The 227,248-nt window shown below is 61.6% G+C and carries 220 protein-coding genes, 5 tRNA genes, 1 pseudogene and 1 riboswitch (2 of these 227 only partly in view); of the genes and pseudogenes, 83 read left to right on the top strand and 143 right to left on the bottom strand.

Features of this window, described 5'->3' with window-relative positions; genetic code table 11:
- The 10 genes and pseudogenes from NY023_RS07425 to NY023_RS07380 all read left to right on the top strand — a co-directional run.
- On the top strand, positions 1–322 hold the 3' portion of the coding sequence (locus NY023_RS07425; protein ID WP_013971476.1) for a DUF4214 domain-containing protein. 1,118 nt of this gene lie to the left of the window's left edge; 322 of the gene's 1,440 nt are visible here — the last part of the coding sequence; the start codon falls outside the window, past its left edge; it ends in the stop codon at positions 320–322.
- Positions 323–467: 145 nt separating this feature from the next.
- A complete protein-coding gene (locus NY023_RS07420) occupies positions 468–2,936 on the top strand; it encodes a glycosyltransferase family 2 protein (RefSeq protein ID WP_044047221.1) in 2,469 nt (822 codons plus the stop codon).
- Positions 2,936–5,365 (top strand): glycosyltransferase family 2 protein, encoded by a 2,430-nt coding sequence (locus NY023_RS07415; RefSeq protein ID WP_013971474.1) that lies wholly within the window; start codon positions 2,936–2,938, stop codon positions 5,363–5,365. The genes NY023_RS07420 and NY023_RS07415 overlap by 1 nt, the downstream gene beginning before the upstream one ends.
- 41 nt (positions 5,366–5,406) lie before the next feature.
- Positions 5,407–7,011, top strand: a complete 1,605-nt coding sequence (locus tag NY023_RS07410) for an aldolase catalytic domain-containing protein (protein ID WP_013971473.1) — start codon at positions 5,407–5,409, stop codon at positions 7,009–7,011.
- Complete coding sequence (locus NY023_RS07405) at positions 7,008–7,703, top strand: cytidylyltransferase domain-containing protein (RefSeq protein WP_013971472.1); 696 nt, start codon at positions 7,008–7,010, stop codon at positions 7,701–7,703. The genes NY023_RS07410 and NY023_RS07405 overlap by 4 nt, the downstream gene beginning before the upstream one ends.
- On the top strand, positions 7,700–8,374 hold the full coding sequence (locus tag NY023_RS07400; protein WP_013971471.1) for an HAD family hydrolase: 675 nt from the start codon (positions 7,700–7,702) through the stop codon (positions 8,372–8,374). Before NY023_RS07405 ends, NY023_RS07400 begins: the two co-directional genes overlap by 4 nt.
- 337 nt (positions 8,375–8,711) lie before the next feature.
- Complete coding sequence (gene istA / locus NY023_RS07395; protein ID WP_169725187.1) at positions 8,712–10,211, top strand: IS21 family transposase; 1,500 nt, start codon at positions 8,712–8,714, stop codon at positions 10,209–10,211.
- Positions 10,204–10,905 (top strand): annotated as a pseudogene (istB, locus tag NY023_RS07390) (IS21-like element helper ATPase IstB); the annotation flags it as partial. The gene istA and the pseudogene istB, both read left to right, overlap by 8 nt.
- Before the next feature lie 84 nt (positions 10,906–10,989).
- Positions 10,990–11,349 carry an IS66 family insertion sequence element accessory protein TnpB gene (gene tnpB, locus NY023_RS07385; protein WP_009687920.1) on the top strand — a complete coding sequence of 120 codons (360 nt, stop codon included), beginning with the start codon at positions 10,990–10,992 and terminating at the stop codon, positions 11,347–11,349.
- Positions 11,350–11,367: 18 nt separating this feature from the next.
- Entirely contained in the window at positions 11,368–12,900 is a 1,533-nt protein-coding gene (locus NY023_RS07380) for an IS66-like element ISPpu15 family transposase (RefSeq protein WP_013971142.1), read from the top strand.
- Positions 12,901–13,195: 295 nt separating this feature from the next.
- On the opposite strand, the gene NY023_RS07370 is transcribed toward NY023_RS07380, so the two are convergent.
- From NY023_RS07370 to NY023_RS07360, 3 genes are all read right to left on the bottom strand, one after another.
- Complete coding sequence (locus NY023_RS07370) at positions 13,196–13,618, bottom strand: hypothetical protein (RefSeq protein ID WP_193384127.1); 423 nt, start codon at positions 13,616–13,618, stop codon at positions 13,196–13,198.
- Positions 13,619–13,808: 190 nt separating this feature from the next.
- The gene (locus NY023_RS07365; RefSeq protein ID WP_148265630.1) at positions 13,809–14,846 is read right to left on the bottom strand and encodes a hypothetical protein; all 1,038 of its coding nucleotides are present in this window, start codon (positions 14,844–14,846) and stop codon (positions 13,809–13,811) included.
- Positions 14,847–14,945: 99 nt separating this feature from the next.
- Positions 14,946–18,389 carry a glycosyltransferase gene (locus NY023_RS07360; protein WP_013971468.1) on the bottom strand — a complete coding sequence of 1,148 codons (3,444 nt, stop codon included), beginning with the start codon at positions 18,387–18,389 and terminating at the stop codon, positions 14,946–14,948.
- Between the two features lie 581 nt (positions 18,390–18,970).
- Here NY023_RS07360 and rfbB point away from each other — a divergent pair.
- Genes rfbB through rfbC form a run of 4 tightly spaced genes read left to right on the top strand, consistent with a single transcriptional unit; the run spans position 18,971 to position 22,411 of the window.
- On the top strand, positions 18,971–20,071 hold the full coding sequence (gene rfbB, locus NY023_RS07355; protein ID WP_013971467.1) for a dTDP-glucose 4,6-dehydratase: 1,101 nt from the start codon (positions 18,971–18,973) through the stop codon (positions 20,069–20,071).
- Positions 20,068–20,970: a dTDP-4-dehydrorhamnose reductase gene (rfbD, locus tag NY023_RS07350; RefSeq protein ID WP_013971466.1), complete on the top strand. Its 903-nt coding sequence runs from the start codon at positions 20,068–20,070 to the stop codon at positions 20,968–20,970. Before rfbB ends, rfbD begins: the two co-directional genes overlap by 4 nt.
- An 11-nt stretch (positions 20,971–20,981) precedes the next feature.
- Positions 20,982–21,863 carry a glucose-1-phosphate thymidylyltransferase RfbA gene (gene rfbA, locus NY023_RS07345; RefSeq protein ID WP_013971465.1) on the top strand — a complete coding sequence of 294 codons (882 nt, stop codon included), beginning with the start codon at positions 20,982–20,984 and terminating at the stop codon, positions 21,861–21,863.
- The gene (rfbC, locus tag NY023_RS07340; protein ID WP_013971464.1) at positions 21,863–22,411 is read left to right on the top strand and encodes a dTDP-4-dehydrorhamnose 3,5-epimerase; all 549 of its coding nucleotides are present in this window, start codon (positions 21,863–21,865) and stop codon (positions 22,409–22,411) included. The genes rfbA and rfbC overlap by 1 nt, the downstream gene beginning before the upstream one ends.
- A 314-nt stretch (positions 22,412–22,725) precedes the next feature.
- Here rfbC and NY023_RS07335 read toward each other — a convergent pair whose 3' ends face one another.
- The 15 genes from NY023_RS07335 to mtnA all read right to left on the bottom strand — a co-directional run bounded on the left by NY023_RS07335 (position 22,726) and on the right by mtnA (position 46,955).
- Complete coding sequence (locus tag NY023_RS07335; RefSeq protein WP_044046907.1) at positions 22,726–27,558, bottom strand: glycosyltransferase; 4,833 nt, start codon at positions 27,556–27,558, stop codon at positions 22,726–22,728.
- Positions 27,555–28,772, bottom strand: coding sequence for an ABC transporter ATP-binding protein (locus NY023_RS07330; RefSeq protein ID WP_013971462.1), 1,218 nt, complete (start codon positions 28,770–28,772; stop codon positions 27,555–27,557). The genes NY023_RS07335 and NY023_RS07330 overlap by 4 nt, the downstream gene beginning before the upstream one ends.
- Positions 28,769–29,563, bottom strand: a complete 795-nt coding sequence (locus NY023_RS07325) for an ABC transporter permease (RefSeq protein WP_013971461.1) — start codon at positions 29,561–29,563, stop codon at positions 28,769–28,771. The genes NY023_RS07330 and NY023_RS07325 overlap by 4 nt, the downstream gene beginning before the upstream one ends.
- A gap of 2 nt (positions 29,564–29,565) precedes the next feature.
- Positions 29,566–30,927: a phosphomannomutase/phosphoglucomutase gene (locus tag NY023_RS07320; RefSeq protein ID WP_013971460.1), complete on the bottom strand. Its 1,362-nt coding sequence runs from the start codon at positions 30,925–30,927 to the stop codon at positions 29,566–29,568.
- Positions 30,928–31,057: 130 nt separating this feature from the next.
- A complete protein-coding gene (locus NY023_RS07315) occupies positions 31,058–32,500 on the bottom strand; it encodes a mannose-1-phosphate guanylyltransferase/mannose-6-phosphate isomerase (protein ID WP_013971459.1) in 1,443 nt (480 codons plus the stop codon).
- A 324-nt stretch (positions 32,501–32,824) separates the two neighbouring features.
- Positions 32,825–34,171 carry an MBL fold metallo-hydrolase RNA specificity domain-containing protein gene (locus NY023_RS07310; protein ID WP_013971458.1) on the bottom strand — a complete coding sequence of 449 codons (1,347 nt, stop codon included), beginning with the start codon at positions 34,169–34,171 and terminating at the stop codon, positions 32,825–32,827.
- A 188-nt stretch (positions 34,172–34,359) separates the two neighbouring features.
- Positions 34,360–34,623: a lipopolysaccharide assembly protein LapA domain-containing protein gene (locus NY023_RS07305; protein ID WP_013971457.1), complete on the bottom strand. Its 264-nt coding sequence runs from the start codon at positions 34,621–34,623 to the stop codon at positions 34,360–34,362.
- Positions 34,624–34,642: 19 nt separating this feature from the next.
- Complete coding sequence (gene ihfB / locus NY023_RS07300) at positions 34,643–34,942, bottom strand: integration host factor subunit beta (RefSeq protein WP_013971456.1); 300 nt, start codon at positions 34,940–34,942, stop codon at positions 34,643–34,645.
- A gap of 488 nt (positions 34,943–35,430) precedes the next feature.
- Complete coding sequence (gene rpsA / locus NY023_RS07295) at positions 35,431–37,107, bottom strand: 30S ribosomal protein S1 (protein ID WP_003252673.1); 1,677 nt, start codon at positions 37,105–37,107, stop codon at positions 35,431–35,433.
- A 124-nt stretch (positions 37,108–37,231) separates the two neighbouring features.
- Entirely contained in the window at positions 37,232–37,918 is a 687-nt protein-coding gene (cmk, locus tag NY023_RS07290) for a (d)CMP kinase (RefSeq protein WP_013971455.1), read from the bottom strand.
- Positions 37,915–40,122: a bifunctional prephenate dehydrogenase/3-phosphoshikimate 1-carboxyvinyltransferase gene (locus NY023_RS07285; RefSeq protein WP_041506488.1), complete on the bottom strand. Its 2,208-nt coding sequence runs from the start codon at positions 40,120–40,122 to the stop codon at positions 37,915–37,917. The genes cmk and NY023_RS07285 overlap by 4 nt, the downstream gene beginning before the upstream one ends.
- A 197-nt stretch (positions 40,123–40,319) precedes the next feature.
- A complete protein-coding gene (gene pheA, locus NY023_RS07280; protein WP_013971453.1) occupies positions 40,320–41,414 on the bottom strand; it encodes a prephenate dehydratase in 1,095 nt (364 codons plus the stop codon).
- Entirely contained in the window at positions 41,414–42,499 is a 1,086-nt protein-coding gene (gene serC / locus NY023_RS07275; RefSeq protein ID WP_044046905.1) for a 3-phosphoserine/phosphohydroxythreonine transaminase, read from the bottom strand. Before serC ends, pheA begins: the two co-directional genes overlap by 1 nt.
- A 247-nt stretch (positions 42,500–42,746) precedes the next feature.
- Positions 42,747–45,512, bottom strand: a complete 2,766-nt coding sequence (gene gyrA / locus NY023_RS07270) for a DNA gyrase subunit A (RefSeq protein ID WP_013971451.1) — start codon at positions 45,510–45,512, stop codon at positions 42,747–42,749.
- Positions 45,513–45,878: 366 nt separating this feature from the next.
- A complete protein-coding gene (gene mtnA / locus NY023_RS07265) occupies positions 45,879–46,955 on the bottom strand; it encodes an S-methyl-5-thioribose-1-phosphate isomerase (protein WP_013971450.1) in 1,077 nt (358 codons plus the stop codon).
- A 111-nt stretch (positions 46,956–47,066) separates the two neighbouring features.
- On the opposite strand from mtnA, the gene ubiG reads away from it, so the two are divergent.
- The 3 genes from ubiG to NY023_RS07250 all read left to right on the top strand — a co-directional run bounded on the left by ubiG (position 47,067) and on the right by NY023_RS07250 (position 49,332).
- Entirely contained in the window at positions 47,067–47,765 is a 699-nt protein-coding gene (ubiG, locus tag NY023_RS07260) for a bifunctional 2-polyprenyl-6-hydroxyphenol methylase/3-demethylubiquinol 3-O-methyltransferase UbiG (protein ID WP_003260863.1), read from the top strand.
- Between the two features lie 2 nt (positions 47,766–47,767).
- On the top strand, positions 47,768–48,439 hold the full coding sequence (mupP, locus tag NY023_RS07255) for an N-acetylmuramic acid 6-phosphate phosphatase MupP (RefSeq protein ID WP_024086445.1): 672 nt from the start codon (positions 47,768–47,770) through the stop codon (positions 48,437–48,439).
- Positions 48,440–48,591: 152 nt separating this feature from the next.
- Positions 48,592–49,332, top strand: a complete 741-nt coding sequence (locus NY023_RS07250) for a YciK family oxidoreductase (protein ID WP_013971448.1) — start codon at positions 48,592–48,594, stop codon at positions 49,330–49,332.
- Positions 49,333–49,458: 126 nt separating this feature from the next.
- Here the strand turns inward: NY023_RS07250 and NY023_RS07245 are convergent, their stop codons facing one another.
- The 7 genes from NY023_RS07245 to NY023_RS07215 all read right to left on the bottom strand — a co-directional run bounded on the left by NY023_RS07245 (position 49,459) and on the right by NY023_RS07215 (position 57,460).
- Complete coding sequence (locus tag NY023_RS07245; protein WP_015269299.1) at positions 49,459–50,244, bottom strand: TenA family transcriptional regulator; 786 nt, start codon at positions 50,242–50,244, stop codon at positions 49,459–49,461.
- Positions 50,245–50,274: 30 nt separating this feature from the next.
- Entirely contained in the window at positions 50,275–52,731 is a 2,457-nt protein-coding gene (locus NY023_RS07240; protein WP_044046904.1) for an EAL domain-containing protein, read from the bottom strand.
- A gap of 274 nt (positions 52,732–53,005) precedes the next feature.
- Positions 53,006–54,838, bottom strand: a complete 1,833-nt coding sequence (locus NY023_RS07235) for an ABC transporter ATP-binding protein (RefSeq protein WP_013971445.1) — start codon at positions 54,836–54,838, stop codon at positions 53,006–53,008.
- Positions 54,831–55,463, bottom strand: a complete 633-nt coding sequence (locus tag NY023_RS07230) for a DsbA family protein (RefSeq protein WP_013971444.1) — start codon at positions 55,461–55,463, stop codon at positions 54,831–54,833. Before NY023_RS07230 ends, NY023_RS07235 begins: the two co-directional genes overlap by 8 nt.
- A 3-nt stretch (positions 55,464–55,466) precedes the next feature.
- Positions 55,467–56,399, bottom strand: coding sequence for a rhodanese-related sulfurtransferase (locus tag NY023_RS07225; protein ID WP_013971443.1), 933 nt, complete (start codon positions 56,397–56,399; stop codon positions 55,467–55,469).
- Between the two features lie 229 nt (positions 56,400–56,628).
- Entirely contained in the window at positions 56,629–56,925 is a 297-nt protein-coding gene (locus NY023_RS07220; protein WP_003252644.1) for a BolA family protein, read from the bottom strand.
- Positions 56,926–56,935: 10 nt separating this feature from the next.
- Positions 56,936–57,460, bottom strand: a complete 525-nt coding sequence (locus tag NY023_RS07215) for a DUF2059 domain-containing protein (RefSeq protein ID WP_003259051.1) — start codon at positions 57,458–57,460, stop codon at positions 56,936–56,938.
- Between the two features lie 155 nt (positions 57,461–57,615).
- On the opposite strand from NY023_RS07215, the gene NY023_RS07210 reads away from it, so the two are divergent.
- Complete coding sequence (locus NY023_RS07210) at positions 57,616–59,010, top strand: class II fumarate hydratase (RefSeq protein WP_013971442.1); 1,395 nt, start codon at positions 57,616–57,618, stop codon at positions 59,008–59,010.
- Between the two features lie 123 nt (positions 59,011–59,133).
- Here NY023_RS07210 and NY023_RS07205 read toward each other — a convergent pair whose 3' ends face one another.
- Positions 59,134–60,096 carry a DMT family transporter gene (locus tag NY023_RS07205; protein ID WP_013971441.1) on the bottom strand — a complete coding sequence of 321 codons (963 nt, stop codon included), beginning with the start codon at positions 60,094–60,096 and terminating at the stop codon, positions 59,134–59,136.
- A gap of 254 nt (positions 60,097–60,350) precedes the next feature.
- The gene (gene pap / locus NY023_RS07200; protein ID WP_013971440.1) at positions 60,351–61,844 is read right to left on the bottom strand and encodes a polyphosphate:AMP phosphotransferase; all 1,494 of its coding nucleotides are present in this window, start codon (positions 61,842–61,844) and stop codon (positions 60,351–60,353) included.
- A gap of 153 nt (positions 61,845–61,997) precedes the next feature.
- On the opposite strand from pap, the gene mnmC reads away from it, so the two are divergent.
- The 5 genes from mnmC (at position 61,998) to NY023_RS07175 (ending at position 69,288) form a co-directional block, all read left to right on the top strand.
- A complete protein-coding gene (gene mnmC, locus NY023_RS07195; protein ID WP_013971439.1) occupies positions 61,998–63,962 on the top strand; it encodes a bifunctional tRNA (5-methylaminomethyl-2-thiouridine)(34)-methyltransferase MnmD/FAD-dependent 5-carboxymethylaminomethyl-2-thiouridine(34) oxidoreductase MnmC in 1,965 nt (654 codons plus the stop codon).
- Positions 63,963–64,128: 166 nt separating this feature from the next.
- Positions 64,129–65,916 carry an N-acetylglutaminylglutamine amidotransferase gene (locus NY023_RS07190; RefSeq protein WP_013971438.1) on the top strand — a complete coding sequence of 596 codons (1,788 nt, stop codon included), beginning with the start codon at positions 64,129–64,131 and terminating at the stop codon, positions 65,914–65,916.
- Positions 65,917–65,919: 3 nt separating this feature from the next.
- Entirely contained in the window at positions 65,920–67,665 is a 1,746-nt protein-coding gene (gene ngg / locus NY023_RS07185) for an N-acetylglutaminylglutamine synthetase (protein WP_013971437.1), read from the top strand.
- 128 nt (positions 67,666–67,793) lie between these two features.
- Positions 67,794–68,978, top strand: a complete 1,185-nt coding sequence (locus NY023_RS07180; protein WP_013971436.1) for an osmoprotectant NAGGN system M42 family peptidase — start codon at positions 67,794–67,796, stop codon at positions 68,976–68,978.
- An 82-nt stretch (positions 68,979–69,060) separates the two neighbouring features.
- The gene (locus tag NY023_RS07175; protein WP_013971435.1) at positions 69,061–69,288 is read left to right on the top strand and encodes a YheU family protein; all 228 of its coding nucleotides are present in this window, start codon (positions 69,061–69,063) and stop codon (positions 69,286–69,288) included.
- 114 nt (positions 69,289–69,402) lie between these two features.
- On the opposite strand, the gene csrA is transcribed toward NY023_RS07175, so the two are convergent.
- A complete protein-coding gene (gene csrA / locus NY023_RS07170; protein WP_003259056.1) occupies positions 69,403–69,591 on the bottom strand; it encodes a carbon storage regulator CsrA in 189 nt (62 codons plus the stop codon).
- 120 nt (positions 69,592–69,711) lie between these two features.
- The gene (locus tag NY023_RS07165; protein ID WP_013971434.1) at positions 69,712–70,521 is read right to left on the bottom strand and encodes an SDR family oxidoreductase; all 810 of its coding nucleotides are present in this window, start codon (positions 70,519–70,521) and stop codon (positions 69,712–69,714) included.
- Between the two features lie 312 nt (positions 70,522–70,833).
- Here NY023_RS07165 and NY023_RS07160 point away from each other — a divergent pair, with 312 nt between their 5' ends.
- Complete coding sequence (locus NY023_RS07160; RefSeq protein ID WP_013971433.1) at positions 70,834–70,986, top strand: DUF3309 family protein; 153 nt, start codon at positions 70,834–70,836, stop codon at positions 70,984–70,986.
- Positions 70,987–71,041: 55 nt separating this feature from the next.
- On the opposite strand, the gene NY023_RS07155 is transcribed toward NY023_RS07160, so the two are convergent.
- From NY023_RS07155 to NY023_RS07145, 3 genes are all read right to left on the bottom strand, one after another.
- Positions 71,042–72,706, bottom strand: coding sequence for a cation acetate symporter (locus NY023_RS07155; RefSeq protein WP_013971432.1), 1,665 nt, complete (start codon positions 72,704–72,706; stop codon positions 71,042–71,044).
- Positions 72,703–73,014 (bottom strand): DUF485 domain-containing protein, encoded by a 312-nt coding sequence (locus tag NY023_RS07150; protein ID WP_003260090.1) that lies wholly within the window; start codon positions 73,012–73,014, stop codon positions 72,703–72,705. The genes NY023_RS07155 and NY023_RS07150 overlap by 4 nt, the downstream gene beginning before the upstream one ends.
- Positions 73,015–73,256: 242 nt before the next feature.
- Entirely contained in the window at positions 73,257–74,117 is an 861-nt protein-coding gene (locus NY023_RS07145) for a glycine betaine ABC transporter substrate-binding protein (protein WP_013971431.1), read from the bottom strand.
- Positions 74,118–74,314: 197 nt separating this feature from the next.
- Between NY023_RS07145 and NY023_RS07140 the strand changes: the two genes are divergently transcribed.
- Complete coding sequence (locus NY023_RS07140) at positions 74,315–75,880, top strand: beta-1,6-glucan synthase (RefSeq protein WP_013971430.1); 1,566 nt, start codon at positions 74,315–74,317, stop codon at positions 75,878–75,880.
- 85 nt (positions 75,881–75,965) lie between these two features.
- Here NY023_RS07140 and NY023_RS07135 read toward each other — a convergent pair whose 3' ends face one another.
- Complete coding sequence (locus NY023_RS07135) at positions 75,966–76,334, bottom strand: hypothetical protein (RefSeq protein WP_024086431.1); 369 nt, start codon at positions 76,332–76,334, stop codon at positions 75,966–75,968.
- 190 nt (positions 76,335–76,524) lie between these two features.
- On the opposite strand from NY023_RS07135, the gene NY023_RS07130 reads away from it, so the two are divergent.
- Positions 76,525–77,823: a hypothetical protein gene (locus tag NY023_RS07130; protein WP_003260096.1), complete on the top strand. Its 1,299-nt coding sequence runs from the start codon at positions 76,525–76,527 to the stop codon at positions 77,821–77,823.
- Positions 77,824–77,896: 73 nt separating this feature from the next.
- Complete coding sequence (locus tag NY023_RS07125; protein WP_043936071.1) at positions 77,897–78,640, top strand: VacJ family lipoprotein; 744 nt, start codon at positions 77,897–77,899, stop codon at positions 78,638–78,640.
- A gap of 79 nt (positions 78,641–78,719) precedes the next feature.
- Here NY023_RS07125 and NY023_RS07120 read toward each other — a convergent pair whose 3' ends face one another.
- The gene (locus NY023_RS07120; protein ID WP_013971426.1) at positions 78,720–79,868 is read right to left on the bottom strand and encodes a patatin-like phospholipase family protein; all 1,149 of its coding nucleotides are present in this window, start codon (positions 79,866–79,868) and stop codon (positions 78,720–78,722) included.
- A gap of 149 nt (positions 79,869–80,017) precedes the next feature.
- Positions 80,018–80,953 carry a lipid A biosynthesis lauroyl acyltransferase gene (locus NY023_RS07115; RefSeq protein WP_013971425.1) on the bottom strand — a complete coding sequence of 312 codons (936 nt, stop codon included), beginning with the start codon at positions 80,951–80,953 and terminating at the stop codon, positions 80,018–80,020.
- 111 nt (positions 80,954–81,064) lie between these two features.
- On the opposite strand from NY023_RS07115, the gene minC reads away from it, so the two are divergent.
- The 7 genes from minC (at position 81,065) to NY023_RS07080 (ending at position 87,780) form a co-directional block, all read left to right on the top strand.
- Entirely contained in the window at positions 81,065–81,823 is a 759-nt protein-coding gene (gene minC, locus NY023_RS07110; protein WP_013971424.1) for a septum site-determining protein MinC, read from the top strand.
- A gap of 101 nt (positions 81,824–81,924) precedes the next feature.
- Positions 81,925–82,737, top strand: coding sequence for a septum site-determining protein MinD (gene minD / locus NY023_RS07105; protein ID WP_013971423.1), 813 nt, complete (start codon positions 81,925–81,927; stop codon positions 82,735–82,737).
- Positions 82,738–82,740: 3 nt separating this feature from the next.
- Positions 82,741–82,995 (top strand): cell division topological specificity factor MinE, encoded by a 255-nt coding sequence (gene minE / locus NY023_RS07100; RefSeq protein WP_003252572.1) that lies wholly within the window; start codon positions 82,741–82,743, stop codon positions 82,993–82,995.
- Between the two features lie 160 nt (positions 82,996–83,155).
- The gene (locus NY023_RS07095) at positions 83,156–83,791 is read left to right on the top strand and encodes an RluA family pseudouridine synthase (protein WP_013971421.1); all 636 of its coding nucleotides are present in this window, start codon (positions 83,156–83,158) and stop codon (positions 83,789–83,791) included.
- Positions 83,792–83,960: 169 nt separating this feature from the next.
- On the top strand, positions 83,961–85,250 hold the full coding sequence (locus NY023_RS07090; protein ID WP_013971420.1) for a M18 family aminopeptidase: 1,290 nt from the start codon (positions 83,961–83,963) through the stop codon (positions 85,248–85,250).
- Positions 85,251–85,438: 188 nt separating this feature from the next.
- Positions 85,439–85,606 (top strand): hypothetical protein, encoded by a 168-nt coding sequence (locus tag NY023_RS07085; RefSeq protein ID WP_003260099.1) that lies wholly within the window; start codon positions 85,439–85,441, stop codon positions 85,604–85,606.
- A 44-nt stretch (positions 85,607–85,650) separates the two neighbouring features.
- Complete coding sequence (locus NY023_RS07080) at positions 85,651–87,780, top strand: mechanosensitive ion channel family protein (RefSeq protein WP_013971419.1); 2,130 nt, start codon at positions 85,651–85,653, stop codon at positions 87,778–87,780.
- 100 nt (positions 87,781–87,880) lie between these two features.
- Here NY023_RS07080 and phnR read toward each other — a convergent pair whose 3' ends face one another.
- Complete coding sequence (gene phnR / locus NY023_RS07075; protein ID WP_013971418.1) at positions 87,881–88,594, bottom strand: phosphonate utilization transcriptional regulator PhnR; 714 nt, start codon at positions 88,592–88,594, stop codon at positions 87,881–87,883.
- 315 nt (positions 88,595–88,909) lie between these two features.
- Between phnR and NY023_RS07070 the strand changes: the two genes are divergently transcribed.
- The 6 genes from NY023_RS07070 (at position 88,910) to NY023_RS07045 (ending at position 94,219) form a co-directional block, all read left to right on the top strand.
- Positions 88,910–89,974, top strand: a complete 1,065-nt coding sequence (locus NY023_RS07070; protein WP_013971417.1) for an ABC transporter substrate-binding protein — start codon at positions 88,910–88,912, stop codon at positions 89,972–89,974.
- A 147-nt stretch (positions 89,975–90,121) separates the two neighbouring features.
- The gene (locus NY023_RS07065) at positions 90,122–90,928 is read left to right on the top strand and encodes an alkaline phosphatase family protein (RefSeq protein WP_013971416.1); all 807 of its coding nucleotides are present in this window, start codon (positions 90,122–90,124) and stop codon (positions 90,926–90,928) included.
- On the top strand, positions 90,925–91,776 hold the full coding sequence (locus tag NY023_RS07060; RefSeq protein ID WP_013971415.1) for an ABC transporter permease: 852 nt from the start codon (positions 90,925–90,927) through the stop codon (positions 91,774–91,776). The genes NY023_RS07065 and NY023_RS07060 overlap by 4 nt, the downstream gene beginning before the upstream one ends.
- Positions 91,766–92,560, top strand: a complete 795-nt coding sequence (locus tag NY023_RS07055) for an ABC transporter permease (protein ID WP_013971414.1) — start codon at positions 91,766–91,768, stop codon at positions 92,558–92,560. Before NY023_RS07060 ends, NY023_RS07055 begins: the two co-directional genes overlap by 11 nt.
- Before the next feature lies 1 nt (position 92,561).
- Positions 92,562–93,551 (top strand): ABC transporter ATP-binding protein, encoded by a 990-nt coding sequence (locus NY023_RS07050; protein WP_013971413.1) that lies wholly within the window; start codon positions 92,562–92,564, stop codon positions 93,549–93,551.
- A 14-nt stretch (positions 93,552–93,565) separates the two neighbouring features.
- Positions 93,566–94,219: an HAD family hydrolase gene (locus NY023_RS07045; RefSeq protein WP_013971412.1), complete on the top strand. Its 654-nt coding sequence runs from the start codon at positions 93,566–93,568 to the stop codon at positions 94,217–94,219.
- A gap of 123 nt (positions 94,220–94,342) precedes the next feature.
- Here the strand turns inward: NY023_RS07045 and NY023_RS07040 are convergent, their stop codons facing one another.
- Positions 94,343–95,305: an NAD(P)H-quinone oxidoreductase gene (locus NY023_RS07040; RefSeq protein WP_013971411.1), complete on the bottom strand. Its 963-nt coding sequence runs from the start codon at positions 95,303–95,305 to the stop codon at positions 94,343–94,345.
- A 144-nt stretch (positions 95,306–95,449) separates the two neighbouring features.
- Here NY023_RS07040 and NY023_RS07035 point away from each other — a divergent pair, with 144 nt between their 5' ends.
- On the top strand, positions 95,450–97,531 hold the full coding sequence (locus NY023_RS07035) for a carboxy terminal-processing peptidase (RefSeq protein ID WP_013971410.1): 2,082 nt from the start codon (positions 95,450–95,452) through the stop codon (positions 97,529–97,531).
- 116 nt (positions 97,532–97,647) lie between these two features.
- Positions 97,648–98,628: an EAL domain-containing protein gene (locus NY023_RS07030; RefSeq protein WP_013971409.1), complete on the top strand. Its 981-nt coding sequence runs from the start codon at positions 97,648–97,650 to the stop codon at positions 98,626–98,628.
- A gap of 48 nt (positions 98,629–98,676) precedes the next feature.
- Here the strand turns inward: NY023_RS07030 and NY023_RS07025 are convergent, their stop codons facing one another.
- The 8 genes from NY023_RS07025 to NY023_RS06990 form a co-directional block, all read right to left on the bottom strand.
- The gene (locus NY023_RS07025) at positions 98,677–99,045 is read right to left on the bottom strand and encodes a hypothetical protein (RefSeq protein WP_013971408.1); all 369 of its coding nucleotides are present in this window, start codon (positions 99,043–99,045) and stop codon (positions 98,677–98,679) included.
- Positions 99,042–99,380, bottom strand: a complete 339-nt coding sequence (locus NY023_RS07020) for a multiprotein-bridging factor 1 family protein (protein WP_003257349.1) — start codon at positions 99,378–99,380, stop codon at positions 99,042–99,044. Before NY023_RS07020 ends, NY023_RS07025 begins: the two co-directional genes overlap by 4 nt.
- Positions 99,381–99,491: 111 nt before the next feature.
- Positions 99,492–99,932 carry a YkvA family protein gene (locus NY023_RS07015; protein ID WP_013971407.1) on the bottom strand — a complete coding sequence of 147 codons (441 nt, stop codon included), beginning with the start codon at positions 99,930–99,932 and terminating at the stop codon, positions 99,492–99,494.
- Positions 99,933–100,224: 292 nt separating this feature from the next.
- Positions 100,225–100,989 carry an FKBP-type peptidyl-prolyl cis-trans isomerase gene (locus tag NY023_RS07010; RefSeq protein ID WP_003257347.1) on the bottom strand — a complete coding sequence of 255 codons (765 nt, stop codon included), beginning with the start codon at positions 100,987–100,989 and terminating at the stop codon, positions 100,225–100,227.
- 335 nt (positions 100,990–101,324) lie between these two features.
- Positions 101,325–102,257: a pca operon transcription factor PcaQ gene (pcaQ, locus tag NY023_RS07005; RefSeq protein ID WP_013971406.1), complete on the bottom strand. Its 933-nt coding sequence runs from the start codon at positions 102,255–102,257 to the stop codon at positions 101,325–101,327.
- 151 nt (positions 102,258–102,408) lie between these two features.
- Positions 102,409–102,771: a nitrite reductase small subunit NirD gene (gene nirD, locus NY023_RS07000; RefSeq protein WP_013971405.1), complete on the bottom strand. Its 363-nt coding sequence runs from the start codon at positions 102,769–102,771 to the stop codon at positions 102,409–102,411.
- Positions 102,771–105,323 carry a nitrite reductase large subunit NirB gene (gene nirB, locus NY023_RS06995; protein WP_013971404.1) on the bottom strand — a complete coding sequence of 851 codons (2,553 nt, stop codon included), beginning with the start codon at positions 105,321–105,323 and terminating at the stop codon, positions 102,771–102,773. Before nirB ends, nirD begins: the two co-directional genes overlap by 1 nt.
- Positions 105,324–105,627: 304 nt before the next feature.
- On the bottom strand, positions 105,628–109,653 hold the full coding sequence (locus NY023_RS06990) for a bifunctional nitrate reductase/sulfite reductase flavoprotein subunit alpha (protein WP_013971403.1): 4,026 nt from the start codon (positions 109,651–109,653) through the stop codon (positions 105,628–105,630).
- 265 nt (positions 109,654–109,918) lie between these two features.
- Here NY023_RS06990 and map point away from each other — a divergent pair, with 265 nt between their 5' ends.
- The gene (gene map / locus NY023_RS06985; protein ID WP_080563750.1) at positions 109,919–110,767 is read left to right on the top strand and encodes a type I methionyl aminopeptidase; all 849 of its coding nucleotides are present in this window, start codon (positions 109,919–109,921) and stop codon (positions 110,765–110,767) included.
- 207 nt (positions 110,768–110,974) lie between these two features.
- Here map and NY023_RS06980 read toward each other — a convergent pair.
- The 4 genes from NY023_RS06980 to NY023_RS06965 all read right to left on the bottom strand — a co-directional run bounded on the left by NY023_RS06980 (position 110,975) and on the right by NY023_RS06965 (position 111,476).
- Positions 110,975–111,051 (bottom strand) — tRNA-Asp (locus NY023_RS06980).
- Positions 111,052–111,064: 13 nt separating this feature from the next.
- A tRNA-Val gene (locus NY023_RS06975) sits at positions 111,065–111,140 on the bottom strand.
- Positions 111,141–111,310: 170 nt separating this feature from the next.
- A tRNA-Asp gene (locus NY023_RS06970) sits at positions 111,311–111,387 on the bottom strand.
- Between the two features lie 13 nt (positions 111,388–111,400).
- A tRNA-Val gene (locus NY023_RS06965) sits at positions 111,401–111,476 on the bottom strand.
- A 217-nt stretch (positions 111,477–111,693) separates the two neighbouring features.
- On the opposite strand from NY023_RS06965, the gene rdgC reads away from it, so the two are divergent.
- The 3 genes from rdgC (at position 111,694) to sugE (ending at position 114,315) form a co-directional block, all read left to right on the top strand.
- Positions 111,694–112,614 (top strand): recombination-associated protein RdgC, encoded by a 921-nt coding sequence (gene rdgC, locus NY023_RS06960; protein ID WP_013971401.1) that lies wholly within the window; start codon positions 111,694–111,696, stop codon positions 112,612–112,614.
- 187 nt (positions 112,615–112,801) lie between these two features.
- Complete coding sequence (locus NY023_RS06955) at positions 112,802–113,767, top strand: bile acid:sodium symporter family protein (protein ID WP_013971400.1); 966 nt, start codon at positions 112,802–112,804, stop codon at positions 113,765–113,767.
- Between the two features lie 230 nt (positions 113,768–113,997).
- Positions 113,998–114,315: a quaternary ammonium compound efflux SMR transporter SugE gene (gene sugE / locus NY023_RS06950; protein WP_013971399.1), complete on the top strand. Its 318-nt coding sequence runs from the start codon at positions 113,998–114,000 to the stop codon at positions 114,313–114,315.
- 9 nt (positions 114,316–114,324) lie between these two features.
- Here the strand turns inward: sugE and NY023_RS06945 are convergent, their stop codons facing one another.
- Positions 114,325–116,202 (bottom strand): MFS transporter, encoded by a 1,878-nt coding sequence (locus NY023_RS06945; protein WP_013971398.1) that lies wholly within the window; start codon positions 116,200–116,202, stop codon positions 114,325–114,327.
- Positions 116,203–116,462: 260 nt separating this feature from the next.
- On the opposite strand from NY023_RS06945, the gene NY023_RS06940 reads away from it, so the two are divergent.
- Both NY023_RS06940 and NY023_RS06935 read left to right on the top strand, forming a co-directional pair.
- The gene (locus NY023_RS06940; protein WP_024086421.1) at positions 116,463–117,641 is read left to right on the top strand and encodes an MFS transporter; all 1,179 of its coding nucleotides are present in this window, start codon (positions 116,463–116,465) and stop codon (positions 117,639–117,641) included.
- Positions 117,642–117,871: 230 nt separating this feature from the next.
- Entirely contained in the window at positions 117,872–121,348 is a 3,477-nt protein-coding gene (locus NY023_RS06935; RefSeq protein ID WP_013971396.1) for a hybrid sensor histidine kinase/response regulator, read from the top strand.
- Here the strand turns inward: NY023_RS06935 and rmuC are convergent.
- Both rmuC and NY023_RS06925 read right to left on the bottom strand, forming a co-directional pair.
- Positions 121,320–122,693, bottom strand: a complete 1,374-nt coding sequence (gene rmuC / locus NY023_RS06930) for a DNA recombination protein RmuC (RefSeq protein ID WP_161551463.1) — start codon at positions 122,691–122,693, stop codon at positions 121,320–121,322. The genes NY023_RS06935 and rmuC overlap by 29 nt on opposite strands.
- A gap of 292 nt (positions 122,694–122,985) precedes the next feature.
- Positions 122,986–123,405 carry a tetratricopeptide repeat protein gene (locus NY023_RS06925; RefSeq protein ID WP_024086418.1) on the bottom strand — a complete coding sequence of 140 codons (420 nt, stop codon included), beginning with the start codon at positions 123,403–123,405 and terminating at the stop codon, positions 122,986–122,988.
- Between the two features lie 952 nt (positions 123,406–124,357).
- Between NY023_RS06925 and NY023_RS06920 the strand changes: the two genes are divergently transcribed.
- The 3 genes from NY023_RS06920 to NY023_RS06910 all read left to right on the top strand — a co-directional run bounded on the left by NY023_RS06920 (position 124,358) and on the right by NY023_RS06910 (position 126,742).
- Positions 124,358–124,582 (top strand): hypothetical protein, encoded by a 225-nt coding sequence (locus NY023_RS06920; protein WP_003257337.1) that lies wholly within the window; start codon positions 124,358–124,360, stop codon positions 124,580–124,582.
- Positions 124,583–124,831: 249 nt separating this feature from the next.
- Complete coding sequence (locus NY023_RS06915) at positions 124,832–125,314, top strand: hypothetical protein (RefSeq protein ID WP_003257336.1); 483 nt, start codon at positions 124,832–124,834, stop codon at positions 125,312–125,314.
- A 147-nt stretch (positions 125,315–125,461) separates the two neighbouring features.
- Complete coding sequence (locus tag NY023_RS06910; protein ID WP_013971392.1) at positions 125,462–126,742, top strand: OmpP1/FadL family transporter; 1,281 nt, start codon at positions 125,462–125,464, stop codon at positions 126,740–126,742.
- Between the two features lie 41 nt (positions 126,743–126,783).
- On the opposite strand, the gene NY023_RS06905 is transcribed toward NY023_RS06910, so the two are convergent.
- Positions 126,784–127,713: a LysR family transcriptional regulator gene (locus NY023_RS06905; RefSeq protein WP_013971391.1), complete on the bottom strand. Its 930-nt coding sequence runs from the start codon at positions 127,711–127,713 to the stop codon at positions 126,784–126,786.
- Positions 127,714–127,827: 114 nt separating this feature from the next.
- On the opposite strand from NY023_RS06905, the gene NY023_RS06900 reads away from it, so the two are divergent.
- Entirely contained in the window at positions 127,828–128,088 is a 261-nt protein-coding gene (locus NY023_RS06900) for a DUF2798 domain-containing protein (protein ID WP_013971390.1), read from the top strand.
- An 807-nt stretch (positions 128,089–128,895) separates the two neighbouring features.
- On the opposite strand, the gene NY023_RS06895 is transcribed toward NY023_RS06900, so the two are convergent.
- The 15 genes from NY023_RS06895 to cobO form a co-directional block, all read right to left on the bottom strand.
- Complete coding sequence (locus NY023_RS06895; protein ID WP_015269254.1) at positions 128,896–129,447, bottom strand: glutathione peroxidase; 552 nt, start codon at positions 129,445–129,447, stop codon at positions 128,896–128,898.
- A 46-nt stretch (positions 129,448–129,493) separates the two neighbouring features.
- Positions 129,494–129,616: a hypothetical protein gene (locus NY023_RS06890; RefSeq protein WP_013971388.1), complete on the bottom strand. Its 123-nt coding sequence runs from the start codon at positions 129,614–129,616 to the stop codon at positions 129,494–129,496.
- Positions 129,613–130,815, bottom strand: a complete 1,203-nt coding sequence (locus NY023_RS06885) for an MFS transporter (protein WP_015269253.1) — start codon at positions 130,813–130,815, stop codon at positions 129,613–129,615. The genes NY023_RS06890 and NY023_RS06885 overlap by 4 nt, the downstream gene beginning before the upstream one ends.
- A gap of 64 nt (positions 130,816–130,879) precedes the next feature.
- Positions 130,880–131,284: a MarR family winged helix-turn-helix transcriptional regulator gene (locus NY023_RS06880; protein WP_013971386.1), complete on the bottom strand. Its 405-nt coding sequence runs from the start codon at positions 131,282–131,284 to the stop codon at positions 130,880–130,882.
- A 60-nt stretch (positions 131,285–131,344) separates the two neighbouring features.
- Positions 131,345–132,460: a glycoside hydrolase family 5 protein gene (locus NY023_RS06875; RefSeq protein ID WP_169775177.1), complete on the bottom strand. Its 1,116-nt coding sequence runs from the start codon at positions 132,458–132,460 to the stop codon at positions 131,345–131,347.
- Positions 132,461–132,685: 225 nt separating this feature from the next.
- Entirely contained in the window at positions 132,686–133,408 is a 723-nt protein-coding gene (locus NY023_RS06870; RefSeq protein WP_013971384.1) for an adenosylcobinamide-GDP ribazoletransferase, read from the bottom strand.
- 1 nt (position 133,409) lies between these two features.
- The gene (locus NY023_RS06865; RefSeq protein WP_013971383.1) at positions 133,410–133,976 is read right to left on the bottom strand and encodes a histidine phosphatase family protein; all 567 of its coding nucleotides are present in this window, start codon (positions 133,974–133,976) and stop codon (positions 133,410–133,412) included.
- Positions 133,973–135,028, bottom strand: a complete 1,056-nt coding sequence (gene cobT, locus NY023_RS06860) for a nicotinate-nucleotide--dimethylbenzimidazole phosphoribosyltransferase (protein ID WP_013971382.1) — start codon at positions 135,026–135,028, stop codon at positions 133,973–133,975. The genes NY023_RS06865 and cobT overlap by 4 nt, the downstream gene beginning before the upstream one ends.
- Positions 135,025–135,546 carry a bifunctional adenosylcobinamide kinase/adenosylcobinamide-phosphate guanylyltransferase gene (cobU, locus tag NY023_RS06855; RefSeq protein ID WP_013971381.1) on the bottom strand — a complete coding sequence of 174 codons (522 nt, stop codon included), beginning with the start codon at positions 135,544–135,546 and terminating at the stop codon, positions 135,025–135,027. Before cobU ends, cobT begins: the two co-directional genes overlap by 4 nt.
- 1 nt (position 135,547) lies before the next feature.
- Positions 135,548–137,002: a cobyric acid synthase gene (locus NY023_RS06850; RefSeq protein WP_013971380.1), complete on the bottom strand. Its 1,455-nt coding sequence runs from the start codon at positions 137,000–137,002 to the stop codon at positions 135,548–135,550.
- Complete coding sequence (gene cobD / locus NY023_RS06845) at positions 136,999–137,991, bottom strand: threonine-phosphate decarboxylase CobD (RefSeq protein ID WP_013971379.1); 993 nt, start codon at positions 137,989–137,991, stop codon at positions 136,999–137,001. Before cobD ends, NY023_RS06850 begins: the two co-directional genes overlap by 4 nt.
- Positions 137,984–138,892 (bottom strand): adenosylcobinamide-phosphate synthase CbiB, encoded by a 909-nt coding sequence (gene cbiB / locus NY023_RS06840; protein ID WP_013971378.1) that lies wholly within the window; start codon positions 138,890–138,892, stop codon positions 137,984–137,986. Before cbiB ends, cobD begins: the two co-directional genes overlap by 8 nt.
- Positions 138,889–139,539: a 5,6-dimethylbenzimidazole synthase gene (bluB, locus tag NY023_RS06835; RefSeq protein ID WP_013971377.1), complete on the bottom strand. Its 651-nt coding sequence runs from the start codon at positions 139,537–139,539 to the stop codon at positions 138,889–138,891. The genes cbiB and bluB overlap by 4 nt, the downstream gene beginning before the upstream one ends.
- Positions 139,536–140,831 carry a cobyrinate a,c-diamide synthase gene (locus NY023_RS06830; protein ID WP_013971376.1) on the bottom strand — a complete coding sequence of 432 codons (1,296 nt, stop codon included), beginning with the start codon at positions 140,829–140,831 and terminating at the stop codon, positions 139,536–139,538. The genes bluB and NY023_RS06830 overlap by 4 nt, the downstream gene beginning before the upstream one ends.
- A complete protein-coding gene (cobO, locus tag NY023_RS06825; RefSeq protein ID WP_013971375.1) occupies positions 140,828–141,439 on the bottom strand; it encodes a cob(I)yrinic acid a,c-diamide adenosyltransferase in 612 nt (203 codons plus the stop codon). The genes NY023_RS06830 and cobO overlap by 4 nt, the downstream gene beginning before the upstream one ends.
- Before the next feature lie 119 nt (positions 141,440–141,558).
- Positions 141,559–141,779, bottom strand: a riboswitch (cobalamin riboswitch).
- 167 nt (positions 141,780–141,946) lie between these two features.
- Between cobO and NY023_RS06820 the strand changes: the two genes are divergently transcribed.
- Positions 141,947–142,525 (top strand): hypothetical protein, encoded by a 579-nt coding sequence (locus tag NY023_RS06820; protein ID WP_013971374.1) that lies wholly within the window; start codon positions 141,947–141,949, stop codon positions 142,523–142,525.
- Between the two features lie 202 nt (positions 142,526–142,727).
- Here the strand turns inward: NY023_RS06820 and NY023_RS06815 are convergent, their stop codons facing one another.
- Together NY023_RS06815 and NY023_RS06810 are read right to left on the bottom strand one after the other, a co-directional pair.
- Positions 142,728–142,991, bottom strand: a complete 264-nt coding sequence (locus tag NY023_RS06815) for a DUF3077 domain-containing protein (protein WP_013971373.1) — start codon at positions 142,989–142,991, stop codon at positions 142,728–142,730.
- Between the two features lie 361 nt (positions 142,992–143,352).
- Positions 143,353–143,649 carry a hypothetical protein gene (locus tag NY023_RS06810; protein ID WP_316927889.1) on the bottom strand — a complete coding sequence of 99 codons (297 nt, stop codon included), beginning with the start codon at positions 143,647–143,649 and terminating at the stop codon, positions 143,353–143,355.
- Between the two features lie 701 nt (positions 143,650–144,350).
- Here NY023_RS06810 and NY023_RS06805 point away from each other — a divergent pair.
- Complete coding sequence (locus tag NY023_RS06805; RefSeq protein WP_013971372.1) at positions 144,351–145,697, top strand: PQQ-dependent sugar dehydrogenase; 1,347 nt, start codon at positions 144,351–144,353, stop codon at positions 145,695–145,697.
- Here the strand turns inward: NY023_RS06805 and NY023_RS06800 are convergent.
- The 5 genes from NY023_RS06800 to NY023_RS06780 form a co-directional block, all read right to left on the bottom strand.
- Positions 145,663–146,196, bottom strand: a complete 534-nt coding sequence (locus NY023_RS06800) for a C40 family peptidase (protein WP_013971371.1) — start codon at positions 146,194–146,196, stop codon at positions 145,663–145,665. The genes NY023_RS06805 and NY023_RS06800 overlap by 35 nt on opposite strands.
- A gap of 140 nt (positions 146,197–146,336) precedes the next feature.
- On the bottom strand, positions 146,337–146,990 hold the full coding sequence (locus NY023_RS06795; protein ID WP_023663125.1) for a C40 family peptidase: 654 nt from the start codon (positions 146,988–146,990) through the stop codon (positions 146,337–146,339).
- A 125-nt stretch (positions 146,991–147,115) separates the two neighbouring features.
- The gene (hda, locus tag NY023_RS06790; protein WP_013971369.1) at positions 147,116–147,823 is read right to left on the bottom strand and encodes a DnaA regulatory inactivator Hda; all 708 of its coding nucleotides are present in this window, start codon (positions 147,821–147,823) and stop codon (positions 147,116–147,118) included.
- A gap of 294 nt (positions 147,824–148,117) precedes the next feature.
- A complete protein-coding gene (locus tag NY023_RS06785; protein WP_013971368.1) occupies positions 148,118–149,191 on the bottom strand; it encodes an AI-2E family transporter in 1,074 nt (357 codons plus the stop codon).
- A gap of 12 nt (positions 149,192–149,203) precedes the next feature.
- Positions 149,204–150,271 carry a DUF2066 domain-containing protein gene (locus NY023_RS06780; RefSeq protein ID WP_013971367.1) on the bottom strand — a complete coding sequence of 356 codons (1,068 nt, stop codon included), beginning with the start codon at positions 150,269–150,271 and terminating at the stop codon, positions 149,204–149,206.
- Between the two features lie 362 nt (positions 150,272–150,633).
- Between NY023_RS06780 and purM the strand changes: the two genes are divergently transcribed.
- From purM to NY023_RS06760, 4 genes are all read left to right on the top strand, one after another.
- Entirely contained in the window at positions 150,634–151,692 is a 1,059-nt protein-coding gene (gene purM, locus NY023_RS06775; protein ID WP_013971366.1) for a phosphoribosylformylglycinamidine cyclo-ligase, read from the top strand.
- A complete protein-coding gene (gene purN, locus NY023_RS06770; RefSeq protein ID WP_013971365.1) occupies positions 151,692–152,345 on the top strand; it encodes a phosphoribosylglycinamide formyltransferase in 654 nt (217 codons plus the stop codon). The genes purM and purN overlap by 1 nt, the downstream gene beginning before the upstream one ends.
- 8 nt (positions 152,346–152,353) lie before the next feature.
- Positions 152,354–153,064 carry a DUF3108 domain-containing protein gene (locus NY023_RS06765; RefSeq protein ID WP_023662920.1) on the top strand — a complete coding sequence of 237 codons (711 nt, stop codon included), beginning with the start codon at positions 152,354–152,356 and terminating at the stop codon, positions 153,062–153,064.
- A gap of 176 nt (positions 153,065–153,240) precedes the next feature.
- Positions 153,241–153,423 carry a hypothetical protein gene (locus NY023_RS06760; protein ID WP_003257734.1) on the top strand — a complete coding sequence of 61 codons (183 nt, stop codon included), beginning with the start codon at positions 153,241–153,243 and terminating at the stop codon, positions 153,421–153,423.
- A gap of 45 nt (positions 153,424–153,468) precedes the next feature.
- Here NY023_RS06760 and NY023_RS06755 read toward each other — a convergent pair whose 3' ends face one another.
- The 7 genes from NY023_RS06755 to NY023_RS06725 all read right to left on the bottom strand — a co-directional run bounded on the left by NY023_RS06755 (position 153,469) and on the right by NY023_RS06725 (position 161,862).
- Positions 153,469–154,008 (bottom strand): DUF2058 domain-containing protein, encoded by a 540-nt coding sequence (locus NY023_RS06755; RefSeq protein ID WP_013971362.1) that lies wholly within the window; start codon positions 154,006–154,008, stop codon positions 153,469–153,471.
- Positions 154,009–154,034: 26 nt separating this feature from the next.
- On the bottom strand, positions 154,035–154,868 hold the full coding sequence (mazG, locus tag NY023_RS06750) for a nucleoside triphosphate pyrophosphohydrolase (RefSeq protein WP_013971361.1): 834 nt from the start codon (positions 154,866–154,868) through the stop codon (positions 154,035–154,037).
- Between the two features lie 124 nt (positions 154,869–154,992).
- Positions 154,993–157,233: a GTP diphosphokinase gene (relA, locus tag NY023_RS06745; RefSeq protein ID WP_015269231.1), complete on the bottom strand. Its 2,241-nt coding sequence runs from the start codon at positions 157,231–157,233 to the stop codon at positions 154,993–154,995.
- A gap of 96 nt (positions 157,234–157,329) precedes the next feature.
- Positions 157,330–158,688, bottom strand: coding sequence for a 23S rRNA (uracil(1939)-C(5))-methyltransferase RlmD (rlmD, locus tag NY023_RS06740; protein WP_013971359.1), 1,359 nt, complete (start codon positions 158,686–158,688; stop codon positions 157,330–157,332).
- Complete coding sequence (cysM, locus tag NY023_RS06735) at positions 158,689–159,588, bottom strand: cysteine synthase CysM (protein WP_023662461.1); 900 nt, start codon at positions 159,586–159,588, stop codon at positions 158,689–158,691.
- A 159-nt stretch (positions 159,589–159,747) separates the two neighbouring features.
- Positions 159,748–161,139 carry a sensor histidine kinase gene (locus NY023_RS06730; RefSeq protein ID WP_013971357.1) on the bottom strand — a complete coding sequence of 464 codons (1,392 nt, stop codon included), beginning with the start codon at positions 161,137–161,139 and terminating at the stop codon, positions 159,748–159,750.
- Between the two features lie 3 nt (positions 161,140–161,142).
- Positions 161,143–161,862 carry a response regulator transcription factor gene (locus tag NY023_RS06725; RefSeq protein WP_024086407.1) on the bottom strand — a complete coding sequence of 240 codons (720 nt, stop codon included), beginning with the start codon at positions 161,860–161,862 and terminating at the stop codon, positions 161,143–161,145.
- A gap of 193 nt (positions 161,863–162,055) precedes the next feature.
- On the opposite strand from NY023_RS06725, the gene NY023_RS06720 reads away from it, so the two are divergent.
- The 4 genes from NY023_RS06720 to NY023_RS06705 all read left to right on the top strand — a co-directional run bounded on the left by NY023_RS06720 (position 162,056) and on the right by NY023_RS06705 (position 166,825).
- Positions 162,056–164,812: a response regulator gene (locus NY023_RS06720; protein WP_013971355.1), complete on the top strand. Its 2,757-nt coding sequence runs from the start codon at positions 162,056–162,058 to the stop codon at positions 164,810–164,812.
- Positions 164,813–164,965: 153 nt separating this feature from the next.
- Complete coding sequence (locus NY023_RS06715) at positions 164,966–165,955, top strand: 2-hydroxyacid dehydrogenase (RefSeq protein ID WP_013971354.1); 990 nt, start codon at positions 164,966–164,968, stop codon at positions 165,953–165,955.
- 31 nt (positions 165,956–165,986) lie between these two features.
- Positions 165,987–166,424, top strand: a complete 438-nt coding sequence (locus tag NY023_RS06710; RefSeq protein WP_013971353.1) for a hypothetical protein — start codon at positions 165,987–165,989, stop codon at positions 166,422–166,424.
- Positions 166,421–166,825, top strand: coding sequence for an META domain-containing protein (locus NY023_RS06705; protein ID WP_004375489.1), 405 nt, complete (start codon positions 166,421–166,423; stop codon positions 166,823–166,825). The genes NY023_RS06710 and NY023_RS06705 overlap by 4 nt, the downstream gene beginning before the upstream one ends.
- A gap of 118 nt (positions 166,826–166,943) precedes the next feature.
- Here the strand turns inward: NY023_RS06705 and NY023_RS06700 are convergent, their stop codons facing one another.
- Positions 166,944–167,408, bottom strand: a complete 465-nt coding sequence (locus tag NY023_RS06700) for a TlpA disulfide reductase family protein (RefSeq protein WP_013971352.1) — start codon at positions 167,406–167,408, stop codon at positions 166,944–166,946.
- Between the two features lie 85 nt (positions 167,409–167,493).
- Between NY023_RS06700 and arsC the strand changes: the two genes are divergently transcribed.
- Genes arsC through NY023_RS06685 form a run of 3 tightly spaced genes read left to right on the top strand, consistent with a single transcriptional unit; the run spans position 167,494 to position 168,855 of the window.
- Positions 167,494–167,847, top strand: coding sequence for an arsenate reductase (glutaredoxin) (arsC, locus tag NY023_RS06695; protein ID WP_013971351.1), 354 nt, complete (start codon positions 167,494–167,496; stop codon positions 167,845–167,847).
- Complete coding sequence (gene wrbA, locus NY023_RS06690) at positions 167,844–168,449, top strand: NAD(P)H:quinone oxidoreductase (RefSeq protein WP_013971350.1); 606 nt, start codon at positions 167,844–167,846, stop codon at positions 168,447–168,449. The genes arsC and wrbA overlap by 4 nt, the downstream gene beginning before the upstream one ends.
- Positions 168,442–168,855 carry a DUF2069 domain-containing protein gene (locus NY023_RS06685; RefSeq protein ID WP_013971349.1) on the top strand — a complete coding sequence of 138 codons (414 nt, stop codon included), beginning with the start codon at positions 168,442–168,444 and terminating at the stop codon, positions 168,853–168,855. The genes wrbA and NY023_RS06685 overlap by 8 nt, the downstream gene beginning before the upstream one ends.
- 102 nt (positions 168,856–168,957) lie before the next feature.
- On the opposite strand, the gene NY023_RS06680 is transcribed toward NY023_RS06685, so the two are convergent.
- Positions 168,958–169,629, bottom strand: a complete 672-nt coding sequence (locus NY023_RS06680) for a DNA-3-methyladenine glycosylase I (RefSeq protein ID WP_004375485.1) — start codon at positions 169,627–169,629, stop codon at positions 168,958–168,960.
- A gap of 4 nt (positions 169,630–169,633) precedes the next feature.
- Positions 169,634–170,458 carry a tRNA 2-thiocytidine(32) synthetase TtcA gene (gene ttcA, locus NY023_RS06675; protein ID WP_012270926.1) on the bottom strand — a complete coding sequence of 275 codons (825 nt, stop codon included), beginning with the start codon at positions 170,456–170,458 and terminating at the stop codon, positions 169,634–169,636.
- A gap of 262 nt (positions 170,459–170,720) precedes the next feature.
- Between ttcA and NY023_RS06670 the strand changes: the two genes are divergently transcribed.
- From NY023_RS06670 to NY023_RS06660, 3 genes are all read left to right on the top strand, one after another.
- On the top strand, positions 170,721–171,320 hold the full coding sequence (locus NY023_RS06670; RefSeq protein ID WP_003252385.1) for a Yip1 family protein: 600 nt from the start codon (positions 170,721–170,723) through the stop codon (positions 171,318–171,320).
- A 132-nt stretch (positions 171,321–171,452) separates the two neighbouring features.
- Positions 171,453–171,947, top strand: a complete 495-nt coding sequence (locus NY023_RS06665; protein ID WP_013971347.1) for a SprT family zinc-dependent metalloprotease — start codon at positions 171,453–171,455, stop codon at positions 171,945–171,947.
- Between the two features lie 247 nt (positions 171,948–172,194).
- Positions 172,195–173,148, top strand: coding sequence for an IS110 family transposase (locus tag NY023_RS06660; protein WP_013970314.1), 954 nt, complete (start codon positions 172,195–172,197; stop codon positions 173,146–173,148).
- 141 nt (positions 173,149–173,289) lie between these two features.
- Here NY023_RS06660 and fpr read toward each other — a convergent pair whose 3' ends face one another.
- On the bottom strand, positions 173,290–174,069 hold the full coding sequence (gene fpr, locus NY023_RS06655; protein WP_004375483.1) for a ferredoxin-NADP reductase: 780 nt from the start codon (positions 174,067–174,069) through the stop codon (positions 173,290–173,292).
- A 121-nt stretch (positions 174,070–174,190) separates the two neighbouring features.
- Between fpr and finR the strand changes: the two genes are divergently transcribed.
- The gene (gene finR / locus NY023_RS06650) at positions 174,191–175,117 is read left to right on the top strand and encodes a LysR family transcriptional regulator FinR (RefSeq protein WP_004375481.1); all 927 of its coding nucleotides are present in this window, start codon (positions 174,191–174,193) and stop codon (positions 175,115–175,117) included.
- On the opposite strand, the gene NY023_RS06645 is transcribed toward finR, so the two are convergent.
- The 3 genes from NY023_RS06645 to NY023_RS06635 form a co-directional block, all read right to left on the bottom strand.
- Complete coding sequence (locus NY023_RS06645) at positions 175,114–175,479, bottom strand: diacylglycerol kinase (protein WP_004375479.1); 366 nt, start codon at positions 175,477–175,479, stop codon at positions 175,114–175,116. The genes finR and NY023_RS06645 overlap by 4 nt on opposite strands.
- 73 nt (positions 175,480–175,552) lie before the next feature.
- The gene (gene erdR, locus NY023_RS06640; protein ID WP_013971345.1) at positions 175,553–176,203 is read right to left on the bottom strand and encodes a response regulator transcription factor ErdR; all 651 of its coding nucleotides are present in this window, start codon (positions 176,201–176,203) and stop codon (positions 175,553–175,555) included.
- A 78-nt stretch (positions 176,204–176,281) separates the two neighbouring features.
- Positions 176,282–176,992 (bottom strand): tRNA-uridine aminocarboxypropyltransferase, encoded by a 711-nt coding sequence (locus NY023_RS06635; protein WP_013971344.1) that lies wholly within the window; start codon positions 176,990–176,992, stop codon positions 176,282–176,284.
- Between the two features lie 221 nt (positions 176,993–177,213).
- On the opposite strand from NY023_RS06635, the gene NY023_RS06630 reads away from it, so the two are divergent.
- Positions 177,214–177,633: a quorum-sensing-regulated virulence factor family protein gene (locus tag NY023_RS06630; RefSeq protein ID WP_013971343.1), complete on the top strand. Its 420-nt coding sequence runs from the start codon at positions 177,214–177,216 to the stop codon at positions 177,631–177,633.
- Positions 177,634–177,646: 13 nt separating this feature from the next.
- Here NY023_RS06630 and NY023_RS06625 read toward each other — a convergent pair whose 3' ends face one another.
- Positions 177,647–177,856 (bottom strand): hypothetical protein, encoded by a 210-nt coding sequence (locus NY023_RS06625; RefSeq protein ID WP_013971342.1) that lies wholly within the window; start codon positions 177,854–177,856, stop codon positions 177,647–177,649.
- Positions 177,857–178,018: 162 nt separating this feature from the next.
- Between NY023_RS06625 and NY023_RS06620 the strand changes: the two genes are divergently transcribed.
- Entirely contained in the window at positions 178,019–179,137 is a 1,119-nt protein-coding gene (locus NY023_RS06620; protein WP_013971341.1) for an LOG family protein, read from the top strand.
- A gap of 49 nt (positions 179,138–179,186) precedes the next feature.
- On the opposite strand, the gene recX is transcribed toward NY023_RS06620, so the two are convergent.
- The 7 genes from recX to NY023_RS06585 form a co-directional block, all read right to left on the bottom strand.
- Complete coding sequence (recX, locus tag NY023_RS06615; protein WP_015269215.1) at positions 179,187–179,657, bottom strand: recombination regulator RecX; 471 nt, start codon at positions 179,655–179,657, stop codon at positions 179,187–179,189.
- Between the two features lie 21 nt (positions 179,658–179,678).
- Positions 179,679–180,746, bottom strand: coding sequence for a recombinase RecA (gene recA / locus NY023_RS06610; protein ID WP_013971339.1), 1,068 nt, complete (start codon positions 180,744–180,746; stop codon positions 179,679–179,681).
- A 103-nt stretch (positions 180,747–180,849) separates the two neighbouring features.
- On the bottom strand, positions 180,850–181,332 hold the full coding sequence (locus NY023_RS06605) for a CinA family protein (protein WP_013971338.1): 483 nt from the start codon (positions 181,330–181,332) through the stop codon (positions 180,850–180,852).
- A gap of 442 nt (positions 181,333–181,774) precedes the next feature.
- Entirely contained in the window at positions 181,775–182,068 is a 294-nt protein-coding gene (locus tag NY023_RS06600) for a hypothetical protein (RefSeq protein WP_038409016.1), read from the bottom strand.
- Positions 182,065–182,358 (bottom strand): hypothetical protein, encoded by a 294-nt coding sequence (locus tag NY023_RS06595; protein WP_038409014.1) that lies wholly within the window; start codon positions 182,356–182,358, stop codon positions 182,065–182,067. The genes NY023_RS06600 and NY023_RS06595 overlap by 4 nt, the downstream gene beginning before the upstream one ends.
- A gap of 73 nt (positions 182,359–182,431) precedes the next feature.
- A complete protein-coding gene (locus NY023_RS06590) occupies positions 182,432–182,656 on the bottom strand; it encodes a hypothetical protein (RefSeq protein ID WP_038410367.1) in 225 nt (74 codons plus the stop codon).
- Between the two features lie 196 nt (positions 182,657–182,852).
- A complete protein-coding gene (locus NY023_RS06585; protein ID WP_038409012.1) occupies positions 182,853–184,604 on the bottom strand; it encodes a type I secretion system permease/ATPase in 1,752 nt (583 codons plus the stop codon).
- A gap of 620 nt (positions 184,605–185,224) precedes the next feature.
- On the opposite strand from NY023_RS06585, the gene NY023_RS06580 reads away from it, so the two are divergent.
- Positions 185,225–187,465 (top strand): calcium-binding protein, encoded by a 2,241-nt coding sequence (locus NY023_RS06580; RefSeq protein ID WP_013971333.1) that lies wholly within the window; start codon positions 185,225–185,227, stop codon positions 187,463–187,465.
- Between the two features lie 96 nt (positions 187,466–187,561).
- Here the strand turns inward: NY023_RS06580 and NY023_RS06575 are convergent, their stop codons facing one another.
- The 4 genes from NY023_RS06575 to NY023_RS06560 form a co-directional block, all read right to left on the bottom strand.
- On the bottom strand, positions 187,562–188,008 hold the full coding sequence (locus tag NY023_RS06575) for a hypothetical protein (RefSeq protein ID WP_013971332.1): 447 nt from the start codon (positions 188,006–188,008) through the stop codon (positions 187,562–187,564).
- Positions 188,009–188,107: 99 nt separating this feature from the next.
- Positions 188,108–188,383 (bottom strand): hypothetical protein, encoded by a 276-nt coding sequence (locus tag NY023_RS06570; protein ID WP_013971331.1) that lies wholly within the window; start codon positions 188,381–188,383, stop codon positions 188,108–188,110.
- Positions 188,380–188,745: a hypothetical protein gene (locus NY023_RS06565; RefSeq protein WP_013971330.1), complete on the bottom strand. Its 366-nt coding sequence runs from the start codon at positions 188,743–188,745 to the stop codon at positions 188,380–188,382. Before NY023_RS06565 ends, NY023_RS06570 begins: the two co-directional genes overlap by 4 nt.
- Positions 188,742–189,281 carry a glycoside hydrolase family protein gene (locus NY023_RS06560; RefSeq protein ID WP_038409010.1) on the bottom strand — a complete coding sequence of 180 codons (540 nt, stop codon included), beginning with the start codon at positions 189,279–189,281 and terminating at the stop codon, positions 188,742–188,744. Before NY023_RS06560 ends, NY023_RS06565 begins: the two co-directional genes overlap by 4 nt.
- A gap of 127 nt (positions 189,282–189,408) precedes the next feature.
- Here NY023_RS06560 and NY023_RS06555 point away from each other — a divergent pair, with 127 nt between their 5' ends.
- On the top strand, positions 189,409–190,617 hold the full coding sequence (locus NY023_RS06555) for an alpha/beta hydrolase (RefSeq protein WP_013971328.1): 1,209 nt from the start codon (positions 189,409–189,411) through the stop codon (positions 190,615–190,617).
- Between the two features lie 51 nt (positions 190,618–190,668).
- Here the strand turns inward: NY023_RS06555 and NY023_RS06550 are convergent, their stop codons facing one another.
- The 38 genes from NY023_RS06550 to NY023_RS06365 form a co-directional block, all read right to left on the bottom strand.
- A complete protein-coding gene (locus tag NY023_RS06550) occupies positions 190,669–191,397 on the bottom strand; it encodes a hypothetical protein (protein ID WP_013971327.1) in 729 nt (242 codons plus the stop codon).
- 52 nt (positions 191,398–191,449) lie between these two features.
- Positions 191,450–193,768 carry a hypothetical protein gene (locus NY023_RS06545; protein ID WP_013971326.1) on the bottom strand — a complete coding sequence of 773 codons (2,319 nt, stop codon included), beginning with the start codon at positions 193,766–193,768 and terminating at the stop codon, positions 191,450–191,452.
- Positions 193,769–193,835: 67 nt separating this feature from the next.
- The gene (locus NY023_RS06540) at positions 193,836–194,027 is read right to left on the bottom strand and encodes a hypothetical protein (protein ID WP_038409008.1); all 192 of its coding nucleotides are present in this window, start codon (positions 194,025–194,027) and stop codon (positions 193,836–193,838) included.
- Between the two features lie 2 nt (positions 194,028–194,029).
- On the bottom strand, positions 194,030–194,797 hold the full coding sequence (locus NY023_RS06535; RefSeq protein WP_013971325.1) for a hypothetical protein: 768 nt from the start codon (positions 194,795–194,797) through the stop codon (positions 194,030–194,032).
- Positions 194,798–194,799: 2 nt separating this feature from the next.
- Positions 194,800–195,444 (bottom strand): YmfQ family protein, encoded by a 645-nt coding sequence (locus tag NY023_RS06530; protein ID WP_013971324.1) that lies wholly within the window; start codon positions 195,442–195,444, stop codon positions 194,800–194,802.
- The gene (locus tag NY023_RS06525) at positions 195,435–196,478 is read right to left on the bottom strand and encodes a baseplate J/gp47 family protein (protein ID WP_038409005.1); all 1,044 of its coding nucleotides are present in this window, start codon (positions 196,476–196,478) and stop codon (positions 195,435–195,437) included. Before NY023_RS06525 ends, NY023_RS06530 begins: the two co-directional genes overlap by 10 nt.
- Positions 196,468–196,854, bottom strand: a complete 387-nt coding sequence (locus NY023_RS06520) for a phage GP46 family protein (protein ID WP_013971322.1) — start codon at positions 196,852–196,854, stop codon at positions 196,468–196,470. The genes NY023_RS06525 and NY023_RS06520 overlap by 11 nt, the downstream gene beginning before the upstream one ends.
- Positions 196,851–197,351 carry a phage baseplate assembly protein V gene (locus tag NY023_RS06515; RefSeq protein ID WP_013971321.1) on the bottom strand — a complete coding sequence of 167 codons (501 nt, stop codon included), beginning with the start codon at positions 197,349–197,351 and terminating at the stop codon, positions 196,851–196,853. The genes NY023_RS06520 and NY023_RS06515 overlap by 4 nt, the downstream gene beginning before the upstream one ends.
- Positions 197,352–197,359: 8 nt before the next feature.
- Positions 197,360–198,469, bottom strand: coding sequence for a phage baseplate assembly protein (locus NY023_RS06510; protein ID WP_013971320.1), 1,110 nt, complete (start codon positions 198,467–198,469; stop codon positions 197,360–197,362).
- A 3-nt stretch (positions 198,470–198,472) separates the two neighbouring features.
- Entirely contained in the window at positions 198,473–199,735 is a 1,263-nt protein-coding gene (locus NY023_RS06505) for a DNA circularization protein (protein ID WP_013971319.1), read from the bottom strand.
- Entirely contained in the window at positions 199,728–201,683 is a 1,956-nt protein-coding gene (locus NY023_RS06500; RefSeq protein ID WP_013971318.1) for a phage tail tape measure protein, read from the bottom strand. The genes NY023_RS06505 and NY023_RS06500 overlap by 8 nt, the downstream gene beginning before the upstream one ends.
- Before the next feature lie 129 nt (positions 201,684–201,812).
- Positions 201,813–202,109: a phage tail assembly protein gene (locus NY023_RS06495; RefSeq protein WP_013971317.1), complete on the bottom strand. Its 297-nt coding sequence runs from the start codon at positions 202,107–202,109 to the stop codon at positions 201,813–201,815.
- Complete coding sequence (locus tag NY023_RS06490; protein WP_013971316.1) at positions 202,106–202,453, bottom strand: phage tail tube protein; 348 nt, start codon at positions 202,451–202,453, stop codon at positions 202,106–202,108. The genes NY023_RS06495 and NY023_RS06490 overlap by 4 nt, the downstream gene beginning before the upstream one ends.
- A 53-nt stretch (positions 202,454–202,506) precedes the next feature.
- On the bottom strand, positions 202,507–203,994 hold the full coding sequence (locus NY023_RS06485; protein ID WP_013971315.1) for a phage tail sheath subtilisin-like domain-containing protein: 1,488 nt from the start codon (positions 203,992–203,994) through the stop codon (positions 202,507–202,509).
- On the bottom strand, positions 203,994–204,197 hold the full coding sequence (locus NY023_RS06480; protein ID WP_013971314.1) for a DUF2635 domain-containing protein: 204 nt from the start codon (positions 204,195–204,197) through the stop codon (positions 203,994–203,996). The genes NY023_RS06485 and NY023_RS06480 overlap by 1 nt, the downstream gene beginning before the upstream one ends.
- A gap of 5 nt (positions 204,198–204,202) precedes the next feature.
- Positions 204,203–204,796 carry a hypothetical protein gene (locus NY023_RS06475; RefSeq protein WP_013971313.1) on the bottom strand — a complete coding sequence of 198 codons (594 nt, stop codon included), beginning with the start codon at positions 204,794–204,796 and terminating at the stop codon, positions 204,203–204,205.
- 30 nt (positions 204,797–204,826) lie between these two features.
- On the bottom strand, positions 204,827–205,330 hold the full coding sequence (locus NY023_RS06470; RefSeq protein WP_038408997.1) for a hypothetical protein: 504 nt from the start codon (positions 205,328–205,330) through the stop codon (positions 204,827–204,829).
- Positions 205,323–205,697 carry a head-tail adaptor protein gene (locus NY023_RS06465; protein ID WP_013971311.1) on the bottom strand — a complete coding sequence of 125 codons (375 nt, stop codon included), beginning with the start codon at positions 205,695–205,697 and terminating at the stop codon, positions 205,323–205,325. Before NY023_RS06465 ends, NY023_RS06470 begins: the two co-directional genes overlap by 8 nt.
- 2 nt (positions 205,698–205,699) lie before the next feature.
- A complete protein-coding gene (locus tag NY023_RS06460; RefSeq protein ID WP_038408995.1) occupies positions 205,700–206,251 on the bottom strand; it encodes a hypothetical protein in 552 nt (183 codons plus the stop codon).
- A 2-nt stretch (positions 206,252–206,253) separates the two neighbouring features.
- Positions 206,254–206,502, bottom strand: a complete 249-nt coding sequence (locus NY023_RS06455) for a hypothetical protein (protein WP_013971309.1) — start codon at positions 206,500–206,502, stop codon at positions 206,254–206,256.
- Positions 206,503–206,554: 52 nt separating this feature from the next.
- Complete coding sequence (locus NY023_RS06450) at positions 206,555–207,868, bottom strand: phage major capsid protein (protein ID WP_038408992.1); 1,314 nt, start codon at positions 207,866–207,868, stop codon at positions 206,555–206,557.
- Positions 207,869–207,929: 61 nt separating this feature from the next.
- The gene (locus tag NY023_RS06445) at positions 207,930–208,901 is read right to left on the bottom strand and encodes a S49 family peptidase (protein ID WP_013971307.1); all 972 of its coding nucleotides are present in this window, start codon (positions 208,899–208,901) and stop codon (positions 207,930–207,932) included.
- A complete protein-coding gene (locus NY023_RS06440) occupies positions 208,898–210,169 on the bottom strand; it encodes a phage portal protein (protein ID WP_013971306.1) in 1,272 nt (423 codons plus the stop codon). Before NY023_RS06440 ends, NY023_RS06445 begins: the two co-directional genes overlap by 4 nt.
- A 2-nt stretch (positions 210,170–210,171) precedes the next feature.
- Entirely contained in the window at positions 210,172–210,360 is a 189-nt protein-coding gene (locus tag NY023_RS06435; protein WP_010954706.1) for a hypothetical protein, read from the bottom strand.
- Entirely contained in the window at positions 210,357–212,165 is a 1,809-nt protein-coding gene (locus tag NY023_RS06430) for a terminase large subunit (RefSeq protein WP_049798433.1), read from the bottom strand. The genes NY023_RS06435 and NY023_RS06430 overlap by 4 nt, the downstream gene beginning before the upstream one ends.
- Entirely contained in the window at positions 212,125–212,592 is a 468-nt protein-coding gene (locus NY023_RS06425) for a phage terminase small subunit P27 family (RefSeq protein WP_038408990.1), read from the bottom strand. Before NY023_RS06425 ends, NY023_RS06430 begins: the two co-directional genes overlap by 41 nt.
- Positions 212,593–212,726: 134 nt before the next feature.
- The gene (locus NY023_RS06420) at positions 212,727–213,047 is read right to left on the bottom strand and encodes an HNH endonuclease (protein WP_013971303.1); all 321 of its coding nucleotides are present in this window, start codon (positions 213,045–213,047) and stop codon (positions 212,727–212,729) included.
- Between the two features lie 3 nt (positions 213,048–213,050).
- Positions 213,051–213,374, bottom strand: a complete 324-nt coding sequence (locus NY023_RS06415; protein ID WP_013971302.1) for a phage holin, lambda family — start codon at positions 213,372–213,374, stop codon at positions 213,051–213,053.
- Between the two features lie 121 nt (positions 213,375–213,495).
- A tRNA-OTHER gene (locus NY023_RS06410) sits at positions 213,496–213,592 on the bottom strand.
- 95 nt (positions 213,593–213,687) lie between these two features.
- Entirely contained in the window at positions 213,688–214,359 is a 672-nt protein-coding gene (locus tag NY023_RS06405; RefSeq protein WP_038408988.1) for a hypothetical protein, read from the bottom strand.
- 12 nt (positions 214,360–214,371) lie between these two features.
- Positions 214,372–214,689, bottom strand: a complete 318-nt coding sequence (locus NY023_RS06400; protein ID WP_038410364.1) for a hypothetical protein — start codon at positions 214,687–214,689, stop codon at positions 214,372–214,374.
- Positions 214,686–214,970 carry a hypothetical protein gene (locus NY023_RS06395; RefSeq protein WP_144241750.1) on the bottom strand — a complete coding sequence of 95 codons (285 nt, stop codon included), beginning with the start codon at positions 214,968–214,970 and terminating at the stop codon, positions 214,686–214,688. The genes NY023_RS06400 and NY023_RS06395 overlap by 4 nt, the downstream gene beginning before the upstream one ends.
- Complete coding sequence (locus tag NY023_RS06390) at positions 214,967–216,265, bottom strand: tyrosine-type recombinase/integrase (protein ID WP_038408986.1); 1,299 nt, start codon at positions 216,263–216,265, stop codon at positions 214,967–214,969. Before NY023_RS06390 ends, NY023_RS06395 begins: the two co-directional genes overlap by 4 nt.
- Entirely contained in the window at positions 216,262–216,690 is a 429-nt protein-coding gene (locus NY023_RS06385) for a VRR-NUC domain-containing protein (protein WP_013971298.1), read from the bottom strand. Before NY023_RS06385 ends, NY023_RS06390 begins: the two co-directional genes overlap by 4 nt.
- Complete coding sequence (locus tag NY023_RS06380; protein WP_013971297.1) at positions 216,687–216,983, bottom strand: DUF1364 domain-containing protein; 297 nt, start codon at positions 216,981–216,983, stop codon at positions 216,687–216,689. Before NY023_RS06380 ends, NY023_RS06385 begins: the two co-directional genes overlap by 4 nt.
- Positions 216,984–216,985: 2 nt before the next feature.
- Complete coding sequence (locus NY023_RS06375) at positions 216,986–217,798, bottom strand: ATP-binding protein (protein ID WP_038408984.1); 813 nt, start codon at positions 217,796–217,798, stop codon at positions 216,986–216,988.
- Positions 217,788–218,600, bottom strand: coding sequence for a replication protein (locus tag NY023_RS06370; RefSeq protein ID WP_013971295.1), 813 nt, complete (start codon positions 218,598–218,600; stop codon positions 217,788–217,790). Before NY023_RS06370 ends, NY023_RS06375 begins: the two co-directional genes overlap by 11 nt.
- Before the next feature lie 181 nt (positions 218,601–218,781).
- Positions 218,782–219,012 (bottom strand): transcriptional regulator, encoded by a 231-nt coding sequence (locus NY023_RS06365; protein WP_080563748.1) that lies wholly within the window; start codon positions 219,010–219,012, stop codon positions 218,782–218,784.
- 30 nt (positions 219,013–219,042) lie between these two features.
- Here NY023_RS06365 and NY023_RS06360 point away from each other — a divergent pair, with 30 nt between their 5' ends.
- The 6 genes from NY023_RS06360 (at position 219,043) to NY023_RS06335 (ending at position 222,469) form a co-directional block, all read left to right on the top strand.
- Positions 219,043–219,774 (top strand): LexA family protein, encoded by a 732-nt coding sequence (locus tag NY023_RS06360; protein ID WP_080563747.1) that lies wholly within the window; start codon positions 219,043–219,045, stop codon positions 219,772–219,774.
- A 115-nt stretch (positions 219,775–219,889) separates the two neighbouring features.
- Positions 219,890–220,168, top strand: a complete 279-nt coding sequence (locus NY023_RS06355) for a DUF1654 domain-containing protein (protein ID WP_049798432.1) — start codon at positions 219,890–219,892, stop codon at positions 220,166–220,168.
- Between the two features lie 342 nt (positions 220,169–220,510).
- Positions 220,511–220,951: a tellurite resistance TerB family protein gene (locus NY023_RS06350; RefSeq protein ID WP_013971293.1), complete on the top strand. Its 441-nt coding sequence runs from the start codon at positions 220,511–220,513 to the stop codon at positions 220,949–220,951.
- Between the two features lie 391 nt (positions 220,952–221,342).
- Complete coding sequence (locus NY023_RS06345) at positions 221,343–221,726, top strand: response regulator transcription factor (protein WP_013971292.1); 384 nt, start codon at positions 221,343–221,345, stop codon at positions 221,724–221,726.
- 18 nt (positions 221,727–221,744) lie between these two features.
- Positions 221,745–222,014 carry a hypothetical protein gene (locus NY023_RS06340; protein ID WP_038408982.1) on the top strand — a complete coding sequence of 90 codons (270 nt, stop codon included), beginning with the start codon at positions 221,745–221,747 and terminating at the stop codon, positions 222,012–222,014.
- Positions 222,011–222,469, top strand: coding sequence for a hypothetical protein (locus NY023_RS06335; protein ID WP_013971290.1), 459 nt, complete (start codon positions 222,011–222,013; stop codon positions 222,467–222,469). Before NY023_RS06340 ends, NY023_RS06335 begins: the two co-directional genes overlap by 4 nt.
- A gap of 70 nt (positions 222,470–222,539) precedes the next feature.
- Here the strand turns inward: NY023_RS06335 and NY023_RS06330 are convergent, their stop codons facing one another.
- Positions 222,540–222,920 carry a hypothetical protein gene (locus NY023_RS06330; RefSeq protein ID WP_013971289.1) on the bottom strand — a complete coding sequence of 127 codons (381 nt, stop codon included), beginning with the start codon at positions 222,918–222,920 and terminating at the stop codon, positions 222,540–222,542.
- Between the two features lie 112 nt (positions 222,921–223,032).
- Between NY023_RS06330 and NY023_RS06325 the strand changes: the two genes are divergently transcribed.
- Positions 223,033–223,794, top strand: a complete 762-nt coding sequence (locus tag NY023_RS06325) for a hypothetical protein (RefSeq protein ID WP_013971288.1) — start codon at positions 223,033–223,035, stop codon at positions 223,792–223,794.
- An 83-nt stretch (positions 223,795–223,877) separates the two neighbouring features.
- Here NY023_RS06325 and NY023_RS06320 read toward each other — a convergent pair whose 3' ends face one another.
- On the bottom strand, positions 223,878–224,267 hold the full coding sequence (locus NY023_RS06320) for a hypothetical protein (RefSeq protein WP_038408980.1): 390 nt from the start codon (positions 224,265–224,267) through the stop codon (positions 223,878–223,880).
- Positions 224,268–224,406: 139 nt separating this feature from the next.
- On the opposite strand from NY023_RS06320, the gene NY023_RS06315 reads away from it, so the two are divergent.
- A complete protein-coding gene (locus NY023_RS06315) occupies positions 224,407–225,276 on the top strand; it encodes a hypothetical protein (protein ID WP_013971287.1) in 870 nt (289 codons plus the stop codon).
- 21 nt (positions 225,277–225,297) lie between these two features.
- Here the strand turns inward: NY023_RS06315 and NY023_RS06310 are convergent, their stop codons facing one another.
- Entirely contained in the window at positions 225,298–225,960 is a 663-nt protein-coding gene (locus NY023_RS06310) for a hypothetical protein (RefSeq protein ID WP_038408976.1), read from the bottom strand.
- 62 nt (positions 225,961–226,022) lie between these two features.
- Here NY023_RS06310 and NY023_RS06305 point away from each other — a divergent pair, with 62 nt between their 5' ends.
- Positions 226,023–226,685 carry a hypothetical protein gene (locus tag NY023_RS06305; protein ID WP_013971286.1) on the top strand — a complete coding sequence of 221 codons (663 nt, stop codon included), beginning with the start codon at positions 226,023–226,025 and terminating at the stop codon, positions 226,683–226,685.
- Positions 226,682–226,906, top strand: a complete 225-nt coding sequence (locus tag NY023_RS06300) for a hypothetical protein (RefSeq protein ID WP_038408974.1) — start codon at positions 226,682–226,684, stop codon at positions 226,904–226,906. The genes NY023_RS06305 and NY023_RS06300 overlap by 4 nt, the downstream gene beginning before the upstream one ends.
- 48 nt (positions 226,907–226,954) lie before the next feature.
- On the opposite strand, the gene NY023_RS06295 is transcribed toward NY023_RS06300, so the two are convergent.
- Positions 226,955–227,248, bottom strand: partial view of a hypothetical protein gene (locus NY023_RS06295; RefSeq protein WP_038408972.1) — the 3' portion only. It continues 6 nt past the right edge of the window; 294 of the gene's 300 nt are visible here — the last part of the coding sequence; the start codon falls outside the window, past its right edge; the stop codon is at positions 226,955–226,957.

Raw genomic sequence — 227,248 nt, 5'->3', positions numbered from 1 at the left:
GTACGAAGCTGCCCTGGGTCGCGAAGCTGACGAAGCTGGCCTGCAGAACTGGGTATCCCAGCTGTTCAACGGCGCTAGCCGTGCCGATATCGCTCAAGCGATCGTAGGCTCTGCCGAAGCTGCCTCGAAAGCCAACTCCGACTTCATCGATTCGCTGTACCAGTCCGCTCTGGACCGTACTGCTGATGACGCCGGCAAGGCACACTGGGCTGCTCAGCTGGAAGCTGGCGCTTCTCAAGCAGACGTTGCCCTGGGCATCGTTGGTTCCGACGAAGCCGTTGCTCACAACGACAACGTTGTTGTACTGCACGGCCAAGTTTAACTAGCCCTGCTGTAGCGCTGCATATGCCTGGCCTTAGGGCTGGGCATATGCCAAAGGGGCGACTTTCGGGTCGCCCCTCTTTTTTATTTGTGTAGCCAAGCCAAAGCTTATGTCCATACAACTCGACCATGGGCGAGAAACGCTCATGGACATTTTCCATCGCCATCGCAAGGCAGGTGAAGATGAACTTGCCGCCCGCGCACTCGAGCGGGCCATGCAAATCGCTGAGCACCGCCCGGAGGCGTTGATATGGAAAGGCATTGCGGCATTGCCGCATGACCCTAAGCTGGCCTTTTTATTTCTTGTCAACGCAGCACAATTGTTACCAGACCGCGCCGATGTACAAGCACTGGCAGGACGCGCCCTGTTGGCACAAGGGGACGCCGAACTCGCTACTCGCTATCTGACGCTGGCATGGCGAAAAATACCGGGTGACCTTAACCTTCGTATGCTGCTATGGCAGGCACGCAGTCAGTCCGAAACACCCGCCACGCTGCGCAGCATGATTCTTGCCCACTTGCCAGAGATCAGCGCACCCAAGGAGTTGGCTCAAGTAATCAAGTTACTTGCGGCGCAAGCTGACGCTCCCGCTGTGGTAGGTGTTGTGCATTACCTGCAGGAGCAACGCGAAGTCCAAGGGTGGGCCCTTGATATCAGGAATACGCAGGCTCTGGTCTCCTTGAAGATCGAGGCTGGCAGCGCGAAGGTTGACGCCGTCGCCAACATACCTCACCCGTTACTTAGTGCCGCCGGCCTGCCCGCCTCCCATGGCGGCTTCCGCATCAGCGTGCCAAACCCGACAGCCGCCGTGCATGTCCATTTTGCCGACAACACCCCGTTACTGGGCAGCCCGGTGTTCGCGATGCCGTCATTTTCCCCCCCTGCACACCGTGCAGAGGGCGTGCAGCAGCACGTCGATGTACTGATACCGGTTTTTAACGGGTTGGACGAAACCTTGGAGTGCATTAATAGCGCACTCGAAGCCCGCAAGCGGAACCGTACACCTCATCGCCTTGTTGTAATTGAAGATGCTACTCCGGTGCGAGGGCTGGCAAAGGCGCTGAAGCTACTCGCGGGCAAAGGCAAGATCACACTAGTGAACAACGCTGTTAACCTGGGCTTTATCCGTACCATGAACCGCGCGATGGCCATGAGCCCCGACAAGGATGTGGTATGGCTAAACGCTGACACACGGGTGCATGGCAACTGGCTCGATCGGTTACGCAATGTAGCTTACAGCAGCGAGGATATTGCTTCCGTAACACCCTTCACCAACAATGGCGAGTTGATGAGCTTTCCTCAAAGCCAGGTCAGCCATGCAATGCCCAGCGCACGCGAGCAGGCAGAATTGGACGAACTTGCCCAATACGCCAACATCAATCCCGTCGAAATCGAGACTGGCTGTGGTTTCTGCCTGTACATAAAGCGCACGGCGCTCAACCAGGTAGGTTATCTGGATGAGGTTCATCTGGCTCGTGGCTATGGCGAGGAAACAGACTGGTGCTTGCGCGCTCGCAGCTTTGGCTGGAGGCACATGGGCGCACCGCATGTTTTCGTGGCACATCAAGGTGGGGTTTCTTTTGGGGCCGAAAAAACACTGCGCGTAGCACAGAACAACGCGATCTTGCGCCGCCGGTATCCAGACGCTTCATCGCGCTACAAAGCGTTCTGCCTACGCGACCCAATCAAGCCCGCTCGCAATGCACTGCAGCGCGCTCGCCTGGCTCGTTTCGCTCAACAAAATGATGTGAGCAAGCGTTCTCAATGGCCCAAGGAAGGCAGCAATACGCTGCATGTCCATGACGGTACAGGCCCTGAACACAGCCTCTCCCTCGTGTGGCAGCGCGACAGCCATCGCACTTGGGTAACGCTGAAGGCCCCGCTAGCCCCCTTGGCGTTAGAACTTGACTACGAGTTACCCGGTGACTTCCCCGAGCTGGTGAACAGTCTTTCGGCGCTGCCATTTAAAAACATCGTGTTCGAGCATCAGCTCCGGACGCCCGCCAAGCTTTGTGATCTGCCTGCCGTGCTACGCATTCCTTACACAATTGTCCAGCGTGATGGCCATCTGCAAGGTCTGGACCCCACCTACAATTGGCAGCATTTTGTCACCCAGGCAGAAAGCGTCATCTTGCCGTGGCGATCTTGGCATTGCGCATTTAACGAGGCGTATCCACAAGCCAACCTCGTTGTCGAACCCGGCCTGGCTCACCCTGCGCCTGCAACCAGCAAACCACACGTACTGATGATTGGCGACACCCTGGATAACCCGCAACTCATCCAGAGCTGGGTCAGCCTTGGCAGGCGCATCACCCGGGAGCGGTTGCCAGTTACCCTGCTGGTGAAACAAGACACACCGTGGCTGAAAACCTTAACGGCAACAGGTGCCGTGCAGGTGCTACCCGCGGTAAACGGTTTCAGTTTGACGGAAATTGTCAAAGCGGCCGGGTGTGATGCGGTAGTAAGCCTCGCTCCCTCTCCCGGAGCGACATGGCTTGCTCCGACGCTTGCCAAGCAATTCGATTTGCCTTTGTATACCAGTCCCCATTCTCTGGGCACTGAAGCAGGGGCAATCGCTGTAGCCCAATTACCCTTTTCATTGAGCCAAAGCTGATGACACAGAACGTCCTCGACGACCGGCCGGCAGGTCAGAAACCTGTAGCGCCCTCCTCCTTTCGTGGTTGTATCAACGGACTTCATGGGGATGTTCTGCAGGGCTGGGCCATGGATGTCACGCAGCCACACCTGCGGCCTGTCATCGAAGTGTTCATTGATGGCGCCAGCGTAGCGCTGGCCAAGGCAGACCAATATGAGCCCGACGCGCCACACGGCGATCAATTTCATGGCTTTACGGTTCAGTTACGCCAGAGAGTTCTCGAAGATGCCCAACTGATAACTGCAAAAATTGCGAATACTGGCTTCGAGCTCGAAGGGGAAATACTGCTGCCCTCTTCCCCTCGGCAAGAAGCCGCCGCTGTAGCGTCACAGGTATGGCACACCGGCGGGCTGCGCGTCGCCGGCTGGTGCTGGGACCCTCAAACCCCGCATCGCCATGTTCAGGTCACGCTTCGTGAAGACAACCGTGTCATCGCGCAGGCCACATGCAATATGCATCACCAGGCGCTCGCTTATCGCGCCACCAGTGACCACGGTTTCACAATTGACCTGCCGTGGGAACTGGCAGATGGCAAGCTGCACGTCATTGAAGTACTGAATGACCTTGGGATGCCTCTATCTGGAAGCCCCATCCGCTTGCGCTGCCGCCCCGAGGGCCTGGAGAGCTTACTGCAACAGCTTCAACCGAACCCCGATACGGCCCTGCTGGCCCTGCTGACAGAAGTGGCGAAAGAACAATCCTCGCGCCTGCCAAAAAGCGCAGGATGGCAACATTATCCCCGATGGTTCGAAGCCTTCCAGAAGCAGAACCCGATCGCAGTCACCCCCCTCAAGTTCAAACCCGGCGTATTGCTGGTTAGTGAAGGTAATGCTGCGCTCGAGCAAATCAGCCTCGATAGCCTGGGCGGCGACATTCAAAATATTTGTCAGCTGGCTAAAGCTGCCCCAGCTAACCTCCTACCCGCAGTTGAACAGCTGTTGGCAGCTGGCTGCGACAGCATAATTCCGATCGTTTCTGGTGACAGGCTGGCACCACAGGCCATCATGCAGCTTGGTAATTTGCTTCAGGATGGTTGCGCCTGGGCCTTCGCCGACTGTGACCGCGACGGGCCACAAGGCCAACGCAGCCAGCCATGGTTCAAGCCGGTTTGGGACATTGACCTGTTCATGGGTGCAGACATTTTTTCTGATGGTGCAATATTCTCTGCCGCCATTGTTGAAGAGGCTTTGGCCTTGCTCAGGACAGGTGCAAAGCAGCTGGTTATGAACCGGGACGAGCTGGTTGCTGGAATAGCACTGGCTACAGAGCTGAACAACAGATCTGTAACGCATTTACCGCGAGTACTCTACCACCGCTCGAGTATTGCCCCTACAAGCCCGGAGCAAGCTCCGCCTTCTAAGCAACGCCAAGACGCCATTACCTGGTTGTGCCAGCGCCTGGCCCCAGGTGCACAGGTCAGTGCTGTAGCCGATTATCCAGCTTTGCTACGGGCGCACTGGCCCCTTCCCGTGCAACTGCCACGTGTCAGCCTGCTTGTCCCCACTCGGGACCAGTACAAGCTGCTGCACGCATGCATCGAGGGCTTGTTGAACAATACGGATTACCCGGACCTGGAAATCATTGTTGTCGACAACCAGTCCACTGATCCACAAACGTTGGCCTACTTCGCCGAGCTCATGCAGCGCGGCGTCAAAATTGTTGCGCACCCCTACCCCTTCAACTATTCGACGATCAACAATCGCGCAGCGAGCCTTGCCTCTGGCGAGCTGATCGGCCTGGTCAACAACGATATCGAAATCATTGAAAGCGGTTGGCTCAAAGAGATGGTTTCACAGGTACTTCGCCCCGGAGTTGGAGCAGTGGGCGCCAAATTGCTATGGCCCAACAGGATGGTCCAGCATGGTGGCGTTGTCGTTGGCGTGAATGGACTTGCTGCGCACACCGGTAATGCACTGGACCAACGCGATGCGGGCTACCTAGGGATGAACCAGATCACCAGGCGGCAAAGCGCGGTTACTGCGGCGTGCCTGCTGCTACGCAAGTCTGTATACGACGCCGTCCAGGGCTTGGATGAGCGAGCGTTTCCCGTGGCCTTCAACGACGTCGATTTATGTTTGCGTATCCAAGAACTGGGCCTGCGTAATGTCTGGACCGCTTTCGCCCAGTTGATCCATGCCGAATCCGCTAGCCGGGGCAAAGATGTTTCGCCAGAAAAGATGGCGCGCGCCCAGCGAGAGCAGCAACTGTTTACAGAACGGTGGTCTATCCGCTACAACGACCCCTATTACCACCCGGCTTTAAGCCTGGACTATCTGACCGGTCCCTATGGGGGCTTGTCATTGCCTCCAGAACCAGGATATTGCGCCCCCAGAAAATTGGTATCCGGTGAGAATCAGAGTCGCATCTGTTCGTCTGATCCTTCCTGAAGCACTCATACCATCACCCATCACTACAGGGACATATTGACATGAAGCATCTGGACTGCACTCTACGAGATGGTGGTTACTACAATAACTGGAACTTCTCCGAAGCGCTGATCGCCCAATATATAACTGCCATGCAGGCTGCTGGGATACAGACGATCGAGCTGGGCCTGCGCTCGCTGAAAAACAGCAGCTTTAGTGGCGCCTGCGCGTATACCACTGATGCCTTCCTGAAGACGCTCGATCTGCCCCCTTCCATGACAATTGGCGTGATGGTAAACGGCAGCGAACTGGTCGGAAAAAACGGCGGGCAGCATGCACTGCCGCGGCTGTTCCCCAACTCTGCCAACGAATCGCCGGTTGACCTGGTACGTATCGCCTGCCACGTGCATGAGTTTGCAGAAGCGCTGCCTGCGGCGAGCTGGCTTAAGGAACAGGGCTACGATGTCGGTTTCAACCTGATGCAGATTGCAAACTGCTCAGAGAGCGAAATCAAGGCACTGGCTAAACTTGCGAATAACTATCCGCTGGATGTACTGTATTTTGCGGACAGTATGGGCAGCATGTCCCCGGATGAGGCGGCACAGATCATCCAGTGGCTGCGTAGTGAATGGCAGGGTGCACTGGGCATCCACACCCACGATAACTTGGGCCTGGCACTCTCCAATACATTGCGCGCAATGGATGAGGGTGTTACCTGGGTTGACTCTACAGTAACGGGCATGGGCCGTGGCCCCGGCAATGCCCGTACTGAAGAGCTTGCAATCGAGATTGCCGCACGCACCGGCAAGCCAGCCAACCTGATCCCTTTGATGACGCTTCTTCGCGAGCACTTCAAGCCGATGCAGGTTACGTATGGCTGGGGTACCAACCCCTACTACTACCTCGCTGGCAAATATGGCATTCACCCAACCTATATACAGGAAATGCTGGGTGACTCCCGCTTCGGTGAGGAAGATATTCTTGCGGTGATTGAATACCTTCGCAATGAGGGCGGTAAAAAGTTCAGCGTTCATACACTGGATGCAGCGCGACACTTTTACCGCGGCGTGCCCACCGGTCAATGGGCGCCACAAGCGCTTTTTGCTGACCAAGACGTGTTGCTCTTGGGTACTGGCCCTGGTGTCGCAGCGCACCGGCAAGCATTGGAACACTTCATTCGCGAGCACAAACCGGTTGTGATGGCTCTGAACACGCAGAGCTCAATTGCTGCTGAATTGATTGATGTCAGGGTTGCCTGCCATCCCGTCCGTCTTCTGGCGGACTGCGAGGCGCATATCGAACTGCCCCAGCCGTTGATTACGCCCTATTCCATGCTGCCGATCGACGTACAGGGGGCGCTCGCCAATAAAAATGTTCTTGATTTCGGCCTGAATGTCCAGCCTGACAATTTCGCATTCGAGAACACCCACTGCACTATCCCGACTTCGCTGGTCGTCGCCTACGCCATGGCTGCAGCCAGCTCCGGCAAGGCCAAACGCATTCTGATGGCCGGCTTTGACGGCTACCCTGGCGAAGATCCGCGTAATACTGATACCAATAAACTGTTGCGGCAGTATCAAGACACACCATCCAGCACACCTTTGCTCTGCCTCACGCCAACTCGGTATGACATTGACTGCCAAAGCATTTATGGGCCACTGAAATGAATTTTGAAAAAACGACGTGTTTCCTGCCCTGCCGAAAAGGCAGCGAACGCATCCCGAACAAGAACATAAAACCGTTTGGCGGCCATGCCTTCGGCTTGATTGAAATAAAACTGAAGCAGTTGCTTGAAGCTGACGCCATTGATGCGATCGTATTGAGCACTAACGATGAAAGCATCCTTGACTACGCATCGACGCTTCAAAACAGCAAGATCCAGCTTCATAAACGACGGGAAGACCTGTCTTCCAGCCAGACAAGTACTGACCAATTGGTTGCGCACGCTCTTGATTTGATCAAGGACGGCAACATCTTGTGGACCCATGTCACATCGCCGTTCCTGACCGCCAGCCACTACAATGAAATTGTAAAGCTTCACAATGAAAAAGTGCTCGATGGGTATGACTCCTTGATGACGACAAACCTGTTGCACGGCTTCCTTTGGCAGAACGGCGAAGCCATGAACTATGATAGAAGCCTCGAAAAATGGCCAAGAACACAAACACTTACTCCTGTGCATGAAGTCAATAGCGGTATATTCCTGGCGCATGCAAGTATCTACAGGGAACTAGATGACCGGATCGGACGCAAGCCTTATCTTCACCCCCTAGGAAAGTTGATAAGCCATGACATTGACTGGCCGGAAGACTTCACCATCGCGGAATGCTTGCTGGAAAAGGGCTTGGTTAACCTATGAAAAATATCCAACTGAACCCTGCCTCCTATGCAACACTGGTGTTCGATTGTGATGGAGTTCTGCTGGATTCAAACAAAGTTAAAACCCAAGCTTTCTACCAGGCAGCACTGCCTTACGGCGAAATAGCCGCTCAGGCTCTTGCAGACTACCACGTTGCAAATGGCGGTGTTTCACGTTATAAAAAATTCTCATATTTTTTAGAGCATATTGTTACCAAGCACATTGAGGGTGTCACACTAGAAAATCTTCTTGATCGTTACGCTGAGTTCGTCAGGAGCGGCCTGCTCAGTTGCGATGTAGCGATTGGGCTTCAGGAGCTTCGAGATAATACTCCGAACACTCGCTGGTTGGTCGTATCCGGCGGCGACCAAGCTGAGCTCCGTGAGATTTTTACGCAGCGCAAACTTGATGGCCTGTTTGATGGTGGCATATTTGGAAGCCCCGATATCAAAGAAGATATTCTTTCGCGCGAGCAATCCCGAACGAATATTATCGCACCAGCCTTGTTCATTGGTGACAGCAAGTATGATTACAAGGCCGCTAGCGAAGCAAAAATTGACTTCGTATTTATGAGCGACTGGTCAGAAGTGATAAACTGGGAGCAATGGTGCCTAGAAAACGAGATATTCGCACTAGCAAATATTTCGAACCTCAAAAACTTAATCACTTAAACACCTACAACACTAGAAGCTTGAGCAAGCATTAAATTAAAACAGCGGAGCTGTTGAAAACCGCACTGCTTTACACCCAAACTTTCGCAAACCTCACCTTTCCAAAGGTGAGGTTTAAAAGTAGCGATATGCGCTTGCAATTTTACTAAGCAGCCCGCCAAGCAGTGCCCAATAGAGGACTGCAGTCATCTTCTGATGAATGAGCTTGCGGATCGCTTCCACTGTTGCCGCTGACCGAAAACTGACCCAGTTTCGCCCGTTGTGCTGACTGAAAACTGACCCAGGTGTTCCACTGCACCTGCTCAATTTTTGAGCAGGAGAACACAGGGTGATCAGCATGGAAATGATGGGCAAAATTCGGCGGATGTATTTCCGCGACAAGCTGTCGTTGCATGAGATAGCCAAGCGCACCGGACTGTCGCGCAACACCATCCGAAAATGGGTCAGAGCGCCGGAGTCCAAACAGCCGGTTTATCAGCGTCGAGCCGTGTTCAACAAGCTCAGTCCCTTTCACGAGATGTTGGAGCAAGCGCTGCGGGCTGATGCCTTAAGGGCCAAGCAACATCGTCGCAGTGCCAAGGCGCTGCTGGCCATGATCCGCGCTGAAGGCTATGACGGCGGCTACAGCCAGCTCACTGCCTTCGTTCGTCATTGGCGCGGAGAGCAAGGCAAGGCGGTACGGGCATTTGTGCCGTTGGCATTCGCCTTGGGCGAGGCCTTCCAGTTCGATTGGAGCGAGGAAGGCCTGCTGGTTGGCGGTGTTTTCAGGCGCGTCCAGGTCGCGCACATGAAGCTATGTGCCAGCCGAGCTTTCTGGCTAGTGGCCTATCCCAGCCAAGGGCATGAAATGCTGTTCGATGCCCATACCCGCTCATTCGCCGCCTTAGGTGGCGTGCCGCGTCGCGGCATCTACGACAACATGAAAACTGCGGTCGACAAGGTCTCCAAGGGTAAAGGCCGCACGGTCAATGCTCGCTTCATGGTGATGTGCTCGCACTACCTGTTCGACCCGGACTTCTGCAACGTAGCGTCCGGCTGGGAAAAAGGTATCGTCGAAAAGAATGTCCAAGACAGTCGGCGCCGCATCTGGCTGTCCGCCCGCGACAATACTTTCCATAGCTTCGAAGAGTTGAATGCCTGGCTTGCCCAGCGCTGCCGGGCTCTCTGGCATGAGCTGATTCATCCGCAGTACAACGGCCTTACCGTCGCAGAAGTCTTGGAATTGGAGCGCGTCGAAATGATGCCGATGCCGACGCCTTTCGACGGATATGTAGAACGCACGGTTCGCGTTTCCAGCACCTGTCTGATCAACGTGGCTCGCAACCGCTATTCAGTACCCTGTGAGCGTGTTGGCCAGTGGGTCAGCAGTCGGCTCTATCCCTCGCGAATCGTCGTGATTGCCGATGAGGGTGTGATTGCTAGCCATGAGCGCCTGTTTGATCGCGATCAGGTCAGCTACGACTGGCAACACTACATCCCCCTCATTGAACGCAAACCGGGGGCCCTACGCAATGGTGCCCCGTTTGCCGATCTGCCTAAGCCACTACGCCTGCTCAGGCGCGGGCTGCTGCGGAATCTACAGGGTGACCGGGTTATGACCCAGGTCTTGGCCGCCGTGCCCATCGCTGGCCTGGATGCTGTTCTCGTAGCGGTTGAGCTGGTTTTGGAGTCTGGCAGCCTGAGCGCTGACCACATCCTCAACATCGTGGCCCGTCTGACCGCTCGTGAAGCACCACCCTCGGTCGAAACCAACCTGCAACTGAACGTTACCCCTGTTGCCAATACCGCACGCTATGACCGGTTGCGCAGCACGGATGAGGAGGTGCGCAATGCGTGATCTCACAGAGGAACTCAAAGACTTACGCCTGCACGGCATGGCCGATGCCTGGGCAGAGCTGGCCGCACAAGGCGAATCTTCCACTGCGTCATCGAAATGGCTGATCGAGCATCTCCTTGATCAAGAGCACGCCGACCGAGCAGTACGCTCGGTGCATCATCAGATGAGCATGGCGAAACTGCCCATGCACCGTGACCTGGCTGGCTTCGACTTCGGTGTATCCAGCGCCGATGTCCGATTGATCAGGGAACTGTCCACTCTGGCCTTCACCGACACAGCGCAAAATGTGGTGTTCATCGGTGGCCCTGGCACCGGTAAAACGCACCTCGCTACTGCCTTGGCAGTGGCCGGCATCACCCAACATAACAAGCGTGTGCGTTTTCACTCCACAGTCGATCTGGTCAACCTGCTGGAGCGTGAAAAACATGAGGGCAAGACAGGGCGTATCGCCCGAGGACTACTGCGTGCAGATCTGGTAATCCTTGATGAGCTTGGCTACCTACCTTTCAGTCAGAGCGGCGGAGCCCTGCTGTTCCACCTGCTTTCGAAGCTTTACGAGCACACCAGCGTGATCATCACCACCAACCTCAGCTTCGCCGAGTGGTCGAGCGTATTTGGCGACGCCAAGATGACCACGGCCTTGCTCGACCGATTGACACACCACTGCCACATCGTCGAGACGGGGAATGAATCGTAAGGGATCCATCATCCCCACATTCCAACCGTCCACCTGATTCCCGATGCTGTGCTCCCGATTTCTTTCTGGAGCCAGCCCGCCATGATGCGCCCCGACAGCAAAGTCGAAAAAGTCTACCTCTACCCCAAGCCCGTGGACTTTCGAAAGTCCATCGACGGCCTCACTGCCCTGGTCGAACTGGACATCAAGGTCGCCGTGTTCGACCCGGTACTTTTCGTCTTCCTCAATAAAGCCCGTAACCGCATCAAGGTGTTGTATTGGGAGCGCAACGGCTTCTGCCTTTGGCTCAAGCGCCTCGAAGCCGAGCGTTTCAAAACTTCACCCGACGCGACCGACGAAGCTATCGTACTGACCGTCCAGGAACTGAATTGGCTACTCGACGGTTTCGATCTCTGGCGCAACCGTCCGCATCAGGTTTTGACTCCTCGTTTCGTCGCCTGACCGGGTATAATCCGGGCCATGATTTCAGTGCCCGATAACCTTCCTGACGACCCTGCCGCGCTCAAACTACTGCTTGCGCAGTTGTTGGCCGAGCGCACGGTCGACAAAGGTCAGATCGTCGACCTTAAAGAACAGGTCAAGCTGCTGCGTGACCGATTATTCAATCGCAAGTCCGAGCAAACCGTCGAGTCCAACACGCCCCAACTGGCGTTGTTCAATGAACCCGAAAGTCAGTGGGTACCTACCGCTGATGATGCCGACGAAGAAGTTGTTGCGCCAAGCAAGCAGCGCGGCAAACGCAAGCCACTGTCGGCTGACCTGCCACGCATTGAAGTCATTCATGACTTGCCCGAGCACGAACTGACTTGCGCCTGTGGTTGCCGCAAACACGTGGTTGGCGAGCAAACCAGCGAACAACTCGACATCGTGCCGATGCAGATCCGTGTGCTTAAACACGTACGCAAAATCTATGGCTGCCGTGGCTGCGAAACCGCGCCGGTCACCGCTGACAAGCCGGCCCAATTGATTGAAAAGAGCATGGCCAGTCCCAGCGTGCTGGCGATGTTGCTAACCACCAAGTACGTCGATGGCCTGCCGCTGCACCGCTTCGAAACGGTGCTGAACCGACATGGTATCGAGATCCCCCGGCAAACCCTGGCCCGCTGGGTCATCCAGTGCAGCGAACACTTTCAGCCACTGCTGAACCTGATGCGTGACCGCCTGCTGGAAAGCCCGGTGATCCATTGCGATGAAACTCGCGTGCAGGTGCTCAAAGAGCCGGATCGTGATCCGACCAGTCAATCCTGGATGTGGGTGCAGGCCAGTGGCCCGCCTGATCGACAAGTCGTGCTGTTCGATTACACCACCAGCCGCGCGCAGGAGGTGCCGCTGCGCCTGCTGGAGGGCTATCGCGGTTACGTGATGACCGATGATTACGCCGGTTACAACGCGTTGGCGCTACAGCCGGGCGTTGAACGACTGGCGTGCATGGCGCATGTCCGGCGTAAATTCGTCGAAGCGCAGAAGGTGCAGCCTAAGGGCAAGACCGGTCGCGCCGATGTTGCGCTGACGATGATCAACAAACTGTATGGCATCGAACGCGACCTCAAGGATGCCAGCGATGAACAGCGATTCATCGGTCGTCAGGAACGAAGCCTGCCGATCCTTGAGCAGTTGAAAAGTTGGCTCGACAAGACGCACTCACAGGTGACACCGCAAAGCGTACTGGGCAAGGCGGTGCTTTACCTGGCAAACAACTGGAACCGCTTGGAGCGGTATGTCGAGGCGGGCCACCTGCCGATCGACAACAACCTGGCAGAGCGGGCCATAAAGCCGTTTGTGATCGGGCGCAAAGCTTGGCTGTTCAGTGACACGCCCAAGGGAGCCACGGCTAGCGCGCAGATCTACAGCTTGGTCGAAACCGCCAAGGTCAACGGCCAAGAGCCCTATACGTGGCTGCGCCACGTCCTGGAGCGACTGCCGCACGCCTCATCGGTAGCAGCCTACGAAGCGCTGCTGCCATGGAACTGTTCGCCAGAGATGCCACGGTAACCTTGGCTTCCACCTTGTGGTAGGTGGGGTTTATGGATCGGTTACAATGAATCATACCGCCTGCAAAACAGCACCTTGGTGGCCAAGACCAAGATCCAGGCGAGGGAGCGCAGACGGCAGGATGTCGAGGAATCGGAGGACGACCCGTTTTGACCTCTTTGGGCTGGCCTTGCTGAGTGCAGGGTCAGCACTTTCACGACGCTGTCGACTGCTAGGCTTATCCACAATTGCCGGGGTCTAAATCGGCAAGCAGCCCTGGGTCATTTTTCAATCGGCAGGGTGGGTCAGTTTTCAATCAGCGCCGACATTCGACAAAGCGGAGATTCCAGACAGGATGATTGTAATTACCATCAACTGTATATTTTCCGCTGTTTCTATTTTTATATTCTCTGATAAACAAGCACCAGAAAACCAATCTAATATCATGCCTATTTAGACCTCCCAGACTTTTCATGGACACGTCAAAAGCACGCCGATCAGTCTCTAGATCAAAAAACTCCTTCTTTATTGAGCACATGTCTTTGGGATTATTAGTTACAAGATATGCATTCCCAAACCTGAAGTCGCCAACCATAATAAACGGATGTGCGACCTGAGAATAACTCTTAACTCTCTCATGCCAAATCGGCAAACTTCCATGCCCGTAAAACTGATCATTTATACCAAAAAAATCTTTAAGCCTTTCCCAACGAACCACATGAGACGGACCAATAATCATACCTAAAATCCCTTAATGATTATTCAAACGACAAAAAGAGAAAACCATCCAATACAAAGCAACCAATTCGTTGTACGCTACAGTTAAAACCAGGGCAGGGGAACTGACGAATAAAAACTACGGTACCCCTCAATGCCGAGCACCGCAGCTCCAACCTAGCGATCTATCATCCACCCGCTCGCGCAAACAATCAATTCACGAACAAGTTGGTCTTCGCCTTATTCAGTCGATCCTTCAACTCTATGAAATAGCCGAGCTTCGGAGGGAATGATTTGTCATGACGACGCACTGCGCCAATGAAATCAATATAGTAACCCTCTAGATCAACAGGGTATTCAGCAGTACTACCCGGCGAAAACTTATCACCACTGAGAACAGCGTGTGCCGCGAACGCGTTCCGACCAATCTCCACCAGAGCCGTACAATCTGGATATTGACTCAAAATACTTTTATTGGTTGAGGAAAAGATCTCAGACAGACCGCGCTGACATACGGTAAACGTACTTAAGAACACCTCAGAAGCTTCGCCTACTCGCCCTTCTCCATAGAGATAGAAACCGTAGAGTAGCATCGACGACGTAGCGTTCCAGTAAACGATGCGCGCTCTAGCACTCTCATCGCGCATGCTATAGATATCTTTAGCAATCTCGTATGCACTACTGCGAAGCTGATAAAACTCCGCCAGTGGCACTATATTCGTACCCGAGGAAACCCACCATCGCAATGTCACTGGATCCAAAGGAGTCGCGGGCTTCACAGCGATCAACTCTGTGCGAATACGAACAATCTCGCGACCAACTTGCGCACGATTGACAGGATCTTCACCGACGCGAAACGCCAAAACGGACAGTACGCCCAGGTAAAACTTACTGGTCCTATCCATCGACAGCAATAGAGAGCGCAAATAATGGTAAAAAACTGTCTTATCAGAAATCCTGGTTCGAAAGTTGAACACCATCTTATTAAGATAATGGATGTCATGTGAACGCTGAACATCAAAATCTAAAGGAGGAGCGATGGTTATCACTTTGCCATCGGCATCCTTGACCAAGGCACTGTCACCAACAAGCGAGAAGCTCCCTGGCACAGAAAAAACACATTCTTCCGAGGTAACGAGGCCTGGCTCTAGCCAATTGCCTCCCCCATCAAAACTAACAGTCTTCGCCCCCCCCAACGGAACTCTTAGATTCACTTCAAAAGCGGCATACTCAAATGTTATGGATGACATTAATTCACCTACTAGAGTCGAAATTCAGCAACTGAGGAAGTGGAGTACGCCCGATATCCATAACGGCCAAAACAACCAGTGGCGATGAATAACTTAATTTCATTTCACCGCCACCTCAAGCGTACCCTGCCCCTTGCTCAGGTCGGAGTAGATTTTCTGCAGCTCCGCTGCTTGACTGGCAGAGGTCCTTCTCACCTCGGTGTTGGATGGTGACTTATGCTTCGCTACTGATCCATTGATATGCTGTAAAGCAGCCACCAACATTTTCTGGTTCGGCTCAATCACATACCCATTCTTGTTTTGAACAATATCCTCACCTATTCCGCCCATGTTGCTAGCCACAACCCAACATCCGCTAGCGACCGCTTCCCGCGTGACCAGACCGAAGCTTTCAGGCCACATCGACGGTGCAAAGAGAACATCGATTTTCCCATAAAGGTCTATGATGCCTTTCTGGCTTACGCGACCAATAAAGGTTACAGGTACTTTCCCCCAAAGGGTCTGGTGTTCATAGCCTTCTTCCTTTGAATGGTCAACAACCAAGAGTTCAAGATTTTCAGGCTGGCTCTGAAGCAATGCCTCCTTGAGCAGATAATAGCCCTTGTGCTCCGACATTCCGCCGATATGCCCACATACTACCCGCTTGGTATAAGAGGTATCCTTCTGTGTCCAGGGAATGTCGCTGGAGACACCATTGGCTACAACCTCTATTTGAGGGATGCCGTTTTGACGATAAATTTCCGCGAAAGCGTTGGACACCGTCAAGACTTTAAAAGCGCCGTGCAGTAGTTCTTTCAAATCACGACGACGCTCAATAGAATCAGCCAACTTCATATTGGTTGGCATCTCGATGACTTGATAAGGATCCGGGTGCCCCTCAGGGTAAACTTTCGAGTTATGGTCAACCAAAAACTGGAAATCAGAGATCCACCAGGCATCGTGGACCGTGACCATGTATGGAATCTTCGCATCCCGTGCTGCTTCCACTATCGACGCTGTTAGTCGCTGGACGCAGTGGAAGTGAATCAAATCAGGTTTTTCCAGCTCGAGGAACTCTTGGAACAGGCGATACATCTCCGGGTCTTTAGCATGCCAGTCCATATGCTCACGCCAGAGGGTCGTCGATCGGTAGACCCGGCTCCCTTCGTAGTTATAGACAGTCATCTGATGAGAAGGCCTGCACTCTACATCTGCAGTGAATACACAGACATCAAGGTCTTCAGCGTAAGTATTGCGGAACTCGGAGAAGTTATCTGCCACCACACGGGTTGCGCCACCGATTGCCTGGGGCGGGAAGAACACGTTGACCAACGCAATTTTTGTCTTCGGCTTGGCTTTTCGAATACCTTTCACAAAGTCATCAAGCGTAGCTGCCAGACTACTGCCCAAGGACTGCAGGCTGTAATCGTTTTTGGCCCGTAGCTGAGCGGCCTGGCCTATCTTTTGCCGAAGGGCTTGGCTTCCGACGAGTTTTTTCAACGCGGAATACCATTCTTCCTCAGTAGTGGCCAAGAAACCGTCTTTACCATCCTTGACGACATCCCGGTAATTGGCCGTGCTGCTCAGCACCGATGGAATACCAAAGCAGCCAGCTTCAAACCATTTCAGCTCACTTTTACAGGCATTGACCTTGTCATCGTGCAGCACAGCGATATTGATATCCGCTTGTTCAAGCAGCGACCAATAGCCTTGCACACTGTCCATTGCCGGCAGCTGGGTAAACTGCTGGGCATATTTTGTGGTAAATGACACCGGCAACCGCAGGTAACCAACCACTACCAAACGAGCTTGCGGGTTTTCGCCAAGCACACGCTCAATTGCTGGCAGCGCCTGCTCGATAAAGTCGGTGTTGTGTGCCTGAGTACCGCTGCCGTAAAAGATATCGATGGTCTTCTTGTACGATTTGTCGGTAGTACGAATGCGATTCAGACTATCCAGGCCGTTGCGGTGCAACCAGCATTTATTTTCCCTGACCAGCTTTGCCAGTTCCAGGCGTAGCGGTTCGGTGGACGCTAGACCTTGGCGGCACAGCCGGGCAGCGGCATTGAACAAGGCCATGCCACGTGTAAGTTCACGGTGTGTCGCCAGCGAAACATAGCCACCATAGCTGTCGATTGAAGGTGGATATTCAGGAACAAACAGCAGGTCATCGATTTCATACAGGCTCAATTTGCCCGTTGCGTTGACTTGGGCGATCGCCTTGATCACCTGCACCACGGCTGGCACGCGATAGAAGATTACTACATCGTGAAGTGCCAATGCATTTTGGTTCTTGTCCAGCTCAGTCCAGCTGATGGCCGTCACTTGCTTGCCAACTGCTTCCAGCTGTTCAATTTTTTGCTGAATGCGGTAGCGAACGCATTGGGCGATGTGGAAGTCACCGACGATCAAGATGCGGTCGGTATTCAATTCCCCCAAAGGTGGCAGCGCTGGCAAATCATCCGCAGAGCTTTGCGACAGGTCACCATATACCGGCAGATAGGCTCGGTACATCTGAGCCGCATAAGCGTATGCGGCATTGATCAGGCGTTCGCGGTCCAACATATCCACTCGGGTCATGAGCTTCGCGTGCAAATCTCGCCATTTCTGCTCTGCGAGGCGCTCGAGTTCATCTTGCTGGGGACGGTGGTTCGGATTACTGGCAATACCATCAGAAAGCACTTGAATGGCTTCATCCAGCCGATGCAACTTGGCCAGGCAGTGCGCGCGGTTAAAGGCTGTCCAAACCGGTGGATTCGGCAGTTGCGCGGCAGCATTGAAGTATTGCAAGGCAATACTGAAATGACCGTCCTCCATGTAGCTACCACCCAGCCGATTGAATACCTCCGCACTCGGCGCGATGCTCAAGGCCGCCTCAAGTAGGATTCGGCCTTGTTGGACCTTGTGGCAGGACAGGTAATGCATACCCAGCTTTGAAAACACAACCTGGGTTTGCTGCGCCGTCTCAGCGAGCTCTACAGGGACAACATCGTGCCCCAGGAAAATATCCATAACCCGTTGTGGTTCAAGCTCCACGCCGCGCTTCGCACTGCGCTCAATCACTGCTGACAGGCTGAACCCGCTGGGCAGCAGCTCCAGAGGAAGGTCGTGCTTCTTGGCCCAGGCTTTGAGTGTTGGATATCGCCCTTCCGCTCGCCCATAGCGTTCGAAATGCACTTCGGCAATAGCTTGAGTATCAACGCCGCCGGCTTTGAGGTCAGGGTAGAAGGTCAAGTAGAAATCCAAGTCCACTTTTGGAGGTTCTAGCTTGACCGCAATTGCGCTTTCGGCCACATTGAGTACTGATTCAGCAATAAGCTCCGCATCACCACTTTCGTGCGAAGCTGAAGCATAACGGCCTTCTTGATAACCGAACGCATGCCAGTGCTGCGCCAGCGCATCATCCGTAAGCGAAGACAGGTCCGGGTACCGATTTCGATAATAGGCCAGATCCAGCACAAAACGCGCTGAGCCGCCTTTTTTTTGAGCGACGGAGACTGCATTTTCCTTTACATGCACGACCGGCTTTACATCTACGCTCGGCAAGCCTTCCTTAACAGACATTTATCACTTTCCTATGAATATTCAAGAGCGCCAGACAGCTGAAACATTGAGAATGACGTCTAACCTGCCGAGCCCCGAGCCTATTATATTTCTTGTTGGGTCGATCAACATGAATGCAAGAACTGCCATCACTCTAATTCCTATTTCAGGAATGCTGACAATTAAAAAATGACACTGTGCAGCTCGCGGGATCAAACCCGACTCCCGGTGTGCCCCCTGCACTGCACTGCCCGCCGAGCTGGAACCTCCAACACCGCGGTCTCTTAAGGCTCTCATGACTTGTAGGCACCTCGGTCATCCTCCGTGAGTTGCATTGCTCAAACACCCGTTTGTTGCACGGGCACCTAACCACTTCCTTTTCTGTTTTGGCGACCATGCGGTCAGCCTGCGCCGCTCAAGGGCTCGTCCTCGGCGAGCGAGGATTGATCGGCACGATCAGTACCGGTACCCAGCAGTGTATTTTTCGACATCAGGGTGGTCTAATTCCGGGCAGCGCTAGCTGCTCGCCTCGCGTTGCCGGGGCGAAGTTTCTCAGCGTCATCTGTCTACGACAACACCTTTTGTCCAATTAGAGCCAAATTATGATTCTAGTAACAGGCGGAGCCGGCTTCATCGGCTCAAATTTTGTTCTGCAATGGTGTGCGCAACACGGGGAGCCAGTCCTCAACCTCGACGCCCTGACCTACGCAGGCAACCTGACCAACCTGCAATCGCTGGAAGGGAACGCTCAGCATCACTTCGTCCAGGGCAATATTTGCGATGCATCGCTGCTGGCCGAGCTGTTCGCCGAGCATCGCCCGCGCGCCGTGGTTCACTTTGCGGCCGAATCCCATGTAGACCGCTCCATCACTGGCCCCGAAGCATTTGTCGAGACCAACGTAATGGGCACCTTCCGTTTGCTGGAAGCCGCCCGGGCGCATTGGAATAGCCTGGAGGGTGCCGAGAAAGAGGCATTCCGCTTCCTGCACGTCTCCACTGACGAAGTCTACGGCACACTCGGGCCAAACGACCCAGCCTTCACCGAAACCACCCCGTACGCGCCAAACAGCCCGTACTCGGCCAGCAAGGCCGCCAGCGATCACTTGGTACGTTCGTACTTCCATACCTACGGTATGCCGGTACTCACCACCAACTGCTCCAACAACTACGGGCCGTTCCACTTCCCGGAAAAACTGATCCCGTTGATGATCGTCAATGCCCTTGCAGGCAAGGCGCTGCCTGTTTATGGCGACGGCCAGCAAATTCGCGACTGGCTGTATGTAGAAGACCATTGCTCGGGCATCCGTCGCGTACTGGAGGCCGGCGCGTTCGGCGAGACGTACAATATTGGCGGCTGGAACGAAAAAGCCAACATTGACATCGTGCGGACCCTCTGCGGGCTTCTCGACGAAATGGCGCCTGCGGCGTCGCGCCAGGTAATCAACCAGAAGACCGGCAAGCCAGTCGAGCAGTATGCCGAACTCATTACCTATGTCACCGACCGCCCAGGCCATGACCGCCGCTATGCCATCGACGCACGCAAGATCGAGCGTGAACTCGGCTGGAAACCTGCCGAAACCTTCGAAACCGGCATTCGCAAGACAGTCGCTTGGTACCTGGCCAACCAGGAATGGGTGAAAGGTGTCATGGACGGTAGCTACCGTGACTGGGTAGCACAGCAATACGGGGCGAATAAAGCGTGAAAATCCTGCTGTTGGGGAAAAACGGGCAAGTAGGCTGGGAGCTGCAGCGCGCCTTGGCGCCGCTGGGCGAGGTGATTGCGCTGGATCGTCAAGGCGCCGAAGGCCTGTGTGGCGATTTGTCCAACCTGGAAGCCTTGGCCGCCACGGTGCGCCAGCTAGCGCCGGACGTGATCGTCAACGCTGCTGCCTACACCGCAGTGGATAAAGCCGAGAGCGATCAGGCGCTGGCAGCAATGATCAACGCCGAGGCCCCTGCTGTTCTGGCACGCGAAGCAGCGGCACTGGGTGCGTGGCTGATTCATTACTCCACCGACTATGTGTTCGATGGCAGCGGCAGCCACCGCTGGCAAGAAAATGCGCCTACCGGGCCCCTCTCGGTCTACGGCCGCACCAAGCTCGAAGGCGAACGTGGCATTGATGCCAGCGGCGCCAAGGCCGTGGTACTGCGCACCAGCTGGGTGTATGCTGCGCGCGGGCACAACTTTGCCAAGACCATGCTGCGCCTGGCAACAAAACGTGAAGCATTAAGTGTGGTGGCAGACCAGTTTGGTGCACCCACGGGTGCTGAGCTGATCGCCGACGTTACCGCGCACATTCTGCGGCAAATCTTCAACGGGCAAGACAACCGACAGCTGGCTGGGGTTTACCATTTGGCGGCGTCCGGTGAGACCAGCTGGCATGGTTTTGCGCAATTCGTGCTGGCGCACGCCCAACGCAATGGCGTAGCGCTGAAAGTAGCGGCCGATCAGGTTGTTGCAATCAGCACCGAAGCTTACCCAGTACCCGCACCGCGCCCGCGCAACTCGCGCCTGGCACTGGACAAGCTCGAAAACACGTTCAATTTCAAAATGCCGCTTTGGGAGCAAGGCGTGCAACGTATGCTGGACGAAATCCAGTAATAGGGACTCTCATGGCTCGTAAAGGAATTATTCTGGCCGGCGGTTCGGGTACACGCCTGCATCCGGCCACACTTTCGGTTTCGAAGCAGCTGCTGCCGGTGTATGACAAACCGATGATCTACTACCCGCTGAGCACCTTGCTGCTCGCCGGTATCCGGGACATCCTGATCATTTCCACCCCGCAGGACACCCCGCGCTTCGAACAGCTGCTGGGCGATGGCAGCCAGTGGGGCCTGAACTTGTCCTACGCAGTGCAACCAAGCCCTGACGGCTTGGCGCAAGCGTTCACCATCGGCGCTGACTTCATCGGTAACGACCCGTCTGCGCTCGTGCTTGGCGACAATATTTTCTACGGCCATGACTTCCAGGCACTGCTATTGAACGCAGACAAGCGTGAAGCCGGTGCTTCGGTGTTCGCTTATCACGTGCATGACCCAGAACGCTATGGCGTAGCCGAGTTCGACGACAGCGGCCGTGTATTGTCGCTGGAGGAAAAACCGACCGCTCCAAAGTCGAGCTATGCGGTTACCGGCCTGTACTTCTACGACAATCAAGTGGTCGAGTTGGCGCGCGAGCTTAAGCCATCTGCACGTGGCGAGCTGGAAATCACTGACCTGAACAATCTTTATCTGCAGCAGCAGCAGTTGCAGGTCGAAATCATGGGCCGTGGCTATGCGTGGCTGGACACCGGCACGCACGACAGCCTGCTCGAAGCTAGCCAGTACATCGCCACGATGGAGCGCCGCCAGGGCCTGAAAGTCGCCTGCCCTGAAGAAATTTGCTACCGCGCAGGCTGGATCAACGCTGAGCAAGTTGAGCGCCTGGCCAAGCCAATGTTGAAAAACGGCTATGGCAAGTATCTGCAAAACTTGTTGAATGAAAAGGTATTCTGATGCAAGCCATTCCGCTGGACATCCCCGAAGTCGTCCTGTTTACCCCCAAGGTATTCGGCGACGAACGTGGCTTCTTCTACGAAAGCTTCAATGCCCGTGTGTTCAATGAAGTAACCGGGCTGCAGCCTGACTTTGTACAAGACAACCACTCGCGCTCGGTAAAAGGCGTGCTCCGTGGCCTGCACTATCAGCTGGCACCTCACGCACAGGGCAAGCTGGTACGCGTGGTGCAGGGCGAGGTTTTTGACGTTGCGGTGGATATCCGTCGCTCGTCCCCCACCTTCGGTAAATGGGTTGGGGCGGTGCTGTCGGCCGAGAACAAGAACCAACTGTGGATCCCGCCAGGGTTCGCGCACGGCTTCGTCACGTTGAGTGAAACCGCAGAGTTCCTCTACAAGACAACCGACTTCTACTCGCCGAAGTGCGAGCGCTGCATTGCCTGGGATGATCCGGCAGTCGGCATCGAATGGCCTATCGACTTCATCCCAAGCCTGTCCGGCAAGGACCAGCTTGGGGTCGCGTTGGCTGATGCCGAGCTGTTCGAGTAACGGTTTTCGCGGCGAAGGGCTGCGCTAGCGCAGCCTTTGTCCTTGGACAGAAGCCGTAACCGAGGCTTGTCGGTGGTGATTCTTTACATGCCGACAGAAGTAACTGCTGCATGGTCTGGCAAGTCATCAGAATTGCTCCCAGTCATCAAGCCGGCAAACATTTTCTAGTCCCCAATTGGGCTCAACGCCCAAGCGCGTGCGGTCGGTGGCAGAATCAGGGCTGACTGAACGCTTACAAGCTCACCCCTTATAGCAAAAACCCTGCAGTGCGGCCGCGCCGCACTGCAGGGTTCATGGGTGGCCGGGTGGCGCTATCAGTGCGCTTGAGCGGGCTCCTCGTGCTTCAACTCAGTACTTTCCGGTACGCCCAACACTAGGCGTTTGAGTTCAGCTGCACTTTCACTCCAATGTAACCAAAGCATCTCATCCGACAGCGGCTGGGTACCTTGTTCGAATAGCTCCAGCCATTGCTTGATGGCGTGCGCCAGTTCATCCGCTGCCCCAGCCTGGAAGTAGTAGGCATACTCCCCCGCCACCTCGCGGAACACGGGGATGTCGCGCGCAATGATGGGCAGTTTGTGCTGCGCAGCTTCAATCAACGGCAAGCCGAAGCCTTCGGCCTCTGATGCGGCAATCAACGCACCGCTGGCACTGTAAAGTTCGGTCAGGTCGGCATCGCTCAAGCCTTGCAGCCAGAATAAGCGCTTGCCTAGCTGTGGGTGCGCGCGCAGGTCCTGGACCAAGTGCTCAACGGCCCAGCCCTCCTTGCCTACCAGCACCAGATTCACCTCGACACCTTGCGACCACAACACATCGAACGCAGCCAATGTCTGTGCATGGCCTTTGCGCGGCTCGAGCGTGCCTACCATCAGGAACGTGGGCACCGCTTTTAATTGGGCAATGAAGGCATCTTCCAACGACGCACCACCTTGGCCTTGAACGTCTTCGATGTCAGCCCCCAAGTGGAAATGGCTGATGGACGGCATCACGCGCCCACCGCCATGCTGCTGCAACCATACTTTAACGTCAGCAGCCACGGCAGCGGAAATCGCTACAACGCCATCGGCATACTGGCTGATAGAGCGCATCCAGTTGGTGAATGCTCCATCGATACCAGGATAGGCAAATTTCGCGTGCAACAATGGGATCAGATCATAGACCACGAAGTGGATACTGACGCCCGCGCGGCGCATGCGTTCGAGTTCTGCATCAAACTCCGGGAACAAATGTGCGCTAAGGTCCAGCCCCAGGAACACATCCCCCGCCGCGTATTCGATCGGGCGTTCGTTCAGGCTGACCACATACGCACTAGAACCTGGAAAACCACTGGCAACGCGGTACCCTTTGCCGGTAACACCGAATACCGGAACGACCTGGTAATCCACACCTTCGCCGCGTTGGAACTCGTTGATTACCCGCTTCACCACACGCTGGATACCGGTCTTTGCATCCCGGAAGTACAGCTCAGAGACATCGACCAACAACTTCTTTGGTGCTGCCTGGGTGATGCCTGGGCTGAGCCGGCGCTGCTTTTCCACAACCGGGGCCAAGTGATTGTTTTCGAACAACAGCGCCTGAACGGTAGCCCCCAGGCGGGCAGAAACCCGCTCCCAACTGCGGTCGTCAATCCAGCGTTCCTGTTGCGCCACCAATGCCTGGGCTTTGTCTGGGTTACGTTCGAGCTCGGCAATCGACGCCACAATATCCGCTGCGTGGCTACCCGACATCTGTAAGGTCGCCTCAGCCATGTCCGAGAAAATATGGATCGGGCTTACCAGCACGGGCTTGAGGGTGGTGATGCCGATCGTTACCGCACCGCTGGCGCTTTCTTGTGTTTCCTTGTAGGGGAAAATCACATAGTCCGCTGCGCTCATCAAGCGCAGGCACTCCTTGATGGGGCGGAAATCGGTAACCCAGGTAATCTTGTCGTCCACACCAAGCTCAACCGCCCTTGCCCGATAGGCATCCAGTGTCTGCTCGCTACGCGCATCGAGGATGGAGTGCAAACCGAGCATGTGGACGTTGCGCCCTGTTTCTTGCGCCAACGGCAGGATGGTCTCGATCAACGTATCGATACCTTTGTGCGCAAGAATGAAACCGAAACACGAAATGACCAGGTCATCCTGAGCGATACCTAACTCATCGCGGACAGCCGCTGGCTGCACGTCAGTGAGCGGCGAGATAACACCATGCGCCATCATCATGACGTTGGCGGCCAAGCCCAGCACCAGCAGGTTGTTCAGGTCCTCTGGCTTGTGCACGATGATGCGGTCAAGCTTGTGCAGCGCACGCACAGCCCTTTCGGAGAGACGGTGGTCGGTAATCAGCGGCTGTGTAGAGTGCAGTTCAAGCACCACAACCTTGCCTTGGTCGTGCAACTGCGCCAAACGCTCGCAAACTTCATCATTGAGGGCGAAAAGGCTCGGCTGATGCTGAACCAAAACGACATCCGCAGCGGCACAGCCGTCGTTGGCCAATACCTTGCCTACCGATTTGGCGTCAGAAAGCTTCCAGATAGGCTGATAGACCTCGGAGGTTGTATCTGTGGTGCGCTCATCGCAGTAGATGCGAATGTCGTAGTCGTCCTGTTTGAACTCGCTGAGCAATGCCTGCGTGTATTCAGCAATCCCGCATTTGGTTGCCCAAGGGGACACCACCACCAGTTTGGTCTTGCGGGCGGCGGCCGCAGGCATTTCGTGTTTGAGCCAGTTGGCACTGGCCAAAACCGCCCGCGCACTCTGCTCCCAGGTGTAGATGCTACGAACCAGTTCAATGCCTTGGCGCCGGCGCTGCTCGAGTGCGTTGTCGCCTTCGACGATTTTGCCGCGCAGTTCGCCCATCTTGAGGGCCAACGAATGCTTGTCCGGCTCGACCCAGCAAGAGTTGGCCGCCCCCAGGTGGCTGCCCGACTTGGCAAACAGGAACGGCAGCAACTCGGCAGTGCCAAGCGTGCAGAAATCAACATGCGCGCCAAAGCCGGTCACGATCACCGGCAACCCCATTGCCAGCGCTTCGGCCGCAGGCAAGTTGAAGCCTTCGCCACGCGTGGGCAGTACCAGGGTATGGGCTGAGCGATACAGCGCGATAATACCTTGGTCATCCATTGGGCTTTCATCAACCACGATCGACGGCATGTTTTGCCGGTCGGCCGTAAGGTTGGCGATCATTTCATGGACACGATTATGCGGGTTAGGGAACGTCTTGATGTAAAGCTCGACGTTATCGGCACTGGAGAAGGCTTCGACAAAAGCCTCAAGCAGCACGTCTGGCCCTTTACGCTCGAACATTGATGAAACATGCAAGAAGCGGAACCGCTGCCCGGCAGCAGGGCGAATATCTGTAATCGGTGGCACGACATCGGTAATGATGTGGTCTACCCCTACAGGGCAAATGAATACGGGTACCTGGCAACCGGAATCATGCAGTACTTTCTTGACGAAAGAAGCCGCCACGATAACACCGTCGAAGTTCTCGTTGATGAAACTGATGGTATCGAACGGTACTGCAGTTTCTTCCCAGAAGAAGATGACCAGGCGCATGCCAGAGCCCTGTAAGTCCTTGATCATGGGGTAGTGATGGACAATCGACAGCACTTCCCCTTCCAACGATTCATCAAACCGCTGGCCGACCGCAGGCATCAACCGCTGCTGGAAGGCCGGTATATCGATAACATTGTCGTAAGCCTTGCCGTGGTATGGCTGGAAAGCGAGCTTACCTTCAAGCAGGTCGAACAACGCTAAGCCCAGGCCGCGGTTCACAATGGCCAAGCTGTAGTGGCCCTCGATATGCCCGGTGATCCTGGCGGCCCCAAACGCGGGCGTGACAGCCTCGTCCTTAAGGTAATACGCCTCAGGCAGCAATGGCGCCTTGGGATACACGGCAAAACTTACACGCGAGTAATCCACCGCCTGGAACCCGACGTGGCCTGTGCCGGATGGCGTGAACACACCGCCGCCAATCAACCCCCGGTGCTGTGCGAAAAGCTTTAATTGATGGTGCAGTTTGGGGAATTTTCGCAACAGCTGGTTAGCGTTTTGACGAAGCAGCTGGTTGCCAAGCACCGATCGAATCATCTTCACGGCAACCGGCCTGGCTGTGCGCTTCAAGATGCCTACGACTGAGTTGGCCTGTTTGTGCTTGATCCACGCTTCTGTCGCCGCCAGACGCTGGTCTACTTCGGCAAAACGCCGGTCTGCTTCGGCAAAACGCTGATGAGCATCGGCCAGACTACTATTCAAGTCGTCAACTACCTGCTTGAGCCTATCCAGTTCGGTGCGATGCCCCTCAACTTCCTGGCTCAAACCCGAAAGGCCAGCTTGATGCTCGCTCAGCTCTTGCTTTACTTGCTCAAGCGTTGCGCTGCAGCTGTCGACTCTTTCGCCCACTTCCTGGAAGTTGGTACTTAGCCTTTCTTCGTAACGCTCAGCCAAGCCCTCAAGGGTAACCCCATACTCAGTGCCAAACGCGCAGGCAAAGGCCGAGAGTGTATGCTCTGGCGCCTCTTTCTGGGCTATGACCGCATAGTCTGGGCTCACACCGCTAAGCACATTCAGCAGCCGTATGTCTTCCCGTGCGGGTAATGGCGAAAGCTCTTGCAAACGCAAGAGTTTGGTTCGACCAAAGCCTTCGTATTCCGCCAGGAAGCTCAGTAGCAGGTTGGGGATCGGTTTTTCATGGCTGGGGTCTAGGTAAAAGCTATTGGTCCCCACCATAAGGTTTTCGGCATTAGGGGTTTCCAGAATCAGCAGCCCACCTGGCTTGAGTACTCTAAGCGCTTGCCCTACCAGCTCTTGCAACACTGGAAATGGGACGTGCTCAGCAATGTGAAACCCCGATACCAGCACGTGGCTGGCATCGGCTAACGATTTGAGCTTGGCTACAGCGTCGCCATTTTCAACTGCATAGCCTTCAACCCGGCATTGCTCCAACATGCCATCATCCAGGTCTACGCCTAGCGCATTGAAGCCTTGTTCGGTCAGTACGCCCAGCCATTCCCCGCGACCACAGCCCAGGTCAATCGCACGATGCTCATCATCCAGCGCCAACAGCGGATGAAGGAACGGCAGGTACACCTGCAGCCGCTCGGTGATCAGTTTCGTGGAGCCACGGTAGCGGTCCTCGAAAGCGCGATAGAAGGTTTTTTTCACCGAATGCACTCCACAGCTGTTGGAACCCACGCCATGCCGACAAATTGAGGCTTTGAGGTATTGACCACGTTGAACACCAGGGCAAGGTCTCGCCATTCGTAATTGCTGCCGATATGCACCTCATTGGCATGCAAGGCAACAGCCACGGAATAGGACCCAGGGCCAAGATTCATGTCGAAATCGAAGCGATACTCCAGTTGCTCGCCAGCTGTCAGTGCCTTGAGGGCTTTGCCCAAGTGGTGTGTATTGGTACCAAAGACATGCTGGCCCAAGCGATCCTTGATCACATAGCCGACGACAAGTTCAGGGATCGGCGCGTGTACATCCACCTGCACGCTCAACGTAACTTTGTCACCCACCGCAACAAACTCGACCGGTTGCCCAGCAGTATCGTATAGGGCAACCGCGCCGATAGTTGCCTCGCCACTGCCAGATTGGGTTTGCACCGTGCCGTCGGCCAGTTGCTTGACTTGCACAGTGCTGTTTTCTTTTTCGGCAATCAGAGCATTGTAATAATCCATGACCTGCTCTGGCGGGCCATCTTTGATAATGGAACCGTTTTCCAACAACAGTGCCCGGCTGCATAACGATTGGATAGCGCCACGGTCATGCGACACGATCAACAACGATGTGCCTAGGCGCTGGAACTCACGGATGCGCTCGAAACTCTTGTGCTGGAAGTAACTGTCACCCACCGACAGCGCCTCATCCACAATGAGGATTTCCGGGCGGAAAGCAGTCGCCACGGCAAACGCGACGCGCATCTGCATACCGCTGGAATAGGTTCGCACGGCCTCATCGAAGTATTCGCCAATCTCGGCGAAGGCTTCGATTTCATCGATAGCACCATTGATCTGCTGCGCATCGAAACCCATCAGACCGGCAGCGTGATAGACGTTCTGACGCCCAGTGAGTTCTGGGTTGAAGCCCATGCCCAGTTCCAGAATAGCGGCAATCCGGCCATTGACCTGCACCCGTCCCTGAGTCGGCTGCAAGGTGCCGGTGATCATCTTCAGCAATGTGGACTTGCCCGCACCATTTTGCCCGATGATGCCAATGGCCTCGCCGGGCTCAATTGCAAAGTTGATATGTTTCAGCACCCAGTGCTCGCTGGTTGCCTTGGAGGGCAAGAAGAACCAGTGGGCAATGCGCTGCCATTCCGAACGGTACGTTTTGTAGGCCTTGCCTACATCACTGACACTCAAAAGGCTCATAGCACATCCACCATCTCGGGCACGGACCGACGGAACAGGAACAGGCCAAGCAGCAATAGCCCGAAGGAAATCCCAATCATGACAACCGCCTGGCTCAAGTCAGGAGCTTTGGCGAAGACGAGTACATCATGATACGCAGTAACAACCGGGTACATGGGGTTGAAGCTGAGGGTGACGCGCAAGTGCTCAGGTATCACATTGACCATGTAAACGATTGGGGTGAACCAGAACAACACTTGCAGCACGATGGGTACTACCTGACCAACATCCCGTAGAAACACATTGAGAATACCCAACACCAGGCCAATACCAACGCTCAATGCGACGACGATCATGACCAACGGAATTAGCCAAAGTATCTGCAGCGTCGGGTAGTGGCCAAGCAAAGCGAAAACAAGCATAACCGCCGCGAACAACAAGACATTGTTCAGCAAACACGAGCCCACCACGATCACCGGTAGCGTAATACGCGGAAAGCGCATCTTCTTCATGATGTTGCCCTGCTCGATGAAGAGCGTCAGACACCGGCTGACGATCTCGGCGAACAGGTTCCAGGCCAGAATGCCGGCCATCAGATACAAGGCATAAGCGTATTTATTGTCGATGCCTGGCAGCTTGGCGGCCAGTACATTGGACAGGATCAGCGCATAGATGGCCACTTGGGCCAGGGGATGAATAATCATCCAAAGCCCGCCCAACTTGCTACGTGCGAAGCGTGAAACGAATTCGTTCTTGATGGAGGAGATGATGAAGCCTCGGTAGCTCCATACTCCCTTGATCATGCCAAACATAACTAACCTCTGATTAGGCCCGCGATTTGCGCCACCTGGCGGTCCACGACTGCTTGATCGCCGCGGCTTTCGACGTTCAGGCGTAGCAACGGCTCGGTATTGGAGCCACGCAGGCTGAAACGCCAATCGGCAAACTCCACACTGATGCCGTCGGTACGATCAACGCTGGGATTTTGCGGCAGGTAGTGGGCAAGAATCTTCTCGATGGTGCCTTTGACATCCGCCACTTCATAGTTGATTTCGCCGCTGCACGGGAACGCCGCAATACGCTCATCCACCAGTTGCGCCAGGCTTTTGCCGGTCACGCTCATTAACTGAGCAACCAACAGCCACGGTATATTGCCGCTGTCGCAGTAGGCAAAATCGCGGAAGTAATGGTGAGCACTCATTTCACCGCCATAAACGGCGTCCTCGGCGCGCATGCGTTCTTTGATGAAGGCGTGACCGGTCTTGCTCTGGATCGCCACACCGCCAGCTGCCTGCACCTGTTCGATGGTGTTCCAGGTCAAGCGCGGGTCATGGATGACTTTGCTGCCTGGGTGCTTGGCCAGCAGCATTTCAGCCAACAGACCAACCACATAGTACCCCTCGATAAAGCGGCCTTGGTTGTCGAAGAAGAAGCAACGGTCGAAATCACCGTCGAAAGCAATACCCATGTCAGCGCCAGTGTCGAGCACGGCCTGACGCGTGAGGTCGCGGTTTTCCGGCAGCAGCGGGTTGGGGATGCCGTTGGGGAAGTTGCCATCGGGCTCACCGTTGATGATGGTGAGGTGCAACGGCAGACGCGCCTTGAGAAGTTCCAGCACAGGGCCGACGGCGCCATTACCTGGGTCGGCCAGTACTTTCAACGGTTTGAGGCTAGACAGGTCGACATAAGTGAGCAAGTGGTCGATATAAGCGCCTTTGTCGAACGCCTGCCGCACGCTGCCGGCGGATGGGGCTGCGGCCCCCAGGTCACCGGCTTCCACTCGCTGGCGAATGTCGTCGAGGCCCGTGTCACCACTGATTGGTCGCGACTGCTCGCGAACCAGTTTCATGCCGTTGTAGCCTTTGGGGTTATGGCTGGCAGTCACCATGATGCCGCCATCAGCCTGGTAATGGCTGGTAGCGAAATAGACTTCTTCAGTGCCGCATAGGCCGATGTCAATCACATCGGCACCGCCTTCGGTCAGCCCCTTCATCAGAGCCAGGGACAGGCCGGGGCTTTCCAGGCGCATGTCGCGGCCTACCACGTAGCTGCGCCCGCCCAGCTCTGCCACTAAGGCACGGCCAATGCGATAGGCAATGTCGTCGTTGAGGTCAGCCGGCACTTGGCCTCGAATGTCGTAGGCTTTGAAGCAGCGGGTCTGGATGGGTGGGTGCATACATCTCACTTGTATACGGCGCCGCTTGAAGCGAACGCCATTCGAAAGGGGATGATCGGCGAAAGATTTGCCGAATGAAATCGGCCCCGCGCCTTGATCAGGCGCTTGAGGCCGACTGGAGGGCCTGGGTTCAGGCGTCGCAACGACCGTAGTTGTCCTCGAAGCGGACGATATCGTCTTCGCCGAGGTAGTCGCCACTTTGAACTTCGATCAACACCAGGTCGATTACACCTGGGTTCTGCAAACGGTGCTTGTGGCCCGCACGAATGAACGTGGATTCATTGGTGTTGAGCATCAACTCTTGGTCGTCATTGACCACCACTGCCATACCGCTGACCACAATCCAGTGCTCACTACGGTGGTGGTGCATCTGCAGTGACAGCGATGCCTTGGGCTTGACCACAATGCGCTTGATCTTGAAGCGGTCTCCGTCTTCCAGCGTGGTGTATGTACCCCATGGACGGTGCACGGTCCGGTGCAGCAGGTGGGCGGCATGGCCATCGCTCTTCAAGCGCTTGACGATATGCTTGACGTCCTGAGCATGATCTTTGTGGGCAATGAGCAATGCATCTGGGGTATCCACTACCAGCAAGTCCTGCACGCCTACCAGTGCAGCCAGGCGGTCCTCGGTGCTTACATAGTTGTTACGTGCCCCGTGGGCCATCACTTCGCCTTCAAAGCGGTTACCAGACGCGTCCGGCGGGGTCAGTTCACTGACCGCATTCCACGAGCCAATATCGCTCCAACCGATATCGCATGGAATGGTCGCCACTTTGCGTGAGCGCTCCATCAAGGCGTAGTCGATAGAGATGTCCGGCACGTTGGCGAAGCTCTCGGCATCCAGGGCCAGGCAGCTATAACCTTTGGAGGTGGATCGGCGCGAGGCTTCAAGCGTACGTTCGACAGCTTCGAGCACATCGGGCGCATGAGCCTTGAACTCTTCGATCACTGCGCCAACCTGGAAGCAGAACATGCCGGCGTTCCAGAAATAGTTGCCAGCGGCAACATAGGACTCGGCAGTTTTAGCATCAGGTTTTTCGACGAAGCGCTCGACCTTTAGCCCACCTTCAAGCACACCGCCAGCTGCCGCTTCGATATATCCGAAGCCGGTTTCAGGGTACTGGGGCTTGATGCCAAAAGTGACCAGCCAGCCCTGCTCGGCCAACTGAACGGCCTGGGTCACCGCTTCGGAGAAGGCCGCTTCGTTCTGGATCAGGTGGTCGGCTGCCAGCACGAGCATATGTGCCTGAGGGCCATGGGACTGTAGCAGTTGCAGCGCCGCAGCGGCCACGGCGGCGGCAGTATTGCGGCCGAATGGCTCAAGGATGTAACCCTGGTTGAGGTTGTGCTTGTTGATCGTGCGATATTCGTCCTCAGTCTTGAACAGCAGCTCGCGGTTGGTCACCGTGAGGATTTCAACCACACCATTCAGATCGGCGGCGCGCAGGAAGGTTTTCTGGATGAGGTTCTGCCCGTCTGGCAGGTTCATGAACGGCTTGGGATGAGCCTCACGCGACACAGGCCACAGACGGCTACCAACGCCACCGGATAAAATTACCGGGATCAATTCCATATTCGAGTCCTTAACGGCCACTTGAAGTTTCAAACCTCAGGAAACCTACATGTGTCTTATATCTGACAGCCGCTGCGTTCAGGTGCAGCGGCGATAACTGTACGCGCCCAGCGAGATAATTCTTGGCCATCCATAGGCACAAGAGGCAAGCTCAGGCCTATAGAATACCAGAGATTTTTTCGTGTAGCTTGTCCCGGGGGCGTAAGAGACCGCGCGGCTAACCGGCAGTTCAAAGGCAATATTGGCAACAGCTTCAGGCGCCTCCGAAACCCGATGTTGGGGTATGAGACAACGGTGGTCGCCAACGTTCAGTGGCCAGCCCATTTATTGAGGAATAAATAATTCCAGCCTTGGATTACGCTGTTCGAGGCGGGCCCTGAGAGCGCTCTGCAGAGCCACTTTCGCACGCTGCTCACCGTGTACTAACACCACCCTTGCAGGAACATGCGCTATTGCCTCAACAAAATTGACCAACGCCTTTTGGTCTGCATGCCCTGAATACCCTCCCAGCGTCATGACCTTTGCGCGGATTTCATGCATCTCCCCGTCAAGGTCAATCTTCACAAAGCCTTCTGCCCCTTCACTGGCCTGAATCACCGCCCCTGGCGTACCTTTGGCCTGATAGCCGACAAACAACACCTCATGCCGCGGATCCCCCAGCATGGCCTTGAGGTAATTGACAATGCGCCCACCCGAGCACATGCCGTTGCCAGCAATCACGATCGCTGGCCGCCCGGTGCTCTTGAGGTAATTGACCACCTGCTGATGGCGGGCGTGGGTGTCCACGCTGATCAGTTGACTGAAACCGAGCGGGTCGCGCCCTTCGGCAAGGCGGGCCCTGGCCTCGGCATTCCAGTAATCGTGCAGCTCCCGGTACGCCGTGGTGATGCGCTGGGCCAAGGGTGAATCGAGGATGATGGGCAATTGCGACCAGTCGAGCGGGTCGCCGTCGGGGGCCGGGCCGGGTTTGTTCAGCAAAGCCTTGCGGTGAAGAATGTCTTCGAGCTCGTAGAGCAGCTCCTGGGTGCGGCCAAGGCTGAACGCGGGAATGAGGATAGTGCCCTTATCGGCCAGGGCGCGATCGATAGCGTGTTCCAAGCGCTGCCGACGGTCGCCTGCATGGGGGTGCAGGCGGTCCCCATAGGTGCTTTCCAGCACTAGTACGTCGGCACGTTCCGGGGGCTGCAACGGGCGCAGCAAGGGGTTGCCACAAGCACCCAGGTCGCCGGAGAAGACGTAGCGGGTATTGGCCTGCTCATGCTGTACGTCGCATTCGACATAGGCCGAACCCAGCAGATGGCCGGCGCGCTGCAGACGAATGCGGCAGGCGAGACCGGGGCGTTCGACCAGCGAATGCCACTGCTCGAAAGGCAAGGGCACGATAAGGCCGCGTATGAAATCGAGGTACCTCGCCACTTGGGCGGGCTCGCTGCTGATGCTCAGCTTGTAGGCGTCTTCCAGTGCCAGCGGCAGCAACCTGGCAGACGGCTCACTGCACAGGATGGGGCCGCGGTAGCCAGCGGCCAGCAGGGCCGGGATACGGCCGACGTGATCGAGATGCACATGGGTGATGACCAGGGCCTGGATGCCCTGCACGTCAAAGCCGAGCGGCGCGGGCTCCGCGCCTGGCGCTGCATCGGCACCCTGTTCCAGACCGCAGTCGACCAGCAAGCTGGTGGACGGATCCAGGTGCAGTTGGTGACAGGACCCGGTGACACCCCGGGTACCACCGTGATGGGAAAGACAGGGGTACTCCATGCTACGCACACTCGCCTGGCCGAAAATGAAGTGGGCTATTACTCCACGACGGCCGACTGACGCATAGGTGAGCCTTTCCTAAAAGTGCGTAGGATATTTCTTTAGTTGCCGCTCAGTGCAACTTGCCGGGCAGACGCCCTGATCTTGCGTTTGCTTCGCTGCACGCCGTAGGCACCCAGCAACGGCCCGACTGCCAGGCCAATGACCAGGGCGGCCAGCACCAGCACGGCCACCGGCATGGCCGGAGCGGCCCAACCGAACAGTACCAACGAGACGGTTTGCTGGTTCTCCAGCACGAAGAACAGCACCACAGCCGCCAACAGCAGCACGAATACCGCCGCCAGGGCGCGCTTGAGGTTACGCATCAGATTGCTCCTTGTGGAATCAGGTGTGGGCCTCATGCTCTTCTTCATTGACCCGATCGCGCAACTCTTTACCGGGCTTGAAGTGCGGCACGAACTTGCCTTCGAGGCTGACCGACTGGCCGGTCTTAGGGTTGCGGCCTACACGAGGTGCGCGATAGTGCAGCGAGAAGCTACCAAAACCGCGGATCTCGATGCGATCGCCGGTGGCAAGGCATTGTGACATCTGCTCAAGCATGGTCTTGATGGCCAGCTCCACGTCCTTGGACGAGAGCAGCCCCTGATGGGTGACAATACGTTCGATCAGCTCCGACTTCGTCATATTTTTCCCTTCGTTATCAAGCAGCTAGATCATTGCTTAACCAGTTTGTAGCACGCTGGGAAGGATTTGAACAGGGTGGTTCTTGACTTAATAAAAAAATTCAAGATTGAAGTTTTACAGGAATGGTCTAGCTGGATGGGGTTGGCAGGGCCGGCCTCATCGCCGGCAAGCCGGCTGCCACAGGTATCGTGTAAGCTTTTTGGAAGCCTGGGCAAGAGCGCTGCACCGCAGAGATGCCACATGCGTTGCATGCCTGCGCCACCCAGGTGGGAGCGGGTTCACCCGCGAACACCGGCGCAGCCGGTGCCATACACCGCGGCGCCTGCTTCGCGGGTAAACCCGCTCCTACAGGGATCGTGCATGCCTTGTAATGCCTGCGCCACCCGCTTCCACAGGTAATGCGACACCCTCTCGGACCTTGCATCTTGCGCGACAGGCATAAAAAAAGGCGACCCGAGGGTCGCCCTTTTTTACCGATCAAACAGAACTCAGTTCTGCTTGGCCATTGCTTCGCGCAGCAGCGCAGCCATGGTGGTGTCGGCAGCCGCTTCCGGAGCGTTTTTCAGGCTCTGGATGGCTTCGCGCTCTTCAGCGTCGTCTTTCGATTTGATCGACAGGCTGATAACGCGGGACTTGCGGTCAACGCTGATGATCTTGGCTTCGATCTCTTCGCCTTCCTTCAGGACGTTACGCGCGTCTTCAACGCGGTCACGGCTGATTTCGGAAGCTTTCAGAGTAGCTTCGATGTCGTCGGCCAGAGTGACGATGGCGCCTTTGGCGTCAACTTCTTTCACGATGCCCTTGACGATAGCGCCCTTGTCATTGACAGCAACGAAGTTGGAGAACGGATCGTCTTCCAGCTGCTTGATGCCCAGGGAGATGCGCTCGCGCTCCGGGTCAACCGACAGGATGACGGTTTCCAGCTCGTCGCCCTTCTTGAAACGACGTACGGCTTCTTCGCCGGTTTCGTTCCAGGAGATGTCGGACAGGTGAACCAGGCCGTCGATGCCGCCGTCCAGACCAATGAAGATACCGAAGTCGGTGATCGACTTGATGGTACCGGTGATCTTGTCACCCTTGTTGAACTGGCCGGAGAAGTCTTCCCATGGGTTGGACTTGCACTGCTTGATGCCCAGGGAGATACGACGACGCTCTTCGTCGATGTCCAGAACCATGACTTCCACTTCGTCGCCAACCTGAACGACTTTCGACGGGTGGATGTTCTTGTTGGTCCAGTCCATTTCGGAAACGTGTACCAGACCTTCAACGCCTTCTTCCAGCTCAGCGAAGCAGCCGTAGTCGGTCAGGTTGGTAACGCGAGCCTGTACGCGAGTACCTTCTGGGTAACGGGCAGTGATAGCTACCCACGGATCTTCGCCCATCTGCTTCAGACCCAGCGAAACGCGGTTGCGCTCGCGGTCGAACTTCAGAACGCGTACGTCGACTTCGTCGCCAACGTTAACGATTTCCGATGGGTGCTTGATGCGCTTCCAAGCCATGTCGGTGATGTGCAGCAGGCCGTCGATACCGCCCAGGTCCACGAAGGCGCCGTAGTCGGTGAGGTTCTTGACGATACCTTTGACTTGTTGGCCTTCCTGCAGGGTTTCCAGCAGGGCTTCGCGCTCGGCGCTGTTCTCGGCTTCCAGCACGCTGCGACGGGAAACGACAACGTTGTTGCGCTTCTGGTCCAGCTTGATGACCTTGAATTCCAGCTCTTTGCCTTCCAGGTGGGTGGTGTCGCGCACAGGGCGGACATCAACCAGGGAGCCCGGCAGGAACGCACGGATGCCGTTAACGTCGACAGTGAAGCCGCCCTTAACCTTACCGTTGATAACGCCCTTGACCACTTCTTCGGCGGCGAAAGCTGCTTCCAGAACAATCCAGCACTCGGCGCGCTTGGCTTTTTCACGGGACAGCTTGGTTTCGCCAAAGCCGTCTTCGACCGCGTCCAGCGCAACGTGAACTTCGTCACCGACCTTGATGGTCAGCTCGCCAGCTTCGTTGTAGAACTGCTCGAGCGGGATGACGCCCTCGGACTTCAGGCCAGCGTGTACGGTAACCCAGTCGCCGTCGATGTCGACAACGATACCGGTGATGATGGCACCCGGCTGAAGATTGAGGGTTTTCAGGCTTTCTTCAAAGAGTTCTGCAAAGCTTTCGCTCATTTTAATTCCTGTAGATTCGGGCGAAACAGACGCCCATAGCCACATTCCAGACAATGTGGGTTTGTTTTAAGTAAAGGAAAGCCGGCAGGACGTTGACTGGTGCCCCTGCCTGCTTTCCTGGCTATCAGAGAAGGTCGCGCAGTGCGATCTCGCTCCTGATACGTTGCAACACCTGCTCGATGGACAACTCGGTAGAGTCCAACTGAATGGCATCGGCCGCTGGCTTCAGCGGGGCCACTGCACGTTGGGTGTCGCGCTCATCGCGCGCACGAATCTCATCCAGCAGACTCGACAGACTAACATCTTCACCCTTGCCCTTCAACTGCAGGTAGCGGCGACGCGCTCGCTCCTCCGCGCTGGCGGTGAGGAAGACTTTCAACGGCGCATCCGGGAACACCACGGTGCCCATGTCGCGGCCGTCGGCTATCAGGCCCGGCGCCTCGCGGAATTCGCGCTGGCGCACCAGCAGTGCATCCCGCACGGCCGGCAGCGAAGCAACCATCGAGGCACCGGCACCGACGGTCTCGGTGCGGATGACGTTGCTGACGTCCTCGCCCTCGAGGATGATCTGTTGCAGCTTACCGGGCTCGGCGGCGATGAACTGCACATCCAGATGGGCGGCAAGCTTGGTCAGCAGCTCTTCGTTGGTCAGATCGACGCCATGGTTGCTGGCGTTGAACGCCAGCAGACGGTACAGCGCGCCAGAGTCCAGCAACTTCCAGCCCAGCTCGCGGGCCAGCAGCCCGGCGACCGTACCCTTGCCCGAACCGCTTGGCCCATCGATGGTGATAACCGGAGTCAGGGCACTCACGACTTGCCCTCTTCCGCCACGCGGATGCCCACTTCGGCGCACAGCGCCAGGAAGTTGGGGAACGAGGTTGCGACGTTGGCGCAATCGTGGATGCGGATCGGCGCGCTGGCGCGCAGCGAGGCAACACTGAAGGCCATGGCGATACGGTGGTCACCGTGGCCATGCACTTCGCCGCCGCCCAACTGGCCGCCATCAATGATGATGCCGTCCGGGGTCGGCTCGCACTTGATGCCAAGGGTGATCAGGCCGTCGGCCATGACCTGGATACGGTCGGATTCCTTCACCCGCAGCTCTTCGGCACCACGCAGCACGGTACGCCCTTCTGCGCAGGCAGCGGCGACGAACAGCACCGGGAACTCGTCGATGGCCAGTGGCACCAGCTCTTCAGGAATGTCGATACCCTTCAGCTTGGCGCCGCGCACACGCAGGTCGGCCACCGGTTCGCCGCCGACTTCACGCTGGTTTTCCAGAGTGATGTCGCCACCCATCAGGCGCAGGATGTCGATCACGCCGGTACGGGTCGGGTTGATGCCAACGTGCTCCAGCACCAGCTCGGAACCTTCGGCGATGGACGCTGCCACCAGGAAGAACGCCGCCGAGGAGATGTCTGCCGGCACTTCGATACGGGTAGCAGTGAGCTTGCCGCCGGACTGCAGTGAGGCCACCGGGCCGTTGCTTTCGACGCTGTAGCCAAAGCCGCGCAGCATGCGCTCGGTGTGGTCACGGGTTGGTGCAGGCTCGGTGACGGTGGTCTTGCCTTCGGCGTACAGGCCGGCCAGCAGCAGGCAGGATTTGACCTGGGCACTGGCCATCGGCAGCGTGTAGGTCAGCGCCTTGAGCTTGTGGCCACCGCGGATGGTCAGCGGCGGGCGGCCTTCAGGGCCAGTCTCGACCACGGCACCCATTTCGCGCAGCGGGTTGGCCACGCGGTTCATCGGGCGCTTGGACAGCGAAGCGTCGCCGGTCATGGTCACGTCGAACGGCTGGCCGGCCAGCAGGCCCGACAGCAGGCGCATCGAGGTACCCGAATTGCCCACATATAGCGGCCCGGGTGGTGGCTTGAGGCCGTGCAGGCCGACACCGTGAATGGTCACGCGACCGTGGTTCGGGCCTTCGATGACCACACCCATGTCACGGAATGCCTGCAGGGTCGCCAGCGCGTCCTCACCTTCGAGGAAGCCTTCGACCTCGGTGGTGCCTTCGGCCAGCGAGCCGAGCATGATCGAGCGGTGGGAAATCGACTTGTCGCCCGGTACGCGGATTCGCCCGGACAGGCGGCCACCCGGTTGGGCCAGGAAAATCAGATCGTTGGCGTTCATAGCGTCCACATAGGCCCGGCGGGCCAGGATTTTACTGAAATGCTCGCGGGCAACGCGTGCGCGGGTGAATACACCCAGCAGCTGGTGCCCGTCCCCTTCAGCGATCGCGTCGCGCAAGGCGTCGAGATCGCTGCGATATGTATCAAGCGTGCGCAGGACAGCGTCGCGGTTGGCGAGAAAGATGTCGTGCCACATGGTCGGGTCGCTGCCGGCGATTCTCGTGAAATCGCGGAAGCCTCCCGCAGCGTACCGGAAGATCTCGAGGTTTTCATTGCGCTTGGCCAGCGAATCGACCAGGCCGAAGGCCAGCAGATGCGGCAGATGACTGGTGGCGGCAAGCACTTCGTCGTGGCGTTCGACCGACATGTGCTCCACATCGGCGTCCAGCGCACGCCACAGGCGGTCGACCAGGGCCAGGGCGGCCGGGTCGGTTTCGGCCAGCGGCGTGAGGATGACCTTGTGTCGGCGGAACAGGGCAGCATTGGAGGCCTCTACCCCGCTCTGCTCGGAGCCGGCGATGGGGTGGCCGGGGACGAAGCGCGGCAAGCGCTCCCCAAAGACCACCCGCGCCTCACGCACGACGTTGCCCTTGGCGCTGCCGACGTCGGTGATGACGGCAGCGCCAAGGTCGAGCTTGGCCAGGCGGGCCAGGACTTTTTCCATGGCCAGGATCGGCACGGCCAACTGGATGACATCGGCACCGACACAGGCGGCGGCAAGGTCTTCTTCGCAGCGATCGACCACGCCCAGGGCCACGGCCTGCTTGCGCGAGGGGGCGTCCAGGTCGACACCGACCACTTCGCGGCACAGGCCGCTTTCACGCAGGCCCTTGGCGAACGAGCCACCGATCAGGCCGAGGCCGACCACGACCAGGCGGTTGATGATTGGCGCGGGTTTGGTTGTTACTGCTTTTACCACTGGTGCGAACCCTGTTCAGAAATCTAGACAGCCTGCGGGGCCCATTGGGGCCGCTGTGCGGCCCTTCGCGGGCACGCCCGCTCCCACAGAGTTCGACATCACGCTGTCACTGTGGGAGCGGGCGTGCCCGCGAAGGGCTGCAAAGCAGCCCCAAAGGCCTTGAATCAAAGCACCGCCTTCGGATACGACCCCAGCACCTTCAGCGCCACAGCCTCCTGGCTGATCTGCTCGAGCACCGCCTTGATCAGCGGGTCGCGGTGGTGGCCGACGAAGTCGATGAAGAACACGTAGGTCCACTTGCCGCTGCGCGACGGGCGGGTCTCGATGCGAGTCAGGTCGATGCCGTTCTGGTGGAACGGTACCAACAGCTCGTGCAAGGCACCCGGCTTGTTGCTCATCGAAACGATGATCGAGGTCTTGTCGTCGCCGGTCGGCGGCACTTCCTGGTTACCGATCATCAGGAAGCGCGTGGAGTTGTCCGGGCGGTCTTCGATCTTCTCGGCCAGGCGAGTCAACCCGTACAGGTTGGCCGCCATGTCGCCGGCGATCGCCGCCGAATTCCACTCGCCCTTGACCCGCTTGGCGGCCTCGGCATTGCTAGACACGGCCACGCGCTCCACGTTTGGGTAGTGCGCGTCCAGCCACTTGCGGCACTGGGCCAGCGACTGGGCGTGAGAGTAGATGCGGGTGATGCTGTCGGTCTTGGTGTTCTCGCCCACCAGCAGGTGGTGGTGGATGCGCAGCTCGACCTCACCGCAAATCACCATGTCGTGTTCGAGGAAGCTGTCCAGGGTGTGGCTGACCGCGCCTTCGGTGGAGTTTTCCACCGGCACCACGCCGAAGTTGACGGCACCGGCCGCCACTTCGCGGAACACTTCGTCGATGGCCGCCATAGGCCGGCTGATCACCGCGTGGCCGAAGTGCTTCATGGCTGCAGCCTGGGTGAAGGTGCCTTCAGGGCCGAGGTAGGCGATTTTCAGCGGCTCTTCCAGGGCCAGGCACGACGACATGATTTCGCGGAACAGCCGCGCCATCTCTTCGTTGTCCAGCGGACCCTTGTTGCGCTCCATCACGCGCTTGAGCACGGCGGCTTCACGCTCGGGGCGGTAGAACACCGGCTTTTCGCCTTCCGCCAGCGAGGCGGTCTTGACCTTGGCCACTTCCTGGGCGCACCGGGCGCGCTCGCTGATCAGCTCGAGGATCTTCTCGTCGAGGCTGTCGATGCGAACGCGCAACGCCTTCAGTTCGTGCTCGGACATCAGCCGTGCTCCTTCTCGAATTCGGCCATGTAGGCCACCAGGGCTTCGACTGCTTCAAGGCCCAGGGCGTTGTAGATGGAGGCGCGCATGCCGCCTACCGAACGGTGGCCCTTGAGGTTGAGCAGGCCACGGGCATCGGCGCCGGCGAGGAAGGCCTTGTCCAGGCGCTCGTCAGCCAGGCGGAACGGCACGTTCATCCACGAACGGGCATTGTGGCTGATCGGGTTGGTGTAGAACTCGCTGCTGTCGATGAAGCCATACAGGCGGTCTTTCTTGGCGCGGTTGCGCTGTTCCATGGCATCGACGCCACCCTGCTCTTTCAGCCACTCGAACACCAGGCCCGAGAGGTACCAGGAGTAGGTGGCCGGGGTGTTGTACATCGAGCCGTTGTCGGCCGATACCTTGTAGTCGAGCATGGTCGGGCAGCTGCTGCGGGCGCGGCCCAGCAGGTCTTCGCGCACGATCACCACTACCAGGCCGCTCGGGCCGATGTTCTTCTGCGCGCCGGCGTAGATCAGGCCGTACTGCGACACGTCGATCGGGCGCGAGAGGATGTCGGACGACATGTCGACCACCAGTGGCACTTCACCGGTTTCCGGCACCCAGTCGAACTGCAGGCCACCAATGGTCTCGTTGGACGCATAGTGCACGTAGGCAGCGTTCTTGGTCAGCTTCCACTCGTTCTGGCCCGGGATGGCCAGGTAGTCGTAGGGCTTGGCGCTGGCGGCGACGTTGACGTTGCCGAAGCGGCGCCCTTCCTCGATGGCCTTTTTCGACCAGATGCCGGTCTCGATGTAGTCGGCGGTGCCGTTTTCCGGCAGCAGGTTCAGCGGGATTTCGGCGAACTGCTGGCTGGCGCCGCCCTGCAGGAACAGCACCTTGTAGTTGGAGGGGACGGACAGCAGGTCACGCAAGTCCTGCTCGGCCTTTTCGGCGATGGCCACGTAATCGTCGCTACGATGGCTCATTTCCATCACCGACAAGCCCTTGCCACGCCAATCCATCATCTCGGCCTGGGCGCGCTGCAGAACAGCATCAGGAAGCGCGGCAGGGCCTGCGCAGAAGTTAAAGGCTCGTTTGCTCACATCCACTCTCGCTCTGCCAAATGGTACAAATTCATTGTTGCATGCCACACACGGCCCCTGTGGGAGCGGCCTTGTGTCGCGAAAGGGCTGCGCAGCAGCCCCAGCAATTTTGCAGTGTCGCTGAAATCCTGGGGCCGCTTCGCGCCCCTTTCGCGACACAAGGCCGCTCCCACAAAAAGCAAGTGATACCTGGCCTGATCAGTCAAACGGGGCGACCTTGGTCGCCCCGTTCGGGTTTTACGCTTGCTTACTCCTGCGGGGCCTCTTCGGCACCAGCAGCTTCTTCGTTGTCTGGCGCTTCAGCCTCGACGCCCTCTTCGTCCGCCTCGATCACATCATCGAGTTCGTCCTCGGAAGGCTCCTGGATACGCTCCAGGCCCACCAGCGTCTCGTCGGTAGCCAGCTTGATCAAGGTCACACCCTGAGTGTTACGACCCAGGCTGGACACCTCGCCAACGCGGGTACGCACCAGCGTGCCCTGGTCGGAGATCAGCATGATCTCCTCGCCTTCCTGCACCTGGATGGCACCGATCAGCAGACCGTTGCGCCCCTTGGTGCCCATGGCGATCACACCCTGGCCACCACGGCCGCGACGCGGGAACTTGGACAGCGGAGTGCGCTTGCCGAAGCCACGCTCGGAGGCGGTGAGGATCTGCGCGCCAGATTCCGGGATCAGCATGGAGATGATCTGCTGGCCCTTGCCCAGCTTCATGCCGCGCACGCCACGGGCGTTACGGCCCATCTCGCGCACCACGCTTTCAGCGAAGCGGATCACCTTGCCGGCGTCGGAGAACATCATGACTTCCTTGGCGCCGTCGGTGATGGCCGCAGCGATCAGGGTGTCGCCTTCCTTGAGCTTCAGGGCGATCAGGCCGTTGGAGCGCGGACGGGCGAACTGCACCAGCGGGGTCTTCTTCACAGTACCCGAAGCGGTGGCCATGAAGATGTAGGCGCCGGTCGGCTCGGCCACCCATTCAGGGGTGTCGCCGTCTTCCTCGTCCACTTCCTCGGCCTCGACCACTTCGCCTTCGAGCACGGTGTCTTCCGCGTCCTCCAGCTCTTCGTCGGCGTCAGCGTTCTGCTGCAGGGCCTCGAGGTCGATCTGCAGCATGGCGGTGATGCGCTCACCTTCCTCCAGCGGCAACAGGTTGACCAGCGGGCGGCCGCGGGCGGCGCGGGACGCTTCAGGGATATCGTAGGTCTTCAGCCAGTACACCTTGCCCTTGCTGGAGAACAACAGCAAGGTGGCATGGCTGTTGGCAACCAGCAGGTGCTCGACGTAGTCCTCGTCCTTCACCCCAGTAGCCGACTTGCCTTTGCCGCCACGGCGCTGGGCCTGGTAGGCGGACAGCGGCTGGGTCTTGGCGTAGCCGCCGTGGGAGATGGTCACCACGCGCTCTTCTTCCGGGATCATGTCGCCGTAGTTGAGGTCGTGGCGCGCATCGAGGATTTCGGTACGGCGGGCATCGCCATATTCGGCGCGGATGGCTTCCAGCTCTTCGCGGATCACTTCCATCAGGCGCTCGGCGCTGCTGAGGATGCGGATCAGTTCGCCGATCTGCTCGAGGATTTCCTGGTACTCGGCCAGCAGCTTCTCGTGCTCCAGGCCGGTCAGGCGGTGCAGGCGCAGGTCGAGAATGGCCTGGGCCTGTTCCGGCGACAGGTAGTACTTGCCTTCACGCAGGCCGTACTGCTCCGGCAGGTCCTCGGGGCGGCAGGAATCGGCGCCGGCGCGCTCGACCATGACCTGCACGGCACTGGATTCCCAGGCAGTGGAGATCAGGGCTTCCTTGGCCTCGGACGGGGTCGGCGAGGCCTTGATCAGGGCGATGACCGGGTCGATGTTGGACAGCGCGACCGCCTGGCCTTCGAGGATATGGCCGCGTTCGCGGGCCTTGCGCAGCTCGAACACGGTACGGCGGGTTACCACTTCACGGCGGTGACGCACGAACGCTTCGAGCAGATCCTTGAGGTTGAGCAGACGCGGACGGCCGTCGACCAGGGCCACCACGTTGATACCGAATACGCTCTGCAGCTGGGTTTGCTGGTAGAGGTTGTTGAGCACCACTTCCGGCACCTCGCCGCGACGCAGCTCGATGACGATGCGCATGCCGTCCTTGTCGGACTCGTCGCGCAGCTCGGTGATGCCTTCGATCTTCTTCTCTTTGACCAGCTCGGCGATCTTTTCGATCAGACGAGCCTTGTTCAGCTGGTACGGCAGCTCGGTAACCACGATCTGCTGGCGACCACCGACCTTGTCGATGTCTTCGATCTCGGAACGGGCGCGCATGTAGATGCGGCCACGGCCGGTGCGATAGGCCTCGATGATGCCCTGGCGGCCGTTGATCAGGCCGGCAGTCGGGAAGTCCGGGCCAGGGATGTGCTGCATCAGCTCATCGATGGTGACTTCGGGGTTGTCGATGAGTGCCAGGCAGCCATCGATGACCTCGCCGAGGTTGTGCGGCGGGATGTTGGTCGCCATGCCCACGGCGATACCGCTGGAACCGTTGACCAGCAGGTTGGGAATACGGGTCGGCATGACCGCCGGGATCTGCTCGGTGCCGTCGTAGTTGGGCACCCAGTCGACGGTCTCCTTGTGCAGGTCGGCCAGCAGCTCGTGGGCCAGCTTGGCCATGCGCACTTCGGTGTATCGCATGGCTGCGGCGTTGTCGCCGTCCACCGAACCGAAGTTGCCCTGGCCGTCGACCAGCAGGTAGCGCAGCGAGAACGGCTGGGCCATACGCACGATGGTGTCGTAGACCGCGGTGTCGCCGTGCGGGTGGTACTTACCGATCACGTCACCGACCACACGGGCGGATTTCTTGTACGGCTTGTTCCAGTCGTTGCCCAGTTCGCTCATCGCATAGAGAACGCGACGATGCACGGGCTTCAAGCCGTCACGCGCATCGGGCAGCGCTCGCCCGACAATCACGCTCATCGCGTAGTCGAGGTAAGACTGTCTCAGTTCGTCTTCGATATTGACCGGGAGGATTTCTTTGGCCAGTTCGCCCATGAGAAGCCTGATTCCTTTTTCTGGTGAAACTTCGCAGCTCCATCAAGGGCCGAACGAAGCTCGCCGCCGCAGCGCATAAGGGTGCGACGACTTACGACAAATCAATGAGTTGTGCCATGGATCTGCGCAATGAAGGCCGCCGTGGTGGGCGGTCTTGGAAACTGCCGGATGTTATCACAAAGGCAGGGGCGGTGGGGAGATGTGGCAGGTGGCCTCACACGAGGTTGAATCTGGATTTTTTATAGCCTGTGCCGGCCTCTTCGCGGGTAAACCCGCTCCCACAGGTACACCACCATCCTCAGGCCTTGTGCTATCCCTGTGGGAGCGGGTTTACCCGCGAAGAGGCCGGCACAGGCGCCACGAATATCAGTGCAGCCGCTTGCGGCAGATCAATTGCGCCAGCTTGGCGGCATCCGGCCGCTCGACGATGCCGCGCTCGGTCACGATCACGTCGATCAGGTCGGCCGGGGTCACGTCGAATACCGGGTTGAACACCTCGACATCCGGCGCCACGCGGGTGCCGCCAATGTCCAGCAACTCGTCGGCAGCGCGCTCTTCCAGCGGGATGTCCTCGCCCGTGGCCAGGTTCAGGTCGATGCTGGTACTCGGCGCCACCACCATGAACCGTACGCCATGATGCATGGCGCTGACCGCCAGCTGATAGGTGCCGATCTTGCTGGCCACATCGCCGTTGGCGGCGATGCAGTCCGCGCCCACCACCACCCAGGTGATGCCCTTGCTTTTCATCAGGTGGGCCAGCGCCGAGTCGGCGCACAGGGTCACCGGGATGCCTTCGTTGGCCAGTTCCCAGGCGGTCAGGCGCGAGCCATGCAACCAGGGGCGGGTCTCGCCAGCGTATACACGCTCGACCATGCCCTCCAGGTAACCGGCACGGATCACCCCCAGTGCGGTACCGAAACCACCACAGGCCAAAGCACCGGCGTTGCCATAGGTGAGCAGGATCTGGGCGTTGCCCTGGTGGCGACGAATCAGCTCGATACCGTACTGGGCCATGGTCAGGTTGGCCTCGCGATCGCTCTCGTGGATGGCCACCGCTTCGGCCTCCAGTGCCGCCAGCACGTCTTCGTCCGGACGCAGGCGCTGCAGGCGCTCACGCATGCGGTTCAGCGCCCAGAACAGGTTGGCGGCGGTAGGGCGCGCTTCAGCCAGGACAAGGAAGTCTTCCTCCAGGTCCATTTCCCAGTCGCCGCCCTCGGCCAGCCGCTCCTCAAGGGCCAGCACCAGGCCATAGGCCGCGGCAATGCCGATGGCCGAGGCGCCGCGCACGGCCATGTCGCGGATCGCCGCTGCAACCTGCGCGACATTGTCGCAGGCCAGCCAGCGCTCTTCCGACGGCAGCAGGCGCTGGTCGAGCAGGTGCAGGACGCCGCCCTGCCAGCGGATCCCGGTCACCTTCTCCGCCGCCAAAAGTCGCTCGCGCATCGCCTCTCCCCGTCGTTCGGATATCAAAAGCCGGCGATTATAGCGACCCTCGGGGCCGAGCGCTCGGGTATACTCCGGCGCAATTTTGCGAAGTTTCAGAGGACTGTTCTAATGAGCAACGTCGACCGCGCCGAAATCGCCAAGTTCGAAGCGCTGGCCCACCGCTGGTGGGACCGCGAAAGCGAGTTCAAGCCGCTGCACGAAATCAACCCGCTGCGCGTCAACTGGATCGACGAGCGCGTCAGCCTCGCCGGCAAGAAGGTGCTGGACGTGGGTTGCGGCGGCGGCATCCTCAGCGAGGCGATGGCCCTGCGCGGCGCCACGGTCACCGGCATCGACATGGGCGAGGCGCCACTGGCCGTGGCCCAGCTGCACCAGCTGGAGTCGGGTGTGCAGGTGGAATACCGGCAGATCACCGCCGAAGCCCTGGCCGAGGAAATGCCCGAACAGTTCGACGTGGTCACCTGCCTGGAAATGCTCGAGCACGTGCCCGACCCGTCTTCGGTCATCCGCGCCTGCTACCGCATGGTCAAGCCTGGCGGCCAGGTGTTCTTCTCCACCATCAACCGCAACCCCAAGGCCTACCTGCTGGCCATCGTCGGCGCCGAGTACATCCTGAAGATGCTGCCGCGCGGCACCCACGACTTCAAGAAGTTCATCCGCCCGTCCGAGCTGGGCGCCTGGAGCCGCGTTGCCGGCCTTCAGGTGAAAGACATCATCGGCCTGACCTACAACCCACTGACCAAGCACTACAAGCTCAGCAGCGACGTCGACGTCAACTACATGGTCCAGACCCTGCGCGAGGAATAAACATGAGTTTGCGAGCAGTACTCTTCGACATGGACGGCACCTTGCTCGACACGGCGCCGGACTTCATCGCCATCTGCCAGGCCATGCTCGCCGAGCGCGGCCTGCCGGCCGTCGATGACAAGGTGATCCGCGACGTGATCTCCGGCGGTGCCCGCGCGATGGTCGCCGCGACCTTCGCCATCAGCCCGGAGGCCGAGGGCTTCGAAGCCCTGCGCCTGGAGTTCCTCGAGCGCTACCAGCGCGACTGCGCGGTGCACAGCAAGCTGTTCGACGGCATGGCCGAGCTGCTGGCCGACATCGAGAAAGGCAACCTGCTGTGGGGTGTGGTCACCAACAAGCCGGTGCGCTTCGCCGAGCCGATCATGCAGCAACTGGGCCTGGCCGAGCGTTCGGCGCTGCTGATCTGCCCGGACCACGTCAAGAACAGCAAGCCCGACCCCGAGCCGCTGATCCTCGCCTGCAAGACCCTCGGCCTGGACCCGGCCAGCGTATTGTTCGTCGGCGACGACCTGCGCGACATCGAGTCTGGCCGCGACGCCGGTACTCGCACGGCGGCAGTGCGCTACGGCTATATTCATCCAGAGGACAACCCCAACAACTGGGGCGCCGATGTGGTGGTGGACCACCCGCTGGAACTGCGCAAGGTGATCGACAGCGCGCTGTGCGGCTGCTGAACCCCGTCTAGACCGCAGCACAGCCCCTGTGGGAGCGGGTTCACCCGCGAATGCGCCAGCCCAGGCGACACCGGCGTCTGATAGTACGCATTCGCGGGTAAACCCGCTCCCACAGGGGACGGTGCCGCGCCAACGAACTCGAAGGACCTACCATGTTCGACTACACCGCCCGCCCCGACCTGCTGCAAGGCCGGGTCATCCTGGTTACCGGTGCCGGCCGCGGCATCGGCGCCGCTGCCGCCAAGGCCTACGCTGCGCTGGGCGCTACTGTGCTGCTGCTGGGCAAGACCGAGTCCAATCTCAACGAGGTCTACGACCAGATCGAAGCCGCCGGGCACCCGCAACCCGTGGTGATCCCGTTCAACCTGGAAACCGCCCTGCCCCACCAGTACGACGAACTGGCGGTGATGATCGAAGACCAGTTCGGCCGCCTCGACGGCCTGCTGAACAACGCTTCGATCATCGGCCCGCGTACGCCGCTGGAGCAGCTGTCGGGTGACAACTTCATGCGCGTGATGCACATCAACGTCAATGCCACCTTCATGCTCACCAGCACCCTGCTGCCGCTGCTGAAGCTGTCGGAAGACGCTTCGGTGGTGTTCACCAGCAGCAGTGTCGGGCGCAAGGGCCGGGCCTACTGGGGCGCCTATGGCGTGTCCAAGTTCGCCACCGAGGGCCTGATGCAAACCCTGGCCGATGAACTGGAAGGCGTGGCACCGGTGCGCTCCAACAGCATCAACCCGGGCGCCACGCGCACGGCGATGCGGGCACAGGCCTACCCTAGCGAAAACCCGCAGAACAACCCGCTGCCGGAAGAGATCATGCCGGTGTACCTGTACCTGATGGGGCCGGACAGCAAAGGGGTGAATGGGCAGGCGTTCAACGCCCAGTAAGGCTTTTGCCGGTACTGGCCCTTTCGCGGGTGAACCCGCTCCCACAGGGTTATTCACCGCCCATGAGGGCAGCGCAATACTTGTGGGAGCGGGTTTACCCGCGAAGAGGCCGGGACAGAAGAGCGATCAGCCCGCTGCCAACACCGGGCGCATGCGCCCCTGCTGGCGCCCTTCCAGCTGCATGCACCGTTCCAGGAACAGGTACATGCAGTCGTAGCTCTTGCAAATCGCCTTGCGCAGTTCATTGCGCAGCCCCAGGGTCGGGTTCTCGCCCGCCAGGGTGCAGATGATCTCCAGCGCCTCCCACGGGTGCGCGTCGTCATACTGGGCATGCATCTTCAGCCACTTCATCGCCCGCTTGCGCTGGTCCTCCGGGAAGCCCAGCGCATAGGTGTCGGTGGAGCACACCACCGCCGACCATTCACCGGTCGCACCTTCGATGGCGTAGTTGGTCGCCGCCATGGAAATGGCCAGGTTCTCGGTGGCGCACACGCGCCAGCACCAGTCGTTCAGGCCGTTCAGTTCAGGCGGCACTTCCTGGGCCTGCAGCTCGTGCAGGTGCACGCCATGCGCCTGGCACCAGTTCACCCAATAGTCGGCGTGGTTGAGCTCGACACGGATGTTGCGCATCAGCCAGCGCCGCGCCATGTCTTCGCCCTGGTGCCGACCATAGCGGGTCTTGGTCAGGTTGTGGGCCATGTACAGCGAAAACTGCTCCACCACCGGCCAGCCACCGATCAGGTACTGGCGAATGGTCGATTGCTTCAACTGGCCATCGCGCAGGCGCGCGTAGAACTCATGCTCGACTACCCGGCGCTTGCTCTCGCGGCAGTCTTCAATCAGTTGCTGGGCCCATTGGGGGTAGCTGGCGGGATCCATCAAAGGCCCGATACGAACGAATGCGTCAATCACTTTCAGCTCCTTGATCCTTGTGATTTCTAGCTAGCGAAACGTGCCAGGTGCCCGCTGCAACAGAGGCCGGGCGGCGATCCGTTGGCGCTGCAGACTGTCACAGGTGAACACCTGGGGGCGTTCGATGAGGTAGCCCTGGGCATAATCCACGCCAATTTCCTGCAAGGCCTGCTCGATCAAGGGTGTTTCGACGAATTCGGCAATGGTGCGCTTGCCCATTACGTGACCAATGTGGTTGATGACCTCGACCATGGCCCGATTGACCGGGTCGTCGAGCATGTCCTTGACGAAACTTCCGTCGATCTTCAGGTAATCCACGGGCAAATGCTTGAGATAGGCGAACGACGACATGCCGGCGCAGAAATCGTCGAGCGAGAAGCGACAACCCAACCCCTTCAACTCGTTGATGAAGCGGATGGCACTGCCAAGGTTGGCTATGGCGCTGGTTTCGGTGATTTCGAAACAGATCATCCGTGGCGGAATAGCGTATTCGACGAACAGGCGTTGCAAGTATTCGAGGAACTTGTCGTCACCGATACTCGACCCCGACAGGTTGATCGCGCAGATCGAAAGCGGCCCCTCGCGCCCTTCGTCCAGGCACTGACGGATGACCAGGAACACATTGCGCACCACCCAGCGGTCCAGCGCGGTCATCAGGCCGTAGCGCTCGGCCGCCGGGATGAAGCTGCTGGGCAGGATGGTACGCCCGCTTTCGTCGTGCAGGCGCAGCAGGATCTCGATATGGCCGGGGCCTTCGAATGTTTTCAGCGGGGCGATTTCCTGGGCGTACAGGCAGAAGCGGTTTTCTTCCAGGGCCACGTGCAAGCGCTGGATCCAGGCCATTTCACCAAAGCGCATGGACAGCTCGCTGTCGTCGGCATGGTACACCTGCACGCGGTTGCGGCCCTTTTCCTTGGCCATGTAGCAAGCCATGTCGGCGGCGCGCAGCGAGGTTTCGAGGGTGCCGGGGGACTGGGCCATGTGCACGAGGCCGACACTGACGGTGGTGACGAACGGCCGCCCTTTCCACACGAAATGCAGGCTCTGCACCAGCTGGCGCAGCTGCTCGGCAATGCGCTCGGCCTGGTCGGGCGGGCAGTTTTCCAGCAGCACGCCGAATTCGTCACCACCCAGCCGGGCCAGGGTATCGCCCTCGCGCAGGCCGGACTGCAGCACGGCGCAGATGTGCCGCAGCAGCTCGTCGCCGGCGGCATGCCCGCAGGTATCGTTGACCAGCTTGAACTGGTCGAGGTCCAGGAACATCAGCGAATGCCGCCCGGCCTGGCGCGCCAGGTCATTGAGCGCCTGCTCCAGGCGGTATTCGAACTCGCGGCGGTTGGCCAGGCCGGTCAGGGCGTCATGGGTCGCCTGCCAGGACAGGTTGGCGATGTACTGGCGCTCCTGGGTCATGTCGTGCAGCACCAGCACGATACCGCTGACCTGGCCGTCATTGACGATCGGCGAGCCGACCAGGTTGACCGACACAGTGCTGCCGTCCAGGCGCTGGATCAGCCGGGCATGCTCGGCGCCGCCCTTGAGGCTGCCACTGAGCACCTGCTCGACCAGGCTGCGGCCGTCTTCCTCGGCCTGCTCGTCCACCAGGCTGAACAGCGCCGACAACGGCAGGCCCTGGGCTTGGCCGGCCTGCCAGTGGGTCAGTTGTTCGGCGGCCGGGTTCATGTAGCCGATACTGCCCTCCACATCGGTGGTAATCACCGCATCGCCAATGGCCTGCAGGGTAATCTGCGCCCGCTCCTTTTCTTCTTGCAGGGCGCTGGCAAAGGCCTGGCGCTGGGCCAGCAGCTTGCTGGAGCGGCGCCAGGCAATGGCAATCAGGAACATCGCGGTCAGCAGGTTGGTGATCAGCAGCACCCGCAGCAGCATGCGCGAGCCTTCGCCCAAGGCATCGCTGAACGCCTTGGCGGCCGGGGTTACCCCTTCGTTGATGGTGACGATGCGCGCCTTCCAGTCGCTGACCGTGCGGGCGTCGACCGAGCCAGCGGCGAAGCTGCTGCGCATTTCCACGGCCAGCATATCCAGCTTGCCCAGGTAGTCGTCGCCGATGTCCCAGTAGTCGATGGCCGTCTGCATGTAGCTTACGTTGCGAAAGTTACGGTAGAACCAGATGATCCGCTCGACATCGTCGGGGTGGTTGCCGCCTTGCAGCACGGCCTGGCGTGCGGCATCCAGGTCGGGGCTGGGCTGGTCCATCACTTCGCGCAGTTGGTGGTCGCCCTGGGGCACGGTGATGGCCTGGCGATAGCGCTGATAGGTGCTGTCGTCGCGGGTTTCGGCGTACAGGTTGAGGTAGTAGATGGCGTCTTTCTGCGCCTTGGACCACAGGCTTTCGCCCGCGACGTAGGCACGCACGGCCGAGAGCGTATAAAGGCTCAGGCTGCCCAAGGCTACCTGGAAGACCACAACGGCGATGAAGGGCCAGGTGATGCCGAGCAACTTTGGCGCTTCTAGAGTGCGATGTCCCTTCATGGAGTCCCTGTCACAGAGCAGATAAGGCGCAAATCAACCCAGACAAAGCACAGCGTAGGCCATTTGCCATCCCGGCGGTTGGGTTTTTTATGGCAGGAAAGGGGGTGATTTGCATATGGCCTGAACTGGCACTGTGGGAGCGGCCTTGCGTCGCGAAAGGGCTGCAAAGCAGCCCCGGCAATTTCTGCATCTGCCTTGATTGTCTGGGGCCGCTTTGCGGCCCTTTCGCGACGCAAGGCCGCTCCCACAGGGGCCCGCACAGGCAGACACAAATTCAGCTCTGCTGCAGGTGCCCGTAAAGCTTGGCATACAACCCACCCTCGGCAATCAGCTGCTGGTGGTCGCCATCCTCGGCCACATGCCCGCCGTCGAACACCAGCACCCGGTCGGCCTGTTTCACCGCCGACAGGCGGTGGGCGATGATCAGTGTGGTGCGGCCGCTGAGGAAGCGCGCCAGGGCCTGGTGCAGGTTGTATTCAGTGGCGGCATCCAGGGCCGAGGTGGCTTCGTCGAGGATCACCACCTTGGGTTCGGCCAGCACCATGCGGGCAATGGCCAGGCGCTGGCGCTGGCCACCGGACAAGCGCACGCCGGAGCGCCCCACCACACTGTCCAGGCCCTGCGGCAAGGCGGCGATGGTGGCATCCAGCTGGGCGATGCGCAGTGCCTGCCAGCAGGCCTCGTCGCTGCAGTCACGGCCCATGGTCAGGTTGGCGCGCACGGTGTCGTTGAACAACGACGGGTGCTGCAACACCACCGCGACGTTTTCACGCAGGGTTTCCAGGCCGATTTCCTGCAGGCTGGCACCGCCAAAGCGGATGGTGCCGGCCTGGGCGCTGTAAAGCCCCAGCAACAGCTGCACCAGGGTGCTCTTGCCGCCACCGCTGGCGCCGACTATCGCCACCTTCTCGCCCGGGGCGATGGACAGGTCGAGGTGCTCGAGCACCGGCTCGTCGGCATAGGCAAAGCGCAGGTCGCGTACTTCGATACCTACCGTCTCGCGGCCGGCGAACGGGTCGCTGGCCGCCGGGTACTGCGGCTCGTCGGCACGTGCCAGCAGTTCGTTGAGGCGGCTCAATGCACCGCCGGCGGCGTAGTAGGCGTATTGCAGGTTTAGCAGCTGCTCCACCGGGCCGATCATGAACCACAGGTAGCTGAATACCGCCAGCATCTGGCCGATCGACAGGTCGGAGAACAGCACGGTGAGCATGGCCGCGGCGCGGAAGATATCGATGCCGAACTGGAACAGCAGGCCACTGGCGCGGCCGCTGGCATCGCTCTTCCACTGCGAGTCCACGGCGTAGTCCCGCACTTCGCGGGCGCGCAGGCCAAGGCGACCGAGGAAGTAGCCCTGGCGGTTACCGGCACGGATTTCCTGAATGGCGTCGAGGGTTTCCGCCAGCGCCTGGGTAAAGCGTGCGGTGCTGTCGTTCTCGAGCTTTTTCAGGTGCTTGACGCGCTTGCCCAGCTGCACGGTGAAATAGATCACCAGCGGGTTGAACAGCAAGATCAGCATGGCCAGCTGCCAGTGCATCCAGATCAGGATGGCCGCCGTGCCGGTAAGGGTCAGCATGGCCACCAGGAAGCGGCTCAGGGTTTCGCCGACGAACTTGTCGAGGGTGTCCAGGTCAGTGACCAGATGGGTGGTTACCGTGCCGCTACCCAGGCTTTCGTATTCCTTCAGCGAGATGCGCTTGAGCCGCTCTATCAGGCGAATGCGCAGGCGATAGACGATGTCCTTGGCCAGGCCGGCAAACAGCTTGGCCTGGATCACGTTGAACGCCAGCGCGGCCAGGCGCAGGCACAGGGTCAGCAGCAACATCAGGCCGATGTAGCCCGCCGCCACCTGCCAGCTGGACGGCAGCAGGTGGTTCATCCACTTCAGCGCGGCATCGCCGTGGCCCAGCAGCACTTCGTCCACCAGCAGCGGCAGCAACAGCGGGATGGGCACGCTGCAGCAGGCCGCCAATACGGCGATGAAGTTGGCGGACCAGAGGTTTTTCTTGTGATGCAGGGCCAGGCGGCGGATTTCCGCCCAGCTCAGTCGATCGGCCGCAGTGTGGGGCTTGCCCGGCACCGGGTCGGGTGACCCAGGCACATCAAGCACAGGCGGCCTGCTGCAGCCAGCGGCCGAGCAAGGGTTGCAGGCGCTCCAGCGGCTGATAGCCGTTGGTCAGCAGGGCCAGTTGGCCATTGCGTTCGGCCAGCAAGGTCGGGAAACCGGCGATGCCCAGGTCCTGGGCCCAGCTGAAATCGGCTACAGTGGCGGCGCGGGTGTCGGCACAGGCGAAGGCCTCGGCGAACACGGTGCGGTCGAAGCCTGCCTGTTCGGCCAGGTCGACCAGATGCGGCGCAATGGTGACGTCCACGCCCTGCTCGTAGAACGAACGCTGGATCAGCGCCAGCAGCGGCCAGACGCGTTCGGCGTCCAGCTCGCGGGCGGTGACCAGGGCACGGCAGGCCGGCTCGGTGTCGTAGACGAAGCCGTCGGGCATGGCCCCCTCGAAGCGGAACGGCTGGCCGGTGGCGTCGGCCACCGCCTGCCAGTGTTCAAGGATGTACTTGCGGGTAGAGCTGTCCAGGGCACTGCCGCCGGTACGCAGCCCGCCCGGCACCAGGCGGGTAGGCACGCCTGCGTCACGCGCCTGGGCGATCAGGGCCGCGGCCACGGGTGCGAAACCCCAGCACCAGGAGCACATCGGGTCCATCACATAGATCAGGCGGGCAGACATGCATCAAGCCTCGGCTTTGTAGTTGTAACCGATCGGGTGCGGCAGGTTGCGGGCCTTGGCCAGCTCGATCTGCTTCTGCCGGTCGATGGCGCTACGCCGGGTCTTCTCGCTCAGGGTGTCCCAGCAGTGCGGGCAGCTGACCCCTGGCGAATAGTGCTCGGACGCGCGCTCCTCTGCGTTGATCGGGTGGCGGCAGGCGTGGCACTGGTCGTACTCGCCTTCGCTCAGGTCATGGCGCACCGTGACGCGGTTGTCGAAGACGAAGCAGTCGCCGTCCCACAGGCTTTCTTCCTGAGGCACTTCCTCGAAGTATTTCAGGATGCCGCCCTTAAGATGATAGACCTCCTCGAAGCCTTCACCGAGCATGTAGCTGGAGGCTTTTTCGCAACGGATACCGCCGGTACAGAACATCGCAACCTTCTTGTGCTTGCTGGGATCGAAGTTGGCCTTGATGTAGTCGGGGAACTCGCGGAAGGTTTCGGTCTTCGGGTCGATGGCGCCCTTGAAGGTGCCGATGGCCACTTCGTAGTCGTTGCGGGTGTCGATCAGCAGTACTTCCGGGTCGCTGATCAGCGCGTTCCAGTCCTTGGGCTCGACGTAGGTGCCGACCGCCTGGTTCGGGTCCACGCCCGGTACGCCGAGGGTTACGATCTCTTTCTTGAGCTTGACCTTGGTGCGGTAGAACGGCTGTTCGTCGCAGTACGACTCCTTGTGGTCGACATCGGCCAGGCGTGGGTCGTTGCGCAACCAGGCCAGCAGGCCGTCGATGCCTTCGCGGGTGGCCGACACGGTGCCGTTGATGCCCTCGTGGGCCAGCAGCAGGGTGCCCTTGACGTTGTTGTCGAGCATGGTCTTGAGCAGCGGCTCGCGCAGCTCGACGTAGTCTTCCAGGGTGACGAACTTGTACAGCGCCGCGACGACGATGGGTTGGGACATGAAGCAGGATCTCCAGTGGTTGCCCTCGTAAGGGGCGGACCGGGTTTGACAGGTGTAGAAAAAGCTTGGGGGCGCTTTGCGCCCCTTTCGCGACACAAGGCCGCTCCTACAAGGGAATGCACAACCCGATGGCTGTTGCGATCCCCCTGTAGGAGCGGCCTTGTGTCGCGAAAGGGCCGCAAAGCGGCCCCCGGATTTTGCAGGATTCTACCAGAACAACAACAAGGTTTCAGTGCCCGCCGCCCGCGCACACCGGCGAGGCCGGTGCAACGCCGACCTTGGCCCACTCTTCGGCGGTGTAGGTGTGGATGGCCAGGGCATGGATCTCGCCCATCAGCTCACCCATGGTGGCGTACACCTTCTGGTGGCGCTTGACGCTGTTCAACCCGGCAAACTGCTCGCTGACGATCACTGCCTTGTAGTGGGTCTCCTGACCACGACTGTGCATGTGGCTTTCATTGAGCACTTGCAGGTGTTGCGGCGCCAGGGCGGCCAGCTGCTGTTCGATACGCTGTTGCATGGTCATCGCGGCGTACTCACTTCTTCGCCGGGGCGGCGGCCTTGCCAGCGTTCGGGTCCAGTTCCTTGGTCATGTCATCCAGCAGCTTGTTCACCACCGGTACCGCTGGCTCCAGGCTCTGCTGCGTCAGCTGGGCCGACTGCTGGGTGACCTTGGGCATTTCGCGCAGCACTTTCTTGCCCAGCGGCGATTCGTAGAACTTGACCAGGTCCTTGAGCTCCTGCTCGGTGAAGGTCTGGGTGTACAGGTCGACCATCTTCGGCTTCAGCTTGTTCCAGCCGATGGCGTTGTCCAGCGCGGCGTTGGCCTTGGCCTGGTAGCTTTCCAGCACCGGCTGCTTGGTGGCCGGGGCCTTGGTCTGGGCGAAACGCTGGGCGAACATCTGCTGGACCTGCATGTACACCGGGGTGCCCAGCTTGTCGGCGTTGGCCAGGGTCAGGAATTTCTCGGCAGCAGCGTTGTGGCTGGCGGTGGCAGCGAGTACCTGGCCGCTGGCGCAAGCCAGGGCAACGGCGGCACAAAGGACACGGAGACGGGTCATTGCATTTCCTTCAGAAGAGAGGGAGGCGGGTACCTCAGAGTAGAGCATTCTGCGCCGTGGTGGCGATGTGCTCAAGTGGCACGACGAGCGACGGAACCGCTCGGTCGAATCAGGGCCTAAACTGCGATTTCGAACTACAAGGGAGTGAGTACAGAATGAGCCGTATCGAGACAGACAGCCTGGGCCCGGTCGAAGTTCCTGAGGACGCCTACTGGGGTGCGCAGACCCAGCGTTCGCTGATCAACTTCGCCATTGGCAAGGAACGCATGCCCATCGCGGTGCTGCATGCCCTGGCGCTGATCAAGAAGGCCGCGGCACGTGTCAACGACCGCAACGGCGACTTGCCAGCCGACATCGCCCGGCTGATCGAACAGGCCGCCGACGAAGTGCTGGGCGGCGAGCATGACGACCAGTTCCCGCTGGTGGTCTGGCAGACTGGCAGCGGCACCCAGAGCAACATGAACGTCAACGAAGTGATCGCCGGTCGGGCCAATGAACTGGCCGGCAAGGGCCGTGGCGGCAAGGCGCCCGTGCACCCCAACGACCACGTCAACCGCTCGCAGAGCTCCAACGACTGCTTCCCCACCGCCATGCACATCGCTGCGGCGCACGCGGTGCACGACAAGCTGCTGCCGGCCATCGCCGAGCTGTCCTCGGGGCTGGCCGAGCTGTCGGCACGCCACCACAAGCTGGTAAAGACCGGTCGCACGCACATGATGGACGCCACGCCGATCACCTTCGGCCAGGAGGTCTCGGCCTTCGTCGCGCAGCTCGACTACGCCCAGCGTGCCATCCGCGCCACCCTGCCGGCGGTGTGCGAACTGGCCCAGGGTGGCACTGCCGTGGGTACCGGGCTCAACGCCCCGCATGGTTTTGCCGAAGCCATCGCCGCCGAGCTGGCGGCGCTATCCGGCCTGCCGTTCGTCACTGCGCCGAACAAGTTCGCTGCCCTCGCCGGCCACGAACCGCTGACCAGCCTGGCCGGCGCCCTGAAGACCCTGGCCGTGGCCCTGATGAAAATCGCCAATGACCTGCGCCTGCTGGGTTCCGGCCCGCGCGCCGGGTTGGCCGAGGTACGCCTGCCGGCCAACGAGCCGGGCAGCTCGATCATGCCAGGCAAGGTCAACCCTACCCAGTGCGAGGCGCTGTCGATGCTGGCCTGTCAGGTGCTGGGTAACGACGCGGCGATCGGCTTTGCCGCCAGCCAGGGGCATTTGCAACTGAACGTGTTCAAGCCGGTGATCATCCACAACCTGCTGCAGTCGATCGAATTGCTGGCTGACGGCTGCCGCAACTTCCAGCAGCATTGCGTGGCGGGCATCGAGCCGGATGCCGAGCAGATGGCGGCACACCTGGAGCGGGGGTTGATGCTGGTGACGGCACTGAACCCGCATATTGGCTATGACAAGGCGGCAGAAATTGCCAAGAAGGCCTATGGCGAAGGCAAGACCTTGCGCGAGGCGGCACTGGAGTTGAAGTACCTGACAAATGAGCAGTTCGACCAGTGGGTGAGGCCGGAGAACATGCTGGCTCCGGGGGGCAAGGGCTGAGTCGTGCACTGCCTTTACCGGCCCTTTCGCGGGTGAACCCGCTCCCACAGGATTACCACAAGGCTGAATATTGTGGGATGCCTGTGGGAGCGGGTTCACCCGCGAAGAGGCCGGTACAGGCGATCATTGAGCCTGGGCCAACCGCGCCCTGCGGGCGCGCCACCCGGCCACCAGCGAAGGCCCCAGTGCCACCAGCGCCGAGCCCAGCACCACGGTCACTGCCCCCACATAGCCCAGGGCATTGATGTCCTCGGCGTGCACATAATCAGGCCAGACCAAGGCCGCCAGTGCCACCGCGACAAAGGTCACCAGCGGGGTCAGCGCCAGCGTGGCACTCACCCGCGACGCCTCCCAGTGCGCCAGCGCCTCGGCGAACGCGCCATAGGCCACCAGGGTGTTCAGGCAACAGGCCAGCAACAGCCAGCCTTGCACCGGGGTCAGCTGCAACGCCTCCAACGGGTGGGCCCAGGGTGTCAGCAGCGCGGCGCAACTGAGGTAGATCACCATCATTACCTGCTGCGAATGCCACACCGTCAGCAACTGCTTCTGGCTGAGCGCATAGAACACCCAGACGCTGGTGGCCAGCAGGATGATCAGTACGCCGGTGGTATAGGTGCCGAGCGAGGTCAGCAGCTCTTCCAGGCGCTGGTTGAAAAACAGCCCGAACCCCGCCAGCAGGATCAGCAGGCCCACGCCCTGCCCCAGGCTGAAGCGCTCGCGGAACACGAACACGCTGGCCACCAGCAACAGCACCGGGCCGATCTGCACGACCAGTTGCGCGGTGCCCGGGCTGAGCAGGTTCAGGCCGATCAGGTACAGCACGTAGTTGCCCATCAGGCCAAGCACGGCCACTACCACCAGGCCTTTGCCCTTGGGCGTCAGCTTGCTGAAGGAAGGCAGCCTGCGCTTGGCGGCCAGCCAGGCGAACAGCAGGCCGCCGGAGACCAGCAGGCGGTACCAGGTGACGGTGACCGGGTCGACCACTTGCAGCACCTGCTTGAGCTTGATCGGCAGGATGCCCCAGAGCAACGCCGTCAAAAGTGCCAGGAAAAGGCCATAGCCCCAGCGGCCGGTAATGGTGTGCATAAAATCCTCGATCGAGCCCGTGGTGGGGGTGGTTGAATTCTACGGGCTTGGAGGGCGGGGACGGTGGTGGGTGCCGGGAAAAGAATTCATCAGGTCATTCTTCTGCGGCATGGCTTGGCGGGTGTGCTGCCTGTTCTGGCCTCTTCGCGGGTAAACCCGCTCCCACAAGGATCATACAAGATTCAGCCCTGTGGTATTTCTGTGGGAGCGGGTTCACCCGCGAAGAGGCCGGCACAGGCAAACAGGAACTTCGATTATTTCTTGTCCCTGGCAAACGCCGCCTCAAGCGCCTGGTTGATGGTGCGCAACACCTTCACCCGCGCCCAGCGCTTGTCGTTGGCCTCCACCAGCGTCCACGGCGCAATTTCGGTGCTGGTGCGGTCGACCATGTCGCCCACCGCCTGGACATAGTCGTCCCATTTGTCGCGGTTGCGCCAGTCATCCTCGGTGATCTTGTAACGCTTGAACGGGATCTGCTCGCGCTCTTCGAAACGCTCCAGCTGGGTCTGCTGGTCGATCGCCAACCAGAACTTGACCAACACCGTGCCGGCATTCACCAGCTGTTCCTCGAAATCGTTGATCTCGCTGTAGGCACGCATCCAGTCCGCCGGGCTGCAGAAGCCTTCCACACGTTCCACCAGCACCCGGCCATACCAGGAACGGTCGAAGATGGTGAACTTGCCACGCGCCGGAATGTGCCGCCAGAACCGCCACAGGTATGGCTGCGCGCGTTCTTCTTCAGTGGGTGCGGCAATGGGCACGATGCGGTACTGGCGCGGGTCCAGCGCTGCCGCCACGCGGCGGATGGCGCCCCCTTTGCCGGCAGCGTCGTTGCCTTCGAACACCGCCACCAAGGCATGCCGGCGCATGTGCTTGTGGCGCAGCAGGCCGGCCAGGCGGGCCTGCTCGGTGACCAGTTGCTCCTGGTAGTCGGACTTGTCCAGGCGCAGGGTCATGTCCAGCGCGCCGAGCAGGCTGCGCTGGTCGATGCTGCGGCCCAGCGGGGCGACGTTGCCCTGGTGCTTGCCTTTGGGGTTGTTGTCCAGTGCCGCCTGCAGGCTTTCCAGCAGGATGCGCCCTACCGCCAGGCTGCGGTAGTTCGGGTCGACGCCCTCGATGACATGCCATGGCGCGTAGTCGCGGCTGGTGCGGCGCAGCACGCGCTCACCAAAGCGCACGAAACGGTCGTAGGTTTCCGACTGCTGCCAGTCCAGCGGGCTGATCTTCCAGCTGTGCAGCGGGTCGTCCTTGAGCGATTTCAGCCGCGCCTTCATCTGCTTCTTGGACAGGTGGAACCAGAACTTGATGATCAGCGCACCTTCGTCGCACAGCATCTCTTCCAGGCGTTCGGCGCCGGTGATGGCCTGGTCGAGCACGGCATCCTTGAACACCCCGTGCACCCGCCCCTGCAGCATCTGGCTGTACCAGTTGCCGAAGAACACGCCCATCCGCCCCTTGGGTGGCAGGGCCCGCCAGTAGCGCCAGGCCGGCGGGCGGGCCAGCTCTTCGTCGGTCTGCTGGTCGAAGGTGAGCACATCGATCATGCGCGGGTCCATCCACTCGTTCAGCAGTTTGACCGTCTCGCCCTTGCCGGCGCCTTCGATACCGTTGATCAGCACGATCACCGGGAAGCGCGCCTGCTGCTTGAGTTCGTACTGGGCTTCGAGCAGGGCCTCGCGCAAAGCGGGTACCTCGGCGTCGTAAGCCTCCTTGTCGATGCTGTGGCCGATTTCTGCGGATTCGAACATGCACTGGCTCCTTCAATGGATAAGCAAGACTAGCGGATTTGAAGGCTTGTGCAGTACCTGTGGGAGCGGGCGTGCCGGCGATAGGGCCGGCACAGCCAGCGCAAAATCCTCAGATGGCATAAAATCCGCCCATCCGCTGCAACCGAGCCAACCATGTCCACCCTCCTCCAGCACGCCCAGATCGACTGGGACGACCAGGGCCGCCCCCATTCGCGGCAATACGACGACGTCTATTTCGCAGTCAACGAAGGCATCGAAGAAACCAGGCACGTGTTTCTCGGGCAAACCCGTCTGGCCGAGCGCTTTGCCAACCTCGCCCCGCACGCCTGCGTGGTGATCGGCGAAACCGGGTTCGGCACCGGCATGAATTTCTACTGCGCCTGGCAACTGTTCGAGCAGCACGCCCATGCCGAGGCCCGCCTGCATTTCGTCAGCGTCGAAAAATACCCCCTCGGTCGCGACGACCTGGCCCGTGCCATACGCCTGTGGCCGGAACTGGCGGCCTACAGCCAGCCCCTGCTGGAGCAGTACGTGGCGGTGCACCCTGGCTTCCAGCAGTTCACCTTCGACAACGGCCGGGTCACCCTCACCCTGCTGGTAGGCGACGTACTGGAGCAGCTGCCGCAACTCGATGCGCAGATCGATGTGTGGTTCCTCGACGGCTTCGCGCCGGCCAAGAACCCCGACATGTGGACCCCGGAGCTGTTCGCGCAACTGGCACGGCTGTCACACCCGGGCACGGTGCTGGGCACCTTCACCACCACCGGCTGGGTACGCCGCAGCCTGGTCGATGCCGGCTTCGCCATGAAGAAGGTGCCGGGCATCGGCAAGAAATGGGAAGTGATGAGCGGCGCCTATGTCGGCCCTGTGCCCAGCCCCGGTGCGCCATGGTATGCGCGCCCGGCTGCCGTTGCGGGGCCGCGTGAAGCGCTGGTGATAGGCGCCGGGCTCGCCGGCAGCACCACCGCCGCCAGCCTGGCACGGCGTGGCTGGCAGGTTACCGTGCTGGAACGCCACGACACGCCGGCTCGGGAAGCTTCGGGTAACCCGCAAGGGGTGCTGTACCTCAAGCTGTCCGCCCATGGCACGGCGTTGTCGCAGATGATCCTGGCCGGTTTCGGTTACACCCGGCGCCAGCTGCAGCGCCTGCAACGTGGCCATGACTGGGATGCCTGCGGCGTGCTGCAACTGGCCTTCGACAGCAAGGAAGCCGAACGCCAGGGCAAACTGGCTGGGGCCTTCGAACATGGCCTGCTGCACTCGCTGGAACGTGCAGAAGCCGAAGCCATCGCAGGTGTGGCCTTGCCGGCTGGCGGGCTGTTCTATCCCGAAGGTGGCTGGGTGCACCCGCCGGCGCTGTGCCAACAGCAGTTGCAGCACCCGGGTATTCGCCTGCTGACGCACCAGGAGGTGCTCGAGCTGCGCAAGGTCGACGGGCAGTGGCAAGCCTGGGCTGGCGAACGTTTGCTGGCCAGCGCGCCGGTGGTGGTGCTGGCCGGTGCCGCCGACGTACTGCGCTTCGAACCATGCGCGCAGCTGCCGCTCAAGCGCATCCGCGGGCAGATCACCCGCCTGCCGGCCACCCCCAGCAGCCGCGCGCTGCGCACCGTGGTGTGTGCGGAAGGCTATGTAGCGCCGCCGCGCGGCGATGAACACACCTTGGGCGCGAGCTTCGACTTCCACAGCACAGACCTGGCGCCGACGGTGACCGAGCACCAGGGCAACCTGGCATTGCTGGACGAGATTTCGGTCGATCTGGCCCAGCGCCTGGGCAGCACCGAACTGGACCCCGGGCAATTGCAGGGGCGTGCAGCGTTCCGTTGCACCAGCCCGGATTACCTGCCGATCGTTGGGCCGGTGGCGGATGCGCAGGCGTTCGCCCAGGCCTATGCAGTACTGAGCCGGGATGCGCGGCAGGTGCCGGATGTGGCCTGCCCCTGGCTGGATGGGTTGTATGTGAACAGCGGGCACGGCTCGCGCGGGTTGATCACGGCGCCGTTGAGCGGCGAACTGGTGGCGGCGTGGGTGTGCGGGGAACCGCTGCCGTTGCCACGGGCGGTGGCGGAGGCGTGCCACCCGAATCGGTTTGCCTTGCGCAGGTTGATTCGCGGGAAATAGGGGATTGGGGCCGCTGTGCGGCCCTTCGCGGGCGACCCCGCGAAGGGCTGCGCAGCAGCCCCATATAACAGATCGATCTAAAACTCTCGCAAACCACATGGGTCAGTTCCTTAAGGTGCCCTAATCCGGGGCACCCCCTCCCCAACGGAAAAACCGGTAAGGACCTATGTGCGGATTAGCAGGAGAGTTGCGTTTTACACCCATCGACCAAGCCCCTCGCCCAGCCGACCTGGCTGCGGTAGAGCGCATAACCCACCACCTGGCGCCCCGCGGCCCGGATGCCTGGGGCTTCCATAGCCAAGGCCCGATCGCCCTCGGCCACCGGCGCCTGAAAATCATGGACCTGTCCGACGGCTCTGCCCAGCCGATGGTGGACAACACCCTGGGCCTGTCGCTGGCCTTCAACGGCGCCATCTACAACTTCCCCGAACTGCGCCAGGAGCTGCAGGCCCTGGGCTACAGCTTCTGGTCCGACGGCGACACCGAGGTATTGCTGAAGGGCTACCACGCCTGGGGCGCGGCCCTGCTGCCCAAGCTCAATGGCATGTTCGCCCTGGCCATCTGGGAACGCGACAACCAGCGCCTGTTCCTCGCCCGCGACCGCCTGGGCGTAAAGCCCTTGTACCTGTCGCGCAACGGCGAGCGCCTGCGCTTCGCCTCGACCCTGCCAGCGCTGCTCAAGGGTGGTGACATCGACCCGATGCTCGACCCGGTGGCACTCAACCACTACCTGAATTTCCACGCCGTGGTGCCGGCGCCACGCACCCTGCTGGCCAACGTGCAAAAGCTGGAACCCGGTACCTGGATGCGCATCGATCGTCATGGCGAAGTGGAACGCCAGACCTGGTGGCAGCTGCACTACGGCGCCAACCCCGATGAACGTGAGCTGGACCTGGAAGGCTGGACCACCCGCGTGCTCGACGCCACCCGCGACGCCGTGGCCATTCGCCAACGGGCAGCGGTGGACGTAGGTGTACTGCTGTCTGGCGGGGTCGATTCCAGCCTGCTGGTCGGCCTGCTGCGCGAAGTGGGCGTGGATGACCTGTCGACCTTCTCCATCGGTTTCGAGGATGCCGGTGGCGAACGCGGCGACGAGTTCCAGTACTCCGACCTGATCGCCAAGCACTACGGCACCCGTCACCACCAGCTGCGCATTGCCGAGCACGAAATCATCGACCAGTTGCCAGCCGCCTTCCGCGCCATGAGCGAACCCATGGTCAGCCATGACTGCATCGCCTTCTACCTGCTGTCGCGGGAAGTGGCCAGGCACTGCAAGGGCGTGCAAAGCGGCCAGGGCGCCGACGAGCTGTTCGCCGGATACCACTGGTACCCGCAGGTGGACGGCGCAGAGGATGCCTTTGCCGCCTACCGCGAAGCCTTCTTCGATCGCAGCCACGCCGAGTACCGCGACACCGTGCAGGCACCCTGGCTGCTGGAAAGCGACGCAGCGGGCGACTTCGTCCGTGAACACTTCGCCCGCCCTGGCGCCCCCGATGCGGTAGACAAGGCGCTGCGCCTGGACAGCACGGTGATGCTGGTCGACGACCCGGTCAAACGGGTCGACAACATGACCATGGCCTGGGGCCTGGAGGCGCGCACGCCATTCCTCGACTACCGGCTGGTGGAGCTTTCGGCACGCATTCCGGCACGCTTCAAGCTGCCCGACGGCGGCAAGCAGGTGCTCAAGCAGGCGGCGCGGCGGGTGATCCCGCACGAGGTGATCGACCGCAAGAAGGGCTACTTCCCGGTGCCGGGCCTGAAGCATCTGGAAGGCGCCACCCTCGGCTGGGTACGTGAACTGCTGACCGACCCCAGCCAGGACCGCGGGCTGTTCAACCCGGCCATGCTCGACCGCCTGCTGAGCAACCCGCACGGCCAGCTGACACCGCTACGCGGCTCCAAGCTGTGGCAGCTGGCGGCGCTGAACCTGTGGCTGAGCGAACAAGGAATCTGACCGATGAAAGCCCATGAAATCGCTTACGGTCAGCGCCTGCTGCGCGGCCAGGCGCCGTCCTACGAGCGCCTGCAGGCGCGCCTGGCCGGCGACGGCAGCCAGCCCCACGACCAGCCGCGCGCCGTACATTGCGGCTGGGGCCGGCTGCTGATCGGCCACACCTACCCCAACCCGGCCGACCTGGCCGCCGACCTGCTGGAAGAACGCCCCGGCGAGCGCGATATCGCCCTGTACGTGGCCGCGCCGCAGCAGCTGCTGGCCCAGGCCCCGCAACAACTGTTCCTCGACCCGTCCGATACCCTGCGCCTGTGGTTCACCGACTACCGCCCGGCGCAGCGAGTGTTCCGCGGCTTTCGTGTGCGCCGGGCGCAGAACCCGGGCGACTGGCAGGCGATAAACACCCTGTACCAGGCGCGCGGCATGTTGCCGGTCGACGCCGAGCTGCTTACGCCTCTGCACCTGGGCGGCCCGGCGTACTGGCTGGCCGAGGACGAAGACAGCGGCGCGGTGATCGGCAGCGTCATGGGCCTGAACCACGCCAAGGCGTTCGACGACCCCGAGCACGGCAGCAGCCTCTGGTGCCTGGCGGTAGACCCGCACTGCACCCGCCCCGGCGTGGGCGAGGTGCTGGTGCGCCATCTGATCGAACACTTCATGAGCCGCGGCCTGGCCTACCTGGACCTGTCGGTGCTGCACGACAACCGCCAGGCCAAGCGCCTTTACCAGAAGCTGGGTTTTCGCAACCTGCCGACCTTCGCGGTCAAGCGCAAGAACGGCATCAACGAACAGCTGTTTCTGGGGCCGGGGCCTCAAGCCGACCTCAACCCCTACGCACGCATCATCGTCGACGAAGCGCTGCGTCGAGGCATCGAGGTACAAGTTGACGATGCCGCTGGCGGCCTGTTCACCCTCAGCCTGGGCGGGCGCCGCATTCGCTGCCGTGAGTCGCTCAGCGACCTGACCAGCGCCGTGACCATGACCCTGTGCCAGGACAAGCGCCTTACCCAACATGCCTTGCACAATGCCGGGCTGCAGGTGCCGGCGCAGCAGCTGGCCGGCAATGCCGACGACAACCTGGCGTTTCTCGAAGAGCATGGCGCGGTGGTGGTCAAGCCGGTCGATGGCGAGCAAGGCCAGGGCGTGGCGGTGAACCTCACCTGCATCGACGACATCACCCAAGCCGTGGCGCATGCCCGCCAGTTCGACAGCCGCGTGTTGCTGGAAAGCTTCCATGCCGGGCATGACCTGCGCATCGTGGTGATCGGCTATGAAGTGGTGGCGGCAGCCATCCGCCACCCAGCGCAAGTGCTGGGCGATGGCAAGCACAGCATCCGCGAGCTGATCGATGCCCAGAGCCGTCGGCGCCAGGCCGCAACCGGTGGCGAAAGCCGCATTCCACTGGATGACGAAACCGAGCGCACCCTGCGCGCGGCGGGCTTTGGCTACGACGACGTGTTGCCCGCCGGCCAGCGCCTGGCCGTGCGACGCACCGCCAACCTGCACACCGGCGGCACCCTGGAAGACGTGACCGAACGCCTGCACCCGGTGCTGGCCGACGCCGCCGTGCGCGCGGCGCGGGCGCTGGAGATCCCGGTGGTGGGGCTGGACTTCATGGTGCGTGATGCCGGGCAACCGGAGTACGTGATCATCGAGGCCAACGAGCGTGCCGGCTTGGCCAACCATGAACCGCAACCGACCGCCGAGCGTTTTATCGATCTGCTGTTTCCGCATAGCCGGCCTTTGGCGTAACCGCTGCTGGCCTCTTCGCGGGTAAACCCGCTCCCACAGGTACGGTGCTGCACTCGGGCTCTGTGGGGCCCTGTGGGAGCGGGTTTACCCGCGAAGAGGCCGGCTCAGGAGTAAAGGAGTCCCCAACCATGTCCGACCGACATCCCGAACCCGATCTCGACTACCTCAAGCGCGTGCTGCTGGAGATGCTCGCCATCCCCAGCCCCACCGGTTTCACCGACACCATTGTGCGCTACGTGGCCGAGCGCCTGGACGAACTGGGCATCCCTTTCGAGCTGACCCGCCGCGGCACCATCCGCGCCACACTCAAGGGCCGCCAGACCTCACCCGACCGCGCCGTGTCCGCTCACCTGGACACCATCGGCGCCAGCGTGCGCCAGTTGCAGGACAACGGCCGCCTGGCCCTGGCGCCGGTCGGTTGCTGGTCCAGCCGCTTCGCCGAAGGCAGCCGGGTCAGCGTGTTCACCGATACCGGCGTATACCGGGGCAGCGTGCTGCCGCTGATGGCCAGCGGGCATGCCTTCAACACCGCCATCGACCAGATGCCGGTCAGCTGGGAGCACGTTGAGGTGCGCCTGGACGCCTACTGCGCCACCCGCGCCGACTGCGAGGCGCTGGGTGTAAGCATCGGTGATTTCGTTGCCTTCGACCCGCTGCCCGAATTCACCGAAAGCGGCCACATCAGCGCCCGCCACCTGGACGACAAGGCCGGCGTGGCAGCGCTGCTGGCGGCGCTGAAAGCCGTGGTGGAAAGCGGCCGCCAACCGTTGATCGACTGCCACCCGCTGTTCACCATCACCGAAGAGACCGGCTCGGGAGCGGCTGGCGCCCTGCCCTGGGACGTCAGCGAGTTCGTCGGCATCGACATCGCCCCGGTGGCGCCTGGGCAGGCCTCCAGTGAGCATGCGGTGAGCGTGGCCATGCAGGACTCGTCGGGGCCGTACGACTACCACCTGTCCCGGCACCTGCTGAAACTGGCCGGCGACCACGACCTGCCGGTGCGGCGCGATCTGTTTCGCTACTACTTCAGCGATGCCCATTCGGCAGTGACGGCGGGGCACGATATTCGTACCGCGCTGGTAGCCTTTGGTTGCGATGCCACCCATGGCTACGAGCGAACACACATCGACAGCCTGGCGGCGTTGAGCCGCTTGTTGTCGGCGTACCTGCTTAGCCCGCCGGTGTTTGCCAGTGATTCGCAGCCGGCCAATGCGTCGTTGGAGCGCTTCAGCCACCAGCTGGAACATGATGCACAGATGGAGAGCGATACGCGGGTGCCGGCGGTGGATAGCCTGGTTGGCAACAAGGCTTGAGGCCATGGGGGCTGTGTTGCAGCCCCAAAATCTCGAATGTTTCGCGTAGCATGCCCCCACCAACACCCTAGGCAACGCCAACATGCTGATCCCTTACGACCAACTGCAAGCCGAAACCCTGACCCGCCTGATCGAGGACTTCGTCACCCGTGACGGTACCGACAACGGCGACGACACCCCGCTGGAAACCCGCGTGCTGCGGGTGCGCCAGGCATTGGCCAAGGGCCAGGCGTTCATCCTGTTCGACCCGGAAAGCCAGCAGTGCCAGTTGCTGGCCAAGCATGATGTGCCCCGCGAGCTGCTCGACTAACAGGCCTGGCCTCTTCGCGGGCTCGCCCGCTCCCACAGGCATTTCACAAGTCTTGAGGGCGGTGCAGTACCCGTGGGAGCGGGCGTGCCCGCGAAGAGGCCGGCACAGGCAACATCAAACCCTGCGGGCTTTGGCCTGCTGCCCTTCCTTGATGCGCTTGTACACCTCGGCCCGATGCACCGGTACCTGCCGCGGTGCGTCCACGCCAAAGCGCACCATCCCGTCCCGCGTTTCCACGACCATGATCCGAATGTCATCACCAATCACGATGATCTCTCCCACTTCGCGCCCTATTACCAGCATGCTCCGTTCCTCCAGCGAAAGGGAAAACCAGAGCCTGCCTTGACGGCATAGGGCTACTCAATAGTTCTGCCGTGATTCAGAAGCACCCTACATCTGCCGGTAACTTTCCTTACAGACGAATCATCGCGACCGAGCCTTGGCCCGCATTTTCACCGCCATCTCAGCCATCTCGTCATACAGCCGCTCAGGTGCCTGACGCTTCAGTTGCCAGGCCTGGCGCCCGGCTTCATGGGGCAGGATCAGGAACTCACCAGCGGCAACCTGCCGGTGGATGTATTCGGCGATCTCCGCCGCATTGATCGGCGAGCCTTCAAGCAGCTTGCCAACCTGGGCTTTCATCGCCGGGTTCGGCCCGCGGAACGAGTCCAGCAGGTTGGTCTGGAAGAAAGACGGGCACACCACGTGCACCGCCACTTCCAGTTCGCGTAGCTCGACCAGCAGGCTTTCCGACAGGGCCAGTACGCCGGCCTTGGCCACGTTGTAGTTGCTCATGCCCGGCCCCTGCATCAGCGCAGCCATCGAGGCGATGTTGATGATCCGCCCCTTGCTGCGCTCCAGCAGCGGCAGAAAGGCCTTGCAGCCCTTGACCACGCCCATCAGGTTGACTGCGACCTGCCAGTCCCAGTCCTCCAGCGACAGTTCGGCGAAGAACCCGCCCGAAGCAACGCCGGCGTTGTTGACGATCACATCGATACCACCGAACTGCTCGGTGCAGGCCTGGGCCAGGGCGGTGAGCTGGCTGTAGTCGCGCACGTCGCAACGCTGGGCAAAGCCATCGCCACCGGCTGCGCGGGCCAGCTCCAGGGTTTCGCGCAGGCCGGCTTCGTTGACATCGGCCAGCGCCAGGCGCCAGCCCTCGCGCGCCCAGCGCAGGGCGATCTCGCGACCGAGGCCGGACCCGGCGCCGGTGATCATGATGCGGTTTTGCATGGTGGCTGGCCTTGTTCTGATGGGTTGTGCAACCAGTCTAATCAAGGCCTGATGGGCAGGCAGGGTTCATCAAGGTAGTGAATGGAGGGGCATGACTGTGTGGTCAGTACCGGCCTCTTCGCGGGTAAACCCGCTCCCACAGGATCATCACAAGCCTGAGGGTTGCGCTGTCCCTGTGGGAGCGGGTTTACCCGCGAAGAGGCCGGTACTGGCAACCATTCAAATGGAATCTTTAACACTCACCACCGGTCCTTATTTACAAGAGGCCAGCAGTCCGAGGCCCTTGACCCTCAACCACGCAAGGACTCCGTCATGACCACGATTCTCATCATCATCCTGATCCTTCTGCTGATTGGTGGCTTACCGGTCTTCCCGCACTCGCGCAGTTGGGGCTATGGCCCGTCCGGCATCATCGGCGTGGTGCTGGTAGTTCTGCTGGTTTTGTTGCTACTAGGCATGATCTAGCAGCGAAAACACAAAAAAACCGCGCCGAAGCGCGGTTTTTTCATTGCCGGAAGGATCAGTGCGAAACAGCACCCGAAGCGCCCAGGCCAGTCTGCGAACGCACGAATTGCGGGAAGAACAGCGCACGTTCGTCTTCGGCAGCCTTGGACTTGTCGGTGACCGAGAAGAACCAGATACCGACGAAGGCGATCAGCATCGAGAACAGCGCCGGGTACTCGTACGGGTAGATCGGCTTCTCGTGGCCGAGGATCTGCACCCAGATGGTCGGGCCGAGGATCATCAGCGTCACCGCGCTCACCAGGCCCAGCCAGCCGCCGATCATGGCACCGCGGGTGGTCAGCTTCTTCCAGTACATCGAGAGCAGCAGTACCGGGAAGTTGCAGCTGGCCGCGATGGAGAACGCCAGGCCGACCATGAAGGCGATGTTCTGCTTCTCGAACAGGATGCCCAGGCCGATCGCCAGTACGCCCAGGGCGACGGTGGTGATCTTCGACACGCGGATCTCGTCCTTGTCGTTGGCCTTGCCCTTGCGCCATACACTGGCGTACAGGTCGTGGGACACCGCCGAGGCACCGGCCAGGGTCAGGCCGGCGACCACCGCCAGGATGGTGGCGAAGGCAACAGCCGAGATGAAGCCGAGGAACACGCTGCCACCCACGGCGTTGGCCAGGTGCACCGCTGCCATGTTGTTGCCACCCAGCAGGGCGCCAGCGGCGTCCTTGAAGTCCGGGTTGGTGCTGACCAGCAGGATGGCGCCAAAGCCGATAATGAAGGTGAGGATGTAGAAGTAGCCGATGAAGCCGGTGGCGTACAGCACGCTCTTGCGCGCTTCCTTGGCGTCACTGACGGTGAAGAAGCGCATCAGGATGTGCGGCAGGCCGGCGGTACCGAACATCAACGCCAGGCCCAGAGAGAATGCCGAGATCGGGTCCTTGACCAGGCCGCCCGGGCTCATGATCGCCTCGCCCTTGGCGTGCACCTTGATTGCCTCGGAGAACAGGGTGTTGAAGTCGAAGCCCACGTGCTTCATTACCATCAGCGCCATGAAGCTGGCACCGGACAGCAGCAACACGGCCTTGATGATCTGTACCCAGGTGGTGGCCAGCATGCCGCCAAACAGCACGTACAGGCACATCAGGATACCCACCAGGATCACCGCCACGTGGTAGTCCAGGCCGAACAGCAGCTCGATCAGCTTGCCGGCACCGACCATCTGCGCGATCAGGTAGAACGCCACCACCACCAGCGAACCGGAGGCCGACAGGGTGCGGATCTCCTTCTGCCCAAGGCGGTACGAGGCCACGTCGGCGAAGGTGTACTTGCCCAGGTTGCGCAGGCGTTCGGCGATCAGGAAGAGGATGATCGGCCAGCCGACCAGGAAGCCGATCGAATAGATCAGGCCGTCGTAGCCAGAGGTGAACACAAGTGCGGAAATACCCAGGAACGAGGCGGCCGACATGTAGTCACCGGCAATCGCCAAGCCGTTCTGGAAGCCGGTGATCTTGCCCCCGGCGGCGTAGTAGTCCGACGCCGACTTGTTGCGCTTGGAGGCCCAGTAGGTGATACCGAGGGTGAAGGCGACGAAGGCCACGAACATGGCGATCGCGGAGACGTTCAGCGGTTGCTTCTGCACCTCGCCGGTCAGGGCATCGGCGGCCCACACGGCGGGTGCGAAGGCTCCGCAGGCCAGTACGGCCAGGGCTTTGGCGTGGCGAATCATTGTTGCGCCTCCTTCAGGATGGCCTTGTTCAGCTCATCGAATTCGCCGTTGGCGCGGCGTACGTAGATGGCGGTCAGGACGAATGCCGAGACGATCAGGCCGACGCCCAGGGGGATGCCCCAGGTAATCGACGACTCAGGGCTGAGCTTGGTGCCCAGGATCTGAGGACCGTAGGCGATCAGGAGGATGAAGGCGCAGTACAGGCCGAGCATGATCGCCGAGAGAATCCAGGCGAACCGTTCGCGTTTGGTGACCAGCTCCTTGAAGCGGGGGCTGTTTTGTATCGAGAGGTAAATGCTGTCGTTCATTGTTTTTGTCCTAGCAGCACAGATAGGGGTGGAACCCACGACCCTTACTTTATGCGGCTATCGGACGCCAACCAGACGACCTTAGTCTTAGATGCAACGGTGTTTTACCGGTTGCGTAACAAAGTGATGGCCCATTCGCGGGCACGCCCGCTCCCACAGGGGCATCACCAGCCCGGAAGGCAGTGATATCCCTGTAGGAGCGGATTCACCCGCGAAGCAGCAAAACTGGCCCTGACGGGTTGTTATTTGCCAGTCCACTCCTTCACGCGATCAGGGTGCTTGGCCACCCAGTCCTTGGCCGCCGCTTCAGGCTTGGCGCCTTCCTGGATAGCCAGCATCACTTCGCCAATCTCGTCCTTCGACTGCCAGTTGAACTTCTTCAGGAACTCCGCCACTTCCGGTGCCTTGGTGGCCAGTTCCTTGCTGCCGATGCTGTTCACGGTTTCCGCGGCGCCATACACGCCTTTCGGGTCTTCGAGGAACTTCAGCTTCCACTTGGCGAACATCCAGTGCGGTACCCAGCCGGTCACCGCAATCGACTGCTGCTTGGCATAGGCACGGCCCAGTTCTGCTGTCATCGCCGCGCCGGAACTGGCCTGCAGCTTGTAACCGGTCAGGTCGTAGTCCTTGATTGCCTGGTCGGTCTTGAGCATTACGCCGGAGCCGGCGTCGATGCCGACGATCTTCTGCTTGAAGGTGTCATCGGTCTTGAGGTCGGCGATGCTCACCGCCTTGACGTACTCAGGGACGATCAGGCCAATCTTGGCGTCCTTGAAGTTCGGGCCGTAGTCGACCACGTTGTCCTTGTTCTTGGCCCAGTACTCGCCATGGGTCACCGGCAACCAGGCCGACAACATGGCATCGAGCTTGCCGGTGGCCACGCCCTGCCACATGATCCCGGTGGCCACGGCCTGCAACTTCACGTCGTAGCCGAGTTTCTGCTTGATTACTTCGGCAGCCACGTTGGTGGTCGCCACGCTGTCAGCCCAACCATCCACGTAACCAATGCTGACTTCTTTGGCCATTGCCTGTGCCGCACTCATGGCCAGTACCATGGCGGTGCCCACACCCAGGAAACGTCGCATTTTTGTATTAGCAGCCATCAAAGCATCCCCTCGTCAGGTCTCGGAATTTGCATCATCGTCCTGCAACAATAGTCGACCTGCTCCAGCTACGACCTATATCCGCCCCATATGCGACAGCACTATGCCATTAGCGCCATCGGCCTATGCCGCCCTGCGCGATCCTTGCATGCCAAAAGTTTGGCGCCGGGCTACTATCTACCCTTTTGCACCTGACGATGGACCGCCCGATGCCCAGTTCTACCCGCCTGCTGCTGCCGTTGTACCTGCTTGCCTGCCTGCTCGCCCTGCTCGGGCTCGGAGGGCTCTGGTACGGGCTTGGCAAGCCGGTGCAACTGCCGGACGCGGCCAGCGCGACGCACAAGCTGCAATGCGCCTCGTATACCCCGTTCGACAAGGACCAGTCGCCCTACGACCAACCGTTGCGCCTGCGCCCGGCCCGCATGGATGCCGACCTGGCGTTGCTGGCCGAGCGTTTCCAGTGCATCCGCACCTATTCCCAGACCGGTCTTGAGGCAATTCCGGCGCTGGCGCGCAAGCATGGCCTGAAGGTGATGCTAGGTGCCTGGGTCAACGCCCACCCGGCCGACACCGAGAAAGAAATCGAGCTGCTGATCGCCGCCGCCAATGCCAACCCCGACGTGGTCAGCGCGGTGATCGTCGGCAACGAGACGCTGCTGCGCAAGGAAGTGACTGGCGCGCACCTGGCCACGCTGATCGCCCGGGTGAAAAGCCAGGTCAAGGTGCCGGTAACCTACGCCGATGTGTGGGAATTCTGGTTGCAGCACCCGCAGGTAGCGCCTGCGGTGGACTTCCTGACTATTCACTTGCTGCCTTACTGGGAAGACGACCCGCGGGGCATCGACGAAGCCCTGGCCCACGTCGCCGATGTGCGCCGGGTGTTCGGCACGCGCTTCGCGCCGAAGGACATTCTGATCGGTGAAACCGGCTGGCCCAGCGAAGGCCGCCAGCGCGAAACCGCGCAGCCCAGCCGGGTCAACGAGGCGCGCTTCATTCGCGGGTTCGTGGCCATGGCCGAAAGCAACGGCTGGCACTACAACCTGATCGAGGCGTTCGACCAGCCATGGAAGCGCGCCAATGAGGGGGCGGTTGGTGGTTACTGGGGGCTTTACGATGCCAACCGGCAGGACAAGGGCATACTCGAAGGGCCGGTGAGCAACCTGCCTTACTGGCCGCAGTGGTTGCTGGCCAGTGCCGTGCTGATGGTGCTGATGCTGATGCTTGCCGGGCGCCCTGCCACCCCGACGGCAGCCATGTTGTTGCCGTTGCTGGCAGCGTTTGGGGCAGGCTGCCTGGGGCTCTGGGGCGAGCTGATGCGCACCCATGCGCGCTTTGCCGGGGAGTGGCTGTGGGCGGTGCTGCTGGCAGGGCTGAACCTGTTGGTGCTGGCCCATGCCGTGCTGGCCCTGGCACGGCGCGCGGGCTGGCGCGAACGCCTGTACGCCTGGTTGCAGGCGCGGGCCGGCTGGCTGTTGCTGGCGGCGGGTTTTGCCGCGGCGGTGAGCATGCTGGCGATGGTGTTCGACCCACGCTACCGCAGCTTCCCCAGCGCAGCGTTGGCGTTGCCGGCGCTGGTGTTTGCAGTGTGGCCGGTGCGGGCGCGGCGTGCGGAGGTAGCGTTACTGGCGTTCATCGTCGGTGCCGGGGTGGCGCCGCAGTTGTTTGTGGAAGGGTTGGAGAACCGACAGGCCTGGGGGTGGGCAGTGGTCAGTGTGCTGATGACCGCGGCCTTGTGGCGGAGCTTGCGGCTGCGCCCGGCCTGATATCTTTGGGACCGCGCCGATTTCATAGGCAGCTTAACTCCTGTGGGAGCTGGCTTGCCTGCGATGGGCCGCAAAGCGGCCCCTTTCAGCCTTGATCCGGCGACCTGACCAACCGCAACCCCGCCAACACCAGCGCGAACACGGCAATGCTGGCGGTATACAGCACCAGTGCCGGCACCGCGAACACCAACGCCACCACCGCCAGCCACCAGCCGCCACGGCCGGCAACGACCTGCGCCAGCAGCGCCAGCCCCAGCCCGCTCCAGGCCATCACCTGATGATGAATGCCCAACCCCAACAAAGACCGCACCTCACACTGCCAGTACGCCGCCGGCGCCGTGCACAGCCCCACCCACTGCCCGTCCTCCATCAGCCCATAGCGCACGCCATAACTGGCAGCAAGCCAGAGCCCCAGAAACAGCACAAGCAGCGCAGCCGGCAGCGAACGAGACATCCAGCTCTCCAATAGCGGTAATCGAAAGCATCCATGATCGCTTATGCCCAGTTGTAAGGCAAAATCACATCCCTGCAGCTATGTTGCAGATAACAAGCACACCAAAGACCACCGCACCTGGCAACTTTGCCCGGCCCGTTGTGGTCCTAGCCTGCACACTGCTCGACCTTGCGTTCTTTTGGGGGATTACATGCTTCGATCTTTGCGCCTCGCTGCCTTGCTCGGTGGCCTGCTCATGGCTGTGGCCGCTTCGGCGCGGGATATCGACGCCGCGAGCTATGGTTTCCCCTTGACCAACCCGTTCGAGGCAACCATCGCCACCACGCCACCGGACCAGCGCCCCACCCTGCCCGAAGATGACGAAATCAACCAGTCCGACTACAGCCTCAACCTGCGCCCGGACCGTGAATTCACTCTGCCGGACAATTTCTGGGCGGTGAAAAAGCTCAAGTACCGCCTGGCCCGCCAGGACCGCGAGGCGCCGCTGATCTTCATCATCGCCGGCACCGGTGCGCCCTACACCAGCAGCATCAACGAATACCTGAAGAAGCTGTTCTACCAGGCCGGCTTCCACGTGGTGCAGCTGTCGTCGCCAACCAGTTACGACTTCATGAGCGCCGCCTCGCGCTTCGCCACCCCAGGCGTCAGCCAGGAGGATGCCGAAGACATGTACCGGGTGATGCAGGCCGTGCGTGCCCAGCACCCGCGCCTGCCGATCAGCGAGTTCTACCTCACCGGCTACAGCCTGGGCGCACTCGACGCTGCCTTTGTCAGCCACCTGGACGAAACCCGCCGCAGCTTCAACTTCAAGCGTGTACTGCTGCTGAACCCGCCGGTCAACCTGTACACCTCGATCAACAACCTAGACAAGCTGGTGCAGACCCAGGTCAAGGGCATCGACCGCAGCACCACCTTCTACGAGCTGATGTTGGCCAAGCTGACCCGCTACTTCCAGGAAAAGGGCTACATCGACCTCAATGAGGCCTTGCTGTACGACTTCCAGCAGTCGCGCCAGCACCTGTCCAACGAGCAGATGGCCATGCTGATCGGCACCTCGTTCCGCTTCTCGGCAGCCGACATTGCCTTTACCTCCGACCTGATCAACCGCCGCGGCCTGATCATTCCGCCGAAGTTCCCGATCACCGAGGGCAGCAGCCTCACGCCATTCTTCAAGCGTGCCCTGCAGTGCGACTTCGACTGCTACATGACCGAGCAGGTCATCCCCATGTGGCGCGCCCGGACCGACGGCAACAGCATCCTGCAACTGGTCAACCAGGTCAGCCTGTATGCACTTGAAGACTACCTGAGCAGCAGCGACAAGATCGCCGTGATGCACAACGCCGACGACGTCATCCTCGGCCCTGGTGACATCGGCTTCCTGCGCAAGGTGTTCGGTGAGCGTCTGACCCTTTACCCCCATGGCGGCCATTGCGGCAACCTCAATTACCGCGTCAACAGTGACGCCATGCTGGAGTTCTTCCGTGGTTAACAAACTCCTCTTCGCCACTGCCCTGTTCGCCGCCGGCCACGCCCTGGCTGCCGAAACCGCCCCCCGGGCCAGCGTGGTCGAGGCCGACCCGCAAGTCACCGAAGCGCCACTGGCGCCCGAGACCGATGGTTTCCTCGACCCGCTGCGTGAGCTGAAATTCAACCCGGGGCTGGACCAGCGCGAGTTCGAGCGCTCCACCCTGCAAGCGCTGAACGTGTACGACCCGCTGGAGTCGATCAACCGGCGCGTCTATCACTTCAACTACCGTCTGGACCAATGGGTGCTGCTGCCGATGGTAAGCGGCTACCAATACGTCACCCCGCGCTTCGTGCGCACCGGGGTGACCAACTTCTTCAACAACCTGGGCGACGTGCCGAACCTGTTCAACAGCGTGTTGCAGCTCAAGGCCAAGCGCTCGGCCGAGATCACCGCGCGGCTGATGTTCAACACCATCATCGGCGTGGGTGGGCTTTGGGACCCGGCAACCAAGATGGGCCTGCCGCGGCAAAGTGAAGACTTTGGCCAGACCTTGGGCTTCTATGGCGTACCGGACGGGCCGTACCTGATGCTGCCGGTGCTGGGGCCTTCGAACCTGCGCGATACCACCGGGCTGGTGGTGGACTATGCAGGCGAACAGGCGATCAACTACCTGAACGTGGCCGAAGCCAGCAGCGACCACCCGGAAATCTCCGTGCTGCGCGTGGTGGACAAGCGCTACAGCACCAAATTCCGCTATGGCCAGCTCAACTCGCCGTTCGAGTACGAGAAGGTGCGGTATGTGTATACCCAGGCGCGCAAGTTGCAGATAGCCGAGTAGGCAGGCCAGGCCTCTTCGCGGGTATCGTGCGATCCCTGTGGGAGCGGGTTTACCCGCGAAGAGGCCGGCACAAGCAACATCAAATCCCCAGGAACTGGCAAAGCTCCCGCTTCTTGGCCAAGGCATCCTTTCGCCCCAGCTCTATCAGCTCGCTGCAGTAACTGGCCTCGAACAGCAAATAGCTCAACACCCCCGCCCCGCTGGTACGCGTCGCCCCCGGCCCACGCAGGAACATGCGCAACGCCGCCGGCAACTCGCGCCGATGTCGCGCGGCAATCTCGTCCAGCGGCTGGCTGGGCGCCACCACCAGCACGTCGATCGGCGCCAGGCCCAAGCGCCGGGCGTCCAGGTGCGCCGGCAACAGGTGGCTCAGGTGGTTGAGGCGCTGCAGCAGCTCGATGTCGTCTTCCAGGCTGTCAATGAACGTACTGTTGAGCATGTGCCCGCCGATCTGCGCCAGGCTCGGCTGCTGGCCGCTGAACACGCGCTGGGTCGGCAACGGTGGCGCCGGCCGCTGCGGGTTGCCACTGACCCCGACTACCAGTACCCGGCTGGCGCCCAGGTGCAGGGCCGGGCTGATCGGTGCCGACTGGCGCACCGCACCATCGCCGAAATATTCATCACCCAGCCGCACCGGGGCGAACAGCAACGGGATGGCCGCGCTGGCCAGCAGATGATCGATGGTCAATGGCGTGGGCATGCCGATACGGCGATGGCGCAACCAGGCTTCGATGGTGCCGCGGCCCTGGTAGAAGGTTACCGCCTGGCCGGACTCGTAGCCAAACGCGGTCACCGCGACGGCGCGCAGTTGCTCGGCGGCCAGGGAGTGGGCGATGCCGTCCAGGTTCAGGTGCGCCTGCAGCAAGCCGCGCAATGGGCTGCTGTCCAGGAGCGCCACTGGCGCCGGGCCACCCACGCCCAGCAGGTTGTGGGCGACGAAGCGGCTGGCCTGGCGGACTACACCGGGCCAGTCGCTGCGGATGACCAGGTGGCTGCGGAAGTTCTGCCAGAAGGCGGTGAGCCGTTGTACGGCATCGCTGAAATGGGTGGCGCCGCTGGCCAGGGTGACGGCGTTGATGGCCCCGGCGGAGGTGCCCACGATGACCGGGAACGGGTTGTGCGCGCCGGCGGGCAGCAATTCGGCAATGCCGGCCAGCACGCCCACCTGGTAGGCGGCGCGGGCGCCGCCGCCAGAAAGGATAAGACCGGTTACCGGGGGTGGGGCCATTGGAGTCCTTCCTGGGGTTGGTGGGCTGTCAGTGCCGGCCCTTTCGCGGGTAAACCCGCTCCTACAGGTTCTTCACCGGCCTTGAAGGCTGTGCAATACCTGTGGGAGCGGGTTCACCCGCGAAAGGGCCGGCACAGGCAAAACAAAATTCAGCGCTTCTTCTTGTCATACAGCCGCGGCTCCCCTTCGGGTCGCGACTTGAACCGGCGATGCGCCCAAAGGTACTGCTCGGGGCATTCGCGCAACACGCTTTCCACCCACTGGTTGATTCGCAGGCAGTCAGCCTCTTCGCTCTCCCCGGGGAAATCCGCCAGCGGCGGGTGGACCACCAGGCGATAGCCGCTGCCGTCCTCCAGGCGCTTCTGGGTGAACGGAATCACCTGCGCCTTGCCCAACCGGGCAAACTTGGTGGTAGCGGTCACCGTCGCCGCCGGGATGCCGAACAGCGGCACGAACAGGCTCTGCTTGGCGCCGTAGTCCTGGTCGGGTGCGTACCAGATCGCCCGGCCCGAACGCAGCAGCTTGAGCATGCCGCGCACATCCTCGCGCTCCACCGCCAGCGAGTCGAGGTTATGCCGCTCGCGGCCGCTGCGCTGGATGAAGTCGAACAGCGGGTTGCCGTGCTCACGGTACATGCCATCGATGGTGTGATGCTGGCCCAGCAGTGCGGCGCCGATCTCCAGGGTGGTGAAGTGCACCGCCATCAGAATGGCCCCCTGCCCCGCCTGCTGGGCGGCCTGCAAGTGCTCCAGCCCCTCGACATGGGCCAGGCGCGCCAACCGGGCCTTGGGCCACCACCAGCTCATGGCCATTTCGAAGAAGGCGATACCGGTGGAGGCGAAGTTGGCCTTGAGCAGGCGCTGCCGTTCGTCGACCGACAGCTCCGGGAAGCACAGCTCCAGGTTGCGCGCGGCAATGCGCCGCCGCTCACCGGCAAAGCGGTACATCACCGCTCCCAGCGCGGCACCGACTTTCAACAGGACCCGATACGGCAACTGGACCACCAGCCACAGCAGGCCCAGGCCCAGCCACAGGCCCCAGAAACGTGGGTGAAGGAAATAGGGACGAAAACGCGGGCGTTCCATTGAAGCTTCCGGAAAGACAAAGGCCGCGCATTCTACAACGGATCAGCGCATGTTGCGGGCAACCGGTCTTATCGTTATAAGTCAGGGCACTTTTTTCGCAACAAGCCGTCTATGCAGACCATGAGCCCAAACCACACACCCGACACCGCCTCCGTGTTCCAGCTCAAGGGCAGCATGCTCGCCATTACAGTGCTGGAGCTGGCGCGCAATGACCTTGAAGCCCTCGACCGCCAACTGGCGGCCAAAGTCGCCCAGGCACCGAACTTCTTCAGCAACACGCCACTGGTGCTGGCGCTGGACAAGCTGCCGGCCGACGAGGGGGCAATCGACCTGCCCGGCTTGATGCGGATCTGCCGCCACCACGGCCTGCGTACCCTGGCCATCCGTGCCAACCGCATCGAGGACATCGCCGCCGCCATCGCCATCGACCTGCCGGTGCTGCCGCCATCCGGCGCGCGCGAGCGGCCGCTGGAGCCCGAACCCGAGGTGAAGAAGCCCGAGCCGGCCCCTGTCCCGCCACCAATCCTCGAACCCGAGGTACGCCCGACCCGCATCATCACTACGCCAGTACGTGGCGGCCAGCAGATCTACGCCCAGGGCGGCGACCTGGTGGTGACCGCTTCGGTCAGCCCGGGGGCGGAACTTCTGGCCGATGGCAACATCCATGTGTACGGCGCCATGCGCGGCCGCGCCCTGGCCGGCATCAAAGGCAACACCAAGGCACGTATCTTCTGTCAGCAGATGACCGCCGAAATGGTCTCCATCGCCGGCCAGTACAAGGTCTGCGAGGACCTGCGCCGCGACCCGCTGTGGGGTACCGGCGTGCAAGTCAGCCTGTCTGGCGACGTGTTGAACATCACCCGTCTTTAACGGATACTTGCCAGCATTTTTAGTGCAACTTTTCTTACCGTTGCCATTTATTTGTATTTTTGCAGGGACGTGTGTCCCGATTATTTTAGGGGTGAAACACCTTGGCCAAGATTATCGTGGTTACTTCCGGCAAGGGGGGTGTGGGCAAGACCACCACCAGCGCCGCCATTGGTACCGGCCTCGCACTGCGTGGCCACAAGACCGTCATCGTCGACTTCGACGTGGGCCTGCGTAACCTCGACCTGATCATGGGCTGCGAACGCCGCGTGGTGTACGACTTCGTCAACGTGGTCAACGGCGAAGCCAACCTGCAACAGGCCCTGATCAAGGACAAGCGCCTCGAGAACCTGTACGTGCTGGCCGCCAGCCAGACCCGTGACAAGGACGCGCTGACCCAGGAAGGCGTGGAAAAGGTCCTGATGGAGCTGAAGAAAGACTTCGACTTCGTCATCTGCGACTCGCCGGCCGGTATCGAGAAAGGCGCACACCTGGCCATGTACTTTGCCGACGAAGCCGTCGTGGTCACCAACCCCGAGGTATCCTCGGTACGAGACTCCGACCGCATGCTGGGCATCCTGTCGAGCAAGTCGCGCCGCTCCGAGAACGGCGAAGAGCCGATCAAGGAACACCTGCTTATCACCCGCTACCACCCGGAGCGCGTGGAAAAGGGCGAAATGCTGAGCATCGCCGACGTCGAAGAGATCCTGGCGATCAAGCTCAAGGGTGTGATCCCCGAGAGCCAGGCAGTGCTCAAGGCTTCCAACCAGGGTATCCCGGTCATCCTCGACGACCAGAGCGATGCCGGCCAGGCCTATAGCGATACCGTCGACCGTCTGCTGGGCAAAGAAAAGCCCCTGCGGTTCATCGAAGTGCCGAAGCAAGGATTCTTCGCGCGCCTGTTTGGAGGCAAGTAAACCATGAACCTTTTTGACTTCTTTCGTGGCAGACAGAAACAGACCAGCGCGTCGGTAGCGAAAGAGCGTCTACAGATCATCGTGGCGCACGAGCGCGGCCAACGCAGCGAACCGGACTACCTGCCAGCGCTGCAGAAAGAACTGCTGGAAGTGATCCGCAAATATGTGAACATCGGCAACGATGATGTGCATATCGAGCTGGAAAACCAGGGTAGCTGCTCGATTCTGGAGCTGAACATCACCTTGCCGGATCGCTGATCCGGCGACCAGGTTTTGATCATTGGGGCTGCTTTGCAGCCCATCGCGACACAAGGCCGCTCCTACAAGGGTTATGCATTTCCCCTGTAGGAGCGGCCTTGTGTCGCGATGGGCCGCAAGGCGGCCCCAGTGTTTTCCCCGATATAACCGAGACCAAGCAATGCCGCTGTCCAACATCCAGATCCTGCACGAAGACGCCGCCATCCTGGTGATCAACAAACCGACCCTGCTGCTGTCGGTACCCGGCCGCACCGAGGACAACAAGGACTGCCTGATCACTCGCCTGCAGGAAAACGGCTACCCCGACGCGCTGATCGTGCACCGCCTGGACTGGGAAACTTCCGGCATCATCCTGCTGGCACGGGATGCCGACAGCCATCGTGAGCTGTCGCGCCAGTTCCACGACCGCGAAACCGAAAAGGCCTACACCGCGCTGTGCTGGGGCCAGCCGGCGCTGGACAGCGGCAGCATCGACCTGCCGCTGCGCTACGACCCGCCGACCAAGCCACGGCATGTGGTGGACCACGAGCAGGGCAAGCATGCGCTGACCTTCTGGCGCATCGTCGAGCGCTGCGGTGATTACTGCCGGGTAGAGCTGACACCGATTACCGGGCGTTCGCACCAGTTGCGCGTGCACATGCTGTCGATCGGGCACCCGCTGCTGGGCGACCGGCTGTATGCCAACCCCGAGGCACTGGCTGCCCATGAGCGGTTGTGCCTGCATGCCTCGATGCTGAGCTTTACCCACCCGGTGTCCGGGGAGCGGTTGAAGTTCGAGTGCCCTGCGCCCTTCTGATTGTGTACAGCCTGTACTGGCCTCTTCGCGGCTAAAGCCGCTCCCACAGGGACCGCACCGCTTTCGACGGTTGTGCAGTACCTGTGGGAGAGGCTTCAGCCGCGAAGAGGCAGACACAATTTGTCGACCTAATACGCTAAACTCGCGCCACTGCTGTCTGGAGTGAGCTATGCGCGACGCACTGAATTCTGGCCTTATCGACTTCCTCAAGGCCTCCCCCACGCCCTTCCATGCCACCGCCAGCCTGGCCCAGCGCCTGGAAGCTGCCGGCTACCAGCGCCTGGACGAGCGCGACAGCTGGGTCACGGTACCTGGCGGCCGCTACTACGTCACCCGTAACGACTCGTCGATCATCGCCATCAAGCTGGGCAAGCAGGCACCGTTGCTGAACGGCATTCGCATGGTCGGTGCCCACACCGACAGCCCGTGCCTGCGGGTCAAGCCGCAGCCCGAGCTGCAGCGCCAGGGCTTCCTGCAGCTGGGCGTCGAAGTGTATGGCGGCGCCCTGCTGGCGCCATGGTTCGACCGCGACCTGTCGCTGGCCGGCCGGGTCACATATCGCCGAGACGGCAAGGTCGAAAGCCAGCTGATCGACTTCAAGCTGCCGATCGCGGTCATTCCCAACCTGGCAATCCATCTCAACCGCACCGCCAACGAAGGCTGGGCGATCAACCCGCAGAACGAGCTGCCGCCGATCCTGGCCCAGGTGGCGGGTGACGAGCGCATCGACTTCCGCGCCCTGCTCACCGAGCAACTGGCCCGCGAGCACGAGCTGATCGCCGACGTGGTGCTGGATTACGAGCTGAGCTTCTACGACACCCAAAACGCCGCGCTGGTCGGCCTGAACGGCGACTTCATCGCCGGCGCGCGCCTGGACAACCTGTTGTCGTGCTATGCCGGCCTGCAGGCACTGCTGGCCGCCGACAGCGACGAGACCTGCGTACTGGTGTGCAACGACCATGAAGAAGTCGGCAGCTGCTCGGCCTGTGGCGCCGACGGGCCGATGCTGGAGCAGACCCTGCAACGCCTGCTGCCGGATGGCGACGCCTACGTGCGCACCATCCAGCGCTCGCTGATGGTGTCGGCCGACAACGCCCACGGCGTGCACCCCAACTACGCCGACAAGCACGACGGCAACCACGGGCCCAAGCTCAACGCCGGGCCGGTAATCAAGGTGAACAACAACCAGCGCTACGCTACCAACAGCGAAACCGCCGGGTTCTTCCGTCACCTGTGCATGGCCGAGGAAGTGCCGGTGCAGAGCTTCGTGGTACGCAGCGACATGGGCTGTGGTTCGACCATCGGGCCGATTGCCGCCAGCCACCTGGGCGTGCGTACGGTGGATATAGGCTTGCCGACCTTTGCCATGCATTCGATTCGCGAACTGTGCGGCAGCCATGACCTGGCGCACCTGGTGAAGGTGCTGAGCGCCTTCTACCGTTGCCGCGAGTTGCCCTGATGCCTTGATGCAAGCAGGCCTGGCCTCTTCGCGGGTAAACCCGCTCCCACAGGTACCGCACAGTTCCTGTGGGAGCGGGTTCACCCGCGAAGAGGCCGGGCCTGCTCGCACCTGCTGAAGGTCAATCCCGCTTCGCCCGCTACCCGCTATGCTTGTTACATGGCCCCACTGCAAAAGGATTGCTGTCCATGTCCCCGTTCCTGTCCCTGTTCGTGCCGGTGTTTCTGTTCCTGTTGCTGCTGACCATCGGTTTCAGCCTGCGCGAGCGCAATATCGGCGTTGTGATGATGTGGGTCGGCACACTGGGTATCTTCGGCCTCACCTGCTGGAAAATCCTGGAGCAACTGCCGTCGTGAACCTCTACACTCGGTCAATCGTTTGACCTGAGGTAGTTTTGCCAGTGCCTGCTCTCCTGCGTTGCCTGTTCCTGCTGCTGTTCCTGTTTGTCACCCCGTTACAGGCTGCGGGCCTGCCAGGCCTGCTGGGTGGCAGCGCGCCCGCGCAGCCAGAAGCCAGCGAACCGCTGGGCAAGTCGCTGGACGAGGTGATCAAGAACCTGGAAAACGACCAGCAGCGGGCCAAACTCCTGGCCGACCTGAAAAAGCTGCGCGACGCCACCAGGCAATCGCAACCCACCGTCGAACAGGGCGTGCTCGGCCTGATCGGCGGCGCCCTGCAGGACTTCGAAAAGCAGTTCAGCGGCGATGCCAGCCCGTTCCATCGCTGGGCCGCGGAAATCGAACAGGCCCAGGCCGAACTGACCGAGTTGATGGTGCCGGTGCACCAGTGGCCGGCCATTCTGTTCGGCTTTGCCGCCGTCATCGCCGTCTGGAGCGTGCTGGCCTACGCCTTCAACTGGGTCGGGCATCGGGTACGCCTGCGTTTTGGCCTGAGCGAGGAACTGCCGCAGCACCCACGCACCTGGGATCTGGTGCGCTTTGCCCTGCGCAAGCTGGGCCCATGGCTGGTGGCGCTGGTGTTCACCGTTTACCTGAGCTTCGTGCTGCCGCCGTCGCTGGGCAAGTCGCTGGCCATGGTGCTGGCCTACGCACTGGTGGTCGGCACCTGCTTCTCGGCCATCTGCGTGATTGCCTTCTCGCTGCTCGACGGCCCCCACCGCCACCGCGCCCTGTACATCCTGCGCCACCAGGCCTTCCGCCCGCTGTGGCTGATCGGCAGTTTCGCCGCGTTTGGCGAAGCGATGAGCGATCCGCGCCTGATGGTCGCCCTCGGCACCCACCTGGCCCACGCCCTGGCTACCCTGGCCAACGTGATCGCGGCGCTGTGCACCGGGCTGTTCATCCTGCGCTTCCGTCGCCCGATCGCCCACCTGATCCGCAACCAGCCGCTGTCACGGCGCCTGACCCGGCGCACCCTAAGTGACACCATCGAGATCCTCGGCAGCTTCTGGTTCGTGCCAGCACTGATCCTGGTGGCGATTTCGCTGTTCGCTACCTTTATCTCGGCCGGCGACACCAGCACCGCCCTGCGCCAGTCGCTGATGTGCACGGTGTTGGTGGTGGTGTGCATGGTGCTCAACGGCCTGGTGCGCCGCCACGCCGCCAACCCCAAGCGCGCCAGCAAGCGCCAGGCGGTGTACGCCGAACGCCTGCGCAACTTCGGCTACCTGCTGGTGCACCTGTTCATCTGGCTGGTGTTCATCGAACTGGGGCTGCGTGTGTGGGGCCTGTCGATGATCAGCTTCGCCGAGGGCGACGGCCACGACATAAGCGTGCGCCTGCTGGGCCTGGCCGGCACGCTGATCGTCGCCTGGCTGGTGTGGATCCTTGCCGACACCGCCGTGCACCACGCCCTGGTGCGCTCGCGCCGGGGCCTGGCCAACGCCCGCGCGCAAACCATGATGCCGTTGATCCGCAACGTGATGTTCGTGGTCATCTTCATCATCGCGGTGATTGTCGCCCTGGCCAACATGGGCATGAACGTCACCCCGCTGCTGGCGGGTGCCGGTGTGATCGGCCTGGCCATCGGCTTTGGTGCCCAGTCGCTGGTGGCCGACCTGATCACCGGCTTGTTCATCATCATCGAGGACTCGCTGGCCATCGACGACTACGTGGATGTGGGCGGCCACCTGGGCACGGTGGAGGGGCTGACCATCCGTACCGTACGCCTGCGTGACATCGACGGCATCGTGCATACCATCCCGTTCAGCGAGATCAAGAGCATCAAGAACTACTCGCGCGAGTTCGGCTACGCGATCTTCCGCGTGGCGATCCCGCACAGCATGAACATCGACCAGGCCATCACGCTGATTCGCGAAGTGGGGCAGAAGCTGCGCAACGACCCGCTGATGCGCCGCAACATCTGGTCGCCGCTGGAGCTGCAGGGGGTGGAGAGCTTCGAGTCGGGGTCGGCGATCTTGCGTGCGCGGTTCAAGACTGCGCCGATCAAGCAATGGGAAGTGTCGCGGGCCTTCAACCTGGCTTTGAAGCGGCAGCTGGATGAGGCCGGGCTGGATTTGGCAACGCCACGGTTGTCAGTGCAGGTAGTGACTGCCGGTTCTTCCAGTTAAGGCCTATTCGCGGGTGAACCCGCTCCCACAAGTACTGTGCAAAGGCTGAAACCTGTGCGGCCCCTGTGGGAGCGGGCGAGCCCGCGAAGAAGCCAACACCTCAACCCGCCTGGGCGCGGATGCGGATGGCATCATGCCGCCAATACTCCAGGTCGCAGTCGATCAGGTGCCCATGCTGGTCACTGTTGACCCGGGTGATATGCAACCCGGGGCTTCCCGCCGACACCTTCAAGGCACCGGCTGCCTCCACCGGCAACGCCGTCGGCAAGATCTCGAAGCACACCTGCCCATACTGGATGCCGTACACCCGCCCATAAATCTCGGTCAGCGACTGGGCCAGGTCCTGCTCGAGAATCTCCGGGAAGTACCTGGGGTTGAGGTAGTGCTCGGCATACAGCACCGCCCGCCCATCGATCCGCCGCAACCGGCAGATACGTACCACGCTGGACAACGCAGGCAGTTGCAAGCGCGCACAGATGGCCGCCGACGCCGGCTGCAGCCGAGCTGACAAGAGTTCGGTACTGGGCACCCGCCCCTGGTCGCGGACCATGGCATGGAAGTGGCTGCGCTCGATCAGGTCGTAGGTCAGCCGCTCGGGCGCGACGAACCAGCCGCGACGCTCTTCGCGGTAGATCAGCCCCTGGGCTTCCAGCTGCACCAGCGCCTCACGCAGGGTAATGCGCGTGGTATCGAACACCTCGCTGAGCTTGCGCTCGGCCGGCAGCTTGCCGCCCGGCGCCAGCAGGCCGTGCTCTATCTGTTCCTGCAGGGCGTGACAGATGGCTGTTACCGCACGCGGTGGCATCGGCTGCATCAAAGGTTACCTATCTGGACTAGTCCAGCCCCAGAACAGGGCACTTGGAGAATAGTGCAAGCCTAGGCAGGGCTGATGAACATCCTGTGACAAGGCTTTGACCAGACACTGCCAGAAACGCGCCAAGCCAGCAGAACCGGGGCGGTTCAGTGGTCTACGCTGTAGCTTCAGGGCCTTCATCGGCCCTTCCCTACATCAAACTGTCACGCAAGCAGCCTACCTTGGCTCAAGGTTTGCTGACCTAGACCAACGGTCACCAGACAACGGCTTCACTCATAACAACCATCGCTAAAGGCACCCACCAAGGAGCTTCGGATGAAAAAGTTGTTCATGGCGTCACTGCTCGGTTCGGCCATCGCCCTGTGTACCACGGCAATGGCCGCCGATACCGACCTCAAGGCCCTGGAAGACGCCGCCCGCAAGGAAGGCAACGTCAACAGCGTGGGCATGCCCGATGCCTGGGCCAACTGGAAAGGCACCTGGGAAGACCTGGCCAGCAAGTACGGCCTGAAGCACAGCGACACCGACATGAGCTCGGCCCAGGAAATCGCCAAGTTCGAAGCCGAGAAGGACAACGCCAGCGCCGACATCGGCGACGTGGGTGCCGCCTTCGGCCCGATCGCCGTGAGCAAGGGCGTGAGCCAAGCGTACAAGCCGAGCACCTGGGACCAGGTGCCGACCTGGGCCAAGGACAAGGACGGCCACTGGGCGCTGGCCTATACCGGCACCATCGCCTTCATCATCAACAAGGACCTGGTCAAGGAAGGCGAGCGGCCAACGACCTGGCACGACCTGGAAAAAGGCAAGTACAAGGTTGCCATCGGTGACGTCGGCACCGCAGCCCAGGCCGCCAACGGCGTGCTGGCAGCGGCTATCGCCTACAAGGGTGACGAGACCAACCTGGCACCGGGCCTGCAACTGTTCACCAAGCTGGCCCAGCAGAAGCGCCTGTCGCTGGCCAACCCGACCATCCAGACCCTGGAGAAGGGCGAGGTGGAAGTGGGCGTGGTGTGGGACTTCAACGGCCTGAGCTACCGTGAACAGATCGACCCCAAGCGTTTCGAAGTGCTGATCCCGTCGGATGGCTCGGTGATCTCCGGCTATACCACCATCATCAACAAGTACGCCAAGCACCCGAATGCGGCCAAGCTGACACGTGAATACATCTTCAGCGATGCCGGGCAGATCAACCTGGCCAAAGGGCATGCGCGGCCGATCCGTGCCGAGCACCTGAAGCTGCCGGACGATGTGCAGGCCAAGCTGCTGCCCAACGAACAGTACAAGGCTGCACAGCCGATCAAGAATGCCGAGGCCTGGGAAGCGAGCTCGAAGAAACTGCCGCAGATGTGGCAGGAGCAGGTGATCATCGAGATGGAGTAAGGGGCTAGTTTCTCTAGCGCCTGGACGGGCCCTTTCGCGGGTAAACCCGCTCCCACAGGTACAGCGCACACCTCAAGGCCGGCGCATGACCCTGTAGGAGCGGGTTTACCCGCGAAGAAGCCAACGCGGTTTATGACTGGAGCCACCATGCAACACAACGTCATTCTGGTCCTGCTCGACGGCCTCAACTACCAGGTCGCGCATCATGCCATGGGCCACCTGCACGCCTACGTCGAGGCCGACCGTGCCGCGCTATACCGCGTGGAATGCGAACTGCCGTCGCTGTCGCGGCCGCTGTATGAGTGCATCCTCACCGGTGTACCGCCGATCGACAGCGGCATCGTGCACAACAACGTCAACCGTCTGTCCAACCAGCGCAGCGTGTTCCACTACGCCCGCGAGGCCAACCTGGGCACTGCGGCTGCGGCCTATCACTGGATGAGCGAGCTGTACAACCGCTCGCCCTTCGACCCGCAGCGCGACCGCCATACCCACGCACCGAAGCTGCCGATCCAGCACGGGCTGTTCTACTGGGACGACCGTTACCCCGATTCGCACCTGCTGGCCGATGGCGAATACCTGCGCCGCCGCCACGCCCCCAATTTCCTGCTGGTGCACCCGATGAGCATCGACGATGTCGGCCACCATCACGGCCTGGACAGCAGCCAGTACCGCAACGCCGCGCGCAGCGCCGACATCCTGCTGGCCGACTACCTGCCAGGCTGGCTCGAAGAGGGCTACCAGGTACTGGTCACCGCCGACCACGGCATGAACAACGACCGCTCGCACAATGGCCTGCTGACCGAGGAGCGCGAAGTGCCGCTGTTCGTCTTCGGCGATGCCTTCAGCCTCGACCCTGCGGCCAAACCGCTGCAGACCGAGTTGTGCGGGACCATCTGCGAGCTGCTCGGCGCGCCGCATGACAAGACCGTCTGCCGGGAGCTGCTGAAGTGACCACACCCAAGAGCAGCAACACCCGTGGCCGCTACCTGGCCCTGCTCTGCCTGCTACCGTTCGCCGTGTTCTTCGTCATCTTCCAGATCGCCCCGCTGGCCTGGGTGGCGATCAACAGCCTGCAATCGGAAGCGGGTTGGGGCGTGGACAACTTCAGCAAGGTATTCGCCTCGAAGTTCTACCTGCAGGCCCTGCAACGCAGCCTGGAGATCAGCTTCTGGTCGAGCCTGTTCGGCATCGTCATCGCCACTCTGGGCGCCTACTCGCTGCGCCAGGTGGACTCGAAGCTGCGCGACTTCGTCAGCGCCTTCGCCAACATGACCAGCAACTTCGCCGGGGTGCCGCTGGCCTTCGCCTTCATCATCCTGCTCGGTTTCAACGGCGCGCTGACCCTGCTGCTGAAGCAGGTCGGCCTGCTGGAGGACTTCAGTATCTATTCCAAGAGCGGGCTGATCCTGGTGTACACCTACTTCCAGATCCCGCTTGGCGTGTTGCTGCTGTACCCCGCGTTCGACGCACTGCGCGAAGACTGGCGCGAGTCGGCCGCACTGCTGGGGGCCAGCCACTGGCAATTCTGGCGACACATCGGCCTGCCGGTGCTGACCCCGGCACTGCTGGGCACTTTCGTCATCCTGTTGGCCAACGCCCTCGGTGCCTACGCCACCGTGTACGCGCTGACAACCGGCAACTTCAACGTACTGCCGATCCGCATCGCCGGCCTGGTGGCCGGTGACATCAGCCTCGATCCCAACCTGGCCAGCGCCCTGGCGATGGTACTGGTGGGGCTGATGACGCTGGTCACGGTGATGCACCAATGGCTGCTGAAAAGGAGCTACCATGCGCGCTGACGCCCGTTCCGGCGGCTGGTACCACCGCGCCGTGGTCTACCTGCTGTTCCTCATCCTGCTGCTGCCGCTGGCCGGCACCCTGCTCTACTCGCTGGCCACCAGCTGGTCGGCCAGCCTGCTGCCCAGCGGCCTGACCTTCAAGTGGTACATCGCGCTGTGGAGCGAGCCGCGCTTCCTGGCCGCCTTCGGCCAGTCGCTGCTGGTGTGCGTGGGCGCGCTGCTGCTGTCGGTGGTACTGATCCTGCCGCTGCTGTTCGTGGTGCACTACCACTTCCCGAGGCTCGATGCGCTGATGAACATCCTCATCCTGCTGCCGTTCGCGGTGCCGCCGGTGGTGTCGTCGGTGGGGCTGCTGCAGCTGTATGGCAGCGGGCCCATGGCCATGGTCGGTACACCGTGGATCCTGATCGGCTGCTATTTCACCATCGCCTTGCCGTTCATGTACCGGGCCATTACCAACAACCTGCAGGCGATCAACCTGCGCGACCTGATGGACGCCGCCCAGCTGCTGGGCGCCAGCACCTGGCAGGCGGCGCTGCTGGTGGTGCTGCCGAACCTGCGCAAGGGCCTGATGGTGGCACTGCTGCTGTCGTTCTCGTTCCTGTTCGGCGAGTTCGTGTTCGCCAACCTGCTGGTCGGCACCCGCTACGAGACCCTGCAGGTGTACCTGAACAACATGCGCAACAGCAGCGGCCACTTCAACAGCGCGCTGGTGATCTCGTATTTCGCCTTCGTGCTGGTACTGACCTGGGTCGCCAACCGCCTGAACAAGGACAAGACCTGACATGAGCTTCGTCAGCGTACAGAAACTGCAAAAAAGCTACGCCGGCAGCCCGGTGTTCGAGAACATCGACTGCCATATCGAACGCGGTGAGTTCGTCACCCTGCTTGGCCCGTCCGGTTGCGGCAAGTCCACGCTGCTGCGCTGCATCGCCGGGCTGACCCCGGTGGACAGCGGGCAGATCCTGCTCGACGGCCATGACATCGTACCGCTGAGCCCGCAAAAGCGTGGCATCGGCATGGTGTTTCAAAGCTATGCGCTGTTCCCCAACATGACCGTGGAGCAGAACGTCGCCTTCGGCCTGCGCATGCAGAAGGTCAAGGCCGACGAAAGCCAGGCCCGGGTACGCGAGGCGCTGGAACTGGTGGAACTGGGCAACTTCGCCGGGCGCTACCCGCACCAGTTGTCCGGCGGCCAGTGCCAGCGCGTTGCCCTGGCCCGCTCGCTGGTCACCCGCCCGCGCCTGCTGCTGCTCGACGAGCCGCTGTCGGCGCTGGATGCGCGCATCCGCAAGCACCTGCGCGAGCAGATCCGCGCCATCCAGCGCGAGCTGGGGCTGACCACCATCTTCGTCACCCACGACCAGGAGGAGGCGCTGACCATGTCCGATCGCATCTTCCTGATGAACCAGGGGCGCATCGTCCAGAGCGGCGATGCCGAAACCCTCTACACCGCGCCGGTGGACCTGTTTGCCGCCGGCTTCATCGGCAACTACAACCTGCTCGACGCCGACAGCGCCAGCCGCCTGTTGCAGCGCCCGGTGGCCAGCCGCCTGGCGATACGCCCCGAGTCGATTACCTTGGGCATCAACGGTGAACTGGACGCCGAAGTGCGCAGCCACAGCCTGCTGGGCAACGTGATCCGCTACCGGGTGCGGGTGCGCGAGGTGGAACTGGTGGTCGACGTGCTCAACCGCTCACCGTCCGACCTGCACGCGGATGGGCAACGGGTAAGCTTGTCGATCGACCCCACGGCGCTACGGGAAGTGGCCTAAGGAGAATCAACACCATGGCACTGGCAATTTTCGATCTGGACGAAACCCTGATCCACGGCGACTGCGCCTCACTGTGGAGCGAGCAGATGGCCCGGCTAGGCTGGGTCGACGGTAAAGCCTTCCTGCGCCGCGACCATGAGTTGATGGAAGCCTATGGCAAGGGCCACCTGCGGATGGAGGACTACATGGCCTTCAGCCTGGAGCCGATTGCCGGGCGCACCCTGGAAGAGGTCGAGCACCTGGTAGCACCGTGGGTCGAAGAGGTGATCGAGCCAATCATCTACGGCGACGCCTGCCGCTGCATTGCCGAGCACCGCAAGCGCGGGGATCGCATCCTGATCATTTCGGCGTCGGGTACGCACCTGGTCGGGCCGATTGCGGCGCGGCTGGGGGTGGACGAATACCTGGCGATCGAACTGGAGGCGGTGAACGGGGTTTATACCGGCAAGACCCACGGGGTGCTGACCTACCGCGAAGGGAAGATCACGCGGTTGCTGGAATGGCTGGACCAGGAGCAGGAGAACCTGGAAGGCGCGACTTTCTATTCCGACTCGCGCAACGATTTGCCGCTGTTGCTGAAGGTGGATCATCCGCATGTGGTGAACCCGGATGCGGTGTTGCGGGAGCATGCCGAGATCAACAAGTGGCCGATCCTGAGCTGGGCCTGAGGTAATCGCATTGCCTGCACCGGCCCTTTCGCGGGTAAACCCGCTCCCACAGGGACCACACAGTTTTCAAGCCTGTGGTAATCCCTGTGGGAGCGGGTTCACCCGCGAAGAGGCCAGGCCTGCTTACATCAGGCTAGGGTCTATCACCATCACCAGCTTGCCCGACACCTGGTTGGTCTCAAGCTCGGCATACGCCGCCTGGCCAAACTCCACCGGGTAGGTGTCCACCAACTGCGGCGACAGGCGCCCTTCGGCAAACAGCGGCCACACCTGCTGCTGCAACTCGCGCAGCAGTTCGGCCTTGAAGCCGTCATCGCGGTTACGCAGCGTGGAACCGGTAATCTCCAGGCGCTTGCCCAGTACCTGTGCCAGGTCCAGCTCGAACTTGCGCCCGCCCATCAGACCGATGATCACCCAGCGCCCGTCACGCGCCAGCAACTTGAGGTTGAGCTCGCCGTAGCTGGCGCCCACCGGGTCGAGAATCACGTCGAACGGGCCAAAACCTTCCAGCGCTTCCAGGTTTTCGTTACGTACCACACCACCGGCGGCGCCCAGCGCCTCGCAGTAGGCCAGGCGGTCCTGGGAACCGACGCTTACCCATACCGGGCTGCCGAACGCCTTGCACAGCTGGATGGCGGCCGAGCCAACGCCGCTGGCGCCAGCGTGCACCAGCACCTTCTCGCCAGCTTTCACGCCACCCAGCTGGAAGATGTTCAGCCAGGCAGTGGCATATACCTCCGGCAACGCCGCCGCTTCGTGCAGGCTCAGGCCTTCGGGCACCGGCAGCACGTGGCGGGCATCCACCACCACTTCCTCGGCCATGGCGCCGCTGGCCAGCAGTGCGCACACCCGGTCACCCACCCGCCAGTCGGCACCGGCCCCCACTTCCTCGATCACCCCGGAGCACTCCAGGCCCATGTACGGGCTGGCGCCTGGCGGTGGTGGGTACAAACCTTTCATCTGCAGCAGATCGGCGCGGTTCAGCCCCGCAGCAGCCACGCGAATGCGCACTTGACCCGCGTCGCAGGCCGGGCGCTCGGCCTCGACCCAAGCCACATGTCCGTCAACGCCTTGCAATGCCTTCACAGTGCCTCCATAGTTGAATCATATGACCGAGCCTGGGAACGCCAAGTCCCCAGGCTTTTTGCAGTATGCATCCGGTTTTTTGCAACCGGTGAACAGAAAAGACGGCCTACTATGCGTGATCAATTGTCTCCACGTCGAATCAGCATGAAGCATTTCCTCCCAAGCACCGCCCTGGCGCTGATGATCGGCCTGGGCAGCCTCACGCTCGGCGGCAATGCGGCGGCCGCCAACAAATGGGACAGCCTGCAGCCGGACCGCGACGAGATCGTCGCCAGCCTCAACGTGGTGGAATTGCTCAAGCGCCACCACTACAGCAAGCCGCCGCTGGACGACGCCCGTTCGGTCATCATCTATGACAGCTACATCAAGCTGCTGGACCCGGCGCGCAGCTACTTCACCGCTGCCGACATCGCCGAATTCGACAAATGGAAAACGCAATTCGACGATTTCCTCAAGAGCGGTAACCTGGACCCGGGCTTCACCATCTACAAACGCTACCTGGACCGCGTCAAGCAACGTCTGGACTTCGCCCTGGCCGAGCTGAACAAGGGCGTGGACAAGATCGACTTCAACGCCAAGGAAACCTTGCTGATCGACCGCAAGGACGCCCCGTGGATGAAGGACCAGGCCGAGCTCGACGATTTGTGGCGCAAACGCGTCAAGGACGAAGTGCTGCGCCAGAAGATCGCCGGCAAGGAACCCAAGCAGATCCAGGAAACCCTGACCAAGCGCTACAAGAACCAACTGTCGCGCCTGGACCAGACCCGTGCCGAGGACATCTTCCAGGCCTACATCAACACCTTCGCCCAGTCCTACGACCCGCACACCAACTACCTGTCGCCGGACAACGCAGAAAACTTCGACATCAACATGAGCCTGTCGCTGGAAGGCATCGGCGCAGTACTGCAAAGCGACAACGACCAGGTCAAGATCGTGCGTCTGGTGCCGGCAGGCCCGGCGGCCAAGACCAAGCAGGTGGCACCGGCCGACAAGATCATCGGTGTGGCCCAGGGCAACAAGGAGATGGTCGACGTGGTCGGCTGGCGCCTGGACGAAGTGGTCAAGCTGATCCGCGGCCCGAAAGGCTCGGTGGTGCGCCTGGAGATCATCCCCGCCAGTAACGCGCCTAGCGACCAGACCAGCAAGATCGTGTCGATCACCCGCGAGGCGGTGAAGCTCGAGGAGCAGGCAGCGAAGAAGTCGGTGCTCAAGCTCAAGCAGGACGGGCGTGACTACAAGCTGGGCATCATCGAGATCCCGGCCTTCTACCTCGACTTCAAGGCCTATCGCGCCGGTGACCCGGAGTACAAGAGCACCACGCGTGACGTGAAGAAGCTGCTGACCGAGCTGCAGAAAGAAAAAGTCGACGGCGTGGTCATCGACCTGCGCAACAACGGCGGCGGCTCGCTGCAGGAAGCCACCGAGCTGACCAGCCTGTTCATCGAGAAAGGCCCGACCGTGCTGGTGCGCAACAGCGACGGCCGTGTCGACGTGCTGGAAGACGAAAACCCCGGTGCCTTCTACAAGGGCCCACTGGCACTGCTGGTCAACCGCCTGTCGGCCTCGGCTTCGGAGATCTTCGCCGGTGCCATGCAGGACTACCACCGTGCGCTGATCATCGGCGGCCAGACCTTCGGCAAAGGCACCGTGCAGACCATCCAGCCACTCAACCATGGCGAGCTGAAGCTTACCCTGGCCAAGTTCTACCGGGTTTCCGGGCAGAGCACCCAGCATCAGGGCGTGCTGCCGGACATCGACTACCCGTCGATCATCGATACCAAGGAGATCGGCGAGAGCGCCCTGCCCGAGGCCATGCCGTGGGACACCATTCGCCCGGTGGTCAAGCCGGCGGCCGACCCGTTCAAGCCGTTCCTGGCCCAACTCAAGGCGCAGCATGAAGCGCGCAGCGACAAGGATGCAGAGTTCACCTACATCCGCGACCGCCTGGCCCTGACCCAGAAGCTGATGAACGAAAAGACCGTCAGCCTCAACGAGCAGGACCGTCGTGCACGCCACGATGCAATCGAGGCCAAGCAGCTTGCACTGGAGAACATCCGCCGCAAGGCCAAGGGTGAAGAGCCGCTGAAGGAGCTGAAGAAAGAGGACGAGGACGCGCTGCCGACCGAGGATGAAAACACCAAGCCGGAAGACGATGCCTACCTGTCGGAAACCGGCCGCATCCTTATCGACTACCTGAGTGCAAGCACCAAGGTGGCCAAGAAGTAAGACTGTGGCAATGATGGCAAATTAGCTTTACTTGTCATCAAACAGTCATCGCGCTGTCGTGAAATAGAGGGGCCGGGCGTGGAATCGCCCGGCCCTTTCATTTTCAGGAATACGCCATGACCGTCGCCGAACAGCTCAGTGCCTTGAGTGCCATCCTGGCTCAACGCAGCATCCACAGTCTGTTCCAGCCGATCATGTGCCTGAGCGAGCAACGGGTTTTCGGCCATGAGGCGTTGAGCCGCGGGCCGTCCAACAGCCCGCTGCACGCACCGCTGAACCTGTTTACCATCGCCCGCCAGGCCGGCCGCCTGACCGAACTGGAGGCTGCCTGCCGGGAAAGCGCCTGCCGGCGTTTCAGCGAACAGCAGTTGCAGGGCAAGCTGTTTCTCAACATCTCGCCTGAATCGCTGCTGGAGCCGCACTACCCCTCCGGGCAGACCCTGAAACTGCTCGAACAAGTCGGCCTGCCACCCAGCCGGGTGGTGATCGAGCTGACCGAACATACCCCGACCGACGACTTTCAGCTGCTGTCCAATGCGCTGCACCACTACCGGGACGTGGGCTTCTCGATTGCCATCGACGATCTGGGAGCGGGTTATTCGAGCCTGCGCCTGTGGTCGGAGCTGCGCCCCGAATATGTGAAAATCGATCGCCACTTCATCGACGGCATCCACCGCGACCCGCTCAAGCGTGAGTTCGTCGGTTCGATATTGCAGATTGCCCGGGCGTCGAAGGCGCAGGTAATTGCCGAAGGCATCGAGATGGCGGAGGAGCTGGCGGTGCTGGTGGAGATGGGGGTGGACTTGGTGCAGGGCTACCTGCTGGGGCGGCCGCAGGAGCTGGGGGCGCGCGAAAGCCGGCCACTACCGGCGCTGATGAACGTTCCGCAGGCCGAACAGCCGACGGTGCGGCTCAACGCGACGATTGGGCAGTTGCTGGAGTTGTTTGGCCGGCACCGGCACCTGGAGGTATTGGAGGTGGTAGATGCCGATGGCAGGGCTTGTGGGCTGATCCACAGAGATGCTTTGCCTGTTCCGGCCTCTTCGCGGGTAAACCCGCTCCCACAGGTACAACACAAGGCTCAAGACCTGTGGTGAACCTGTGGGAGCGGGTTTACCCGCGAAGAGGCCGGGACAGGCAACGAATCAGGCCGTTTCGGGATAGCTGTACTCGAACACCCTGACCACCTCGGAGGCATGCCATGAGGCCGCTTCCATGCCGTCGACCGGCCCGGAAAATCGGCCCAACCGTTCAACGCACTCAAAAAACCCGGTACGCGGCAAACGGCTGGCACCCTGGCTGATCACCAGCGAGCTGCGCAATGGCTGCTCTGCGCGGGCATCCAGCACCGCCAGGTACTCCAGCGCGGCTGTCAGCGTCTGCATGGCCGGGCTGGGCAACTGCAAACGCTCGATCAGCGCTCGATAGGTCAGCAAGTGACGTTGACGACGGGCCAGGTCAAGCTCGCCCAGCAGGTTATCCCAGTGCTGACGGCTGATCCTGACCTGGCTCATGATGGTTCGCTCCAGCCAGCCACCCCCAGATGCCAGGCCAGGGCACGGCGGATAGCAGCATCCGGCTGGCGTTCACCTGATTCGATCATGGCCAGGTATGCCGGGCTTACCCCGACATTGCGCGCCAGTTGCTCAGGGGCAATGCCCTTGGCCTGGCGAATCTGTGCCACTTCGCTGAAGGCCGGCAATGGCGCACTGGCCACATCGCCCTGCGCTTCACTGGCAAGCACCTCGGCTGGTGCCTGCCCAGCGGCCTTGAGCAGTGCCTGGTACTGTTCCCAGGGAACGACGGCGTACTCGGGTTGACCGTCCCGGCTGATGACCTGAATACCCATTACAAACCCCTTTAAAAAGGATTACAGCATGTAATCCGTAGGCATAACCCTTATGCCAATTATATTACCAACTCTGGGGTCTGTGCAGTTGCGCTGCGGTTGCGGCCAGTTTCACTGCGTGTTGCGTTCCAACCGCAGCGCTTCGGGGGTAGCCGGCAGGCGCTCGACCACGCGCAGCCGTTCGGGCGCCTGGCTGTCGCGCCAGGCCTTGAAGCGCGCCAGTTCGTCAGCCACGGTCTTCAGTACCCAGCCCAGGACCGCGATGTCGTCGAGGAAACCCACGCCCAGCAGCCAGTCGGGGATGGCGTCGATGGGGCTGACGAAATACAGCAGCCCGGCGACGATGGTGACCAGCGCCTTGGGGCTGATGGCACGGTACTCGCCGCGCCACCAGGCCAGGCACAACGACTGCAGCAGCTTCACGTCTTCGCGCAGCTGGCCGATGCGCGGGCCTTTGCGAGCTACCGCGAACAGCAAGGCGGGCAACCGGCCGCGGCTGAGCAGGCGCTCGGCCAACGGCAGGAAACGGGCAAAATTCCAGGGTGAGCTCATGGAGCCTCCAGAGGAAAAGGTTATCCACATTTATTGTGGATAACCTTGTGAACAGGGCGACGTTTCTGACCCCAGGTGCCTGCCAGGCAAGGGCCTCGGTCAGATCGGGCGTTTTTTACACAGTCGTTTCACACCGTGGGTGCGTACGCCGCAAACGATTTGCGTCAGAAGCATCCTGCTGCTTCACGCTGCATTTCCTCGGACAGTATCAGCAGTTGCAGGTTCGTCCAACTACCCGGCACAAACGAAAACGCCCCGTCGGGACGGGGCGTTTTGCGTGGGCCAGCCAGTGTTACTTGGCAGGCGCTTCGGCCGGGGCCTCGGCAGGAGCTTCCGCTTCTGGCTCGGCGCCTTGCAGCTGGGCCGGATCCTTGATGGCGATCAGTTCCAGGTCGAATACCAGTACCGAGTTGGCCGGGATCAGCGGGCTTGGGCTCTGCGCACCGTAGGCCAGTTCAGCCGGGATGAACAGCTTGTACTTCTCGCCGACGTGCATCAGCTGCAGGCCTTCGACCCACCCCGGGATCACGCCGCTGACCGGCAGGTCGATCGGGCTGCCGCGCTCGACGGAGCTGTCGAACACCTTGCCATCGATCAGCTTGCCTTCGTAGTGGACGGTGACCACATCAGTCGCCTTGGGCTGCGGGCCGTCGGCCTTTTTGACCACTTCGTACTGCAGGCCCGAGGCAGTGGTGACCACGCCTGGCTTCTTGGCGTTTTCCTCGAGGAACTTCTTGCCGGCGGAGGCGGCTTCTTCGCTGGCCTTGGCCAGGCGCTCTTCGGCACGCTTCTGCAGCGCGGTGAAGGCCTCTACCAGCTCTTCGTCCTTGATGCGCTGTTCCTTCTTGCCAACGGCGTCTTCGATGCCGAGGGCTACTGCTTTCGAATCAAGGTCTTCCATGCCTTCCTGAGCCAGGCTCTTGCCCATGTTCAGGCCGATACCGTAGGAGGCTTTCTGTGCCGGAGTCTTCAGCTCGGGGCTGCTGGTCTGTTGATCACAGCCAGCCAGTACCAGGCCTACCAGGGCAACCGCAGCCGCCAAACGATGCTGTTTCATGCTATTTCCTTGTTCATGCGCCAAAAGGGCAATCAGGGTAAAGCCGCGAGCTTAGCAGGCGGCCATGACCAATGGCTACCGGCATAGGAGCGGGTTTTGGTAAGGAAGTTCAGTAGTTAAACGCTTATTCATCAAAGGATGTGCAGCCACTGGCCAGTATTGATCGGTTGCGGCGCCTTTGCCCGGTTTTGCGGCGGATTTATTTAGCTGAATGCTGAAAAGCCTGCACTGGCCCTATCGCCGGCAAGCCAGCTCCCACAGGTTCACCACAGGCCCGGAAGCAGTTGCTATCCCTGTGTGTGGCTTGCCGGCGAAAGGGCCAAAAATACCTGCGTTCAGGGGTAGCTGCCCTCTCGGTACTGCCCCGCTACCTCGCGCAACACCTCGCATACCCACTGCCCAGGCAGGCTCTGCGGCAAGGCAGCATTGCGACAGATGCCGACCGAGCCGCCCGGCTCGCGCACACCCAGGTCGAGCTCGACCAGCTCGCCCCGGCGCAGGTCGAGCAGCACCGCATCGCGCGGCGCAACCCACACTGCATCACTGCCCAGCAGGTAGCGCCGGCTCAGCGCCAGCGACAGGGTTTCCAGGCGCTGGGCGGGCATCTGGATGCCACATTGCACGAACAGGCTGTCGGCATGCTGGCGGATGGTGGTGCCGGCTGGCGGCAGCACCAGCGGGTAATGTCCAACCTCCCCGCGCTCTACTGGCTTGCAGGCCAGCAGCGGGTGGCCTGGCCGCACCACCAGGCTCATCGACTCGCTGTACAGGTGCTCGAACGACAGGCCTTGGATCTGCGGGCTGTCGGTCATGCGCCCGACCACCAGTTCCAGTTCGCCGAGGCGCAACTGGCCGAGCAGCTGCGCGCTGACCCCGGTGACCACACTGATTACCAGCGCCTCATGCCGCTGGTGCAGGCGGCACAGCACTTCGGGCATGAGCAGGCCTTCGACCGTGGACAGCACACCGATACGCACCTGCGACGGCGCCCGCGCCTCGCCACGCAGGCTGCTGACGCCATCGCGCAGGGCCTGCACGCTGGGCCCGGCGTAGCGCATGAAACGCGTGCCCGCCGGGGTCAGCTCGACGCCCTGACGGCTGCGCGCGAACAGGCGCGTTTCCAGCAGGTCTTCGAGTTCCTTGAGGGTCTTGGAGATGGCTGGCTGGCTGATTGCCAGGATGTCGGCAGCCCTGGCCAGGCTGCCCTGCCGGGCAATCTCCAGGAAGCACAGCAGGTGGCGGTACTTGATGCGGGTGTCGAGGTTCATGGGCTCAAGCTTACCGCATGCAGATAGCCTGTACCGGCCCTTTCGCGGGTGAACCCGCTCCCACAGGGATCTCCGCAGTTCTCCAGACCTGTGCAGTACCTGTGGGAGCGGGCGTGCCCGCGAAGAGGCCGGTGCAGGCGGCAGATGAATATCAGGCCACAGCCAACTCCACCGCCTCCCCGTTCAACCGCACCGGCCACACCCGCAGGCGCTGCCCGCTATCCTCCAGGCACTCCCCGCTCTCCAGGCTGAAGTGCTGCTTGTACAACGGCGCGGCCACCACCAGCTCGCCCTGCACACTGCCAACCAGGCCGCGGCCGATGATGTTGGCGCCGGATCGCGGGTCACGGTTGTCCACCGCGTACAGCGGCTGCGCCTGCCCCGGCAGGTAGAACAGCGCCACCTGGGCCCCGTCGAGCCAGACCACCACCCCGGAATCAGCCACCAGGTCATCGGCCTGGCACACCACCTGCCAGTTCTCGTGGGTTTTCACAGCAGCATTGGACAAGTTCATCAGACAGCCTCCTCGACGGTTGGGATCAGGTGCAGTGGCGCAGCAGGCCGGCGCTGTTCGCGTTCGCGCACGAAGTGCACGTCCGGGTCGGCGCGGCGGTCGTTGACGAAAGTACGGAAGCGCTTGAGCTTCTCGGGGTCGTTGAGGGCGTTGGCCCATTCGCATTCATACTGGTCGACCACATGCTGCATCTGCGCCTCCAGCTCGCTGGCCAGGCCCAGGCTGTCGTCGAGGATCACCTGCTTCAGGTAGTCCAGCCCACCTTCCAGGTTCTCGCGCCACACCGAGGTGCGCTGCAGTTTGTCGGCGGTGCGGATGTAGAACATCAGCACGCGGTCGATCAGGCGCACCAGGGTTTCGTCGTCGAGGTCGGTGGCGAACAGTTCGGCGTGCCGCGGGCGCATGCCGCCGTTGCCGCATACGTAAAGGTTCCAGCCCTTGTCGGTGGCGATCACGCCGATGTCCTTGCTTTGTGCCTCGGCGCATTCGCGAGTGCAGCCGGACACCGCGAACTTTAGCTTGTGCGGGCTGCGCAGGCCTTTGTAGCGGTCTTCCAGGCGCAGGGCCATGCCGACGCTATCCTGCACGCCATAACGGCACCAGGTGCTGCCGACGCACGACTTTACCGTGCGGGTCGACTTGCCGTAGGCGTGGCCGGTTTCGAAGCCGGCCTCGATCAGCTCGCCCCAGATCAGCGGCAGCTCGTGCAACTGGGCGCCGAACAGGTCGATGCGCTGGCCGCCGGTGATCTTGGTGTACAGGTCGTACTTTTTCGCCACCTGGCCGATCACGATGAGCTTGTCGGGGGTGATTTCACCACCGGGGATGCGCGGCACCACCGAGTAGGTGCCGTTCTTCTGCATGTTGGCCATGAAGGTGTCGTTGGTGTCCTGCAGCGGCACCAGCGCCGGGTCCATGATCGGCTGGTTCCAGCACGAGGCGAGAATACTGCCCACCGCCGGCTTGCAGATGTCGCAGCCAACGTGGCCCTTGCCGTGGCGTTCGAGCAGTTCGTTGAAGGTACGGATACCCTCTACCCGCACCAGCCCGTACAGCTCCTGACGGGTGTAGGCGAAGTGCTCGCACAGGCTCCTGTCCACCGCCACGCCACGGGCGGTCAGCTCGTGCTCGAACACCTGCTTGAGCAGTGCCGCGCAACCACCACAACCGGTGGCGGCCTTGGTGCAGCCCTTGACTGCGGCAAGGTCGCCGCAGCCGCTGTCGATGGCGGCGCAGACCGCGCCCTTGCTGACGTTGTGGCAGGAACAGATGGTCGCGCTGTCGGGCAGCGCATCGGCACCCAGGGCCGGTGCGCCGCCGCCTTGCGGCAGGATCAGTGCCGCGGGGTCGGCTGGCAGGGCGATGCCGTTCTGGGCGTATTGCAGCAGAGTGTCGTAGTAGCTGTTGTCGCCCACCAGCACCGCACCGAGCACGTGCTTGCCGCTGGCATCCACCACCAGCCGGCGATAGGCGCTGTTGGCTTCGTCGATGAAGCGGTAGCTGCGTGCGCCCGGAGTGGCGCCATGGGCATCGCCGATGGAGCCGACATCCACGCCCAGCAACTTGAGCTTGGTCGACATGTCGGCACCGGTGAATTCGCCAGCGGCTTCACCCATCAGCAATGCCGCCAGGTTGCGCGCCATGCTGTAGCCCGGGGCGACCAGGCCGAACACGCTGCCGTTCCACGAGGCGCACTCGCCGATGGCGAAGATGCGCGGGTCGCTGCTGCGGCAGTGGTTGTCGATCACCACGCCACCACGCGCGGCGATGTCCAGGCCACAGGCACGGCCCAGGGCATCCTGCGGGCGGATACCTGCGGAGAACACAATCAGGTCGGTTTCCAGATGCTCGCCGCCATCGAAGTTCATGCGATAGCGGTAGTCTTCACCCGCACTGATCGACTGGGTGGCCCGCGACAGATGCACGCCAACACCCAGCGCTTCGATCTGTGCCTTGAGCGCGGCACCGCCCTCGCCGTCCAGCTGCACCGGCATCAGCCGTGGGGCGAACTCCACCACGTGGGCTTCCAGGCCCAGCGACTTGAGGGCGTTGGCTGCTTCCAGGCCAAGCAGGCCACCGCCCACTACCACGCCACGTCGGGCACTGGCTGCGGCAGCGCGGATGGCGTCGAGGTCGTCGAGGGTGCGGTAGACCAGGCGGGCATTGCCGCTGGAACCTTCGATCGGTGGCACGAAGGGATAGGAACCCGTGGCCAGCACCAACTGGTCGTAGCCGTAACGGCCCTCGGCGGTAACCACTTCGGCGTGCTCACGGTCGATTTCCAGCACCGCTTCACCGAGGTGCAGGTGCACACCGTTGGCGCCGTAGAAGTCCTGCCCGCACAGAGCCAGGGTTTCGGCACAGCTGCCGCCGAAGTACTCGGACAGGTGCACGCGGTCGTAGGCACGCTGGCGCTCTTCGCCGAACACATGCACTTCGAAGCGCTGCAAGGCGCCGCGGCTGACCAGTTGTTCGACGCAATGGTGGCCGACCATGCCGTTGCCGACGATGACCAGTCGCTCTCGTTGCCCGCTGCTCGCTGTTGCCTTCATAAGCCGATCCTCGATCAAAAAAAAAGCGCCTGGAGCCGAAGCTCCAGGCGCCTTTGCCTGTATTCATCACGGTAGGGGGCCCGGGTTGATCGCCGTTGATCAGTGGGCTTTGTTGTAACTAGGGTAAAGCAGGGAGTGTGCCAACTGGGTTGCCTGTGCCGGCCTCTTCGCGGGTAAACCCGCTCCCACAGGGATCTCCACAATTTTCAGACCGGTGCAGTACCTGTGGGAGCGGGTTTACCCGCGAAGAGGCCGGCACAGGTCATGCACATTCGCAGTGCACAACACCCCATCCCGGTGCACATCAATAAACATCCCGCCGATACCGCTTGGCCCTGCCCAGCGCTTCGACATAAGCCGCAGCCACCGCGGCATCCATGCCGCCATGCTCGGCCACGATCGCCCGCAACGCCGCATCCACATCCTTGGCCATGCGCTGCGCATCGCCACACACATAGAAATACGCACCCGCCTCCAGCCATTGCCACAACTGCGCGCCCTGTTCGAGCATGCGCTGCTGCACATAGACCTTCTCGGCCTGGTCGCGCGAGAACGCTGTGTCCAGGCGCAAGTGCCCTGCAGCCTGCCAGGCCTGTAGCTGCTCCTGGTAATAGAAATCGGTGGCCGCGTACTGCTCGCCAAAGAACAGCCAGTTAGCCCCTTTCGCCCCACGTGCCTCTCGTTCTTCGAGGAAGGCCCTGAACGGCGCAATGCCGGTGCCGGGACCGACCATGATCACCGGCACGCTGTCGTCCTCGGGCAGGCGAAAGTGCTTCGACACCTGCGGGAAGATGGCAACCTTCAGCGCCTGCGCACGGTCGGCGAGGAAGCTTGAACACACCCCTTTGCGCGCGCCATAGCGCACCGTGGAAACGGTCAGGTGCACCTGCTGCGGGTGCGCCAGCGGGCTGGAGCTGATCGAGTACAGGCGCGGCTGCAAGGGCTTGAGCAGCTCCAGCCAGCTGGCCAACGGCAGTTGCTGGGGAAAGGCGCGCAGAACATCGACCAGTTGCCGCCCCCACAACCAGTCCTGCAGCTCGGCCTTGCACTCGGGCTGCAGCAGGCGCTGCAGGTCCGGAGCATTGCCGGCGAAGGCCTGCAGCTGCTGCGTGGTGACCTTGGCGATTTCCAGGTGCGCTTGAAGGGCTTCGGTCAGCGGCATGGCGGGCTGGCCTTTCAGCTCGACCATGGTCTGGCCATCGAGCTGTATTAGCGCCAGCAGTTCGTCGACCAGGGCGGGACAGTTGCGCGGCCACACGCCCAGGGCATCACCGGCGGTATAGGTGAAGCCGCTGCCGCTGAGGTCGAACACCAGTTGACGGGTTTCCTTGGTAGCACCCGGGCCGTTCAGCAGGCGGTTTTCCAGCAAGGTGGCAGCCCAGGGTTGCTGCTTGCCATAGGCCGCCACGGGCGCAGGCTCGGTGACCGGTTGCGGTGCAGCAGTGCTGCCAAGCGTAGGCAGCAGCGCATCCAGCCAGGCGGCGAAGGCGTCGTCGAAGTCCGGCTCGCAGTCCACCCGCTGCAGCAGGCGCCGCCCACCCAGCTCGGCCAGGCGTTGGTCGAGCTTGCGGCCGAAGCCGCAGAACTGGTCGTAACTGGAGTCGCCCAGGGCCAGCACGGCAAAAGGCAGTTCGGCGCAGTGGGCGCCCTCCTCGCCCTGCAAGGCTTGCCAGAATGCCGCTGCGCTGTCGGGCGCGTCACCATCGCCAAAGGTGCTGGCGATCAGCACCACGCTGGCGGCGCCCTGCAGCTGGCGCGGGCTGACCGCTTCCATGCAGCTGAGCTGCACGTCGAGGCCGGCACCGCGCAGGCGCTCGGCACAGCGTTCGGCCAACAGCTCGCCGTTGCCGGTTTGCGAAGCCCACAGCACCTGGTGCCGTGGTGCCATCAACGCCGCATCGGGCAGCACCGCCGGCTGGGCGAACAGCCCGGCCAGCAAGCCATCGACGAACAACCGGCGGTTGGCGGCCAGCGGCGCACTGGCCGGCAGACAGGGCACGCCCTCGGCGCGGGCCTGGTCCAGGCCCAGCAGAAAGCCTTGCAGGTAATGGCGCTCTTCCTCGGCCAGCACCGGAGCTGGCAGGGTGTCCAGGCCAAGCAGACGGGACAGGGTGGCGGTCGGCATGCGGGCAGGCTCCGGATTGGCAGTGTTCAGATCAAGGGCTTCGATGCGCTCACCGGCAACCCGCTCCAGGGTCACGGCACAATGCTTGAACGCCGGCTGCAGCGACAGCGGGTCGACCGCATCACACGTCACGGCGTTGATCGCCAGTTGCTCGCCGATCAGGTCATTCCAGTGAAACGGGGCAAAGCAGTTGCCAGGCATGACCCGGTCGCTGATTCGCGCGGGTAGCACGGCCTGCCCGCGGCGCGAGCGAATGGCCACCAGGTCCTTTTCGGCGATGCCCAGCCGGGCAGCATCGTCGCAGTGGATTTCCACGAAGGGGCCGGGCTCCAGCTTGTTCAGCGCCGGTACCTTGCCGGTCTTGGTCAGGGTGTGCCACTGGTGCTGCACGCGGCCGGTATTCAGCACCATGGGGTAATTGCCATCCGGCAACTCCGCCGCCGGCAACCAGGGCCGGGCGAAGAAGCGGGCCTTGCCGCTGGCGGTCGGGAAGGCCAACACCGGGCGCTCGCCCTGGGCATCGCGCAACAGCGTCTGGCTGCTGCCGTCGTTGTGGTAGCGCAGCGGGCTTCGCGGGTTGTTGTTGCCCGGGGCGCAGGGCCACTGGTGCGGCTGCTCGCGCAGTTCGGCATAGCCGATGCCCCGCAGGTCGTAGCCGGTGGTTGGGTTGTGAAAGCGGCGGATCTCCTCGTACACCGCCTCGGCATCGGGGTAGTCGAAGGCGTCGGCATAGCCCATGGCGCAGGCGACCCGGGCGATGATCTGCCAGTCCGGCAGGCTCTGCCCGGGCGGTTCGACGGCACGTGGCATGAGGGTGAGGTTGCGCTCGCTGTTGATCATCACGCCCTCGCCTTCGGCCCACAGCGCAGCTGGTAGCAGGATGTCGGCGTAGCGGTTGGTCTCGGTGTCGAGGAAGGCATCCTGGGTAATCACCAGTTCAGCCTGGCGCAGGCCGTCGATCACCTGCTGGCGGTTGGCGACACTGGCCACCGGGTTGCTGCAGATGACCCAGCAGGCTTTTACCACGCCGCTTTTCATCTGCTCGAACAGCGCCACCGTGCCCTCGCCGCCTTCGCTGCGCAGGCTGCCCGGGGCCAGTTGCCACTGTTGCTCGACGAAGGCACGGTCCTGCGCTACCAGCGCCGAGCGCTGGCCTGGCAGGCCGGGGCCCATGTAGCCCATCTCGCGTCCGCCCATGGCATTGGGTTGGCCGGTCAACGAGAACGGGCCGCTGCCCGGGCGGCAGATCGCGCCCGTGGCCAGGTGCAGGTTGCAGATCGCATTGGTGTGCCAGGTACCATGGATGCTCTGGTTCAGGCCCATGGTCCAGCAACTCATCCAGTTGCGGGCACTGCCGATCCATTCGGCGGCCTTGATGATGTCGGCCTCGGCCAACCCGGTGATGGCGGCCACGTGGTCAGGGGTGTAGTCATCGAGAAAGGCCGGCAGTTCATCCCAGCCTTCGGTATGGCGGGCGATGAAATCAGGGTCGGTGTGGCCGTTACGCAGCAGCAGGTGCAACAGGCCGTTGAGCAAGGCCATGTCGCTGCCGGGGCGCACCTGCAGGAACAGGTCGGCCTTGTCGGCGGTGGCACTGCGCCGCGGGTCGACGACGATCAGCTTGGCCCCCGCCTTGACCCGGTCGAGCAGGCGCAGGAACAGGATCGGGTGACAGTCGGCCATGTTGGCGCCGATCACCAGGAATACGTCGGCGTGCTCGAAGTCCTGGTAGCTGCCGGGCGGGCCATCGGCACCGAGCGACAGCTTGTAGCCGCTGCCGGCACTGGCCATGCACAGGCGCGAGTTGGACTCGATGTGGCGGGTGCGGATAAAGCCCTTGGCCAGCTTGTTGGCCAGGTACTGGGCCTCCAGCGACATCTGCCCGGACACGTAAAGCGCCACGGCGTCGGGGCCGTGCTGGTCGATGATGCCGCGCAAGCGACCGGCGGCTGCGGCGATGGCCTGGTCGATGCCGGTACGCGCTGGCTGCTGGCTGCGCTGCTGGCGCACATAGGCATCCTCCATGCGCCCGGCAGCAGTCAGCGGCAGGTGTGCGGTGAGACCTTTGGTGCACAGGCGGCCGAAGTTGCTGGGGTGCTGCTTGTCGCCGCTGATCTTGCCGACCTTGCCATCGGCGACGCTCATGACGATGCCGCAACCGACGCCGCAGTAGGGGCAGACGCTGCGTACTTCGCTGTTGGCCATGGGCGGGCTCCTGTAGGGAACGCAAAAAGGCGCCGGCTGCCCCTGCTTGCTGGGCAAGCGGGGCAACACGGCGCCTTTGTCGTGAAGTTTTGTGGGCTGTCGACGTTGATAGCCCTGGGTAGCGGTAGATCAGCAATTAATGGGCCAGCTGTGCCGGCCCCTTCGCGGGTAAACCCGCTCCCACAGAGGTATAGCAAGGCCTGAGGGCAGTGATGTACCTGTAGGAGCGGGTTTACCCGCGAAGGGGCCGGCACAGGAGTGCACCATGCGATGGCAACCCCGCACCCCATGGCGCTATGCTGGGGCACATTCCAGCATGAGCCACTGCCCTCCCCCCATGTCCCAGGTGATTATCAAGACCCCCGCCCAACTCGACCTGATGCGCCGCGCCGGCCAGCTGCTTGCCCAGGTGTTCGCCGACCTCGACAGCTTCATCCGCCCCGGCGTGACCACCATGCAGATCAACGACCGCGCCGAGGCGTTCATCGTCGGCACGCTCAAGGCCCGCCCGGCGAGCAAGGGCCAGTATGGTTTCCCCTATTCGCTCAACACCTCGGTGGACCATGTGGTGTGCCATGGCATGCCCAAGGTCGATGAAGTGCTGAAGGAAGGCTCGATCATCAACGTCGACATCACTCTGGAACAAGGCGGCTATATCGCCGACTCGTCAAAGATGTACAGCATCGGGCCGATCAGCGATGAGGCGCAGCGCCTGGTCGACACCACCTATGACGCGCTATGGAAAGGCATCGAACAGGTACGCCCCGGGGCTACGCTGGGTGATATCGGCCATGCCATCCAGACCCATGCCGAAGCGGCGGGCTACAGCGTCGTACGTGAGTATTGCGGGCATGGCATTGGCCAACAGATGCATGAAGGGCCCGAGGTGCTGCACATTGGTCAGCGCGGGATGGGCCTGAAGTTGAAGCCGGGGATGGTGTTTACCATCGAACCGATGATCAACCAGGGCGGACGCGGGACGCGCACGCTGAAGGACGGCTGGACAGTGATTACCCGCGACCACAGCTTGTCGGCGCAGTGGGAGCATACAGTGGCGGTGACCGGGGATGGGGTCGAGGTGCTGACCTTACGGGAAGAAGAGCGTCGCCGCTGAAATTGCTACAGACCCTCTGTGGGAGCGGGTTCACCCGCGAACACCGGCAAAGCCGGTGCCATGCACCGTGTCGCATCCTTCGCGGGTAAACCCGCTCCCACAGGGGCCAGGCAGCGCCTGATGGTTTTTTGCAGAAACAAAAAAAGCGACCCTAAGGTCGCTTTCTCTGTTACTTCCGGGTGTTCAGTAGGCCCTGGAAGTGGAATATGGCGCAGCGGACGGGACTCGAACCCGCGACCCCCGGCGTGACAGGCCGGTATTCTAACCGACTGAACTACCGCTGCGCTAAACATCGAGTGGTGGGTGATGACGGGATCGAACCGCCGACCCTCTGCTTGTAAGGCAGATGCTCTCCCGGCTGAGCTAATCACCCATGTCTCTCGGTGTGGCGCGCATTCTACGGGCGACTTGGCGCTCTGGCAAGCACTTATCAAACTTTTTGCAAAATTCGCGAAAACACCAAATCGCAGGCACAAAAAAAGCGACCCTGAGGTCGCTTTCCTTGTTACTTCCGGGTGTTCAGTAGGCCCTGGAAGTGAAATATGGCGCAGCGGACGGGACTCGAACCCGCGACCCCCGGCGTGACAGGCCGGTATTCTAACCGACTGAACTACCGCTGCGCTAAACATCGAGTGGTGGGTGATGACGGGATCGAACCGCCGACCCTCTGCTTGTAAGGCAGATGCTCTCCCGGCTGAGCTAATCACCCTTCGTCTCGGTGTGGCGCGCATTCTACGGACGGCCCCGTACCCTGGCAAGCACTTTTTTAACTTTTTTCAAAAAAAACCTCAGGCCTTTCAAAGACCTAGCGTTGCCACGTGCATCTTTACATTCAGCTACAGCTACTGGCACTCCGACAGGGTTGGCCTGAGAGCACCGCTCGGAGAATAATGCCCGCCTTATGCATTAAGGAGAGATTGCCCCTCATGTGGTTCAAGAACCTGCTGACCTACCGTCTGACCCAGGAAGTCCCGTTCGAGCCTGAAGCGCTGGAAGCGGCCCTGGCCAGCAAGCCGGCCCGCCCCTGCGCCAGCCAGGAGCTGACCACCTATGGTTTCGTCGCGCCATTCGGCAAGGGCGAAGACGCTCCCCTGGTGCATGTCAGCGGCGAGTACCTGCTGATTGCCGCGCGCAAGGAAGAACGCATCCTGCCCAGCAGCGTGGTCAACGACGCGGTGAAGGAAAAGGTCGAAGAGATCGAGACCGAGCAGATGCGCAAGGTCTATAAAAAGGAACGCGACCAGATCAAGGACGAGATCATCCAGGCCTTCCTGCCGCGCGCGTTCATCCGCCGCTCGATGATCTTCGCCGCCATCGCCCCGCGCCTGGGCGTGATCCTGGTCAACTCGGCCAGCGCCAAGCGTGCCGAAGACCTGCTGTCGACCTTGCGTGAAGTGATGGGCTCGCTGCCGGTGCGCCCGGCCACCGTGAAAATCGCACCGGTTGCCACCATGACCGAGTGGGTCAAGTCGCAGGAAGCTGCCGAAGGCTTCTATGTGCTGGACGAGTGCGAACTGCGCGACACTGCCGAAGACGGCGGCATCGTGCGCTGCAAGCGCCAGGACCTGACCGGCGAGGAAATTCAGCTGCACCTGAGCACTGGCAAGGTGGTCACCCAGCTGGCCCTGGCCTGGCAGGACAAACTGTCGTTCATTCTGGATGACAAGATGGTGATCAAGCGCCTGAAGTTCGAAGAGCTGCTGCAGGAGCAGGCCGAACAGGATGGTGGCGATGAGGCTGCGCAACAGTTCGATGCCAGCTTCCAACTGATGATGATGACCTTTGCCGAATTCCTGCCGGTGCTGTTCGAGGCGCTGGGTGGAGAAGAGATTCCGCAAGGGGTCTGACTGGTTTTGAAATGCCGGTGCTGGCCTGGGAGATATCCTCAGACCGTACTGGCCCTTTCGCGGGCTTGCCCGCTCCCACAGGTACACCACAGCTTCTGAGTACTGTGGTGTACCTGTGGGAGCGGGCAAGCCCGCGAAGAGGCCAGTGAAATTATTGAAGCGATAAAACAAAAAGGAATTGCCCCCCATGCGTGCCCTCGCCACCCTCAGCCGCTTCGTCGGCAATACCTTCGCCCTGTGGGTGCTGGTGTTCGCCGTACTGGCCTTCCTGCAACCGCAATGGTTCATCGCCCTGAAGGTGGCCATCGTGCCGCTGCTGGGGCTGGTGATGTTCGGCATGGGCCTCACCCTCAAGCTCGATGACTTCGCCGCCCTCGCCCGCCAGCCCTGGCGGGTGATGCTGGGGGTGGTCGCGCACTTCGTGATCATGCCGGGCATGGCCTGGCTGCTGTGCCAGCTGTTCCACCTGCCGCCGGAAATCGCCGTGGGCGTGATCCTGGTTGGCTGCTGCCCGAGCGGCACGGCATCGAACGTGATGGTCTGGCTGTCCCGTGGCGACCTGGCGCTGGCGGTGGCCATCGCTGCGGTGACCACCCTGCTCGCCCCGCTGCTGACCCCGGCGCTGATCTGGTTCCTGGCCTCGGCCTGGCTGCCGGTGTCCTTCATGGACATGTTCTGGTCGATCCTGCAGCTGGTGATGCTGCCGATCGTGCTCGGCGTACTGGCCCAGCGGCTGCTTGGCGCGCGGGTGCAGGCGGCGGTGCAGGTACTGCCGCTGGTGTCGGTGGTGAGTATCGTGATGATCGTGTGCGCGGTGGTGGCGGCCAGCCAGGCGAAGATCGCCGAGTCAGGGCTGCTGATCATGGCGGTGGTGATATTGCACAACAGCTTCGGCTACTTGCTGGGGTACCTGACCGGCAGGCTGTGCAAGCTGCCGCTGGCACAGCGCAAGTCGCTGGCGCTGGAGGTGGGCATGCAGAACTCCGGGCTGGGCGCGGCACTGGCGGCGGCGCATTTTTCGCCGCTGGCTGCGGTGCCGAGTGCGTTGTTCAGCGTTTGGCACAATATTTCCGGGGCGCTGCTGTCTACCTGGTTCCGGCGCATGGGGGAACCTGTGGCAGAAGCCGAAGGTGGGGAGCCGGCCAGGCATTGATGTTGCCTGCACTGGCCCCTTCGCGGGTAAACCCGCTCCCACAGGTACTGCACAGGTCTGAAAATTGTGGAGAACCCTGTAGGAGCGGGTTTACCCGCGAAGAGGCCCGCGCAGGCTTGCCCAGAGCGCTGCATATGTGCACCATGGCACCCACTGTGAGGACGACCTCACGACGCACCGCGTGACCATTCCGGGGACGGCCCCATCATTCACAACGATGGAGACGCACCATGTCCTGGATCATCCTGTTCTTCGCCGGCCTGTTCGAGGTCGGCTGGGCCGTCGGCCTGAAATACACCGACGGCTTCAGCAAGCCACTGCCCACCATCCTCACTGTCGCCGCCATGGCCATCAGCCTGGGTCTGCTGGGCCTGGCCATGAAAGAGCTGCCGCTGGGCACCGCCTATGCCATCTGGACCGGCGTCGGCGCCGTCGGCACGGTGATCGCCGGCATCATCCTGTTCGGCGAGTCCATGGCCCTGGTACGCCTGGTCAGCGTGGCGCTGATCATTACCGGCCTGGTCGGCCTGAAAGTCAGCGCCAGCTGACGCCCTTCCCTAGCGCAGGTTGCCGCGCAGGCGGCTGACCTGCTCACGCAAGGCTTCTGGCTGCGCCGCCTCCACCGGGATGGCGGCGCCTGCCACGATGGTCACCCGCGACCACAGGCGCTTGAAAAAGCCCTTGGCCGGGTCACGGCTGAAGAAGCTGCCCCACAGCCCCTGCAAGGCCAACGGAATGACCGGCACCGGGGTTTCTTCGAGGATGCGGTTGACGCCGCCCTTGAACACGTCGATTTCGCCATCCCCGGTCAGCTTGCCTTCAGGGAAGATGCATACCAACTCGCCATCGGCCAGGTACTCGGCAATGCGCGCGAAAGCACGTTCGTAGATGGCCAGGTCTTCGTTGCGCCCGGCAATCGGGATGGCGCCTGCGGTGCGGAACACGAAGTTGAGTACCGGCAGGTTGTAGATCTTATAGTACATGACGAAGCGTATCGGCCGGCGAATCGCCCCTCCCAGCAGCAGCGCATCGACGAACGACACGTGGTTGCAAACCAGCAGCGCCGCGCCTTCGTCGGGGATGCGCTCGAGGTCGCGGTGCTGCACGCGGTACATCGAATGGCTGAGCAGCCAGATCAGGAAGCGCATGGTGAACTCGGGCACGATCCTGAAGATATAGGCGTTGACCGCGATATTGAGCAGCGACACCACCAGGAACAGTTGCGGGATGGTCAGCTTGGCCAGGCCCAGCAGGATGATGGTGAGCACTGCCGACACCACCATGAACAGGGCATTGAGGATGTTGTTGGCCGCGATCACCCGGGCGCGCTGGTCTTCGGCGGTGCGGGCCTGGATTAGTGCATACAGCGGTACGATATAGAAGCCGCCGAACACCCCAAGGCCGACGATAGACAGCAGGATCCACCAGGCCTGGCCCATGCCCAACAGCGCCAGCCAGTCGTGCGGTGCCGCCGCAGCCGGCACATCGCCGGAGTGCCACCACCAAAGCAGGCCGAACAGGCTCAGCCCGAACGAGCCGAACGGCACCAGGCCGATTTCCACCTTGCGCCCGCTGAGCCGCTCGCACAGCAGCGAACCCAAGGCAATCCCCACCGAGAACAGGGTCAGCACCAGTGTCACCACCGTGCCGTCACCGTGCAGCCAGTCCTTGGCGTAGGCCGGGATCTGCGTGAGGTAGATGGCACCGACGAACCAGAACCACGAGTTGCCGACGATCGAGCGCGACACCGCCGGCGGCTGCCCCAGGCCCATGCGCAGGATCGCCCACGACTGCCTGAAGATGTTCCAGTCCAGCAGCATTTGCGGTGAAGCGGCAGCGGCCCGCGGGATCCAGCGGCTGGCCAGGTAACCGAGCACGGCAGTGCCGACCACGCCACCAGCCACCACGGTGGCATAGCTGTCGGCCGACATCATCACCCCGGCGCCGATGGTGCCGGCGAGGATGGCCAGGAAGGTACCGGTTTCCACCAGCCCGTTGCCGCCGACCAGCTCTTCCTCGCGCAGGGCCTGCGGCAGGATCGAGTACTTCACCGGGCCGAACAGCGCCGAGTGGGTTCCCATGCCGAACAGCGCCACCAGCATCAGCGCCAGGTGGTTGGTGATGAAACCGAGCGCGCCTACCGCCATGATCGCGATCTCGGCCAGCTTGATGGCCCGGATCAGCGCATCCTTGGCGAACTTCTCGCCAAACTGCCCGCCCAGCGCAGAGAACAGGAAGAACGGCAGGATGAACAGCAGGGCGCACAGGTTGACCCAGATGGAACGGTCGCCGTCGCCCAGGCTGAGCTTGAACAGGATCGCCAGGATCAGCGACTGCTTGAACAGGTTGTCGTTGAAGGCACCCAGCGACTGGGTGATGAAAAACGGCAGGAAACGCCGCTTGCCGAGCAAGGTGAATTGCGAGGAGTGACTCATCGTCCTTGGTCCTGAGGGCTTTTCAATTGGAGGCGCGCAGGGCGCGACAAGCCACAAATCTGCATGGGAAATGCACTGACTGGCAAGCGCTCAAGGATTTTGGAGGGCTGTACCGGCCCTTTCGCGGGCACGCCCGCTCCCACAGGGATATCACATGCCTTGAGGGCATGTGATAGCGGGTGTGGCCGCGAAAGGCCTGCGCAGCAGGCCTCTGTTGGCATATGCTGGCCCCCGGCAAAACAGAACAACAAGGATGTGTAATGCTCGCCGCCATAAAACGCTACCCGCACAGTGTGCGCCTGCTGCTCGGCACCACCTTCACCCTCACCGTCGCCCGTGCCCTTACCCTGCCCTACCTGGTGGTGTACCTGGCTGACAACTTCCAGCTGCCGATCAGCCAGATCGGCCTGCTGATCGGTGGTGCGCTGATCATCGCCTCGCTGCTGAGCCTGTATGGCGGCCACCTTGTGGATACCTTGCGCAACCACACCCTGGTCAGCGCCAGCACCCTGCTGTTTGCCCTGGCTTTCGTCGGCGCGGTCGCCAGCAACTCGGCGCTGCTGTTCTTTATCTGCCTGGTACTGATCAACCTGGCCCTGGCAGTGGTCGACATCGCTGCCAAGGCGGGCTTCTGCGCCTTGCTGCCGGTGGAGGAACGGGCCGAAGTATTCGCCATCAAGTACACCCTCAGCAACGTCGGCTACGCCGCCGGCCCGCTGCTGGGCGTGGCCATGCTGGAACTGAACGACCACATGCCGTTCATTGCCTCCGCCCTGCTCGGCCTGGGTATGTGCCTGGCCTACTGGCGCCTGGGGGACCGCGACCTGCAGGCCAGTGCGCCGGACAAGCCCGGGGTCGGCTTTGGCCAGGTGGCGCTGGGTCTGGCCCGTGACCGACGGCTGGTATGCTTCACCCTGGGCGGGGTACTGAGCGCGGTAGTATTCGGCCAGTTCACTGCCTACCTGTCGCAGTACCTGGTGATAACCAGCAGCCCGGCCGAGGCGGCGCGCCTGATCGGTTACCTGGTGACCACCAACGCGGTGACGGTGATTGCCCTGCAGTACCTGATCGGCCGCCGCATCAGCCGCCAGCGCCTGATGCCCTGGCTGCTGGCCGGCATGGGCCTGTTCATCGCCGGGCTGCTGGGCTTTGCCCTGGCCGGTTCGGCGCTGGCGTGGTGCCTGGCGATGCTGGTGTTCACCCTGGGCGAGATCATCGTGATCCCGGCCGAGTACATGTTCATCGACCTGATCGCGCCGGAGCACTTGCGTGGGGTGTATTACGGCGCGCAGAACCTGTCCAACCTCGGTGCGGCGCTGGGGCCGGTGATGGTGGGGTTTGCCCTGGTACATCTGTGGCCGGGGGCGATCTTCTACCTGCTGGTGTTGTCGGTGATACTGGCGGGGTTGTTTTATTGGCTGGGTACCCGCAAAGGATGATGTCTGCTCTGCTGGCCTCTTCGCGGGTGAACCCGCTCCCACAGGACAGCGCCGCTTTCGAAGCCTGTGCAGTAGCTGTGGGAGCGGGTTCACCCGCGAAAGGGCCGGCACAGGTTAAAGAGAACCCTGCGACCACCTGCCACTGCGACCATCGTCTGCGCTGACGAAGCGGCACCTGCGTGCCAGACTGATTGATCGGGACCGCGTTATCTTTTTGCTTCGGAGTCTTCATGTCGTTGTCCAGCGGGCTGATCGCCGTGGTCGCCCTGGCCTATATGGCCATCATGTTCGCCATCGCCTTCTACGGCGACCGCCGCAGCACGCCGTTGCCGCCGAAGCTGCGTGCCTGGGTGTACAGCCTGTCGCTGGCCGTTTACTGCACCAGCTGGACCTTCTTCGGCGCGGTCGGCCAGGCCGCCGAACAGCTCTGGGCATTCCTGCCGATTTACCTGGGCCCGGTGCTGCTGCTGATCTTCGCGCCCTGGGTGCTGCAGAAGATGGTGCTGATCAGCAAGCAACAGAACATCACCTCGATCGCCGACTTCATCGCCGCGCGCTATGGCAAGTCGCAGTCCCTGGCGGTGGTCGTGGCGCTCATCTGCCTGGTAGGCGTGCTGCCGTACATCGCCTTGCAACTCAAGGGCATCGTGCTGGGCGTGAACCTGCTGATCGGCGCCAACGCCGACGCCACCGGCACCCGCGTACAGGACACCGCACTGGTTGTTTCGCTGGTGCTGGCGCTGTTCGCCATCGTCTTCGGTACCCGCAGCCTGGACGTGACCGAACACCACCGTGGCATGGTCCTGGCGATTGCCTTCGAATCACTGATCAAGCTGCTGGCCTTCCTCGCCGTGGGCATCTTCGTCGTCTTCAACCTGTATGACGGCTTCGACGACCTGTTCAGCCAGGCCCGCCAGTCGATCCACCTTCAGGACTATTGGCAGGAGACCATCAATTGGCCGTCGATGGTGGTGCAGACCGCCGTGGCGATGATGGCGATCATCTGCCTGCCACGGCAATTCCACGTTACCGTGGTGGAGAACATCGAACCCCAGGACATGCGCCTGGCGCGCTGGGTATTCCCGATGTACCTGGCGCTCGCCGCATTGTTCGTGGTGCCGATCGCCCTGGCCGGGCAGATGCTGCTGCCGGGCACGGTGATCTCCGATTCGTTCGTCATCAGCCTTCCTCTGGCCGAGGCACACCCGAGCCTGGCCCTGCTGGCATTCATCGGTGGTGCATCGGCGGCCACGGGCATGGTCATCGTCGAGGCCGTGGCGCTGTCGACCATGGTCTCCAACGACATGCTGCTGCCCTGGCTGCTGCGCCGTACCAACGCCGAGCGGCCGTTCGAGGCATTCCGCCACTGGATGCTCTCGGTACGCCGGGTGACCATCGTGGTGATCCTGCTGCTGGCGTATGTCAGCTACCGCCTGCTGGGTTCCACCGCCAGCCTGGCGACCATCGGCCAGATCGCCTTTGCCGCCGTAACCCAGCTGACCCCGGCCATGCTCGGTGCGCTGTACTGGAAGCAGGCCAACCGCCGCGGCGTGTTCGCCGGCCTGGCTGCAGGTATCTTCCTTTGGTTCTACACCCTCGTCCTGCCGATCGCGGCGCACAGCCTGGGATGGTCGCTGCAGCTGTTTCCGGGGTTGGCGTGGCTGCACGGCAATCCGCTAAACCTGCCGATCAGCCCGCTGACCCAAGGCGTGGTGCTGTCGCTGGCGGGTAACTTCACGCTGTTCGCCTGGGTTTCCGTGCTTTCGCGCACGCGAGTTTCCGAGCATTGGCAGGCCGGCCGCTTCATCGGCCAGCAGACTAGCGCCAGGCCCAGCAGCAAGCCGCTGCTGGCGGTGCAGATCGACGACCTGCTGACCCTGGCCTCGCGCTTCGTTGGTGAAGAACGCGCCCGGCAGAGCTTCATCCGCTTCGCCTACCGCCAGGGCAAGGGCTTCAACCCCAACCAGAACGCCGACGGCGACTGGATCGAACATACCGAACGCCTGCTGGCCGGCGTACTCGGCACGTCGTCGACCCGCGCCGTGGTCAAGGCCGCCATCGAAGGCCGCGACATGCAGCTGGAAGACGTGGTGCGTATCGCCGACGAAGCCAGCGAGGTGCTGCAGTTCAACCGCGCCCTGCTGCAAGGGGCCATCGAGAACATCAACCAGGGCATCAGCGTGGTCGACCAGAACCTGCACCTGGTGGCCTGGAACCGCCGTTACCTGGAACTGTTCAACTACCCCGACGGGCTGATCAGCGTGGGCCGGCCGATCGCCGACATCATCCGCTACAACGCCGAGCGTGGCCTGTGCGGCCCGGGCGAGGCGCAGGTGCACGTGGCGCGGCGCCTGCACTGGATGCGTCAGGGCCGTGCGCACTCCTCCGAGCGCTTGTTCCCCAATGGCCGGGTGATCGAGCTGATCGGCAACCCGATGCCGGGCGGCGGTTTCGTCATGAGCTTCACCGACATCACCCCGTTCCGTGAGGCCGAGCAGGCCCTGCGCGATGCCAACGAACGCCTGGAGCAACGGGTGGCGGAACGCACCCAGGAGCTGTCGCAACTTAACCAGGCGTTGTCCGAAGCCAAGAGCCGTGCCGAAGCGGTGAGCCAGTCCAAGACCCGTTTCCTGGCTGCGGTCAGCCATGACCTGATGCAGCCGCTGAACGCGGCCCGGCTGTTCTCCGCCGCCTTGTCGCAACAGGCCGAGGGCATGAATGAAGAGGCCCGGCAGCTGGTGCAGCACATGGACAGTTCGCTGCGCTCGGCCGAAGAGCTGATCAGCGACCTGCTGGACATCTCACGCCTTGAAAACGGCAAGATTACCCCGGATGCCAAACCCTTTGCCCTCAACGAGCTGTTCGACACCCTGGGTGCCGAATTCAAGGTGCTGGCCGCCGAGAAGGGCCTGAAATTCCGCCTGCGCGGCAGCCGCCTGCGGGTGGACAGTGACATGAAGCTGCTGCGCCGGGTGCTGCAGAACTTCCTGACCAACGCCCTGCGCTACGGCAAGAGCCCGATCCTGCTGGGCGCACGGCGCCAGGGTGAACAGTTGTGGCTTGAAGTGTGGGACCGCGGCCCCGGCATCGCCGACGACAAGCTGCAGGTGATCTTCCAGGAGTTCAAGCGCCTGGACAGCCACCAGACCCGCGCCGAGAAGGGCCTGGGCCTGGGCCTGGCGATCGCCGACGGCCTGTGCCGGGTGCTGGGGCACAAGCTGGAAGTGCGCTCGTGGCCGGGCAAGGGCACGGTGTTCCGCGTCAGCGTACCAATTGCCCACCAGGCCGCACCGGCGCCCGCCGCCCCGGTGGAACAGGGCGGCCAGCCACTGGCCGGGCTGCAGGTACTGTGCGTGGATAACGAAGACAGCATCCTGATCGGCATGAACAGCCTGCTCAGCCGCTGGGGTTGCCAGGTGTGGACCGCGCGCAACCGCGCCGAATGCGAAGCTCTGCTGGCCAAGGGCATGCGCCCGCACCTGGCGCTGGTGGACTACCACCTGGACGACGGCGAAACTGGTACCGGGCTGATGGGCTGGCTACGCGCGCGCCTTGGCGAGCCGGTGCCGGGCGTGGTGATCAGCGCTGACGGCAGCAAGGAAACCATCGCCATGGTGCATGCCTCTGGCCTGGACTACCTGGCCAAGCCGGTCAAGCCGGCGGCCCTGCGTGCCATGCTCAATCGCCATCTGAGCCTGGTTCAGTAAGCGCTTCGTCCGGCAACGCCTCATCGGACAGCGCCCGCTCCAGCAGGTCGGCCGGCAGGCTCTTGCTGGCGCGGGCGCCCAGCAGCTTCAGCTGTTCGCTGCGGCTGACCAGGTTGCCGCGCCCTTCGCATAGCTTGTTACGCGCGGCAGCATAGGCCTTGTCCACCTGCTGCAGGCGGCTGCCCAACTCGTCCAGGTCCTGGATGAACAGCACGAACTTGTCGTACAGCCAGCCGGCACGTTCGGCAATCTCGCGGGCGTTCTGGCCCTGGCGTTCCTGCTTCCACAGGCTGTCGATCACCCGCAAGGTGGCCAGCAATGTGGTCGGGCTGACGATCACGATCTGCCGGTCGAAGGCTTCCTGGAACAGGTTAGGCTCGGCCTGCAGGGCTGCCGAGAAGGCGGCCTCGATCGGTACGAACAGCAGCACGAAATCCAGGCTGTGCAGGCCTTCGAGGCGGTTGTAGTCCTTGCTCGACAGGCCTTTGACGTGGCTGCGCAGCGACTGCACATGCTGCTTGAGCGCAGCCTCGTCGTTGCCGGCGACGAACTGCTGGTAGGCGGTGAGGCTGACCTTGGCATCCACCACTACCTGCTTGTCGCCGGGCAGCATGATCAGAACGTCAGGCTGGAAGCGCTCGCCATCGGCGCTCTTCAAGCTGACTTGGGTCTGGTATTCGCGGCCCTTTTCCAGGCCGGCATGCTCCAATACCCGTTCGAGGATCAGCTCACCCCAGTTGCCCTGGGTTTTCTGGCCCTTCAGCGCCTGGGTCAGGTTGGTGGCTTCGTCGGACAGGCGCAGGTTGAGTTGCTGCAGGCGCTCCAGCTCCTTGCCCAGCGAGAAGCGCTCGCGGGCTTCCTGCTGGTAGCTCTCTTCCACGCGTTTTTCGAAAGCCTGGATGCGCTCCTTGAGCGGGTCGAGCAACTGGCCGAGATGCTGCTGGCTGGTCTGGGCGAAGCGCTGCTCGCGCTCGTCGAAGATCTTGGTAGCCATGTCAGCGAACTGGGCGCGCAGGGTGTCGCGGGCTTCCTGCAGGTCTTCCAGGCGCTGCTGGTGGCTTTCCTGCTGCTCGCGCAGTTCGGCGTCCAGGCGTGCGGTCTGGGCCTCCAGGCGACGCAGTTCGGCTTCGCGGTTGGCACGTTCGAGGTTCCAGGCGTGAGCGGCATCACGGGCATTGTCACGGTCGATCTGCAGCAGTTCCAGCTCACGGCCCTGGGCGGCCAGCTGGGTCTGCTTGACGGTGTTGGCTTCGCTGAGATCGCTTATTTCATCGCGGCTGGCGTCCAGTTGCGCCTGCAGGCCGGCCAGAGCCAGCTGGGCAGCATTGAGGCGCTCTTCGAGCAAAGCCTGCTCGCCTTGCCGCGTGCCCTGGCGACGCTGCACCTGCATGACCCAACCCAGGCAAGGTAATGCACCTGCCACCAAGCCCAGCAGAATGCTGGCCAGATCCACTGTCATGCTTACCCCGAATGATCCTGGATGAATGCATCGCAGCTTATCAGCCTGAGCGGCGTGTTGCCTGTTCAGGCCTCTTCGCGGGTAAACCCGCTCCTACAGGGATTGCACAGTATCCGAGGTATAGCTATTCCTGTGGGAGCGGGTTTACTCGCGAAAAGGCCAGTGCTGGCAACACACCTCAGGCATGGAACCACTGCCGCAAAAGCCGCCGCGCTTCCTGCGACCCCTGCCCCGCCGCCAGCTCCAGCCAGTACCGCGCCTGCTCCGGCTCGTTGTGCTGGCACAGCCGCGCATACTCCAGTTGCGCGCGCCGATCACCGGCGCGGGCCGCCTGGCGCAGCAGTTCATGGCCAATACGCCGGTCACGGGCGTTGCCGCAATCACGGCACAACATCTGTCCCAGGCGGCTTTGCGCCACTACCACACCCTGACGCGCCGGCTGTTTCAACAGGCGCCCGGCCAAGTGCTTGACCTGCGGCTTGTCACCCAGGCGCGGGTTGTCGAGCAGCCACAAGGCCACTTTGAGGGAGAAACGTTTGGGGGGAGGCGCAGGCGTCGATGCAGCAGGGCTGGCGAGGTGTTTACCGCGAAACTTCATGAGCAACAGGATTGGCAACTCGAAAGGCGCGCCACTCTACCCTTTTTTTTGCGACATGGCCTTCCGATTTCTGCAGGATTGAAAAAATTTTCAATGATCTTTTCTTGACGTTTTCAAGTGGATGACCAACTGGCCTTCTGAAGCATGTCGATTGTCGGACAGTTCACTGTATTGCTGGCACGCCCGTCCTAGAGCAAGCGCCAGGGACAATCCACAGTTCCTGTGGATAACTCGGTGGACAACCCCCTGGCATCCCCCGCAAACCCCTATGAATTGGGGCTTTCGCTCAAACTGACGATTTTTTCACCAGCTAAAAATAGTGTTTTTTTTCATTGACTTAACCGGCCAGTCAAGGCATTGGCGAGGCTGTCATGGCATGCTGCAAGGCAGTTGCAAGCGCTGCTTCAAATGTGAACAAGTGCACCAAAAACCTTCAATTGAATGCACGAAATCGGTACATCAGCCCGGATACGGGCCTTTTGCAGCCCCTTCCCATCAGGGAAAATACGCGCCATACTGCGCGGCTAACCTGTACTTGCACGAAGTCCTTGCCAAGCACCTGTATTTTCGTTAAGGTGCGCATCGTTAGTACCAAGCTGAAAGTCAATTCTGGCCTCAAGCGTCCTTGCAGACACACTCCTCCCAAGGGTGGCGCTGCTGAAACCAGGACCGGCCCATTCGATGATTCACTCGCTAGCCCAGCGCTGTTCAAGCACGAATCACGTGACAGATTGATCAGGATCCCACCCCGACGGCCTAGAACCTTGGCCCCGGCGTGCTGCCTGCCCTCTGAAGTACCTACCAGTCAGCCCACGCGCCCACCTTTGATTGCGCTCCCTCTGGCTGCCCTGTTCCAGTCAGGTTCGTTCGTCCCTTAATAAAGGCGTCACTGGAACGTTTCTATCATGCACGGATCATAACCCCCGTGTTTAAAGCAGGAACCTCCAACAATATGCAAACTCATCATCAGATTCAGGCTGCCATTGGCACCCTCTCCCAGGCCTTCTCGCCGTTGAAGTGCCTTATCGTTGCCCCTCGCAAAGGCAGCTTCAGCTTCACCCTGGTAGACGAACACGGCGTCGCCTGCCACACCGAGCGCCTGTACCCCGAACAGTACAGCCGCAGTGAACCGCTGCAGGCGGTCATCGCCCGAACCCGCCAGTCGCTCACCGCGTGAGCGGCGAATGCTGCGGTATTCAAGCGCTGAATCATGCCATCGCAAGCCTGCCTGAACGTTCGTGGCGTAATTGCCTTAAGGTATATAGCCAAGTACGTCAGGCAGCAATCGATTTAAAAACAGCCCTTTACACCACGATTATCACACTACACTTCAACTCGAGCGGTGCTTGCCGCTTCCGGCGGGCCTGATCACTCACCAGCTGCCAAGCTCCAGCGCCCGTCCGGCCCTTAATTGCTCGAGGGCATCATGGGTATCGCGGCGAATGAATTGTGTCAGTATGTGATCCGACCCACCCTGGTCTACCTGAACCGTCACTGCGCCAGCGCCGAAGCCTTGTTGCTTGGCATCGCCGCCAGCCAGTCGGCCCTGGGGTCGGCCTTGCACGACCGTCGTGGGCACGGTCTGTACCGTATCGGCGAACACCGTCACCAGGCTATCTGGGACGACTATCTTGCCCGTGACCCCGACCTGGCCAGCCTGGTCCGCGGCCTGGCCAGCCAGCACGCCTTCCTCGGCGGCCCGCACCTGGAACTCACCGTCAACCTGCGTTATTCAACCGCGATTGCCTGGATGCTCATCGAAGAGCAGGCCACGCCACTGCCTGCCGCCGATGACCTCCTTGCGCTTGCGCGAATCTGGCGACAGATTTTCAACCCTCAAGGTCGCCTGCGCGACTTCACACACGCCTGGCATACCTGCATAGATCAGAGATTGCCGCAGGCATCTTAAGACGCGTCCTACAACGTGCCCGGAAAAAAGGGAATTTTGGTCGGATTGTCCTACAAAACCGCTCTATCTCCTGCGATTGAGGCTATAGCGCGGCGCGTGATTTGTTGGTAGCTTTTCGCCCCGGAGATCCCAAGGAGTTTTCTAATAATGAAAAAAGTAATGCTCAAAGCCTCCCTCGGCGTAGCCGTTGCACTTGCTTCCAGCCAACTGCTCGCCGCAGGTTTCGCGCTGAACGAACAAAGCATCAGCGGCATGGGAACCGGGTTTGCGGGACGTTCGTCTTCTGCCGAAGATGCCAGCACGGTGTATGGCAACCCTGCGGGCATGTCTCGCCTCAAGCGCGAACAGGTCACCGTGGGTGGCGCGGCTGTCATTGCCAAAACTGATATTTCGGGTCGTGGTAGCAATTTCGGGGGGGAAACCGATGGCGACATGGTCCCGGTCGTGGGTGTACCCATGGGCTATTACGTCAAACCGATCGATGATCACTGGAGCGTCGGTTTCGGCGTTTACGTGCCATACGGCCTGATCACGGACTACGGCAGCGACGACGCGGCACGCTACTGGGGCAAGAAGAGCAAGGTCGAGGTCGTCACCTTCCAGCCAACCATCAGCTATGCCTTCAACGACAAGGTGTCGATCGGTTTCGGTCCGACCATCAACCGTATCAAGGGTGAACTGGGCTCGAATCTGTCCAGCAAGGCGCTGCTGGGCCCGAACGGGCCGGATGGCGAAATCAAGATCAAGGGCGACGACACCGCGATCGGTTACAACATTGGCGTCCTCGTACAAGCTACAGACCGTACCCGCCTGGGCCTGACCTATCACTCGATGGTCGACTACAAGCTTGAAGGCGACACGCGAGTGTCGTACCCGATTGCAGCCCTCGGTCTGAACGGCAAATTCGACGCCAGCCTGAAAATAAAGACGCCAGAATCGGTGGACTTCTCGATCACCCATGAACTGGATGACCAGTGGACACTCTATGCGGGTAGCACCTGGACTCGCTGGAGCCGCCTGGAGAGCATCGTTGTCAAGAACGAAGCACCGGCGGGCTACCCACTGCAGACCATCACCGAAGAGCAAAACTGGCATGACACCTGGGCACACGCCATTGGTGCTGCCTACAAGGTGAACAAGGAGTGGACCCTGCGTGCAGGCTTCTCCGTCGACCAGTCGCCCACCAACAACCATGATCGCTCGCCGCGCATTCCTACCGGCGACCGCAAGGCTGTCAGCTTTGGTGCCGGTTGGAGCCCGAACGACGACATGACCATCGATGTTGCCTACTCGTATCTGTGGGAAGAGGATACCAAGGTGAACAATGTGTCCGGCTCGCCGACACAACAGGCGCTGAAAGGCACCTATCAGGCCAAGTATGAGAACAGTGCTCACGGTATTGGTGCATCCCTTACCTACCGCTTCTGATTCATACGCGTGACATGAAAACCGCCCTCGTGGCGGTTTTTTTACACCTTCACCTGCCAGTCATCGCCCAGGCATTCGCGCAGGTAGTCCATGAACACCTGTACTTTTGCGGTCATGGCAAAGCGGTCGGCCAGGCACAGATAGATATCCATCGGTTCGGTCTGGGCATAGGCCTGGCCGCTATCGCTGTATTCGAACAACGGCACCAGCGCCCCGTTATCCAGATGCGGCCTTACGATGAACTCGGCAAGGCGGGTGATGCCGCCATCGTGCAGCGCCATCTGGGTCAGGGCATCGATGTCGTCGCTGATCAGGACACTACCGAACTCTGCCTCGAACCGCAGCCCGTCGCGCATGAACCCCCAACGCAGGAAGCGTCCATCCACCGGGTAGCGGAACACCAGGCAGCGGTGCTCACGCAAGGCCTCGGGCGTGGCCGGCACGCCGGCGCTTTGCAGGTAACCGGGCGAGGCACAGCAAATGAACGGTATACGGGCGATATGCCGGGCCAGCAACTGGTCTTCGAGTTGCGGGGCAATGCGCAGGCTCACGTCCACATCCTCCCGCGCGTGGTTGACCCGGCGATCAGTCGTTACCAACTCTATCGAAAGCAGTGGGTAGCGGGCGCTGAACGCGGGTATCAATGGCGCCAGCACGTGGCGACCGAAGGCGGACGTCGAGGCAATGCACAGCCGCCCTTGGGGCTCACTGTCGGGGGTGGTGACGGCCTGCTCGGCCAAGGCCAGGTCGCGCTCGATGTGCCTGACGCGTTCGTAATACTGGGTGCCGGCGGGTGTCAGCGCCATACTGCGGGTGGTGCGGCTGAGCAGGCGAACCTGCAAGTGGCCTTCCAGGCGTGCCAGGTTCTGGCTAACCGCGGCCGGGCTCAGGCCCAGGTTGCGGGCACCGGCGGCGATGCTGCCGGCTTCGACCACCTTGATGAAACTGCGAATGGCGTTGAGCAGGTCCATGCTGAGCCCTTGGATTCGTAAGAATCTCTTTATAAAGAACTCAATGCGGCTGGTCTACAGCTGCTGCCGGGTGCGTTGCTAACCTGCGCCTCTACTTACTTTTCAGGAGTTCGCATGAGCAACCTGTCCCAGGCACGCGGCCGACGCAAATTGCACCCGGGCGCCACGCCCTACGTTTTTGCCTTCTACATGTCGTCGATCATGGCGCTATTGATGTGTTTCGTGATCACGGCAGCGAATGGGGGGGTCAACCCTGAATACCTTGGCAACGTGCTGAAGGCTTACCAGTTGGCGATGCCTGTGGCGTTCGTCTGTGTATTGATGGTCAGGCCGGTGGTTGTGCGGTTGGTGGCGATTACTGTGCATGCAAAGTGAAGTAACCCCAAAGCCCAGGCAAGCCCCCTGCTCTTGCTCTTGCTCTTGATCTTGATCTTGATCTTGATCTTGATCTTGATCTTGATCTTGATCTTGATCTTGATCTTGATCTTCGCGACTTCAGGAGGCCGAGCAGAGGGCTTGCGGAGGGAGGTGACGGGCATGGATGCCCGTCAAGCGCTGAGGCCCCATGGATGGGGCCTGCAGCGCGTACTCCCGGGAGCAAGACCGGCGCGAGGGAACCCCGTAGCGTAGCGGAGGGGCCGGATGATGGGAGCGCAGCGTTTTTTGGTTACTTTTTGTCGCGTTTGACAAAAAGTGACTCGCCGTAAGGGCGAAAAGGTGAGTATGCGTCGCCATCGTAAATGGACTATGCGCGAGATCAAGACCAGTACTTTTCCGCTCTTCGCTCTTCGCTCTTCGCTCTTCGCTCTTCGCTCTTCGCTCTTCGCTTTCAAGCGTGGGCATCAACAACAAGGTCAACATTCATTTGCGAAGGTGGCGCTTAATCACCTTTCCGCCCTTACGGCGGGTCACTTTTTGTCAAACGCGACAAAAAGTAACCAAAAAACGCTGGCTCCTATCATCCGGCCCCTACGCTGCGCTCCGGGGTTCCCTCGCTACGGGCCTACTCCCGGGAGTACGCGCTGCAGGCCCCATCCATGGGGCCTCAGCGCTTGACGGGCATCCATGCCCGTCACCTCCCTCCGCAGTCCCTTCGCTCGGCTTCCTGAAGTCGCAATCTGCGGCGCCTGAACTATCGCGCACTTAGAAGCAAAAGCCGAAGCAAGAGCAAGAGCTGCTAGGTTATGGCTGGGAGGCAATGGCCTTTTCGATGGCTGCCCGGAATGCTGGATCATCCGGCTTGGTCAGGCTGGAAAAGTTATCAATCACCTTGCCCTTGCGGTCCACCACGTACTTGTAGAAATTCCACTTCGGCGCACTGCTCTGGCTTGCCAGCTCCGCGAACAGCGGTATCGCATCCGCCCCCCGCACCGACTGTGTCTTGGTCATGGTAAAGGTAACGCCATAGTTGGCATAACATACCTTGGCTGTCTTCTCGCTGTCGGCGTCCTCCTGCTTGAAGTCATTGGACGGCACGCCAAGCATTTCCAAGCCTTGCCCGTGATACTCCTTGTAGGTCGCTTCAAGCCCCTCGAACTGCGGCGCGAAACCGCAGTAACTGGCCGTATTCACCACCACCAAGGGCTTGCCGGCAAAGCGCTCGCACAGGTCCACCTGCCCCTTGCCTCGCAACTCTGGCAGGCTGCCCTGCAACAACGCCGGGCAATCGGCAGCCCAGCTCGATGCGCTGGCAAGCAGGGCCAGCACCGGCACCGTCAACCAATGTGCACGCATGACTCTTTTCTCCCGCAAGACAATCCTCGAACTTGCAGGGTAGCGCCTAACAAACACTCATGCCCAGTTGCATCAACGCCATCCCGCCCTTGTGCCAGCCCCACCACACCAGCGCCAGCAACGACAGGGCGGCGAGGGCCAGTAGCCCTCGAGCCAGGTAGCGGTTCATGCGGCCTGGGCCTGCAGGCGGGCAACCGGGCGTTCGCGCACGGGCCAATTGAGGGCGGCAGCCAGCAGGCTGAGCAGGATGGAAATCTGCCAGACCAGGTCGTAGCTGCCGGTGCGGTCATACACCACCCCGCCCAACCAACCGCCCAGGAAGGCACCCAGCTGGTGGAACAGGAAGACGATACCGCCAAGCATGGACAAGTTGCGCACGCCGAATACGGTGGCAACGGTACCGTTGGTCAACGGCACCGTGGACAACCACAGCAGGCCCATGGCGATGCCGAACAGATAAGCACTGAATTCGGTCACCGGCGCCCAGAGGAACAGCACGATCACTACCGCACGCAGCAGGTACAACCCGGTCAGCAGGCGCGGCTTGGACATGCGCCCACCCAGCCAGCCGGCAGTGAAGGTACCGACGATATTGAAAAGGCCTACCAGCGCCAGCACCGTGGTGCCGGTAGTCGCGGCCAGATGCTGGTCGACCAGGTAGGCCGGCAGATGCACGCCAATGAACACCACCTGGAAACCACAAACGAAAAAGCCCAGCGCCAGCAACCAGAAGCCTGAGTGCGAGCAAGCCTCGCGCAAAGCCTGGCTCAGGGTCTGTTCGGCTCCATGAGTGGGCAGAGGCCGGTCGCGCAGCAGGCCGACGAAGGGCACGATCAGCGCCACCATCAGGCCCAGTACCAGCAACGCTGCGGACCAGCCCAGCCACTGGATAAGGCCGAGAGTGCCCGGCAACATTGCGAACTGGCCGAAAGAACCGGCAGCGCTGGCAATACCCATGGCCATGCTGCGCTTTTCCGCCGGCACGGCACGCCCGACCACGCCGAGGATGACCGAGAACGAGGTGCCGGACAGACCGATACCGATCAGCAAGCCGGCACTCAGCGACAACGACCAGGCCGAGTCGGCCATGCCCATCAACACCAACCCGGCAGCGTAGAGAATACCGCCAATGATCACCACCCGCGCCGCACCCATGCGGTCGGCCAGGGCGCCGGCGAACGGTTGCGCCAGCCCCCAGATCAGGTTCTGCAAGGCAATGGCGAAAGCAAACACCTCACGCCCCCAGCCGAAGTCCGCGCTCATAGGCGCCAGGAACAGGCCGAAGCCGTGCCGCACACCCAGGGATAGCGCCAGGATCAGCGCTGCCCCCACCAATACCCACCCGCTGGTTCGCCACACCGAAGTCATTGTCGTTATCTCCAGCACATCGCAAGGTTTTACGGGTATATACCCGCTTATAGTCGTATCAATTTCAAGCCAGCTGATTGAGCAAACGGACCAGTTCATCCCGCTGCCCTGCCCCCAGCCGCTCCACCAACTCTGCCTGTGCCTGTTCCCAGGCCGGATGGGCCGCGTGCAGCAATTGGGTACCGGCCTCGGTCAGCAGCACCACGCGGTTGCGTTGGTCGTCACCATCGGCCAAGGCCACCAGCCCTTCAGCCTCCAGCACCCGCAGGTTGCGGCCCAGGGTACTGCGCTCCAGGCCCATGGCCTCCGCCAGGGTGGTGATACTAGGACGATCGAGCCGCTGCAGATGGCGCAACAGGGAAAACTGGGCGACATTGACCCCAAAGCTGGCAAGGGCCTCGTCGTAATGCCGGCTCACCCCACGGGCGGCGCGACGCAGATGGGTGCAGATGCATTCACTGGTCAACATGGATACGTGTATATACCCGCGTCATGTGTGTTGCAAGAGTTTTCACGACTGTCAGACACCTCAGCCTGGGTTCAGCCGCTTGCGAATCGGCTCGAACTCAACCGTGGCCTTGCGCGGTAGCGGGTCTGGAGTGCCCTGCTCGATTGCCTGCCAATAGCGCCACGGCACCTTGGTCGAGCCCAGTTCGTAGTCCATGCCATCCCAGTTGTCTTCACGGAAGCTGTAGAAGGCCCAGTGCAACCGGTGGCGATCCAGCACGCTGAGCACGTCTTCCAGGTATTGCCGGCAGCCCGGCAGCCTGCGCATGCAGCCGAACTCACCCACCACTAGCCGCGAGCGGGGCACGTTCATGGCCGCAGCCCAATCCAGCGGCTGGCGCAGGTATTGCGCCACACGCTGGCCATCCCACTGCTGCGTCTGCCCCGCAAACGGTGCCGGGCCGGGATAGGCGATGGGTTGCTTGCGCGTCATGTTCGGTGCACTGGTCACCAGATAGGGCTCGTACATGTGCACGCTGTACAGCACCCGCTGGTCTTCCAGGGGAGCCGGCCAGTAACCGAAGGCGTCGGCGGCGGCGAACCAGCCGGCATCGAGCATGACCGGCGTGTCCGCGTCCTCCTCGCGAATGGCCGCTATCAACTGCCGATACAGAGCCGGCAGATCACGCGCACTGCCCTGCTGCCCTGCATACCATTGCTGCATTCGCCCAAGGTCGGCATGCTCGGCCAGGCCACCGTGCTTCTCCGGAGCGGGCTCGTTGACCAGGTTGTAGGCGGCGATGGCCGGGTGACCTTTCAGCTCACGGGCCAGATCCCGCCAGAAGGCCGCAGACTGCAACCAGTAGCGTTTGTCCTGCCAGAGGCGGTCGTCGAACTGGCCCTGGTTGTTTTGCGACCAGCGCATGCCGGGTAACGAGAGCGGTGAGATGACCACCTTGAGGCCGGCCTGGTGGGCGCGGTCGAGGGTAGCTCGCAGCGTGGCCAGGTCGGCGGCAGGCAGGCCTTGGTAGGCATCGGCATCGCCGATGAGGAAATCGCGTTCCGCCGGCTGCCATTTGTCGTAGGACAGCCGCACCCAGGTCGCGCCATAACCGCTCAAGGCGTCGAAGTAGGCTTGGTCAGGTGGCAGCCGGTTGAAGCTGTTGCCACCGTGGCGGGGGTAGTTCCAGAAAGCCATGAGATCGGCTGCCACGGCGGCAGGCCCCATGGCCAACAAAAACGCAGCAAGAATGACATGACGCATGGTGCCGACACTCCTCGACAGTTTGCGGGAGGGGCAAGCATACGCCAGTGAAAAGATGCCGGTTCTTGCTGAGTTTTTTCAGGAATTTACCGACACGTTAGGCTCAGAAACGCCCTACAGACACATCTGATTGCGCTCCTGCAGGGCCCAGAGCAAGGCTCAGAGGCCCAACGCCAACCCCAGCACCACGGCCAGTTCGAGCAACTCCAGCATTGCACCAGCGGTATCGCCGGTAGTCCCGCCCAGGCGCCGGCACATCAGGTGCCGCAACCAGGCAAACACCGCCAACGCCAGCACCACGATCCACCCGCCCAGGACCAGGCAGAAAAGCACACAGCCCAGCAGCACCCAGCCGGCCGCCTGCCGGGGCAGGTGCTCGGCCAGCGCCTGCCCCAAACCGCCCTGCCGTACATAAGGTGTACTCAGGAACAGCCCGAGCATCGCCGCCCGCCCGATCAACGGTGCCAGTAGCAACTGTGCGCCAATGCCCTGCTCGACCACCACCCACAAAGCGCAGAACTTCAGCAACAGCACCAGCACCAGGGTGACCACGGCAATCGGCCCGCTACGTGGGTCCTTCATGATCAGCAAGGTGCGTTCGCGGTCACCGAAACCGCCAAGCCAAGCGTCGGCGCTGTCCGCCAGGCCATCCAGGTGCAAGGCGCCACTGAGCAACACCCACAACGTGAGCAGCAGGGCCGCGTGCAGCGGCGCAGGCGTGCCCTGCAGCAGGTAGCTGGCCAGCCACAGCAACAGGCCGAACAGCAACCCGACCAGCGGGTAGCAGAGCAGCGAGCGCCCCACCTCGCGCGGCGCCGGCATGCCCGGCAGACTCACCGGCAGGCTGCTGAGAAACTGCAAGGCAATCCACAACGGCAACATGTCAGCGCCCCTCGACCCACTGGCCGTCGTCACCCGGCACCAATCGCATGAGCGCAGCGTGGCCGACTTCGACCTGCAGCAACTGCGCCCTTGGCAAACCACGGGCACGGGCCAGCAGCAGCCGCATCACGCCGCCATGGGTGACCAGCAGCACACGCTTGCCAGCATGCTGCTGGCTCAGGCGCTCGACAGCCGCCAGCACACGCTCGGCGAACGCCTCGACCGGCTCGCCATTGGGCGGTGTAAACGCGTAAGGGTCCGCCCAGAAGCGCCCCAGCGCGTCCGCCTGGTCTTCCATGATCTGCGCCGCACTACGGCCCTCCCAGTCGCCAAAATGCAGCTCCTGCAATGCCGCTTCGCGCTGCACAGGCAGGTTCAGCCGCTCGCCCAGTTCCTCGGCAAAACACGCACAGCGCTGCAGCGGCGAACTGACCAGCACCTCCCACGGGCCGGCTTCGGCCACGGCTTGACGCATCTGCGCCCAGCCCTTGTCGGTCAAGGCATCATCAAGGCTGCCACGCAGGCCGCCCTGTTCCGTTTCGCCATGGCGCAGCAGGTCGAGGATCATGCCGGGCGGTCCGCCACCGCAGCCTCGGCGAAGGTCGCCATCTGCTCGTGCAACGCACAGGCCAGGCGCAACAGCGGTACGGCCAGGGCAGCCCCACTGCCCTCGCCCAGGCGCAGGCCCAGGGCCAGCAACGGCTCGGCCTGCAAGGCGTCGAGCAAGGCTTTGTGCCCAGGCTCTGCGCCTTGGTGGGCGAACAGCAACCAGGCCCGACACTGCGGGTTGAGGCGCACCGCCAGCAGCGCGGCGACACTGCAGATGAAGCCGTCCACCAGTACCGCGATACCCGCCTGCGCGCAGCCAATGTAGGCACCGGCCAAGGCCGCGATCTCGAAACCACCGACACAGCCCAGTGCCTGCAATGGATCGTTGGCGCTAAGGCCATGCAGGCTCAACGCACGCTCGATGACCTCGGCCTTGTGCCGCACCCCGGCGTGGTCCAGGCCGGTACCCGGGCCACTCAATTCAGCCGGCGGGCAGCCGAGCAACACGCTGGCCAGGGCAGCGGCAGCCGTGGTGTTGCCAATACCCATCTCGCCACCGATGAACAGCTGCGCGCCCTGTTCGGCGGCGCGCAGGGCACTATCGCGGCCAGCCTGCAGGGCGGCCTGCAGCTGGCTCTCGGTCATTGCTGGCTGGCAGGCGAAGTTGGCGGTACCGGCGCCCAGGCGCAGATGGCGCACGCCAGGCAGTTCCAGGTGCGGGTCGATGGTGCCCAGGTCGACCACTTCCAGACTCGCCTGCAGCTGGCGCGCCAGCACGCTGATTGCCGCGCCACCACCGACGAAGTTGCGCAGCATCTGCCCGGTCACCGCTTGCGGGTAGGCCGAGATGCCTTCCTCGACCACGCCGTGGTCACCGGCAAAAATGCTGATTGCGGCGTTATCCAAGGTCGGCCGTTCACACCCCTGCAGGCCGGCCAGCTGAATGGCCAATCCTTCCAGTTGGCCTAGCGAACCGGCAGGTTTGGTCAGCTGTTGCTGACGGGCGCGGGCCTGGTCCATGGCGGCGTTGTCGAGAGGTTGGCAGGCGTCACGCCACCAGGCTTGGGTCATAGTGCAGGTCCTTTGAGCATTAGGGGCAGGCCGGCCACAGTCAGCACCACGCGCTGACAGCGTTCGGCCACGGCCTGGTGCAACCAGCCGGCCAGGTCGACATAGCGACGAGTCAGCTCGCCCATGGGCACGACGCCCAGGCCGGTTTCGTTACTGACCAGGATGACCGTGCCCGGCAACTGTTCCAGGCAGGCCAGCAGCGCATCACGCTCCTCGGCCAGGCGCTGGTCGTCTTCGAGCATCAGCAGGTTGGTCAGCCACAGGGTCAGGCAATCCACCAGCAGGCAGCGCCCTTCGGCCGCTTCGGCGCGCAGCACCGCGGCCAGGGCCAGGGGTTCCTCGATCAACCCCCAGTCATCAGGGCGACGCTGGCGATGCAGCAGCACGCGTTCGTTCATTTCACCATCCAGCGGCTGGCTGGTGGCGATGTAGGTCACCGGCAGGCCACTGGCGCTGGCCAGCTGTTCGGCCAGGCGGCTCTTGCCCGAGCGGGCGCCGCCGAGGATCAGGTTGAGCATGTCAGGCCACCCCACAGAGCTGGCGCAGGCGCGCGGTGTCCAGGTGCTTTTCCACCAGGTCGGCCAGGCGTTCGATATCGCGTTCGCGCAGGGCCTGGTAGTCGACGGCCTGCACATCATCCAGCCCAGCCCAGCGCAGCAGCGCCGCGCACGACTGGCTGCCTTCGAACAGGCCGTGCAGGTAGGTGGCAAGTATCTGGCCATCAGCACTGACAGCGCCATCGCAACGGCCATCGGCAAGTTGCACGGCTGGCTGCTCCAGGGCAGGCCCCGTGGTGACGCCGGCATGAATTTCATAACCGGCAACCGGGACTGCTTCGAGGTTCAGCGTGCCGGCAACGTTGCGCAGTTGCTTTTCGGCTTCGAGTACCGTGACGTAATCGAGCAGGCCAAGCCCCGGGCTGGAGCCAGCGGCCCCTTCGAGACCAAGCGGGTCATGCACTTCGCGGCCCAGCATCTGCAGGCCACCGCAGATCCCGATCAGCTTGCCGCCATAGCGCAGGTGCCGGTCGATGGCCTTGTCCCAACCGCGCTCACGCAGTTGCGCCAGGTCGCCGCGCACACTCTTGGAACCCGGCAGGATGATCAGGTCGGCGGCCGGGATCGGCTGGCCCGCGCCGATGAACTGCAGGTCCACCTGGGGGTGCAGGCGCAGTGGGTCGAAGTCGGTGTGGTTGCTGATACGCGGCAGCACCGGGACGATCACCTTGAGCACGCGCTCGGCCTTTGCCCCCTGGCGTGCGTCGATGCCGTCTTCGGCTTCCAGATGCAGGTCGTTAACATACGGCAGCACGCCCAGTACCGGTTTGCCGGTGCGCTGTTCCAGCCAGTCCAGCCCCGGCTGCAGCAAGGCGATGTCGCCGCGGAAGCGGTTTATGACAAAACCCTTTACCCGCGCCTGCTCACTGGGCGACAGCAGTTCCAGGGTGCCGACAAGATGGGCGAAAACACCACCACGATTGATGTCGGCAACCAGGATCACCGGGCAGTCCACCGCTTCGGCAAAGCCCATGTTGGCGATGTCACCGGCACGCAGGTTGATCTCCGCCGGCGAGCCCGCGCCTTCGACCATGACCACCGGCCAGGCAGCACTCAGGCGCTGATGCGAAGCCAGCACCGCCTGCATGGCGATAGCCTTGTAGTCGTGGTAGGCCACCGCGTTCATGCTGGTAACGGCACGGCCATGGATGATCACCTGGGCGCCGGTGTCGCTGTTGGGCTTGAGCAGCACCGGGTTCATGTCGGTGTGTGGTTGCAGCCGGCAGGCCTGGGCCTGCACCGCCTGGGCCCGGCCGATTTCACCGCCATCGGCGGTCACCGCGCTGTTCAGCGCCATGTTCTGCGGCTTGAACGGCACCACGCCGACGCCCTGGCGCAACAGCCAGCGGCACAGTGCGGTCACCAGCGTGCTCTTGCCAGCGTCGGAGGTGGTGCCTTGCACCATGAGGGTGGTCATGCCGTTTCCTTCTGATAGGCCGCCAGGGCTTGGGCCAGGCGCTGTTCGTCCGCCGCACAGGCTGGCAGCCCCAGGCGTATCGCCTGCGGCTGCTCGAACAGCCGCACCAAGATGCCGCGGCGGGCGAGAAAGTCATGCAGTTGCGCAGCGTGCTCGCTGCGTACGTACTGGAACAGATCGCAACCACCGCTGGGCGCCAGGCCGGCGCTGCGCAACAGCATAGCCAGCCGCTGGCTGGCGGCAGCGCAGCGTTCGACCTGCACACGCTGGGCGACGTGGTCGGCCAGGCTGGCCTGGGCCAGCACCCGGGTCGGGCCATTGACAGTCCACGGGCCGAGCAACTCGGCCAGGCGCAGCAGCAGGCTGCGTTCGGCGGCAACGAACCCCAGGCGCACACCAGCCAGGCCGAAGAACTTGCCGAACGAGCGCAGCACGATCAGCCCCGGGCGCTCGGCACAATCGACCACGCTTTGCGCCGGGGTGTTGTCCATGAACGCTTCATCGACCAGCAGCCAGCCACCGCGGGCGGCCAGGCGCATGTGCCAATCCAGCAGGCGTTCACGCGGCACCCGGCGGCCGGTAGGGTTGTTGGGGTTCACCAGCACCAGTACGTCGAGGCTGTCGAGCGTCGCCTCGACCTGCGCTTCATCCAGCTCCAGCAACTGGTGCTCCGCCCGTTGCCACGCGTATGGATGCTCGGCATAGCATGGCGTCAACACCCCTACCCGGCCGGCTGCGCGCAACAGCGGCAAGGCCTGGATCGCGGCCTGGGAACCGGCCACCGCCAGCAATTGGCGGGCGCCGTAATACGCACGCGCGGCGTCCTCCAGGCCGTCCTCGGTCTCCGGCAGGCGGGCCCAGGCCTCCATGGGGATCGGTGGAATCGGGAAAGGCCATGGCGCAATGCCGCTGGACAGGTCGAGCCACTGCTCGCGGGCGATGCCGTATTGCCGTACCGCCCGCAGCAGGCGGCCTCCGTGTTCAAGCATTGATATAGGCCCCCAGGCAGATCACCAGCAGCCACAGCCATACGCCGCGCTGCACCAAGCCCCAGCCACGATCGATGGCGTCGGCGTCGGCCATTGGCCCGTCACCCAGGCGTGGCCGCTCATGCAGCTCGCCGTGGTACACCGCCGGGCCACCGAGTTCCACCCCCAACGCACCAGCACCGGCGGCCATCACCGGCCCGGCATTGGGGCTGTCCCACAGCGGGCCCTGCTTGCGCCAGCAGGCCAGGGCCAGGCGGGTCTTGCCCAGCAGCGCGTAGGTCAACGCCACCAGCCTGGCGGGAATATAGTTGAGCACATCGTCGACGCGCGCCGCGCACCAGCCGAAGCGTTCGAAGCGCTCGTTGCGGTAGCCCCACATGGCGTCCAGGGTGTTGCTCAGGCGGTACAGCACCACGCCCGGCGCGCCGGCGACCACGAACCAGAACAGCGCGGCGAATACAGCATCGCTGCCATTCTCCAGTACCGATTCGGTGGCCGCCCGGGCAACCGCAGGTTCGTCCAGTTCACGGGTTTCGCGGCTGACCAGGTAGCCCACACGGCGCCGCGCTTCTTGCAGGTCACCCTGGCGCAAGGCACTGGCCACTGGCAACACGTGTTCGCCCAGGCTGCGCAGCCCGACGGCGCAGTACAGCGCCAGCACGTCGACCAGCCAGCCGATGTACGGCAGCCAGGAGAGGATCAGTACCACCAGGGTAAGCGGCACCACGGCCAGGAACCATGCGCTCACCCCGTGGCTGCGCCAGCCGCGCCCACCTGCATTCAGGCGGCGCTCGAGGTTACTGGCCATGTTGCCGAAGGCTACCAGCGGATGGCGCCGCTGCGGTTCGCCCAGCAAGGCATCCAGGGCCATCCCGGCCACGGTCAGCAAGGCCACGCTCATTGGCGCTCTCCCCATTGGTTCTCAAAGAGCATTTCACTCAAGGGCCGTTCCTCGGCCCAGTTTTCCAGCACCAGCATCGGTGCCGGGTAGAACTCGGTTACCGGCCCCAGGCACAGCACCGCGACCGGCTTGGCCCCGGCCGGCATGCCCAGCAGCGCCGCCAGCGCCTGCGGGTCGAACAGCGACACCCAGCCCATGCCCAGGCCTTCGCCACGGGCTGCCAGCCACAGGTTCTGGATGGCGCAGGCCAGCGATGCCAGGTCCATTTCCGGCAGGGTGCGGCGGCCGAAGATATGCGGCTCGCGGTTGTCCATCAGGGCGGCCACCAGCAACTCGGCGCAGTCATTGATGCCCTCCACCTTCAGTTTCATGAAGGCGTCGGAGCGTTCGCCCAACGCTTCGGCGGTACGCACCCGCTCTGCTTCCACCAAGGCCTGGATGCGCGCACGCAGGTCGCGCTGGGTGATGCGGATGAAACGCCAGGGCTGCATCAGCCCGACGCTGGGCGCCTGGTGCGCGGCAGCCAACAGGCGGCCCAGCAGTTCCGGGGCTACCTTGCCACCGGCGAAATGGCGCATGTCACGGCGTTCGCCGATGGCCCGATAGATCGCGGCGCGCTCGGCGTCGCTGTAGGCGTGTTCGCTCATGGTCGCAACAGCGCCGCCGCCGCATCAGGGTTGGAGGGAAAGTAGAAGTGCACGTAGGAAGCCGTCAGCCGACCCAGACGATACACCGCTTCGTTGCCACGCCCGCCGTTGGGGCTCAGACCACGTGCGATCGGCTCCAGTACGGTACTGGTCAACGAATGGTGATAGGTGTGACCGCGCAGGGTGCCTTCCGGCAGTTCCACCGCCTGCAGGGCCAAGGCAGCCAGGCGCTTCTGCATGGTCGCTTCGCCCGGCAGCAGGCCGAGCAGCTCGGCACGCTCGCCGACCACGTCGGTCAGGGCATCAAGCAGGTACAGCATGCCGCCGCACTCTGCCAGCAACGGTTTGCCCTGGGCGTGATGGGCACGGATCGCCTCGCTCATTGGCGCGTTGGCAGCCAGGGCGTGGTGGTGCAGTTCGGGATAACCGCCTGGCAGATACAGGCTGTCCACTGCTGGCAGTTCGCGGTCATGCAGCGGCGAGAAAAACTCCAGCTGCGCGCCCAGGTTGCGCAGCAGGTCGAGGTTGGCGCCATAGGTGAAGGCAAAGGCCTCGTCCCGCGCCACGCCAATGCGCACACCGGTCAACGAGGCGGTAGTGGCTTGCGGCTCGGGTTCGGCAAAGGTCACTGGCGGCGGCAAGGCGGCATCGCAACTGGCGCCAAGCGCCTCGGCAGCGGCATCCAGGCGAGCGTCCAGGTCGTTCAGCTCGCTGGCCTGGACCAGCCCCAGGTGGCGGCTGGGTAGCTCTATACCGCGCTCGCGGGACAAGCCGCCATACCAGCGCAGGCCTTCGGTCAGGCTACCTTCCAGCAGTTGCGCGTGGCGCAGGCTGCCCACCCGGTTGGCCAATACACCGGCAAACGGCAGGTCCGCCTGGTAGCGTGCCAAGCCCAGGGCCAGGGCGCCAAAGGTCTGGGCCATGGCCGTGCCGTCGATCACCGCCAGTACCGGCACGCCGAAGTGACGCGCCAGGTCGGCGCTGGACGGCGTGCCGTCGAACAGCCCCATCACCCCTTCGATCAGGATCAGGTCGGCCTCGCCGGCGGCTTCCCACAGCAGGCGGCGGCTTTCCTCGGCGCCGATCATCCACAGGTCGAGCTGGTACACCGGCGCGCCGCTGGCCCGTTCGAGGATCATCGGGTCGAGGAAGTCGGGCCCGCACTTGAACACCCGGACCTTGCGCCCGAGGTTGCGGTGCAGCCGGGCCAAGGCAGCGGTGACAGTGGTCTTGCCCTGGCCTGAGGCCGGCGCCGCGATCAGCACGGCAGGGCACTGGCGCGGCTGGCTCACAGTTCCACGCCCTTCTGTGCACGGATGCCGGCCTGGAAGGCGTGCTTGAGCATGCCCATCTCGGTCACGGTGTCGGCCAGCTCGATCATCTCGGGTTTCGCGGCACGGCCAGTGACGATCACATGCTGCATCGGTGGGCGGGCCTGGATGTCGGACAGCACCTGGTCAAGGTCGAGGTAGCCGTGCTTGAGGGCGATGTTCAGTTCATCGAGCACCACGAACTGCACGCTCGGGTCTTGCAGCAACTGGCGCGAAACGGCCCAGGCGGCTTCGGCGGCGGCGATGTCGCGCTGGCGATCCTGGGTTTCCCAGGTAAAGCCCTCGCCCATCACGTGGTAGCGCACCTGCTCGGGGAAACGGCGGAAGAACAGCTCTTCGCCGGTGCTGTTGCGGCCCTTGATGAACTGCACCACACCGCATTGCATGCCATGGCCCAGTGCGCGCGCGAGCATACCGAAGGCCGAGCTGCTCTTGCCCTTGCCATTGCCGGTCAGTACCAGCAGCAGGCCGCATTCGTTGGGGGAATTGGCGATGCGTTCGTCGATGATCGCCTTCTTGCGCTGCATGCGCGCCAGGTGGCGTTCGTCGCGTTCGGTGGATTCGCTCATCAGGGTTCTCCGCTGGCTGGCGCCACGGCAACGCGCGGCGACAGGTAAAAGGCGGGCAGACGGAGAACGCGCAGGGGCCGTGGCCGTACGCCACGGTGCACCGCGCATCACCCTCCGTGATGCCGTTGGCAGTATCAGGCCGGTCTCCGGGCTTGTGAGCGGGCCTTGGCCCAGGCCTGCGCGCCTTCCCGGGTGCTTGCACCCAGTGGCCCTGCGCGGCCGTGACTCACCTACCGTTGCGGGGGCAGCGCCGGAATCGCGCCATGCTGGCACCCACCGGCTTCCCAGTTTCACCCTGCCCAGTCGGGGCTGGCAGGGCACCTGAAACACGCGCGAAGGTTAGAGGGTTGGACCGGGAGCGTCAATCGAAGCGGGCCGCTTTGCAGCCGAACAGGCTCCGCCTGGGTAATGGCCAATTCACCTTGTTGTGCCACACTGAATACAGTGATATCACATAGCCATCACTTTCGGCTGAACGCGATCACAACTACAACAGGAGAGCGCAGCATGCGAGGCCAGATCATCAACAACCCGCGCCTGGAGTTTCTTTCTCCGGTGCTGGAGCGCTGGGGCGACTGTATCGACCGCTTCAACCAGTTTGCTGGCGATGCCGAAGCACCTTACTGGCATGGCGCCGCCGCCAATACGGGGCTGCTTGCCGCAGCGGCCTGGCAAACCGAACTGGCGGCGCTGCAGCAGTTTGCCGGCAAGAAGCAGCGCGACGAAGGTGAACACGAAGGGCGCTGCGACCTGTCGATCAGCAGTGCCGATGAAGCGCTGTACCTCAGTGTCAGTCAGCGCTGGCCAAGAATCGCTCGGCTGGACATGGCCGACGCCCTGCAGCAGACCACTGCCTTGGCGCGCCAGGTGGCCTACCCCAGCCAGTTGAAAGCTGGTGCGCTGTTCATCAGCCCGTGGAAGGCTGGCCAGCATGCCAGCCCCGAGGAACTGCAGGACCTGGTCGACGATCTGCAGAAACATACCGCCTGTGCCATCGCCTGGTACTTCCCGTATGCCTACCGCAAGTTGCACAACGAGCTGGGGCAGTATTTCCCGGGGGTGGCGTTGTTGCTCAAGCAGGCTTGAAGCAACTTCGGCTCAGGCCGGGCGACGTGGCTTCTGTGGGAGCGGGCGTGCCCGCGAAGAACCCAACGCGGTGACTGGCACCGGCTGCGCCGGTGTTCGCGGGCGCGCCCGCTCCCACAGAGCCCCTGCTAAATCTTTCTGTTATATGCGGCTCCATGAGAGCGCGGCCCGTGCCGCGAATGGCCTGCGCGCGTTTCAGGTCCTAACGCATCATGCCGAGTTCGGCATCATCCAGCAGCGCTTTGCCCAAGGCGCAAAGGTAGTGCGCGGCCCAGATCAGCTTTGGCTTTTCTTCCATCAGGCCGTCGATGGTCAGGTCCCGCGCATAGCCGATCAATTCCGAGGCTTGTTCGCGGGCGTTCTGGCAGGAGATGCCGGGTTCGATGCGGAACAGGGGGTGGGTCTGGTTTTCACCTTGAAAGAATATGGTTTTGCCGACTGTGCATTTCGTGTCTTCGGTGGTCATTTAAGGCTCCTGTCGTAGTGAAGCGACCACCAACCGCGGCTAAACAGTATGGTGGCAGCTGTACGTGGGTTAGCCGACCGGGACGTCAGGCACCCGGCGCACCCGCAGGTGCCCCACGCACAGCCGCCATAAGGCGTCAATGCCGATTACTCGGTATTGCTCAGCTGCGGTGTCTGACGATTTCGGGCGGCTAACCCGGTCATTGAAGGTCAACGACATGCCGAGACTAGAGGCCGCATTTGGCGCGCGCAACGGAGAATAGGTGTTAAGAGTATCTTTGGGAAACGGCCTACAAGAAAGGTGTTAAATCTGATTCTTGGTCTCGCCCCGACGCCACAGCGCATCTCACTGGCACATTGAGTCACCACCAGACCTGCATGCTCTTGCTCTTGCTCTTGCTCTTGCTCTTGCTCTTGCTCTTGCTCTTGCTCTTGCTCTTGCTCTTGCTCTTGCTCTTGCTCTTGCTCTTGCTCTTGCTCTTGCTCTTGCTCTTGCTCTTGCTCTTGCTCTTGCTCTTGCTCTTGCTCTTGCTCTTGCTCTTGCTCTTGCTCTTGCTCTTGCTCTTGCTCTTGCTCTTGCTCTTGCTCTTGCTCTTGCTCTTGATCTTCGCGACTTCAGGAGGCCGAGCAGAGGTCTTGCGGAGGGAGGTGACGGGCATGGATGCCCGTCAAGCGCTGAGGCCCCATGGATGGGGCCTGCAGCGCGTACTCCCGGGAGCAAGACCGGCGCGAGGGAACCCCGTAGCGTAGCGGAGGGGCCGGATGATGGGAGCGCAGCGTTTTTTGGTTACTTTTTGTCGCGTTTGACAAAAAGTGACTCGCCGTAAGGGCGAAAAGGTGAGTATGCGTCGCCATCGTAAATGGACTATGCGCGCGATCAAGACCAGTACTTTTTCAGCTCTTCGCTCTTCGCTCTTCGCTCTTCGCTCTTCGCTCTTCGCTTTCAAGCGTGGGCATCAACAACAAGGTCAACATTCATTTTCGAAGGTGGCGCTTAATCACCTTTCCGCCCTTACGGCGGGTCACTTTTTGTCAAACGCGACAAAAAGTAACCAAAAAACGCTGGCTCCTATCATCCGGCCCCTACGCTGCGCTCCGGGGTCCCCTCGCTACGGGCCTGCTCCCGGGAGTACGCGCTGCAGGCCCCATCCATGGGGCCTCAGCGCTTGACGGGCATCCATGCCCGTCACCTCCCTCCGCAGTCCCTTCGCTCGGCCTCCTGAAGTCGCAATCGGTGGCGCCTGAACTATCGCGCGCTTAGAAGCAAAAGCAACGGCAACGGCAGTTGGAAAGTTGCCGGGAACCTGGCGAATGTCACCGACCTCTCAATTCATAGGCCCTGTTAGGAGGACGCCGCCCCATGAAACACCTGACGCCTTGGTTATTGGCCGCCAGCCTGACTGCCTGCGGCGAAACCGCCCTGCTGAATGTACTCGACGGCAGTGGTCCAACCCCCCAGCTGCCTGCTCCGGTCAAGACAACCCTCCCCACCGTGAATATCGCCCCGGCAGTGGGCTGGCCCAAGGACGCCAAGCCCGAGGTAGCACCAGGCACTCAGGTGAAAGCATTCGCCAGCGGGCTCGACCACCCTCGCTGGCTATACCTGCTGCCCAACGGCGACGTCCTGGTAGCCGAAACCAATGCCCCATCCAAGCCCGAAGATGGCAAAGGCCTGCGCGGCTGGGTCATGAAGAAGGTGATGAAGCGGGCAGGCGCAGGCGTACCCAGCGCAAACCGCATTACCCTGTTACGTGACGCCGACCACGACGGCGTGGCTGAAATCCGTACGACCTTCATCGAAGAGCTCAACTCACCGTTCGGCATGGCGCTGGTCGGGAAGGACCTGTATATCGCCAACACCGACAGGTTGATGCGCTTTCACTATGAGCCCGGTGCCATGCAAATTCGCAATGAAGGCCAGCCAGTGGTCGAGTTGCCAGGCGGGCCGCTCAACCACCACTGGACCAAGAACGTGATCGCCAGCCCTGATGGCAAGAAGCTTTTCGTGACGGTCGGCTCCAACAGCAACGTAGGCGAAAACGGTATGGACAAGGAACAGGGACGCGCCGCGATCTGGGAAGTGGACCCCACCAGCGGCCAGCACCGCCTGTTCGCCACCGGCCTGCGCAACCCTAACGGCCTGGCCTGGGAGCCGCACAGCGGTACGTTGTGGACGGCAGTCAACGAGCGTGACGAGATCGGTAGCGATCTGGTACCGGACTACATCACTTCCGTGAAGGACGGCGGTTTCTATGGCTGGCCCTATAGCTACTACGGCCGCCACGTGGACGAGCGCGTGCAACCGCCAGCGCCTGAAAAAGTAGCCCAGGCGCTGGTGCCCGACTACGCCGTAGGCCCACACACGGCATCGCTAGGGCTGGCATTCGCCGAACCGAACGGGCTACCACCGCCCTTCGAACAAGGGGCATTCGTGGGCCAGCACGGGTCGTGGAACCGCAAGCCACACAGTGGCTACAAGGTGATTTTCGTACCGTTCGACCCATCAGGAAAGCCCTCGGGCAAGCCCGTAGACCTGCTTACCGGTTTTCTGGATGAGCATGGCAAGGCCCAAGGGCGCCCGGTCGGCGTAATCACCGACGGGCGTGGCGGCGTGCTGGTAGCCGATGATGTCGGCAACGTGGTCTGGCGGGTGAGCAAAGCCCCGCCTGTCCTCAGGGGTTCTGCGCCAGATGCCCTTGCGGAATGACGCGCTTGGCCTGCAGGTAAGCCTTGGCCCAGTAACTGTTGGACAGGTAGTCCAGACGCACCGTGCCACCGCTGGAAGGTGCATGCACGAAGCGCCCTTCCCCGACATAGATGCCCGCATGGCTGACCTGCGAGCCGCCACTGGTGGCGAAGAACACCAGGTCGCCGGACTGCAGCGACTTGGCATCCACGGTTGGCGCGCGCATTACGATCATCTCACGCGTCGAACGCGGCAGGCTTATGCCGGCAGCATCACGATAGACGTACTTGATCAGGCCACTGCAATCGAAACCGGAGTCCGGCGTATTGCCACCCCAGCGATAAGGCGTGCCCACCAGGCCGATGGCACGCATCAGCACGTCATCGGCAATCGGCGAAGGGCTGGGCTGGCTATAGGTTACCTGCGGCTGTACCACAGGAGCCGGCGCAGGCGCACGGCTGGAGCAGGCAGCCAGCAAGGCTGCCAAGGAGAGAAATGCGAAGCGCGCCATCTTTACCATGGCCAGAACATCCTGTCTGAGTCCGCTGGGCCGCAGCCGAAAAGAGTTGAGAAATTAGATTAGACGCTTTCTATAAATGCGCACGGCGGCGAGCTTTTTTTCAAAGCATCGCCGCCGCGGCAGGGTACATCATTTTGCTATCAGTTGCGCGCGATATTGGTGGTCGGCGCCATGGCCAAGGCACGCTTGGCTTCGATGAAGGTCTTGCTCCAGTAGCGGTCACCGAGGCTGTCGATGCGCACACCACCGCTGCGGCGGCTGCTGGAGTGAATGAACTGGTTGTCACCCAGGTAAATGCCAGCATGGCTGACTCGGCCGCGACCATTGGTGCTGAAGAACAGCAGGTCACCTGGCTTGAGTTTGTTGCGGGCCACTTTCGGGGCATCGACGTTGATCATTTCACGCGTGGAACGCGGCAGGGTCACACCCGCCTCTTCGCGGAACAGATAGCCGATGAAACCACTGCAGTCGAAGCCGGACTTCTCCGAGGTACCGCCGAAGCGATAGCGAGTGCCGATCAGCGACATGCCGCGCTCGAGAATGCTGTCAGCCAGAGCTGGCAACTGGTAAGGCTTGCTGCTGGAGAAGGCCTCCAGGTCATCTTCGGTAGCCAGCTCTTCCGGCTCGCCGAATACCGACGAGGAGGAGGCTTTGGCCTTGAAGGCCGATTGTGCGGCGATCGGGGAGTGATCCTGGGACTGCAGCTCTGAATGAGAAGCTGGGCCTTGGGCCGCGCAGCCAAAAAGCAGGGTCACGAGTGCGAGTGGCACGAGGGGTGCGAAGCGCTTCAGCATGGGCACGACCGTGTCTGTAATCCTTTAGAAGGGTGAAACTATGCCCTCTATCATGGCCATTTGCAAATTTTATCGAAAAAGATGTGACTTTTTCGTTTTGCCGCTCTGGCCCAGCGTTTTCGGGGCTACCAGCCCAGGGTTTCTTTGAGGAAAGGGATGGTGAGCTTGCGCTGTGCCTGCAACGAGGCCTGATCGAGGCGTTCCAGCAGGTCGAACAACGCGCTCATGCTGCGTGCGCCGCGGGTGAGGATGAAGTGGCCGACTTCGTCGGTAAGGTGCAGGCCACGGCGCGAAGCACGCAGTTGCAGGGCACGCAGCTTGTCTTCATCGGACAGGCCACGCATCTGGAACACCAGGGCCAGGGTCAGCCGCGACTTCAGGTCGGGCAGCTTGATCGGCAGTTCGCGCGGCGATGCCGAGGCGGCCAGCAGCAGGCGCCGGCCGCTGTCACGCAGGCGGTTGAACAGGTGGAACATGGCCTCTTCCCAGTCAGCCTTGCCGGCGATCACGTGCAGGTCGTCGATGCACACCAGTTCGTACTGGGCCAGGTAGTCGAGCAGCCCTACGCCACGATCGAGCAATTGCGCCAGCGGCAGGTAGACGGCTGGCTCGCCGCGTTGCTGGAAGCGGTGGGTAGCGGCCTGTAGCAGGTGGGTACGGCCAACACCTTGCTTGCCCCACAGGTAGATAAGGCTCTCGGTCCAGCCGGCGTCGGCTTCGCATAGCCGCTCGACGTAGCCCAATGCCGCAGCATTGGCGCCCGGATAGTAGTTGATGAAGGTGGCGTCATCGCGCAGGCGCACACCCAGGGGCAACTGGATCGGTGGTTTCATGCTCGCGGGCGGTCGACAGGACCGCAGGGGGCCTTTGGTGAACAATGTGCAAAGTCTATACCCGCAGCGCGGGGCGCACAATCACGGCAGCGGATAGCACAAGTAAAATCAATGAGTTGCGCTTTTTTTGGCTATTTTGGGGCTGCTTTGCAACCCTTCGCGGGCTTGTCCGCTCCCACAGGGGGCGCGTAAATCATGGGCTCAGCGACACATCTGTGGGAGCGGGCAAGCCCGCGAAGGGCCGCAACGCGGCCCCAATTTTCTTAACTGGCCGGCATTAAGGCGGCCCTGGGATCACAACTCCGGGTCGATATCCCCGGCATACATGTCCGATTCCTTGTACAAGTCATGCACATGCCGCAGCAGCACCATGATCACCGCCGCCACCGGCAGCGCCAGCAACACCCCGGTAAAGCCGAACAGCTCACCGCCGGCCAGGATCGCGAAAATCACCGCAACCGGGTGCAGGCCAATGCGGTCACCGACCAGCAGCGGGGTCAGCACCATGCCTTCCAGCGCCTGGCCGACCATGAACACTGCGACGATACCCAGCATCGGGTACAGGTCGCCGCCATACTGGAACAGGCCAGCCACCAAGGCCGCGCCGATGCCGATGATGAAACCCATGTACGGCACGATGGCAGCCAACCCGGCGAGCATGCCGATCAGTAGCCCCAGTTCCAGCCCCACCAGCATCAGCCCGGCCGAATAGATGATGCCCAGGGCCACCATCACCATCAATTGCCCGCGCACGAACGCCCCCAGCACCTCATGGCATTCGCCTGCAAGGCCCATCACTTGCGGCTCACGCTGGCGCGGCAGCAGGCCACGCAGCTTGGCCATCATCAGGTCCCAGTCGCGCAGCAGATAGAAACCCACCACCGGGATCAGCACCATGTTGGCCAGCCAGGCCATCAGCGCCAGGCTCGAGGCAGTGGCATGGGACAGCAGCACACCGACGATATCGGTGGTCTGGCCCATGTGCGTGCCGATGGCGGCCTTGATCTTGTCGAACTTCCAGAAGCCGTCAGCCAGGCCCAGGCGGCTCTGCACCCAGGGCAGCGCCACGTGCTCGAGCCAGTCGAGCATCTGCGGCGCCAGTTCGTACAGGCGCACCAGCTGCTTGGCCAGCAGCGGCACCAAAACCAGCAGCAAGGCCAGCAACAGCAAGGTGAACAGGCCGAACACCACCACTACGCCCCAGGTGCGCGACAGCCCCAGGCGCTCCAGGCGGTCAACCAGCGGGTCGGCCAGATAGGCCAGCAGCACGCCGACCAGGAACGGGGTAAGAATGTTGTGCAGGCTGTAAAGCAGCACGGCGACCAGCAGGGCAACGCCCAGCCAGATCCAACGACGTACGTCGGTCACGGTGTGCTCCTCTTACCAGCGAAAACGCAAACCGTCGAACGGCTTGGGTGCTGGCTGGGCCGGCACTGGTTGCCCAGCGCCGGCAGCGTCTGCCGGAGCTGGAGGGGGCTGCACAGCGGGCGCCTGCTCTACCGGTACTTCCTGCAGCTTGGCCAGGCCAAGCTGGGCGCGCAGCTGTTCGCGGTTGGCGGTCACGCCGTAGGTCAGGGTGCTGCCTTCGGCCATCTGCAGGCGCGGGCCAAAGGGTTCGAGCACGCGGGCCAGCTCGGCGTAGCGCTGCAGGTTCATCCCCTGCACTTGCACCTGCAACTGGCTGCTGGCGCCCGGGCGGGTGACGTAGCGCGGCGCCAGGCTGCTGCTGAGCGCCAGCATCACGGCGTCGGCCAGTGCTGCCGGGTCGGCACCCTCGGCAGTGCCATGTTCACGCTGGTCGCCCAGCCAAAGCTGCCATTTGCCCTGCCATTTGCCGTCGGCTTCCCGGGCATGCACCGCCAGCAAGGCATCGGCGCCGTAGCGCCCTGAGGCTTCGCGCAGCGCCGCAGGGTCACTGCCTTCGATCTGCTCGGCATTGGCCACCAATTGCTCCTGCAGGTCGGCCAGCGGCAGCCGCAACGGCAGGCCACGGTGCTGGGCGGCACGACGCAGGGGCTGGGCGCTGGCCTGGCCGTCACCTACCAGGTTGCTGCCTTCGACACTGTCGTTCAGCCACCAGCCGAGAATCGAGGGTCGGTTGCTGCCCCACAATGCCAGGCCGGCCTTGCGCAAGGCCCGTTCGGTACTGCCAGGGTCGAACTCGACCAGCACCGATTCGGGTGGCCCGGCTTCGCTGGCGACCTGGTTGATGATTTGCTGCGGGTCCTTGCGCAAAGCGGCCAATGCCGGGCTTTGCGCCGCCTTGGGGTCGCCGGTCAGGCGCGTTACCAGGGTATCGAGAGCCTGGATGGTAGCCGCGGCACGGGCTTCGGCGCCCTGCCCTGTCACCGGCTCGCGCACCTGGTAAAGGCCGGTGACATTTTCAGCCTGGGCAGTGGCCGAGATCAGGGCCAGGCAACCGGCTGCCAGAATATTGAAGAGACGCATGGAGGATTCCTGTCCATTTACCGCAATGCCTATACCTTATACACGGGGGCGAAAGGTAACCAGTCGCGAGGATGAAAGATTGGTTGCGGAGATTGCCTGGGAAATGTGATGGTCTGACAGGTGCTCGCCGCAACAGGTTCAGCGCCTGCGCGTGCATGGCGCGGCCCTTGTGGCGTACACCCCCAACTTTTTACCTATTTTCATGCCCTGCCCGTCGGCCTGAGGATGGCCGCTGCCCGGCAACCCTGATAAAATCGCGCGCCTTCACAGACCACTGACGTTTCAGGCAGCCGCCGCTTACCAGCCGGCCTTGGCCGTCATGGTCGTTTTTAAGAATCCCTCCCTCCTAAAGGCCTGGATCAATGAGCAAGCAACCCTCCCTGAGCTACAAGGACGCCGGTGTAGACATCGACGCCGGCGAAGCACTGGTCGAACGCATCAAGGGCGTGGCAAAACGCACCGCACGCCCTGAAGTCATGGGTGGCCTGGGCGGCTTCGGCGCCCTCTGCGAGATCCCGGCCGGCTACAAGCAGCCGGTGCTGGTCTCCGGCACCGACGGCGTCGGCACCAAGCTGCGTCTGGCACTGAACCTGAACAAGCACGACAGCATCGGCCAGGACCTGGTCGCCATGTGCGTCAACGACCTGGTAGTGTGCGGCGCCGAGCCATTGTTCTTCCTCGACTACTATGCCACCGGCAAACTGAACGTCGACGTGGCCGCCACCGTGGTCACCGGCATCGGTGCCGGCTGCGAACTGGCCGGCTGCTCGCTGGTCGGTGGTGAAACCGCCGAAATGCCTGGCATGTACGAAGGCGAAGACTACGATCTGGCCGGCTTCTGCGTCGGCGTGGTGGAAAAGGCCGAGATCATCGACGGCTCCAAGGTTGCCACCGGCGACGCACTGATCGCCCTGCCGTCCTCGGGACCGCACTCCAACGGCTACTCGCTGATCCGCAAGATCCTCGAAGTGTCCGCCACCGACATCGAGAACACCCAGCTGGACGGCAAGCCGCTGACCGACCTGCTGATGGCGCCGACCCGCATCTACGTCAAGCCGCTGCTGCAACTGATCAAGAACACCGGCGCGGTCAAGGCCATGGCCCACATCACCGGTGGCGGCCTGCTGGACAACATCCCGCGCGTACTGCCGGCCAACGCCCAGGCGGTCATCGACGTGGCCAGCTGGCAGCGCCCGGCGGTATTCGACTTCCTGCAGGAAAAAGGCAACGTCGACGAGCATGAAATGCACCGCGTGCTGAACTGCGGCGTCGGCATGGTCATCTGCGTGGCCCAGGACCAGGTAGAAGCAGCCCTGAACGAACTGCGCGCCGCTGGCGAGCAGCCATGGGTGATCGGCCACATCGCCGAAGCCGCCGAAGGCGCTGCCCAGGTCGAGCTGCAAAACCTCAAGGCACACTGATGCCAAGCAAGACCTGCAATGTAGTGGTACTGCTGTCGGGCTCCGGCAGCAACCTGCAAGCCCTGATCGACAGCTGCCAAGGCCAGGACAGCCCGGTGCGCATCCGTGCAGTGGTTTCCAACCGCGCCGATGCCTACGGCCTGCAACGCGCCGCGGCGGCCGGCATAGACAGCGTCGTGCTCGAGCACACCCAGTTCGACGGCCGTGAAGCCTTCGATGCCGCGCTGATGGCGCGCATCGACGGTTTCGCCCCCGACCTGGTGGTGCTGGCCGGTTTCATGCGCATCCTCAGTGGCGACTTCGTGCGCCACTACCAGGGCCGCCTGCTCAACATCCACCCGTCGCTGCTGCCCAAGTACAAGGGCTTGCATACCCACCGTCGGGCGCTGGAGGCAGGCGACGGCGAGCACGGCTGCAGCGTACACTTCGTGACTGAGGAACTCGATGGCGGCCCTCTGGTCGTACAGGCTGTGGTGCCGGTGGTGCCTGACGACACCGTCGAAAGCCTGGCCCAGCGGGTACACCGCCAGGAACACCTGATTTACCCGCTGGCGGTGCGCTGGTTCGCCGAAGGGCGCTTGCGTCTTGGCGAACAGGGTGCATTACTGGATGGCCAGCCACTGGCGGCCAGCGGTCACTTGATTCGATCCTAGGAGAATTTATGCGTCGCGCCCTGCTCTTGGCTCTCGCCGTGCTCGCCCTGCCCCTCCAGGCAGCTGATCTGAAGCCTTTCTCGGCCAGCTATACCGCAGACTGGAAGCAACTGCCCATGAGCGGCACCGCCGAGCGCAGCCTGGTCAAGAATGCCAACGGTACCTGGGACCTTAATTTCAAGGCTTCCATGATGATCGCCAGCCTGACCGAGCAAAGCACCCTGCGCATGGACAACGACACCCTGCTGCCACAGAAGTACCACTTCGAGCGTGGTGGCCTGGGCAAGGCCAAGAAGGTCGACCTGACTTTCGACTGGAACAGCAAAAAGGTCACCGGCAGCGACCGTGGCGATGCCATCAACCTGCCGCTGAACCGTGGTGTGCTGGACAAGTCGTCCTACCAGTTGGCCCTGCAACATGACTTGGCCGCCGGCAAGAAGAGCATGACCTACCAGGTGGTCGATGGTGACGAGATCGACACCTACGACTTCCGCGTGCTGGGCACCGAAAAGGTCACTACCAAGACTGGCCAGGTCGATGCGGTGAAGGTCGAGCGCGTGCGCGACCCAAGCCAGAGCAAGCGCATCACCGAGCTGTGGTTCGCCAAGAACTGGGACTACCTGCTGGTGCAACTGCGCCAGGTCGAGACCGATGGCAAGGAATACGTGATCGTGCTGCAGGATGGCACGGTCGATGGCAAGCCGGTGAAGGGCAACTGAGCCAGCGCTGCCAGCAGTACCCGAAGCCCCGCCTTGTGCGGGGCTTTTTTTTGATTGCGCTCCGGCTTCCATGAAACTTGTTTCATGCCGGTTTTATTTACTTAGCCTGCTAACAAACTCTATAAAGAGGTTGTGCGACACAGTGTCGCAGCCAACTGAAACAGTGGAGTTTAACGATGACAGTCCAAGTAACCGAACGCGACGAATCGAAAATGTCCCACGAAGGCCTGGCCGCTGGTGTGCGGATCTGGGATGTGCACCAACAGGGCCAACTGGTGGGGATGTTCCACAACGAACATGAAGCGCATCAGTACCGTACAGAGCTGGAAAACCTGGAAAACCAGCGCGCCACGCAATGACCCATCTTCAAATGAAAAACCCCGCCAAGGCGGGGTTTTTCGTGGTTACCACATCAGATCATCAGGGATCTTGTAGGCTGCGTACGGGTCGTCCTCGTCCGCTTCCTCGACATGGGTGTTCAGCAGCAGGACACGGCCAGGGTCGCGCTCCTGGATCTTCAATGCCGCCTCACGAGGGATCACCTCATAGCCGCCGGCAAACGACACCACGGCCAGCGCACCATTGCTCAGCTTGGTCCGCATCAGAGCATTGACGGCAATGCGCTTGACCTTCTTGTCGTCGACGAAGTTGTAGTAGTCCTCGGTGCTCAGCTTCGGCAGGCGAGTCGCTTCGATCAACTGCTTGATCTGCGCCGCGCGGGCCTTCTGCTCGGCTTTTTCCTGCTGCTGGCGGTTCAGTTCCTGGTCACGCTTGGCTTTCTCGGCCATGGCTTCCTTGGCCATGCGCTGCTGGCTGTCGTCCACCTCGACCTGGCCTTTGTGCTCCAGGCGTTTCTGTTTCTTCTCGGCCTTGTTGGCCTGGGAAACCTGTTTCTGGTTGACCAGACCGGCTTTGAGCAGTTGGTCGCGAAGGGAAAGGCTCATGAATGTTCACTCACTTATGCAACAGCTCAGCCGCAGCTGGGCAGGTTCTTTTCCTGACGTTTGGCTTCACCCCAAAGGGCATCCAGTTCATCAAGGTTACAATCTTCGATGGGGCGGCCACTGTCGCGCAATGCCTGTTCGATGAAGCGGAAACGCCGCTCGAACTTGCGATTGGCACGGCGCAGGGCGTGTTCCGGGTCATGTTTGAGGTGGCGGGCCAGGTTGACGGCGGCAAACAGCAGGTCGCCGATTTCATCCTCGAGCGCATCGGCATCGCCGTCGGCCATGGCCTGCAGCACTTCGTCCAGCTCTTCGCGCACCTTGTCCAGCACCGGCAATGCCGCAGGCCAGTCGAAACCAACCGTGGCTGCGCGCTTTTGCAGTTTGGCTGCCCGCGACAACGCCGGCAATGCCGCTGGTACGTCGTCGAGCAACGACAGCTGTTCGGGCTGGCTCTTTTCCGCGCGCTCTTCAGCCTTGATTTCTTCCCAGCGTGACTTGACCTGGGCCTCGTTCAGGCTGGGGGTGTCCACCGGCGCATACAGCTCGCCGGTGGGGAATACATGCGGGTGACGGCGAATGAGCTTGCGGGTGATGCTGTCGACCACGCCGTCGAACTCGAAACGCCCCTCCTCGCGGGCCAGCTGGCTGTAGTAGACCACCTGGAACAGCAGGTCGCCCAGCTCACCTTGCAGGTGCTCGAAGTCGCCACGCTCGATGGTATCGGCAACCTCGTAGGCCTCTTCGATGGTGTGCGGGACGATGCTCGCGTAGTTCTGCTTCAGGTCCCACGGGCAGCCGTACTGCGGGTCGCGCAGGCGGGCCATGAGGTGCAGCAGGTCTTCGAGGGTGTAGGTCATTCAGGCAGGTCCTTCGGTGGTGGCTTCTTCGCGGGCTTGCCCGCTCCCACAGGATGCATGCAGGTTTCGAAATCTGCATCTTGCCTATGGGAGCAGGCAAGCCCGCGAAGCAGGCACCGCAGTCTCAAGGTGTACGATTACGCCGCGTCTCGATGATGTTGGGCAACTGCGAGATCCGCCCCAGCAGGCGCCCCAGCGCATCCAGGCCTGGAATCTCGATGGTCAGCGACATCAGCGCGGTGTTGTCTTCCTTGTTCGAGCGGGTGTTCACCGCCAGCACGTTGATCTTTTCGTTCAGCAGCACTTGCGACACATCGCGCAGCAAGCCCGGGCGGTCGTAGGCACGGATGACGATGTCGACCGGGTAGGTCTGCACCGGGATCGGCCCCCAGCTTACCTGGATCATGCGCTCCGGTTCCTTGCCCGCCAACTGCAGCACCGAAGCGCAGTCCTGGCGGTGGATGCTCACACCGCGGCCCTGAGTGATGTAGCCGACGATGGCGTCGCCAGGCAGCGGCTGGCAGCAACCGGCCATCTGCGTCAGCAGGTTGCCGACACCCTGGATCTGGATGTCGCCACGCTTGCCGGTACGCGGCCCGGTAGGCTTGCGCGGTACCAGTTCGATCTGCTCGATGCGCTCGGGCTCAAGCAGCTGCTGGGCGGCGTTGACCAGGTGCGCCAGGCGCAGGTCGCCGGCACCGAGCGAGGCGAACATGTCCTCGGCGGTCTTGACGTTGGTCTTCTCGGCCAGGCGCTCGAAATCCACCTGCGGCAGGCCCAGGCGGCTGAGCTCGCGTTCGAGCAAGGTCTTGCCGGCAGCGACGTTCTGATCGCGTGCCTGCAGCTTGAACCAGTGTACGATCTTGGCCCGTGCCCGCGAGGTAGTGACGTAGCCCAGGTTGGAGTTCAACCAGTCACGGCTGGGATTGCCGTGCTTGCTGGTAATGATCTCGACCTGCTCGCCGGTCTGCAGGCTGTAGTTGAGCGGCACGATGCGCCCGTTGATCTTGGCGCCGCGGCAGTTGTGGCCGATTTCGGTGTGCACGCGGTAGGCGAAGTCCAGCGGCGTGGCACCTTTTGGCAAGTCGATGGCGTGGCCGTCCGGGGTGAACACATAGACCCGGTCCGGCTCGATGTCGACCCGCAGCTGCTCGGCCAGGCCACCGATGTCGCCCAGCTCTTCGTGCCACTCCAGCACCTGGCGCAGCCAGGAGATCTTCTCTTCGTAATGGTTGGAACTGGACTTGACGTCGGTGCCCTTGTAGCGCCAGTGGGCACATACCCCAAGCTCGGCTTCCTCGTGCATGCCGTGGGTACGGATCTGCACTTCCAGCACCTTGCCCTCGGGGCCGATCACCGCGGTGTGCAGGGAGCGATAGCCGTTCTCCTTGGGGTTGGCGATGTAATCGTCGAACTCCTTGGGGATATGCCGCCACAGGGTATGCACGATGCCCAACGCGGTGTAGCAGTCGCGAATTTCCGGCACCAGCACGCGTACCGCGCGCACGTCGTAGATCTGGCTGAATTCCAGGCCTTTGCGCTGCATCTTGCGCCAGATCGAATAGATATGTTTCGCCCGGCCGCTGATGTCGGCCTTGACGCCAGTGGCCAGCAGCTCGTTCTGCAGCTGGTTCATAACCTCGCTGATGAACCGCTCGCGGTCCAACCGGCGCTCGTGCAGCAGCTTGGCGATCTGTTTGTACTGGTCGGGTTCGAGGTAGCGGAAGGAAAGGTCTTCCAACTCCCACTTGATGTGGCCGATACCCAGGCGGTGCGCCAGCGGCGCATAGATATCGAACACCTCGCGCGCGACACGCAGGCGTTTCTCGTCGTCGGCGGCCTTCACCGCACGGATCGCGCAGGTGCGCTCGGCCAGCTTGATCAGCGCCACGCGCACGTCGTCGACCATGGCCACGAGCATCTTGCGCAGGTTCTCGACCTGCGCCTGCGAGCCCAGCACCAGCGATTGGCGCGGGCTGAGGCTGGCGCTGATGGCGGCCATGCGCAGCACACCGTCGATCAGCTTGGACACTACCGGGCCAAAGCGCTGGCTGACCTCGGCCAGCGTCACCTTGCCCTCGCGCACCGAGCGGTAGATGACCGCCGCCACCAGGGAATCCTGGTCGAGCTTGAGGTCGGCTAGGATTTCCGCGATCTCAAGGCCCGCCTGGAAGCTGGACGTACCGTCCGCCCAGGAATGCTTGGCCGGGTTGCCCTTTTTCTCGACTTCATGGGCAAACTCGCAGGCCTCTTTCAGCGCTGCGCGATCCAGTGCCGAATCGACGCTTACCACATGGTCCAACCATGCTTCGAGATTGATACTGCCGTCGGTGTTGACCGGCTGGTGCACTCTCACCTGTACCATCTTTGTTTTACCTTTCCATACAGCACACCACACGGGTGCGCTGGCGATCACCGTGCGGCCACCATTCCATGAAAGCCGCACCAAGGGGCCAGTCAGCTAGCCCGCTTCGAATAACGCCATGGCCTCGACATGCGCCGTCTGAGGAAACATGTCGAGAATCCCGGCCCTTTTTAACCGGTACCCCTGGCCGACCAGCACCTGCGCGTCTCGCGCCAGCGTGGCCGGGTTGCACGATACATAGACCAGCCTTCTGGCCTTGAGGCGGGCGATGCCTTGCACCACCTCGAAAGCACCGTCGCGCGGTGGATCCAAGAGTACCGCAGAAAAGCCCTCGGCGGCCCATCCGGCACCCGCCAAAGGCTGCGATAAATCGGCCTGAAAAAACCGTGCGTTATGCACATTGTTGTTCCGGGCATTGGCCGCGGCCCGATCGACCATGGCCTGCACTCCTTCCACTGCCACTACCTCGCGCGCCTGCCGGGCCAGTGGCAGGGCGAAGTTGCCCAGGCCGCAGAACAGGTCCAGCACGCGCTCGTCGGCCTGCGGTGCGAGCCAGGCCAGCGCCTGCTCTATCATTGCCGTGTTGACCTGGGCATTCACCTGTACGAAGTCACCTGGGCGCCAGGCCAGTTCCAACTGCCAAGGCGCCAAGGCAAAGCCCAGCTGCGCGGCCGGGTCCACTGGCGCCGGCTCCCCTTCGCCCTGCAGCCACAACTGGGCATTGGCCTGTTCGCAGAACGCCTGCAGCCTGGCCAGGTCTTCGGCGGGCAACGGCGCGACATGGCGCACCAGCAGCGCCTCGGCAGTACCGCTGAACAGTTCCACATGGCCCAGCGCCTGCGGCTTGCTCAGCGAGCGCAGCACGGTCGGTAAATGGCGCAGAATCGACTGCAAGGGCTGTACCAGCACCGCGCAATCGTCGATGGCAATGATGTCCTGGCTGGCTTCGGCACGGAAGCCGACCTCCAGCTGACGCGCCTTGGCGTCCCAGCGCACGGCCACGCGGGCGCGGCGCCGGTAGCCGAACTCCGGCCCACTCAGCGGTGCGGCCCATTCCTCGGGCTGCACGCTGGCCACCCGCTGAAGCTGCTCTGCCAGGGTGCGCTGCTTGAGCGCCAGCTGCGCTTCGTGCGGCAGGTGCTGCAGGTTGCAGCCTCCGCAACGCTCGTAATACCGGCACGGTGCCTGACGGCGTTCGGGGCTGGCCTGCAGCAGGCGCTCCAGGCGGGCCTCGACCACTTTGCCACGGGCATTGAGCACCCGCGCCTCGACGGCCTCACCGGCCAGGGCGCCGCTGACGAACCAGGTGCGCCCTTCGTGGAAGGCAATGCCCCGGCCGTCACCGGCCAGGCGCTCGATTTCCAGGCGCTGCTTCTTGCCCACCGGGACCTGGGGGCTGCGGTTGCCGCCAGCCGGCTGGAAGCGCAGGCCGCTGTTGCTTTTTTTCTTTGACATTTAGCTCGGGTCGAACAGGCCGGTGGACAGGTAACGGTCGCCGCGGTCGCAGATGATCGCGACCATCGTGGCATTTTCCACCTCGCGGGACAGGCGCAGCATGGCCGCGACTGCACCACCGGAAGACACGCCGCAGAAAATGCCCTCTTCACGGGCAAGGCGGCGGGTGGTTTCCTCGGCTTCCTGCTGCGACATGTCGACCACGCGGTCGACACGGCTGGCGTCGAAGATTTTCGGCAGGTATTCCTCGGGCCAGCGGCGGATGCCCGGAATTGCCGAGCCCTCCATTGGTTGCAGGCCAATGATCTGCACCGCCGGGTTTTGTTCCTTGAGGTACTGCGAGCAGCCCATGATGGTACCGGTGGTACCCATGGAGCTGACGAAATGGGTGATGGTGCCCTGGGTCTGCTGCCAAATCTCGGGGCCGGTGCTGTTGTAGTGGGCGATGGGGTTGTCGCCATTGGCGAACTGGTCCAGCACCAGGCCGCGGCCTTCGGCCTGCAGCTTCTCGGCCAGGTCACGGGCGCCCTCCATACCCTCTTCCTTGGTCACCAGGATCAGCTCGGCGCCGTAGGCGGTCATGGCGGCTTTGCGCTCGGCGGTGGAATTGTCAGGCATGATCAGGATCATCTTGTAGCCCTTGATCGCCGCAGCCATCGCCAGGGCGATGCCGGTGTTGCCGGAGGTGGCTTCGATCAGGGTATCGCCGGGCTTGATCTGGCCGCGCAGTTCGGCGCGGGTGATCATCGACAATGCCGGGCGGTCCTTCACCGAGCCGGCGGGATTGTTACCTTCGAGCTTGAGCAGGAGGGTGTTGCTGGTTTCGCCAGCGATACGCTGCAGGCGAACCAGGGGCGTATTGCCGACGCAATCGGCGATGGTTGGGTACTGCAAGGTCATGGCGTATTTCACAATCCGGACGGCAGGGGTGCCTATCATACCGGCAAACCCTTCCCGGCCATATCACGCAATCTGTGATGAATATAGCTACAAGCTATATCGATAGCCTGTTCCGGCCCTTTCGCGGGTGAACCCGCTCCCACAGGGACTCCACTAGCCTCAAGAGTAGTGATGAACCTGTGGGAGCGGGTTCACCCGCGAAGGGGCCGGGACATGTATTGGCAAGCGCATCCACAACCGCAGCCCGCGTTTGCCATTCTGCGCCCACAAGGTGCCACCCTGACGCTGGATGGCACTGCGGGCGATGCTCAGCCCCAGGCCGAAACCACCATCCCCGGGCCGCGAACCGTCCAGCCGTGAGAACGGTGCAAAGATCCGCTCCAGGTCTTCTTCAGCCACGCCACCGCCTTCGTCTTCCAGCCACAACCGCCAATACTCGCCTTCACGCTGCCCACCGAGGCGCACCACACCCTCGGCCGGCGAGTGACGAATGGCATTGCGCAACATGTTCTCCAGCGCCTGGGCCAGGTAGTTCAGGTTGCCCTGCACCCAGCAGTCCGCCGGCACTTCGCAGCGCAGCCGCGCCGGTGCCCAGCCGCTTTCGTACCTGGCATTCTCGGCCAGCAGCTCCCACAGCGCCTGCACCTCGATCGGCTCAAGGTTCATCGGCGCACGTTCGGCGTCCTGCCAGGCCAGTTGCAGGGTATCCTCGACCAACTGCTGCATGCAGTCCACCTCCCGCGCCAGGCGTTCACGCAGGCGCAGCAGGTCGGTTTCGCCATCGCAGGCCACCCGCAGCCGGCTGAGTGGCGTACGCATTTCGTGAGACAGATCACGCAGCAACTGCTGCTGCATGGCTACCGTGCCCTGCAGCCGCTCGGCCATCTGGTCGAAGGCACGGGCCAGTTCACCCAGCTCGTCATGCCGGGCGATGGTGCGTGAGTCCAGGCGAGCCGACAACTGGTCGGCGCGCCAGGCATTGGCCTGCTCGCGCAATTGGTTCAACGGCACGATCAGCATGCGATAAAGGCCAACACACAACAGCAGGGTGAACAGACCCGGGATAATGCCGTTGGTGACGATACGCCACAGCATCCGGTACTGGCCGGGGTTGAAGCGCTGCGGCAGTTCGATCACCAACATGCCCTGCTCCGGTGCCCCCGGGAACGGTATGCGCAACCAAGGCTGGTCGACACTGCGCCGGCTCATCGGCCAGTCGACACCGCGCAGGCGGGTCAACCGCTGCATGATCTGCGGGTCGAGGCTGGCGCTGTCGAGCGGCCGCAGGTTCAGGTCGAGCACGCCAACCCAGCCGCGTTCGCGCTGGTGCATCGTCGCCACCCAGCGGTCCAGCCCTGCCCGCCCACCACTGCGCCATGCCTGCTCTGCCTCGGCGGCATAGCCACGCAAAGCCTGCCGCGCCGGCTCCGAAAGGAAGGCGTTCTGGGTCTCCATGTGCCGACCCCAGGTGTAACTGAGGCCGATCATCAGCAGGCAGAAGCCCACCAGCAGGATCGCCAGCTTCCAGAACAGCGAATGGCGGTCGAGCATGGGTTACTCCGCCTCGCTGGCGCTGAGCACGTAGCCCTTGCCCCACACGGTACGGATCTGCCGTTCGTGATAGCCGATGCCCTTGAGCTTGCGGCGTATCTGGCTGACGTGCATGTCCAGGCTGCGGTCATGCCGCGAATAGCCTCGTTGTAGCACTTGCTGGTAAAGGAACGGCTTGCTCAGGACTTCGTCGAGGTTGCGGTTGAGAATGTCGAGCAGGCGGTATTCGCTGGGTGTCAGGCCGGCCAGGTGGCCATCCAGGCGCACGTCGCACAGCGCCTCGTCATATTGCAACTCGCCACCGCCTTCCTGCACCTGCGGGGCGTGATGGCGCCGCTCGAGGGCCACACGGCGCAGGATAGCCTCGATGCGCACCCGCAGCTCTGCCATGCTGAACGGCTTGGGCAGGTAGTCGTCGGCACCACGCTGGAAGCCGCTGATGCGGTCGGCTTCGGCACCTAGCGCCGACATCAGGATCACCGGCGTGGCGCTGCGCTTGCGCAACTGCGCCAGGGCATCCAGGCCGTTTAGCCCGGGCAGCAGGATGTCCATGAGCACCACGTCGAAAGCATGGCGTCCCGCCGTTTCAAGGCCCTCCAGGCCGTTGCGGCACCAAGTCACCTGGAAGCCGCCGCGCTGCAGCTCTTCGTGCAGATAGGCACCGAGGACCGGATCATCCTCGATGGCGAGGATATTGGAGTTGTGAATAGCTACAGGATTCATTGGCAACTGCCATGCATTCTCAATTGGGTGATTATTGAGTATCCAGCGCCTGCCAGGCAACCGCCCTGCGACCAATGCCGCTGCAAGGGCACAAAACACGTACTAAAGAGGTGCAATAGCACGGCAGGCGGAGTAACTTCCCGGCTTGGCCGTCATCGCTTGACGGTGTCCAGGCACATGACAGGAGGCGAGTGTGCTCGATCGCTTGGGAATTCGCAGCCGGGTCCTGCTGCTGGCCCTGCTGCCGGCCGGCCTGATGGCATTGGTGCTGGGTAGTTACTTCACCTGGCTGCAACAGAACGACCTGCGCACCCAGCTGCTGCAACGCGGCAAGATGATCGCCGAGCAGCTGGCGCCGTTGGCCGCGCCCGCCATGGCCAAGCTGGCACCGGCACAACTTGAGCGCATTGCCGCACAAACACTGGAGCAGGCCGATGTGCGCGCAGTCGCCTTTCTGGCCCCGGACCGCACGCGCCTGGCCCATGCCGGCCCGAGCATGCTCAACCAGCCGCCCAGCGGCGGCACCGGCACCCAGCTGCTGCAACGCAGCGGCAATGACGCCACCCGCTATCTGATGCCAGTGTTCGGCCACCACCGCGACCTGGCCACCGATGCCGTGCCGACCGAAGCCGAACGCCTGCTGGGCTGGGTCGAGATCGAGCTGTCCCACGACGGCACCCTGCTGCGCGGCTACCGCAACCTGTTCACCAGCCTGTTGCTGATTCTCGCCTGCCTGGTGCTCAGCGGCCTGCTGGCACTGCGCATGAGCCGCACCATCAACGACCCGATCAAGCGCATCAAGCATGCGGTCAACCAGCTCAAGGACGGCCACCTCGAGGAACGCCTGCCGGCCATGGGCAGCCATGAGCTGGACGAGCTGGCGCGCGGCATCAACCGCATGGCCGAAACCCTTCACAACGCCCACGAAGAACTGCAGCACAGCATCGACCAGGCCACCGAGGACGTACGCCAGAACCTGGAAACCATCGAGATCCAGAACATCGAGCTGGACATGGCGCGCAAGGAAGCCCTGGAGGCCAGCCGCATCAAGTCGGAGTTCCTGGCCAACATGAGCCACGAAATCCGCACCCCGCTCAACGGTATCCTCGGTTTCACCCACCTGCTGCAAAAAAGCGAGCTGACACCGCGCCAGCTCGACTACCTGAGCACCATCGAGAAGTCTGCCGACAACCTGCTCGGGATCATCAACGAGATCCTCGACTTCTCCAAGATCGAGGCCGGCAAACTGGTGCTCGACAGCATCCCCTTCAACCTGCGCGACCTGATCCAGGACACCCTGACCATCCTCGCCCCGGCCGCCCACGCCAAGCAGCTGGAACTGCTCAGCCTGATCTACCGCGATACCCCGTCGTCGCTGATCGGCGACCCGTTGCGGCTCAAGCAGATCCTTACCAACCTGGTCAGCAACGCAATCAAGTTCACCCGCGAGGGCACCATCGTCGTACGCGCCATGCTCGAAGATGAGCACGAGGACAGTGCGCAGCTGCGCATCAGCGTGCAGGACACCGGCATCGGCTTGTCGCCGCAGGATGTGCGTACGCTGTTCCAGGCCTTCAGCCAGGCCGACAACTCGCTGGCCCGCCAGCCTGGCGGCACCGGCCTGGGGCTGGTGATTTCCAAGCGCCTGATCGAGCAGATGGGCGGCGAAATCGGCGTCGACAGCACCCCGGGCGAGGGTTCGCAGTTCTGGATCAGCCTCAACCTGCCCAAGGCCCACGATGGTGTCGAGGAGCTGCCGCTGCAACCGCTGCTGGGCCGCCGCGCAGCCATCGTCGATGGCCACGAACTGGCGCGCCAGGCGTTGGAGCACCAGCTGGAAGACTTCGGCCTCAGCGTCAGCCTGTTCGCCTCCTTCGACCAACTGCTGCAGGGCGTGCAAGCCGCCAGCCAGGCCGGCCTGCCGTTCGAGTTCGCCGTGCTCGGGGCCAACCTTGGCAACCTGTCGCCCGAGCAGCTGGGCCATTACCATCAGCAGCTCGAGCGCTACCATTGCCAGTACGTGGTGCTGTGCCCGACCACCGAGCAGGCGCTGTACCACCCGTACCTGCCCAACGGCCATGGCCAGTTGCTGTCCAAGCCGACCTGCACGCGCAAACTGCGCCGCCTGTTGCTGGAACTGGTGCAACCGCGCCGCCCGCAGGGCGAGGTGAACAGCATCAACGGCCAGCGCCAGCCGAAGATTCTCTGCGTCGACGACAACCCCGCCAACCTACTGCTGGTGCAGACCCTGCTCGAAGACCTGGGCGCCGAGGTGCTGGCCGTCGACAACGGCTATGCGGCAGTACAGGCGGTACAGAACGAACCGTTCGACCTGGTGCTGATGGACGTGCAGATGCCCGGCATGGACGGCCGCGCCTGCACCGAGCAGATCCGCCTGTGGGAAAACACCCAAAGCGGCGACCCGTTGCCGATCGTCGCCCTCACCGCCCACGCCATGGCCAACGAGAAACGCGCGTTGCTGCATGGAGGCATGGACGACTACCTGACCAAGCCAATCAGCGAACGGCAGCTGGCCCAGGTGGTAATGAAATGGACCGGCCTGAGCCTGGGTGCGCCAGAGCAGGAACGCCTGGCCGAGCAACTGGCCAACGGTGATGACCTGAAGGTGCTGGACCCTGAGGAAGGCCTGCGCCTGGCCGCCGGCAAAGCGGACCTGGCGGCCGATATGCTAAGCATGCTGCTGGGCTCGCTGGAAGCCGACCGCGAAGCCATACGCGCCGCCCGCGAGGCCGACGACCGCAACCGCCTGATCGAACAGGTGCACCGCCTGAACGGCGCCTCACGTTATTGCGGCGTCCCGCAGTTGCGGGCCGCGTGCCAGCGCAGCGAAACCTTGCTCAAGCAGGAAAACCCGCTGGCACAGCAGGCACTGGACGAACTGGATGCGGCAATCAACCGCCTGGCGGCGCAGGCCAGACTGAGCGCCTGACACAGTTCCCTGTGGGAGCGGGCGTGCCCGCGAACATGGGCGAAGCCCGTGCCATCCATCGCGAAGTCTTCTTCGCGGGCACGCCCGCTCCCACAGTGGCCCGCGCCATATTCAAGGTATGCTGTACCTCCTGCACTGGAAAAGGAACCCACCATGCGCGCCCTGTTGTTCAGCAGCCAGCACTACGACCAGGAAAGCTTCACCCGTGCCGCCAGCGGCACCACACTGGACCTGCACTTCCAGCCCGCCCGCCTGACCCTCGATACCGCTACCCTGGCCGATGGCTACGAGGTGGTCTGCGCCTTCATCAATGACGAGCTCGACGCCCAGGTGCTGCAGCGCCTGGCCGCAGGCGGCACGCGCCTGGTCGCCCTGCGCTCGGCCGGCTACAACCATGTCGACCTGGCCGCCGCCCAGCGCCTGGGCCTGACCGTAGTGCGAGTGCCGGCCTACTCGCCGCACGCCGTGGCCGAACACGCCGTGGCGCTGATCCTGGCCCTGAACCGGCGCCTGCACCGGGCCTACAACCGCACCCGCGAGGGTGACTTCACCCTGCACGGGCTGACCGGCTTCGACCTGCACGACAAGACCGTCGGCGTGGTCGGTACCGGCCAGATCGGCACCGCCTTTGCCCGCATCATGGCCGGTTTCGGCTGCCAGTTGCTGGCCTATGACCCTTACCCCAACCCCGAGCTGCTGGCCTTGGGCGCGCGCTACCTGCCATTGCCCGAGTTGCTGCGTGAAGCGCGCGTCATCAGCCTGCACTGCCCGCTGACCGAGCACACCCGGCACCTTATCAATGCACAAAGCCTGGCCCAGCTGCAGCCCGGCGCCATGCTGATCAACACCGGCCGCGGCGCGCTGGTCGACACCCCGGCGCTGATCGACGCGCTGAAGAGCGGTCAGCTCGGCTACCTGGGCCTGGACGTATACGAAGAAGAAGCCCAGCTGTTCTTCGAGGACCGCTCCGACCTGCCGCTGCAGGACGACGTGCTGGCCCGTCTGCTGACCTTCCCAAACGTGATCATCACTGCCCACCAGGCGTTCCTTACCCGCGAGGCACTGGATGCCATCGCCGCGACCACGCTGGACAACATCAACCGCTGGGCGGCAGGCAATCCACAGAATCTGGTGATGGGTTAGTGCTAGGATACGCGGCATTTCTGGAGGACCCATGGTCGAGCACGATTTCCGCTACACCCTTTTCAACCCGCAACATACCCTGATCGAGTGCCGCGCCCTGGTGCCGGGCCGCTACCAGGTCACCGGCAACGGCGGCTCGATGCACAAAGGCGACACCCTGCTGGTCACCCTCAAGGGCAGCAAGGACTTGTCCATGCGCCTGACAGTGGAGAGCGTGCGCCACCTGATCAACCCGCGCGGCCAGTGGGTTGCCGTGGCCAGCGGCCCGGTGTTCAACGAGCTGGAAATCCTCACCTGGCAGGTCGCGTGCGACAGCTGCGACGCCGTGCTGGACTTCGAGTTCGCGGTGGACGCCAAGCTGGGCAAGAAAGCCCGCCAGCCTGCCGCCAGCGCACGCATTGCCGAGCTGGGCTGGGCCAGCCGTGGCGAAAAACACCTGTGCCCGCGTTGCCAGGAGAGCGCCGAGTGAAAAATCTGCTGACCGGCGTGCTGATTGCCACCGGCCTGCTCGGCTGCGCCGCAGAACCTTCCAAGCTGCAGCAGGAGCGCAGCTATGTGCTGGAGTGGATTGGCGAACGGCCGCTGATCGACTACAGCCACCTGACCCTGACCTTGGCCAGCGATGGCCGTGCCTATGGCAATGGCGGCTGCAACCACTGGTTCGCGCCATACACACTGGACGGCGAGCACCTTAGCTTCGGCAAGGTCGGCAAGACCCGCAAGCTCTGCGCGCCGGCGTTGATGGAACAGGAAAAACGCTTCCTGCAGGCGCTGGAAACAGTGCAGCGCTGGGATGTGTCGCCTATCGAGCAGATGCGTTTCTGGCCGGCCGAAGGCAAGCCACTGCGCTTCTGGCCTGAGGAAGGCTGAATATTGCCGGGGCCGCTGTGCGGCCCATCGCGACACAAGGCCGCTCCTACAGGAGATCGCATCCCCCTGTAGGAGCGGCCTTGTGTCGCGATGGGCTGCAAAGCAGCCCCAAAATGCATCAGGCGCCCTTCAGTGCCTTGATCCTGGCCTGCAGCCCTTCCAGGGTCTGCTCGCCCATCAATTGTTCCCGCACCTTGCCCTTGTCATCGATGATATAGGTCACCGGCAATGCCTCGCTACGCGGCAGGTCATAGCGCTCGGCCGGGTCCTGCGCCAATACGGTGAAAGCGATCCCCAGGGTTTCGGCAGCCTGCTTCAGCTCCTGCCCTTGCAAGCCATCGAAGTTCACCCCCACCACCTTGATACCATCGGCCGCCCACTGCTTGGCTGCCGCGTTCAGTTCAGGGATTTCGGTACGGCACGGCCCGCACCATTCGGCCCAGTAGTTGAGCACCAGCCAGTGCCCGTCGATTTGTTCGGCCTTAACCGTCTTACCGTGTTGGTCCACGCCATAATCGGCACCGCAACCACCGAGCAACAGGCTCGCGGTGATGGCCAGTACTGCTGCCAGACGCCTTGCCATGGGTCAATCCTTCTCGAGTTTTAAAGCAAATTGGTCAGTCGCTGCGGTTAGAATAGCCGCCACACCCTGCTGGATGCGACCCGACATGACCGACCTCACGCTCTATCATAACCCGCGCTGCTCGAAATCCCGCGGCGCCCTGGAACTGCTCGAAGCTCGCGGCCTGGCGCCGACAATCGTGCGCTACCTCGAGACCCCGCCCGACGCGGCCACCCTGAAGTCTCTGCTCGGCAAGCTGGGCATCGCCCCGCGCCAGCTGCTGCGTACCGGCGAGGACGAGTACGAGGAGCTGAACCTGGCCGACCCGTCGCTTACCGACGCGCAACTGATCGACGCCATGGCCCGGCACCCCAAACTGATCGAGCGGCCGATCTTCATCGCTGGCGACAAGGCCGTAGTCGGCCGACCACCCGAGAAAGTACTGGAGATCCTGCCGTGAGCGAGCCCTACATCCTGGTGCTGTATTACAGCCGCCATGGGTCGACCAGCGAGATGGCCCGGCACATCGCCCGCGGCATCGAGCTGGCCGGCATGGAAGCCCGCCTGCGCACGGTACCGGCGATTTCCACCGAGTGCGAAGCAGTGGCCCCGGACATCCCTGCCAATGGTGCGCTGTACGCCACCCTGGATGACCTGCGCCACTGCGCCGGCCTGGTACTGGGCAGCCCGACCCGCTTCGGCAACATGGCGGCGCCGCTCAAGTACTTCCTGGATGGCACCAGCAGCCTGTGGCTGGGCGGTGAACTGGTCGGCAAGCCGGCAGGCGTGTTCACCTCTACCGCCAGCCTGCACGGCGGGCAGGAAACCACTCTGCTGTCGATGATGCTGCCGCTGATGCACCACGGCATGCTGGTGATGGGCCTGCCGTACAGCGAATCGGCATTGCTCGATACCCGTGGCGGCGGCACCCCGTATGGCGCCAGCCATCATGCTGGCGCCGATGGCAAGCGCGAGCTCGACCAGCACGAGATAGCCCTGTGCCGCGCCCTTGGCCAACGCCTGGCGACCACTGCAAAGGCCCTGGAGGCTGCACGTGGCTAAGAAGCCCAAGGTATTGCCGCCGCTTGAGTGGCTGGCGCCTCGCCTGCGCCTGACGCGGGCGCTGAGCCTGGCATTCTTCTTCGGCCTGATCGCCCTGCTGGTGGCGAACAACCTGTGGTTCGCCAACCTGCACGGGGCGCGGGTCGAGGTGATCCTGGCGATCGAACTGGTGCCGTTGCTGCTGTTGCTGCCGGGCATGCTGACAGGCAGCGCCCGGGCACATGCCTGGAGCTGCTTCGTGGTGAATATCTATTTCATCAAGGGCGTGCTGGCGGCGTTCGACCCGGCGCGGGCGGTATTTGGCTGGGTTGAAGTACTGGTGAGCCTGGGGCTGTTCATTTCCGGGCTGCTGTATGTGCGCTGGAAGTTCCAGCATGAGCGGCGCATGGCGGGCGAAGGCAGTTAGATTCTTCGCGGGCTTGCCCGCTCCCACAGGGTTCGCGCCACACTTGAGGTCGGCGCTGTACCTGTGGGAGCGGGCATGCCCGCGAAGGGGCCAGCACAACTCTCAATGGTTGACGGTATGCGCCAGCATCACCGACAACTGGCACAGCGGCCGCCCACTCTCCGCATGCCACTGGTTGAACGCCTGCTGCACCAGGGCCAGGTCCCGCTGGCTGGTCGGCGGCTTGTCGACCACCTTCTGCGCAATCAACGCCGCAGCCATGTCATCGGTAGGGATGAACGTGTCCTTGCCGACCATGCGCAAGAAACGCGGTGCCGACAACCCGCCCAGCTGGTTGCCGTGCTTGGCCAGGTACTTCCACAAACCGACGATGTCGGTCACCGGCCAGTCGGCGATGAAGGCGCCGAAACTGCCCTTCTCCTTGGCCACGTCAAGAACCATCTGCGCATTGCGCGGCACGCTCTTGAGCTTGCCCAGGTGGCGAATGATGCGCTCGTCGTGCATCAGCCGCTCGAGGTGCTCGGCGCCCATCAATACCACCTTCTCCGGGTCGAAGCCGAAGAACACCTGCTCGAACGCCGGCCACTTGGCATCCACCAGGCTGTGCTTGAGCCCGGCGCGGAACACGCGCAGGGCCAAGGTCGAAAGGTAGCGGTCGTCGCTGATATCACGCAGTTGCGCCGGTGTGCGCGGCTGCGGCAGGAAGGCCTCCAGGGCCTGAGCCGAGCCGAAGCGGTTCAGGCAGTACTCGTGCAACCACTGGTAATCGCGCATGGGCTCAGATGTTCAGCACGTCAAGGAAACGCGGAGTGGCATTCTCGTCGATCTTCAGGCTGGTGAAGTCGAACAGGTTGCGGTCGGCCAACTGCGACGGTGCCACGTTCTGCAGGGCACGGAAGATGCTCTCGGTACGCCCCGGGTGCTTGCGCTCCCACTCCACCAGCATGTCCTTGACCACCTGGCGCTGCAGGTTTTCCTGCGAACCGCACAGGTTGCACGGGATGATCGGGAATTCCTTCATGTCCGAGTAGGCCTGGATATCCTTCTCGCTGCAGTAGGCCAGCGGGCGGATCACCACATTGCGGCCATCGTCGGCGCGCAGCTTCGGCGGCATACCCTTGAGCGCGCCGTTGAAGAACATGTTGAGGAAGAAGGTTTCGACGATATCGTCGCGGTGGTGCCCCAGCGCCATCTTGGTCGCGCCGATTTCGTCGGCAAAGGTGTACAGGGTGCCACGGCGCAGGCGCGAACACAGCGAGCAGGTGGTCTTGCCCTCGGGGACAAGCTCCTTGACCACCGAATAGGTGTCCTTCTCGACAATGTGGTACTCGACACCCAGTTCCTTCAGGTAGGCCGGCAGCACATGCTCGGGGAACCCCGGCTGCTTCTGGTCCATGTTCACCGCGACGATCTCGAACTTGATCGGTGCCACCTTCTGCAGGTGCAACAGAACGTCGAGCATGGTGTAGCTGTCCTTGCCGCCGGACAGGCAGACCATGACCTTGTCGCCATCCTCGATCATGTTGTAGTCGGTGATGGCTTCGCCGGCGAGACGACGCAGGCGTTTTTGCAGTTTGTTCTGGTTGACCGAGAGGGTGCCCATAGCGCTTGGATCCGCGAGGTGTGACAAAAGCCGACTATTTTACGCACAAACGCGGCGGCGCTGTAGGCATTCCGATAAAGACTTCATTGTAATCAACAGCGCGCCTTACAGCGCAATTTGCTCTAAAAAGCACGGTTTATGCGGGTAACCGCTTCCTATACTGCGACATAAGGCCACATTACCGCTTGCTTCGGTGTTCGGGCCTAGGGCCGCTTGCGCTCCATCTGGGGGGCGTTTGGCAACATTGAGAGGAGTGATCGGCATGATTCATCACGTTGTGGGGCTGTTTACCCATCCCGACCAGGAATGGCGGGAAATTCGTGGCGAAGAAGAAACCATCAGCCACATGTACCTGACGCACACCCTGATCCTGGCTGCGATCCCCGCCGTTTCGGCGTTCATCGGTACAACCCAGGTCGGCTGGGTAATCGGCGACCGGCCAGCGGTGATGCTGACCATGGAAAGCGCCATCTGGATGAGCATCATGTCGTACCTGGCGATGCTTGCCGGGGTGGCGGTAATGGGGGCGTTCATCCACTGGATGGCCCGCACCTATGATGCCAACCCGTCCATGGCTCAGTGCATCGCCTTTGCCACCTACACCGCCACACCGTTGTTCATCGGCGGCCTGGCGGCGCTGTACCCTCACCTGTGGCTGGGCATGCTGATCGGCACGGCCGCCATCTGTTACACCGTGTACCTGTTGTACGTCGGTTTGCCGACGTTCATGAACATACCGTCCGACGAAGGCTTCCTGTTCTCCAGCTCGGTGCTGGCGGTAGGCCTTGTGGTACTGGTGGCGATCATGGCCGCCACGGTGATCATCTGGGGACTGGGCGTGGGGCCCGTCTACACCAACTAGAACAGACTCGACCAACACTGGGGCATCAAACCTGGGGCCGCCGCAAGGCGGCCTCTGGCTGTGCGCTGACCGGTGGCTCGGCAGGTTGCCCGGGGTTGCGGCATAATGTCCGGTCAGGAGAACCACCCCGCCATGCCCGAGCTGCTCAGACAACGCGTCGAAACCTGTTACCAGCAAGCTGAAACCTTCTTCAAACGCCCCTTCCCACGCCCGGAAATCAGCTTCAAGCTGCGCGGGCAAAAAGCCGGCGTCGCCCACCTGCACGAGAACCTGCTGCGCTTCAACCTGCAGCTTTACCGCGAAAACCAGGAAGACTTCCTGCGCCAGACCGTGGCCCATGAGGTGGCGCACCTGGTGGCCCACCATCTGTTCGGCGACCGAATCCAGGCCCATGGCGAAGAGTGGCAGCTGATCATGCGCGGGGTGTATGAACTGCCGCCCAACCGTTGCCACAACTACGAAGTGCAAAGGCGCGTGGTGACCCGCTACATCTACCGCTGCCCCTGCCCGCAGAGCGACTTCCCGTTTACCGCGCAACGACACAAGCTGGTGCGCCAAGGGCGGCGCTACCTGTGCAAGCGGTGTCGGGAGATATTGGTGTATAGCGGCGAGACGCGCGTCGAATAGATTGTGTCTTGCCTGTTCCGGCCTCTTCGCGGGTAAACCCGCTTGTATGGTTAGACTTGAAGGGGTGGTGGGACTAAATGCCCGATTCTGACTGTTCACAGCAGTACAGACCGTGGGAGACATCGCCCCACCCCTTCCACCAAAGCGCCGATAAAGAATGCATCGTTTGCAAGCGACGATAGAAACAAGCCAGCGCCTCTTGGTGAAACCCCTTCAAGCCGAAAAACCATAACGTGAGGAGCGGCCCATGGCAATGCAGGTAGGTAAGTTGATCGTGGGTGCGGATGTCGCGAAAGCTGAGCTGGTTATCCACCACGATGATCGCGACGAGATCATCAGGCTCAAAAACTCCAAACTCGAGATCAGAAGGTGGCTCAAGCAACAACCCCTCAACACCGCTATCGCTGTTGAGGCGACCAACGTCTATCACTTGGACCTGGTTGAATTGGCCCACAGCCTAGGCTTCGAGGTCTATGTCATCGATGGTTTTCAATTGAGCAACTACCGGAAGAGTGTTGGGGGACGGGTTAAAACCGACCCCTCCGATGCTCGGTTGCTGTCCCGTTTTTTAAAAAATGAAGGCGAGGACCTTCGCCCTTGGAGCCCGCCTCCCGCTGTCTACGGCAAGCTTCAGAGCCTCTTGCGACGCAGAGCCGCCTTGGTGACTGCTCGTACTGCAATGACTCAGAGCTGGGCTAACGAAAGCCTTTTGAAAGCCGCCTTCGAAACTTTTGTGAAGTCGATAGATCGGCTGGATCAGTTGATTCAAAAGAAGATTAAAGAAGTACTGCGAGACGCTGGGCTGCAGGAACAAGTCGCTCGCTGCCAGGCAGTAGAGGGCATTGGTTTTCTCACCGCCGCAGCATTGGTGATGGCTTTTACAAGGGGCGAGTTCAAAAGCAGTGACTCGTACATTGCATTCCTAGGAATGGATTTACGAGTCAGTGATTCCGGACAGAAGAATGGGCGACGTCGCCTCACCAAGCGAGGTTGTTCAGAAATTCGTCGCTTATTGCACAACGCTGCGATGGCGGCCAGCAGATCGGCAGCCTGGAAAGGGCTTTACGAACAGCATCGGAGCAGTGGTAAAGCAACAACCCAAGCGTTGGTAATCCTGGCAAGAAAGCTCGCGCGGGTGGCATTCGCCCTGATGAAAAATCAGGACGAATACGTCACTAAAGGCGCGAAACTGGCTTGCTGAAAACCATAGAATCTCCCACAGGGGTACCACTGCCCTGTGGGAGCGGGTTTACCCGCGAAGAGGCCAGTGCTGGCGATATATGAATCACAGGCACAAGAAAGGCGACCCCAGGGTCGCCTTTCTTGTGCATCAGCCTGCGCCTTACTTCTCGACGAAGGCTCGCTCGATCAGGTAGTCACCCGGCTCGCGCATGCGCGGGGAAATCTTCAGACCGAAGCTGTCCAGCACTTCGCTGGTTTCGTCGAGCATGCTCGGGCTGCCGCAGATCATCGCGCGGTCGTCCTGCGGGTTGATCGGTGGCAGGCCGATGTCGCTGAACAGCTTGCCGCTGCGCATCAGGTCGGTCAGGCGGCCCTGGTTCTCGAACGGTTCACGAGTCACGGTCGGGTAGTAGATCAGCTTGTCGCGAACCGACTCACCGAAGAACTCGTTCTGCGGCAGGTGCTCGGTGATGAACTCGCGGTAGGCCACTTCGTTCACGTAGCGCACGCCGTGCACCAGGATCACTTTCTCGAAGCGCTCGTAGGTTTCCGGGTCCTGGATGACACTCATGAACGGTGCCAGGCCAGTGCCGGTGCTCAGCAGGTACAAGTGCTTGCCCGGGTTCAGGTCGTCGAGTACCAGGGTACCGGTAGGCTTCTTGCTGATGATGATCTCGTCGCCTTCCTTCAGGTGCTGCAGCTGCGAGGTCAGCGGACCGTCCGGCACCTTGATGCTGAAGAACTCCAGGTGCTCTTCCCAGTTCGGCGAGGCGATGGAATAGGCGCGCATGAGCGGACGGCCGCTTTCTTGTTGCAGGCCGATCATCACGAACTGACCGTTCTCGAAGCGCAGGCCCGGGTCGCGGGTGCACTTGAAGCTGAACAGGGTGTCGTTCCAGTGGTGCACACTGAGGACACGTTCGTGGTTCATGTTGCTCATTTAATGGGGCTCCTGAAGAAAGACGCGGCGCGCGCAAGACGCGCAGTTGCGCGATAGTTTAGGGGCAGCGACAATATCTGTTAACTGGATTATCAAGATATGTGTTATCGGTTATATCGATATGCGATTTACACTTCGTCAACTGCAAGTCTTCGTTGCCGTGGCCCAGCACCAGAGCGTTTCCCGCGCCGCCAGTGTGTTGGCCTTGTCGCAGTCGGCCGCCAGCACCTCGATCACCGAGCTTGAGCGACAGTCCAGCTGCCAGCTGTTCGACCGGGCCGGCAAGCGCCTGAGCCTCAACGCCCTGGGCCAGCAACTGTTGCCGCAGGCAGTGGCCCTGCTCGACCAGGCCAAGGAAATCGAAGACCTGCTCAACGGCAAGTCCGGTTTCGGCTCGCTGGCAGTCGGCGCCACGCTGACCATCGGCAACTACCTGGCCACCCTGCTGATCGGTAGCTTCATGCAGGTGCACCCGGAAAGCCAGGTGAAGCTGCATGTGCAGAACACCGCGCATATCGTGCAACAGGTGGCGCATTACGAAATTGATCTGGGTCTGATCGAAGGCGATTGCAACCACCCGGACCTGGAAGTGCAGCCCTGGGTCGAGGACGAACTTGTGGTGTTCTGCGCGCCACAGCATCCGCTGGCCAAACTGGGACGCGCCGATGTACAGACCTTGTCCCAGGAGGCGTGGATCCTGCGCGAACAGGGCTCAGGCACGCGCCTGACTTTCGACCAGGCCATGCGCCACCACCGCACCAACCTCAACATCCGCCTGGAGCTGGAACACACCGAAGCCATCAAGCGCGCGGTGGAATCGGGCCTGGGCATCGGCTGCATCTCGCGCCTTGCCCTGCGTGACGCCTTCCGCCGCGGCAGCCTGGTAGCGGTGGAAACCCCGGAGCTGGACCTGATGCGCCAGTTCTACTTCATCTGGCACAAACAGAAGTACCAGACCTCGGCCATGCGCGAATTTCTCGAACTGTGCCGCAACTTCACCGCGGGTTTCACACGCAGTGACGAGATCGTGTTGCCACCGATCGCTTAAAGCAGGATCACACCCCACACCAGCGCCACCATGGTCAATGCCACCAGTTGCGCGGCGCTGCCCATGTCCTTGGCGTTTTTCGACAGCGGGTGGCGCTCCAGCGAAATACGATCGATGGCTGCCTCCACCGCCGAGTTGAACAATTCGACGATCAAGCCCAACAGGCACACGGCGATCATGATTGCACGCTCTGCACGGCTGACCGGCAGCCAGAAGGCAATCGGGACCAGCAGCACGTTGAGCAGCACCAGTTGGCGGAACGCGGCCTCACCCTTGAAGGCAGCGCGCAGCCCATCCAGCGAATAGCCGGCGGCGTTGAAGATACGTTTGAGGCCAGTCTGGCCCTTGAATGGCGATGTCATGTGAGTCACTTCACAGCGGAAAGGCCAGCAGACTAGACCGGCACGGGTAAAAAAAGCGTGAAGCCACGCCCACTCAGCTGCTGGCAACCGATTCAAGTTGTTGCAGCAACAACGCCGCCTGGGTGCGGGTACGCACACCCAGCTTGCGGAAGATCGCCGTCACGTGAGCCTTGATGGTTGCTTCCGACACGTTCAGCTCATAGGCGATCTGTTTGTTCAGCAGCCCTTCGCAGACCATGGTCAGCACCCGGAACTGCTGCGGCGTGAGGCTGGCAAGGCCTTCGCTGGCGGCCTTGGCTTCGGCCGAGACATCGACCCTTTCGAACGCCTGCGGCGGCCACCAGACCTCACCATCGAGCACCTTGCGCACTGCATCCTGGATCACTTCCAGGGTGCTGGACTTGGGAATGAAGCCACTGGCGCCAAATTCGCGGGACTTGACCACCACTGCAGCCTCTTCCTGCGCCGATACCATCACAACGGGGATCTGCGGGTATTGCCCGCGCAGCAGCACCAGCCCGGAAAAACCATAGGCACCCGGCATGTTCAAGTCCAGCAACACCAGGTCCCAGTTGTCTTTTTCGCTCAGACGGGTTTCCAGTTCGGCAATGCTGGCAACTTCTACCAGGCGTACATCCGGGCCCAGGCCGAGGGTAACGGCCTGGCGCAAGGCGCCACGAAACAGCGGGTGGTCATCGGCAATCAGGATTTCGTAAGTGGCCATCGATCTGGGGATCCTGTTCTGTGTCGGGCACTCGGGTAAGGGTCATTATGAACCAAAGCAGGGGTTGTGCCCCTTGGACTATAGGAAGGTATGCAAACGCTGGTGGGTGTCGTCCTGCTCGTCCAGCGGCAGACGACGCTTGCCGCTCAGGTAATGCAGGCTGAAGACATCCAGGTAGGCGTCCAGCGCCTGCGAGGCCTGGGTATCGCCGGCAAGGTCCAGGCACATGGCCGCGACTTCCGCGGTACAGAAGTGATCATCGCGCTTGGAGCGGCGCAGGCGGTAGCGGGACATCTGCTCGGCCTGCAGGCTCAACACCGGGAAGCGATCAAGGTACGGGCTTTTGCGGAACATCTTGCGCGCTTCGGTCCAGGTGGCATCCAGCAGGATGAACAGCGGACGCTTGCCGGGCTCACGCACTACCTCGCTGACCACTCGCTCCTGGGCAACGAATTCGCCGGGGAAGACGATGTAGGGCTGCCAACGCGGGTCGTCAAGCAACGCCAGCAAGCGTTCGTCTACCGAAGTGCGCAGCCAGCCGAAAGCCGAGGTGTCCTCGATCAGGTCGGCAATCAGCCAACCGGTATTGGTGGGCTTGAGCGGCTCGGTGTCATGCATCAGCAGGCACACGCCGGACTCGGCCTGCACCCGGGGCTTCCAGGCGCACAGGCAATGAGTGGCAATGACCCGGCAATCGGGGCAGCGTTCGGCACGTGAACCACGGGCGATGAAGGGCTTGTTGCTGCGAGCCAGGCGTTCGGCGCGCAGGCGCGCTACCGCATGGCTCATGCCGGCAGGCCTCTGGACAGGTTGGGAATGGACACAAGGATGACTCGGAGAAAACTAAGGGCGCCAGTCTACCAGAACAGGGGGCAATTGCTGTGCAGGTGGCGACGCGGTCCTTATAATCGCTGCTTTTACCGTACCCCAGCCTCGCGCCTGCGCGATTTTCAGGGAACGCCGTCGACCTGCGCATGTCAAAGCGCCAGTCATCGAACCAGGAGAGATTCATGCTGCGCCGTATCGTCCCCGCCCTGAGCCTGTTGCTCGCCCTGCCCCTGGCAGCCCAGGCGGCTTCCAAGCAGGAATACGACCTGAACAACATGTTGCAGAAGGTTGCCAAAGAGAGCAGTGTCGGCACCCCGCGAGCCATCAACGAGGACATCCTCGATCAGGGTTACACGGTGGAAGGCAAGGCACTGGTCAACCACCTGAGCGTGCGCCAGGACCATGCCGCGCGCATGCAGGCCAACCCCGAACAGGTCCGCAGCCAGCTGGGTGATAGCGTCTGCCGTAACAGCGGTTTCCGTAACCTGATGTCCAAAGGCGCGGTGATGGTCTACCGCTTCACGGTATACAAGACCAACCAACCGATCATGGACCAGGCATTCGACAACGCCAGCTGCGTGGCCGGCAACAAGAAGAAGTAACCAGCTCGGATCGCTACGCCTTCTCGTCTTCACGGGCGCACCAGCGCCCCTCAGCGGCATCGGCGCGCATCTCTGCCAGCAGCGCCTGCAGGTAGCGCGACTGGCATTCCAGCCCCGACAGCCTGCGCCGACACTCGGCCTCCAGGCTCAGGTGATGCACCTGGGCCGCATTCTCCAGCTGCTGGTAAAGCTGCCGGTCAACTTCGATGATCAAGCGATGCATACCGCCACCTCCTGCATCGACACGTTTCGCTTTACCCAGTTAACCAAACCCGCATTCCCCGTGGCTGCATGCCGACGGGCGGCTGTGGCGAACACCCCCGGCAGGATTGAGCGCAAGGGTCTAGATTGAGGTCAGAGGTATAGGTGCAGAAGGAGACGTTGCATGCCTTACCAATCGAGTGAACTGCTGTTCAGCCATTTCCGCGACAACAACATCGACCTGAGCAACATCGACGCACAACTGCAACTGGTGGCACCGAACAGCCCCAACCTGGCGCTGTACCGAGACATGATGCTGACCATCCTGCGCATGGCCCATGACGACACCGACCGCTGGAGCGCCAAGATCACCCTGCAGGCCCTGCGCGAACTGGACCACTCGTTCCGCACCCTGGAACGCTACAAGGACCGCCGCAAGGTGACCGTGTTCGGCTCGGCGCGCACCCCGCTGGAACACCCGATGTACGCCCTGGCCCGCGAACTGGGCGCAACCCTGGCGCGCTCCGACCTGATGGTCATAACCGGTGCCGGCGGCGGCATCATGGCAGCCGCCCACGAAGGCGCCGGCAGCGACCACAGCCTCGGATTCAACATCACCCTACCCTTCGAACAACACGCCAACCCCACGGTAGATGGCACCGACAAGCTGCTGCCGTTCCATTTCTTCTTCATCCGCAAGCTGTTCTTCGTCAAGGAGGCCGATGGCCTGGTGCTGTGCCCGGGTGGTTTCGGCACTTTGGATGAAGCATTGGAGGTGCTGACCCTGATCCAGACCGGCAAGAGCCCGCTGGTACCGGTGGTGCTGCTGGACTCACCAGGTGGCAGCTTCTGGCGCGACTGCCTGGACTTCATCAGCCGCCAACTGGAGGAAAACCGCTACATCTTGCCCAGCGACCTGAAACTGCTGCGCCTGGTGCACAGCGCTGACGAGGCAGTGGAGGAAATCAACCAGTTCTACAGCAACTACCACTCCAGCCGCTGGCTGAAGAGCCAGTTCGTGATCCGCATGCATCACCCGCTCAGCGAAGCGGCGCTGTATGACATCCAGGAAGGTTTTGCCGATTTGCGTTTGAGTGGCACGTACCACCAGCAACCTGACAGCAGCGCCGAGCACGAAGTGGGCAACTTCAACCACCTGACCCGCTTGTCATTTGCCTTCAATGGCCGGGATCAGGGCAGGCTGCGCGAGCTGGTGGATTTCATCAACCTGCCGGAGAACTGGGCCAAGCCGCAGCCCATGCATACGACGCAGCGGGCCAGGGAGGCGTTGAAGGTCAGTTGATCGTGACACAGGTCCGCTCCCGCAAAGGACTGCAAAACGGCCCCAGCCCTCAGTAATCGTCGCGATCACGCCCACTGAGCAGCCGGCCGATCATGTCCATGGGGAAACCCCGGTAAGCCAGAAACCGGGTCTGCTGGGCACGGCCGCGGGGATCTTGCGGGCGCTGCCCGGCAAACTTGCGCTGCCATACGTCACGCATGCGCTCGCCCCAGTCCACCTCGCTCTCGCGTAGCGCCTGCTCGATATCAGCACGCGCCAAACCGCGCTGGCCTAGCTCTTCGCGAATACGCGCAGGGCCATAGCCGGAGCTTGAACGGTACCGGATGAAACTTTCGAGGTAGCGGGCTTCGCTAAGCAACCCTTCTTCGGCGAGCCGATCGAGTTCAGGCCCAATCAACTCGTCCGAAGCGCCGCGCTGACGCAACTTGCGCGTCAGCTCGACGCGACCGTGCTCACGTCGCGCAAGCAGGTCCATGGCTGTCCGCCGGATGGCGACGGGGGTGTCGAGTACGGCGGACATGTTCGGCTATCTACCGCGCAATCAATAGCCGGCGTCAGCGTCGGCCATGTCATCGGCATCGGCTTCGGCAGCAGCAGCCTTGCCAGCAGCCGCAACAGCACCAGCGGTCAGCAGCTTCTCGCGAATCTGCTTCTCAATCTCGGCGCCAATAGCCGGGTTCTCAGCAAGGTACTTCGCGGCGTTTGCTTTGCCTTGACCGATCTTGTTGCCTTGGTAGGCGTACCAGGCACCGGATTTCTCGACCAGGCCTTGGGAAACACCCAGGTCAATGATCTCGCCGTTACGGTAGATACCCTTGCCGTAGAGGATCTGGAACTCAGCCTGACGGAATGGCGGCGAAACCTTGTTCTTGACGATCTTGACGCGGGTTTCGCTACCGACCACCTCGTCGCCTTCCTTGACCGCACCGGTACGGCGAATATCCAGACGCACCGAGGCGTAGAACTTCAGGGCGTTACCACCGGTGGTGGTTTCCGGGCTGCCGAACATCACACCGATCTTCATACGGATCTGGTTGATGAAGATGACCAGGCAGTTGGCGTTCTTGATGTTACCGGTGATCTTGCGCAGCGCCTGGGACATCAGGCGCGCCTGCAGACCCACGTGCATGTCACCCATCTCGCCTTCGATCTCGGCCTTCGGTACCAGGGCGGCCACGGAGTCGACGATGATCACGTCAACGGCGTTGGAACGCACCAGCATGTCGGTGATTTCCAGGGCCTGTTCGCCGGTGTCCGGCTGCGAAACCAGCAGGTCGTCGACGTTGACGCCCAGCTTGCCGGCGTACTCGGGGTCGAGGGCGTGTTCGGCGTCGACGAAGGCACAGGTGGCGCCGTTTTTCTGGGCTTCGGCGATGACCGACAGGGTCAGCGTGGTCTTACCCGACGACTCCGGGCCGTAGATCTCGACGATACGGCCTTTTGGCAGGCCGCCGATGCCCAGGGCGATGTCCAGGCCCAGCGAGCCGGTGGAGATGGCAGGGATAGCCTGGCGCTCGTGGTCGCCCATGCGCATGACGGCGCCCTTGCCGAATTGGCGTTCGATCTGACCCAGGGCCGCAGCCAAGGCGCGCTTCTTGTTGTCGTCCATTGAAATCCTCACGTGTTCGACTTGGCCCTGACGGCCGGAATACCTGTATAAGTAGCCAGTATTATTCCACAGGCAGGCGCCCGCGCAAACCCCTGTCGTCGATTTACTCGGCACCAAGCTGTAACAAGCCGTCTAACGCGGCGATCACCGTCTGTCGACGCACCGCCTCGCGGTCGCCGTCGAACTGGCGCCGCTCGCTGAATACATGGTTGCCATCGGCCCAGGCCAGCCACACGGTGCCCACCGGTTTGGCCGGCGAACCACCGTCCGGCCCGGCCACGCCGCTCACCGCCACGGCAAAGCGCGCGCCGCTGGCGGCCTGGGCGCCGCGGACCATGGCTTCGACCACTTCCTGGCTGACCGCGCCAACCTGGCCGAACAACGCTGCGGGCACTCCCAGCTGACGGGTTTTCTGGATGTTGGAATAGGTCACGTACCCAGCCTCGAACCAGGCCGAGCTGCCGGGCACGCGGGTGATGGCCTCGGCGATGCCGCCACCGGTGCAGGATTCGGCGGTGGTCACCTGCGCGTTGAAGCGGCGCAGGTGTTCACCCAGGCGGGTGGCAAGCGTAGTGATCGGGTCCATGTCGGGCTCCTTGGAGGCAGGCTTCTACCCTAGCATCTTGGTGAGGTGGGATGGGCGCCCGCTTCGGTCTCGCACATCACTTGTTCCAGGCCACTACCGGCCACGGCAGGGGCGCCGGGCGGAATATCGCAGGTACAGCCCGCCGGGTAGCCGTGTTAACCTATGCGGCTTGAAAATCCGGTGGGTCTCGGCGTCGCGCATGCAACACAGAACGCCACAATTTGCCCCACAATATTGAGACCTACTTTCTAAGCCTTTGATGAATAAAGCAATTTCCGATTTTTCCGCACACACCCCAATGATGCAGCAGTAGCGTGAGAATCGATCCTCAGGCCGCGCCGCTAGCGGCCTGCGGAGCGCAACTGTCTAATACGGTTCGGCCAGTTTCACCGGCTTTCGCCCAGCAAAAGCGAGATACATAAGCTCAGTTTTAGACAACGTTCTAACCCCTTCCCGGCGTTCTGCCGACGGCGATCCTTCCTGGCTCGCGCTCAACCCTGCCCTCATACTCGAAAAGGCCCAAGTGCCAAGCTTCTTCGTGCTCGAGCAGCGCCCACGCCCGTGCCGATTCCGCCAGCTCCAGCATATCGACCAGGCTATCGTCGCCAACCTCTCGACGACGATGGGCGGCATAGGCCATCTCATCGAGCACGGCGGCACGCCCATCGGGATCTGTAACCAAGGCGAATCGGTCGTTCAATTCATCCATCCACGCTTGCGGTATCCCGGCCATCATTCTGCCCTGCACCACCAGGACTGCGCGTAGAGCACGCCGTCGACCTCTTCAATTCCGTTGATGTTGATGCCGAGCTGGGCCATGCCGTTGACCTTCGCGTCATGCAGCCGGGGGATGATGTCGGGCCCAGGCGTAGGGTTAAACACCCAGGCCTGAGTCGACACACGCCCCAGAGGCTCGCTGTGGTGATCACCGATGTGGACGTCCGCGCGGAGTGGCTGGACTTTCCGTAGACGGTCGGAGGGTAAGGCCACGCCATGCTCGCGGCGTCGAACGAGAAGGAAGTACATGTGGCACCAATACTGTATATATAGACAGTATCGTATAACCCTTCGGTATTGCAGGCAACGACCGACTGGCGGCCTAATGTAGCGGGGGCAACTCCTTGCCCCGGGCCTTGGCCACGACACGAAGCTGATAATCGGAGACTGCCTGGAACAGCGACTCGGCCACCAGGCGCAGGCGCTCTACCTCTTCTGCCGGCGCGCCGCGATCCTGCGCTTGATGGTACTCGCGCATGGCGTCGATAGCCTGCTGAATCAGCGGCTCGCCGGCTTCGACCATTCCGATAAAAGTGCGCTTGTCCAATTCCATGACCTGATCATTTAGTCGGCAGAGTATAGGACGGGTTGCGAGTGGGTAGAACAGGAACCACCGGTGACTCTAGTGCCGCATGCTGGTACCATCTGGCCACGCTAACTTGCCATTCATAGGGACCAAGCTAGCTAGAAGCCCTGGACACCAGCATCCAGGGCTTCGTTTTTCTTGCCTTGCCCCAATGCCTCTAGGCTTTTGCAGAGGCTGCGTCTGGAGTGATGGGCACAACTGTGGCAGGCGCTTGGGCGGAACGCTTCTGTGCCGCGATCTGCTGCTGAGCCAGATGGGCAAGTACTTTGTCACGTTCTCCATAAATGGAAACAGTGCCGCCGGCCATCACAATGATTCGATCAAGGTTGCTCAGGATATTTGGGCGATGAGAAACAATGAAGACCGTTGAACCGGCTTCCTTCATTTTCTGCAAGGCTACGCCAAGCGCTCGCTCCCCCACTTCGTCGAGGTTGGAGTTAGGTTCGTCTAGCACTATAAGACGCGGAGTTCCATAGACTGCGCGGGCAAGCCCGATGCGCTGGCGTTGACCGCCTGAGAGGTTAACCCCATCGCTGCCGATTACGGTGTCATATCCATCGGGAAGCATCAGGATCATCTCATGCACGCCAGCGAGCTGCGCCGCCTGCATGACCTTTTCCGGGTCAGCCACCTCAAACCGAGCAATGTTGTCGCTGATCGATCCCTCGAATAGCTCGATATCTTGCGGCAAATAGCCGACATAAGGTCCAAGCTCTTGCTTGTCCCAGGTGCTGATGTCTGCCCCGTCGAGGCGTACCACGCCGTGCTGGCGTGGCCATATTCCCATCAGAGCGCGCGCCAGCGTCGATTTTCCTGCTGCGCTTGGGCCAACGATGCCAACGATTGAGCCGGCAGGCACAGTGAAATTGACATTTCGGAGAACTGGGGCCTTGGCTCCAGGGGGAGCAACCATCAAATTCTCGACCTGGATGTGCCCTTTCGGCGGGGGCAGCATCATACGCTCAGGTTCGGCACTGAGCTCTTCAAGGGCCTTGTTCAGGCGGTCATATTGGACCTTGGCAACGACAATAGTTTTCCAGTTGTTAATTATCTGGTCGATTGGCGAAAGAGCCTTTCCTAACAGCAGCGACCCGGCCATAAGATAACTAGCGTCCAACTGCCGGGTAATTACCAAGTAAGCGCCCATGGCGAGCATAATAGACTGAGACCAGATTCGATAGGTTTTTGCAATTGTGCTAACCACACCACCTTTGTCACTGGCGTGTGACTGCAATGCCAGCATCTTTCGTTTGCTCTTCACCCACCGACTCATCAGGGTTTCAAGCATCCCCATTGACTCGATCACTTCGGCATTACGCAGCACCTTAACCGTTGCGAGGTTAGAGGTTACGTTCTCCTTATTGGCTTCGGCCAGATGGTTACTTGTATGACGATGGTTCAGGTAGGCCAAAATCGATAGCATTGTGCCTGACGCTAGGGTCAGCCAGCCAAACCAAGGATGGAAAAGGAACATAACAGCGGTATAGATTGGAAACCAGGGTGCATCAAAGAAAGTGAAGATGCTCGTCCCGCCAAACAACTGCCTAAGAGCACCTAAGTCATTTAATGACTGGGCTGTAGAGTTTGCACCCCCACTAGTTAATGCATGCTTGAAGCTGGCCCGATATGAGTCTCTACTGAGCAGAGCATCCATTCGATTGCCAATCCTCACCAGGATCAACGATCGCACCAGTTCCAGCGAGCTCATTGTAAATAAGAGCACGGTGAGAATTAGCGTGAGCATCACTAGTGTTGAAGCGCTACTCGAAGTTACTACACGGCCGGTTATTTGGATCATGTAGAAAATCGGCGTTAGCGCGAGGACATTCACGAACGCGCTAAATAGTCCAATTGAAATGAAGCTGCTTTTGCAGACCTCGAGGACTGCGCGCAATTTATTTTCCTGCATAGGTTCCGTGGCATCCATACTTACGTGAAGACAAAATGGACCGCAGTCTAACACGCCTTTTTGCCCAGGGATGCAGGCTAGGTCTACCAGCCATCAGGGCTGCGCCTACTGCACCCTTTAATTTCCTAGATTCCATTGATGCTCATACCGAGCTGGACTATGCGATTAGCCTCACCATCACGCAGCGCTGAGCTGACCATCGGGCTTGGCGTCGCACCTCTTGGCCTGCATGGCCACGCACCTGAGTGGCTCACTGTGACGGTTGCCGAACTGGAAGTCTACGCTCTGTGACTTCACCGTCCTACGCGGAGCGGATGGAGTCGCCATAATGTGTCGGAGAACGTACAGGGCGCACCAACCACTGCACACCATCTAGAAAGCCAGGCAAAGGCTTCGCAAGCGCGGGCATGAGGCAGAGTAGCAAGGCAGAGTAGCAAGCGCTGACTCAGGCGCGCTATGATTATGCCATCACTCGACACACTCAAAATAGAAATGCTTCTTTTGGGTACAGGGTTTGGACGGATGCTTAGCTATTCGTACAAAAGTTTTTTCACGCTTTCAAGCGCACCATCACGACATTCCAGAGCAGTAAAACTCACCAACGCCATGGATGAAAATAAATGAGTTCTGTAGTCGACACCACCGCACCAAAACTTTCATCGCTAGAAATCCCCACCGTGATAGACCTTTACTCAGGCATGGCTAAATTAACGATAGCCGGGATGATTTCTGACGATAACTCCGGCGTCAAGAACGTTCAGATTCGTTTTGATAGAACGCTAACATACTCATACTCGCTGAACGCAAAGCCTACTGAACAGTACAACTTTCTTCTAAACTCAGGAATCAACGACTCTTGGTCAGATGGATACTCATCTGCGACATGGGGCATCGCTGACACTAACCCATCCGGTAGGTACAACGTTACTGAGGTCTTGGTCTCGGACTTTCAGGGCAACACTAGCACTTACTCAGCTAGCGAGCTCTCCAAGATGGGAATAAACACCAGCATCAATTTTATCAACTCAACCGAGGACACGACCGCGCCACAACTAGAATCGCTCACAATTCCCACTGAGATTGACCTTTCCTCAGGAACTGGCGAGTTAACGATATCCGGAACTGCTTCGGACAACCACTCCGGAATTAAGCATGTTCAAATTATATTTGACAAGGATCTTGTATACTCTTATTCACTGAATGGGAACCCCACTGAAAAATACAATTTCCTTCTCAACTCTGGGATTAGCGATTCATGGGCGGATGGTTCATCATCTCAAACATGGGCTGTTGCTGGCACTAACCCATCTGGACCATACAATATTACTGAAGTCATAATTAAAGACTTTCAAGGCAATACTAAATCATACTCTGCTAGCGAACTAGCTAAAATCGGCGTGAACACGAGCATCAACTTCATAAACTCAGTTGCAGACAGCACATCACCGCAACTGAAGTCACTAACAATCCCAACTGTAGTCGACCTTTCGTCAGGAATGGGTACACTCACTATAGCGGGAACCGCCTCAGATGACAGATCTGGCATCAAGCACATACAGGTTATATTTGATAAAACCATTTCGTATTCATATTCGCTTGATGGGACTCTAACCGAGAAATACAATTTTCTTCTGAACTCAGGAGTAGGTGATTCTTGGGCTGATGGCTCATCAGTTCAGACGTGGGGCATTGCTGGCAGCAACCCATCTGGAGTATACAAGATCACCAGCATTGTAATTCAAGATTTCCAGGGCAACGCCCGGTCCTATTCTCCGAGTGAATTAGCTGACCTTGGCATAAACACCACCGTTCTGATGGTGTCTAGCAAGTCTGTTCTGACATCTGGGGACGATTCGTTTGTAGGAGGCCGCTTCGCTGACTGGGTAGTCGGCGGCAACGGCAGAGACATCATCAAAGGAATGGCAGGCGACGACTTGTTAGATGGAGGCAACGGAGATGATGTGCTAGACGGCGGGTCTGGTTCAGATACCATGATTGGCGGGATGGGAAATGATACTTACTATGTCGACTGGTTCAGCGATAAAGTTATCGAAACTTCTGCAACCGGCGGCGTTGACACGGTAATTTCTAGCATCAGCCGAACCCTGGGTGACTTCCAGGAAAATCTCATCCTTACAGGGACTGCGTCGACCTATGGCAATGGCAACAATCTAGATAACATCTTGACAGGTAACGACGGAAACAACGTGCTCAACGGTGGTGCTGGCTCGGATACCATGATTGGAGGGCTAGGGAATGACACCTACTACGTTGACTGGTTTAGTGACAAGGTTATTGAAACCTCTGCCAACGGCGGCATTGACACCATCATCTCCAGCATCAACCGCACCCTGGGCGATTATCAGGAAAATCTTGTCTTAACAGGCACTGATTCTATATATGGAAATGGCAATAGCCTTGCCAATGTGCTGACTGGCAATAGTGGGAATAATGTTCTCAACGGCGGCTCTGGTAACGACACCATATCAGGGGGCGGGGGAAATGACCGCTTGATCGGCGGACTGGGCAAAGATGTACTTACAGGCGGATCCGGAAAGGATGTTTTCGTCTACAACACCCCCGCAGATTCTGGTTTGACAATCTCGGCCAGGGACACCATCAGCGACTTCCAGCGCGGGACTGACAAAATTGACCTGTCGAAACTAGACGCTAACACCGCCACGATTGCTAATGATGCGTTTCACACCGTCTTCAATGGTCCAGTTAATTTCACAGCAGCTGGGCAACTAAAGTTCGAGGGCGGGATTCTTTACGGAAATACGAATTCGGACAGCAACCCAGAGTTCTCGATTCAAATTACCGGAATAACAAGTATGGCGCTATCTGATTTTGTTCTTTAATGATCATCACATAATCGCAGAAATTGCATAGGGCAGTATCGGTCAGTGGAAGGCTTCTCAACCCCTCTGACCGATTACCCTATGTAACTTTGGACATCACAAGGATTGCGGTGCTTGCATTACCTTGTTCACCACAGCAATGAGCAGAGCACTAGACTGGGCTGCATTATCGCTGGTTAGCAGTATTTCATTCTCCGTGGAGATTATGTCCCCCTCAGGACTTGTCAGGAAGCGACCGACTTCGACTGGAGAAGCATCCTTAACAGAGGAAACGGAAATGACGGCTTCAACAAGACCTAGGCCTTCAGAGGATACAGCGGCGAAATCGATTTGAAACCGCTTGCCAAGGACATTCCCTGACACCCGATCTCCCAATGTGCCCAGAGACAGGTCAGCCTTGCCCTCGAGAGCGTTGTCAGCGAACGCTGGCCAGCGATCAAAGATAGCCCAAAGCTTTCTCAAAGCTGCCTCGGAGCTTTCAGCATGACGCTTGAATTTCTCCGAGAAGGATTCCAGGTCATCCTCAAAATCGCAATTGTTCACTGATCTGCTCCATAAGGTTTCTTTGGCAGACCCTATCTACATGAAATGAGCTCGGCTTTCCAGTTATCCGCTCGGAAAACTTGTTGATTGCCGCCTAACTCAGCGACACGATCGAACCGCTGCCTCCAGCTGTCGCTCGTACCCGATTCGCTGCCGCCGCTCAGCCAGGAGCGCCCGTACCTTCACCTCCAGGCTGTCCGTCTTGCGCAGGCCGATGGCAGCCCAAGGAGGCTCAGCTACATCTGGCGCGCGGCACGGCACCTGCACCGGCACCTCGACGCGCACGTACTGAACCTGGGGTGACGGCTTGGTCGCGCACCCGGTCAATACCAGGCAGGCCAGTAGGAATATTTTGCGGTTGATCTTGTCGCTCAAAGGGCAAGCTCCTTGTCGATGATCGCGGTGGAAGCCGCGCATTGGTCCCCACCGGTGCGCTCCTTCTGCAGGCGGCTCGCCGCGGCGTAATCAACTTCCGTCCTGGCCTTAGCCTCACCAACCGCCTTTTCCGCCCCAGCTTGGCGAGCGTTCGCCGCCAGTGCCAGGTCGCCCAGAGCCTTGCCCTGCTCCGCTGCGAGGCCGCTAAGGTTGTCTCGGGCGGCCACGCATGCGACCGCTTTCCCTTTGGACTCGTCCAGCAATGGGCGGTAGTGGCCAGCAGCCAACCAGACTCCGCCGGCCCCACCAAACGCAATCAACAGTGCTGCAGCCTGCACTGGCACCAGCAGCTTGCGATTCATGCCGCCATCTCCCCGCCGCAGGCGCTGAACATCGCCAGAAGCTGATCTTGTGGCTTGGCCTCAACCGCCCGCTCCTCCTCGTAGATGCCCAGCAGCTCGGCCAGTTTGTGCTCGCGTTGGCCATAGCCGGCTCCGGGCAAGCTGGCCCAGATCGGCGCGGCTTTGGCGATTGCTTCGGCAATACGGCCGGCCCTGATTAACAGCAGCGCGCCGCACTCCGTCAGCAATTTGATTGCAGCCAGGTCCTGGGCCTCGGGAATGAAGCGACCCTTGAACCCGTAGTTCTTCACGATGGCGTCCCAAGTGCCGGCGAGGAACTGGTACCGGCCAGCAGCAGTGCTGTAGATGCTGTACTTCGGCAGCCACACCTTCACTCTCGGGTGCTTCCCGTAGTCGCTGAACATCTTGCCGCCCACCAGGACGTTGTACCCGTCGTCACTGGCCTTGACAATCGAAGTACCCTCGGACCAGGCCAGCATGTCCAGGAAAGCAATCACGTTTACGCCGCCGGCATCCGCGACAGAAATTCGGGCCATGGTTTTCTCCAGGCAAAAAGAAGCCCGCACTGGGCGGGCTGGAAATTGAGTCGATGTGGCAGTGCATGCTCTGCACTAGCTACGAGAACGCTTGTATACTTCGGTATTTCGCGCGAGAAGGGACAACATGCGAAGCACTTCCATTCCTCTGGATTTCCCCGATTCAGACGAGGTCATCTACGCGTCGGAGAACCTCGTAGCGATCTACTGCCCCGCATCAGAAACTCCATCGAGGCAACTGGTGGTTGCTTTCCATGCGTTGCAGCTTACGCAATATCTGGACTTGCCTCGCAAGGGCCAGAGCCGCGAGACCCTCCGGGCTGCAGGGCTTGATGCGGTCCAGGTCATCCCTCGCGGCAATCAGTGGTATCAGTACGACGATATCGACGAGATGATCTTGGCAGTTCGCAACATCTCCGATAGATATCAGGAGGTCGTGGCATACGGTCAGTCTATGGGCGCCTACGCAGCCATTCACACCTCCGCAGCCCTTCGACCGGCGAAGGTTCTGGCGATTTGCCCGCAGTTTTCGGTAGATCCGACTCGGATTGCTTTCGACTCAGGCTTCAAAGTGCTAGCTGCTGATATCAGCTTTGTCCGGGATGACATTTCCAAAAATGCCAGCACAGAAACAGAGTTTGTCATAGCATTTGATCAGCTTTATCAAATCGACAATAACCACTACAAAGAATACGAAAAGAACCTGAAAAATCTGTATCGGCTCAGAATGCCCTTCTGTGGCCATGGGGTCAGCGAGTCACTCAAGCATGCCGGGATGATACCCGGGTATTTGCTAGCCCTGATTACTGACGGCAAATCCCATATCAATACAGTGCGCCAGCAATTCAGGCGAAACCGCCACCACGTCCCCACGTACATGGATGCCATGAAGCTGAAGATGGCTCAGTGGCATACTCGCAACAAAAATCTCGCGGAAGCCAGCCGCCACGCATTCTCCCTGTACGAATCGACCAAGCTCTTTTCCTCATTACAGGTTTTCTGCGAAGCAGCGGAAAAAGCAGGCACTCCAGAACAAGCCGCATCAAGATGGTTTTTCGCTATTAGCTCCCTGGGTAGCGATGCCCCTTCTCTGGCGTACGTGCGCGCAGCGAAGTTTTCTAGGCTGAGCGGGGAGATGCAAGTAGCCAAGTCTACGTGCTTGTCCGGCCTTAAGAAATTCCACAAAGACTTCGGCATCATGCGGGAGCTTCTAGATATCCATATCGAGCAGCAAAACCTGATCGAGGCAAGGCGATTGGCGCAGCACATGAAGGACGTACACGGAAATAAAGCGGCAGGCGTGCTCAAAAACAGGAAGTCCGTGCTTTTGGCTTAGTTGTTCAGCTCATGGCGCCCCGTTAGGGGGCGCTAGTGAAACCACCCTTTTTTAGGCAGCAGCAGCCGCCTCAAGGAGCATTGTCTCAAACGCGACGAGGTCCTCGCCCTTCAGGGCGGTCTCGAACGCTGCGAAAGCATTGGTCGACATCGCTCGCGTGGCGATGGCTCGCCCGGTGCCAGCGGTACGCATGCCCCCCATCATCAGCTCCTTGTGCAGACTCACAGTCTTTATGGCTGCGACTGTGCTCGAATACATTTCAATGCCGTTGTAGCGGATGCTGAGCTTACCTGCCCCACGGTCGAACACGATCACCACTGCGGTCAGCTTGTCAGCGCTCAACTTGATGGGCCAAGTGGCCGCTACCGATGAAGCGATGGCAATTGTTCCGAAGACAAATGAGGCCAGGCCGGTTGGACTGACGTCAGAGTAGATTCCCCACGGTGCCGGAACTGAAGTGTTCAGCTCAGTTTCGGTGAAGCTGCCAAAGGTGATGTCCATGCCGCACACGCAGCCGACCGTGAACGATCCGGAGGTATCGAACCCTGGCATGGTCAAAGTGTTCGCCAGGGCATTGATTTTGTATCCCTTCTTCCCGTTCACCATCGTGACGAAGTTGGCCCCTGGCTGAGAAAGTCCGTAGCTCGGAATCACGCCATCATTCATGCGATCAAGGATTACGCCAGTCGAGACATCCCATTCGAACAGGCCTGGCCAGTGTTTGAGGCCGGCGATATTGGACACGGCAATTTCAGCCTCGGTAACGTCGAGCTTAGGCATACCTGCGACCGGGGCGGAACCAGGGAAAATCAGAATAGAGCGAGCCATATTTTCAAATCTCCAAAGTGATCGAGAAGGCGCAAAGCCAGTTGTAGAGAGGCGTCATGTCGTAGCGCGAAGAGTCGCGAAGGTCGGTGTCACGAATACAGCCACGCCGGCCGTTACCGGTCTGTGGCGAATTTAAGGTGGGCTGCAAGGCGTAAGTCAGGACCGTGTCGGCGGCAATGGCTGTAGTCGCGGTGATTACGATAGAAACACCGTCAGCACCCATTGCCACGGTGCCGATGGTGCCCGCCGACAGCTGGAAACCGTAGTTGCCTGGGTCACTAACGATGGCCGTGTCGATCGCCAGCTTCCCAATCGGGCCAGGCGTGCCAGCATTGCCATCCGGGAGGTTGTTCAGGCGCAGCGTGATCTTCGTGCCCGATACAACTGCCGACATGACCTTGAGCGGCTGCCACTTGCCGCTGACTTGGGTCAAGCGCTCGGCACGAGCTTCCAGCTCACCCATCTTCATGTAACCAGGCCCCTGCATGTGGTAGGTGTCCCAGAAGGGATAGGCATACTTCGGCCCGACCATGACGACGTTCGGGTTCTCGTTGTGCGCCTGCAACTGGGCCAAGGGGATCTGCGGAATGGTGCCAGGGTCGCCCGTGAGCATCTGCGAGATGAACGCCACCGGGGGTACGGCCTGACCGGTGATCGCGACGATGTCACCTCGGTAGTCACTCACCCATTCGGCCATCATCGCCACGTACTCAGCCTGGGTGGTGTTGCTCTGGCTTTCCCCATGCACGATGGAGATGCTGGGCACTACATAGTCAAGCCCCATGCTCTCAGCAATGGCTTTGGCGGTGGTCACCTGCGAGATGGCGTTGGTGTAGGTGGTGGTGCCCTTCTTGATGCCGGCGTAGGCCGTGCCGCCGAGCGCAGATACGCTGTACAGCATCTGGGGCGAAACAGAGGTCGTGCGCTCATGCCACTTGCGCGTTGCCAGCATGTAGGAGGTGGCCGGGGTTTCGCCCAGAACACCGGCAACATATTCGCGAACAGGTTCAAATGCCGTAGTTCCTTCCCATGCGGACGGTCTAGGGCCACCGGCGAGGGTCCACAGCTTGTCGGCGTAGCCAGGCGGCGTCCAGGGCGAGAACAAGTTCCCGCGAATGCCATTGATTACATAATCCCCGTTAGGGTCAGGGATAATGCCGCGAGAGCCCAAGGCAAGACTTTGTCCCGTTGAGAGCTTGTGAATCAGCACCTTGCCATCGCGCAATGCTCGACCATCCTGAGTGATGGTGTAGGGCACCAACCCGCCGCTCGTCACCTTGAGCGCCCTGATAATATCGAAGTCGGTGCTCTGCGCAGCGAACCATTCACCATCGTGGGTGATCTGCTTCGCACCGTCTGGGCCATACGACCATACCTGCCCGCCGCTGATCGCAGCGTATCGCTTAGGCGCGGTACTCTGGCTCTGCTGCTCCATCAGCTTGGCATCAAAGTTGACAACGGGCTCGACGGGGGCATTCGAGCTGCCCGACTCCAACATCACCGAGTTACCGGAAACAAGAACCACTTCCGAGGTAAAGTGTCGGCTTCTTGGCCGTAGCAGCGAGATCATCGGCAGCATCTGGGTGTCACCGACCATAGGGACGGTGCCCCGACGCCCCTCACGACCGCGCGGTAGTTTTTGGTGGACACCAAACAACACCTGCGCGCCATCCACTGCGAAGACAAGCTTATCTTTACCGCTGTTTTTTCCACGCGGCCGGTTCATGACACTCACTTCCTTGCGCAGCGCGGTGAGTTTTGAGTCCATTGCCGGCTGATCTTCTAGCTTGCGCCATCCACCGGTTCCAGTTGCGCCAACCTTGTCATACCAACCATTGTTACCAGGGATCTCATCACTGGTTACAACCGCCCTTACTTCCGCATCTGGCTCAAGATCGGCCAACATCAACAGCACGGTCCGATACGACTTGACCGTTTTATTAATCGCCGACGCACTGGGGTACTTTTTGCGCTCTTCCGCTGCACCATTAACGTTCTCATAAAGAATCAAATATTCTTTATCTGCTGCGCTGGGCACGCTGAAATACGCACCGTTGACGGTCTTTTGTTGACCAATCGCAATCGTACTGTAGGTGCCGCTCCCGGTGATCTGCGAAGCCACATCGACAAGAACTTCTGTAACTTTCTCCTGCGCCTGCGCGGCCTGCTTGGCCAATGTGGGCAGCGGCCCGGACTCGGTTAATACATCCAGCGTTTCATCACCGTGGATGTACTCATGCTGCAATTGTGCAGCGGCCCCAGACTTTATAGCCGCCTCGGACATTTGCCCGGCATAAGCCTCAAGCGCCGAAATATCAGTCATTTACCTTTCTCCAGGCATCAAAAAACCCGCCGCGGCGGGTTTGGGTCAAACGATTTGAGCAGGCTCGTTACGCGTCACGCTCTACGGCCGTTGGATCGCCAGCATCATCGGCGGCGAGCTGTTTACCATTACGCAAAACGTCATCCATCAATGCTTCATGACGCTCATTCGTGAGCGGCCGAAGATCATCAGGTGCGTCATCGCACGGAACATCGGAATGGAAGAACGCCAGTCGCGACGGGCTGAAGAAGTACCCCATGATCAGTTCCCTTTGGCATGCCAGGTGTAGGCGGTTGAGGTGTTACCGCCCGAGTTGAGGATGGTCACCGAAGAGTTCGTCCACCGCAGGATGCGTACAATATTGCCCTCGGCCGGCGAATCCTCCATGTTGGTCAGCCCCACATACCTGCATGCGGTAGGGAAGCTCACCGGGAAGGGTATCGTCTGCTCATTGGGGCCTGCCGCCATGTTGAACACACCGTACTGTTGGACTGCGCCGGTTGAGCCATCGCGCTCCCACGACGCCGAGCTGCCGAATCCAGCCGTATTGAGATCTTGCTTGGTGCTCAGGCGACTTTCAGTCTCGCTTTTGGTGTAAGCATCACCGATGCCATAGCCGGCCAAGGTGATGGCGTTGTTCGCCTTGCTATTCAGCAGCGTGTTGATTTCGGTCTTGGTGTAGGCATCAGTGATGCCGTAACCACCCAGCGTGATCGCCCAGTTGGCTTTTTGCGACAGCAGGTAGTCCGTCTGCACCTTGGTGTAGGCATCAAGAATGCCGTACCCCGCCAAAGTGGTGGCCTTGAGCGCGAAGTTGGCGACCATCTTCTGCGCCGCTTTCAACATCTGGGCGTTGTCGTCTTTGTCCAGGGCCGGCAGGTAAGCTAGGATAAAATTGCACAGCTCATCCTGAACCATGTTGAGCCATTCAGCCTTGAGGGGCGTAGGCGCCACACCGCCCACCAGCGAGCCGTAACGGTAGGCACCGGCCGGGGTGGCCAGGTCCGTCCATGCGGAAATCTTCTGCATCGTCAAAGGTCCTTGTTACCGCCCACCGCTGCGGGGGCGACGTAATGAATGGCGTTGAACAGCTGGTCAATCTTCTCGAGAATCCCCTGCACCACCTCCAAGCCGAAGCCCATGCGCACATCGGTATATTCGGGCGCCTCCAGCTGCAGACGGCAATCCAGCGCGGCGGCCTCGACTGTGCCAAAGTGGTCGATAGGCACTTGGACCTGCCACGCCCACGGCCAGCCATCGCCGTAGAGGAAGTCGCCAGCCACGGCCGGCCCCACGCGCGGCGGCCGAAACTCGGCAATCTGCGCCTCGACACCGGCTTGATCCGCCAGGCTCAGGTAATACGAGCGCTGCGGGGCACCCGTCGCGGTCAGCTTGTTGATGACCGCCTGCCGGCGTTCTTCCAGCGTTTGCGAGCCGGGCACCGTGCAGGCATCCGGCAAGCCGAGATACGCCTCCCAGTCCGGCAGCAGCCACGTCACCGTGGCCGGGTTCTGCTCAAGGGAAAGCTGTGCCCCCGCCGCGTCGACGCGGGCCAGCTCCGGGGCAGAACCGTCAATCAGCTGAGCAACATCCGGCTGCAGCTCGGCATCAAACGCCGGCCCCGGGGGGAACAGCTGCTGCAGCTGGTCGCGGTAATCGTCCTCACTCATAGCCATGTGATGTCCCCCAGCGTGCCCATTTCATTGGTGGCCACCAGCACATCCGCCGCCGGGGTCGGCAGTTCATGATCGGTTTCCCCTGGGGTGTTACTGATCGCGGAGCGAATATGCGTGCGATACAGCCTTGACCCCGGCCCGGCCTCATCCGCGATCAAGGTGGCCAGTGACTTGCGCACCTCTTCGCGCAACGCCCCACTGTCGGGGGTCAGCTTGACAGTGAAGTCGATGACCCGATTGATCGGTGCGAAGGCATAGACCTCCGCAGTGACTGGGCGCTTGGCGTCCAGATAAGCCTGCACCTCAGCCACCTTTTCAGCGCTGGGGAAAATGTCCTCATCACCGTCGCACACGAACATCAGGCCAAACGTACCAGGCCCCATCCAGCGCGACAGCGCCCAGGCGCGGGTCACACCTGGAACCTCCCGCGCCCACTCTTCAAAGTCGGCACCGCTGCCTACCTTGCTCGGGTTCTGGAACGCTGCCTGGACTCGCGTACGCAGCTGCTCGATCTCTTCCTGATCGGCACCGCCGGCCAAGCCGCCGGCGCCAATGATGGCCTCAGGATTCACAGCCAAGGCAGGGCTGACGGCGGTCAGCTTGCCCGACTCGACGTTACCCAAGGCGCCAGGTTCTTCGGCGCGCACCGGCACCTGCGCCGTACCGCCCACCAGACGCGTCGTTACGGTCACGACGTAGCGGCGGCCGTCCTGATGCTGGTAGACCATATCGGCATCCACCAGGGCGTTATTAGCGCCGCTGACGACAATGAGGCCTGCGGCTGGAACAGCCGCCTTGCGCCCGTCCTTTAGGCGCCATTCAGCCCATTTCAGCAGCATCTCTTCATCGCAGGTCGCCGGGTGGGACTGCCGCGCGATCCACTCCTGATGGCCGTACAGGCCGTAGGCGGCACCACTCAGCACCCGCGAAGCCACCTTGGCGTCAGAACGGCGCAGCGCGTCCGGGGCATTGCGCTCAAAATCCGATTGGGTGCGCGTGATCAGCGCGGGAAGCGTCGGCATCTCATACGGCATTGATCAGACTCCAGGTGTCTTCAAAAGCAAGCTTGAGGGTTTCCCCGTTCAGCTCTGTCAGCAGCACCACCAGGTTGAGCCGGTCATTACCCAAGCGCTCCGCCGTTACCGTCACGGTGGTGACAATGTCGTCATCGGTCATCCAGCGCAGCGCCTCTTCGGCGTACTCCCGCGCATCGCGCAGGGTGTCATCGGTCAGCGTGCGGCGGCGCAGCAGATACAGCCGCGAACCGATCTGATCGCCGGCCTCGCTCGGCGCACAGTCGCCCCACCACCCCTGCCGGTCGGCATCGTCCAGCGCGTCGTCGGCAGCCGCGCGCCGCCAGCTGAACAAGCTGATGGTCACAGCACGGCGCAGCAGGGGTTCGCGGCTCATTCGCCACCGCCCACCGGTTTGCCGGATTGACCCGGCCCGGGCATGACCCCCTCATGGGGGTGGTTAATCTGGCTGACACCGCCCGCCACTTGATCACCGGCAGACTCGATCCGGCCAGTGGTGTTGATCAACGGGCTATCGAACTCCACCGCCTGGCTGGCCTTGATCCGCAGCGTCTGGGTTTCCATCTCGATGACCCGGCCACGCTTGAGCACAACCCGGTCGCCTTCGTCGGTGTACAAGGCCACTTCACCGCTCTTCAGGCCGGGCAGGCGGTAACGCCGATCCGATACCACCAGCACCACGCCGTGGCTGCGGTCACCGATAAAGCCAGCCAAGGCCTCGGCGCCTTCAAGCGGGCAGGATGTAAACCCGTAGGGCTCCAGGTGTTCCATGTCGTCTTTCACTTCGCCGGCCGTGATGCGTAACTGCAGGCTCTGCAGCTTGCGCGTGGCGTTGGCCAGCACCACCACACCACGGGCCAATACGCCCGCCATTGGGTTTCTCATGGCTTGTAGTCCGCAGGAATGAGGTATTCAAAGTTGTCGGTCTTCTTGCCCTTCTTGAGCTTGCGGCTCTCGTAGGCGTCGTTCGGCTCGGGCAGGAAGCCGTCAGGCGGCGCCACAGTGACCTTGCACACGGTCCCCGACTCGCCCAGCTCGTAGTTGATTTCACTGATCAGCATGTCGCGGTCCAGGCCGATCAGCGGGTCAATCACCCGCACGATCATGTTGTGCCGCCACAACGCCCCGTTGCTCTGGCGCCACCCCTGTACCACGTAGTTCAGGGTCAAGGCGCGGCTGATCGCATTGGCCCGCTCCCAATCCACCCGTGCCCGTGCCATCGCCGGGGTCATCTGCCCGGACTGGTGAATCACCTTGACCCGGCGCCGCGTCACGCGGTCATCCGCCAGCGTTGCTTCCACCTCGCTGGCCGCCGTGCCGAAAGTCGTGTCGGTGCCACTGCGCTGGCCCCGGCTGATGTATTCGGAGAACACATTGGAGAAATCCAGATTGGTGTCACCCGACAGGATGTTCTTGCCCAGTTCCAAGTTGTCGACGGCACGGCCGGCAGTACCCGGGGTGGCAATCACAAGGCGACCACGGCCATCGTCCGTGCTGAACAGCCGCGACAGGGTCAGTAGCCGGTCGATGCTCTCGAAAGCGGTTTCCCCAGGCTCGATGGTGTGGTCATCAAGGCCGAGGGTGACCGCCGCTTCGTTTACCACCTTGATGCCGTACTCGCCGGCCAAGGCCTCGACAATCTTCTGCACGCTCTGTCCGCGCCACTGGCCGGGCGAGTTGACCGCCGCACAATCCACCAGGTCGGCGGTCTTCGAACGCCCGGAAATGCTCAGGGTGATCGAGTGGGCGTCGTAGCGGATCGGCGTACTGAACACGTACCCGGTCAGCACCAGGTCGTTGCCAATACGCACCTCGACCGTTTCACCCTGCTGGATACGCACCGGCATTTCGCCGCTACCCGGCCACTTCCAGGTAACGCCAACGCTGAAGTCACGGGCCTGCCGCTCAAGCCCGGCGCTGATGCTGACATCTTTCCAACCCCCATAGTCATGCGCGCCAACGCTGAGGGTGACGGTGTTGTCTGGCTCCATGGCTTAACTCTTGGCGACTTGCAGTTCGATGGCAGGCACGAAGCCCGGGTGGCGGATCTTGTTACGCGTAACGATTTCACTGCCGCGCAGGGCGTCGCCGTACAACCGGTGAGCCAGCACCAGGGATGGCACCGCCAGCCGCGGCCGATAGGGATGCAACCACACCCCGCTACGGGCCACATCGGTCAGATGCCGGTCCAAGGCCTGCCGCGCGTCACTGAGAACGCCGAAGTGATCCGGCTGGCTGTCCTCGGCAATGGTCCACATCGCCTCGCTGATCGCGTCCCTGACGGCCAGAATGTCGTCAGCTACCGGAACCCCGGCATCCATCACACTGCCTGACGTCACAGTCGCACCCTGCTGCTCCAGCTGGACACTGAGCGCGGCCGGCTGCTCGATGCTGCGCACGCTGGCCACAGGCACTTCGGCCATGTCCAGCAGAAGGTCGACCAGCGCGGCATCCTGCACTAGGCCAATCACCGCCGACTGGATCAACGCAGTATCAGGGTCATCGGTGGCCACGCGCGTGGCCGACAGTGCCGTGATCGCCTCGGCCTTGGCCTTGGACGACTGCAGCGACGAACCGGTCGAACCGTAGCCGCTGAACCAGCGCTCAATACTGGCAATGTCACTCAACAGGCTGGCTGCCAAGGCGCCTGGGGCATTGATCAGTGACTGCACCAAGGCCCCGATATCCGCCACCAGCGAGGTCAGCGGCTTGAGGAAGTTGATGGCGAAGGCATACGCACTGGCGATGGCACGGCGCACCTTGTTGACCTGCTGTCGCGCCCAGTTAACCTTGGCCATCACCGCCGCAAAGCGCGCCTTGATCGACTCCAGCAAGGTCGGCACATGCGCCGCCAGTTGCCGACGGGTGTTGACCCGCTGCACCGGGAAAGCCAGCGCGCCGTCGATGAACGCCAGGTTGAACCGCACCATGCCCAGCTCGAAACGGGAATGGGAGATTTCGCAATCCCCCGCCGTGACGGTCAGGCGCCCGAACCAAGGGTGCACCAGCTCGCCCGGACCCGGCGTATCCAGCGCAGCCAGCAGTCGGTCACGCTGGCTGATGAAGTCCGGGCCGATGATGAAACCGTCGAACTTGTATTCACGGGTCTGCCGGCCCATGTCCTCCACCAGCGGCTGGTCGCGCTTGGGGTATTCGTGCAGCTGGGTGCGCCGGCCGACCGGCACGCTGTCGCTGTCGACCCAGAACGGCACGCCGCGAAACGACGCCTCGCGGCGAAGATCGCGCCATTCACTCATTGGTGCCTCCCATCGTTCGGTAGCCAACCTTCGGGGTCACCGACAGGCCAGGCTGGTTGGTCTTCACCTTCTCTACCCGCAGACCCGGCGGCGGGTTGTCGAACGTCATGCGCAGCTCGCCTTCCAGCTGCGGCTTAGCGCTGACCTGAGCCGAGTGGCGCAACAGGGCGCCAGGCTCAGGCATCTGGCCAGAGGCTCGCAACAGCCCACCAGGCGCTGGCAGCGGCTCTGGAGCCCGCAACAGCGCGCCTGGACTCACCCCGAACGCCTGGTTGCGGGCGGCTTGTGCGCCCTGCGCCACCTGAACAGCATTGGCCTGCACCAGGGCGCCAGTACCACCGGCGACCGAGTTGAGCGCTTTCTGCTCGTCGGCCAGGCGTTGCACCCGCACCGTCAGGCTTTCGCCATCTCCCCCACCGAACAGCTTTAGCAGCGGCTCCAGGTACGGACTGACCCGATCCCATAGCCCCTTAAACCACCCCACAATCGGCTCCCAGTTCTTCATGATCAGGGTCAGCGGGGTCCAGGCGAACATGCCTTTCAGAAATTCCACGAACGGCGTGGTGTAGGCCTTTATCAGGTCCCACAGGGCGCCGAAGAACGGCCCTACCTTCTCCCAGTTGGCGACGATAAGGCCGGCCGCCGCTGCGATACCCACGGCAATGAGGCCAATCGGGGTGGCGGCAAATGCCACGCCGAGTACCCGCGTGGCCACGGTCGCTGCAAACACTGCGGCGCGCAGCGCCGTGAAGGCCGCCCCAGCGATGACGATGCCGCGCACCAGCTGCGGGTTGTCGCTGATCATCTGCGCCACCTGGCTGATCCATGGGCGCAGCTTGTCGAGTACGGCGTTGATACCGGGCAACAACGCATTGCCGATAGCCCTGGCCGCGCTGTCCACGCCGTTGCGCAGCAGCTGCAGGTTGTTGGCTGTGGTCGCAGCCCGCGACGAATACTCCTGTTCCATGGAGCCGGCGAACTGCTGCGCGTCACTGACCTTTTCCAGGTTGCCGCGCAACAGCTCCAGATTGGTCAGCAGCGGCGTGATGGCCCCAATGGACTCGGTGCCGAACAGCTCGGCCAGCAGTGCCGGTCGCTTCGCCGCGTTGACCTGGCCAATCCGCTTGAGCAGATCCAGCATGGTGCCCTGGGCATCCTTCTGCATGTTCTCGGCCACCGTCTTGGAATCCAGCCGCAGCGACTTGTACGCCTGCGCCTGGGACTTCGTGGCAGCCGTGCCCTTGGTCATGGCCAGCATGAAGTTCTTGATACCGGTAGCCGCCACGTCCTGTTTGACGCCCACACCGGCCATGGTTGCGCCGATGGCGGCGACCTGTGCCGACGACAGGCCTGCGACTTCGCCCAGTGCGCCGACTTCGGTGACGATGCCGGAGATCTGCTTGGTGGTGGCCGGGCCGGTGTTGCCCAGGTAGTTGATCCGGTCGGCCAAGGCCACCACCTCGCCCTGGTTCATGCGAAAGGCAGTGCGCCATTTGGCCATCATGTCGCCGCTTTCGTCGGCAGTCTGGTCAAAGGCAATGCCCATCTTGACCGCCGATTCGGCGAAACTCAGCAGCTCATCCCGGGCGATGCCAGACTGACCACCGGCTGCGACGATCTTGGCGATGTCGGTCGCCGCCATGGGCAAGCGCTCGGACAAACGCCCGATGTCGTCACCCATTTCCTTAAACTGGGTCGGCGTGTCGAAGTTCACCACCTTGCGCACGTCGGCCATCTGCGACTCGAAGTCGATGGCAGCCCGCGCGCCGGCAATGAATGGGGCCGCCATCGCCCCGCCGGTGATGATGTCGCTCCAGCCGATCTTCCCGAGGCCGGTGCTCTCCAGGTTCTTGCGGAACGTGGAGATGTTCTTGCGCACGCCCGCCAAGGTCGGCGAGAGCTTGTCGACGCCGGTGATCAGCGCCTTGAGCTGGAACTTGTCAGCCATCCTCCCCCCTCAGCGTTTCCGCGATGCGCTGGCTATGCGCGGTGGCTTCCAAGATCACGTCCAGGGTGCGGCCCATGACCTGCTCCGGGTCTGACTTCCAGAACCAGGCCAGGTCGTAGGCTGTGGCGATCAGGCCGTCAACGTCGCTGATGCCGGCGCCAAGAAAAAACCGGCGACGGTCCAGGCGGCGTTGTTCAGGTCCGCCAGGTCCAGCTGGTTGACCGATGAGGTCGGGATGGCGGCGCAGACGGCGATGTACTTGGCGGCCACGTCCATGTCGAGCGACACGGCCTCGTCCTTGTCCATCTTGTACGGCAGCGCCTTGATGTTTCGCACCTCCTGCACCGTGGGCCGGCGTAGCTCGAGCTGGGTGACGTCCGCGCCGTGCGCCTGGATCGGCGCCGACAGCTTGATGACTTCGGTCATTGCCACACCCCCTTGGTGCCTTCCCACTTGAGATCGATGGTGCCGTCATCGCCCTTGGCCGCCGGCTCGTCGACTAGGTAAGCGCCGGACAGCACATAGACGCGGCCATTGCCGAGCTCGGCCGTGATCGTTGCGTCGGTTGCTCCGGTGATCTGCGCGATCGGCAAATCAGGGTCATCGACCACCGTGGCCTGGACATAGGGCACCCGGTCCTCTTCCTTGAAGAAGCCCGGCGCGACGGATTCGCGCTTGACGTCACTGAGCGGACATTCAACCCCACCCGTGACAGTGAATTGGGCGCCGTCAGCCTTGATGAAGACGGTGCCTGCGACTTTTTTGCCCATGGGCAACTCCTACAAAAAGGCCCGCACACGGCGGGCCTTGGTGGGTGGTTCAGTTACGACGCCGCGTACTGCAGGCGGAACTGGTACTGCAGCGCGAGCACGCGCAGCTGGTTCACCAGGTCCGGCGGATACAGCACATCCAGACGGGTCGGATCAGTGGCCGAACGCTCCACCACCAGGTACTTGGCGAACAGTTCAGCGTTCTCAGTGATGCCCATCGACTCCAGAACGTAGTAACCGGCGATCAGTTCGGCGCGGATCACATTCGGCGTGACGATGGCCTGGCCAGCGCCGAAGCGCGTGCCGTCATCGGCCAGCTTGTGCCGCCCGTACTTGCTGGTGACCCGACCCTTGAGGAAGTTGATGATGTAGGCCGACTGATGCAGCGTTTCGCTGTCCAAGAACGAGTTGTCCGGCTGGCCCAGGGCATTCTGCTGGTAGGTGGTAATGCCGCGCTCGATGCGCTGCGCCCCACCACTGCTGTAGCCGGTGGCAATGCCATGGGTCAGCAGCGATTGCCGCTCGGTCAAAGTGAAGCGATCCCCCGACGGCGCCGGGGTAATGCCGTTCAGCTCGCCGGTTTGCGTCGGCCTGGCCGGGTCCGCCGAGATGAACACGGCGGTGCGCGCGGCATAGCTGGCGGCCTGGCGCCACACCGGGTCCGGGCATTCCGGCTCGAAGCCGTACACGGTCATGTGCGGGTCGTTGCGGGCACTGCCCAAGGCCACCAGCTCGCCCAGCGTGCCACGGCAGGCCGAGTAGACATGGCCGTACAGTTGCCGCGACCAGCTCCAGCGGCCGCTGCTGTCGTCCATGAAGCCTTTCCAGGCATCCAGTGAGGTGGCATCGGTCCACGGCGCACAGATGAACTCAAACGGCTCGTCGCCGAGCACCGACAGCGCTTCGGCCACGTCCGGCGAACCGACCCCGCCGGCCATCGCCGTGACAGTCACGACCAGGCCGGCCGGGGTCATCTCGCCATTGCTGCGCCCTTGGCGGTTCAGCTCCAGCTGAATGTCGTTGCCGCTGAGGCCGGACCAGCGACAGGTCAAGGTCACGTCACCGGTGGCGGTGGTCGCCGAAACACCCAGGCCGGCGGCGTTGACCGCTGCTGCCAGCGCGGTGGCCACTGCCGCCGCCGACGCCCCACTGGCCACCGTGGCGCGCACGCGCTGGCCACCGACGTACAAATTGATCTGCCCGCCGGCCGTGGTGGTACCGGTAATGGCTACCTTGCCGGTGGCCTTGGTGCCGGTCGCCTTGATGGGCAGGCACCACACCTCGCCCACCAGGTCGATGCGGCGCCAGGTCTCGTACATGTCGGCCAGCATCGAACCGACGCCGCCAATGGTCTTGGCCAGACTGAGGTCCGACACCAGCGTCAGCTTGCCGATTTCCGGGGCGTCGGCATCGTCGTTGACCTGACCGACCAGCAGGCGCAGCAAACTGCCGCTCGCGCTGTTGGCCTGGCTGTTATCGACCTCGGCATAGAACAGCGGCACACGCAGGTCGCTGGGGATGGTATTGAAACTGACGGCCATTATTCAGCGCTCCCGGTGGTGGCCGGCGCCTTGGTCGAAGCCTTGGCAGCAGCAGATTTCTTGTCGGTTACATCGCCCGCGCGCAGGCGACGCAACCAGTAGGCATCGCGCGGCACTTCGCGCCCGGCGGCAGGCAGCGTGCCGCCCAGCTCCGGGTCGGGCACGACGCGGCCCTCCACCGGATACACGGTGATTCGAGTCATGGGGATTACCCTTGTGGTAGTTCGGTGGAAAAGCGCACTTCGACCCGACCATCAGGCCCAGGCGAGGTGTGGTTGGGGTCTTTCGGGTCAAGGCTGTCCAGGCTGAAATCGATGCCCTTCAGCGGCGGGAGGCCGTCAAGCTCAAACTCGTGCCAGGTTTCGGCGGGGTCACTGCCGCGGTTGCGGCCCAGCTGGAAGCCAGCCGAGAAACTGAAGCGGTAGACCACCCGAGCACGGTTGATCAGCACCAACCCGCCACCGTCGTAGACGATGGGGTCGTACTCCTCACCAGGCCGCCAGCCGACCAAGGCCCGCCACAGCTCCTTGCGAAAGTCGTGCAGCAGGTCGGCGGCCTGCTGGCCGCGCTCGTCCTTGGTGTCCATGGCGAACACCACCTCAAAGCGATCCTCGATGTCCTGGGTAACTGCGTTCTGCGCCTTGTTCTCGCCGGCTTTGTCATCAGCGGCGATCACATAGGCCGAGGGGTTCTTCAGCAGCGTGGACGAGCTGACGGCATCGAGGTCGATGCCGCCCGAGATTCTGTCGGCCAGGCTCGGGCAGTACTCGCGCAGGTGCGCGATGACGGGTGAGATTTTCATGCTGGTTTACCGGCCCGGCGGGCCTGCTGGTCAGCGCAACGCGGCGGCGAAGGCTGCTTTGAGGATCGACTGGACCTGATCTTTTTCGTCCTGCAGGGCGTCTTCCATGTAGTTGGCCCGCGGCGCGATGCGCCATCCGCTTGCGGCCCGCTCTGCGAGAGCGGCGGCACGTTCGCCCTTGCCACGGCGCTTGCCGGATGCGAGCCCGCGAACACGAGCCCCCTGCTTCACGCCGTAATGCAGGTAGGTCGGGTAGTAGTCCTTCATGGACGAGGTCTTGCGCGGCGCAATCTTCACCAGGAAACCCGCCCGGGAGACCTTGAACGTGATCGACTCGACGGTCCTGCCGGTTCGACTGACCGGGTAGTTGTCTTTCCCACGGGCCAAAGCAAGGTTCAGCTGGGCACGGCGACTGACCAGACGGCCAGCCTTGCGCATCCCTTTCCTGATCTGCTTCTTGTCGAAGATTTCACGCCCGAACTGGTCGAAGCCCTCGATGTGCAAATAGCCGTCAATGGAAGCCGAGTTAGCCATAGAGCCCCCCTTCCTCTTGCTGCTGGCCGAGCTCTTCAACTTCAATCAAGGTGAAGCGCTTACCTGCACCCCAGGGTGCGCAGCGCTTGACGCGGTAAATCGCGCCTCCCGCCACCACTTCATGCGAGGTCGTGATGCCGCCCAGCAGTCGAACCCACACCCGATGCGTGATCTTGTCGTCCGTTTGGACGCTGTCGGTGTAGACCGCTGTGCCGACGGCGCGGATCTTGGCCCAGCGGTGGCGAGGCTGGGTGAATACCGCATCCAGATCTGCGTCTTCAACAGGCAGATCTTCGCGCAGCCGAATAGTGATGCGCCGGTCCAGCTCGCCGGATTCCGGCTCGCGTGTGCCTATCGAACTAGCCATGTTCAGAACCTCGGCGGAACAGTGATATCCGCCAGTAAGTGGTCGACAAAACCCGAAGGAACCTCGGTCAGCGTTTGGCCAACAATCAACAGCCCGCGCTGGGCGAATGCCGTTTCGGCAGCCATCAGCAGCCAGCTCACAACCCCAGGGTGCGCCTCTAGATCGACGCCTGCGCGGTAGCGAATGCGCAGGCGTCCTTCTGGTCGGCCGGATGGAAATGCCAGGTAGCTTTCCTTGTCACCTTGAATGAGCTCAACCGCACCAGTGAATTCCACCGGTGGGCCAGCAGCGCCGAGCAGCATGACGGATTCGACAGCGACCACCTGGCCAACATCGAGATGGTGTCCTGAGGGATAGTGCGCCGGCCAATCTTCCTCGTAGCTCGCCTCTCGTATGGCCGCGCCCGTCCTCGACTCGCCCTGCGCTGTAACGCCTGGGATGATGATCTGATTGATCAGCGCGGGCTGCAGATCTTCTGGTTCAGCGCGGCACTGAAAGGCAACTTGCTCCAACGTCAACACGGGCTCCCCCGTGTAAGCGATGCGGCGAGCCATGATCAGGGCTTGCCGTCAGAGCCTGCCGAATCATCGGGCTTGCCCGCAGCGGCGGAGGCATCGGCACCGCCATCTTTGCCCGCTGCACTGCCGCTGGCCACCCCGGACTTGCCTTTCTTCGCCTGCTTGCCCGCCTCACTGGCATAACCCGCCTCCACCAAACCTTCGGCTACAGCGGCGTCAAAGCCGGCGGTTTCGCCAGCGGCATAGCCGCGCCAGTTTTTTTCAAAAGTAACAATGACTTTGGTCATGGGATGCTCCCGGATATTGGAAAGGAAGGCCCGGCGTACCGGGCGTACTGCGTTACAGGGAGCTACCCCATTTGACATCGGTCATCACTGCGACCGATTCGACATGGCGCGGACCGAAGTCGTGCTTGGCGATTACGCGAACCAGGGTCTGGTCACGCTGGAATGCGCTGATGACGTTGCCGCTGCCGTCTTTGTAGGTTGCTTCCTTGCTGAAATCGATGACCATGGCATCGTCTTCGCCGATGAAGCAGTCGGCAAAGTCCGCGAAGTGGATCTCCGAAGCATCGCCCTCGGCCCCCAGGTTGATGGGGATCTGAGTAGTCGAGCCGACCGGGAAGCCCTTCAACAGGTTCATGTCCAGTTCCGGGTAAGCTTTGTTGCCGTTGCCATCACGCAGCGCAGCCAGCCAGCGCTTGGTCCGCGGCGCCATGACAAAGCCCGGAGAGGTCATGTTGGAGTTTGCGTTCTCCAGGCGCAGGATCAATGCGGAAAGCGCATTCTCCACCGCCTGCAGGGTGATCTCTGCAGGTGCGGCAAAGACGTTGAAGGACGGCGCCCAGAAACGCAGACCTTTTGGCAGGTTTCCGGTGCCGGCGCCACGCAGGAAGGACAGGTCCTCTGCCAGTGCCACGGAGGCAGTGAGATCGTTCACCACCAGGCGGTCTACGTTGGGGTTGGTACCCGAGTACCCCAGCAGGTCGTTGCTGATCGGAACCAGTGCCGCCAGCTTCTTCGACGACAATTTGAGGTCGTCGAACTGCATATCGGTGGCAGGCATATCCTCTTCAGTACCGATGTACCCCACCACCGCACCGCCCTTGATGCGCGGAACAGTGAGATTGCCACTTTCCAGTGGCAGCGAAACCGCCCCGAGCTTGCGAACCACCGACTTTGGCCGGAGCAGCTCGATGACTTCGCTAGAGAAGCTCTGCGGCACCAGCACCCCGCCGGCGCCTGGGGTTACGGTGCTGAGCGCCATGGCGATTTCAGGGTTGTAGCCCGAGTCGGCGGCCAACTTCGCGGCTGCCTGTTGATCGCCACGGGAAGCGGCCAGCACGCGGACCATCTGCGCCATGTTGGCACCCGGCACCGGCTTGGCGGTGAAAGGGCCGCTGATATTGCTGGGCGGGCCATTGATGCCTTGGGCGCTTTCATTTACCGGCACGGCACTGGTCGTGGCCATACGCTCAGCGGCCTCGGCACGCGCGAGCTTGTCGGTCAGCGCATTGAATTGATTGCTGAGTTGCTCGAACTGGGCCAGTTGCTCGGCACTGAGCGCAGTGCCGGCCGCTTCGATCTGGGCAAGCGCCTGGATCGAGCTATTGATAGTGGCGCGTTCGCTACGCAATTGAGTTACGAGGGACATGCTGCCTCCTGGGCATAAAAAAACCGCCATCAGGCGGTTGTGGTCACTGCCGCGAACGCGGTCAGAGTTGGGACTGAATGGCAAAGGCCGAGGCCCGCACGCTGATGCGCTGCTGTGTCTGTGGTCCTTGCCGCTGCGCACGGCTGAGGGCAACGGCGCGCGAGAGGTTGTCCACCGCAAGTTGCGGCGATTCCAGGCGGTCCGCCAGGCCGATGGCGATGGCAGAAGCGCCGCGATAGCAGGCAGCCTCGGTGGCGATGATGTCTGCAACATCACGGCCGCGATATTCGGCAACGTGGGTCGTGAACAGCTGATAACTTTCTTGCACGACTTCGTTAAGCACCTGCAGCGATTGCTCGGTAATCGGCTCGTTCGGGCTCAGATCGTTCTTGTGCGCCCCGGCAAAAACGGTTGTGACCTTCACGCCCATGCCTTCGATCATCTTCGAGCGGTCCATGTGGCTGGCCACCACGCCGATGGACCCTACACCGGAGGTCAGGCTGACCACGACTTCAGTACAAGCAGACGCAATCAGGTATCCCCCCGAGTAGGCCATGAAGTTAACCAGGCCGGTGATTGGCTTGATCTTGGTCGCGGCGCGAATGTCCGCCGCCAGCTCGAAAGCGCCGACTGCGCTGCCACCTGGACTGTCAATGTCGAGAACAATGTGCTCGACCATGGGGTCGGTGATTGCCTTATTCAGGGCTGCTCGCAGCCCTTCGTAGCTGGTCATGGTCTCGCAGGCGTTCAAGTGGCTGCCGCGACTCACCAGAACGCCATGAACGGGGATCACCTCCACGCCCGTCTGAGCGATGGCGGCGCGGCGCTGTTCTTCGCGGCGATCCTGCTCGGTCTGGTAGTCTTCATCGTCACAGAACATCGATGGATTAGCAGCGGCGCCGCTCATGTTCAGATTTACGATGTTCAGGCTCATGGTCTGGTTCGCCCAGCGCACTGCCAGGTCCAGCATGCCGGGTGTAGTCAGTAGCGGCTGGTTGAACAGCAAGCTGGCAGCGCGCAAATGTCGTTTCATGCGGCAAGCATCCTCAGGATGTCGTCACGCTGCTGTTCCAGCTGGGCGCGGACGTTGGGGTTAGTCATGTCGGGCAGGCCGTTGGCCACATCGGCCATGTTGAGCGGCTGCAGATAACTGTCGCCGCTGGCAACGGGCGGCATGTTTTCCAGGCGCCGGATGTCGTTGATCGACAACCATCCCCACTGCCTGCCAATTGCATAGGCGTCGTAGCGGCTTTTTTGGTCGCCGCGCAGCAGGCCAGACAGGTTGAACTCGATGAAGTAATCCCGCCGCTCCGACGGCAGCAGGAAATCGCGCATCATGGCCTGCTCGTGGCGCTTCACCCAGGGCATCAGGGCGAAGATCACGTACTGGATCAACAGCTGTTCAAGGCTGTTGTAGCTGGCCTTCTCCAGCTCGTTAATCATGTGCGGCGGAATCTTGTAGATTCGGGCGATATCGAGCCCGGTGGCCTTGAGGATGCCCAGCAGCTCGGCGTCGACGTTGTTCATCGACACGGCCTTGAAGGTCATGCCTTCCTGCAACATCGCGACCTTTTTCGCGTTGTCGATCCCCGAGAACTTGTTGCCCCACTGATCGAGGATGCGGTCAATACTGGACTGCTCCTTGATCGGCGGTGCCTCTTTCGGGCGCTCAATGACACCACTCACCGCAGTGCCGTTGGCAAATGACTTGCCCGCGTACTGCCTCACAGCCTGCGCCAGGCCAACGGCATCGGCGTGCAGCTCAACAGGAGAGAGGCCGGTGTAATGGTTCTTCGTATGCCAGCGCACATGATGAATCAGCCGCATGGGTAGCGGATCGTGCCCGCCAATGCGGTACACGGGACGTAGATCGCCTCCTTTGAGCACCACCACCTTGTCGTTCCGCAGCGGATAGAGGGCCTTCACCGAGCCGTCGTCGTTGCGCTCGATGAAGCTGTAGCAGTTCCCTCGCAGCCCCAAGGCGAGCTGGCCCGATTCTCGGTACTCATAAGGGGTTTGCCAGGGATTCGGCTGATAGCGCAGAACATCATAGAGCGGATGAGCCGTTGCCGATTCACGCTTGCCGTCACCCAGCCGGCGATACAGCTCAAGTGGTAACTGGCCCACGCTCTCCGCCAGCAGCGTGACACACGTCTGCAAGACAGTGATCGCCAACGCGGTGTCCGGGGTCACCGTCACTCCGGCTGCGGAGCGGCTAGACCCTACCCCGCGCCGCCAAAAACTGCTGCCACCATCCGAAACAAGCCCTTCATTGGCGCCAAGAAGATTGCTGAAGAACATAATCAGCCTCCCTCTGGGCTGGGTTTGAGAGGTACTCGGGCTGCGGCTTTGTCGGCCAGCCAGGCCCAGCCGATCAAGCCTAATCCGGCAGAAATGAGCGCAGCGGGCACATGGATCAGGGCGATCCCGGCGACCAGCAGGCCGAAGCCAACCAGCCCGGCAACCCACGCAGCGATTGCAATGGTGTTCAAACCCCTACTCCTTCGTCGTAAATGGAACTGCCGCTACTGCCGGAAGACACTGCCCCACTGATGCCGGTCGCCATGATCGCGGCAATGATTCCGTCAATTCGGCCCGTTGCCTTCGCCTTGTCGGCCTTTCGGTTGTTTGCCGGATCGGAAACAATCACCGCGTTACCGGCGCACCAGGTCATTACTGGATTGCCATCGTGCCGCAGAGACTCCACGGCCTCGGCCGGCAGAGCATCATCGAAGAACTCCGCCGTGCCACCCTCTTCTTCTGATTGCTGCTCGATCATGCCGAGCAGGCGCCGCTCAAACTCGTCTACCGCCGGCCCCATATCCTTGAAGCCCTGCCCGAACTCAACGAGCTCAGGCAGTGTGATGTCGTACTCGGTCATCAGCTGCCGCATGTCTTCAATGCGCCAACGGTCAAAGGCGATCTTGTCCACCTGGAAGAAGTCACAGATGGTCTGGAGTCGACGCAACACATGCAGCTTGCTGATGGCACGCCCTGGCGTTGTTTCTAGATCTCGCGATTTAACCCACGCCGCGTAGGGCACCTTGTCGCGGGCTTCGCGCTTGTCGAGTTCGTGGTCGGGAATCCAGAAATACGGCAACAGCCGCCAGTGAGGATCCTCGTAGGTCGGGTAGAAGAGCAGGACAAATGATGTCAGGTCCGTCGTACTGGACAGGTCCAGTCCGCCAACGCTGGGGCGATTGCGTAGCAGCGACATCGGTACGCGTTCTTCAGCCTGGCTCCAGACATCCCAGGAGATCCACGGTGACTCAGCACCGGTCCATTCGCAGAAGTTGAGGCGCCGCACCATCGCTTCTTTGCTCGGCATCCCGCGAGCTTCGGTCACCTGTTCGCGCAAGTACTTCATGCCCGGAAGATCAGCATCCTGCAGCGAAGGGTTCGACTTGAACCAGCAGCTTTCGTCCTGAATCGGATCATCACCCTCGTCCAGCGAACAGATATAGGCGAAGAATCCGTCATCAGTGAGCGCCCCAGATGCAACCCGGGAGCCATACTCGTGGTATTCCCAGCAAGGGCCGCGCTTGTTCGAGCCGCTGTTGGTGATCATGAAAATGAGCGCCTGCTTCCGGCTCTTGGTGCCGGCGCGCATCATCTCCACGACCATGTTGGTCTTGTGCTCGTGCACTTCGTCGATCAGCGCCATGTGTGGCCGCGGACCAGACTGACCATCGTCCGAGCTGATCGGTCTGAAAAACGATCCTGACTTGAGATAGGCCAAGTTCCAGATATTCTGGCCGGTGCCGCTGCAGACCAGGCGCTTGGTCAACTCAGGCGATTGCTGCACCATCGCCACAGCATCCCGGAACAGGATCATGGCCTGATCTTTCTTGGTCGCGGCAGCGTAGATCTCGGCGCGGGCCTCGTTGTCCGCGATCAGTCCGGTCAGCCCCACCCCGGCGGCCAGGGGCGACTTGCCTGAACCCTTACCGCTCTCGACGTAAACGACCCGGAAGCGGCGATAACCATCACTCGACTTCCACCCGAAGATGCTGCCCACGATGAATTTCTGCCAGGGCAACAGCTCGAACGGCAGCCCTTCAAACTCTCCACCGTTCAACTTGAGGACGGTGCGATAGAAGCGAATAGCTTTGTTGGCCGCAGCCAAATCCCAGGTCAGCCCTCGCTTTGGCCCTTCCTCCAGATCCCGCAGGTGACGCGCGCACGCATTTCGAATATCTGGCCCCGCGACGCGCTCACCGGAATGCACTTCCTTGGCGTACTGAGTCGCTGGGTCGTCAACCGAAGAACTCCGCGAACTGGTCTTCTTTTGGCTCATCGTCTTTTACTTGCACCTTGGATCGCGCGGCCGGGGTCAGGCCGAACTCGACCAGGTAGCTTTTGAAGCGGCGGTCTACGTCCGCAAGCATGGCCACCGCCGGGTTCGCCTTGAGCACCAGTTCGCCCTGGGTGCTGGTGGTTTCGTATGTGCGCCCCTGCTCGTCTATCACGTCACGTAGGGCAAGGATTTCGGAGTAGCAGTCGCAGAGGCGCTCAAGCGCAAAGCCATCGGCTTCGGTAAGCACGCCCATGCGGTCAAGCAGCACCGTGAGCCGCCCCCACGCCACCTGGCCATCAGAGCTCAAGTGGTCGGGGGCGCTGGGAATGCGCTTGGCTGGCTGAGGCTCGTTCTTGTTGATCGGGCGCTTACCGGGATTCCCTCTGACAAGCTTCAGCTCCGTCGGTGTGGGTCGTCTCCCGGCCATTTTCTGCTCTCAAAAAAATCATTTCATTTCGCGGTTTTGCGCACGGAGGAGGGCGATCGGTCAGGAAAGATTTCCGGAGAAACATTTTCACCCCCCCTACCCATTTCATGGGGCCCCGGCGCGCCCTGAGGCTTTCAGGAGGGCCGATTCCAGTGGTGCCTGGGATCAAGCGGCCTCCCGCTGACGTCGCAGCCAGCCTCGCGCCCTGACTTCTCCAGGCGCTGCTTGTAGGAGCTATGGCAGTTGGTGCACAGCGACTGCCAGTTGTCCCTATCCCAAAACAGGGTCATGTCGCCGCGGTGAGGGCGGATGTGGTCTACGACCGTAGCGGGCTTCTTGAGGCCAGCACTTTCGCACCGAATGCAAAGTGGGTTCTTGCGCAGCCAGCCTTCACGGGCCTGCTGCCAGCGGTAACCGTAGGGGCTGGGTTTCTTGGCGGTCTCGGGCAGGGGCATGGATCACCCCTGCGCCTTGCGAGAAAGGAAAAGGTCGGAGTAGCCGCGAAGCTTCTCAACGCCCATGAAGCCGACCATGCCGCCAGCGAAGGTGGCCATGCCCTGTGGCAGGCCCATCCATTCGAGCAGCGGCACCAGGGCCAGGGTGATGAGGCCGCACAAGGCGCCCTCCAAGAACATCTGCCGGCGGGTCCCGCCGCCATACACCACCCGGAGGACGGCGATCGCAACTGACAAGCCAGCGGCATACAGCTGAGGCTGATGAGCTAGCCCCCAGGTGAGCACAGCGGCCCACAGGCCAGGATCCTTCTCGGGCATGTTCGGCATCTCGATTCCTCCCGTTTCGGGGAGCAGATTAGGTTCGGCCCCAACAGCACTCCCAGCTTGGAGCGATGGGCGTGGTGGAGCCGAGAACGAAAAAGCCCCGCACGATGGCGGGGCTTGAATGTGGCGTCTGGCTCGGGAGTTGAACCCGCGACCTCTCAGCACGTACACCATCGTAAATACGACAGGCCGAGCGCTCTAACCAACTGAGCTATCCAGACGAAAAAACCCGGCTTTTTGGCCGGGCTTTTGAATGTTTTCGCCAAAGGCGAAATTATCACGATGGCGAAATAGTGCCAAAACACTCGCCAAACAGTCAAGCGGCTTTTTCGCGCTCCCTCATACGGTCTACAACCTGGGCAACAGGTCTGAGCGCCTGCCGGTCCAGTTTGTCGATATGGGCGCCTAACTTCTCCCAAATTTCGGCCCAGTCACGGGCCCAATGGCTAGGATCCATCTTAATACCGGTGCGCTCCTCGACGAAGATGCATACCGCACCTGGACCCCACCCTTCACGGTCATGGACTATCTGCTTGTGCGATTGCAAAGCTGCCATGGCCATCCAGTAAGCGCGCTCCTTCTTGCGGCCTGAAAGGTCATCAAGGCCGCTGCCCAGCCACGCCAAGCCGTGAGCGATGCTCAGGTCATTGGCGTTGGTGATCGGCGAGTACAAGAAGTTACCGAAGGTGCGCAGAGACTTTGGCAGCGTGTCGATCGCAACCATGACTAGCCCAGCGGCAAGCATGTGCGCACAGCGAGCATCAGTAAGGCGGCGACCTGAGCGGGTTTCGTGCACAGCCTCTGTGCGGATCTCGTAGATCTTGGCCACCTCTTTACCGTCATGGTTTTCCAGCATCACCATCACTTTCTTCTCGCCTGGGCCGCCCTTCTTACCGAGAGCCGCCGCCTCTGCCGCGACCGCCAAGGCCGATGGGCGATCTTCATGCATTGCATCGTGCCATGCTTGGCGAGCACTAATAATTTTCATCGTCCTTCCCCCTCAATCCCCGGTGTAGTTGGTGCCACCGGCGCCGCGCCGGTTGCTTCCCTGATATGTAGCCTCAGGCCCGGATGCCTGAGGGTTCTTCAACTGCTCGATCTGCCGTGTCGCAGCCTGTAGCTTGAGGCTGAGCTGGGTCACCAGTTCATCCAAGGCCAGGGCCTCGCCTGTTGCTGCCTCTACCCAGCCGGAGCCGTTGCAGTGACCGCAGGGCATCTCGTAGAAGATGCTCTTTGTGACCGCTCTCCCACGGCACAAAGGGCACTTGCCCAGCTCGATCACGGCCTTCTTGAAGGCTGGGCCGTGCTTCTTCATCAGCCGACCACCTTCAGTCCTTGGGCCCGCAGCGATTTCTCGGCCGCCTCTCGCGCCCAATCCCCGTCCGGATCACCCATCTGGACGGGGAACGGGTTGGTGACGCGAAGGCTTTCACGGGAGGCCTGCCAGGCCCACCAAGCGACTGCCGTTTCGCGATGGACAAATCCGACTTCACACCATTCGAATCGACATTCTTGGATGTTCATTCCTTCGGCTAGCAGCAGGCTGCGGTATGCCTTGATGAACTGATCCCGTAGAGCCTGGGGCTCGGAAATACTCATTTCGAATCCTCGCTAATTACAAATTCGGCAAGGTCGCTGGACGCCTTGTGTTCCGCTGGCTGGGCCGAATTCTGTGAAATTCCGGATAAGGCCTTGGTAAGGCCGTGAATGGCACCGAATCCGATGCCGTCTAACCAGGCGTGCCACTTCTCCAGGGCGGCCCGGCGCTGCTGCATGGCCTGGGTGTGGATGTAGGTGCTGGCGATCTTCCCCAGCGTGTGGTTCAGCAACATCTCGCCGATGTGGCCGTCGATGCCGAGGTCGGTCCAGGTGGTGCGGGACACCTTGCGCAGGTCGTGGCTGGTCCACTCGCCCTGCCCCAGCCGGGTGAACACCATGCTGGCCTGGGTCTCGCTCAGCGACAGCCCGCGGCGGTTCGGGAACAGGTACACGCCCTTATAGCCCCGGGCCTGCTGGATCGTCCGGTACCGGGTCAGCAGCGCCGCCACCTGGGCAGTCAGCGGCAGCCGGTGCTCGGTGCGGGTCTTCGTGTTGCCAGCTGGGATGAACCATTCGGCAGCGGCCAGGGAGATCTCGCTCCAGCGTGCCATGCGGGTCTCGCCGATGCGGGTGCCGTGGGCGAGCATCATCAGGGCCAGCATGGCATCGCCCGGCTCCTGCCCGAAGGCCAAGGTCAGCTGCTGCATCAGCTCGGGCAGCTGCACGCCCCGCAACCGGGCTGCCTTTGGCAGGATCCGGGCCTTGGTGAAATCGTTGAAGCGCATCCCGGCCATCGGGTTGCGGTCGATCAGCCCCAGCTGCAGGGCCTGGCGGAAGGCGGTCAGCAGCAGCGCGAACATCTGCCGCAGATACGACAGCGACACTTCGGCCTGGCACGGCCACATCAGGAGCTTGTCGAGCGTATCGGCGTTCACATCGACGATGGCCAGGTCCTCCAGGCGCGGCTTCAGGTGCTGGGCAATGGCAGACCGAGCGCCGGCCTTGCGCTTTGCCGACAGCGAGCGGTCGCGGGCCATGCGGTCGCCGTACCAGTCCAGCAGTTGGCCCACGGTGACCATGCCCGACACCACGGACGCAGTGGCCGGATCACGCAGCAGGCGCTGACGCAGCGCGGGCAGTTCGGCAATCACCGCTGCCACGGTCAGGTCAGGCCAGCGGGCGACCGGTACCCACTTCTTGCCACGCACCAGGTGCCAGGTACCGCGCTCGCGATTGCTCCAGAAGCGCAGGTACAGGCCGGGGTGTCGTGGGTCGCGCAGGTCGCGCACCGACTTGTCGGCAGCCTGCCGGCGCACCTCTGCTTCGCTCAGCTTCACTTCCCGGGTCGCGCTCATGCGGCCACCGTCGCAGGCTGCAGCAGGTAAGCACGGATAGCCTCGGCCGCGTCGATATTGCCCCGGCACACAATGGCCAGGTAACCCTGGGCAGCCAGTGCCTGCAGGTAGGCGTACTGGCTGGGCGATACCGGCGCGTCGAACGGCGGCATGGCCTTGAACTCGATGTACAGGCCGAAGTAGCCGCCCCGCGCCATGGGCAGCACCAGGTCGGGAATGCCGGCCTTCACCCCCTGCCCCTTCAGCTTGGCGGCCACGGCCTTGACCCGATACCCGCCGTTGGGCGCGTGGTAGATCAGCTTGTAGGCCTGCGGGTAGCGCAGCTGCAGCTCCTGCATCAGCGCGGCCTGCTCCTGCCCTTCCCGGTCGACGGGCTTGGCGCGGGCCGGCTTGGCCTTGAACGGGCGAAGGGCAGGAGCATTCATGCGATCAGCACCCCCTCGTTCAGCAGCAGCGCCTGGGTGCGCATGACGCCCTCGGCGTGGTACTGGCGGGCGGTATCGCGGTCCACGGCCCGGCTGCGCCCGTCGCAAGCGTCATGGCAGGCGCTGCAGCACCAGGCGCCCTGCAGGTCGTGCGGCTTCTTGCCGACGCCGCAGGTGCCGGCCAGCCGGTAGTGCGCGAGTACGGTGGTCTCGGGGTTGCCATTGCACACGCCCGGGATGCGCACCTGGCACTCCCTGCCGCGCGCGGCCTTGGTCAGCTTGGTTTGCCGCATGGTCAGAACTCCTCCTTGCCACGGTGCGATTCCCACTCGAAGGGCACAATCACCCCTCCTCCCTCGCGCAGGCGGTCGTAGCAGCGCTCGCCCATGGCGTGGCGCAGCTGGGCAGGCTCCAGGTTGGAAATCACCACCGTGGGGCGCATCTGCTCGTAGCGCCCGTTGATGATCGAAAACAGGGCGGTCAGCTCGAACTCGCTCGGCTGCTCCTTGCTCACCCCGACCTCGTCCAGCACCAGCAGCGACGGTTCGATCAGGCTGGACAGGATGTCGGCTTCGGTCTGTTCGCTGTGACGGTCGTACGTGGCGCGGATGGATTGCAGGATGGCGCCCACCGTCCGGTACACGGCTGTTGCCGAGGTGTTGCGCATCAGCTCGTTGGCCATGCCCGCGCCCAGGTGCGTCTTGCCTGTACCGACCTTGCCCAGCAGCATCAGGCAGCGCCCAGTGCGCTCAATTTCCGAGAAAGCCGCCACGTAGCGAGTGCAGTAGGCCAGGGCCTTGCGCTGCCCTTCATGCTCGACGCGGTAATTGGCCAGGGTGCGGTCGGCGAAGCGCTTGGGGATCAGCGCCGAACCCAGCTTGCGGGTCATAGCCTCACGCTTCAGGCGGGTGTCCTCCGCCAGCTGCTTGGCTTCGCGCTCGGCAACGGCCGCTTTCTCGCACACAGGGCAGCGCCCGACGATTTCACGACCCATCAGCATGGTTACACGCTGCTCGAAGTCGCCGTGATGCTCGCAGTGCGCGGGCTGGACGCGGAAACCCGCGGCGTTTCGCACCTCGGACATGGTGATCACCGATTCAGATCGCATAGGTGCCGTCCTCTCGCGCGGCCAGGCCGGCGGTGTAGTCGCGGTCGTCGAAGCCGTGGTGACGGCTGTGCGGTTTGGCCTGGGCAGGCAACTGCGCACTGATGCGCTTGGTAACCCACTCCACCTCGAAGCCGCGCCAGCCGTTCTCGACGGCGACTTCCAGGGCTTGGGCGGGCTGGATGCCGAACGCCTTGCACTGCTCCAGCTTGAGGTTGAGGCCTGCCCAAATGCGGGCCGTCACTGGGGCCTTGGCGGCCTTGCGAACAGTCAGGTAGTCAGCGATCAGCGACTCATCCAGGCCGTGCGGGTTGTTGGCCAACATAGCGGCCTTCCCGAATGGCACCTTGCGGTCAGCCTTGGCCGGAGCCGGCTCTTCGTCGCTGGGGGAGAATGTATTCTCTTCCGAAGGAAGAGATACATAGGGGGTTAGATTCTTAGAATAAAGAAGGCACTCGGCGGTTTTGGTCTGTTTCGACTCTTCGCCGATTCGGACCACTTCAGCCGAGTCGGCTGTTTTGGTCTGTTTCGGCTCAATGACGTAGACCCAGTCTTTCGGGTCATTCACGCCGATGTCACCCCGTGCACCGCCCTCGCGGAACAGAACCCGACGACGCAGCAGGCTCGAAACCGCCTTGGATACGGTGTCAGGGTGGGCATGGATGGCTTTCGCGATGTCGGTCGCCGGGATGCGCTGAGCTCCCGCGCCGTAGTTGATAGTGGCCTTGGCCACATACAGCACAATCTTCATCTCCCGGGCCGGGAGATCGATAGCCAGCAGGCCATCCATGAGCTGGTTGTCCATCCGGGTAAACCCCCTGGACTTGTCAAGTGGGACGATGTTTGTCATGCTTAAACCCGTAGAAATGCTGTAGAGAAAGCCGCCCTGCCAGGCGGTTTTTTTTCGCCTGCGATTCCTCTACTGGATGAATTCGCAGGTGTTTCGGTCATCTACTGGCGAAAAGCCTTCAGATGCACAATGCTCATCACGAAGCTGCCTTATCTTCTGCCGGATAGAGATCCGGCCTCAGCTGATGGCGGGTAACCTGACCACCAACCGCCTTCTCAAACGGAATCACTAGATCTGCCGGCACCTTCTGGTTCCGGTGTACGCACTGCCAAATACGTGGCTGGCTGGTGTTGCATCTTCGGGCGAGCTCTGCTTGGCCTCCGGCCAACCGCACGACCTCGTCAATTGGTCTTTCTGTGTTCGGCATGTCTGCGTGCCTCAATGGATCGTGCACTCGATGATAACTCAAGTTATAGATAAGGCAAACACATGTTATTTGAAGGGTAATAACGTGTGTTTTACCCTTGGAGGCATGAACAAACCTTCCGAAATGCTCAAAGACCGAATCCTTGAACGTCGCACGGCGCTTGGCCTAAGTCAGGCCCAGTTGGCCGAGAAAGCCGGGGTAAGCCAGGTCACGATCCAGCACCTCGAAAGTGGTCGGAACTCGACTTCCAAAAAGCTGCTTGAAATAGCGAGGGCTCTTGGAGTGACTGCCGAATGGCTGGCGTCCGGACAAGGGTCGCAGCGAGAGCCGAGCAATGTCAGGGCGCTGAAAGAGCAGCCCGAATCCTTCAGGTACCCGGTAATTAGCTGGGTCGCTGCGGGAGCTTGGGCGGAAGCGGTCGAACCATTTCCACCTGGGTTTTCTGACCGCTACGAAATGTCTGATTACGACTCCAAAGGGGCAGCGTTTTGGCTGGAGGTCAAAGGAGACTCGATGACTTCACCAGTCGGTACAAGCATCCCTGAGGGGATGCTCATCCTGGTGGACACCGAAGCTGAGGCCACCCCTGGAAAGCTTGTCGTTGCCAAGCTAGCCGACAGCAATGAAGCGACCTTCAAAAAACTGGTGGAAGACGGCGGGCGGAGGTTCTTGAAGCCGCTCAATCCGGCCTACCCTATGGAGATGTGCATGGAGGGCTGCAGAATCGTGGGTGTCGTGGTACGCGCTACCATCAAGCTCTGAAGATACTTGGCCCAAATAGCCCGGCGAAATGCTGGGCTTTTTTTTGCCCGAAGAATGCAAGCTAAAAAAAATTAGCTCGAGGCTATTGAAAATTCCTACAGCAGAGGATAACTGTATGCACATACAGTACAAGGAGTTTCATGCCGTGCCCCACCCTGCCTTTTCGCATTCCCCATCGTTGTCCTACGAACGGCTCGGATACCGTATCCAGCAAGCAATCTCATCACCCCACGTACAGAAAAGGCAGTTTGTTGAGGTCAAGCCGAGCGCGGATGAATCCCCTGCCGACTGGCAGCGATTGCTCGCCGACCTGGAAGAGACTTCAGGTATCACAATCGACACCTTGGATTCAGGCCTCATCAGGATTGGATGGCGAGGATTTACTGAAGCATGAACAAGCGCCCGCATAACGCGGGCTTTTTTTGGCCGGATTTATAACTTGAGTTATTGACACGAAGAAAACCTGAGTTATGATTCAATCCATAACACAGGTTATAGGCAGCTACGGCAGCCACCGCTCTTTACACAACTCGACACCCGTCACCCTCAGCGGCACATGAGGGCAGCAGCTGCCTCATGCAGTGAGCTGGGTTCAGGTAACCAAGTGGCGCGCATGCCAATGCGGGGAAGCGCGTAGCCCAGAGAGCGATGGGCGCCTGGATCACTTCGATTTCACTGGCTGGCCTTGGCGACAGGGCCAGACGGGAAATCAACCGCACCACCAAGAGGATTCACCATGTTTGGACTGAAGAAGCTGTTCGGCAAAGGCCGCGAGGCCCGCGCGGCCATGGCCAAGTTGGAAAACCGCGACCTGCTCCAGGGCATCGTTTATGGCTGTTTCTACGTTGCAGCAGCTGACGGCGAGATCGAGCCGGCCGAACTGGACAAAATCGACCGCCTGTTGCGCAACGAGCCAAAGCTGCAGGGGTTCGGCGCCGAGCTGGGCAACCTGATCGACAAGGCCAAGGCCGACTTCAACGAGGGCGGCCCTCGCATCATCCGCATGAACGCTGAGCGCGAGCTTGGCGACCTGGCACACACGCCTGGCGATGCCGAGGTGGTGATCAACTTCATGCTGACCATCGCTGAAGCCGACGGCGAGATCGAGCCAGCCGAAGTTGCAGTGCTGGAGCGCGCCGCGGCGAAGCTCAATCTGCGCCTCAAGGACTACCTGTGAAGGCCTGGGCACGATGGAATCCGGCAACCTCGGCTCTGCTGATCATGAGCGTCTTCCTCCTCGTCCTACTCATCCTTAGCAGCATCCTCAATCGCGCCTCCTGCGCCTGGTACGGCTACCAGACCGAGCGCGATACCCGGTACGCCGCTTTCGTCGGTTGCATGGTGCAAATGCATGATGCATGGGTACCGCGAAGCGAAATTCGCACCCAGCAGTAACAAACAGAGCCACGTCAGCCTGACGAAAACTGCCCGATCCGCTTGGTTCCCCATCACCAGGCTGCATCGGTGGAGTAACTGGTCGAGGACCACCCCGCCACTCATGCGCATGCCGAAGCGGGTCGCGCTATGAAGCCAGTTGCTCCACCAATGCATCTCACCGAGGACTCTTCATGGAAACGATCACTTGCGGCTCATGGATTGGCCAGCTCGGCAAGGCGCTGGCTCCCCGTGAGCTCGAAGCATTGCTGTGGGTGGCCCAAGGCCTAACCACTAAAGAAATCGCCCGCCAGATGGAGGTCAGCCCGGGCACTGTGGCCAATCGCATCGAGGCCGCGCTGTTCAAGCTGGAAGCCGGGCGCCGCATCGAGGCGGTCACGAAGGCCATGCGGCAGCAGATCATCAGCCCGCTCTGCATCGCCCTCGCCGGCCTCATCGCTGTGCATGCGGTGATTGGCGAGAGCGACCCCATGCGCCGCGACCGCCGCGCACCGGAGCGCCGCACCGCCCAAGTTCGAATCGTTCGCAAGGCCGAAGCCTTCGAGCTCCACGCCTGACCCACCCGAGGATCCCCCATGCAGACAACAATGCACCCGGCCTTCCAAGAGAAGGTGGACACGCTCAAGGCGCTCCTGGCTCGCACTCAGGAAGCCCGTGACGAGGCCTTCGCCAAGATAGGCAAAGGCGCCCCGCGCTATCAGGCCTCTGGCAAGGGCAAGATCTGGGATGTGATCGAAATCGCCACCGGCGCCAAGCAGGGCTTTGCCTACAGCTACCAGACGGCCATGCGGTTTGTGGATGCGATGGAGGCAGGTGCGGCGAGCAAGCAAGGCGGCATGCAATGAGCAAGCGCAAGCCGCACAACATGCGTGCCCGACTAGAGCGCACCTGCAGGGCCCTGGTCTCGGCCAACCACGCCGCCGTGGTGAACATCGACCCCAGCGGCCAGCAGGTGCTGATCAATTGGAAGAACCTCAAGCAGATCTGCGTGCGCCAAGTGGTTGATGCCGTGTGCGATATCCCGCACCGCTGGACGATCTACTTGAGCGTGCTGTGCCGGACGGAGTTCGGCGAGCGATACCACAAGTCGATCGAGGTCGCCCCGCAGGGCAACTATAGGGCCGAGCACCTGACCGACGTTATCGAGGCTACCTACACCGACCTGCGCGCCACGGCCAACCCTAATCACCTGGTGGCGGCCGGCTGGATCGCGATCCCCACCGACACAATGCTTGACGAAGCAAAGGCCGCCGAGATCTTTGCCGCTGTCGGCGCCTGGAATCAGCAGAAAGCAGCATGAAGCGCATCAACGCACGCGTCCGGCACGGCCGGCGCCAGCAGCACATCAATCTGCCGCCCAGCGGATTGAGCTATCCCTGGAACGGCATTCGGGACATGAAGTCCGCACCCTTGGCAGCAAGGGCGAGCAGTCTTTCTAGCATCGAAGCAGCTTTCTCAGCATGCCCAATGTACCCCCAAAGTCGGGAAGACTTGATCACCTGTTCAGCAGAAACGTCGGGGTTGCCCTCCTGTCTGATTAGCTCCAGTAGCAGCTCGCGCACATCCTCGCGAGGCGTATTCGCTGGCAAGCCTACGTACTGATAAAGCGAAACCGGATCACGCTCGTTGAAAACTTTAGTCACATCGCGAAACTCGCCGCCATCAACTTCTAAGTCGACGGTAGAGCCGTGGGATACCTCGAATGCAGTTCCAACATTGATCATCGTCGGATTGGTGAACTTTACCGCCATAGCTTCGCACTCCTATGTGCAGTCTGCCATTCACCCGTAATACCCCATCCCAAACCAAATTGCCACCATGCCGCCCAGGCCACGGAGGGCGGCGCATACCCAGGATAAAGTCATGAACGACGAACAACGCCACCAAGAATGGATCGCCCAGCGCAAAGCCGAAGAGGCCAAGCGCCGCGAGCGTGCCGCTGAATGCTTGAAGGACCACGAATACACCGTGCTGGCTGACACCGATCAGCTGAAGGTATGGCGCTGCAAGGCCCCGCGCACCACCTGCTATGCCTTCGACATCCTAATCACCCGCTTCGGCATCGCCATTGTCGGCGACATCGACGGCCTGACCTTCAACGTCGGCCTCTCCTACGGCATCGAGTTCCTGGCAGGGAGCGACATCGGCTACTACATCCATTCGAAGCTCGAAGAGCATTGCCGCGAACGAGAGTTTGATGAGGATGCCTTCCGCGCCGCGCTCGTAACCGGCGTCTGCAGCCAGATCTGCGAAAACACCCATGACGACGATCAGTACGCTGCACTGCCTGAGTGGATGCGTAATGACGGCGGTGCCGGTGAGGCTGGCCGGTGGGATGAGTTGCGCAACCTGGTCAAGGAACAACTTGCCCCCCTCAAATATGGAGAGGATGGCTACGACTTCTGGAGCTCCCTGAAAGATCGCCTGTACGAAGCCGACGACATCAGCTGCGTCGAGCAAGCCAGCATGTTCATGAGCGAACACCACGAAGTGCTGGGCCTTGGCTGCGACTACTGGGAGATCACCATCGACAAGCCGCGCGAAAGCCTGATCAACCGGCTGTACCTGATCAATCACGCAGCCAAGGCGATCGTCGCCCAGCAATCGGAAACGAAAGCCGCCTGACCCTCCGGCGCTGGCCGCCAGGTCTGGTTTATAGCCGACTATAGAGCCTTTATAGGTAGGCTACGGGGCCGCATTAAGCGCCCTCAGTGGGCGATATCCATAGCCCCTGACTCGGTCCGGCGAACCAAGGCCACATCAACGTGGTACATGGAAAAATCGCTTGCTCGGGCATCGGTTCGCAAAGTTGCGCTCAAGACTACGTCTTGACTCTTCTTTACCGCCCCCAGGGCATTAGTGAACTGGTGCTCATGGACCAACAGCAGCAGAACGCAGTCAGCTCCAGCAGAGAACTGCTGCTTCATCTCTGAGGTGCTGAACGCAAGCCCGCCCCCTCGCTGATAGGACGAAACCAAGTCCCGTGTAGAAGCGATGTCAAGGTTCAGTACACCGTCTGCGCGGCGATTGCTTGCGACACGAGACTGGTTGATCACATGGGCGCAAGCCTGCAAAAACAAAGATTCGTACCACTCCACAACGCTCTCCTCTAAAAAAGCGCGTCATCAATACATCACTTCAACGAATCACGCCACCCCGGCGCTGCCCGCCAGCGCCTTCCCCTATTCAACGATAACGCCCCCCCGGCGAGGGCGGCGCCTGCAATGGAGATTGCCCATGAACCCCTACCAGATCACTGGGCCGGCGCAGATCGGTGTCAGTGGTGGCCGCACCAGCGGGCACATGCTCTGGAAAATCCTTGAGGCCCACGGCGGCAAGCTCCCGGCAGATGTGCACGCCTTCTTCCAGAACACCGGCAAGGAGCGTGAGGAAACCCTGGTGTTCATCGACGCCATGGCCAAGCACTGGGGCGTCAACATCGTCTGGATGGAATGGTGCCGGGTGTACGGCCAGCCGGACGACGCGCCTTGGTACAAGATCGTCGACTTCGAGACGGCCAGCCGCAACGGCGAGCCGTTCACGATGATGCTCGAGTACTACCAGGCATACCGGAAGGCCGAAAAGAACCTGCCGGCCGTGCTGCCGAACTTCAGCAACAACATGTGCACCGCTTACTTGAAGGTCAAGATCGGCGAGAAGCACATGCGCGCCCTGGGCTACGACGAGTGGGATTGTATCGTCGGCATCCGCTATGACGAGCCTCGCCGGTACAGCCGGATGATGACCGCCAACGAGCGCGGCAATGCCCGCTGGGACAGCGTTTGCCCATCCTACGTCGCCGGAATCATCAAAGAGGACGTGGCGGCTTTCTGGGCCGACCAGCCTTTCGACCTGGGCATGGATTCGGACTACGGAAATTGCGACCTGTGCTGGAAGAAGAACGAGGCCAAGCTGATCAGGACCATCCAGGAAGACCCGGCCAGGGTGATCTGGTGGTCTGGCACCGAGGAGCGGTTCGGCCAGGTGTTCCGGCAGGACCGGCCCAATTACCGGTCGCTGGCTTGGTCAGCGGATCAGCGAACCAGGCAGACGGATTTTGATTTCGACTACTTGGCCGAAGACGTCGACTGTTTCTGCGGTGACTGAAACCTTACGCCGAGCCTACAGTCAGGTAGGCTGAGCGTATTTCGCGAGCAGGTAATCAGCCGTATCACATAAGTCTGTTCGCGCCTTATCAATTAACTCCAATCGCTTTATCCCTTTATCCAAATATTCGCCATATAGATCAACTGGCTCAGCGATCATTGCCCGGCATCGAGTATTGTAGGCAATTATTTCAGAACTACCAAAGCTCACCTGATTCATGTATTCATGATAAACCTCTGAAAACCGCTCAAGATCGTCGCCTGAAAGGTGATGTTTCAACACGAAAAATGCGGACTCCAGTGATGTTCGACTTTCAACTAAAGCTGTTCTGTATATCTCGAGCTCATTATGTAACCAATCATCGTTCTCTCTGTTTCTCCAGGCTTGACCAATCAAGCCGAAGCCATGGGAAACGTACCAGTAACCGTTCCACGCCCCTTGGCACGCGCCGTGAAAATCACGAATCAACCTATATTTTTCAGTATGTGCAAACTGACCCTTCCATCCATTCAAAGCAGATACCGCAACTGAAGCAGCTATAATCGTAGCAACCACGCCAAGCATTTCGAACAGATCATGAATGTTATCGACTTTCCAAAAGTCACTTGGAAAAATAAGTCTCGACCAAATCACACCTGCCGCAAAAACACCAACGCAAATGAATCCTTCAAACCTGTATTTCATTTAGCTTTTTCCACCCTAGTTCCGCTGATGCTAGCAGGTAGACCACGACTTGAGGTATCCCCATGCCCACAGAAAACCGATCCAGCAACACCGACCCACGCGATGTGTTCATCAGGCTCAACCCGCTCGGTCTGGGCGAGGCGGAGCTGCGCAAGGACAGCACCGGCTTCGAAGACCAGCGCACACACAGCGACTACCTGCTGTTCCTGGCGGGGTACCGCGAAACGCATGCAGAGTCCCTGCAGCACACCGAGCAGCACCAGGGCGGGTCGGAGCCGGTGGCGGTGCTGTATGCCAATGGCATAGTGTTGACCAAGGCAGACTGCGGCGATGTCTTCGACATTTGCTGCAAGGTGGAAACGCCGCTATACACCCACGCCGATCCTGGAGAGGCTGGCAAATGGCGCAATGAGGCGCACCGGTTCAACCTTGATGTTGAGCGGCTGCGCGCCCAGCTTGCCGAGTGCGAGGCCATGGCCGCTATGGTTGCCGAGCGCGAATGGGCAGAGCACGCCGGTACCGGCGATATTTCCAGCAAGGTAGAGGCCGCTTTCACCCAGCTGCACAACGACTTGCATGAGGTCGGCGAGAAGCTTGCCGAGCGGGATGCGCTGCTGCGTGAAGTCGAAAAGCGGCATTGGTCCGGCGTCGATTTCGACCTGCCCCACGACCTTGTTGTCCGCATCAAAGCCCTATCCGCCAGCGCAGAGCCGGAGGCAACGTGAGGACGCACTTCGCACCATTCACCGACCTGGAAGATATCGAACAGGCCCCATGCGGTACCTGGCTGGGCGAATCCCCTGAGTTGTCAGGCGACTGGTCTGAAGTCGATTGCCAGCTCTGCCAGAAACGCAAGGAAAGGATCATCGCAGGCGCAGCAGAAGAAGAGCGCTTCATCGTCGAGCAGATGGGAGACATGGCGGCATTCATGCGTGCGCAAGGCTAGACCGCTACGGAGCACATCTGTACTCCACCCCGTTGTAGCCAATCTGCCCTATCCCGAGCAGGCGACCTGGTCGAATTTCGGCTGGGTATCTGTGGCAATGCGGCGAGCCCGTCCGACGCCCCAGGCTAAAGCCCTGGTCATAGATTCACCGGGACGGGAGTCGAACGCCTCTTCATGAAGGGCCATGCCACTCGCGGCATAGACCCCAATGAACATCTGCGTGTTACCTGCCCGCGACAGGCGCACCTGAACATCAATGTGCGTTCCATCGCTGAGGGTTTCGTCGTGAGCACGGTGGTGAAGCGTTGGATCAGCCCACCCCCAGAAAACTTCACCGCGAAT

Source organism: Pseudomonas sp. NBB, from assembly GCF_032701105.1.
Taxonomy (GTDB): domain Bacteria; phylum Pseudomonadota; class Gammaproteobacteria; order Pseudomonadales; family Pseudomonadaceae; genus Aquipseudomonas; species Aquipseudomonas asiatica.
The sequence above is the reverse complement of the archived record's forward strand: the minus strand, read 5'-3'. Positions and strand labels throughout refer to the sequence as shown.

Bases quoted from the DNA above. Each gene is read 5' to 3' on its own strand.
- NY023_RS06500 (WP_013971318.1), bottom strand. From the start codon at position 201,683: ATGGCTGACAAGTTCCAGCTCAAGGCGCTGATCACCGGCGTCGACAAG.
- NY023_RS06375 (WP_038408984.1), bottom strand. From the start codon at position 217,798: ATGCGATCTGAATCGGTGATCACCATGTCCGAGGTGCGAAACGCCGCG.
- NY023_RS06515 (WP_013971321.1), bottom strand. From the start codon at position 197,351: ATGGCGGGCGTATTGGCCCGTGGTGTGGTGGTGCTGGCCAACGCCACG.
- istA (WP_169725187.1), top strand. From the start codon at position 8,712: ATGGAAATGATGGGCAAAATTCGGCGGATGTATTTCCGCGACAAGCTG.
- NY023_RS07230 (WP_013971444.1), bottom strand. From the start codon at position 55,463: ATGTCTGCCCGCCTGATCTATGTGATGGACCCGATGTGCTCCTGGTGC.
- NY023_RS07405 (WP_013971472.1), top strand. From the start codon at position 7,008: ATGAATTTTGAAAAAACGACGTGTTTCCTGCCCTGCCGAAAAGGCAGC.
- hda (WP_013971369.1), bottom strand. From the start codon at position 147,823: ATGAAACCACCGATCCAGTTGCCCCTGGGTGTGCGCCTGCGCGATGAC.
- NY023_RS07145 (WP_013971431.1), bottom strand. From the start codon at position 74,117: ATGGCTGCTAATACAAAAATGCGACGTTTCCTGGGTGTGGGCACCGCC.
- NY023_RS06715 (WP_013971354.1), top strand. From the start codon at position 164,966: ATGCGCGCCCTGTTGTTCAGCAGCCAGCACTACGACCAGGAAAGCTTC.
- tnpB (WP_009687920.1), top strand. From the start codon at position 10,990: ATGATGCGCCCCGACAGCAAAGTCGAAAAAGTCTACCTCTACCCCAAG.
- NY023_RS06340 (WP_038408982.1), top strand. From the start codon at position 221,745: ATGCAGACAACAATGCACCCGGCCTTCCAAGAGAAGGTGGACACGCTC.
- NY023_RS06360 (WP_080563747.1), top strand. From the start codon at position 219,043: ATGATAACTCAAGTTATAGATAAGGCAAACACATGTTATTTGAAGGGT.
- mazG (WP_013971361.1), bottom strand. From the start codon at position 154,868: ATGACCTACACCCTCGAAGACCTGCTGCACCTCATGGCCCGCCTGCGC.
- NY023_RS06945 (WP_013971398.1), bottom strand. From the start codon at position 116,202: ATGAGTCACTCCTCGCAATTCACCTTGCTCGGCAAGCGGCGTTTCCTG.
- NY023_RS06380 (WP_013971297.1), bottom strand. From the start codon at position 216,983: ATGCGGCAAACCAAGCTGACCAAGGCCGCGCGCGGCAGGGAGTGCCAG.
- NY023_RS06620 (WP_013971341.1), top strand. From the start codon at position 178,019: ATGCCTTACCAATCGAGTGAACTGCTGTTCAGCCATTTCCGCGACAAC.
- NY023_RS06445 (WP_013971307.1), bottom strand. From the start codon at position 208,901: ATGAAACGACATTTGCGCGCTGCCAGCTTGCTGTTCAACCAGCCGCTA.
- NY023_RS06535 (WP_013971325.1), bottom strand. From the start codon at position 194,797: ATGCAGAAGATTTCCGCATGGACGGACCTGGCCACCCCGGCCGGTGCC.
- recX (WP_015269215.1), bottom strand. From the start codon at position 179,657: ATGTCCGCCGTACTCGACACCCCCGTCGCCATCCGGCGGACAGCCATG.
- mtnA (WP_013971450.1), bottom strand. From the start codon at position 46,955: ATGCGCGAGCGACTTTTGGCGGCGGAGAAGGTGACCGGGATCCGCTGG.
- NY023_RS06765 (WP_023662920.1), top strand. From the start codon at position 152,354: ATGCGTCGCGCCCTGCTCTTGGCTCTCGCCGTGCTCGCCCTGCCCCTC.
- NY023_RS07085 (WP_003260099.1), top strand. From the start codon at position 85,439: ATGTCCCCGTTCCTGTCCCTGTTCGTGCCGGTGTTTCTGTTCCTGTTG.
- fpr (WP_004375483.1), bottom strand. From the start codon at position 174,069: ATGAGCAACATGAACCACGAACGTGTCCTCAGTGTGCACCACTGGAAC.
- purN (WP_013971365.1), top strand. From the start codon at position 151,692: ATGCCAAGCAAGACCTGCAATGTAGTGGTACTGCTGTCGGGCTCCGGC.
- NY023_RS07140 (WP_013971430.1), top strand. From the start codon at position 74,315: ATGGACCGCCCGATGCCCAGTTCTACCCGCCTGCTGCTGCCGTTGTAC.
- NY023_RS07250 (WP_013971448.1), top strand. From the start codon at position 48,592: ATGTTCGACTACACCGCCCGCCCCGACCTGCTGCAAGGCCGGGTCATC.
- relA (WP_015269231.1), bottom strand. From the start codon at position 157,233: ATGGTACAGGTGAGAGTGCACCAGCCGGTCAACACCGACGGCAGTATC.
- NY023_RS07055 (WP_013971414.1), top strand. From the start codon at position 91,766: ATGCGCGCTGACGCCCGTTCCGGCGGCTGGTACCACCGCGCCGTGGTC.
- NY023_RS07370 (WP_193384127.1), bottom strand. From the start codon at position 13,618: ATGATTATTGGTCCGTCTCATGTGGTTCGTTGGGAAAGGCTTAAAGAT.
- NY023_RS06810 (WP_316927889.1), bottom strand. From the start codon at position 143,649: ATGCCCGTCACCTCCCTCCGCAAGACCTCTGCTCGGCCTCCTGAAGTC.
- NY023_RS06485 (WP_013971315.1), bottom strand. From the start codon at position 203,994: ATGGCCGTCAGTTTCAATACCATCCCCAGCGACCTGCGTGTGCCGCTG.
- sugE (WP_013971399.1), top strand. From the start codon at position 113,998: ATGTCCTGGATCATCCTGTTCTTCGCCGGCCTGTTCGAGGTCGGCTGG.
- NY023_RS06875 (WP_169775177.1), bottom strand. From the start codon at position 132,460: ATGGCTTTCTGGAACTACCCCCGCCACGGTGGCAACAGCTTCAACCGG.
- bluB (WP_013971377.1), bottom strand. From the start codon at position 139,539: ATGAGCGAACACGCCTACAGCGACGCCGAGCGCGCCGCGATCTATCGG.
- NY023_RS06525 (WP_038409005.1), bottom strand. From the start codon at position 196,478: ATGCCGTATGAGATGCCGACGCTTCCCGCGCTGATCACGCGCACCCAA.
- NY023_RS07045 (WP_013971412.1), top strand. From the start codon at position 93,566: ATGGCACTGGCAATTTTCGATCTGGACGAAACCCTGATCCACGGCGAC.
- NY023_RS06390 (WP_038408986.1), bottom strand. From the start codon at position 216,265: ATGAGCGCGACCCGGGAAGTGAAGCTGAGCGAAGCAGAGGTGCGCCGG.
- cbiB (WP_013971378.1), bottom strand. From the start codon at position 138,892: ATGAGCGTGGCCTTGCTGACCGTGGCCGGGATGGCCCTGGATGCCTTG.
- NY023_RS07010 (WP_003257347.1), bottom strand. From the start codon at position 100,989: ATGAAACAGCATCGTTTGGCGGCTGCGGTTGCCCTGGTAGGCCTGGTA.
- pheA (WP_013971453.1), bottom strand. From the start codon at position 41,414: ATGTCCGAGCACGAACTGAAGGCGTTGCGCGTTCGCATCGACAGCCTC.
- NY023_RS07180 (WP_013971436.1), top strand. From the start codon at position 67,794: ATGTCCGACCGACATCCCGAACCCGATCTCGACTACCTCAAGCGCGTG.
- NY023_RS06335 (WP_013971290.1), top strand. From the start codon at position 222,011: ATGAGCAAGCGCAAGCCGCACAACATGCGTGCCCGACTAGAGCGCACC.
- NY023_RS06565 (WP_013971330.1), bottom strand. From the start codon at position 188,745: ATGAATCGCAAGCTGCTGGTGCCAGTGCAGGCTGCAGCACTGTTGATT.
- NY023_RS06940 (WP_024086421.1), top strand. From the start codon at position 116,463: ATGCTCGCCGCCATAAAACGCTACCCGCACAGTGTGCGCCTGCTGCTC.
- NY023_RS06595 (WP_038409014.1), bottom strand. From the start codon at position 182,358: ATGTACTTCCTTCTCGTTCGACGCCGCGAGCATGGCGTGGCCTTACCC.
- NY023_RS07015 (WP_013971407.1), bottom strand. From the start codon at position 99,932: ATGAGCTCACCCTGGAATTTTGCCCGTTTCCTGCCGTTGGCCGAGCGC.
- NY023_RS07090 (WP_013971420.1), top strand. From the start codon at position 83,961: ATGCGCGACGCACTGAATTCTGGCCTTATCGACTTCCTCAAGGCCTCC.
- map (WP_080563750.1), top strand. From the start codon at position 109,919: ATGCGATGGCAACCCCGCACCCCATGGCGCTATGCTGGGGCACATTCC.
- rpsA (WP_003252673.1), bottom strand. From the start codon at position 37,107: ATGAGCGAAAGCTTTGCAGAACTCTTTGAAGAAAGCCTGAAAACCCTC.
- NY023_RS07225 (WP_013971443.1), bottom strand. From the start codon at position 56,399: ATGTCCCAACCCATCGTCGTCGCGGCGCTGTACAAGTTCGTCACCCTG.
- NY023_RS06440 (WP_013971306.1), bottom strand. From the start codon at position 210,169: ATGTTCTTCAGCAATCTTCTTGGCGCCAATGAAGGGCTTGTTTCGGAT.
- NY023_RS06550 (WP_013971327.1), bottom strand. From the start codon at position 191,397: ATGCCTAAGCTCGACGTTACCGAGGCTGAAATTGCCGTGTCCAATATC.
- NY023_RS06885 (WP_015269253.1), bottom strand. From the start codon at position 130,815: ATGACTTCGGTGTGGCGAACCAGCGGGTGGGTATTGGTGGGGGCAGCG.
- NY023_RS06990 (WP_013971403.1), bottom strand. From the start codon at position 109,653: ATGGCCAACAGCGAAGTACGCAGCGTCTGCCCCTACTGCGGCGTCGGT.
- NY023_RS06540 (WP_038409008.1), bottom strand. From the start codon at position 194,027: ATGGGGTACTTCTTCAGCCCGTCGCGACTGGCGTTCTTCCATTCCGAT.
- NY023_RS07190 (WP_013971438.1), top strand. From the start codon at position 64,129: ATGTGCGGATTAGCAGGAGAGTTGCGTTTTACACCCATCGACCAAGCC.
- NY023_RS06660 (WP_013970314.1), top strand. From the start codon at position 172,195: ATGGCAATGCAGGTAGGTAAGTTGATCGTGGGTGCGGATGTCGCGAAA.
- NY023_RS06355 (WP_049798432.1), top strand. From the start codon at position 219,890: ATGCACATACAGTACAAGGAGTTTCATGCCGTGCCCCACCCTGCCTTT.
- NY023_RS06890 (WP_013971388.1), bottom strand. From the start codon at position 129,616: ATGAACCGCTACCTGGCTCGAGGGCTACTGGCCCTCGCCGCCCTGTCG.
- NY023_RS07410 (WP_013971473.1), top strand. From the start codon at position 5,407: ATGAAGCATCTGGACTGCACTCTACGAGATGGTGGTTACTACAATAAC.
- cysM (WP_023662461.1), bottom strand. From the start codon at position 159,588: ATGACCTTGCAGTACCCAACCATCGCCGATTGCGTCGGCAATACGCCC.
- NY023_RS06630 (WP_013971343.1), top strand. From the start codon at position 177,214: ATGCTGCGCCGTATCGTCCCCGCCCTGAGCCTGTTGCTCGCCCTGCCC.
- NY023_RS06880 (WP_013971386.1), bottom strand. From the start codon at position 131,284: ATGTTGACCAGTGAATGCATCTGCACCCATCTGCGTCGCGCCGCCCGT.
- NY023_RS06920 (WP_003257337.1), top strand. From the start codon at position 124,358: ATGCAAACTCATCATCAGATTCAGGCTGCCATTGGCACCCTCTCCCAG.
- NY023_RS06315 (WP_013971287.1), top strand. From the start codon at position 224,407: ATGAACCCCTACCAGATCACTGGGCCGGCGCAGATCGGTGTCAGTGGT.
- NY023_RS06815 (WP_013971373.1), bottom strand. From the start codon at position 142,991: ATGACCACCGAAGACACGAAATGCACAGTCGGCAAAACCATATTCTTT.
- NY023_RS07065 (WP_013971416.1), top strand. From the start codon at position 90,122: ATGCAACACAACGTCATTCTGGTCCTGCTCGACGGCCTCAACTACCAG.
- NY023_RS07020 (WP_003257349.1), bottom strand. From the start codon at position 99,380: ATGGGTATTCAGGTCATCAGCCGGGACGGTCAACCCGAGTACGCCGTC.
- NY023_RS06545 (WP_013971326.1), bottom strand. From the start codon at position 193,768: ATGACTGATATTTCGGCGCTTGAGGCTTATGCCGGGCAAATGTCCGAG.
- NY023_RS06430 (WP_049798433.1), bottom strand. From the start codon at position 212,165: ATGAGCCAAAAGAAGACCAGTTCGCGGAGTTCTTCGGTTGACGACCCA.
- cobO (WP_013971375.1), bottom strand. From the start codon at position 141,439: ATGAGCGAATCCACCGAACGCGACGAACGCCACCTGGCGCGCATGCAG.
- NY023_RS06670 (WP_003252385.1), top strand. From the start codon at position 170,721: ATGATTCATCACGTTGTGGGGCTGTTTACCCATCCCGACCAGGAATGG.
- NY023_RS07210 (WP_013971442.1), top strand. From the start codon at position 57,616: ATGAGCCGTATCGAGACAGACAGCCTGGGCCCGGTCGAAGTTCCTGAG.
- NY023_RS06635 (WP_013971344.1), bottom strand. From the start codon at position 176,992: ATGAGCCATGCGGTAGCGCGCCTGCGCGCCGAACGCCTGGCTCGCAGC.
- NY023_RS07420 (WP_044047221.1), top strand. From the start codon at position 468: ATGGACATTTTCCATCGCCATCGCAAGGCAGGTGAAGATGAACTTGCC.
- NY023_RS07315 (WP_013971459.1), bottom strand. From the start codon at position 32,500: ATGGAATTGATCCCGGTAATTTTATCCGGTGGCGTTGGTAGCCGTCTG.
- NY023_RS07365 (WP_148265630.1), bottom strand. From the start codon at position 14,846: ATGTCATCCATAACATTTGAGTATGCCGCTTTTGAAGTGAATCTAAGA.
- nirB (WP_013971404.1), bottom strand. From the start codon at position 105,323: ATGAAGGCAACAGCGAGCAGCGGGCAACGAGAGCGACTGGTCATCGTC.
- NY023_RS06420 (WP_013971303.1), bottom strand. From the start codon at position 213,047: ATGCCCCTGCCCGAGACCGCCAAGAAACCCAGCCCCTACGGTTACCGC.
- NY023_RS07150 (WP_003260090.1), bottom strand. From the start codon at position 73,014: ATGAACGACAGCATTTACCTCTCGATACAAAACAGCCCCCGCTTCAAG.
- NY023_RS06955 (WP_013971400.1), top strand. From the start codon at position 112,802: ATGCGTGCCCTCGCCACCCTCAGCCGCTTCGTCGGCAATACCTTCGCC.
- NY023_RS06395 (WP_144241750.1), bottom strand. From the start codon at position 214,970: ATGAGTATTTCCGAGCCCCAGGCTCTACGGGATCAGTTCATCAAGGCA.
- NY023_RS07380 (WP_013971142.1), top strand. From the start codon at position 11,368: ATGATTTCAGTGCCCGATAACCTTCCTGACGACCCTGCCGCGCTCAAA.
- NY023_RS06820 (WP_013971374.1), top strand. From the start codon at position 141,947: ATGCGAGGCCAGATCATCAACAACCCGCGCCTGGAGTTTCTTTCTCCG.
- NY023_RS06865 (WP_013971383.1), bottom strand. From the start codon at position 133,976: ATGATCCTCGACCTGCTGCGCCATGGCGAAACGGAACAGGGCGGCCTG.
- NY023_RS06800 (WP_013971371.1), bottom strand. From the start codon at position 146,196: ATGGTAAAGATGGCGCGCTTCGCATTTCTCTCCTTGGCAGCCTTGCTG.
- NY023_RS07240 (WP_044046904.1), bottom strand. From the start codon at position 52,731: ATGAAGGGACATCGCACTCTAGAAGCGCCAAAGTTGCTCGGCATCACC.
- ttcA (WP_012270926.1), bottom strand. From the start codon at position 170,458: ATGGGCACCCTCTCGGTCAACCAGAACAAACTGCAAAAACGCCTGCGT.
- phnR (WP_013971418.1), bottom strand. From the start codon at position 88,594: ATGCAGCCGATGCCACCGCGTGCGGTAACAGCCATCTGTCACGCCCTG.
- pap (WP_013971440.1), bottom strand. From the start codon at position 61,844: ATGTTCGAATCCGCAGAAATCGGCCACAGCATCGACAAGGAGGCTTAC.
- NY023_RS06480 (WP_013971314.1), bottom strand. From the start codon at position 204,197: ATGACTCGAATCACCGTGTATCCGGTGGAGGGCCGCGTCGTGCCCGAC.
- NY023_RS06490 (WP_013971316.1), bottom strand. From the start codon at position 202,453: ATGGGCAAAAAAGTCGCAGGCACCGTCTTCATCAAGGCTGACGGCGCC.
- NY023_RS07175 (WP_013971435.1), top strand. From the start codon at position 69,061: ATGCTGATCCCTTACGACCAACTGCAAGCCGAAACCCTGACCCGCCTG.
- NY023_RS06600 (WP_038409016.1), bottom strand. From the start codon at position 182,068: ATGATGGCCGGGATACCGCAAGCGTGGATGGATGAATTGAACGACCGA.
- NY023_RS07215 (WP_003259051.1), bottom strand. From the start codon at position 57,460: ATGACCCGTCTCCGTGTCCTTTGTGCCGCCGTTGCCCTGGCTTGCGCC.
- NY023_RS07135 (WP_024086431.1), bottom strand. From the start codon at position 76,334: ATGTCTCGTTCGCTGCCGGCTGCGCTGCTTGTGCTGTTTCTGGGGCTC.
- rfbA (WP_013971465.1), top strand. From the start codon at position 20,982: ATGGCTCGTAAAGGAATTATTCTGGCCGGCGGTTCGGGTACACGCCTG.
- NY023_RS06895 (WP_015269254.1), bottom strand. From the start codon at position 129,447: ATGCGTGCACATTGGTTGACGGTGCCGGTGCTGGCCCTGCTTGCCAGC.
- NY023_RS06465 (WP_013971311.1), bottom strand. From the start codon at position 205,697: ATGGCTAGTTCGATAGGCACACGCGAGCCGGAATCCGGCGAGCTGGAC.
- recA (WP_013971339.1), bottom strand. From the start codon at position 180,746: ATGGACGACAACAAGAAGCGCGCCTTGGCTGCGGCCCTGGGTCAGATC.
- NY023_RS06780 (WP_013971367.1), bottom strand. From the start codon at position 150,271: ATGCGTCTCTTCAATATTCTGGCAGCCGGTTGCCTGGCCCTGATCTCG.
- NY023_RS07360 (WP_013971468.1), bottom strand. From the start codon at position 18,389: ATGTCTGTTAAGGAAGGCTTGCCGAGCGTAGATGTAAAGCCGGTCGTG.
- NY023_RS06530 (WP_013971324.1), bottom strand. From the start codon at position 195,444: ATGGCTATGAGTGAGGACGATTACCGCGACCAGCTGCAGCAGCTGTTC.
- rfbC (WP_013971464.1), top strand. From the start codon at position 21,863: ATGCAAGCCATTCCGCTGGACATCCCCGAAGTCGTCCTGTTTACCCCC.
- NY023_RS07030 (WP_013971409.1), top strand. From the start codon at position 97,648: ATGACCGTCGCCGAACAGCTCAGTGCCTTGAGTGCCATCCTGGCTCAA.
- NY023_RS06405 (WP_038408988.1), bottom strand. From the start codon at position 214,359: ATGAAAATTATTAGTGCTCGCCAAGCATGGCACGATGCAATGCATGAA.
- NY023_RS06345 (WP_013971292.1), top strand. From the start codon at position 221,343: ATGGAAACGATCACTTGCGGCTCATGGATTGGCCAGCTCGGCAAGGCG.
- ihfB (WP_013971456.1), bottom strand. From the start codon at position 34,942: ATGACGAAGTCGGAGCTGATCGAACGTATTGTCACCCATCAGGGGCTG.
- NY023_RS07035 (WP_013971410.1), top strand. From the start codon at position 95,450: ATGAAGCATTTCCTCCCAAGCACCGCCCTGGCGCTGATGATCGGCCTG.
- NY023_RS07325 (WP_013971461.1), bottom strand. From the start codon at position 29,563: ATGTTTGGCATGATCAAGGGAGTATGGAGCTACCGAGGCTTCATCATC.
- NY023_RS07205 (WP_013971441.1), bottom strand. From the start codon at position 60,096: ATGCACACCATTACCGGCCGCTGGGGCTATGGCCTTTTCCTGGCACTT.
- NY023_RS06625 (WP_013971342.1), bottom strand. From the start codon at position 177,856: ATGCATCGCTTGATCATCGAAGTTGACCGGCAGCTTTACCAGCAGCTG.
- NY023_RS07130 (WP_003260096.1), top strand. From the start codon at position 76,525: ATGCTTCGATCTTTGCGCCTCGCTGCCTTGCTCGGTGGCCTGCTCATG.
- rfbB (WP_013971467.1), top strand. From the start codon at position 18,971: ATGATTCTAGTAACAGGCGGAGCCGGCTTCATCGGCTCAAATTTTGTT.
- NY023_RS06460 (WP_038408995.1), bottom strand. From the start codon at position 206,251: ATGGCTCGCCGCATCGCTTACACGGGGGAGCCCGTGTTGACGTTGGAG.
- NY023_RS06910 (WP_013971392.1), top strand. From the start codon at position 125,462: ATGAAAAAAGTAATGCTCAAAGCCTCCCTCGGCGTAGCCGTTGCACTT.
- NY023_RS06710 (WP_013971353.1), top strand. From the start codon at position 165,987: ATGGTCGAGCACGATTTCCGCTACACCCTTTTCAACCCGCAACATACC.
- pcaQ (WP_013971406.1), bottom strand. From the start codon at position 102,257: ATGAACCTCGACACCCGCATCAAGTACCGCCACCTGCTGTGCTTCCTG.
- NY023_RS06415 (WP_013971302.1), bottom strand. From the start codon at position 213,374: ATGCCGAACATGCCCGAGAAGGATCCTGGCCTGTGGGCCGCTGTGCTC.
- NY023_RS06585 (WP_038409012.1), bottom strand. From the start codon at position 184,604: ATGCAGGAAAATAAATTGCGCGCAGTCCTCGAGGTCTGCAAAAGCAGC.
- NY023_RS06385 (WP_013971298.1), bottom strand. From the start codon at position 216,690: ATGAATGCTCCTGCCCTTCGCCCGTTCAAGGCCAAGCCGGCCCGCGCC.
- NY023_RS07165 (WP_013971434.1), bottom strand. From the start codon at position 70,521: ATGCAAAACCGCATCATGATCACCGGCGCCGGGTCCGGCCTCGGTCGC.
- rlmD (WP_013971359.1), bottom strand. From the start codon at position 158,688: ATGTCAAAGAAAAAAAGCAACAGCGGCCTGCGCTTCCAGCCGGCTGGC.
- NY023_RS06495 (WP_013971317.1), bottom strand. From the start codon at position 202,109: ATGACCGAAGTCATCAAGCTGTCGGCGCCGATCCAGGCGCACGGCGCG.
- NY023_RS06350 (WP_013971293.1), top strand. From the start codon at position 220,511: ATGTTTGGACTGAAGAAGCTGTTCGGCAAAGGCCGCGAGGCCCGCGCG.
- NY023_RS06795 (WP_023663125.1), bottom strand. From the start codon at position 146,990: ATGCTGAAGCGCTTCGCACCCCTCGTGCCACTCGCACTCGTGACCCTG.
- NY023_RS06915 (WP_003257336.1), top strand. From the start codon at position 124,832: ATGGGTATCGCGGCGAATGAATTGTGTCAGTATGTGATCCGACCCACC.
- NY023_RS07220 (WP_003252644.1), bottom strand. From the start codon at position 56,925: ATGACCATGCAACAGCGTATCGAACAGCAGCTGGCCGCCCTGGCGCCG.
- mupP (WP_024086445.1), top strand. From the start codon at position 47,768: ATGAGTTTGCGAGCAGTACTCTTCGACATGGACGGCACCTTGCTCGAC.
- NY023_RS06700 (WP_013971352.1), bottom strand. From the start codon at position 167,408: ATGGCAAGGCGTCTGGCAGCAGTACTGGCCATCACCGCGAGCCTGTTG.
- finR (WP_004375481.1), top strand. From the start codon at position 174,191: ATGCGATTTACACTTCGTCAACTGCAAGTCTTCGTTGCCGTGGCCCAG.
- NY023_RS06450 (WP_038408992.1), bottom strand. From the start codon at position 207,868: ATGTCCCTCGTAACTCAATTGCGTAGCGAACGCGCCACTATCAATAGC.
- NY023_RS06580 (WP_013971333.1), top strand. From the start codon at position 185,225: ATGAGTTCTGTAGTCGACACCACCGCACCAAAACTTTCATCGCTAGAA.
- NY023_RS06475 (WP_013971313.1), bottom strand. From the start codon at position 204,796: ATGAAAATCTCACCCGTCATCGCGCACCTGCGCGAGTACTGCCCGAGC.
- purM (WP_013971366.1), top strand. From the start codon at position 150,634: ATGAGCAAGCAACCCTCCCTGAGCTACAAGGACGCCGGTGTAGACATC.
- NY023_RS07025 (WP_013971408.1), bottom strand. From the start codon at position 99,045: ATGAGCCAGGTCAGGATCAGCCGTCAGCACTGGGATAACCTGCTGGGC.
- ubiG (WP_003260863.1), top strand. From the start codon at position 47,067: ATGAGCAACGTCGACCGCGCCGAAATCGCCAAGTTCGAAGCGCTGGCC.
- gyrA (WP_013971451.1), bottom strand. From the start codon at position 45,512: ATGGGCGAACTGGCCAAAGAAATCCTCCCGGTCAATATCGAAGACGAA.
- NY023_RS06425 (WP_038408990.1), bottom strand. From the start codon at position 212,592: ATGGCCGGGAGACGACCCACACCGACGGAGCTGAAGCTTGTCAGAGGG.
- NY023_RS06755 (WP_013971362.1), bottom strand. From the start codon at position 154,008: ATGAGCCTTTCCCTTCGCGACCAACTGCTCAAAGCCGGTCTGGTCAAC.
- NY023_RS06510 (WP_013971320.1), bottom strand. From the start codon at position 198,469: ATGGAGCCAGACAACACCGTCACCCTCAGCGTTGGCGCGCATGACTAT.
- NY023_RS06455 (WP_013971309.1), bottom strand. From the start codon at position 206,502: ATGACCAAAGTCATTGTTACTTTTGAAAAAAACTGGCGCGGCTATGCC.
- NY023_RS06370 (WP_013971295.1), bottom strand. From the start codon at position 218,600: ATGGACAACCAGCTCATGGATGGCCTGCTGGCTATCGATCTCCCGGCC.
- NY023_RS06505 (WP_013971319.1), bottom strand. From the start codon at position 199,735: ATGAGTGAATGGCGCGATCTTCGCCGCGAGGCGTCGTTTCGCGGCGTG.
- NY023_RS06325 (WP_013971288.1), top strand. From the start codon at position 223,033: ATGAACGACGAACAACGCCACCAAGAATGGATCGCCCAGCGCAAAGCC.
- NY023_RS06805 (WP_013971372.1), top strand. From the start codon at position 144,351: ATGAAACACCTGACGCCTTGGTTATTGGCCGCCAGCCTGACTGCCTGC.
- NY023_RS06760 (WP_003257734.1), top strand. From the start codon at position 153,241: ATGACAGTCCAAGTAACCGAACGCGACGAATCGAAAATGTCCCACGAA.
- cobT (WP_013971382.1), bottom strand. From the start codon at position 135,028: ATGACCCAAGCCTGGTGGCGTGACGCCTGCCAACCTCTCGACAACGCC.
- NY023_RS06310 (WP_038408976.1), bottom strand. From the start codon at position 225,960: ATGAAATACAGGTTTGAAGGATTCATTTGCGTTGGTGTTTTTGCGGCA.
- NY023_RS07330 (WP_013971462.1), bottom strand. From the start codon at position 28,772: ATGAGCCTTTTGAGTGTCAGTGATGTAGGCAAGGCCTACAAAACGTAC.
- NY023_RS07160 (WP_013971433.1), top strand. From the start codon at position 70,834: ATGACCACGATTCTCATCATCATCCTGATCCTTCTGCTGATTGGTGGC.
- NY023_RS07320 (WP_013971460.1), bottom strand. From the start codon at position 30,927: ATGCACCCACCCATCCAGACCCGCTGCTTCAAAGCCTACGACATTCGA.
- NY023_RS06470 (WP_038408997.1), bottom strand. From the start codon at position 205,330: ATGGCTAACTCGGCTTCCATTGACGGCTATTTGCACATCGAGGGCTTC.
- NY023_RS07050 (WP_013971413.1), top strand. From the start codon at position 92,562: ATGAGCTTCGTCAGCGTACAGAAACTGCAAAAAAGCTACGCCGGCAGC.
- arsC (WP_013971351.1), top strand. From the start codon at position 167,494: ATGACCGACCTCACGCTCTATCATAACCCGCGCTGCTCGAAATCCCGC.
- NY023_RS07070 (WP_013971417.1), top strand. From the start codon at position 88,910: ATGAAAAAGTTGTTCATGGCGTCACTGCTCGGTTCGGCCATCGCCCTG.
- rdgC (WP_013971401.1), top strand. From the start codon at position 111,694: ATGTGGTTCAAGAACCTGCTGACCTACCGTCTGACCCAGGAAGTCCCG.
- minC (WP_013971424.1), top strand. From the start codon at position 81,065: ATGCAGACCATGAGCCCAAACCACACACCCGACACCGCCTCCGTGTTC.
- NY023_RS06365 (WP_080563748.1), bottom strand. From the start codon at position 219,012: ATGCCGAACACAGAAAGACCAATTGACGAGGTCGTGCGGTTGGCCGGA.
- erdR (WP_013971345.1), bottom strand. From the start codon at position 176,203: ATGGCCACTTACGAAATCCTGATTGCCGATGACCACCCGCTGTTTCGT.
- NY023_RS07305 (WP_013971457.1), bottom strand. From the start codon at position 34,623: ATGCGTAACCTCAAGCGCGCCCTGGCGGCGGTATTCGTGCTGCTGTTG.
- NY023_RS06645 (WP_004375479.1), bottom strand. From the start codon at position 175,479: ATGACATCGCCATTCAAGGGCCAGACTGGCCTCAAACGTATCTTCAAC.
- minE (WP_003252572.1), top strand. From the start codon at position 82,741: ATGAACCTTTTTGACTTCTTTCGTGGCAGACAGAAACAGACCAGCGCG.
- NY023_RS06730 (WP_013971357.1), bottom strand. From the start codon at position 161,139: ATGCTCGACCGCCATTCGCTGTTCTGGAAGCTGGCGATCCTGCTGGTG.
- NY023_RS06305 (WP_013971286.1), top strand. From the start codon at position 226,023: ATGCCCACAGAAAACCGATCCAGCAACACCGACCCACGCGATGTGTTC.
- NY023_RS06935 (WP_013971396.1), top strand. From the start codon at position 117,872: ATGTCGTTGTCCAGCGGGCTGATCGCCGTGGTCGCCCTGGCCTATATG.
- NY023_RS06680 (WP_004375485.1), bottom strand. From the start codon at position 169,629: ATGCGCGATTACCAGTGGTTGCACGAGTACTGCCTGAACCGCTTCGGC.
- NY023_RS07115 (WP_013971425.1), bottom strand. From the start codon at position 80,953: ATGGAACGCCCGCGTTTTCGTCCCTATTTCCTTCACCCACGTTTCTGG.
- cobD (WP_013971379.1), bottom strand. From the start codon at position 137,991: ATGCTTGAACACGGAGGCCGCCTGCTGCGGGCGGTACGGCAATACGGC.
- ngg (WP_013971437.1), top strand. From the start codon at position 65,920: ATGAAAGCCCATGAAATCGCTTACGGTCAGCGCCTGCTGCGCGGCCAG.
- NY023_RS07155 (WP_013971432.1), bottom strand. From the start codon at position 72,706: ATGATTCGCCACGCCAAAGCCCTGGCCGTACTGGCCTGCGGAGCCTTC.
- NY023_RS06900 (WP_013971390.1), top strand. From the start codon at position 127,828: ATGAGCAACCTGTCCCAGGCACGCGGCCGACGCAAATTGCACCCGGGC.
- NY023_RS07400 (WP_013971471.1), top strand. From the start codon at position 7,700: ATGAAAAATATCCAACTGAACCCTGCCTCCTATGCAACACTGGTGTTC.
- NY023_RS06905 (WP_013971391.1), bottom strand. From the start codon at position 127,713: ATGGACCTGCTCAACGCCATTCGCAGTTTCATCAAGGTGGTCGAAGCC.
- NY023_RS06520 (WP_013971322.1), bottom strand. From the start codon at position 196,854: ATGAGCCGCGAACCCCTGCTGCGCCGTGCTGTGACCATCAGCTTGTTC.
- NY023_RS07415 (WP_013971474.1), top strand. From the start codon at position 2,936: ATGACACAGAACGTCCTCGACGACCGGCCGGCAGGTCAGAAACCTGTA.
- csrA (WP_003259056.1), bottom strand. From the start codon at position 69,591: ATGCTGGTAATAGGGCGCGAAGTGGGAGAGATCATCGTGATTGGTGAT.
- mnmC (WP_013971439.1), top strand. From the start codon at position 61,998: ATGTCCACCCTCCTCCAGCACGCCCAGATCGACTGGGACGACCAGGGC.
- NY023_RS06605 (WP_013971338.1), bottom strand. From the start codon at position 181,332: ATGGACCCGATCACTACGCTTGCCACCCGCCTGGGTGAACACCTGCGC.
- NY023_RS06925 (WP_024086418.1), bottom strand. From the start codon at position 123,405: ATGAAGTTTCGCGGTAAACACCTCGCCAGCCCTGCTGCATCGACGCCT.
- NY023_RS07095 (WP_013971421.1), top strand. From the start codon at position 83,156: ATGCCGCTGTCCAACATCCAGATCCTGCACGAAGACGCCGCCATCCTG.
- NY023_RS06725 (WP_024086407.1), bottom strand. From the start codon at position 161,862: ATGAATCCTGTAGCTATTCACAACTCCAATATCCTCGCCATCGAGGAT.
- nirD (WP_013971405.1), bottom strand. From the start codon at position 102,771: ATGAACTTGTCCAATGCTGCTGTGAAAACCCACGAGAACTGGCAGGTG.
- cobU (WP_013971381.1), bottom strand. From the start codon at position 135,546: ATGCTCAACCTGATCCTCGGCGGCGCCCGCTCGGGCAAGAGCCGCCTG.
- NY023_RS06870 (WP_013971384.1), bottom strand. From the start codon at position 133,408: ATGTTGCCGTTGTGGATTGCCTTGCAGTTTCTCAGCAGCCTGCCGGTG.
- NY023_RS06850 (WP_013971380.1), bottom strand. From the start codon at position 137,002: ATGACCACCCTCATGGTGCAAGGCACCACCTCCGACGCTGGCAAGAGC.
- NY023_RS06330 (WP_013971289.1), bottom strand. From the start codon at position 222,920: ATGGCGGTAAAGTTCACCAATCCGACGATGATCAATGTTGGAACTGCA.
- NY023_RS06555 (WP_013971328.1), top strand. From the start codon at position 189,409: ATGCGAAGCACTTCCATTCCTCTGGATTTCCCCGATTCAGACGAGGTC.
- NY023_RS06560 (WP_038409010.1), bottom strand. From the start codon at position 189,281: ATGGCCCGAATTTCTGTCGCGGATGCCGGCGGCGTAAACGTGATTGCT.
- NY023_RS06665 (WP_013971347.1), top strand. From the start codon at position 171,453: ATGCCCGAGCTGCTCAGACAACGCGTCGAAACCTGTTACCAGCAAGCT.
- NY023_RS07120 (WP_013971426.1), bottom strand. From the start codon at position 79,868: ATGGCCCCACCCCCGGTAACCGGTCTTATCCTTTCTGGCGGCGGCGCC.